The sequence below is a fragment of the Citrobacter sp. MNAZ 1397 genome (assembly GCF_023613995.1).
In the GTDB taxonomy this organism is placed as follows: Bacteria; Pseudomonadota; Gammaproteobacteria; order Enterobacterales; family Enterobacteriaceae; genus Phytobacter; species Phytobacter ursingii.
Map to the genome: position 1 here is coordinate 57672 of NZ_JAKIVH010000003.1, position 230686 is coordinate 288357.

Here is a 230686-nt window from a genome sequence, read left to right on the forward strand (position 1 = left end):
GATCTGATGACCCAGGCTGCTGACGTTGAACCGTTTATTGCGCAGACCGGGATTGACCTGCTGGCGGTTTCCGTCGGGACCGCACACGGCATGTACGCCCCCGGCATCACGCCTGCTATCGATTTTCAGCGCCTGGAAGAGGTGGCCCGCAAATCGACGGTTCCCCTGGCGTTGCACGGCGGCAGCGGAACCCCGTTTGACCAGATGCAGTGTTGCCCGTCCTTTGGCGTCGCCAAAATTAACGTCGGCGCGGCGGTGTTCGAAGCCGGGAAAGCCGCGCTGCTGCATACCCTGTGTCATGACAGCTCTCTGGAGCTGGTGGACGCGCTGATCGCCATGGAACAGGCCAGCGAGGACGCCATAATCCCGTATCTACAGGCCAGCGGCGCTATCGGCAAAGCCTGATTCTTTTTTCTGTTACGCCTTCTATGCCTCTGCAACGACGCACCGGCAGGGCTTGCTACACCCTGAAACTGGAGAATTAACATGTTAATTTCGATGAAAGAGTTACTGAAACCCACCCGCCAGCACGGTTTCGCCATTGGTGCGTTCAACGTGGCGGATAGCTGCTTTATCCGCGCGGTGGTGGAAGAAGCGGAAGCCACCAACACGCCTGCGATTATCTCCATCCACCCCAGCGAACACGATTTTGTCGGGGACAGCTTTTTCGGCTATGTCCGCGATATCACGATGCGCAGCCCGGTGCCGTTCACCCTGCATCTGGATCACGGCGCGTCGGTCGAGCATGTACTGCGGGCGATTCAGTGTGGATTTACCTCGGTGATGATTGACGGCTCGCTGCTGCCCTATGAAGAGAACGTGGCGCTGACCAAAGAGGTGGTGCGCCTGGCGCATGCGGTGGGTGTTTCGGTGGAAGGTGAGCTTGGCACCATCGGCCAGACGGGGACCTCTGTGGAGGGTGGGGTGTCGGAAGTGACCTACACCGACCCGGCACAGGCGGAGGATTTTATTGCCCGCACCGGGGCCGATACTCTGGCCGTGGCGATCGGTACGGCGCACGGTATCTATCCGAAAGGGATGCAGCCGAAGCTGCAAATGAACATTCTGCGCGATATTGCGGGGCGTCTGGATATTCCGCTGGTACTGCACGGAGGGTCGGCGAACCCGGATGCGGAAATTGCCGAGTCCGTGACCCTGGGCGTGGGCAAAATCAACATCTCCAGCGACATGAAGTACGCCTACTTCCAGAAAGTGCGTGAGATCCTTGCCCGCGAAACCTGGTGGGATCCGAACGTGATCTATCCGGATGCGATCAGCGCCGCGCGCGATGTGATCCGCCACAAAATGAAACTGTTTGGATCGACCGGGAAAGCCTCGCTCTACTAAGGCCATCGAGGCGGGTTCGCCCGCCTCTTTCGCAATAAGGAAAGGGACATGTACTACCTGGGGCTGGATATCGGCGGCACAAAAATCGCGACGGTGGTGATGGATGCGCAGGGGCGGGAGTTGGCCCGTTACCGCTGTCCGACGCAAAAAGCGAGTTATCCGCAGTTTGTGGAATCGGTGGTCGCCTTTATCGATCAGATTCGCCATGACATACAACAGCCGATGATGACGGGGATTGCCCTGCCGGGCAGCGTCTCGCCGCTGAACGGGCTGATTAAGAACTCGAATATTCAGGTGATCAATGGCCGCCCATTGCAGACGGATCTCCGGCAGTTGCTGGGGCAGACGGTGGTGATGGCGAACGATGGCAACTGCTTTGCCTTGTCGGAAGCCTGCGACGGTGCGGGGCAGCAGCATGAGGTGGTGTTTGGCATCACGCTCGGTACTGGCTGCGGCGGCGGGATAGCCATTCACCGCCAGCCGTTCGTTGGCGCGTGGGGGAATGCCGCCGAGTGCGGGCATATCACCCTGCCAGGCTACAGCGAACAGCACGATGGGCCGCCAGTGCGCTGCTACTGCGGTAAAGATAACTGCGTGGAGTCGTTTGTCTCCGGGACGGGGTTGAGCGAGCGCTATCAGCAGCTTAACGGGCAGCATCTTACGGGCGATGCGATTGTGGCGCTGGCGCAGCAAGGGGAACCCGATGCCGTGCGGCAGGTGAGGCGGTTTCGCCAGCAGCTTGCCCGCACGCTGGCGACGGTGGTGAATCTTCTCGACCCCGGTGTGATTGTGATTGGCGGCGGGCTGTCGAACGCGGCGTTGCTTATCACGGACCTCGCCGATGAAGTGGCGCCTTTCGTTTTTACCGATCATTTTTCCACCCCCATCGTGAAAGCCCATCACGGTGACAGCAGCGGCATGCGCGGCGCTGCCTGGCTTGCCATTCGAAGCGGGAGAATCTAATGAGACGTTCACACATTAATTATGCCATTGATAAAGCCCATGCCATCGCCGAGACGTTTCGCGTGTGCCTGCCGACGTTTGCATTCTTTACCGCCGATGCCTGGCGGCAGCAGCCGCTGGCGGAGTGGAGCGAAGTGCTGGACCTGCAGCTGGGTTGGGATATCACCGATTTTGGCCGGGGTGATTTCAGTAAAACGGGCCTGACGCTGCTGACGTTGCGTAACGGCGCGCTGAATTCAGCTATATACCCCAAACCGTATGCCGAAAAGATGCTGCAAATTCAGCAGGAGCAGGAGACGCCGTGGCATTTTCATACCCATAAGATGGAAGACATTCTGAACCGGGGCGGCGGCGATTTATGTATGCAGCTCGGCTGGGCGACAGAGGAGGCGTTGTTTGACGAGCGGCGCACGGTAGAGGTGAGCGTGGACGGGCGGCGTCGTTCGTTTAAGCCCGGCGAGACGCTGGTGTTAAAACCGGGTCAGGGAGTGTGCCTGCCGCCGCGTCTGTATCACCGTTTCTGGGCCGAGAAAGCGTTTGTGCTCGGCTGGGAGATTTCGATGGTCAATGACGACAAGCGCGATAACCATTTTCTCGAACCCGGCGGGCGTTTCCCGGCCATTGATGAGGATGTGCCCGTGAAGTGGTTGTTATGCCATGAGTATGGGCGTTTGAATGTGGCGTGATGTTCCCGGATGCGCGGCGCGTTTTTCTCCCTTTTCCCGAGGGGGGAAATGTGGCTCTGGTGGTCATTCCGTTCACCTTATGTTCTGTGCTTTTCTGTCGCGACAGAACCCGTGAACGTGCCAGGGTGGCTCACCGCCACCACCCTGGCGACCCGGGCTCCCGGCCAGGAAAATCGCCGCTGGCGCGGTCCATGATGCTTATGTCGTCTGACTTTCGGGTCGGGGACCAGCCTGCGTCCTTGCAGGCTATCCCCTCCGCCCGCTTCCCTGCGGGCGGCCCCGGTCAGCCGTCAACGCCTCATCGATTTTCAGCCGGACCCTGTCATCGCTGTCACTGTTTCGTTCTCATTACGCGGTGTCATCGCTGTAAGACGTAATATGACTGGGATTTCTCAGCCCTCGGGGAGAGGGACGGGGTGAGGGGATTTCCGGATACGGTTGGTAGCCCCGGTAAGCGCAGCGCCACCGGGGAAAATGGGTTACGGCGCTGGCTGTGTCGTGGTTGGCGTCGGAACAGGCGCCGACGCGGGCGCAACACCTTCACCACCGGACACCACGCCGTTGCGCATCGTCTGTTTCACCTGGTGTTGCTGGGCATTGACGGCAGAAAGCTCGCCATCAACCGTTGGTTTTAACGGCGCATCGGCCTGAATGCGGCCCGTGGCGCTCACTTGCAGATTACCGTCGCCGCTAATGGGCAATGCTGGCCATCCCCATTGTTCCAGCACATTCACCGGTACGCCGCGACCGTTCAGGCTGACTTTGACGGTGCGGTCCGGCGTCTGCCCCACGACGGCGGTTGCCTCCAGCATCCCTTTTTCGGTAAAGGCGCTCAGCTCAGTAATGTTTACTGAACTGCCGTTGGCGCTCAACCCCAGTGACGGCCTGCGCACATCCACCCGGTTAAAGGTTGCGGCGGCGGCATTGAGCTTCACATCGCCATTCCACACCCCCCATTTGTGGTCGCGCGCCAGCTGTACGTTAGTGCCGTAGCCATCCAGTGAGGTTAACTGCCACGGGAATGCCGGGTCGATATCAATCACCAGGTTGCGACTGGCGCTGAACTTGGTCAGCGTGACGCTGTTGAGCCAGTCGGGCAGGGTATCCATCCACAGCTGTTTCCAGTTGGCGGGCAGCGTATATTCGAGCCCGACGATGGCCGCATCGTTTAGCACCAGCGCTTTACCGCTGCGCGTCCAGTAGCCGGATGTGCGCACCATTCCGTTTTCCCAGCGGGTAGTGAACTGCTGCATCGCGATACCCGCCGGGGTAAATTCGGCGTTCACAATCGGGTCATAGAAATGCAACGAACCGTAGATAAATTCATTGGCGTTCATCGATAGCTGACCGTCATCCGTATGCCAGTCGCCTTTGGTCAGCGTCAGGTTGCGCAGCGTCAGGTCCAGGTCTGCAATCGCCCATTCTGGCCCTTGCAGGCGCGCATCGGTCACATCCAGTCGCCCGATTTGTAGCGACGGCAGGGTGGTGAGCGGTGCAAAAAAATCTTTCAGCGATTTGTCGCTCTGCAGGCGAATATCGGTCAGCCGCAGGTTATCCACCACCCAGCCGCCATCCGCATCGCGTCGCGCATTGCCGGTCAGCGAACCACGCGCCATATCTGCGCCGATGGTCGTTAACGTGACCGTGCCTTTATCGAGACTCCCCTGAATTAAAACATTGTTGGCAGGGACGCCGTTAAGGGTCATCGAGCCGGCGCTCATCTGGATTTGCGCCTGCGTGCCGAGCACATTGCCCTCGACCGGCTGCCATGGGATCACGGCGCCAGTGACGCGTTGCGCACTCAGATCCCAGCCAGTCGCCGGGCTGTTAAAGGCCATATTGCTCAGTTGCAGACGGTCAGCCTGGAAAGGGAGCGGCGCGGTAGCCGGGGAGAGATTTAGCGTGCCGTCCTGCAGCAAAATAGTATCGGTGTGCAGTGGATCGGTGAACTGGCGGCTACTCAGACCGATATCAACGGCTTTGGCGACCAGCGTAGCGGGCTGCCCTTTGCGACCAAAATTAACGTTGCGTAACAGCACATGGGAAGGCGAGGAAAGCTGGTGGTCAATAGCATCAACGGCGAGGTGATATTGACTCTTTTCGTTTACCCAGTTACTGACCTGCGTTGCGCCCCAGTGGGTCTGCAGCAGGAAATAACAGGCCACTATCGCCAGCAGCAGGACGACAATGACGAAAATTAGCAGCTTTCCAATAAATTTCATGATCTTCCACCCTCGTAAGCCCGTACAGGAGTTATGCACGATTTATGCGCATTCCTCAAGGCACGAATGGTGAAAGAGCGTTACAGAGGCAACGGAATTCATCCGCTGCCTCTGCTGGAATTACGGCTTATCGGCAGGGAAAACCAGGTTCAGTACGATAGCGGTGATGCCACCCGCAGCGATACCGGAAGTGAGCAGATTTTTCAGCCAGTCAGGGGCGAATTGCAGAATCATCGGCTGCTGGGACACGCCCAGGCCAACGGCCAGCGACAGAGCGATGATCATGATCGCGCGGCGGTTCAGCGGCTCGCGGGAAACGATACGCACGCCAGAAGCGGCAATGGTACCGAACATCACCAGCGTCGCTCCGCCCAGTACCGGCTCAGGCAACTGCTGAACGAACGCAGCCACGGCCGGGAACAGGCCCATCACCATCAGCATGACGGCAACGAAGAAACCCACATAACGACTGGCGACGCCCGTCAACTGGATCACGCCGTTGTTCTGGCCGAAACAGGAGTTCGGGAAGGTGTTAAACACCGCAGAGACAAAGGAGTTCAGACCGTTTGCCAGAACTCCGCCTTTCAGGCGATTCATGTACACCGGGCCGGAAACCGGCTGCTCAGAGACGTCTGACGTTGCGGTGATATCGCCGATGGTTTCCAGCGAGGTGATCATAAACACCAGCATCAGCGGCAGCAGCAGGCTCCAGTCGATGCTCAGGCCGTAATACAGCGGCGTGGGGATCATAATGGCGCTGGACGGCGCGTTATAAGCCGGGAGCATACCCATCATCATGGCGACGAGATAGCCGACCGCCATCGCAATCACCAGGGAGGCGATTCGCAGGTACGGGTTACGCTGGCGGTTCAACAGGATGATGATGGCAAGGACAATGCCTGCCAGCAGCAGGTTTTTCGGCGCGCCGAAGGTATGGTTCGCCATCGCGCCAAAGCCACCACCCACGGACGTCAGGCCAACCTGAATCAGCGACAGGCCGATGATCATAACCACCACACCGGAGACCAATGGGGTGATGATGCGGCGGGCGAACGGCAGAATGCGGGAGATAACCATCTCGGTGCAGCTTGCCAGCATCAGGGAGCCGAACAGGGCGGCCATCATTGTCGGCACATCGGCACCGCCGGTTTTCAGTGCGGTACCACCCATGATCAGCGGCGCAACGAAGTTAAAGCTGGTGCCCTGAATAGACAGCAGGCCGGAACCGACCGGACCCCAGGCTTTTATCTGGATGATGGATGCGACGCCGGAGGCGAACAGCGACATGCTGATGATGTGCTGCGTATCCTGAGCCGGTAGACCCAGCGCCTGGCAAATCAGCAGGCCTGGCGTGATAACGCCAACAAACATCGCTAACAGGTGCTGTAGCGCGGCAAAAATAGTTTGCGCCAGCGGTGGGCGGTCTTCAAGGCGGTAGATCAGCTCACTGGGCTGGGTATGCGCAACCGTTTGCGCATTTTCGGACTCGATGGTGTTGACAGACATCGCAAACAATCCCCTGATGGAAAAGCGGAGATTCTATCGGACTGTTTGGTAAAAGCAAACGGTTGCTAAACAATAAAACGTACTTTTATAAAGAATGTTGAGAGCGACAAATTGGGTTCTAAAGCCTACGGATTTTGGTTGATCCGGGTATTTAACGCTCTGCAGGATTTGCGCAATGCTAAAATCATCGGCAATCGCGCATGAAAATTAAAAGTTAGGGATTGATATGAAAGGAAAAATACTGCTCGCGCTGACCTTTTTCTCCGCCGGGTGTCTTGCTGACGAATACGATCTGCACAGTTGCCGTAATGGTTATTTTCCCACCTGGCCAGGCGTGTTCAACCAGGCAACAGTGAAAGCCGACGGCGATGCAAAAGTGCATTTTTATCGTGACGATGAGGGATGCCCAGGGCAAGGCAACGCCTGCGCAACAAAACCGTATCTGGTGGCGGGCAATACGGTGCTGGTGGCGCAGGAAGTGCCGGGCTGGAGCTGCGTCTGGTACTCAGGTAAAAAGCATGAGTTTGTCGGCTGGATGTCTACCGCAAATCTGGAAAAACAGCCGGTACACAGCGCAACGCTTGCCGAATGGACCGGTAAATGGCGAGCCGAAGTGGGTGACAATGAAATTCACATCACCTCTGTCGGGAAAGGACAGCTGAATGTCGACGGCCAGGCGACCTGGTATGGCGGGAAAGATTCGCAAGGGTATGACATTGTCCACACCGGCGATCTCGATGAAACCATAACGCCACAGGGGAATGCGCTGCATTGGGGAAACCCGAAAGAGGAATACACCTGTAGCGGGACGGCGCAACTGGTCAATGGCAATTTAATTGTCCATGATAGCGGCTATTGCGGTGGCATGAACGTCAGTTTTGATAACGTCTATCACAAACAGTGATCAGGCGTTTGAATAACGCTCTGTTTCCGGCATCCAGCGCTCAATAAGGGCTGCGGCCTGCTGAGGATAGCGTTCGTGAATATGACGGGCGATGCGCTGCACTTCCGGGATCATCGCCTGGTCACGCAGCAAATCGGCCACTTTGAACTCGGCATTCCCGGTCTGGCGGGTGCCGAGCAGCTCGCCGGGACCGCGAATCTCCAGATCTTTTTGCGCAATCACAAACCCGTCGTTACTGTCGCGCAGCACCTGCAGGCGTTTTTGCGCGGTTTTCGACAACGGCGATTTGTAGAGCAGTACGCAGTGCGAGGCTACCGCGCCACGTCCGACGCGACCGCGCAACTGGTGAAGTTGCGCAAGGCCCAGACGCTCCGGGTTTTCGATAATCATCAGACTGGCATTAGGCACATCCACGCCCACTTCGATCACGGTTGTCGCTACCAGAAGGTGCATGTCGCCCTGCTTGAAAGCCTGCATCACTGTCTGTTTTTCCGCCGGCTTCATGCGACCATGAACCAGGCCGATGTTCAGCTCCGGCAGCGCCAGCTTTAACTCTTCCCATGTGGCTTCCGCTGCCTGGGCTTCCAGCAGGTCAGACTCTTCAATCAGCGTACAGACCCAGTAGGCCTGGCGACCTTCCCCGGTACAAGCGTTGCGCACGCGATCGATAATTTCGCTGCGTCGGGTATCCGGGATGGCGACGGTGGTCACAGGCGTTCGGCCCGGCGGGAGTTCGTCGATAACTGAGGTGTCGAGATCGGCATACGCGGTCATCGCCAGGGTACGTGGAATCGGCGTTGCGGTCATGATCAACTGATGGGGATGGAAACCCTGCTGCTGGCCTTTCTCCCACAGTGCCAGACGCTGATGGACGCCGAAGCGGTGCTGTTCGTCTATAATCACCAGCGCGAGGCCGTTAAACTGCACCTGCTCCTGAAAGATAGCGTGTGTGCCGACGATCATTTGTACCTGACCGCAGGCAATCGCGTCCTGCTGGGCCTGGCGCGCCTTGCCTTTTTGTTTACCCGCCAGCCAGCCCACCTCCACACCGAGCGGGGCAAACCAGTTGCGGAAATTATTGGCATGTTGTTCAGCCAGCAGCTCGGTCGGCGCCATTAATGCCACCTGGTTGCCGTTAGCAATCGCCCGCAAGGCTGCCAGCGCCGCGACCAGGGTTTTCCCCGAGCCCACATCACCCTGCACAAGGCGCATCATCGGCACATCGAGCGCCATGTCACGTTCAATTTCTGCCACCACGCGTGCCTGAGCGCCGGTAGGTTTGAACGGCAACGAGGCCAGCAGGGCATTTTTCAGCGTATCCTGAGGATTCAGCGGCTTTGCGTGATAACGCTGCGCCCCGGCACGCAACGCCAGCATGCTGAGGTTGTGTGCCAGTAACTCTTCCAGGATTAAACGTCTTTGCGCCGGGTGTTGCCCGGTTTCCAGCTCGGCGAGCTGTAACGTCGGCGGCGGGCGATGCAGGGTGCGCAAGGCTTCCGGCAGTGTCATTAGCCCCTGTGCCAGCTCTGGCGGCAGCAGTTCAGTAATCGCGCAAGTGGCAAGCAGATCCAGCGCCTGATCGGTGAGCTTGCGTAACGTCGCCTGTTTTATCCCTTCGGTTGTCGGATAAACCGGCGTTAAGGTTTCCTGTAATTCCGGCGTGCTGAGATCGCCCTGCACGCGGTATTCCGGGTGAATCATCTCTGCGCCGTATTTCCCGCGCTTTGCTTCACCGTAGGCCAGCACACGACGCCCGGTCGCGAGGCTGTTTTTCATCGCCGCGTTGAAGTTGAAAAAGCGCATGGTCAGAATGCCGGAACCGTCGCTTATCTGGCAGGTCATCATCCGACGCCCGCCAAAGGTGATATTGCAGTTCAGCACTTCGCCTTCGACCGTGGCGTAAATGCCCGGCAGCAGGTCGGCAATGGGGTAGAGTTGGGTGCGATCTTCGTAGCGTAAAGGCAGGTGCAGCAGTAAATCCTGAACCGTATGCAGGCCAATTTTGGCAAGTTTGTTGGCTTGCGCCGCGCCAACGCCGGTAAGAGTATTGAGGGGGACAGCATCCAACAGGCGACCTTGCATAGGCGTTATCTCGCTGCCTGCATGGTAGCCCACCAGCCTTCGTCGGCATCCACTTCGCCGCGTTCATTGACGCGGGGATACGGCAGACCTTTGCGTTTGGCGACGCGCGCCAGTACCGGATAACCGCCTTCAAACAGCCGACGCTGCTGCTCTTCGTCGGGCAGCATGCTGTTTTCGCGCAGGTACATACCGGCGTTTTGCCGTTGGCGCTGGGCTTCATAGAGGATCAGCGCAGAGGCAACGGAGACATTCAGTGACTGCACCATGCCGATCATCGGGATGATGATGTCCTGATCCGCCAGATCTAATGCTTCCTGGCTGATCCCGGTTTTCTCCTGCCCCATCAAAATACAGGTGGGACGGGTGTAGTCGATCTCGCGAAAATCAACGGCTTTGTCTGAGAGATGTGTCGCCAGTATCTGCATTCCCGCCGCTTTCAATTGGGAAACGGCGTCGCCGATGGTTGGGTGGGTTTTCACTTCCACCCAACTGTTGCTGCCCGCCGCGGATGACAGCATGGTATGCATGCGACGGCTCGGCCAGACGGCGTGAACTTCATGTACGCCGACAGCGTCTGCGGTGCGGATAATAGCGGAGACGTTATGCGGTTTATGGACCTGCTCCATGCAGACGGTCAGGTCCGGTTGACGTCTGGCCAGCATCTCGCGGATTCGCGCATAACGTTGTGCATTCATATCCACTTCATCCTTCACATTGCCCCTTTAATCGCTGCGGATGACTCGGCCCATCCCTGTGCCTCGCCCCTTACGGGGCCGCTGCAAGCCGCGTTCAAATCCGCTCCCGGCAGATTTGTCATTCGGTTGCCGCGTTTTTCGGCTTGCCGCCTCACCCTTTCAGGGCCAGCGCAAGCGCTGTTCAAAACGCTAAAGCGTTTGTGAAGCAATTCGAATGCTTTTGAGTCAACACTAGTTGCGGTTACGGGTGACTTTAATCACATCCGGCATGACGCGGATTTTACGCATGATGTTCGCCAGATGGACGCGATCGCGTGACGTCAGACGGATAAAGGCGCTGTAAACGCGACCGTCTTTTTCTTCCGTGTTCAGGCTCTGAATGTTGGAAGATGCGGTGTTGATTGCCGCAGTCAGATTCGCCAGCGCGCCCTGATGGTTGAACATATCCACCTTGATTTCGGTGATAAATTCCTGCGCGGTGTCCTTGTCCCACTCAACGGCCATAAACTTCTCTGGCTCTTTCTGGTAGCCACGGATGTTACGGCAAGATTCATGGTGGATAACCAGCCCTTTGCCAGGGCTAACGTGCGCCACAATCGGGTCGCCGGGAATCGGACGGCAGCACTTCGCGAAAGTAATCAACACACCGTCCGCACCTTTGATCGGCAAATGACCGCCGCTGGCACTCGTGGCGGTACTGGTGCTTTGCGTTGTCGCCACCGCTTCGCCCTGCTGCAGGTTCTTCGCCACCACCACGCTCATGGCGTTGCCGAGACCGATTTCTGCCAGCAGATCGTCAAGCGAGGCGAGCTTCATACGGTCCAGCTCGCGCTGGATATGTTCTTGCGGAATTTCCGCCAGTTTACGGCTTCCACCTAGTGCGTGATTGAGCAGACGGCGGCCAAGGCTTACCGAGTCATCACGCTTGAGGTTTTTCAGCAACTGGCGAATTTTGGCGCGGGCTTTGGAGCTCACGACAAAGTTAAGCCATGCCGCATTCGGGCGTGCGCCCGGTGCGGTAATGATTTCTACGGTCTGGCCGCTGGAAAGCGACTGCGACAGGGGATACGGCTGCCTGTCGACGCGTGCGCCCACACAAGCGTGGCCGATGTCGGTGTGTACCGCATAGGCAAAGTCGACCGGGGTCGCGCCTGCCGGCAGTTCCACGATGCGGCCTTCCGGGGTGAAAACATAAATCTCATCCGGGAAGAGATCAGATTTAACGCTCTCGATAAATTCAAACGAGCTGCCTGCGCTCTGTTGCAGTTCGAGCAGGCTTTGCATCCAGCGCTGGGCGCGGATTTGCGCGGTGGTGCTGGTTTCGCCATGCTCTTTGTAGGCCCAGTGCGCCGCGACCCCCATTTCCGCCATCTGGTCCATATCTTCGGTGCGAATTTGCACTTCAACCGGGACGCCATGGGGACCGATCATCGAGGTGTGCAGAGACTGATAGCCGTTCGCTTTTGGAATGGCAATATAGTCTTTAACGCGACCTGGACGCGGTTTGTAGAGGCTGTGCATCTGGCCCAGCACGCGATAGCAGGTGTCAGCATCATGGACGATTACGCGGAAGGCGTAGATATCCATAATTGAATGAAAACGTTGCTCTTTGAGCACCATCTTGCAATAGATGGAGTACAGATGTTTTTCGCGACCGCTGACGCGACACGGAATGCCCGCTTCCTGCAAACGCCCTTCGATTTCAGAAAGGATCTTCTGAATCATCTCTTTACGGTTACCGCGCGCGGCTTTTACCACTTCTTTAATGACGCGATAACGGTTTGGGTACAACGCTTCAAAGCCCAGCTCTTCAAGCTCGGTTTTGATGTGATGGATACCTAAACGGTGCGCCAGCGGGCTGTAAATTTCGAGGGTTTCACGGGCGATGCGACGACGTTTATCCGGGCGAAGAGAGCCCAACGTGCGCATGTTGTGAGTACGGTCGGCGAGTTTGATGAGAATGACGCGGATATCCTGCACCATCGCCATAATCATCTTGCGAAAGTTTTCGGCCTGCGCTTCTTTCTTGTCGCGGAACTTGAGCTTATCAAGCTTTGACACCCCTTCCACCAGTTCGGCAACGCTTTTGCCAAACAGCTGTTCCATGTCCTGGTAGGTTGCGGGGGTATCTTCAATCACGTCATGCAGCAGCGCGGCCATCAGCGTTTCGTGGTCGAGTTTCATCTCGGCCAGGATACAGGCTACGGCAACCGGGTGCGTGATATAGGGTTCACCACTTGAACGTGTCTGGCCCTCGTGAGCGTCACGTGCAACGAGATACGCCTGCCGAAGACGCTTAATCTGGTCTTCCGGCAGGTAGTTTTGAATCAGTTGATTCAGACTTTCAAACAGATACAAGGGCGACCCGCTTATTGATTAACGACGACCTTCAGCAATAGCGGTAACGGCTTGTAATTCAGCGGCTTCCTGCTCTTGCTGTTCCTGGCGCTCACGTACGTCGAGGATCTGGTTGTTGATCAGACCTTCTTCGATTTCGCGCAGCGCGATAACGGTGGTTTTATCGTTTTCTTCCGGTACCAGCGGATCCTTTCCGCCTACCTGCATCTGACGAGCGCGACGCGCGGCGACCAGTACCAGGTCAAAACGGTTACCAATTTTCTCTACAGCGTCCTGAACAGTTACGCGTGCCATATTTAAAATGCTCCACAGATGGTGATGGACTGGGCATGATACTGAATGTGAGTTCAGTCTGCCAACAGTTTGCTGATTAAAGCGTCATGTCGCTGCATCTGGCGGCCCATACGCAGACGTTCGGCGCGAATGATGGTTTTGAGGTCACCCAGGGCGGTATCGAAATCATCATTCACAATAAGGTAATCATACTCTGCGTAATGGCTCATTTCCGCAACTGCTTGCGCCATGCGCTTTGCGATAACGTCTTCGCTGTCCTGACCGCGACCGCGCAGACGTCTGTCCAGCTCGATTTTTGACGGCGGCAAAATAAAGATGCTGCGCGCCTGCGGCATTCTCATGCGGATTTGCTGCGCGCCCTGCCAGTCAATATCCAGGAATACATCTACGCCCGTTTTAAGAACTTGCTCAATCGTAGCGCGCGATGTGCCGTAATAATTGCCAAATACCTCGGCGTGTTCAAGGAAGGCGTCATCGTCAATCATCGCTTTAAATTCGGCATGATTAACGAAGAAATAGTGTTCACCGTGCACTTCACCCGGACGCGGCGCGCGCGTGGTGTGTGAAACAGAAACCTGGGTGTCATACAACGGTTGGGTTTTTAATAAAGCCTGGATGAGGCTTGATTTACCCGCGCCACTGGGGGCGGAAACAATATAAAGCGTGCCTTGAGCCATGAGAGTCTTTTGTATGTGAATTGCGAAAGGAAACTTACATACGTGCCTATTATACACAACGGCGCAACGTGACGTAGCCCTCGTCACACTTTTTACTGTGGATAATGGTGTTTTGCGCGCCTTTTCCCTGATTTGCCACCTTTTTTCTGCAAACGGTGAAAAACGCCGGAACCTGCCTCGCAAACCCTATGTTTTCGCCTCGAAAACCTATTCCCGTCGCGATATACCCGCAGCATTCAGCTAAGGAGATGGCGAAATGTGGATCAGGATATTTATGATGATCGGCGCGGTGGTATGGAGCGCATGCAGTTACGCGGCTTGCCCGGTATGGACGCCTGCGCGGGCAGAGCAAGAGATTGCACTGCTGGAAAAACAGATGGCGCAATGGAATGAGGATTACTGGCTACAGGGCGCGAGCGCCGTGAGCGACGATGTTTACGATAATCTCAACGCCCAGCTTGCGAACTGGCGGCGCTGTTTTGGGCAGGAGGCTGCTTATGATGCGCCAGTGTTATCCGGCGGTACAGTGAGGCACCCGGTCGCGCATACAGGGGTCGATAAACTGCGTAATAAAGAAGCGCTACAGATATGGATGGCGGGTAAAACAGCGCTTTGGGCACAACCGAAAGTGGATGGGGTGGCGGTCACACTGGTCTATCGCCACGGCACCCTTGAACGGGTGATCAGCCGGGGAAATGGGCTGGTGGGGGAAGACTGGACGGAGAACGCCCGTCGTATTCCCGCTTTACCGCAAAACGTTACGGGCGCACTGGCAAACAGCGTTTTACAGGGCGAGTTGTTTTTAAAGCGCGAGGGCCACATCCAAAAGCAGATGGGCGGGATGAACGCCAGGGCCAAAGTGGCGGGCGCCATGATGCGGCGAGGCGGGGCGGATGTGTTGAACGATATTGCCGTCTTTGTCTGGAGCTGGCCGGATGGGCCACAAACGTTAACCCAACGCCTGCAAATATTAACGCAGGCCGGGTTTGACTGGGTGGAGCGCTACAGTGTGCCCGTCAGCAATATCAGCGAGGTGGAAACCCTCCGCGAGCGCTGGTTTACTACTGCACTGCCTTTCGTGACGGATGGTGTGGTGGTGCGTAGTGCTCAGGAACCGGACGGAAAACAGTGGAGTCCGGGGCAAGGTGCCTGGGTTGCGGCATGGAAATATCCGCCGGTCGAACATGTCGCCGAAGTGAAAAACATCCGCTTTACCGTCGGGCGTACCGGGAAAATAGCCGTGGTTGCCCAACTTGAACCGATAAAGCTGGATGATAAACGTGTGCAGCGGGTCAACATTGGTTCCGTACGGCGTTGGCAGGAACTGGATATCGCGCCTGGCGATCGCGTACGGGTAAGTCTTGCAGGGCAAGGGATACCGCGCATTGATGATGTGGTCTGGCGCGGGCAGGTTCGCGATAAACCGCAACCGCCAGCCCCGGTTTTCACGCCGCTCACCTGTTTTTATGCCTCGTCGGAGTGCCAGGAGCAATTTCTGGCCCGTCTGACGTGGCTGAGTTCAAAGCAGGCGCTGGACATTGACGGCCTGGGGGAGGCGGGATGGCGGGTATTGCATCAGGCACATCGCTTTGAACATCTCTTTTCCTGGCTGGCGCTGACCAAAACACAATTGCAGGAAACCGTCGGAATAACGCCTGCAAGAGGGCTGCAACTTTGGCATCGTTTTGAGCTGGCGCGCGACCGTCCGTTTGTGCGCTGGATTTATGCAATGGGTCTGCCTTTAACAAAGTCGGCAATTCGGGCCGCCGGAGATACCCACTGGCAGCAGATGCAGGACCGAAGTAGCCAGGCGTGGCAGCGCCTGCCGGGCATCGGTACCGAGAAGGCCCGCCAGATCATGGCATTTATTCAGGATCCGGTGATTCAGACGCTGGCGGCGTGGCTGGGTGAACATGGCATCGTCGTTTTTTAGCGCCGCGTCTGCGGAGGTATCCTTCTCCGTAATCGTCAGCATCGGAATCGCCGGGTTTGACTATCCATCTGATGATAAAAGGCTGGTCACGATTTACATCGCAGGCGCCACGTGCGTAACCATATGGCAACGCATCAAAAATGAGAAAGTCTGCCTGAGCTAAACCGACGGGCCATGTAGCTCAATGAATCCTTTCTCAATGTCGTACCTGAGATGTTTGGTTAACGAAAATTGCGGGTCATTCTTATCAAATTTTAGGGTGACCATCTCCTGGTACGCTTCAACGGTCATCCCATCATAAATATGCTGGTTGATGTTGTAGCCGGAGCAGTTGGTACGATTAGAGGTGCCCCGTCGCCAGGACTTACCCACTATCCTGATGATGAAATGATGGCATTCGGACAAATTGTGGCTGCGGATATTTGTGGCGTTAATGATAGTCATATTCTGCCTCGTGAGTGTCCCACGCATTGACTTTAAGGACATGATCCCGTGGCACCTGATGCGATGGTGCCCTGGAGAATGGCGTATTTTTTGTGTATTGCCGAATCACTGGCAAGTGTCACATTGTTCAGGGTGGTCACAATCGGATTGCTGTCGCTGTCTCCCTGAAATGTCAGCGTACCTGCCGTAAGCACTTTGACCTGATCAAACGTAATATCACGAAAAACGGGAAGGTTGTCTCCCTGTGCTTTCGGCTCATAGCGCGTGTCCAGAACAATCGGGTTTTTCACGTTTTCCATGCAGATATGGCGATAGGTAACTGCGGTGACCAGGCCTCCACGCGAACGATCGCTTTTAATGCGCAGCCCGTTGGTTGTGCCGTTCAGCGTAAGAAGGTTGACGTCCACGTCACTCACGCCTTTATTGACCTCGCTACCAATGGACATGCCGTGTCCGGAACCAAATCGGTTATCCACAATAGAGATATGGGACGTGCTGGCATTCCCGGCCTTAATGGCCACATTATCATCCCCGGTGCCGATCACGCTGTGGGTGAGCGTCACATTCGTCGACCCCATAGGGTCAAAACCATCCGTATTGCGCGCAAAAGCGGGGGTGTCGATAGTGATCCCCCACAGCGTCAGCCCGTTACTGCGGTTGCCCACTATATGGAAATTTGGCGCGTTTTTAAGGGTTACCTGGTACAGCGTGATATCGCTGGAATTATCAATTTGGATCAAACGAGGCGCATTCTGTTTGCTGTCGCTTTTTTGCGCCTCCTTTGCCAGTTGCCACCAGGTCTGGTTTCGCCCGGCCATGACCGCGCCACCCTGGCCATCAATTGTCCCCTGCCCATAAATCCCATTGCCGACCGCATTTTTAATCCAGATAAATGGCTTACAGCCCTTCCCGGAATTATCCAGCGTGCCGCAGGTCTGTTTGCCGGTGTCGAAACGGGCCGGGTTAGCGGCAGCTCTCAGCGTTGCTCCTTTATCGATCGCCAGGCTTACGCCCGATGGCACGCTGAGCGGGCCGCTGTAGAAAGTGTCTGTGTTTTCAGATGCGGCCAGATGCACTGTTTTTCCGCGAGCGCAGGTATTGAGTGCCGTCTGGATGGCCTGCGTTGCATCGTCTGTTCCGCTGGCATAGAGCGTCTGACAGGGCGGCGGTGGGACGGGCTCTGTGACGGTGCGCGTGTCCCCGGCTTGTACCCCGAAGGCGCTAAGCATCAACAGGGGTGCGGCCAGATAGTATGTACGGGTATGAAGTGGTCGCGAGGATGAAAACATAAAAAGCCCGGACAGGTGGAACCCTGAAAATCACAATACCGGGAGCGATGCCGAACTGTAAAGCGGTGCCGTAAGGTAGGTCTTAAAAATAAAAAAGCCCGCAACGGGCGGGCTTTCAGGGTACTGGCGCACGATTACTCGATATTCTGAATCTGTTCGCGCATCTGCTCAATCAACACTTTCAGCTCAATGGCGGAATTGGTGACATCGGCATTAATGGATTTAGACGCCAGGGTGTTCGACTCACGGTTGAACTCCTGCATCATAAAGTCGAGACGGCGACCCACAGCCTCTTTCTTCTTGAGGATGTTCCAGGTTTCTTTGACGTGTGCGTCCAGACGATCCAGCTCTTCGGCAACGTCAATGCGCTGCGCCATGAGCACCAGCTCTTGTTCAAGGCGATTATTTTCGAGTTGAACCTGCGCATCTTCCAGTTTGGCAACCAGGCGGTCACGTTGCCACTGCAGGATTTCCGGCATCTGCGCACGGACTTTTTTCACTTCGGTGCTCACGCCTTCAAGGCGCTGCTCAATCAACGCTTTCAGCGCCTGGCCCTCGGTTTCACGGGAAACGATAAAGTCATCCAGCGCGCCATCAAGTGCTGACAGAATTTCGGCGGCAATCGCATCCAGATCCTGCTCCTGAGCGGCCATAACACCCGGCCAGCGCAGAATATCCACCGGGTTGATTTCGCCTTCATCGCTCTGCATTTTGACCCAGTTGGCGGCGTTCACCAGCTGCTTTGCCAGTTTTTCGTTGAGAATCAGCTCGCCTTGCGCGCTGGCATCAGGTTCAAAACGTAAATTACATTCGATTTTCCCGCGAGTCAGACGCGCACGGATGCGCTCGCGAACCACGGGTTCCAGGCTACGAAATTGTTCCGGCAGACGGAAGTAAGTTTCAAGATAACGCTGGTTTACCGAGCGCAGTTCCCAGGAGGCAGAGCCCCAGCTACCCTTGATTTCACGCCGGGCGTAGGCGGTCATACTGCGGATCATAGACGTTCCCGTTTTTTAAGGAGAGATGCGGGGATTATAGCTTTCACGGGCTTATCAGGATAGGAATAACCTCGGTAAGCCAGTATAATGCGCAGCCACATTCGTAACAGCCGGAGAAATCATCATGCGTCCAGCAGGCCGTAGCACCACCGAGGTGCGTCCCGTCACCCTGACTCGCCACTATACAAAACACGCAGAAGGCTCCGTGCTGGTTGAATTCGGTGATACTAAAGTGCTGTGCACCGCCACCCTTGAAGAGGGGGTACCGCGTTTTCTGAAAGGTCAGGGCCAGGGCTGGATTACCGCTGAATATGGCATGCTGCCACGCTCTACCCACACCCGTAATGCGCGCGAAGCGGCGAAGGGTAAACAGGGCGGGCGCACCATGGAAATTCAACGCCTTATCGCCCGTGCGCTGCGTGCGGCCGTCGACTTAACCGCGCTGGGTGAATACACCATCACCCTGGACTGCGACGTGATTCAGGCCGATGGCGGCACCCGTACTGCTTCCATCACCGGTGCATGCGTTGCGCTGGCCGATGCGTTGAACGCGCTGGTAAGCGCAGGCAAACTGAAAGCGAACCCGATGAAAGGGCTGGTGGCTGCGGTTTCTGTCGGCATCGTCAATGGCGAAGCGGTTTGCGATCTGGAATACGTTGAAGACTCCGCAGCGGAAACCGACATGAACGTAGTGATGACCGAAGATGGCCGCATCATTGAAGTTCAGGGGACCGCCGAGGGCGAACCGTTCACTCATGAGGAACTCCTGACCTTGCTGGCGTTGGCCCGAGGGGGAATCGAATCGATTATCGCGACGCAGAAAGCGGCGTTGGAAAACTAGTTTTTAAGGCGACTGAGAAGTCGCCTTTTTTTTGTCCGTTAAAAAGAAAGAGCCTAATGAGGCTGGTTCTAAGATGAGGAGCGAATCCATGAAACAGTATCAGCGTGAGTTTATTGAGTTTGCGCTTAACAAACAGGTACTCAAGTTTGGCGAGTTCACCCTGAAATCCGGGCGTAAAAGCCCCTATTTCTTTAACGCCGGCCTGTTTAATACCGGGCGCGACCTGGCGTTGTTGGGCCGTTTTTACGCCGAAGCGCTGGTGGATTCGAAAATTGATTTCGACCTGCTGTTTGGTCCGGCCTACAAAGGTATCCCTATTGCGACCACCACAGCGGTCGCACTGGCTGAGCACCATGAGCGTGACGTACCGTATTGCTTTAACCGCAAAGAGGCCAAAGACCACGGCGAAGGCGGTACGCTGGTGGGAAGCGCATTGCAGGGCCGCGTCATGCTGGTGGATGATGTGATCACGGCTGGTACGGCAATTCGCGAGTCCATGGAGATCATCAAGGCGCACGGTGCGACGCTGGCTGGCGTGCTGATCTCTCTTGATCGTCAGGAGCGTGGACGTGCGGATATTTCCGCGATCCAGGAAGTTGAACGCGACTACGGTTGCAAAGTGATTTCAATTGTCACCCTGAAAGAGCTGATTGCTTATCTGGAAGAGAAGCCGGAGATGGCTGACCATCTGGCTGCGGTACGGGCATACCGGAAAGAGTTCGGCGTTTGATAGTATTCCCGGTGGCGCCGCGCTTATCGGGGATACATCGATAAAGTTGCCCGGATAAGGCGGTTAACCGCCATCCGGGATAACTTATCGTTTACTGCAACTGCGCCGCCAGCAATGGCCAGCGTGCTTCAAACTCATCGGTCGGGCTGTATTTGAACTCGCTACGCACATAGCGTGACAGCATTCCTTCACAAAACGATAGCAACTGACTTGCCAGCAGCGTTTCGTCAGTGACGTAGCCTTCACCTTCACGCATCTTCTTTTCGCGCAGTACCTGACGAATCTGGGATTCGATACGCTCAAAAAGCTGATTGATACGCCCCTGTAAGCGATCCTGTTCAAACATCAGCGCATGACCAGTAAGAATGCGGGTCAGCCCAGGATTACGCTCACCAAACCCCAGAATCAATTGCACGATCAGACGCAGGCGCGCTGTGGTGTCCTTTTCATCTTTCATGATCAGGTTAATGCGTGTAATCAGGCTATCTTCGATAAACTCAATGAGGCTATCGAACATGCGTGTCTTGCTAGGGAAATGTCGGTACAAAGCGGCCTCGGAGACGCCAACAGACGCCGCCAGTTTTGCCGTAGTGATGCGTTGACTTCCATCGCTGGATTCAAGCATCAGTGCCAGAGACTGAAGTATTTCTTCGCGACGATTCCTTTTCGCGGTTTGTTTTTCTGCCATGTTGCAAAATACCCCTGAAATAAGCGCTTATCAGGCGAACATCCACGCGGCGGCCGCAAACCGGCGTTTGCGGAAATGTTATGGCGTTATGTCGCCGCAGGATGCGTTAAATGGGCTGCTTATTTACGCCCGGAGTGACCGAAGCCACCTTCACCACGATCTGTGGCGTCAAACTCTTCAACCAGATTAAATTCAGCCTGAACGACCGGAACAAAGACCATTTGCGCGATGCGCTCACCGGGTTCAATGGTAAAGCTGTCCTGACCACGGTTCCAGACGGATACCATTAATTGCCCCTGATAGTCAGAGTCAATAAGCCCCACCAGATTACCCAGCACAATACCATGCTTATGACCGAGGCCAGAACGCGGCAGAATCACTGCGGCAAGCGACGGATCGGCAATATGAATCGCCAGACCGGTTGGCAGCAGAGTGGTAGCGCCCGGCGCCAGCTCTACGGCGTCATCGAGACAGGCTCGCAGATCAAGGCCGGCAGAACCGGCGGTGGCGTAAGTAGGCAGTGGAAACTGCTTACCTACGCGCGGGTCCAGAATCTTAACGTCGATTTTTTTCATCATAACGGGTAACGATCTCGTCCAGTAATAAGTGGCCTAACTCTTCCTTGCTCTTTAGCGGTAAATGTTTATCGCCATCCTGCCAGAAAAGATGTAAAGCGTTATTGTCGCTATTAAATCCTTGATCTGATTGCGAAACGTCATTGGCACAAATCAGGTCAAGGTTTTTGCGGGCACGTTTTTGCCGGGCATATTCTTCCACATTATTTGTTTCGGCGGCAAACCCAACGACATAGGGGCGATGCTCGGTCAATGCGGCGACACCGGCGACAATATCCGGGTTTTTGACCATTTTTATTGTTAATTCATCGCCTTGTTTTTTGATTTTTTCGTCGGCAATGGCGGCGGCGCGATAATCCGCAACGGCGGCACAGCCAATAAAAATATGCTGCTGCTGAGCGAGGCCCTGCACGGCGGCCTCCATTTCCAGCGCGGTGGTCACGTCAATCCGTTTTACCCAGGCTGGCGTTGCCAGCGACACCGGGCCTGATACCAGTGTCACGTTAGCGCCACGACGGGCGGCCGCCGCAGCGATGGCAAAGCCCATCTTACCGGAACTGTGGTTCGTAATATAACGCACCGGGTCCAGCGGCTCACGGGTTGGACCGGCGGTAATCATGATATTCAGATGTTGCAGATCGTTGACAGGCGAGAAATGCGCAGCGGCGAGATCAACGATGGTCAGCGGATCCAGCATCCGGCCCGGTCCGATGTCCCCGCAGGCCTGGCTGCCGCTATCGGGGCCCCACAATAACAGCCCGCGCGAGGCCAGCACCTCTAAATTGTGCTGCGTGGCGGCGGCGCGATACATCTGCTGGTTCATGGCGGGCACAACCGCAACCGGAGAAGGCGTGGCAAGACAAATCGTCGACACCAGGTCATTGGCCATACCCGCAGCAACGCGCGCGATTAAATCGGCGGTGGCGGGGGCGAGAATCACCAGGTCGGCCCATTTACCCAGCTCAATATGGCCCATTGCGGCTTCGGCAGCCGGGTCGAGCAGGCTGTCGGAAACCGGGTAGCCTGAAACGGCCTGCAGGCTCAGCGGCGTAATAAAGGCTTTCGCCGCTTCGGTCATCGCTACGCGCACATCGGCGCCCCGATCGCGCAGACGACGCACCAGTTCAGGCGCTTTATAAGCCGCGATACCGCCGCTTATGCCGAGAACGATTTTTTTACCCGCCAGACTCATCATGACTCTTTCCTGTTGGATTTCACCAGAAGGCGGGCATTTTATCACAATCCTGTTGTTGTCGTGCTTTTGCCCGTCGTGCTCTTTGCGAGGTATTACGCAAGCGTGGCGATCCCGTGTCGATGCGCCTTTTCGCTTGTGGCAGCATGGTGCGTAAAAGGGAGGATGTGACATGGAAACGGTTTTTTTACCCCCATTACCCAGAGAAAAAATGATGAGTGCGGGTATCGAGTCGCTGACAGATATCGAACTACTGGCGCTGTTTTTACGCACTGGCACGCGGGGGAAATCAGTGATGACGCTTTCCCGCGACTTGCTGCAGCACTTCGGTTCACTCTACGGGCTGCTCTCGGCGGACTACAAAGATTTTGCCAGGGTTAACGGCATTGGGGTGGCGAAATACGCGCAACTGAAAGGGATTGCCGAACTTGCGCGGCGTTACTACAGCGTACGGCTACTGGAAGAAACATCATTACTAAGCCCGGAGATGACCCGGGAATTTCTGCAAAGCCAACTGACAGGCGAAGAGCGCGAGATCTTTATGGCGATCTTTCTCGACAACCAAAACCGGGTGTTGAAGCATTGCCGTCTTTTTTCCGGCACCATTAATCAAGTGGAAGTGCATCCGCGCGAGATTGTCCGCGAGGCGATTAAAGTGAATGCCGCCGCCGTGATCCTTGCACATAATCATCCTTCGGGTAGCGCTGAACCCAGCAAAGCGGATAGAATCATCACCGAAAGGGTGGTGAAGTGCTGTCAGTTTATGGATATTCGTGTGCTCGATCATCTGGTGATAGGCCGTGGAGAGTACGTTTCGTTCGCAGAACGGGGCTGGATTTAGACCTCTTTGGGCGATCCATCGGGATCTTTGTCTGTTCGGGACTTGAGCACATCGCCGACTCAGCGTATACTACGCCACCTTTGAGAATCTCGGGTTTGGCAATTGGGCCTGGCTACACGAGTTCGCTTAGAACCGTCAGACCAGGCTGTGAAAGCCTGACGAGGCGCCAATACCCCATACGAAGCTCGAGCTAATTTGATTTTTGGAGAATAGACATGTCCCGAGTCTGCCAAGTTACTGGCAAGCGTCCGGTGACCGGTAACAACCGTTCCCACGCACTGAACGCGACTAAACGCCGTTTCCTGCCGAACCTGCACTCTCACCGTTTCTGGGTTGAGAGCGAGAAGCGTTTTGTCACCCTGCGCGTATCTGCTAAAGGTATGCGTGTAATCGATAAGAAAGGCATCGATACAGTTCTGTCTGAACTGCGTGCCCGTGGCGAAAAGTACTAAGTACTTAGAGGAAATAAATCATGGCTAAAGGTATTCGTGAGAAAATCAAGCTGGTTTCTTCTGCTGGTACTGGTCACTTCTATACCACCACGAAGAACAAACGTACTAAGCCGGAAAAACTGGAACTGAAAAAATTCGATCCAGTTGTCCGTCAGCACGTTCTTTACAAAGAAGCAAAAATTAAATAATTTGCGCTTTATTTGTACGAAAACCTCGCTTCGGCGGGGTTTTTTGCATTTTGCCCTTCGTAGTTTGAGCCGCAGGCGCGTCAGCTTCGTGCGCTCCCCCTGGTCACTTACTCAGGTAAGCACCCGCGATTCACTTCTTGCCGCCTTCCTGTGACGCAAACTACATTGGGGAAATAAGGAGAAATAGCCATGCCAGAATTACCCGAGGTAGAAACCAGCCGTCGCGGCATTGAACCGCATCTGGTTGGCGCCAAAATTCTTCATGCCATCGTCCGTAACGGGCGCCTTCGCTGGCCTGTCTCGGATGAAATTCATCGCCTGAGTGACAAACCGGTCCTCAGCGTGCAGCGCCGTGCCAAATACCTGCTGCTGGAGTTGCCGGACGGCTGGATAATTATCCATCTGGGTATGTCCGGCAGCCTGCGTATCCTCAGCGAAGAGCTCCCGGCGGAAAAGCACGATCACGTCGACCTGGTGATGAGCAACGGTAAAGTCCTCCGCTACACCGATCCTCGACGGTTTGGGGCCTGGCTGTGGACGAAAGCGCTGGAAGGCCACAATGTTCTGGCGCATCTGGGGCCGGAACCGTTAAGCGAGACGTTTAACGCCGATTACCTGCAACAGAAATGCGCGAAGAAGAAAACCGCCATCAAACCCTGGCTGATGGACAACAAGCTGGTGGTGGGGGTGGGTAATATCTACGCCAGCGAATCGCTGTTTGCCGCCGGGATCCATCCTGACCGACTGGCCTCGTCGCTGTCACGCGAGGAGTGTGAACTGCTGGTGCGGGTGATTAAAGCGGTACTGCTGCGCTCGATTGAGCAGGGCGGCACCACGCTGAAAGACTTTCTGCAAAGCGATGGCAAGCCCGGGTATTTTGCGCAGGAATTGCAGGTCTATGGACGTAAAGGTGAACCGTGCCGGGTATGTGGTACGCCGATTATCGCGTCGAAGCATGCACAGCGCGCGACCTTTTATTGCCGTCAGTGCCAGAAGTAAAGTGCGGTGGTTGCGTTTATCCCGGCTCGCGTTGCGCTTAGTCGGGCTCCTGGTTTCCAGCCGTCTGTGGACAGGTAGCCCGGACAAGGCGCGTCAAGCGCCGCCTGCGGGAAGAGCATCCTGCAGCTTTTTCAGCAGCGCCTGATGCACGTTAGCGGGCAGAAAATGCGTGACATCACCGGTATGGCGCGCCACCTCTTTTACCAGCGTGGACGAAATAAACGACCACTCTTTTGATGGCATCAGAAATACGCTTTCCAGGTCAGGCATCAGATGGCGATTCATGTGCGCCAGTTGCATCTCATATTCAAAATCCGCCACCGCACGCAGACCACGAATCAAAATGTTCGCCTGTTGAGCCCGCGCAAAATTGGCCATCAGATCGCTAAAGCCTGTCACCGTGACGTTAGGAATATGTCTGGTCGCTTCCTGAGCCAGCGCCACGCGCTCATCGAGCGTAAACATCGGTTTTTTGCTTGGGCTGGCGGCAATCGCCAGTACCACCTGATCGAACATGGTGGCGGCGCGGGTCACGATATCAATATGCCCGTTGGTAATGGGATCAAACGTACCGGGATAAATCGCTTTTGTGCTCATCGCTTACGTTTTCTCGCTGTAACCGTGGTTTAGCGCCCACAGTTCGGTGTATTTGTTGAAAGTATACTGCGCATTGACCACCGCGAGCAGCCAGCCTTGTTTGCCATCCAGCACGCCGCCGCGTAATAGCAGCGTTTTCAGAAACGCCCCCAGCGTATGGGTGAAAATACCCGTCAGCGATGCCTTCTTACCCTTCTGATGTCGCTCCTGCGCCCAGGCGGTGGCGTAATTCAGTTGTTTGCGCTGAAAGCTGGCGAAATCACGGCAGGTCAAATGTAGCAGGTCGCCTTTCAACTCGATAACTTTTGCACCCTGGGTGTCCAGTGATTCATGTACAAGACTGGCGTTGTACTGGTAGCGTTCTCGGGGATAGAGTCGCGTCACCCGGTCCGGGTACCAGCCGCTGTGACGCATAAAACGGCCAAGGAAAAAGTTACGGCGGGCGATGCTGTAAACCGCATCCGGCTGTGGAGCGGCAAGCACGGTACGTATTGACTGCGCCAGTTCCGGTGTGACCCGTTCATCGGTGTCAATCATTAAGATATAGTCACCGCTGGCCAGGCGTTGCGCCTTCTGGCGCTGAATGCCATAGCCCTGCCAGTCGGTATCGGTGAAGACTTTTACGCCCGCCGCGCGCGCCACTTCAGGCGTTGCATCCTCGCTGCCGGAATCGAGCAAAATAATTTCATCGGCCCATGCAACGGACGCTAAGCAATCTGGCAGCAGGTCTGCCGCGTTTTTGGCGATCATGACCACCGACAGGCGTTGAGACATTAATGGCTCCGCTGAGGCAAATACGGTTGCAGGAGTTGCAGCAGACGCGTCAGCGCACCCTGGTTCTGATGCAGGACTTCAACGGCGTGGCGACCACACCACAGACGGTAATCTTCGTCCGTCAGCAAGGTCGAGACCTCTTTAACCAGCGAGTCGGCATCGGTGACGGTGATCAGGCCGTCAGCCGCCTGCAGGCGCGCGCAGATATCTTTGAAGTTGAATGTGTGTGGCCCCATCAGCACAGGAATAGCATGTGCCGCTGGCTCCAGCGGGTTATGACCGCCGCGCTCGACCAGACTACCGCCGACAAAGGCCATATCAGCAATACCGTAAAGCAGCATTAGCTCGCCCATGGTATCGCCAATGACAACCTGGGTGCTGCCGGAAGGAATTTCACCTGAGCTTCGCATGATGAAACTAAAGCCGCCTTTGCGCACCATCTCGCGCGCATCAGGGAAACGTTCCGGATGACGTGGCACCAGGATCAGCAGTAAATCCGGAAAAGTCTCCAGCAACTTACGATGTGCCTGCAGGATAATGGTCTCTTCGCCGTCGTGGGTGCTGGTAGCAATCCACACTTTGCGGCGAGGCGCCCACTGGCGCCGCAGTGTTATGGCTTTGGCCGCTAATTCCGGGGTGACGGAAATATCAAATTTCAGGCTGCCGGTAACGGCAAGTTGGCCGCGTTTCAGGCCCAACTGCATAAAACGATCGCCATCTTCCTGGGTTTGCGCAGCAATCAGCGTGATTCTGCTGAGCAGACGACGCATAAATCGGCCCAGCTTGCCGTAGCCTTTGGCCGAACGTTCCGACAGGCGCGCATTGGCGATCACCAGCGGAATTTTGCGACGGTTCAGCGCGGCAATCATATTTGGCCACAGTTCGGTTTCCATCACGATCACCAGCTTCGGGCGGACCGTATCGAGAAAACGACCCATTGCGCAGGGCAGATCGTAAGGGAGATAGACGTGATGAACATCTTTGCCAAAGGCCGACATTACACGCTCTGAGCCCGTCGGAGTCATGGTGGTGACGGTTATGGGCAGCGTGGGGTAGCGGTGGCGCAATGCGCGTACCAGCGGAATGGCCGCCAGCGTTTCGCCAACGGAGACGGAATGCAGCAAAATACCGTCCGGCTTCACTTTATTACGGCAAAAGCCATAGCGTTCAGCCCAGCGTTTACGATAAGCCGGAGCCTTGCGGCTGCGAAGCAAAAGCCGCAGCCACACCAGAGGCTGAATTAAGTAGAGCAGGATGGTATACAACAATTCCAAGCGATTATCCGTTTTTTGAGTTTCGGCGGGCAAATTCTAAGCATTTAGCCCGCTTAAAGCTATATCTTTGGCGCATTGATACTGAACCAGCGTTATAGCGAGAATGCGGCACACGCTATGCGACATCGCGGTATTTTTTAATCCGGAAATAACGGCGCCCCAGACGCCAGCGTAAACGCAATGAGCTGGCATTGGTCCAAATCAGCCGCCAGATTCCGCGATCGAAAAACTCACTGATGATAATACGTTTTTTCGCTTCATCTTTCATTTCATCGAATGTGTGAATAATGCCAAGCCCCTCTTTGGCTATTTGCCAGCGACAGGCGGAGATGTTGCGCGCCTTGTCCGGGTAACGTTTATTGATGGCGTCCAGCATCTCCAGAATTTTCATGTAATGGCGCGCTGAGCGCATCAGCGTATCGTCATTGTCCGGCTTGTGCGACACCGATTCTGAGTGAATGTAGTAATCATAAAAGGTTTCACTGGTGTACTGCACACGCTCCGCTGCCAGCAGTACCTCTGTGGTCCAGGGAATATCCTGATGACGTAGCCCCGGTTCGAAATGAAAATTATGTTGGGTAATAAATTCCCGACGATAGATATTCAGCCACGTGACATGCAGAAATTTGCGCGAGTCGAGCGCGGTTTTCAACCAGACGTGGCCCGGCAATACTGGCGTTGAAGATAAACGCTCAGGCGGGAAAATAGGGTGGCTTTCACGTTTCTTTTCGTAAACATAGCGGCCATTACAGGTGGCAACGTCAAGATTGCCCTTTTCCGCCATATCCAGCAGCGTGCGGAACATCCCCGGGTAGAGCTTATCGTCAATGTCGGGGAAGGTCAGGTATTTGCCTTTTGCAACGGCAAGGCCGGAATTTCGCGCGACGGAAACGCCCTGGTTTTCCTGTTGAATCAGCGTGACGTTTTGCATTCTGTCGCGCCAGGCATCGATCACGGCCAGGCTGTTATCGGTCGAACCGTCGTTTACCAGGATCAGTTCATAGCTTTCCAGTTGCTGTTGTTCAATGCATTCAAAAAACTGTGGAAGGAATTTCCCGCCGTTATACACCGCGACCACGATGCTCAGTAAAGGGTTTTGACTCATAAAAGATCCGGTATCGGTAAGGGGCCAGTTAGTCTTTGCTTAGCTGGCGGTATTGCTGACAGATTGTCTCCACGCTGAATTTTTCCAGCGCAGCCTGCTCAATAATCGGCGGATTAGTGTAAATGCTTTGCATCGCCTGAGCCAGCGCAGGGCTATTGAGGTCTGCAAGCCCTTTTGCCAGCGGGCCCGTCAGGATTTCGGGGATGCCGCCCGGGCAGCGGGTACTGGCAACGGGCGTGCCCAGAATCAGCGCTTCAATGACCACATTGCCCAGCCCTTCGCTATCGGAGCTGAGCACCAGCATTCGCGCCTGTTTCATCCATGAATGTGGGTTGCTCTGAAAGCCTTTAAACAGCACGCGGTCGGCAACGCCCAGTTTTTCAGCCAGCGCGCGCAAACGCTGTTCCTGCTCTGGTTTGCCCTGGCCAAGCAACACTAACGGCGCGGTGATGTGACTTAGCGCATAGGCTTCAATCAGGCGGTCCTGGCGTTTTCCAGGATGCAGGCGCCCGACGTGGATGATGTAATCCTGGCCGGCCATCTCGAAGGGGACGTCGGCACTTGCGCGGATCGCGGCAATATCAAAGGGGTTATAGATGGTTTTCAGCTGTGCAGGCTGGATGGCGAACTGTTCGACCAGGTCCTGCCCGACGGCGCTGGAGACGCTGACGATATTGCGCCCCTGGTAAACGCGTTTAATTTTCTGCTGTTTCAGCCAGCGGTCAAAGCCGGTCCGGTGACCGAGATAAGAGGTTGAAAACACGCCATGCAAACAGAACCACAGGTTATGCGAGCGCAGCGTTTTACTGCGCGACACAATGCGATCGGTTTTATGCAGGTTAGATAACACCAGATCGAAACGACCCGAGCGCTCGGCATCGACGACCGCAGCGTCAAGCTGGCGCGCGCGACGAGAAATCTCCGTCAGCTTACGCCAGGGCTTGCGACATTTATCGGCGATAACCCGGTAATCGAGCCCCTCAGGCAGAGGATATTCGCAGACGTCGCGCAGTGAAAAAAGTGATACTTCATCCCCCCGGCGTAAAAACGTCTCTGCAAGCGTCAAAACGACTTTCTCGGCGCCGCCGCCCGGTAATCCATCAATGATAAACAGTATGCGCATGGTCATTTCACCAGCTTCTGGTAAAGGGCAAGTAATTGCGTCGACAGACGCTCAGCGGTGCAGGACAAAATGCGTTCTCGGGCATGCTGCCCTTCACTGGAGCCTGATGCGCGTGCGGGGAGTGCCATAACGGCGTCCTGCAAGGCGGGAATATCCAGCGCATCGCACACATAGCCATTCTGCCCCTGAACAATGAATTCCTGGCCGCCGCAGCCGGTCGTGGTGATAACCGGCAAACCACAAGCCATTGCTTCCAGAATCACATTGGGGAACGGATCGTAAAGGGTTGGCAAAAGCAGGCCATCCGCCATTTGATAGAACGGTAGCGTCTCTGTTTGCATGCCAAAGAAGTGCACCCGACTGGCACAATTCAGCGATACCGCCAGAGATTCGTAGCGACGCTGATCTTTATCCTTGCCCACGACGAAAAGGTGGCGATCCGTGGGGGCGATAGCGCGAATGGCAGCATCCAGACCCTTACGCTCGAAGCCCGAACCGACATAGACCAGGCCGGTTGCCTGTAGCGGAATCCCGTGCTGTTGGCGCAGCGTCGCGAAGGTCTCTTCATCCGGCGGTGTGAAACGCTGGTTATCGATGGCGTTGTAAATCACATGGATTTTGTCTGCCGGCAGGCCGAAATCCGCAATGATCTCCTGCTTTATCATCTCGGCATTGCAAATGACACCGCGCAGATGGTCATGCTGATACATCTCACGTTCAGCATTCATGACATAGCGGTGATAGCGGTCAGCGAACAACAAGGCTTGTTTCCAGCCCGGCAGAATACGCGCACGTTGCTCCAGCCAGCGGCGGTGCACGCCGTCCCCGGCGCGATACAAATCGCAGCCCGGAATGCGCTCATGGCTTTGCACAAGGTCGAACTGTTTGCTTTCCCAGAGCGCTCTTGCGGCGTTAGCGAACCCGCGTTCGCGGCTGATGCGTCCCCATTTTCTGGGGTTACAGACATGAATATGCCAGTCCGGTTTTACCGGCCCCTGCCACTCGCGGGTGATAACATTCAGTTCGAGATGACTGCTATCGAGCGCTTCCAGCGCGCGGGAGACAAAACGTTCCGCGCCGCCATCGGGGCGGTATTTTTGCCTTACCAGTGCCAGGCGAAATTTGCTCATGCTAAAACCCTTCTTGCCGCGGCGATAACGTCTTCCTCAGGAATCAAATTCAGGTAACGTTCATCCGTACGGGTATCAATGGCATCAGGATCGGGAAGCGGGCCGTAGTCCCCTGCCCAAATGACTTCGCCCTGAGCCTGCCATGGACGCCAGAAGGTCAGTTTAGAGGGGCCAAACAGGGCAACCAGCGGCGTATTAAGCGCGGCGGCCATATGCATCGGTACGGAATCGACCCCAATGAACAGCCGGGCGTGGTCAATCAGCGCACCGAGCTGACGCAGCGTCAGTTTCCCGGCCAGCGAGACCAGGCGCGCATCCTGGCAGCCTGCGATAATGGTATCAACCATCTGCTTCTCTTTGGCATCCGGGCCAGAGGTGAGGACAACGGTGTAGCCGTCAGCCGAGAGCGCGTTAATCACCGCGCTCATGCGATCCTCTCGCCAGCATTTAAAGAACCAGCGTGAGGTGGGTTGCACAACGATATAGCCACCGGTTAAGCCTTCTGGCAACAATGCCTTGCAGGCCTGCCAGTCTGCTTCGCTATAGCCCATTTTGGCCGGGGCAGTTTGTACCTCTATACCCAATGGCGCAAGGATGGAGAGATTTTGCTGGACCGTATGCAGGCTGTTATGGGCCTGCGTGGAGGCCAGGTCCGTATGGCAAAAGCGCCAAAAGGGGTGGCGGCGTTTCGGGAAATCAAAACCAATGCGACGAGGTGCGCCAGTAAAGCGGGTGACGATGGCGCTGCGCCATTGATCGGCCAGGTTCAGTACCAGGTCGTAGTGTTGCTTACGTAAAGTCCGTAGCAGCCCCCACTCCATGGCGATCAGATGGCGCTGCCCCTGCTTTTTCCATTTCCGGTCAATGCCGTAAATGCGATGGATATCGGTGTTGGCAGCGAGCATATCCCGCGTCTCTTCATACAGCAAAACGTCGATTTTTGCGTCAGGATAGCGCTGGCGAAGTGTCTGGATCACGGGCGTAATCAGCAGCATATCGCCATGATGGCGTAGCTTTATCACTAAAATGCGCGCAGGCATTGTGCTGTTGAAAGGGCGGGTTTCGGGCGTCATACGGTCTTCTTAATCCGATTACAAGCCTCTGATTCTAGGTTATCAGATGCATTGAGAGAAGCGTTGTATTGCTCTACCATGACCGGATAACTAAGCCTGAGGACAAAGACGTGCAGAAACCGGCATTTCTTATCACGATCGATACAGAGGGTGACAACCTCTGGCAAAAAAATGACAGTATCACCACAGAAAATGCGAAATATTTGCCGCGTTTTCAGGCTGTGTGTGAAAAGTATGGTTTTAAACCGGTCTATCTTACGAACTACGAAATGGCCATCGACCCGTTTTTTATCGAGTTTGGTCAGGACGTGATTTCCCGGGGCACGGCAGAAATCGGTATGCATTTGCATGCCTGGAATAGCCCGCCAGAGACGCCGCTGACCGATAACGACTGGCGCTATAAACCCTACCTTATTGAGTATTCCGACGCGCTGATGCGGGAAAAGGTCGATTTTATGACCAAACTCCTGCAGGACACCTTCCAGACCAAAATGCGCAGCCATCGTGCCGGTCGCTGGGCCTTTGATGAACGTTATGCGCGTCTGCTGGTTGAATATGGCTACGAAGTGGACTGCTCCGTCACGCCAAAAGTGAACTGGAAAACCGCGAAAGGGGCGCCGCAGGGGACCGGGGGCACGGATTATCGCCATTTCCCGCTACAGGCCTATTTTCTTGATGAAAACGACATCAGTAAGCCCGGCAACTCGTCGCTGCTTGAGGTGCCAATGAGCATCCAGTTCAAGCACTCGGCGCTGATGAACAGCATTAAACAGGGTTATGACAAACTGCGCGGTAAATTGCGTTCGCCTTCTGTCCATTGGCTACGACCAATGGGCGGCAACGTTGATACCATGCAGCGTGTTGTGGAGCAGACGCTGGCGCAGGGCAATGACTACGTTGAGTACATGCTGCACTCGTCCGAATATATGCCGGGTGGTAGCCCGACATTTAAGAATGAACAGGATATCGAGCGTCTGTATGATGACCTTGAATCTTTCTTTACATGGTTGCAGCCGCGCGTTAAGGGCATGACCCTGGCGGACTACTATCAGCAAAAAATTGTACAGCGCTAAACAGATAAGTTGAGTTGGTAACGATGGGTGCCCTTAAGCAATTCACACGCAAAAAGAACGCGTTTTTCCGTAGCATTAAATTTGCGTTGATCAATCGCCGCTATCGGCATAAAGCGGCGCGTGCGCCCTTTAATCCGCATTCGGTGAAACATCTATTGTTACTGCGCCTCGATGACAAGATTGGCGATATGGTGGTGACAACAGGTTGTGCCCGCGCGCTGGCAGAAAAAGGTTATCGGGTTTCAGTCCTGACGGGGCCGATGTGTCAGCAACTTTTGGCGGGCGCGGACTATCTGGAAAACGTTCACCTCTATAAACCGCGCATGTCGCTTGCGGCATTACAGGCCGAGCGGTTTGATGCCGTTATTGATTTTGATGATGTGAATACCTACGAGCGTTTTAAGTTGTTGTCAGAACTGAACGTAGGTTGCGTCATTGGCTACAACAAAGAGCAGTACAAGCTTTTTGATCACACTATCCCTTTCTTTGATGCCACAAAGCACATTTCCGCACGCTATCAGCAGGTATTGAATTTGTTCGGTATTGCGGCTGACCACTACACCTACCATGTCGCGGGAGACGCACACGAACGGGAGAAGGTGGCACAATTGCTGGCAACCGAAGCACCGCAAACCTGCTTTGTGGCGATCAATCCTTTTACGGGTTCCGAGGATAAGGATTTTTCTCGCGAGCAGGTCGTCAGCATTGTTGAGCATCTTAACGCGCTGCCTTATCCCACCCGGGCGGTAATAATTGGCCAGAGCGCAAAAGTCAGTCAGCTCAATATAGATAATGCCCTGTTTCTTAAGGACAGTACGATCAATACTGCGGTAGAAATCGTTCGTCGGGTTGATCTGGTGATCACGCCGGATACCTCAATTGTGCATATTGCTCGTGCGCTCGATAAACCGCTCATCGCCGTTTATAACCAGCGTAAGCTCAAAGATACGGGGTTGCCGGGGTATAAAATCTGGGCACCACACTATGAAAAGGCGACGCAGCTTATTTGCTCAACAGACGATATTTCGGCGATGCCGATGGTGGAATTGCTGCAAACTATCGATATCCGCCTCGATGAGATTTGCCATCCAGTAGCAAAAGCGATGTAATCAAAAATAAAGGCCCGCAATGCGGGCTTTTATCGTTTAGAAGGTATAAAACAGATTCTTTGGTTTACTGTGACTGATGACAACCGCCAATGGCAGCCAGAATAAAATCCAGGATTCTCTTGGGTTACTGATAATAAACATCCCCTGCGAGGACATAAATATCAGCGCAAAGATGAACAGCGCGGCCTCATAACGTTTGTCTTTGACATACTTGCCAATCGCAAAAGCCAGTCCACAGAAGATAATCATCAGCAGAATGAAGAAACCCAGAATGCCACCTTTCAGTAAGGTGCCAAGGTAGACACTGTGCGTCGTGGTAATATGCTCGCCGCTGTAATTTATAAAATCCAGATCGAAAGTAAAACCACGACCAAGCCACCAGTGAGAGGACACTTCCTGTAACGTATGGTGCCAGATACTCAAGCGCAGCCCACTCTGCGTGCTGAGCGCCTCGAAGCGCCCCACCAGTAAATCGCCCGCCGGGGTAAAGAAGAATAAGGCCGCGAAGACGATAATAAGTACCGCGCCGATAGTCAGATTGCGTCTTGTCAGTAAATGAAGATGCAGTGTGAAGAGAAAGGCGATAAAGAGCGAAATAATGGGACCACGGCTTTGTGTTAGCAGCATCATAAACAGCAAAATGACGATGGGAATCCAGTACAACGGCTGTTTCTGCTCCTTCATGAGTATCCCTGAGAGCAAGATGCCCACGCCGCAATAACCTGCTAAATCAATAACATTTGCCGGGCCGGGATTGCTGAGCGAGACCTGACGGAGCGTGAGTACCAGCGAGTAGTCGGTTATCAGTGTGTACACTGACAGAACGGTAATCCCCGCCACCACACTTAACAACGCAATGTGTCTGCTTTTTGGATTTTCCAGCAGGCTGCTCAGAATAAGCACGTAGAAAAAAAGATAGGTGCCATGGGTCAGTGTGGAATTGAAACGCGGTGGCTCGCTTCCCCAGAAATTGCTCAGCGCGAAATAAATCATAAAAACTATCATCGCAAGCAGTATCAGCCCCTTACCACGACAGTTTTGTACCAGCATGCTCAGATTTTGACGGCTTAATAACGACAGTACAAACAAAGCTAACGTGATATGGAAAAGATTATTAGTGCGGGTTGACATACAAAAGATGGCACTAAAAAAAAGAAACAAATAAAAGAAAACCGGATAAGCGTTTTTGGAATGCTTAGCGATTGTTGAAGTAATCATCAAAAGATACCTTAGTAAAAACTGCATCAGGTACTGCGCTGTCTAAAGAAAAGTTCACGACTGTGCTTTTATTCTCTTTCATTATGCGTGAAGCATGAGCGAAAGACGGCATAACAAGATTGTCGATTTTTGTTTCCAGATAGGATGGCAGCTTATTTTCTGCGGTCTCATAAAAACGCGGTTGGTGGAAGTTATTCATATCCAGGCCACTAATGAGAATAGTGTTGAATCCCATAAAGGTTAAAATCTGCAATGCCCAGTACACCACGGTCCCCGCATCAAAAATACCCAACCGGATATCGGTACTAAAACAGATATCGTTGCGCTTCTCGCAAAACCGCATCGGCGAATTGCCGTTATAGGCTTCCCATTTTTGGTCGTGCGGAACTTTTGGCTGATAAATTTTATAGCAAGCGTCTTCAATCAGGGCTAAACGGCATTTGAGCTCTGCTGCGTGGCGATCGAGAATTTTGGCGATACCGTGCATGGTGGTAAACAGCAGGATACTGCTATCGGCAATAATGGCGCGGATGATATCGCTTCTTTTGTCAAAAAACTCCATATCTACAATCACATAGAGTGAAAAATCCACATCCAGCGACAGGGAATAGGCGCCGTTAACGCCCATCACCGGGATATCTTTTGGCAGTTTTTTGAAATCAATGCCTCGGGTTGACGGGCCAGTGGCTGTCAGTAAAACCTCCCCCTGCGCACTCCCTTTCAGCCCGCTGAGCGACACCAGAGGAACCGGGAAGCCTTTATAATTCAGTGAGCTAATCTCACCGCTCTTCGCCCGCTGGATTTTGGTCCACGGCCAGAGATTTTCGTTATGGCGGAAGCTTCGCGGGCGCGTATAACGATAGATTTGCTTAAAAAGTGAACCCATTACACCCCTGCCTGGCTTTTAAGATGTGCATAAACGCGTGCGGCGGAAATATCGTCCGTGCGGTTTCCGGTTTCCGGGCGCAGGCTGTGCTGGTTTTTACCGTAACCCCCGATCAACCCTGGATCCGTTGGTCCGTAGAGCGTCACATTCGGGCGATCCAGTGCCGCCGTCAAATGACTCAGACCGGTATCGACGGAAACCACAAACCTCGCCCCGGCCAGCACCTGAGCGACATTTTCCAGGCTCATGCGTGGCAGGACATCCACGAAATCATAGCCCTCGGCAAGGCGTTTTGCCCGCGCTTCTTCATGCGGCGCACCCCAGGGTAACTTAATCCGCAAACCGCTGTTAGCCAGCAGGCCAAGCAGCTCACGCCAGTGGCTCTCAGGCCAGTGCTTATCATCACGCGTTGTGGCATGTAAAAAGACGGCATATGGCGTCTTGAGGCCACTACTGCTGGGAAAATGGCGGGCAATGGCGTAATCGCCCTGAATTTGTGGTTTGTCGTAACCCAGGCTTTTTGCGAACAGTTCACGGGTGCGCTCCACCGCATGCTGCTGCTTTGCGATGTGATGGCGGCGATTGTAGAACAGGCTCGCCAGCGGCTCACGCGCGGTTTGCCAGTCCATACCATGTTTAATGCCGTGGGCAAGACGCGTCACCAGCGCGGCGCTTTTTACCAGCCCCTGAGCATCGATGATAGCGTCGTAGTATTCGGCCTGCACGGCGTGGCGAAATGCATGACGCTCTGCTTTCACGGGCGCAGAAAACCACGCTTTACGCCAGCGGCGAATCGCCACGGGAATCACCCGGTCAACCGCATCATGCCATGAGGGGATTTGCGCAAAGTTTTCTTCAACAACCCAGTCAAAGTGAATACCAGGAATCGCCTGTACCGCGTCGGTTAACGCAGGCAGGGTATGCAGCACATCACCCATTGAAGAGGTTTTAACGATAAGAACCCGCATTCGCTATCCTTCTTCATTCAACAACAGCGTGTTTAGCTCGCTCAGTACCTGCTGTGGGGTAATGTCGATCAGGCTCTGGTGATAGCCTTCGGCCGCATCGCCTTTGCGTACTTTGTGATAGCCGGTAATCAGGCGAATCACCCGTGCTTTGTGCGATAGCGGCGGGGTGAAATCCGGACTGCTGGGTCCATAAAGCGCGACCAGCGGGCGATTAAGTGCCGCGGCAACATGCATCAGGCCTGAGTCATTGCTGACGACCGCTTTACAGGAGGCGAGAAGAATGACCGCCTGCTCCAGTTGGGTTTCCCCGGCCAGATTGCGGCACCAGGCCTGCTGTTCAACGCTGAGTGTCGCGAGAATTTGATTGCCTGCGTCGTGATCTTTCGCCGAGCCAAACAGCACAATCTGAAAGCCTTCATCGATCAGCTGTTTTGCCAGTTCCGCATAGTGATAGTGTGGCCAGCGTTTGGCCGGGCCAAACTCAGCGCCGGGGCAAAAACCAATCAATGGACGCTCTGCTGAGAGGCCAAAGGCAGCGCAGGTCTGGGCTTTTTCGCCCTCATTCACCTGCAACTGCGGCCACAGTAGCGGCTGCGGCAAATCTTTCGCCGACGCCATCACGCCTTTATCGTAGGCCAGTGCCACATAGCGTTCGACCATCAGCGGCCAGGCCTGCTTGTCTAAAACGCGAACATCGTTCAGTAAGCCGTAGCGCATTTCGCCGCGCCAGCCGGTACGGCGAGGCACTCGGGCAAAGAAGGGTACCAGAGCCGATTTAAAGGAATTCGGCAGGACATATGCCCTGTCATAGCGTTTTTCGCGCAGGCTGTGACCCAGCCTACGGCGTTCGCCAAGTTCCAGCGCCCCGTGGCCGAGCGGCATCGGGATCGCCTCGTTGACTTCCGGCATCCGCGATAACAGCGGACGGCACCACGCAGGTGCCATCACGTCGATTATCGCCTGGGGATAGCGCGCCTTGAGCGTGCGATAGAGACTTTGCGACATCATCATGTCGCCCACCCATGACGGGCCTATCACCAAAATTTTCATTCACTTCATCCTTCAAGCTGTCTCTGCGTTGGCTGCCTTTGTTCACCCCAGTCACAGCGTTATTCTATGCTCCCGGGGACTCACTCAGTTGCCGCCTTGATACCGCTTTAATGATTTTATGAATGGGTGCCGTTATCGCGGTTCAGCCAGGCCATATATTCCGTTACGCCTTCGGCAACGGTTTTGAACGGCTTGTCATAGCCCGCGGCACGCAGGTTGGTTAAATCAGCCTGGGTGAATGCCTGATAGCGACCTTTCAGTTTATCCGGGAACGGAATGTATTCGATGCTGCCTTTTTTGTGGAACGCCAGCGTGGCATCGGCCACGGCCTGGAACGATTCCGCACGACCCGTGCCGAGGTTGAAAATGCCGGATACGCCGTTTTCCCAGAACCACAGGTTGACTGCCGCCACATCGCCTACATAGACGAAGTCGCGCTTGAAGCTGTCGCTGCCTTCAAACAGTTTCGGGCTTTCACCATTATTCAATTGGGTGTTGAGGTGGAACGCCACGCTCGCCATGCTGCCTTTGTGACCTTCGCGCGGACCGTAGACATTGAAATAGCGGAAACCGACAACCGGAGAGTTCGCTTCCGGCAGGATCTGACGGACATATTCATCGAAGAGGAATTTGGAGTAACCGTAGACGTTCAGCGGTTTCTCATATTCGCGGGATTCGATAAAGTCGCTAGTGCGTCCGCCGTAGGTAGCCGCAGAAGAGGCATACAGGAACGGAATTTCACGCTCCAGGCAGTAGTGCAGCACCTCTTTGGAGTACTGATAGTTGTTATCCATCATGTACTTGCCATCCCACTCGGTGGTGGACGAGCAGGCGCCTTCGTGGAAAATAGCCTCGATATCGCCGAATTCTTCACCCGCCATAATCTGGATAAGGAAGTCTTCTTTGTCCATGTAATCGGCAATATCCAGATCCACCAGGTTCGCAAACTTGGTGCCGTCTTTCAGATTGTCCACCACCAGAATGTCGGTGATGCCTTTATCATTCAGGGCTTTAACGATATTGCTGCCAATAAAACCCGCGCCGCCGGTAACGATAATCATAACTATGACCTTTGAATTGTGGAGCTCCGAGACTATCTCAGACACTAATGATTCTTATCATACCATCTCATTGCCAGCCCGACAGCCATTGACGGACAGGGCATAATCTTACACGTGATTTATGCTACAAAATGTGCAACAGGTGATGCGTCATCTCGTATCAACGTATAGCTTTGGGTAATATGTGCCGAAATTTGCCCAGTCTGGAGAATTGCGATGCGTGGGGATTTTTACAAGCAGTTAACGAGCGACCTGGAGACCGCACGTGCGGAAGGGTTGTTTAAAGAAGAACGCATTATCACGTCGGCCCAGCAGACTGATATCACCGTGGCGAATGGAAGCCATGTCATTAACTTCTGCGCCAATAACTACCTGGGGCTGGCCAACCATCCTGAATTGATTGCCGCCGCGAAAGCGGGGATGGACAGCCACGGGTTCGGTATGGCCTCTGTACGTTTTATCTGCGGCACGCAGGACAGCCACAAGCAGCTTGAAAAGAAACTCGCTGAGTTCCTCGGTATGGAGGATGCGATCCTGTATTCCTCCTGTTTCGATGCCAACGGCGGTCTGTTCGAAACTCTGCTGGGCGCGGAGGATGCGATTATTTCCGATGCGCTGAACCATGCATCGATCATTGACGGCGTACGTTTGTGTAAAGCGAAGCGTTTCCGCTATGCCAATAACGACATGCAGGAGCTGGAAGCGCGTCTGAAAGAGGCTCGCGAAGCCGGCGCTCGCCATGTCCTGATTGCCACCGATGGCGTCTTCTCGATGGACGGTGTGATTGCCAACCTGAAAGGGGTCTGCGACCTGGCGGACAAGTACGATGCGCTGGTCATGGTCGATGATTCCCACGCGGTGGGGTTTGTCGGCGATAACGGTCGTGGCTCGCACGAGTACTGCGACGTCATGGGCCGTGTGGACATCATCACCGGTACGCTGGGTAAAGCACTCGGCGGCGCGTCTGGCGGTTATACCGCAGCGCGTAAAGAAGTCGTCGAGTGGCTGCGTCAGCGCTCACGCCCGTATCTGTTCTCCAACTCGCTGGCGCCAGCGATTGTCGCTGCCTCCATTAAGGTGCTGGAGATGGTGGAAGCGGGGAGCGCGCTGCGCGACCGTCTGTGGTCTAACGCACGTCTGTTCCGTGAAAAAATGAGTGCGGCAGGTTTTACCCTGGCAGGCGCCGATCACGCCATCATTCCGGTGATGCTGGGGGATGCGGTGGTGGCACAGAACTTTGCCCGCGAGTTGCAAAAAGAGGGGATTTACGTGACCGGCTTCTTCTTCCCGGTAGTGCCAAAAGGCCAGGCACGTATTCGTACCCAAATGTCTGCCGCTCATACCCCTGAGCAAATCGAACGTGCGGTGGATGCCTTTACCCGCATCGGTAAACAACTGGGCGTCATCGCCTGAGGACGTAAGATGAAAGCGCTATCAAAGCTGAAAGCGGAAGAAGGCATCTGGATGACCGATGTGCCGGCTCCGGAAATCGGCCATAACGACCTGCTGATTAAAATTCGCAAAACCGCTATTTGCGGTACCGATGTGCATATCTATAACTGGGATGAATGGTCGCAAAAAACGATCCCAGTACCGATGGTGGTCGGGCACGAGTACGTTGGCGAAGTGGTTGGCATCGGCCAGGAAGTGAAAGGTTTTAAAATCGGCGACCGCGTTTCCGGTGAAGGCCACATTACCTGCGGTCATTGTCGTAACTGCCGCGCGGGTCGTACGCACCTGTGCCGCAATACCGTGGGTGTCGGCGTCAACCGCCCGGGCTGTTTTGCCGAATATCTGGTTATTCCCGCGTTCAACGCGTTCAAAATTCCGGACAACATTTCCGACGATCTGGCCTCTATTTTCGATCCGTTCGGCAATGCGGTGCACACCGCGCTCTCCTTCGACCTGGTCGGGGAAGACGTGCTGGTCTCCGGCGCTGGCCCGATTGGCATTATGGCGGCGGCGGTGGCAAAACACGTTGGCGCGCGCCATGTGGTTATCACTGACGTGAATGAATACCGTCTGGAGCTGGCGCGTAAAATGGGCGTTACCCGCGCAGTGAACGTGGCGAAAGAGAACCTGTCCGATGTGATGGCCGAGCTGGGAATGACAGAAGGTTTTGATGTCGGGCTGGAAATGTCCGGTGCGCCGCCAGCCTTCCGTACCATGCTCGATACCATGAACCACGGCGGTCGTATTGCGATGCTCGGTATTCCGCCGTCTGATATGGCAATCGACTGGAATAAAGTTATCTTCAAGGGTCTCTTTATTAAAGGTATCTATGGTCGTGAAATGTTTGAGACCTGGTACAAAATGGCGGCATTAATTCAGTCCGGACTGGATTTGTCCCCTATTATCACTCACCGTTTCGGCATTGATGACTTCCAGAAAGGATTTGATGCGATGCGTTCTGGACAGTCTGGTAAGGTAATCCTTAGCTGGAACTAAAAATAAAGACGCCTGCGGGCGTCTTTCTCTTATCCCTTCCTGTTTTCACCTTTCAATCGCACAAAAGGCACAATTTCCGTAACAGTGTTCTACATTAGAAAGTAAAGTTCGTTGACGATCCGTTTAACCTTTTCAGTGCGGCTAATTATGTTCAAACTTTCGGTGTGTCTGTTAACCTGCAATTCCGCTCGCTTATTACGGGATGTGCTCCCGCCACTGCTTAAAATCGCGGATGATTTTGTGGTTCTGGATTCCGGCAGTACAGACGCGACGCTGGATATTTGTCGGGAATATGATCTTCATGTTCATTATCATCCATATGCGATGCATGGCGCGCAGATGAACCACGCAACCAGCCTGGCTGCGTATGACTGGGTGCTCTGTATGGACAGTGATGAAATTCTTGATGAGCAGACGGTAAATTTTATTCTGCAGCTAAAAGCCGGTGAGGAGCCGAGTGCCGATCAGGCGTGGCGTTTGCCGCGTGACTGGTATGTGCTGGGCGAACAAACTCGCACGATATATCCTATATCTTCACCTGATTTCCCTGTGCGCTTATATAATCGCCGCAAGGCGCGGTTTAACAATCGTGCCGTCGATGATCAGGTGGAAGGTTATTCGACATCGACAAAAATACCGGGGCATGTGCGCCACGATACGTTTTATTCACTGCATGAAGTATTCAGCAAACTTAATAGCTACACCACGAGGCTGGTGAAATATCAGAAAATCCGTCCATCAATTGGACGTGGAATTATCAGCGCCATCGGTGCGTTTTTTAAATGGTATTTATTTAGTGGCGCGTGGCGAAACGGCAAAGTGGGCGCGGTGACGGGTTTATATGCCACCTTGTACAGTTTTCTTAAATATTTCAAGGCCTGGTATGCCCACAATGGCCACAACGATGAAAAAAACGTTGTGGCAGAAGAAAAGAAAAACACCCGCACAGTTTAGGGGTGTTTTTTCCCCCAGCCTTGCCATTCATTCGTGACATATTTCATCAGCGTACTTTCACTAATGCTGTCCTTCACAACCGTAAAGAAACGGCTGGCATAGACGGGCTCTGGTTTATGTGGCGCTTTGCACAACTTCACGCCCCGGAATGGGTTACGCGGTGGCTGATTATGTGGCAACGCCTGGCCCGGCGTTGAGCTATCTGTCTGCGGTTCATTCAGCAGGCTTCCCGCGCGAACCAGGGTGATATCCGCAGGCAGGTTGTAGAGCATCTGCTGCAGTACGCGCACCGTTGTCGGATGCGGGTGGCCGATAGCAATCGCAGAACCGCTACGGCGCGCCAGATCGACGGCTCGATTAAACTGATAGCGAATGTCGCTCTCGTTTTGCGTGTCATCAAGAAACACTTTGCGTTTAATAACCTTCACGCCGGTACCGCTCGCGGCGCGCATCGCCTGGCTGTTGCCGATGGTCATGCTGTCCAGAAAGTAGAGATCATAATGCCCCAGAACCTGCATCACCTTCTGCATACCAAACAGGCTGGAAGTCATGGCACTGCCCATATGGTTGTTTAACCCGGTCGCATAGGGCACTTTACTGACCGCATCGCTAATGATGCGCTCAATCTCCGCGCTGCTCATATCCGGGCGCAGGGTATCTTTTTCCAGCGGCTGTTTGCTTAAGGGGGCCATAGGCAGGTGGATTAGCACCTCATGCCCGGCGTTATGGGCTTTGGTAGCCATCTCTTTTGCGTGCGGCGCGTTTGGCAGCACGGCAACGGTGACTGCCGCAGGCATGGCGATAACCTGATTTTCGGTCTGTGGGCGATAGCCGAAATCATCGACAACAATGGCGAGTTTGCCGGCAAACGCTGGCACGGAAAAAGCCAGCATGCTGGCAACGACAACAACAACGCGACGAAATTGAAGCAAAACTTATCTTCCCAACCACGGCTGTGGATTGACCGCCTGACCCTGGCGGCGAATTTCGAAATAAAGTGAAGGTCTACCCTGACCGCCACTGCTCCCGACAAGGGCTATCGGCTGACCGGCGCGGACTTGCGCGCCTACGCTCACCAGCGCGCTCTGGTTGTAGCCGTACAAGCTCATATCGCCCTTGCCGTGTTCAACCACGACCACCAGGCCATATCCCTGCAGCCAGTCGGCGAGGATCACCCGCCCGTCGGCCACGGCTTTGACTTCGCTACCCTCAGACGCGCCGATAACAATCCCTTTCCAACGTAGCTCACCCTGCAGCTGTTCGCCATAGCGATGTAGCAACGGACCGCGAACGGGCCAGAAAGCCTGGCCGGATGGCGCACCCAGTCCACCAGTACGGGACATCAGTGAACGTTCGCCTTCGGTCGGTTTGTAGGTGGTGCCTTTACGGGATGCATCTTGTTGTTTTTCACGTACGGCCTGCGCTTCGCGAGCTTCACGCTCGGCGCGCGCTTTGGCGGCGGCTTCGGCACGGGCCAGTCGATCGCGCAAGCGGGATTCGTTCGCGCGCAGTTCGCCTAACTGTTGCTGCCCTTCCTGGATAGATGACTCCAGCCCGGCGAGCGTTTTCTTACGCTCGCTGAGCGCTTGTTCCAGCTTCGCCTGCTGTGCTTTTTGTTCGTACATCAGCGTTTGCTGCTGGCTCTGCTTTTCTTCCAGCTCCGCCTTCTGCGTGGCAACCTCTTCGCGCGTTTGCTTGAGTTGCGCGATAGTCTCCTGCCGGGCCTGATTGAGATAGCCAAAATAGGCCTGCAGGCGTTGCCCGCGTTGGGTTTCTTCGCCACTGAGAATCAACTGAACGCCAGTATGTTGGCCCTGGCGGAACGCGGCATCCAGCTGGGCGGCCAGATTATGCTCTTGCGTCGCTTTCTGTTTTTCCAGTTTGGCAATCGATGCGTTCATGGCATCAATTTGCTTATTGAGCTGGGCGAGGGTGTTCTGTGTTTCGCGCAGTTGCCGCGTGGCTGCGGAGATGGCGACTTCCTGCGCTTTGAGTTGCGCAAGCAGGCCGGAACGCTGCTGTTGCTGCTGGCGTACGTCGCGTTCTTTTGCGGCGATATCCGCCTGAATGGATTTTAACTGGTCGCGGTCATCCGCGTGGGCAGAAAAGGCGCACAACAATGCGCCAGCGCTAAAAGCGCTGGCGCAAAGCAAAGGCCTGACTGCGGCCAATGTGACAGAAAAAATCGCCTTTCCCCTCATGGGGAGCGATTATTCCACGATGAACAGCGGCTTACCAGTCATCTCTTTCGGGATTTCCATGCCCATCAGGGTCAACATGGTCGGTGCGATATCGGAAAGTTTGCCACCTTCGACAGCTTTCAGCGCTTTATCGCCAACGTAAATCAGCGGGACTGGCAGGTTAGTATGGGCAGTGTGCGCCTGGCCGGTTGCCGGGTCACGCATCTGCTCAGCGTTACCGTGGTCGGCGGTGATCAGCAGCTGACCCCCAACGGATTCCACCGCTTTGGTTACCTGCTCAATACAGTGATCCAGCGCTTCAACCGCTTTGATTGCCGCTTCCATCACACCGGTGTGACCGACCATGTCGCCGTTCGGGTAGTTACAAATGATGGTGTCGTACTTACCGCTGGTGATAGCGCCAACCAGTTTTTCTGTCAGCTCTGCGGAGCTCATTTCTGGCTGCAGATCGTATGTTGCCACTTTCGGAGAGTTAATCAGAATACGGTCTTCGCCGGGGAACGGCTCTTCAACACCGCCGTTAAAGAAGAACGTCACGTGAGCATATTTTTCCGTTTCAGAGATACGCAACTGAGTTTTGTCTTTCTTCGCCATCCATTCGCCGAAGGTATTCGCCAGGGAGGCTGGCGGGTATGCAACGGCGGTTTTGATGTCTGCGGCATATTCGGTCAGCATGACAAAATCGAGGTTCACCACTTTTTTCCGGGCGAAACCGTCGAAATCGCTGTTAACGAATGCGCGGGTGATTTCGCGCGCGCGGTCTGCACGGAAGTTCATGAAAATCAGCGTATCGCCGTTTTCCATTGCCGCATCGGCTTGACCTTCAGCGCGGATCACGGTGGCTTTCACAAATTCATCGTTTTCGTCGCGCGCATAGGCCGCAGCCAGGCCTTCAACGGCGCTGGCAAACTGGAATTCGCCTTTTGCCAGTGTCATCAGGTCATAAGCTTGTTCTACGCGGTCCCAACGATTGTCGCGGTCCATAGCGTAGTAACGACCAATGATGGATGCCACACGGCCTTTGCCCAGCGCGGCGAATTTGTCTTCAAAACGTTTCAGTGAGGACTCAGCGCTACGCGGCGGCGTATCGCGACCATCCAGGAACGCGTGCAGGTAGATTTTTTCCGCGCCGCGCTCAGCGGCCAGCTCGACCATGGCCAGGATGTGGTCTTCATGGCTGTGAACGCCGCCGGCAGACAGCAGGCCCATGATATGAACGGCTTTGCCCGCAGCAACGGCTTTATCAACCGCGCCTGCCAGCACCGGATTGCTGAAAAAAGTGCGTTCTTTGATTTCAACATCCAGACGGGTCAAATCCTGATACACGATGCGGCCTGCACCCAGGTTGACGTGCCCCACTTCGGAGTTACCCATCTGGCGGTCTGGCAGACCGACTTCCAGACCAGAAGCGTCAATCAGAGTATGCGGGCGTTTGGCCCACAAGGCGTCCATAACGGGAGTTTTTGCGCTGTAAATTGCGTTATCCTGCTGCTCTTCGCGATAGCCATAGCCATCCAGGATCACCAGTACCATAGGTTTTTTAGAAACCGACATTGCGACAACCTCATGCTCAAAGACGAAAAATTTGCGTAATTTTACTACAGCTGAATCGATAAAATAGCCGCAGAAGATCAAAGAATACCGCCGCAGGCGGTGAGGATTTCGCGGCGTTGATGATTTTTTTTCGTAACAGTCCGCAGAAAATGCATTCCATTACGCTCGCTGGCTGTATTTGCTACACCGCACAGGTATACTCCTTTCCTGGTTTTTACTCACTGATTCGGGAGCTGTTACCCCCCATGCAAGAAATTATGCAATTTGTTAGTCGCCACCCCGTACTTTGCCTCGCCTGGGTTGTATTACTGGGGGCGGTGCTGTTCATGACGTTCAAAAGTTTCGCATCGAAAGTGAAAGTGATCACCCGCGGTGAAGCGACACGTCTGATCAACAAAGAAGATGCTGTTGTCGTGGACTTGCGCCAGCGCGATGATTTCCGAAAAGGTCATATCGCAGGCTCCGTGAATTTGCTGCCAACCGAAATCAAGGCCAATAATGTAGGTGAGCTTGAGAAACACAAAAGCAAACCGGTTATCGTCGTGGACGGCTCCGGGATGCAGGCTCAGGAACCTGCAAACGCGCTGATCAAGGCCGGTTTTGAGCAAGTTTTCGTGCTCAAAGAAGGCATCGCAGGCTGGAGCGGCGAGAATCTTCCGCTGGTACGCGGCAAGTAATATTCAGAGGAACAGTCATGGCCAATATTGAGATCTACACCAAAGCAACCTGCCCGTTTTGCCATCGCGCAAAAGCGCTGCTGAGCAGCAAAGGCGTTTCTTTTGAAGAACTGCCGATCGATGGCGACGCGGTTAAACGCGAAGAGATGATTAAACGTAGTGGCCGTACGACGGTACCGCAGATTTTTATTGATGCACAGCACATTGGCGGCTGTGATGATTTATATGCGCTGGACGCGCGCGGTGGGCTCGATCCGCTGTTGCGTTAATGCATAGACGAAGTGATTCACGTTGCGTCAAGGCCGACAAACAGAGGCAGCCTGAAGAATAAAGCGTATTAAGGACAACACTTAAGGGTTTTAGACATGTCTGAACAAAACAACACGGAAATGACTTTCCAGATTCAACGCATCTACACTAAAGATATCTCTTTCGAAGCACCGAATGCTCCACACGTGTTTCAGAAAGACTGGCAGCCGGAAGTGAAACTGGATCTGGATACTGCATCCACTCAGCTGGCTGAAGGCGTTTATGAAGTGGTACTGCGTGTTACCGTTACCGCTTCCCTGGGCGAAGAAACGGGCTTCCTGTGCGAAGTACAGCAAGGTGGTATCTTCTCCATTGACGGTATCGATGGTAATCAGCTGGCGCATTGCCTCGGTGCGTATTGCCCGAACATTCTGTTCCCTTACGCGCGTGAGTGCATCACCAGCCTGGTTTCCCGCGGTACTTTCCCGCAACTGAACCTTGCGCCGGTGAACTTTGATGCGCTGTTCATGAACTATCTGCAGCAGCAGGCTGGCGAAGGTGCTGAACAACATCAGGATGCCTGATGAACGCACGCAATGCTGAAATGACTGTGATCGGTGCCGGCTCTTACGGCACCGCTCTTGCCATCACACTGGCAAGAAATGGCCACCAGGTTGTTCTCTGGGGCCATGACCCGAAACATATTGCGACCTTACAGCATGACCGCTGTAACGCCGCTTTCCTTCCTGATGTGCCTTTTCCTGATACGCTTGCGTTGGAGAGCGATCTCGCTTCCGCTCTGGCGGCCAGCCGTAACATTCTCGTAGTCGTACCAAGCCATGTGTTTGGCGATGTTTTACAACAGATTAAACCGCTGATGCGTAGCGATGCGCGCATTGTCTGGGCCACCAAAGGTCTGGAAGCCGAGACGGGACGCCTGTTGCAGGACGTCGCGCGTGAAGTGCTGGGCGATGCGATTCCTCTGGCGGTTATCTCCGGCCCGACCTTCGCGAAGGAGCTGGCGGCAGGTCTGCCAACGGCGATTTCTCTGGCATCGACTGACCCGGTATTTGCCGAGGATCTCCAGCAATTGCTGCACTGTGGTAAAAGCTTCCGCGTCTATAGCAATCCGGATTTTGTCGGTGTGCAGCTTGGTGGTGCGGTGAAAAACGTCATTGCCATTGGCGCAGGGATGTCGGACGGCATCGGTTTTGGCGCTAACGCCCGAACGGCGCTTATCACCCGCGGTTTGACCGAAATGTCGCGTCTGGGAACGGCGCTGGGCGCCGATCCTGCCACCTTTATGGGTATGGCGGGGTTAGGGGACCTGGTGCTGACCTGTACCGATAACCAGTCGCGCAACCGTCGTTTTGGTATGGCGCTGGGGCAGGGAATGGACGTGCAAACGGCACAAGACCAGATTGGTCAGGTCGTTGAAGGCTACCGCAATACCAAAGAAGTTCGCGCTCTGGCGCATCGGTTTGGTGTCGAAATGCCAATAACCGAGGAAATTTATCAGGTATTGTATTGCGGAAAAAATGCGCGCGAGGCAGCATTGACCTTATTAGGTCGCGCGCGCAAGGACGAGCGCAGCAGTATTTAGCATGCACTTCATCCTTCGCGTTGCCTCTTTGTTGGCTTCCGCTGCGTCCCGGGTCACTGACTTATGTAGGTGCCCGGGGATTCCAGCCTCGCCGTCGCGACGCAGCAAGAATGATTTTGTGTTTATGTCCTCAGCCAGTTAAGCAGTGACTGGCTGAACTTATTACGTCTGGAGTAAGCAATGCCGTGTGAAGAACTGGATATCGTCTGGAATAATATTAAAGCCGAAGCCCGGGCGCTGGCGGACTGTGAGCCGATGCTGGCCAGTTTTTACCACGCAACGTTACTCAAGCATGAAAACCTGGGCAGCGCGCTGAGCTATATGCTGGCAAACAAGCTGGCGTCACCCATTATGCCTGCCATCGCCATTCGTGAAGTGGTGGAAGAAGCCTACGCGGCTGACCCGGAGATGATCGCTTCCGCGGCCTGCGATATTCAGGCGGTGCGTACCCGCGACCCGGCGGTGGATAAATACTCCACGCCGCTGTTGTATTTGAAAGGCTTTCACGCGCTACAGGCTTACCGCATTGGCCACTGGTTGTGGAACCAGGGACGCCGCGCGCTGGCCATTTTCCTGCAAAATCAGGTCTCAGTATCGTTCCAGGTTGATATCCACCCAGCGGCCAAAATCGGACGCGGCATCATGCTCGACCATGCCACAGGCATTGTGGTGGGTGAAACCGCGGTCATTGAAGACGATGTGTCGATTCTACAATCAGTGACGCTGGGCGGTACTGGCAAAACCAGCGGCGATCGTCACCCGAAAATTCGTGAAGGGGTAATGATTGGCGCCGGGGCGAAGATCCTCGGCAACATCGAAGTGGGGCGCGGCGCGAAAATCGGCGCAGGCTCCGTGGTGTTGCAACCTGTGCCGCCGCATACCACTGCCGCAGGCGTTCCGGCGCGCATTGTCGGCAAGCCGGAATCTGACAAACCCGCGATGGATATGGATCAGCATTTTAATGGGATTAACCACGGGTTTGAGTACGGTGACGGGATTTGATTTAGTGCCCGGAGGCGATGCTACGCATCTGTCCGGGCTACAAAGCCGAGCGCTTTCTGGTAGCCCGCACAGGCGCTACGCGCGCCTCCGGGAGAACGCTGATTCAGCTCCGCAGTACCGCGCCAGGGTATCCCAGCTGGCGCCAGGCTTCATACACCACCACCGATACCGCATTAGACAAGTTCATGCTGCGGCTGTCCGGCATCATCGGAATACGGATTTTTTGCTGCGGCGGTAAGACGTCCAGGATTGATGCCGGTAATCCGCGCGTTTCCGGGCCAAACATCAGAAAGTCCCCGTCCTGATAGTTCACCGCACTGTGCGCTGGCGTCCCTTTGGTGGTGAGAGCAAACAGACGTTCCGGCTGTTCAGACTCGACAAAGGCTGCGTAATCATGATGGCGCTTTACGGCGGCAAACTCATGATAATCCAGCCCGGCACGGCGCAGGCGTTTATCATCCCAGGTAAAACCCATGGGTTCGATGATATGCAGGCGAAAGCCCGTATTGGCGCATAAGCGGATGATGTTCCCGGTATTCGGTGGGATTTCTGGTTCGAATAAAACGATGTTTAACATGCTGCCCCCTTGATAGCGGGGGCAGGATAGCAGAATTTTTTCTGACCCTCACCCTAACCCTCTCCCGGAAGGAGAGGGGACTTTTCCTCTGCCCGGTGTGAAACTGGGTGTTTTTTCTCCCTCTCCCTGTGGGGACTTTTCCTCTGCCCGGTGTGAAACTGGGTGTTTTTTCTCCCTCTCCCTGTGGGGACTTTTCCTCTGCCCGGTGTGAGACTGGGTGTTTTTTCTCCCTCCCCCTGTGGGAACTTTTCCTCTGCCCGGTGTGAAATTGGGTATTTTTTCTCCCTCTCCCTGTGGGGACTTTTCCTCTGCCCGGTGTGAGACTGGGTGTTTTTTCTCCCTCTCCCTGTGGGAACTTTTCCTCTGCCCGGTGTGAAATTGGGTGTTTTTTCTCCCTCTCCCTGTGGGAGAGGGCCGGGGTGAGGGCATCAGACAGCTCTTACTTACGCTGCATCCCCCTGCGACAACGGTGCCAGCGCCGCAGGAACCTTAGCCAGCTCCTGCACCAGCGCGTCTTTACTGATCTCACTGATGGATTTTGCCCCGGTCAGTGTCATCGCTACCCGCATCTCTTTTTCGATTAAGTTCAGCAGATTAGCGACACCGGCGCGGCCATGCGTCGCCAGTGCGTAGAGATACGCACGCCCCAGCAGCACCGTGTCTGCGCCCAGCGCAATCATCCGCACGACATCCAGCCCGTTGCGAATGCCGCTGTCCGCCAGAATCGCGATATCGCCTTTTACCGCATCGGCAATGGCGGGCAAAGCACGGGCGGAAGAGAGCACGCCATCGAGCTGACGCCCGCCGTGGTTTGATACCACAATCCCGTCTGCGCCAAAGCGTACCGCGTCACGCGCATCTTCTGGATCAAGGATCCCCTTGATCACCATCGGGCCATCCCAAAATTCACGGATCCACTCAAGGTCTTTCCAGGAAATGGAGGGATCAAAATTATTCGCCAGCCAGCCAATGTAATCTTCCAGCCCTGTCGGCTTCCCCAGATAGGTGGAGATATTCCCCAGATCGTGCGGACGACCGTTGAGTCCCACATCCCACGCCCATTGAGGATGTGTCACTGCCTGCCAGTAGCGGCGCAATGCGGCGTTTTGTCCACTCATGCCGGAATGAGCGTCGCGGTATCGCGCCCCAGGTGTGGGCATATCAACGGTAAAGACCAGCGTGGAACACCCCGCCGCTTTGGCACGCTCCAGCGCGTTGCGCATAAAGCCGCGATCGCGCAGGACGTATAACTGAAACCACATCGGACGTTTGATAGTTGGCGCTACTTCTTCAATCGGGCAGACAGAAACGGTCGACAAGGTGAACGGAATGCCTTTGTCGTCCGCCGCCCCTGCAGCCTGGACTTCCCCCCGGCGCGCATACATGCCGCACAGCCCCACCGGTGCAAGTGCTACCGGCATACTCAGTTTCTCGCCAAAAAGGGTGGTTTCCGTGCTCAGCGCTGACATGTTCTTCAGCACCCGCTGGCGCAGGGCAACCTGACCCAAATCCTCCACGTTTCGACGCAACGTGTACTCCGCGTAAGCACCACCGTCGATGTAGTGGAAGAGGAAAGGGGGCAGAATGCGTTGGGCGGCAGCGCGGTAGTCGCTGGCGGCGGAAATGATCATGCTTTATCTCCAGAAGGAAGCGTGGGTCGTTCGTCGGGCAGGCGGGTAATGCGCGCACGGCGAGCCTGGTCTTCATCAAATTGACGAATCGTAGTGTGAACAAAACCAAGGTGCGCCATCATCGCTTCGCGGGCGCTCCCGGCATCTCCGGCAAAAATGGCGTCCATAATTTCACGGTGCTGCCCGGTGAGTTGCGTAAAGACCGGAGGAACCTGGTACATGCGCTGGCGGCTCTGTTTCACCGAGCTTTGCAGCAAATCGAAAAAGCCGCGCATGGTCTGTAGCAGCACAAGGTTATGCGAGGCTTCGGCAATTGAGAGGTGAAAGCGCACATCGGCCTGCGAGGCGAGATCCGGATCATCTACAAGAGTGGCCTCAAAGCAGAGACGGATTTTCTCCTTCTCGATAGGGGTCGCCCGTAGCGCCGCATGCCAGGCGGTACTCCCCTCAATAGCATGGCGTGCTTCGAGGATATCGAAGCTGTAATCCGGATCATCTTCGAGCAGCGTTTTTAACGGCTGGACGATGTTGTGTTCCGACCATGCTTCATGCTGCCATCGCACGAATGTGCCACCGCCATGACGACTCAGCAAAACGCCTTCGCTGATGAGTTTGGCGATGGCTTCGCGCAGAGAGTTACGCGACACGCCAAGCTGCAGGGCGAGCTGACGTTCAGACGGTATTCGCATACCGGCCTCCAGCCCTCTGTCGCGGATGAGTGTTCGGATTCGCCGTGCAACATCCTCAGAAAGACGCTCTGCTATCGCTGTCATGGTGTGCCCCATTACCTGTGTGCGTGGAAAAGTGGTACTGCCAGTCAGCGGCAGCGCTTTACCCTGTACATTAGGTTAATCGGGTGTTTTGTAATGGCAATGTTAATTTTATGTGATTTTGCGGGGTGTGAACTGACACGCATTAACGTGTAAAGTGGTAGGGCCACTTGAAGTCCATTCCATCAGGCTATCTTGCGTACTAGTTTGAACCTGGGCAGTGCTCAAACAAGACGCAGAGTGTTTTGAACGTCCGCAGGGCGGTCCCGTCGGGATAAGCGAAGCACAAAATCCTCACCTACTACGTGTACGCTCCGGTTTTTCCGCCCTGTCCAGGCTTAAACTTTCTACGCTGATTACGCCAGATGGGATGGATTTTAACGGAAAAAAGGCTCCCCTTCGGTTAAGAAGGGGAAACGGGATTAAAACTCGCTCTTCGCGAAGCCTGTCATCTCTTTGAGGCCCATTTCGCGGCCCAGCGCGGTCATCGGGTGCACAACCACAATGCCTCGCACGCTTTTTTTCAGCTTACCCAGATCGGCCTGTTCTTTTTTGGTGATGGCGCGCTTGAACGGCATGCTCACCAGCTTTTGTGCTTCTTTGCTGAGTTTCTGGCTGTACTGACCACGCAGACGTTCGATTTCAGCTTCGATCGTCTCTTTTTCTTTCTCCAGCTCCGCGTATTTTTCGGCGGATTCCACCAGCGACAAACCAGCCTGCTGGTGACGGATAGCGTCCAGACGATCGCTCAGGCGTTTAATTTCGTTCTTTTCAACTTCTTTCATAGGAATGTGTTTCTGTTGATTAAAATATAAGGATACCGCATTGCGGCGAACAACCCCAGAAAAGCACGGAAACACTAAAAGTATCCCGCATGCAGGTCCATCTTTGTTTTACGGTTGGGCGAAAAGGAGAGGAGAAAATGGCTAAATTAGGTGACTACACCCCACAAATCATCGATAAAGCGATTGATTTTATCGCTTCAAGCCAGGCGTTCCGTGAATACCTGGCGCATCAGCGTAAGCAAGACCGTGTTCCTGACGATATTCCGACAGATAAAGTCGAGATGTACCGGGAACGGCTGGAATATTATCGCCAGCTTTACCGGCCTGCGTGTGTTCATGAAGAAGAGACAGAGTAAACCGGCTGATAAACCTGGCGAGCTTATTTCTGAAATGCTTTTTTCAGGCTGATTCGGGAAATCAGCTCAGTCAGGGAAAGCACCATCGTTGAACGAACGACCTGCTGGTAACGTTGTTTTTGCATAGCGAACAGGTCGGGGTCGCTGGTATCAAAGGGCGGCGTTGCAGGCAGCGCCGCCACGCAGTGCAGTTCGCCAAACGGCCCCAGGATTTCATCATCCGTGAAAGCGTATTCTGTGCCGTCGTGATTCAGTTCTTCACGTAACGCCATCAACAATTCCGCATCTTCATACTCATGCCGACTGATTACACCCAGCCCATAAATCAATTTTAAGCGCACGGACAAATTGCCCAGCGGTCCATCTCCGTCAAGCAACGGCTCTACAGCGTATTTCACTGCATAGTCGTCTTTGCGGAAGACCTGAAGCACCAGGATATTTACCGCCTCGGTCAACAACTCGACGGCGGCAATCAGAAAGCTTCGTACGGTTTTGCCAGCATTCAGACGCTCGAGCACACGGTTTTCGAAAGCCTGTGTTAGTTCCATTATTGCCTGCATATCTGACAATCTTGTTAACAGGCGCGGGATGTCCCGCGCCAAACTCGGCATCATGCCTTTGCGTTGTATGCGTTAACAGCTTCGGCTACCACCTCGCTTGCTGCGTCCAGACCGGAGATCTGTACCAGCGCGGCCTGTGGGCCTTTTTCTTCAATTAAGGTCGCTAATTCCTGCGCCTGTGGATCTTGTTCACTGCGGTAATGCATGGCAGCGGCGATACCTTTTACCAGGTTCGCGTGCGGTAAACCATATTCCAGCGTGCCGAGCAGCGGCTTGATCAGACGATCGCCTGCGCTCAGTTTACGCAGCGGCTGACGGCCTACGCGCTCAACATCATCTTTCAGGTATGGGTTCTCAAAACGACCAAGGATTTTTTCGATATACGCGGCGTGTTTGGCAGCATCGAAGCCGTAGCGCTTGATCAGAACCGCGCCACTCTCTTCCATTGCGCCTTTCACCACTGCACGGATGCTGTCATCCAGGATGGCGTCGCGAATGGTCTGATGACCGGTCTGTTGTCCAAGGTACGCGGTTATAGCATGCCCGGTGTTTAACGTGAAGAGCTTGCGCTCAACAAACGCCATCAGATTGTCGGTTAATTCCATGCCCGGGATGTTTGGCAGGTCGCCAACAAACTGGGTTTTGTCGACAATCCACTCGCTAAAGGTTTCTACGGTCACTTCCAGCGGATCGTTTGTGGCAGATTCAGAAGGCGGAACAATGCGGTCTACTGCGGAATCCACGAAGCCGACATGGGCTTCAACCCACGTTTTATCTTCTGCTGCCAGCGCGTTGAACACATGGCCTTTTAGCTGAGAAGTGCCGCGCACCATGTTCTCACAGGCGATGATATTCAGCGGCGCCTCTACACCCTGCGCTTTACGTTTTGCCAGGCCTTTGGCGATGGCCGGCGCGATACGCTCCAGAACAACCGGACCAACGGCAGTCGTCACCAGATCGACAGAGGCAATCAGCTCAACGACTTCGTCGCCGACGCTGCTCACCGCGTTAACGCCGGACACGGTGTCAACCTGCTCGTTTTCACCAACAACATGGACCTGATAGCTATGACGGGCATTAAGGGCGTCGAGAACCACCTGATTAACATCGGCGAATGTCAGCGTAATTCCCGCGTCAGCCAGCAGTTTGCCGATGAAGCCACGTCCGATATTACCTGCGCCAAAATGTAATGCTTTCATAGAATTAACCTTAATCAATGTTTTTACCCAAGAGGGCTGGGGTGAGGAACCACGTGAAATTCTCCTCACCCTAACCCTCTCCCCAAAGGGAGAGGAAAGGGGCTTGCCCGAATGCGCTTCTCTTTATTCGGGCTATGCGTCTGCGTTTCGCCAGCCGGATAAGGCGGAGCCGCATCCGGGGCCAGGGTTACGCTTTCAGCAACGCCAGTACTTCTTCAACGCTGTTGGTATTTGCCAGACGCTCGATAACGGTTTCATCATCCAGTGCGTTGGTCAGGCTGGTAATCACCTGAATGTGCTCATTGTTACGAGCGGCAATACCGATAACCAGACGGGCAATATCATCCTCTTCTTCACCGAAACGGACGCCTTGCGGGTACTGGCAGAATACTACGCCGGTTTTCAGCACGCGATCTTTCGCTTCAACGGTGCCGTGCGGTACGGCGATGGACTCACCCAGGTAAGTCGGGGTCAGTTTTTCGCGTTCCAGCATCGCCTCAACGTATTCCGGCTGAACATAACCGCCTTTTACCAGTTGCTCACCGGCAAAACGGATAGCTTCTTCTTTGTTGCTTGCAGTACGGCCCAGGAACACGTTTTCTGCACCCAGCTTGAACAGGTTGCTGTCGCCAGCGTCAAAGCTATCCTGCAAGCTGGTCTGAACCTTTACGCTGTTGTCCACGTGGCGCTGTGCGGCAACCAGGCGTTCAGTCAGATTGGTATACAGGCCGCTGTCCAGGAAGTTGGTCAGCGAAATGTGCTGTGCCTGAGGAGCCTGACGCATAGCGCGCTCGGTCAGGTCACGGTGCGTAATCACCAGGTCAACATCAGACGGCAGGCTATTGATAGCGCTGTTGGTCACAGAGATGTTGGTCAGACCGGCATCCTGGACTTTCTTACGCAGCACACCGGCACCCATTGCGCTGGAGCCCATACCGGCATCACACGCAACGATGATTTTACGAACGTGGCTCAGGTCGTTAGTCACGTCGCCAGCAGCCAGCGGGGTAGCGCCTTTAGACTGTGCTTTCATGTCCTGTACACGACGGGTAGCCGCTTCGATATCTTCCTCTTCTTCTTTAACTTTGCTGGTTTTCAGCAGGATAGATGCGATAACGAAGGAGACGAGCAGCGCCGCGAAAATAGCCACGAGGTTCGCGAAGTAAGTTCCTTTCGGCGTCATTGCCAGCACGGCCAGGATAGAACCCGGAGAAGCCGGAGAGACCAGACCGCCGTTCAGCACGCTCAGCGTGAACACGCCAGTCATACCGCCGAGGATTACAGCCAGCAGCAGACGTGGGTTCATCAGCACATACGGGAAGTAAATTTCGTGGATACCGCCCAGGAAGTGGATGATAGCTGCGCCGCCAGCAGACTGACGAGCACTACCACGACCGAAGAACATGTACGCCAGCAGCACGCCCATCCCCGGACCCGGGTTTGCTTCGATCAGGAAGAAGATAGACTTGCCGAGATCATGAGACTGCTGAATACCCAGCGGTGAGAAGATACCGTGGTTGATGGCGTTATTGAGGAACAGGATTTTCGCCGGTTCAACAAAGATGGACGCCAGCGGCAGCATGTCGTGCGCCACCATGAAGTTAACGCCAGCAGCCAGGCCTTTAGACAGGACTTCAACCGCAGGGCCGATACCTTTAAACGCCAGCAGCGCCAGGATCATACCGATGATGCCAGCGGAGAAGTTATTCACCAGCATTTCGAAACCGGATTTGATCTTACCGTCTACCGCGGCGTCGAATTTCTTGATGCACAGGCCGCCCAGAGGACCGGCAACCATTGCACCCAGGAACATCGGCATATCCGCACCAACGATAACACCCATGGTGGTGATTGCACCCACCACGCCACCACGATCGCCACCCACCAGACGACCACCGGTGAAACCGATCAGCAGCGGCAGCAGGAAAGTAATCATTGGGCCGACGAGTTTCGCCAGCGTTTCGTTTGGTAACCATCCTGTAGGAATAAACAATGCGGTAATAATACCCCACGCGATAAACGCGCCGATATTTGGCATTACCATGTTGCTGAGGAAGCGACCAAAGCTTTGCACTCTGATCTTGATATCGGATGACATAAAACACCCCTTCTTATGTTTGCTATCTCACAGGCCGGAAGCCCGAGGTTTTGTTGTTAACGTGGCGGCAGAGGTAGCCGGACCCATGATCTGTGCTGCGAAATCTCGCACCGAATTGATGAACTGTCCAGATAGCGCCAATTTGTGTGATTAAGATCACGTTAATGCAGGGGGTATACCATCCAATGAAGTGATCTTGGTCACAAAAAGAATGTGTAAAAAAAGAACAAAGGCTAAAAATTAACCGCCAACCGCCTGTTAATGTGATGTTAATCACAATTGTTGGCTGTGAGTTTGTTTCTTGTTTGTGATCTAAATCACAAGATATTTTCGCCAGGAGTTTTCCGAGTGTGATCCCTCGCAAACTGTGGTTTTTCCGGTCCCCTGCCTCTGTAATTCCCTTTCATTTTTCACGCTGTTTCGAAAGCAAGACGCAATGCAATAGAGTCAGAGCAGTTTTCACATTTATGAAATGGTCTGCGCGCGCTTTGGTCTGGTAGTACATACTTAATGTTTTGTTGGCGAAGCGGAGAAAGCAATGAAACTTATCGGCAGCTATACCAGCCCTTTTGTACGAAAAATATCGGTCATCCTGCTGGAGAAGGGCATCACCTTCGAGTTTGTGAATGAACAGCCTTACAACGCGATTAACGGTGTGGCGCATTACAATCCGTTGGGAAAAGTACCGGCCCTGGTAACCGATGAGGGTGAAGTGTGGTACGACTCGCCGATCATTGCCGAATATATCGACCTGTTGGGCATCGCTCCGGCTATGCTGCCTGCCGATCCTAAAGCCGCGCTGAAAATTCGTCAGATTGAAGCACTGGCGGACGGGATCATGGATGCGGCGCTGGTTTCCGTACGCGAGCAGGCACGTCCGGTTGCTCAGCAATCAGAAACGGAACTCTTACGCCAGCGCGAAAAAATCAATCGGGGCCTCGATACCCTGGAAAGCTATATCAACGAAGGGGCATTGCGCATTGATGAGATGAACCTTGCCACTATTGCCATTGCCTGCGCCATTAGCTATCTCAATTTTCGCCGTGTCTCGCCCGGCTGGTGTGTTGATCGACCGCAATTGGTCAAAATGGTGGAAAATCTCTTTCAGCGTGAAAGCTTTGCGCGCACAGAACCACCAAAGGATTGACGCCCGTTCTGTCAGGCTGAATCAAGTCGCTGTACAATCCCTCCATGTCGAATCCCTCTCCTGTCGGGAGGGGGCCACTCTCAGCCAGGCCATTTCATGACAACGGAAAATCACTCGCTTTACAGCCAGATCCCCTCAACCGATCGCCTGTTACGTGATGAGGCGTTCACTCTGTTACTCACCGAATTTGGGCACAACCGTGTGGCGCAGACGCTGCGCCAGTTGCAGGATGAAGCCCGTGATGGCATCCGCCAGCGTCAGGCATTGCCCGTCTGGTGTAATGACTGGGCACAGGCAACGTATCAGCGCTTGTTAGATGAAAATGCCAGCGCGCTGCGTCCGGTCATCAACCTGACAGGCACCGTGCTGCACACCAATCTGGGGCGGGCATTGCAGGCGGAAGCGGCGATAGAGGCGGTCGCACAGGCGATGCGTTCTCCCGTAACGCTGGAGTATTCGCTGGATGATGCCGGACGCGGGCATCGCGATCAGGCGTTGGCCGATATCCTGTGTCGCCTGACAGGCGCGGAGGATGCCTGCATCGTCAATAACAATGCCGCGGCGGTGCTTCTGATGCTGGCGGCTACGGGCAGCGGCAAAGAAGTGGTGGTCTCCCGTGGTGAGCTGGTGGAAATCGGCGGCGCGTTTCGTATTCCGGATGTCATGCGCCAGGCGGGCTGTTTTCTGCATGAAGTCGGCACCACCAATCGCACGCATGTTAAAGATTATCGCGAGGCGGTGAATGACAATACCGCGTTGTTGATGAAGGTGCACACCAGCAACTATCACATTGAAGGCTTTACCAAAACGGTAGACGAAACTGAGCTGGTGGCGCTGGGTGATGAGCTGAATGTCCCGGTGATTGCGGATTTGGGTAGCGGCTCGCTGGTGGATTTACGTCTCTATGGTTTGCCAAAAGAGCCCATGCCGCAGGAACTGATTGCGGCCGGAGTGAGCCTGGTGAGTTTTTCCGGCGATAAACTGCTTGGCGGTCCGCAGGCTGGCATTATCGTAGGAAAAAAAGCGCTGATTGAAAAGTTGCAGCGCCACCCGCTCAAGCGGGCGTTACGGGCAGATAAAATGACCCTGGCGGCACTGGAAGCGACGCTACGTCTGTATCTGCACCCGGAAAAGTTGCGGGACAATTTACCGACCCTGCGTTTACTCACCCGCAATCCGGGCGAGATTCGCCAGCAAGCGTTGCGGCTTGCCGGGGTGCTGGCCGACCATTACGATGCGTTTGACCTGAGTGTAGAGGATTGTTTCTCGCAAATCGGCAGTGGTTCCCTGCCGGTGGACAGGCTACCCAGCGCCGCGCTGACCTTTACCCCGCGTGACGGCAGCGGGCGTCGTCTGGAAGCGCTCGCGGCAACATGGCGTAACCTGCCAGAGCCGGTGTTGGGGCGGATCGCTGATGGCCGCTTATGGCTCGATTTACGCTGTCTTGAGAATGAACCCCGATTTCTGGAGATGTTGTTGAAATGATTATTGCCACCGCCGGGCATGTCGACCACGGCAAAACGACATTATTGCAGGCGATTACCGGCGTGAACGCTGACCGTTTGCCGGAAGAGAAAGCGCGCGGTATGACCATCGATCTTGGCTATGCCTACTGGCCGCAGCCGGATGGCCGCGTGCCGGGCTTCATTGATGTGCCGGGACACGAGAAATTTCTGTCCAATATGCTGGCAGGCGTAGGCGGTATTGACCATGCGCTGCTGGTGGTGGCCTGTGATGATGGGGTGATGGCGCAGACCCGCGAGCATCTGGCTATTTTGCAACTGACCGGCAACCCGGCGCTGACCGTCGCGCTGACCAAAGCCGACAGAGTGGATGCGGCGCGTATTGATGCGGTACGGCAGGACGTGCTGGCGACGTTAAATGACTTTGGCTGGGAAGAAGCGGCGCTCTTTGTGACGGCGGCAACCGAAGCGCGCGGCATTGACGAACTGCGCGCGCATCTGCTGCAACTGCCTGCGCGCGCGCATCCGCAGCATCAACGTTTTCGTCTGGCGCTCGACCGGGCGTTTACGGTGAAAGGGGCGGGGCTGGTGGTCACCGGAACCGCGCTGTCGGGGGAAGTGCGCGTGGGCGATACGCTATGGTTGACCGGGGTAAATAAGCCGATGCGTGTTCGTGGTCTGCATGCGCAGAATCAACAGGCCGACAGGGCGCATGCCGGGCAACGCATTGCCCTGAATATCGCCGGCGATGCGGAAAAAGACGATGTGACCCGTGGGGACTGGCTGCTTTCCGTCACGCCACCCGAACCTTCGGAGCGTGTCATTGTGGCGCTGCAAACCCATACGCCGTTGACGCAGTGGCAACCGTTGCATATTCACCATGCCGCGAGCCATATCACCGGGCGCGTATCGCTGCTGGATAACAACCTGGCGGAGCTGGTGCTCGATACGCCGTTATGGCTGGCAGATAACGACAGGCTGGTGCTGCGCGACATTTCCGCGCGTGAAACGCTGGCGGGCGCCCGCGTGGTAGCGTTGCGCCCACCGCGTCGCGGCAAGCGCAAACCGGAGTATCAGCAGTGGATTGGCGCGCTGGCGGCCACGGAAAGCGATGCGCAGGCGCTGGCCGTGCATCTTCAGCGTGGGGCGGTGAACCTTCCGGCATTTGCCTGGGCGCGGCAGTTGAGCGAGGCCGGGCTTGAGGCATTGCTGAAAGAACCGGGCTTTATCCGTGCGGGAGATAATCTGCTCAGTGCGCCCGTGGCCGCAGGCTGGCAGCGTAAATTGCTTGCGACGCTTGCGCAGTATCACGATCAGCATGCGGATGAACCCGGACCTGGCCGCGAGCGTTTACGCCGTATGGCGCTGCCGATGGAAGATGAAGCGCTGGTGCTGACGCTGATTGAACAGATGCGCGCCAGCGGTGAGATCCACAGTCATCACGGCTGGCTGCATCTGCCGGATCACAAAGCGGGCTTTACCGATGAACAGGCCGCCATCTGGCAACGTGCCGAGCCGCTGTTTGGTGATGAACCCTGGTGGGTACGTGATCTAGCGCGCGAAACGGGCGCGGATGAGCAGGTGATGCGCAGTGTGTTGCGCCAGGCGGCACAACAAGGGCTGATAACGGCGATCGTCAAAGATCGTTATTACCGCAACGATCGGATTGTCGCGTTCGCCAGTATGATCCGCGACCGCGATCCGATTCACGGTTCTACCAGCGCGGCAGATTTCCGCGACACCCTCAACGTCGGGCGCAAGCTCGCTATTCAGATTCTGGAGTACTTTGACCGCATCGGTTTCACCCGCCGTCGCGGCAATGACCACATTTTGCGCGATAAAGCGTTGTTTACGAAATAGCCTGGTTCCCCGGTGGCGCTGCGCTTACCGGGGCTACGTGGTGTAGCCCGGATAAGGCGTTTGCGCCGCCATCCGGGAGCAGCAGCAGAGCACAAAACCCGCCACCGCCTTAACCTTACTGGCTGTTTTTGCGCACCTCTTCCCAGACGACATCCCTTCCCGATGACCGACATTGTTCTCTGCGCTAGTGTGATCCTTGTGCCAGCATTCGTGTGTATAGTGTGTATAATCAAAAGCGGGAGTAAGGATTGTGGCCAGCGCAGAGGTGATGGTTACCTTGAGAAAGTAGGGATGGGTCCATATCCGAACAAAGGGAAGCCACCACCAGTTCAGCCATCCCCAACGAACTGGGCTGGTGACGGTTCCCCATCCACGAAAAGACATAAAACCAGGTACGCTGGCGCAAATCTGGCGTCAGGCGGGTATTAAACCATAACGCAGGAGCCAGACATGTTTTATCCGGCCTACATTCATGCTGATGCCGACGGCAGTGCCAGCGGTTTTTTCCCGGATGTTCCCGGGTGCTATTTTGCGGGTGACACGCTGAATGACGCATTTCGGGATGCACAAAGTGCATTGATGGCCCATTTTGAGACGCTCTGTGAAATGGGGGAGGCGTTACCCGGCGCGCGTGGGGTGGAACATCATCTTGAGGCGCAGCCTGACGATTTCACCGACGGGCAGTGGCTGCTGGTGGACATCAACATGAACCAGTTTGATGGTCGCGCTGAGCGCATAAATATTACGCTGCCCCGCCGGTTACTGACTAAAATTGATACGTTTGTTCGCGACCATCCCCAGTTCAGTAATCGAAGCGCCTTCTTAGCCGAAGCGGCGCGTAGGGCATTAACGCGCGAGCAAATATGACCCGTTGCCCGTAGTCTGCTAGCATAGCGGCCTGCAACTACTCAGAGATAACACCGTGACCGCCTTTTCAACCTTAAATGCTTTGCCCGCTGAACTCCTCGCCAACCTTGATGAGCTGGGTTATCACTCCATGACCCCGGTCCAGGCGGCGGCATTGCCGGCGATCCTTGAAGGCAAAGACGTGCGCGTACAGGCGCAGACCGGCAGCGGCAAAACCGCCGCATTTGGCTTAGGCTTGCTGCAGCACATTGATGCCAGCCAGTTTGTGACCCAATCTCTGGTACTTTGCCCGACGCGCGAGCTGGCCGATCAGGTCGCCAAAGAGCTTCGTCGTCTGGCGCGTTATCTGCCCAATATTAAGATTCTGACTTTATGCGGCGGCGTGCCGTTTGGCGCACAGCGCGATTCGCTCCAGCATGCGCCGCATATCATCGTCGCCACGCCGGGCCGTCTGCTTGATCATCTGGAAAAAGCCACCGTCAGCCTGGACGCTCTGAAAACGCTGGTGCTGGACGAAGCCGATCGCATGCTTGATATGGGCTTTAGCGACGCCATTGACGCCATTCTGCGCCACGCGCCGGAACGTCGTCAGACGCTGCTGTTTTCCGCCACCTGGCCTGCGGCGATTGCGGCAATCAGCACCCGCTTCCAGCGCGACCCGCAGACCATCGAAATCGACGCGGTCGACGCCTTACCGGCGGTGGAACAGCACTTCTATGAAGTCTCGCGCCGGGAAAAAATTCCGTTGCTGTTGAGTTTGTTAAGCAAACATCAGCCGGCCTCCTGCGTGGTGTTCTGTAACACTAAAAAAGATTGCCAGGAAGTGTGCGATGCCCTGAATGAACGTAACCAGAGCGCGCTGGCGCTGCATGGCGATATGGAACAACGCGACCGCGACCAGACGCTGGTGCGCTTTGCCAACGGCAGCAGCCGTGTGCTGGTGGCTACCGACGTCGCCGCGCGCGGGCTGGACATCAAAGCGCTGGAAATGGTGATCAACTACGAACTCTCCTGGGACCCGGAAGTGCACGTACACCGTATTGGCCGTACCGCGCGTGCCGGGCAGAGCGGCATGGCGTTGAGTCTGTGCGCACCTGAAGAAGCCCAGCGTGCGGCGATTCTCGGTGAGATGCTGGCGATTTCGCTCGACTGGCAATCCCCGGTTATCAGCAACAACATCAAGCCGCTGGAAGCCGATATGGCGACGCTGTGTATTGATGGCGGGAAGAAAGCCAAAATGCGCCCGGGCGATATTCTGGGCGCCCTGACCGGTGATATTGGGCTGGATGGCGCAGATATCGGCAAGATCGATATGCACCCGATGCATGCCTATGTTGCGGTGCGTCAGTCCGTAGCAAAACAGGCCTGGAAGCAGCTCCAGCAAGGCAAAATCAAAGGCAAAGCCTGCCGGGTGCGTCTGCTTAAATAAAACCCGGCATCCCCGGTAGCGGGGCGACAGCATGGCGGTAGCCCGGATAAGCACAGCGCATCCGGGACATCCAAACCCCTGTCGCTTCGCCTTACCTTTCCTCGTTAACCCAAATCCGCATCTCCCCTTCGCCACGGTTCGCCCAGGAGAACCACGGAATAAAGGTCAGCGTCTGCGCCTGGCGTTCGCCGGGCGTTTTGTCATACCGCCACAGCGCCTGTTGCCCCGCATCCGCCGCCGTTTGTTTATAGCCCTGTGCCTGAATCAGCATTTTATGGGCGAAAATCCCCTTGCCCTCAAAAACGGTGAATGCCGCCTGCGGTGAGAGCCACAGGTTATGCAGCTCTTCCCCATTGTCCGCCTGCTCCAGGCAGTAGACCAGCGGCCCGCGCTGAATCGCCACTTTGCCCGCCACATGGCGCAGCAGCGGATTGCCATACACCCGACGTACCGGCATTGGCAGGGTGAGCGTCAGGGTATCCCCCTCCTGCCAGCGACGCTGAATGTGCAAATAACCTTTGCGGATGTCTTTCACGACGTCCGTACCGTTCAGTGAAACCTGCGGATTATCGCACCAGTCCGGCAGACGCAGGGCCAGCGTGTGGTCAATCGCCTGCGGTGACTCAATGGTAAGGGTAACCTGCTCCTGCCACGGATAGTTACCGCTGATACGCAGCCGCAGCGCCTGGTCTCCCACCGGGATCTCCACGCTGTTACCAATGTAGAGATTGATATAGAGCGCATCCTCGCGCGGCGTGTAGAGATAATGGCCGAGCGAGGTGAGTACGCGGGCGATATTCGGCGGACAGCAGGCACAGCCAAACCAGCGCTGACGCACAGGTTTCACATGGTCATAGATATGATTGAATTTCAGCGATTTTGGGTGTACTTCCAGTGGGTTAACGTAGAAGAAATGCTTCCCATCCAGCGCCATCCCGCCGAGCACCGTATTGTAAAGCGCACGCTCCATCACGTCGGCGTACTGACTGTCGGCCTCCATCTCCAGCATTCGGCGGGCGAACATCATCAGCCCAATCGAGGCGCAGCTTTCGGCATACACCGTGTCGTTGGGCAGGTCGTAATCGCTGCTGAACGCCTCGCCGCTGCTCTGCGAGCCGATGCCGCCGGTGATATATAACTGGCGCTGCGCCATATTGTTCCACAGACGCAGGCAATCCTGACGCTTGCCTTCATCCTGGCTTAAGCGCGCCAGATGGGCCACACCGGTCATCAGGTAGACGAAGCGTACCGCGTGGCCGATGGCGGTCTGCTGTTCGGCCAGCGGCTGATGCGCCTGGCTGTAAGCTTTGTCTTTGACCATCCAGGCCGGGCCATAGGTGTTCCAGTAAGAGGTTTTGCCGCGCTTTTCATACTCAGCATCGTAAAAATGCGGCCGGGTGCCGCGCTGTTCGACAAAGTAGTTCACCAACGCCATATAGCGCGGCTCCTGCGTCACTTCGTACAGGCGCATCAACGCCAGCTCGATTTCCGGGTGGCCGGGGTAGCCGTGCAACTGCTGTTCGCCGGGTCCAAACACCGTATCGATATGATCTGCCAGGCGGCAGACGACATCGAGCAGGCGGCGCTTGCCGGTACCCTGGAAGTACGCCACGCCCGCTTCAATCATGTGCCCGGCGCAATAGAGCTCATGGCATTCGGCCAGGTTAGTCCAGCGATCCTGCGGTGCTTTGACCGTGAAATAGGTATTGAGGTAGCCGTCGTCACATTGGGCCGCGGCGACCAGTTCGATCACCTCATCGGCGGTCTTCTCCAGTTCCGCATCCGGCTTCTGGCAGAGCGACCATGCCACCGCTTCCAGCCATTTGGCAACGTCGCTGTCCTGAAAGACCATGCCGTAAAACTCGCCCTCCTGCAGCCCGGCGGCGATACGAAAGTTTTCAATCGCATGGCTGGGGTCGGCTTCGGCGATACGGTCATTCAGCGCGTCCCACTGGTAGGGAATGACAACCTCGCGCACCAGTTGTTGGTACTGGCCGAGAAACGCATCGCTGACTTTCAGTTTGTGCAGATCGACTTCCATTACAGACTCCTTAAGACTGAACATGACGCTGGCGCAGATCGGTAGCAATACGCGCCATCATGGGATTGTTGAGCTTGCAGACGCGGATGGTGAACGCCAGCAGCAAATGGAACAGGGCGGGCAGCAGTGTCTCCATTGCAGTGATGCCTTGTAACGAGGCCGGGGTCTGATTTCCTGCGCCTGGCTGGTAGGCGACGAAAATAAACACCAGGCTGATGATGACGGCGCTGGAGGCCCACGCGAGCTTGATGCAGAAGAGGTTAAAGGCGAAGTTCATGCCGGATGAACGCACGCCGGTCTTCCACTCGCCGTAATCATCGGCGAAAGCCATCAGTGAGAAGTGCAGCGGCAGGGTAAAGCCGAGGATGACGCCGTTGCCCAGAATCACCGCCAGCCACAGGGTTTGCCAGGCCGGCCCGGTGGGCAGGAACCACATCATTACTGACAGCGTGGCCAGCACCAGGTTGGTGGAGTAATAGAGTTTCACCGTGTCCAGTCGCTTCGATAGCGGGTTCACCAACACCGAGCCGAGAATCGAGGCAAAGGTCACCATGGTGAAAAACAGCGAGGTATAACCAGTGCTGCCCTGCAGTACATAGGTGATAAAGTACATGTAGCCGCCGCCGCGAATATTGAACACATTGATCAGCAGGAATGACATCAGCAGCATCAGTAACAACTGGTCGTTTTTGCGCAGCCCCGCCATATGTTCACGCAGGGTGAATTTGCCCATCGTTGACAGCGGCACCCGTTCGCGCACCCAGAAGAAACAACACAGGAACATCACCACGGCAATCGCGCACAGTACGCCGACACCGAGTTGGTAACCCTGCGCGGCATTGCCTTTACCCAGCGTGGAGACCAGCCACGGCAAGCCGACAGAGACCAGAAAGCCCGCCACGCCGCACAGCACAAAACGCCAGGACTGGCAGGAAATCACTTCGCTGTGACGCGTGGTCATCGTATTGATAAGCGCGCAATAGGGCACGTTGATGGCGGTATAACCGACGGAAAGTAAAAGATAAGTGCCAAACGCCCAGGCAATTTTCACGTTCATACTGGCATCGGGTACGGTGAAGGTCAGTACGCCGATAATGCCGACAGGCAGGGCAATCCACAGTTGCCAGGGGCGAAAGCGACCCCAGCGGCTTTGGGTGCGGTCGGCAATGATCCCCATTACCGGATCAGAGATGGCGTCAAAAACACGTAAGGCCATAAACAGCGTACCGACCAGCGCCGGGGTTAAGCCAAAAATATCGGTATAAAAAAAGGTCAGAAAATTCATGATTAAGCAGGTTATTACCGTTCCGCCTGCATCGCCCAACCCATAGCCTATTTTTTCACGTACGGATAATTTATCGTCCAGCGCCTTTTGCGCTGAATCGGTATTGGAAATTAATGTTGAAGTCATGGAAAACGCCTCACGGATATTCCAAAAGTAACCCGCTTATTTGCAGATTTTGTTTTGTAGTTTGCAAAGTACGTTATTTATTTTGCATTGAATTCACCACACAACAAGGGAAGGGAAAAGTACAAAAAGGTGACGATTCCGACCTGATGCGTAAAGTGTGATTTTGATCCGGAACAAGGCTTATATTTCGTTAATAATCAAAAACAAAATGCAGTGTTATTGTTCATATGTAGCGAGAATTGACATATTTATGCTTCAATTATCCATAACATTTCCGCTCCGTGTACAAAATGGCGGCTTATTTATCTCTCGCGGTGTGGGGAGCCATCCATCACGTACACTGCATTCCTGGGAGGTGATTTTCGTCGAAAAGGGGACATTAGCGATCCGCGAAGAAGATAAACTCTTTACGGTTAATGCCGGCGAAACGCTTTTACTCTGGCCGCAGCGACGACACGTTGGTGTAGGGGAATTTCCGGCAGATCTTAAATTTTACTGGCTGCATTTTGAATTAACGGCGGCGGCGGAAAAAACAGGACAAAACAGTGTGCTTATGTTGCCACAACATACTGCATTAAATGATCCGCAATATATGACAGCGTTATTTCGCCAGTTTTTACATGAGCAGGAAAATGTCCATCGCAGCGTGGCGATGGAATGTATTTTACTGCTGATTTTGCAACAAATATCGGCCTCGGCGCAAAGTGAGCGCGCCGTGGATAATCCGGGAATGGCGCTCGCCTGGAAAGCCCGGCAGATGATTGGCACGCAGTTTCATCTGCCGATTTCAGCCTCGACGCTGGCGAAGGAGCTGCACTGTAACGCCGACTACCTGGGCCGGGTGTACCGGCGCGCTTTTCGCCTGACGTTGACCGAAGCCATTCATCGCCAGCGGGTGCGGGCGGCCGAAAAATTGCTGATCAGCGATTCGTTGTCGTTAAAAGAGGTGGCGGGGCAGTGCGGGTTCCACGATGTGGGCTATTTCCGGCAGGTATTTCGCAAGCATACCGGACTGACGCCCGCCGCCTGGAAGCGGCGGTATTGCAAGGAGCATATTAATTCGGGGTGAGTGTGCGGAACCGTGTGGTCTGATGCCCTCACCCCGGCCCTCTCCCACGGGGAGAGGGAGAAAACCCGTCCTCCTCGTCTTTTAGATAGAGGGAGAAAACGTAATATCGCGCTCAATGGGTTCCCTCTCCCGTGGGGAGAGGGAGAAAATCCGTCCTCCTCGTCTTTTAGAGAGAGGGAGAAAACGTAATATCGCGCTCAATGAGTTCCCTCTCCCGTGGGGAGAGGGTTAGGGTGAGGGGCCCAGACCGCAGAGGACTACTGCCCGTAATAGGCATTCGCCCCGTGCTTACGCAGATAGTGTTTATCCAGCAGTTCAGACTGCATATCCGGCAGCTGTGGTGCCAGTTGGCGGGAGAACAGACCCATATAGGCGCACTCTTCCAGCACCACCGCATTATGCACCGCGTCATGCGCGTTTTTGCCCCATGCAAACGGACCGTGGGAGTGCACCAGCACGGCCGGAACCTGCATTGGGTTCAGGTCGCGCGCTTCAAACGTCTTGATGATCACTTCCCCGGTTTCGTACTCATACTCGCCGTTGATTTCCTCGGTCGTCATCAGGCGCGTGCACGGAATGGTGCCGTAGAAGTAGTCCGCGTGCGTCGTGCCCCAGGCAGGCAGATCCAGCCCCGCCTGCGACCAGATCGTCGCGTGGCGGGAGTGGGTATGCACAATGCCGCCAATTTCCGGGAAGCGACGATACAGCGCCAGGTGCGTTGGCGTATCAGAAGAGGGCTTTTTGCTGCCGTCCACGATCTTGCCGCTGGCGATATCCACCACCACCATGTCGTCGGCTTTCATCACCTCGTACTCCACGCCCGAGGGTTTAATCACCATCAGTTTGCGGCTTTCATCGACTGCGCTGACATTACCCCAGGTAAAGGTGACAAGCCCGTGGGCGGGTAGCGCCAGATTGGCCGCCAGCACCTCGGCTTTCAGTTGCTCTAACATATGAATCCTCCTTCCTGCATACGGGCTTCAATCCAGCGACGGGCCTGGATGATCTCCAGCACCGGCTCTTTGGCTTTTTCGGTCCACATCTCAATCAGAAATGCGCCGCGATAATTCAGGCTCTGCAATGTGCTGAATACGTTGACGAAATCCACACAGCCTTCGCCAAACGGCACGTCGCGGAACTGGCCGGGGCTGGTTTCGGTGACGGGTTGCGTGTCTTTCAGGTGGATGGCAGCGATACGGTCGATGCCGAGCGCCAGCTCTGCCGGTACGTCGTTACCCCACGCGCTGAGGTTGCCCACGTCCGGATAGACGGTGAACCACGGCGAGGCGAGCATCTCGTCCCATTTTTTCCATTTGGTAATGGAGTTCATAAACGCGGTGTCCATGATCTCCACCGCCAGCATCACCTGCGCCCCTGCCGCCTGCTCAACGGCCCATGCCAGCCCTTCGGCGAAACGCTGCTGAGTGCCTGCGTCATGCTCTTCGTAATAGACGTCGTAACCCGCAAGCTGAATAGTGCGGATACCTAAATCGCGCGCCAGTTTGATGGCTTTGCTCATGATGTCGCGGGCGCGTTCACGCACGGCTTCATCGCGGCTGCCGAACGGGAAACGGCGATGGGCGGAAAGACACATCGACGGAATCGATACATTGGTTTCCAGCATCGCTTCCACTAACGAGGCGCGCTGGGCGGTGGTCCATTCGAGTCGCGAGAGTCGCTCGTCGGTTTCGTCGACGGACATTTCCACGAAGTCGAATCCGCAGCTTTTAGCCAGAACCAGACGCTCCGGCCAGGATAAGTCTTTCGGTAACGCTTTTTCATAAATACCTAACGGATGGTTGCGCATGGTTACGCTCCCCAGATGTCGCGAATGCGTGCGTGGAATTCTTCGGCGACCTGCTGCGGATTCGCCGCGCCAGACAGCGCGCGTCCGGCAATGAACGCCTTCACATTGATCTCTTTGAACAACGGCAAATCGGCAGGGGTGATGCCGCCGGTGATGGAAAGTTCCAGACCGATGTCGGACAGCGCTTTCATGCGCGCCAGGTCCGCTTCGCCCCACTGCTGGCCGCTCGCCTGGGCGTCACGACCACGGTGGTAAATCGCCTGACGCACGCCGGTGTTGTACCAGTCGCGGGCATCATCGAAAGTCCAGTTACCAAACAGCTCAATCTGAATTTCTCCCCCGCGTGCGGCGGCGACGGCATGGCCTTTTTCGATGGTGGCGAGCGGGGCAGCGCAGATGATGGTCATCCAGTTTGCACCCGCTTCCAGCGCTTGCCGGGCAAGCGTTTCACCGGCATCGGCCACTTTCCAGTCGGCAACGATGGTTTTCTCCGGGCACTGGGCGCGTAAAGCACGCACGGCGTGCAGCCCTTCGCTGAGGCAGAGAATGGTGCCCGCTTCCACGATGTCGACGTGGTCTTTTAACAACGCCACGTCACGCTGGGCGGCGGCAAGGTCGGTGTGGTCGAGCGCCAGTTGCAGTAATGGTCGGCTCATAAAGAGTGCTCCTTAATACGGGCGTGAAAGCCCTGAAGTGCTTCAATTAAAATTTGGTAACGGTGATATTTGCGCTGGTAAGCGGCATGAGCGTTCATGTCCGGCGTCAGGGTGTGCATCGCGTAATTAAGCGTCTGCTGGGCATCGCTAAAGTTCTGATAGATGCCGGTGCCGACCAGCGCGGCGATGGCTGCGCCAAAACAGCCGGTCTCTTCCACCTGGGGGAGTTCAACGGGCAGGCCGCTGACATCCGCCAGCATCTGCATCCACACCCTGGAATGGGCGGGGCCGCCGGTGACACGCAGGGCGCGCACGTCGGTAAAACGCTCACGCATGCGGTTGAGGTGCGTCATATGGCTGAACACCACCCCTTCGTAGACCGCCTGTAATAAATGCGCGCGGGTGTGCAGCGCCTGCATGCCATAAAAGCCGCTCGTCATGTCGAGCCCGGCGTTGCTGCCATACAGGAAAGGTAAGAAGAAGACGTCACTACCCGCTTTCGGCAGGCTGTCGACGAGTTGGTTGATCTCGTCAAAGCTGATGTCGCCCCACTGGGTGGTTAGCCATTCCAGATTGCCGGAAGAGGTGGGGCTGGCTTCGTGCACAATGTACTGGCCGTCATTGACATAGCGGCCATACACATAAGGGTGTGCTTCGTTGTCGCGCAGCCCTTTGGCGATACCGCTGGTCACCGCCCAGGTGCCCATCACGGCATTGAGCGTGTATTCGTCTTCCAGACCGGCGCAAATCGCGGTGGAAACCACATCAAACAGACCGCCCACAACGGGAGTTCCCGCTGCGAGACCGGTAATGGCGGCTGCCTGAGCGGTGATTTCCCCGCTGATCTCGGCTGAACCCACAATCGGCGGCAACGCGGGGTCTATCTCGCTAATGCCCAGCCATTGCGTCAGGCAGGGGTCATACTGCCCGGTGGTCATATGGTAGAGATTCGATTCGGAAATATTGCTCTCTTCGCACCCTTTCACGCCGGTCAAACACCAGCGCAGGTAATCGTGGCCCATCATCACGCAACCGATCTGTGCGTAACGTTGCGGCTCGTTTTCTTTTACCCAGCGCAGCAGCGAGGCCGGGTGCCCGGTCCACAGGGTCTGGCGCGTTAACGGGTAGAGTTTTTGCGGAATGCCATCCTGCTGCCAGCGCTTGACGATTTCCATGGCGCGGCGGTCGGAAGAGAGGATCGCGCTACCCAGAGGCTGGTCATTTTTATCGAGCAAAAATAATCCTTTGCCCTGAGCGGAAATGCCCACGCCCTGAATGTTTTCACCGCCAACGCCGGTCCGTTGCAACAGGCGGGAGATGGTCGCTGCACAGTGCTGCCACAGTTCCGCCATGTCACGCTCCGCCCAGCCGGGTTGCGGGCTGAGGGTGCGCACGGACTGGCGCTCAATGGCAAATTCTTTACCCTGGCTGTTATACAGTCCTGCTTTCAGATAAGTACCGCCACAATCGATACCCAGCCAGAAGGTCTCTTTTTCACTCATCTTTTTATCCTGGTGTACGCCCTCTCCGCGTGGGAGAGGGCAGGGGTGAGGGCATCAGACCGCACCGGGTTTACTCCCTCTCCCTGTGGGAGAGGGCAGGGTGAGGGCATCAGGCCGCACCGGGTTTACTCCCTCTCCCTGTGGGAGAGGGCAGGGGTGAGGGCATCAGGCCGCACCGGGTTTACTCCCTCTCCCTGTGGGAGAGGGCAGGGTGAGGGCATCAGGCCGCACGTTTGGTCGCATTAACCGCACCCACAGACGACGCTTTGGCGTCACACTTCGCAGGCAGCAGCAGCGCCATCAGCGCGGCAATCGCCAGAGACACCGCCAGGCAGTAGACGCCCGCATCTTTGCTGTACATGGTGATCAGTACCCCCACGGCATACGGACCGCAGAAGCCGCCCAGGTTGCCCAGGGCGTTAATCACGCCGCGTGCGCCGCCGGCCATTTCCGCGCTGAACAGACGTGCAGGAATGGTCCAGAACACCCCGGCTGCGGATTGCAGGAAGAAGCCGCAGCCGACCAGGGCGGCATATGACAGCCAGATGCTCTCTTTCAGGGTGACGGAGAGGAACATGCAGGTGGCGAAGCCAATCAGCGGCAGGGAGACGAACAGTTTGCGTTTACCGGTACGGTCGGACAGAGAAGAGAACAGGAACATCCCGGCGATTGCGCCGACATAAGGCAGAATGGCAAGCATCCCAACCTGGCCCATGCTGGTGTGGGTCAACTCTTTGAGGATGGTAGGCAGCCACAGGGTATAGCCATAAATCCCGGTCTGATAGAAGAAGTTCAGCGCAATTAACTGCCACATGGTGCGGTCAGATAACACCGCGCCCAGCGAGGCATTGACCACGGTTTTACCCGCAATCGCCCGCTGCTCGGCGGCCAGGGTTTCCACCAGATATTTCTTCTCGGCCTCAGAAATCCAGCGCGCTTCCTGCGGACGGTCATAAACGGTCAGCGCCCACAGCACCAGTACGACCAGTGACAGCAGACCTTCGATGATGAACAGCCAGCGCCAGTCGAGTGCGGTAATAATCCAGCCGGAGAGCGGAGCGGTGATGATCCCGGCAATCGGCACGAACATAATGACGATGGCATTTGCACGACCACGTTCAGCATCCGGGAACCAGTTGCTGATCATGGTGAGCACCACAGGCAGCATGCCGCCTTCCGCCACACCGAGCAGGAAACGCAGTGCCAGCAATTGATATTGGTTGGTGACAATGCCGGTCAGGACAGAGATGACCGCCCAGGCGACCAGTGACCAGCCGATGAATTTTTTCCCGCTGCCGTGTACGGCGATTTTCCCGCCCGGTACCTGCAAAAAAAGGTAACCAAGGAAGAAAATACCGCCAGCCAGACCGGCCATAGTGGCGGAAATACCTAATTCTTTATCCATACCGCCAGGCATGGCAAAGGCGATATTCACGCGGTCCATATAGGAAATAATACACGCGATAAGAATAGGGGGAATAATTCTTAACCAACGTTGGCGCGGAATATCCACAGATGTAGCGTAAGAGGAAGTGTTCATATTAATCTCTCGTTAAAAGTAACTGGCCTTGCGATTAAAGTGACGCTTTATATTTATTGTCTGGATTTGTTTAACGCGTGAATGCCATCGCGTAATATGGCTATGCGATGATTCGCATCAGCATTAGCATCAATTTCCAGTAACTTAATACCGGCAAACTGTAATTTTGCTGTGTCAGCCACATTAAATAATTCTTTAGCACTTTCTACCGTGAGCAGGCTTTCCGGGCAGAAAGGGGCGAAAGGCGTGTGCAGGTCAGTCCATTCACCATACGGCCCTTCGGTGGCGGTGCCGGAGAACATCAGCGCCCCCAGTTTGCCTGCGGCTTTCACCACCTGAGTATGTTCCAGCGGCAGGGCGGTGTTACGCCCTTCAATCGCAGAACGCGCCCAGTTAATGCACACATCAATGTTGTAACCGGCGAGGGTTTCCAGCACGTTTTCCAGCGGCAGAAAACCTTTGCGCGGGGCGGGTTTGTTCATGGCATCGCAGTGTTCCAGTACGAGCGAGCATGACCAGTCCCAGCTGGCGATTTCTTTGATGGAGCGGGCAAACGCCTCGGTTGCCTGCGCCACATCAGCGTTACCGCCCAACGGTGCAGCCTGCAGCTCCAGCGAAATCACCTTGTTGGCGAAACGCTGGTTTACTGCATTGATTTTATTCAGCAAATGACGATGGAACTCGACGCATGCCCGACGTTGCTCTTCATCGCTGGAGGCCAGGCCGAAGGCCAGATTGCCGCCGCTGCGACGACGCATGGTCTCCGGGATGGCAGTGACCACAATCTGCCACTCGCCCGGCGTGTGCCGGAACAACCACTCATCGCCGTAGGCATGCAGATTCTCATGGCACGGCTGTTCCAGGCCGCGAATGTGCGGCGTATCCGCGAGTAAACGCCAGAATTCCTTCTCTTCCTGTTCGCTTTTTTGGTGAAACGAAGGCGCACAGGGGTATGCGCCGATAATATAACCGGCGTCATTCGTTTTCATGTTTCGCTCCTCTTATTTATCGGGTATCGATAAATAAACAACGGATTAATTCAGTGCGGAAACCGCAACTTTAACGACTATTTTTCTGATCGCTGTTTCTCTGTGTTTATTACAGGCAGGACGATGGACATCCTGCGGGAAAAATATGGCGTAATTACCCGGCACCATTTCAATCAGTGATTCATTTTCACTGTCGTGGTAGAAAATAATATCGCGCTGCTCAAGCAGTTCTTCGCTCACCACGTTATTGCCAGTATCAATGGCGACACCAATTTGTTCTTCGCCGGAATATAAATATTGAATATCCAGATAACGGCGATGCACTTCCGGGCGCAGCTCATCGTGAGGGCGAGTGGTCAAATCGAGGATCTGCGCGTAAATGGTGCGCCCCTCAATTTCCACCACGCCCGGCTCCAGCTTGCTGAAATCCGTGGTACGCAGGAACGCCAGCGCCTTTTCAATCGCTGCTGGATACCGGCAAGCGTTGGGTTGAGAAATATGTCCATAAATCATGATGATAATCCTTACAGCGACTTGATTTTCGCCCACACGCTGTCGTCAACGGTGATACCGTTGCGGCGGTTTTCTTCCAGCAGACGCGTAAATTCATGGCCCGGCAGACGCACAGGGACATTTTCATCGGCACGTTCGGCGGTCGTGATGTAGTCCATGATGCGTTGCAGCTTGGCATCGCGGGTGGCGCCATCGATCAGTTTGTCCACTTCAATGGCGATAAAGACCTGCGAAATGTTGAACTCGTCGCTGTTGTCTTCGGTGACGGCGGCCACAGAGGAGCCATCGGACAGCAGGGTGGCGATCATATCCAGCACTATGGAGAGGCCCGAGCCTTTCCAGTAACCCATTGGCAGAATGCGGCGGTTTTTCTCAATCGGCGCCGGGTCTTTAGTCAGCTTGCCTTCGTCGTCAAAGCCCCCCTCAACCGGCAGCTGGCGGCCCGCCAGGCGGTTCACTTCCAGCATGCCGTAGGAGAACATCGACATGGACATATCCACCATGGTGATCGGCGTGGACGGAATGGCAACGATCAGCGGGTTGGTCCCGATACGGCACTCTTTCGCACCCCACGGCGGCATAACGGCGATGGAGTTGGTCCAGCAAATGCCGATATAGCCTTTCTCCGCTGCCTGCCAGCCGTAGCTGCCGCCGCGCATCCAGTGGTTAGCGTTACGTACCGCCACCAGGCCGATACCGTGGTCGGAGGCCAGTTCAATCGCGCGGTCCATCATCTTTTTCGCGGTCAGGTTGCCGATGGAACGCTGGGCATCCCACTGTTCAATCGCCCCCAGCGACGTGATGCGTTTTGGCAGCGCATCCGGGATGATGTCGCCGTTTTCCAGTTGCTGGATAAAGCGCGGGAAACGGTTTACGCCGTGTGAATAGACCCCTGACTCGGTGGTGCGGGCAAACATCTCCGCACAGGCATCGGCGGTTTCTGCCGCCACGCCGCGCGCCAGCAGGACACGGTTAAACTCATTTTTAAGGTCAGAAAAACTCAATAACATACGCTTTCTCCATCACATCTTCGTTTTGCATAATGGAATGTCATTCCACTAAACTATGTTGGGTTGTAAAAACGCGCCGGCAGGGCCGGTGCGTTTCGGTATTAATCCTGTTTATCCCTGAATACGGGAGGGGGCGATGGTCACCCGGTAAAGCGATGTGGTCGCGGTAATAAACAGCGTATTTCCGTCAGGCCCGCCAAACGTGCAATTAGAGACGCGCTCAGGGACGGGGATCGTTTCCAGCAACGTCCCCTGCGGCGAGAAAATCAAAACGCCGGTCTCGCAACTGCAGAAAATATTCCCCGCCGGGTCAACGCAAAAGCCGTCCGGAATACCCGGCGCGACCTGGGTGACCACGTGAGAAAATACCGCGCTTTCGCCGTCGAGACGGTAAGCGCGAATTTCCCGGCGACCCTGCGTGGGGAAATCGATAATCGACATATCCGCCACATACAGCCATTTATCATCCGGCGAGAAGGCCAGCCCGTTGGGGCGCTGGGTATCGCTGATGACGATCGTCGCCCGGTTGCCTGCCTCATCAAAACGGTAGACGTAGCAGCCGATCACCTGGCTTGCCGCGCGATAGCCCTCTTCGTCGCCGACGATGCCGTAGGGCGGGTCGGTGAACCAAATCGACCCGTCCTGGCGCACTGCGATATCGTTAGGCGAGTTGAAGCGCAGTCCGTCGATTTTATCCACCAGCAGGGTGTGATTGCCCTGCTTATCCGTCCGGCTGATACCGCGTCGACCGTGTTCGCAGGTCAACAAACGCCCTTCATTATCCAGCGCGTTGCCGTTGGCAAAGTGGGATTCGGCGCGAAACACGCTGACGCCGCTTTGCGCATTCCAGCGGTACATCTTGTTGCCCTTCACATCGCTGAAAATCACGCTCTGCTGTTCTGCCAGCCAGACCGGGCCTTCCGCCCAGATGGCCGGAGAACAGAGGCGTTCAAAACTGCCCGCGACGGCTAACATCTCACTTCACTCCCCAGATAGCTTTGTAGTGATCGCGATACTGATTGCCGGGGTCGAATTCGTTGTTCTGACCGCCATCGGCGCTGATGTTCTCTTTGGTGACCAGGTGCGCCGGGGTGACGTAGCCAGACGGTTGTTTGCCGGCGAAGGCACGGTTGAATTCATCCAGTAACTGCCAGCCGTGCAGTTTCAGCGGCTCCGGCACGGTCGCGACTTGTGCCTTGCCGTCGCGTACGCGCTGGTAGGCGGTGACGGAACCATCGCCTGCCGAGATGTTGTATGGCGGTTTGCCATCCGTGCCTTTACCCGCGGTTTGCAGGGCCGGGGCCATAAAATCAAAATACAGGTCGTTGATAGCCAGTGAGTATTCGAACTTATCGCCATATTTTTGCATCAGGCTGTAGGTCATGCCCGGCATGCGGTTAGAGGTGTCGGCAAGCGGAGTATCGATAAATTCCACTACCTGGCAGCCGCTGCACTGCTCAATCACTTTCTTCATCGCGTTGGCTTTATCCAGGGCGATTTGGTAGAGCGAGTCGGTGAAAATCAGCACCTTAGCGGTGCCGTTGGATTTCGCGACAGCGTAGAGCGCCGCCATGCGTGACACTTCGTTAGAGTCCGAGGTCACGTTGTAGAAAATGTTGTAGGCCGGCACCGGGCCCGGTGTCGGAACGGCGTGCCATGCGGTCAGCACGATGCCCTCTTTCACCGCTTTTTTCAGCGGGATTTTGGCGACGTTTGGGTTCCAGCCACCAATCACAATACCGTCCGGTTTGCGGGCAATTGCCTGGTTCAGCGCCGCCAGTTGGTCTTTCACCGAACCCGCGCCATCCAGCACGTCGAGTTGCCAGCCCGCGATTTTCGCCGCTTCTTCCAGCCCCTCTTTCACCCCCAGCACGCCGCCGTTTTTCATGTCTGACGCGATGAAGATAATCTTTTTGTTCGGCTGTAACGCCGGGCCCTGCGTTGGGCCATCCCACACGGTGACAGGCGCGGTCGCTTTGGCAATGGCTGCCTGTGCCTGCTGAACATAGCTGTCATCGGCCAGGGCGAAACCGCTTGCCATCATCAACCCGGCAGCCAGACAGCATTGAACTATTTTGTTATACATTTTCAGTTCCTTACGCGAGAGTCATTGGGTAACAGAGGAGCCCGGTGCGGTCGTTTGAGCACGCTGCACCAGTTTTTTATTTAATGCCCGGCGGCGCTGTGCATAACCGGCCAGGGTAATCGACAACAGGAGCGTCGCACCGTTAAACAGCGGCTCGACCCAGAATGCGCCGCCGAACTGCTGAATCCCGGCGATACCAATCGCCAGTACCGCAATCCCGACCACTGTGCCCCAAACGTTCACGCGCCCCGGACGAATAGTGGTACTGCCAAGGAACGCCCCCACAAGGGCAGGCAGAAGATAGTCCATACCGACGCTGGCCTGGCCGACGCCCTGCTCGGCGGCAATGATCACCCCGGTAAACCCGGTTAAGGTGCTGGAGGCGATAAACGCGCCGATGGTGTAACGGTTAACGGCGATCCCGTTGAGCGCCGCCGCGACCGGGTTACCGCCCACTGCGTACATACAGCGACCAATCGGGGTGTGTTCGGTGATGATCCACAGCACCACGGCGGCAAACAGGACATAAAAAGCCACCACCGGAATGCCAAACAGGTCTGAGTGGTGTAGGGCAATAAAGGCGTCCGGTAAATCGCCGACAATCTGCCGTCCGCCGGAGTGCCAGAGTGCGATGGCGTAGAGCACGGTGCCGGAACCGAGCGTGGCCACGAAGCTATCGATGTCGGCGAGCGCCACCAGAATGCCGTTCAGCAGGCCATACAACGCGGAGAGCACCAGCACGATCGCCACGGCTACCGGCCAGGAAAAGCCATATTCCACCTGCAACGTGATGGCGAGGATGTGCCAGAGCACGATGCCAAAGCCGACGTTAAGGTCGATTTTCCCGACGATCATCGGGATAGTTGCCGCCAGCGCCAGCAGAGCTATTTTCGATTTACTGTCGAGAATGGCCTGTAAGGTCAGCAGTGAAGCGAATGAAGGTGTCGTCAGCGAAAAAACGATAACCAGCACCACACAGATCACGGGCAGACCGTAACGGGTGGTTAATTGTCCAAGCCAGGCGGCGGCGCCATGTTCATGAAGTGATACGCGTGATTCCAGGGCCGTCGATTTCATTGATGTTTTAGCCATAACTAACGCACTCCGACTTAATGTAGTGTGCCGCTGCCGGACGCCAGTTCGAGCAACCTGGCGAACGTGACATCCTGGTTGAGAAGCTCGCCGACAATCTGCCCGCGGTTAAACACCAGCGCCCGGTTGCAGATATGCGCCACCTCTTCCAGGTCATTGGAGATGACCAGAATGGCTACGCCGTTTTGCAGCGCCTGATTGAGCAGGTCGTAGATTTCCGCACGCGCGCCCACATCGACGCCCGCGGACGGGTCTTCCAGAATGAGCAGTGGGGCATTCAGTGAAAGCCAGCGCGCCATCACAACCTTTTGTTGGTTACCGCCTGACAGTGCGCTGATTTCAATGTTGATTTGCGCTGGCCGGACATCGAACTGGCGGATTTTCTCCCAGCTCATCGGCGCTTCGCTTTTTTCGTTATAGCGGGACAGTGGGGCGTGACCGTGTTTACACGGGTTCATAAATAAGTTTTCACGCACCATCATGCCCGGCATCAGACTTTCATGAAGGCGATCGCCTGCGACAAAAGAGACGCCCGCAGACATCGCCTCCCCTGGTGTTGTCGCCGTAAACGGCACGCCATTTAATGTTATTTGCCCGCTTTCCTGTGTACGGCAGGCAAACAGCAAACGTCCAATCTCTTCCTGCCCGGCACCGCGTAGACCGGCGAGCGCCACCATCTCACCGGCACGCAGCTCGAATGAAACGGGTCCGGTATCACCCACTTTGACGTTGTCCATCTTTAACAGCACCGGCGCATCCTTACCGGGTAAGGCCTGGCGCTGGTCGTCACGCAGACTTTCGCCAACAATCAGCTCGACCAGACCACGCAGGGTGTAGTGGTCGATATCACCACCGCCTGCATAGCAACCATCGCGCATGGCGCAAACGGAGTCGGCCATCTCCATCACCTCATCCAGACGGTGGGTGATATAAATCATGCCGACCTGTTTTTCCCGCAGGATGTTCATCACCCGGAACAGGTGGCGAACATCGTCCGCAGGAAGGGAAGCCGTCGGCTCATCGAGCACCAGCACCGAGGCATCTACTGCCACCGCGCGGGCTATTGCCAGCAGGGACTTTTCAGTACGGGAGAGGTCGAACACACGGTCATCCGGGTCAAGCTGAATGCCGATATCTTCCAGCGCTTTTTGCGCCTGGCGGCGTGTTGCCGCCCAGTCGATCAGCCCAAAGCGACGGGGAAACCCCATCACCAGCGCCATGTTTTCCGCGACAGTCATCCACTCCACCAGACCTAAGTCTTGATGGATAAAGGCGATAGGTTGTTCGTTGCCCTGGCGCAGCGCGGCGGCAGAATCCACCGGTTCACCGCGAAACAGGATTTCGCCGCCGTCGCGGGAATAGACGCCGGCCAGCACCTTAATCAGCGTGGATTTGCCCGCACCGTTCTCCCCCAGCAGTGCCACAACCTTGCCCGGATAGATATCCAGGCTGACGTTGTTGACCGCCACATTTCCCCCAAAGCGCTTAACGATATGGCGCATGGATAACAACGGAGATAACACTGCTGCTTCTGCCATTTAAGGTGACCTCCCACCGAGGGAAAGAGAACGTTGTGCAACCTGTAAATTTCACTATGCGAAATCTGATTTCAAATATAGCGATCATGATTTGACAAATCAATTGCTGGATATATTTTTGAAATGTAATAAAATCAATAAATTACAAAATTTCTGTTCAGATCGTGAAGTGAAACACACTTTGCGCTACCATCAGGTCGCCACAAAAAGGAGGCGGAAGCGATGAACACCAAAGAGAGTGAAAACACGCAGGAGAAAGAGAGGCCGGCAGGAAGCCAGAGCTTGTTTCGCGGTTTGATGTTGATAGAGATACTGAGCAATTACCCGAACGGTTGTCCGCTGGCGCATTTGTCCGAACTGGCGGGGCTGAATAAAAGTACCGTGCACCGATTACTGCAGGGGCTGCAATCCTGCGGCTACGTTACCCCCGCGCCCGCTGCCGGGAGCTACCGCTTAACCACAAAATTTATCGCCGTCGGCCAAAAAGCGCTGACGTCGCTGAATATCATCCACGTTGCCGCGCCGCATCTGGAAGCGCTGAACCTGGCGACCGGGGAAACCATCAATTTCTCCAGCCGCGAAGACGATCACGCCATCCTGATTTACAAACTGGAACCGACGACGGGCATGTTGCGTACGCGCGCCTATATTGGCCAGCATATGCCGCTGTACTGCTCGGCGATGGGGAAAATCTATATGGCCTTCGGACAGCCCGACTATGTGAAAGAGTACTGGGAGACGCATCAGGAGCAGATTCAACCGCTGACGCGTAATACCATTACCGGCCTGCCTGCGATGTATGATGAACTGGCGCAGATCCGTGAAACCAGTATGGCAATGGACCGGGAAGAGAATGAGCTGGGCGTCTCCTGTATTGCCGTACCGGTGTTTGATATTCATCATCGCGTGCCTTACGCCATCTCTATTTCGCTTTCTACATCACGCCTGAAACAGATTGGTGAGAAAAACCTGCTCAAACCGCTGCGCGATACGGCACAGGCTATCTCTAACGAGCTGGGATTTACGCTGCGCGTGTAGGCAGAAGGCCAGATGTGCTCGGGCAAATGAACGATTTACCCGCTTTCACCATCGGGATCAAAGCGAAGACGGTTCGTTCTCTGGCACTCTGAGCGGAATTTTTCTGTATCAGGGGTGTGGAGAATGAACCGTTTTATACTTGCGGATTCGACCAAATGTATCGGCTGTCGTACCTGTGAAGTCGCCTGTGTAGTCTCACACCAGCAGGATCAGGACTGCGCAGCGATCTCCCCGAAAACCTTCAGCGCGCGTATTCGCGTCATAAAAACCGGCACGTTTTCTACGGCGGTCACCTGTCGTCACTGCGAAGATGCCCCTTGTGCCAATGTTTGCCCGTCCGGGGCTATCAGTCGGGTCAATGGCGCGGTGTATGTGGAGCAGGCTTTGTGCATCGGTTGTAAGAGCTGCATGCTGGCCTGCCCGTTCGGCGCCATGCAAGTGACAATGGAAAAGGGCCAGGTAGAAGCGCAAAAATGCGATTTGTGTCTGCACCGCGAAGCCGGACCTGCCTGCGTGGAAGCCTGCCCGACTAACGCGCTATCCTGTGTTGATCCCATCAGGCTGCGACAAAACCGCCTCAACAGTTATTTAGCGTAACACATTGACGTTTCGGGTTAAGAGAGGCAGGCAGGTGAGCCCTCATCAGGAGGGCCGTGTTATCTGTTACGCGTGCTCGCGCCAGGCGATTTCAATTTCCTCGGCGAGGATTTTCACCCCGGCTTCGATTTTTTCCGGGTCTGGCACATAGTTCATGCGCATACACTGGTGCGTATGCGGCCATGGCTTATCAAGTCCCGGGAAGAAATAGTTGCCGGGAACCATTAACACGCCGCGCTTTTTCAGTCGCTGGTACAGCAGCTCGGTGGTGATCGGCAGGTCTTTAAACCACAACCAGAGGAATATCGCTCCTTCCGGCTTGTGAATCAGACAGCGTTCTTCCGGCAGGTAACGACGAATAATCGCGATCGTTTCCTGCACGCGCTGGTAGTAAAACGGCTTAATCACGGTTTCCGACAGGCGCAGCAGATCGTTACGCTTAATCATTTCACACATCATCGCCGGGCCAATACCGCCTGGTGCGAGACTGATAATGCCGTTCATATTTCGGATGGCGGAAATCACTTTGTCGTTGGCGATGATAATACCGCAACGACTTCCCGGCAGGCCCAGCTTCGACAGGCTCATGCAGAGAATAATATTCGGATTCCATAAAGGCCGGGCTTCGCTAAAAATAATGCCCGGGAAGGGGACGCCATAGGCGTTATCAATCACCAGCGGAATGCCGTGCTGATTGGCCAGGGCATCCAGTTTGATCAGCTCTTCATCGGTAATGACGTTCCCGGTTGGGTTGGTCGGGCGTGATACGCAGATCATCCCGGTCTCTTCACCGATATGCAGGTGTTCGAAATCAACATGGTATTTGAACTGGCCGTCCGGCAGCAGTTCGATGTTCGGGCGCGCGGAGACAAACAGATCTTCTTCCAGCCCGGAATCGGCATAGCCAATATACTCAGGCGCTAATGGAAACAGTACTTTACTGGTACTTCCGTCGGCACGGCGGCCAGCAAACAGATTGAATAAGTAGAAAAACGCGCTTTGGCTGCCGTTTGTCAGTGCAATATTTTGTGGTTCAATGTCCCAGCCCAGTTCATCGCGCAGCATGTTTGCCAGCGCCGTCAACAGCTCTGTCTTCCCTTGCGGACCATCGTAGTTACACAGCGCATCAGTCGCTTTACCGTTTTCGACCATTTCTGCCAGCAGGCTATGGAAGTAGTCGGTCATCGCCGGAATTTGCGCCGGATTACCGCCGCCAAGCATGATGGCGCCGGGAGTGCGCAGGCCATCGTTAAGGTCTTCCATCAGGCGGGTGATGCCTGCGTGACGGGTAAATTTGTCGCCGAAAAGTGAAAATGTCATAGCTGATGTTCTGTCGGGCCGATTTTAAAAATGGCTAACCATAGCGCTACATACCCTGCTGTGCAAATCGGATGAGATGGGGTGTGGTGACGTTTTATTTTGTTGATTTATGATTTGGTGGGATTTTATATTGTTGGGTGAGTCTGTCTGACCGCCGGGTTTGCGGCCTGTCCCGGATGCGGCGTAAACGCCTTATCCGGGCTACGACTGGCTGGCAATCAATGGCTTTGGTAGCCCCGGTAAGCGCGGCTCCACCGGGGAATGTCGCGGATGCGGCGCAAACGCCTTATCCGGGCTACGACTGGCGGGCAACCAATGGCTTTGGTAGCCCCGGTAAGCGCAGCGCCACCGGGGAATGTCCCGGATGCGGCGCAAACGCCTTATCCGGGCTACGACTGGTCTGGCAATCATTGGCTTTGGTGGCCCCGGTAAGCGCAGCGCCACCGGGGAATGTCCCGGATGCGGCGTAAACGCCTTATCCGGGCTACGACTGGCTGGCAATCAATGGCTTTGGTAGCCCCGGTAAGCGCAGCGCCACCGGGGAATATCCCGGATGCGGCGCAAACGCCTTATCCGGGCTACGACTGGCGGGCAATCAATGGCTTTGGTAGCCCCGGTAAGCGCAGCGCCACCGGGGAATGTCCCGGATGCGGCCCGGGAAGAGACTCAGTGATTCCCCGCCCAGACCACCATCACTTTGTCGCCGTTATGCTCGCGAACGAAGCCGTATCCTTGCGGCAGGCTAAGTGTTGTTTGCTTACCTGCGCCCAGGGCCGGGTGACGGGCGCGGAACTGTCCCAGCGTTTGCCAGTGTTGCAGGGTTTGCGCCGCCTTGCCGTTGATGTCCTGCCAGTTCATGTCTGAACGCGTTCCTTGTAGCGGGTCAGAGCCGGTCGGCCCGAAAGGCCGGCTGGTTTCATCGCCATAAAAAATCTGTACCGCCCCTGGTGCCAGTATCAGCAACTCTGCCGCTTCCTGCCCCCCCTCGCGAAACAGGCGGGTGTCATGAGATGAGAGGTAACTCAGCGCGTTGAACCCCTGCAGCTTCTCCGCCATCTGCTGCCAGACGAGATCCATATTAGCCAGACATTTCACCGCGCCTGCGGCCTGTTCCTGATAATCAAAATTGATCATCGCATCAAAGCCATGGTTGTAATAATCGCTGCGCATGACGCCGTGCCCCCAGGACTCTCCGGTCATCCAGAACGGCGCATCGTCGAGCTTTTTCTGCGGGTTCGCTTTTTTCCATTCGGCCAGCGCATCGGTGGCCTGGGTTTTAAGCTGCTGCCAGGCGGCAAGTTCGACATGTTTGGCGGTATCGACCCTGAAACCGTCGATGCCGTAATCACGCACCCACTGACTTAGCCAGTGGGTCAGATAATCCCGCGGCGTGTAACCGGGGATTTCACGTGCGGCGGTATCAGGTTTATGGCGATAAAAGTTCGGCAATCCTGACGGCGTGGTGGATTCAGTTTTTAAATCCGGCAGGAAGGCCAGCGACATGGTCAGGTCATCGAAGCCGGGGTTGTCGTAGTCGCCAATGTCGGTACGGATCCATTTTTTACCCCACCAGTTTTCCCAGGCGGCTTTGTCGCTGAAATTAATAAAGTCGTTAAAGCTGTGCCAGCTTTGCCCTGGTCCTGGTCGCCAGTCGGTCCAGCGATCGCCGAGCACTTTTTTGCGCTCTGCCCCCTCAACATAGAGCGCGCCGAACTGATACTCCTGCATATCCGCCAGCGTGGCGTAGCCCGTGTGGTTCATGACCACGTCAAAGAGGATGCGAATCCCGCGTTTGTGGGCTTCATCCACCAGGGTGTGCAAATCCGCTTCGCTGCCCATATTGGCGTCCAGACGGGTCCAGTCCTGCGTGTAGTAGCCATGGTAGGCGTAATGCGGAAAATCGCCTTTTGTTCCACCGCCCACCCAACCGTGGATCTGCTCAAGCGGTGAGCTAATCCACAGCGCGTTGACGCCGAGTTGTTGCAGGTAGTCCAGTTTGCTGGTGAGCCCTTTCAGATCGCCGCCGTGAAACGTGCCAATCTCCTGCATCCCATCTTTGTGGCGTCCGTAGCTGTTGTCGTTTGACGGATCGCCGTTGACGAAGCGGTCAGTCAGCACGAAATAGACCGTCGCGTTTTGCCAGCTAAAAGGGGCTGGAGCGGTGGTTTCGGCCCGTTCGAGCAGCAGCAGACCGCCGCTGCCATTAGCCGGTTGCAGCGTTATCTTGCCGTTTTGCACTATCGCCGTTTTCTGGCTGTAGAAATCGCGCACCATGGTCCCTTCCGGGAAGGTCTTGCTGACGTCGAGCGTCAGGGCTTTACCGTCCCAGATGGGGCACTGGCGCACCACGTTAACCGCCTGAGTTGCGGCTTCGCTTTTCACCGACAGCATCAGCGTTGGCGTGCCGGAGCGGGTATCGAGTTGAATCTGGTATTGCCCTTCACGGAAAACGCGCCACTGAGGGGCATCGCCAGTGCAGGGTTTCAGGGAGAGCATCTGGTTGAGTTTGATGTCGGCGGCAGGCTGCCAGCACTGCTGATCGTTGTGCAGGGTCAGCGGATACGCCCCTTTCTGCAATGTGCTGCTGCTGCGCCAGACCCCGGTGCCATCATCTGAAAAGGCAGAGAGACCAGGAGCCGACCAGTTGGCGCTGGCGAGGGCCGGTATAAGCAGGAGAAAAAGGGCACTGTATTTCATCTGAACCTTCCCGTGGCATCCGTTTTGACTATTGTGCCACTGGCGCAGCGCGGGCAACTCATCCTGTTCGGGTAATCGCCAGGGTGGAGAGCGCCGGGTGAGTGATCGTGCGCAAATTTTGCGCAGAATTTGCGATAACCGCCACAAATCTCTGCTGTTGTTTTCGTTACCTGACAGGTTTGAGATGACAGGCTTTCGGAATTGGATTATTTCTGTACGTGCCCTGAAGCGCTATTTTTGATATGATTTGAGATTCAGCTCTCAAAATTGTGTAAAAAATAAGGTGTTGGAATGTTTATATCCGACCAGGAGACTTAATGATATCGACTCCCTTACGACGAATAGGGGCTACGATACTCATGTTACTCACCGTGGCATTTTCAGGTGAGGTGCTTGCGCAGACGCACAGCAAAACAGCGAGTCACAAAGCCCCAATCTCAAAGACGACCGGTAAAAAACAGGCAATCAGTAAACAAGAGTATTCTCGCAATAGTGTAAATAGCAGTTCACTTCCTGACTTGCGAAAATACCCTTCCGGAGCACCAAGAAAGAAAGCGTTTCTCCGGACGGTCATGCCTTACATTACCAGTCAAAATGCAGCGATTACCGCTGACCGTAACTGGCTGATGACACGTCAATATAGCCAACAATGGTCGACGGCTGACCGTACACGCTTAAAGGATATCGCCAAACGCTACAAAGTGAGCTGGTCTGGCAATACCCGCCGTATTCCGTGGAATGCGTTGATGGAGCGCGTGGACATCATCCCGGACAGCATGGTCGCCACCATGGCAGCGGCAGAAAGCGGCTGGGGTACGTCGAAACTGGCGCGTACCAACAACAACCTCTTCGGTATGAAATGCGGGAAAGGCAGTTGTAAAAATGGCCCAGGCAAAGTGAAAGGGTATTCGCACTTTGAATCGGTGAAAGAGTCTGTGGACGCCTATGTGGTGAATCTGAACACCCACCCGGCTTATGCCTCTTTCCGCAAGTCGCGCGCACAGTTGCGTAAAGCGGACCAGGAAGTAACAGCCAGCAACATGATCCACAAGCTGAAGGGTTATTCCACCAAAGGCAAGAGTTACAACAACTATCTGTTTGCCATGTATCAGGATAACCAGCAGCTCATCGCCTCGCACATGTAATCGCATAAACGCCTTCCTGTCGGAAGGCGTTTTTCTTTTCTGAATACCACGTTAAATCAGTGTCTCACCGTAGCGTTCACGGTAATCCTTCGGCGTGCTGTCGTACTCTTTGCGAAACACCGAATAGAAATATTGCAGGGATGGGTAGCCGCACATCTGCGAAATTTCATTGATGGAAAGGGAGGTGGAAACCAACAGACTGCGTGCTTTTTCCAGTTTTTCGGCGTGGATCACCGCATGGATGGTTTCGCCCACTTCCTCTTTAAAGCGCTTTTCCAGATTCGAACGTGAAATCCCGACGGCATCCAACACCTGCTCTACCTTGATTCCCTTACAGGCGTGATTACGAATGTAATGCATCGCCTGAATGACCGCCGGGTCATTCAGGGAGCGGTAATCCGTTGAGCGCCGCGCCACCACGCGTACCGGTGGAACCAGCAGGCGCTGTAGCGGCATGGGTTCGTTGTCTAACAGGCGATGCAGCAGTTTCGCCGCCTGGTAGCCCATCTGTCGGGTCCCCTGGGCAACCGATGAGAGCGCCACGCGGGACAGGTAGCGGGTCAGCTCTTCATTGTCGATACCAATCACGCAGAGTTTCTCGGGTACCGGAATATGCAGATGGTCACACACCTGGAGCACATGGCGGGCGCGGGCGTCGGTCACGGCGATAATGCCCGTCTGCGGCGGCAGCGTTTGCAGCCAGTCTGCCAGCCGATTTTGTGCGTGCTGCCAGTTCTCCGGCGCGGTGGTGAGCCCCTGATAGACTACGCCGCGATATTTCTCCTGTGCGACCAACTGGCAAAAAGCATGCTCTCGCTCAACGGCCCAACGTTTACCACTGGAGGCGGGCAGACCATAAAAGGCAAAGCGGTGCACCCCTTTCTCTTTAAGATGCAGAAAGGCCTGCTCGACCAGGGCAAAGTTATCGGTAGCAATGTAATGCACCGGCGGGTAGTTTTCCGGCGCGTGATAGGAGCCGCCGACGCCGACAATCGGAACGTCAACATCGGCCAGCAGGCGCTCAATTTCAGGATCGTCATAGTCGGCAATGACGCCATCGCCAAGCCACTCTTTGATGTTTTCGATGCGGGTGCGGAAATCTTCTTCGATGAAAATATCCCACTCAGATTGTGACGCCTGCAAATATTCGCCAACCCCTTCAACCACCTGGCGGTCATAGGCTTTGTTGGCATTGAATAACAACGTAATGCGGTGGCGTTTCTCGAACATATCGGTTCCGTCGCTGGTTAATCATTAATTCTGATTATCATATTCGGCACACTACCGGAGAAAAATCTTCCGGCAGTGTGATCGCTCCTGGTTTACGCCCGACGTTTGGTGGCGGAATCCATCCACACCGCCAACAGCAAAATGGCCCCTTTAACGATGTACTGCCAGAATGTGGGCACATCCATCATGCTCATGCCGTTATCCAGTGACGCCATGATAAATGCCCCCATCACTGCCCCCGCCACGCTACCAATCCCACCTGCGAGGCTGGTGCCGCCGATAACGCAGGCGGCGATAGCGTCCAGTTCGGCAATATTACCCGCCGAGGGGGAACCCGCACCGAGACGTGAGCTGAGAATCAACCCGGCAATCGCTACCATCAAGCCGTTGATGGCGAATACCGCGAGCTTGGTGCGCTCCACATTGATCCCGGACAGGCGCGCCGCCTCAAGGTTACCCCCGATAGCATAGATGCGACGGCCAAACGCGGTGCGCGTGGCCATAAACATCCCCGCCAGCAGCAGAAAGACAAGCAGCAATACTGGCGTCGGGACACCGCGATAATCGTTAAGCAGCCAAATGGCGCCGAGTACCAGCACGGCGATGAGCGACTGGCGACCCACGACGGCGGTGGAGGCGGTGGTGGTCAGCCCCATCGCCTGGCGGCGCAGCCGTCCACGCCACTGCCACAGGATGAAGGCGACAAGCCCCAGCGCACCTACGCCGAAACCTACGCCATCAGGCAGATAGCTTTGCCCGATTTGCGACATGGCGGCGCTGGTGGGCGAGACGGTCGTGCCGTTGGTGATGCCTATCAACACACCGCGAAACGCCAGCATCCCCGCAAGGGTGACGATAAACGACGGCACTTTACGATAGGCGACCCACCAGCCATTCCAGGCACCCAACAGTAAACCCATTACCAGCGTGACCACAATGGTCAGCGGTAAAGGCCAGCCCAGCCAGACGTCGAAAATCGCCGCCGCACCGCCCAGCAGGCCCATCATCGAACCCACGGAGAGGTCGATTTCCGCTGAAATAATGACGAACACCATGCCTACCGCCAGGATGCCGGTGATGGCCGTCTGGCGCAGCAGGTTTGAGACATTACGTGCGCTCAGGTAAGCGCCGTCGGTCATCCAGGTAAAGAACATCATGATCACGGCGATGGCCGCAATCATAACAAAGACCTGTAGATTCAGGGACTTCAACCCTGTGAAGGCACCCGGTACCGGGGCGGATAGTTTCATTTCAGACGGGTTGCTTTTCGACATGATGTTCGCTCCTCAGCGCCGCTTCCATGACCTGCTCCTGGGTCAGTTGATGATTAATTAGGTCGGCTTTTAGCTTGCCTTCATGCATCACCAGTACCCGATCGCTGAGCCCCAGCACTTCGGGCAATTCGGAAGAGATGACAATAACGGCAATCCCCTGCTGTACCAGTTGATTGATTAATTTGTAAATTTCGTACTTCGCGCCGATATCAATCCCGCGCGTCGGTTCGTCGAGGATCAGAATGCGCGGGTTGAGCAGCAGGCAGCGGGCAAGAATGGCTTTTTGCTGATTCCCGCCGCTCAGGCGACCAATCGCCAGATCGGGGGAGGAGGTTTTCACTTTCAGACGTTGCAGCGACTGCAAAATGCAGTGCTGCTCTGCTGCATCGTCCAGGCTACTCAGTGTGCCGGAAAACTGGTCCAGCGCCGCGAGGGTAATATTTTTGCCGACGGCCATCACAGGGACGATGCCATCTTTTTTGCGGTCTTCCGGCACCATCGCGATACCGCTGGCGATGGCCTGCTGGCAGTTATGGATGTGTACCTGCTTGCCATCAAGGAAGATATTGCCTTCCCAGCGTCCCGGCCAGACGCCAAACAGGCACTGCACCGCTTCGGTACGTCCTGCCCCCACCAGCCCGGCAATACCCAAAATTTCGCCACGTTTAAGGGAGAAGGAGACGTCATTGACCCGTTTGATGTGCTTATTGACCGGGTGCCAGGCGGTTAAATGTTCGACGCGTAAGATCTCATCGCCGGTGGTGTGGGGTTCATTGGGGTAGAGAGCCGTGAGTTCGCGACCCACCATCATGGTGATGATGTCGTCTTCGCTCATGCCTGTGGCATCGCGTGTGCCGATATGCTGACCATCGCGGATCACGCAGATGATGTCAGAGATGGCCTTCACCTCGTTAAGTTTGTGCGAGATATAAATACAGGCGATCCCGTGGTTTTGCAGGTCGCGAATAATATCCAGCAAGACGGCCGTTTCTTGTTCGGTGAGCGAGGCGGTCGGTTCGTCAAGAATAAGCAGACGGACCTGTTTATTCAGCGCCTTGGCGATTTCTACCAGTTGCTGTTGCCCAAGCCCAAGATCGCCGACACGGGTATTAGGGGAAATCGTCAGACTGACCTGAGCGAGCAACTTTTCACAGCGCAGCGTCATGGTGTCGTAATCCATCACGCCATGATGGGTGATTTCGGTACCGAGAAAGATGTTTTCCAGTACTGTCAGATGCTTAACCAGCGCCAGCTCCTGATGAATTATCGCAATGCCTTTACGCTCGGTATCACGGATATGGCCGGCCTGCAGGGTTTCGCCAGCAAAGATAATTTCGCCGTCATAGGTGCCCCAGGGATAAATGCCGCACAGTACTTTCATCAGCGTGGATTTGCCGGAGCCATTTTCACCGCAAAGAGATAATACTTCGCCTGCATTGAGCCGCAGACTCACATTATCAATGGCCTTGACCGCGCCAAAGGCCTTGGTGATGTTCTTCATTTCAAGTAAATAAGGCATAACTGCTCCACGTAATTCGAGGTATTCACAGTGCCTGAAGACATGTTCCGGCGTGCCTCCTGTCGGGAGACACGCCGCGAGGCTTAGAGCTGATCTTTCTTATGGAACCCGTCTTTGATGACCGTGGCGTCGATGTTGTCTTTGGTGACTTCAATCGGCGTCAACAGACGGGCGGGGACATCTTTCAGACCGTTATTGAGGGAGGAATCCGCTTTCGGCTGTTTGCCATTACCGAGCTCAACGGCGATCTCTGCGGCAGTGTTAGCCAACTGGGTGATGGGTTTATAGACCGTCATAGTCTGGCTACCATTCATCAGGCGTTTAATCCCGGCGAGGTCGGCGTCCTGGCCTGAAATGACCACTTTGCCAGCCAGACCCTGGGCGCTAAGCGCCTGAATTGCACCGCCTGCGGTAGCATCGTTAGACGCCACGACAGCGTCGATTTTGTTGTTGTTCGCCGTGAGGGCGTTTTCCATGATTTTCAGCGCATTTTCAGGCAGCCAGCCGTCAACCCACTGATCGCCGACAATTTTAATTTTGCCGCTATCAATATAAGGTTTTAATACTTTCATCTGGCCTGCGCGGAATAATTTGGCGTTATTATCAACGGGCGAGCCACCCATCAAAAAGTAATTGCCCTGAGGCACTTTGCTGACCAGGCTTTGCGCCTGCAATTCACCAACCTTTTCATTATCGAAGGAAATATAAAAATCAATGTCGGCATTATTGATCATACGATCATAAGCCAACACTTTAATCCCTTCTTGTTTGGCTTCTTTTACAACATTACTTAATACCTGACCGTTGTAGGGAATAATAACCAGAACATCAACGCCGCGGTTGATCATATTTTCAATTTGCGACATCTGGGTTTCTTCATTACCGTTAGCCGACTGGACAAAAACCGTGGCACCCAGCGATTCGGCTTTTTTCACAAAAATATCACGGTCTTTCTGCCAGCGTTCGAGGCGTAAGTCATCAATCGCCATACCGATTTTTACTTCTTTTGCGTGACCGGCCATGCTGGCAAGCAGCAAAGAAGCACACAAAGTAAGGCAAAGGTTCTTTATCTTCATAATAGTAATACCTTTTTGTAGGGTGACGAAGCGAGATAAAAGAAACATGCACTGCGATGAACGTTGCAAATTCTTAACGCGTAAACGGTGGCTGGCAATTGCTGGTTTTTATCCCGGCGTTATGTTTTTTGGTTTATTTGTGGAATTTTGACCGTGATCTGATTTTAAAATAAGCGGAAACGGTTTTGCAGGTGGCAACAATTAACACAACGGTTCTCTTATGACTTATTTTGCGAGATGGCGCACATTTGCGCATTCTCTTAATGTCAGTGTGAAATAACGTAATTGAGCAAGGCGAGGAGAGAATCCAGTATTACCTGGAAAATGAATCTTTGCCGACACCTGATTATGGAGCTCATTATGCATGCTTATTTCGACCAGCTCGAACGTGTTCGTTATGAAGGCCCGAAAACAACCAATCCTTTAGCGTTTCGTCATTACAACCCGGACGAGTTAGTGCTGGGTAAGCGAATGGAAGATCACCTGCGCTTTGCCGCCTGCTACTGGCATACCTTCTGCTGGAACGGTGCTGACATGTTTGGTGTGGGTTCATTCGACAGACCATGGCAACAGCCGGGCGACGCGCTGGCGCTGGCAGAGCGCAAAGCGGATGTGGCGTTTGAGTTTTTCCACAAACTGAATGTGCCGTACTACTGCTTCCACGATGTCGATGTCTCGCCGGAAGGCGCCTCGCTAAAAGAGTACCTGAATAACTTTGCCCACATGGTGGATGTGCTGGCGCAAAAACAGCAGCAGAGCGGCGTGAAACTGCTGTGGGGTACCGCCAACTGCTTTACTAACCCGCGCTATGGTGCTGGCGCTGCCACTAACCCGGACCCAGAGGTGTTTAGCTGGGCGGCCACTCAGGTGGTGACCGCGATGAATGCAACTCACCAGTTGGGTGGCGAAAACTACGTGCTGTGGGGTGGACGTGAAGGGTATGAAACCCTGCTCAATACCGATCTGCGTCAGGAGCGCGAGCAGATTGGCCGCTTCATGCAGATGGTTGTCGAACACAAACATAAAATCGGCTTCCGCGGCACGCTGTTGATTGAACCAAAACCACAGGAACCGACGAAGCATCAATATGATTATGATGTGGCAACGGTGTACGGCTTCCTCAAACAGTTCGGCCTGGAAAAAGAGATTAAAGTGAACATCGAGGCGAACCACGCCACGCTTGCAGGCCACTCTTTCCACCATGAAATTGCCTCTGCTATCGCGCTGGGTATCTTCGGTTCGGTCGATGCCAACCGCGGTGACGCGCAACTGGGCTGGGATACGGACCAGTTCCCGAACAGCGTGGAAGAGAATGCGCTGGTGATGTATGAAATCATCAAAGCGGGCGGCTTTACCACCGGCGGTCTGAACTTTGACGCCAAAGTGCGTCGCCAGAGCACCGACAAATACGATCTGTTCTATGGCCATATTGGGGCAATGGACACCATGGCGCTGGCGCTGAAAGTGGCCGCGCGGATGAGTGAAGACGGCGAGCTGGATAAACGCGTCGCGAAACGCTATGCCGGCTGGAATGGTGAACTTGGCCAGCAAATTCTGCAGGGTCAGCTAACGCTTGCTGAACTGGCGAAGTACGCTGAACAGCAAAACCTGGCGCCACGCCATCAGAGCGGACATCAGGAACTGCTGGAAAATCTGGTTAACCATTACCTGTTCGACAAGTAACCGAGGCTGGCCTGTATTCGGGCCTGCACACCGACCCGGCCCGGTACGCATAGCGTTGCCGGGCAGGTTTTTTTAAGGAGCCATCTATGTATATCGGGATTGATCTTGGCACATCAGGGGTAAAAGCAATTTTGCTCAGTGAGCAGGGCACCGTACTGGCCTCACAAACGGAAAAGCTAACGGTGTCGCGCCCGCACCCTTTGTGGTCGGAGCAGGACCCGCTGCACTGGTGGCAGGCCACGGACCGGGCGATTCGCGCTCTCGGTGAACAGCATTCACTACAACAAGTGAAGGCCATTGGCCTGGCCGGGCAGATGCATGGCGCCACGCTGCTCGATAACGAAAATCAGGTACTGCGTCCGGCGATTCTGTGGAATGACGGGCGCTGTGCCGAAGAGTGCGCGTTGCTGGAAGCGCAGGTAAAAAACTCACGGTCGATAACCGGCAACCTGATGATGCCGGGGTTCACCGCGCCAAAATTACTCTGGGTGAAGCGTCACGAACCTGACGTGTTTGCTCGCGTGGCGAAGGTCCTGCTGCCGAAAGATTATCTGCGCTGGCAAATGACCGGACAGTACGCCAGCGATATGTCGGACTCCGCAGGTACGATGTGGCTGGATGTGGCAAAACGCGACTGGAGCGACGAGATGCTCGCCGCCTGCGCGCTGACCCGCGATCATATGCCGGCCTTGTTCGAAGGCAGTGATATCACAGGCACCTTATTGCCGGAGGTGGCGGAGCGCTGGGGAATGGCGCAGGTTGCTGTCGTCGCGGGCGGCGGCGATAACGCGGCGGGAGCCGTGGGCGTTGGCATGGCGGACGCCGGGCAGGCGATGCTTTCCCTGGGAACGTCCGGCGTCTATTTTGCGGTCAGCGAAGGTTTTCTCAGCAATCCTGAAAGCGCGGTACACAGCTTTTGCCATGCGCTACCAGGACGCTGGCATCTTATGTCGGTCATGTTGAGCGCCGCCTCTTGTCTGGACTGGGCCGCTAAGCTGACCGGGCTGGATTCTGTACAGGCGCTGATTGCCGCGGCGGAACAGGCGGATGACAACGCGGGCGATCTCTGGTTCTTACCCTATCTTTCCGGCGAGCGTACGCCGCATAACAATCCGGAAGCCAAAGGTGTGTTCTTCGGCCTGACCCATCAGCACGGACCGAATGAACTGGCAAAATCGGTGCTGGAAGGGGTGGGTTATGCACTGGCCGACGGGATGGATGTGGTGCACGCCTGCGGCGTGAAACCGCAAAGTATCACGCTTATCGGCGGTGGGGCGCGCAGCTGCTACTGGCGACAAATGCTGGCGGACATCAGCGGGCAGCAGCTTGATTACCGCACGGGGGGAGATGTCGGCCCGGCTTTAGGTGCGGCCCGTCTGGCGCAAATTGCCGCCAACCCGGATGTCCCGGCGACCAGCCTGTTACCTCAACTGCCGATTGAACAGCAGCATCTGCCCGATGCCGCACGCCATGCATTGTACCAACCGCGCCGTGAAACCTTCCGCCGTATCTATCAGCAGCTTTTACCGTTGATGTCGTAACGTCTGCGTCCTCCCCGCCTTTGCGGGGAGGATGTTCGTCTGTAATCATCCTGATGATGTCCTTTTTTGGTCTTAGCACCTTGCTTGCTCCTTGCCAGAATAGCCTTACACCCACTGTGTAAGGAGTCCCAAAATGTCACGTACCGCTCTTATCAATATTGATACTCAAATCTCTTTCCTGCATCGCGACAGCTGGCAGGAGGACAATTTCCCCGCCTTTCGCGACGCCATGCTGACCCTGATTGCTGGTTGTATTGCGCGTGATGTCCCGGTAGTGGATATTTTTCATGTCGCTGATGGCGGTCCGTTCGCGCTGGAAAGTGGTTATGTTGCGCCAATGGACTTCTTGCAACATCAGCCTGCGGTGGTCTTCTATAAGCATGTGCATAATGCTTTTACGGATACCGGGCTGGATCACTGGTTGCGTAAAAGTGACATTAACCATGTGATTATTTGCGGAATGCGCACCGAACAGTGCTGTGAAACGACCGCCCGCGTAGCGTCAGATCTTGGCTACAGAGTGACTTTTGTCAGTGAGGCGACGTTAACCTTCCCGATGACGCATAAAGGTATTACGCTGGACTGCGACGCATTGCGTCATCGTACGGAAACGGTGCTGGAAGGCCGTTTCGCCACCGTGAAAACTGTTAGTGAAACACTGGAATCCCTATGACCACCGATGTCTGGTTCGTCATGTTACCGGGCGTGCTGGCGTTGGACATGACCGGCCCGGCAGAAACCTTCTCTCTGGCGGGTGAGGCCTTTCGCCTGCATTACATTGGACCGGACGCTGAGGTGTCGACCTCTATCGGACTGACGATGGGGAATATTGCGCCGTTGCCGGACAGCCTGCCGGAAGGCAGCCTGCTGGTATTGCCTGGCGTTCATCAGTCCGCTCACTATTTTGCCACGCCCCAGGCTGATACTGTCCGCCACTGGCTGATGCGTCTGCAACCGTTGATCCACAGCCAGAAGGTGCTGCTGATGTGTGTCTGTTCCGGTTCGCTACTGGCGGCAAAAGCGGGGCTGATGACGGGGATTCAGTGCACTACGCATCATGATGTCATTGCGCGTCTGAGGGCGGCGGCGCCCGCCGCACTGGTCAAAGAGAATCGGATTTTCATTGAAGACCGGGGGATCTGGACCAGCGCTGGCATCACCTCCGGTATTGATCTGACGCTGCATATCATTCATCGGCTGTGTGGGCCGGAAACGGCGCTGGCGGTGGCGCGCGAGATGGTGGTCTGGTTCCGTCGCTCCGGCGATGACCCGCAGCTCTCGCCGTGGCTGCGCTATCGCAATCACCTTCACCCTGCGGTTCACCGCGCACAAGATGCTCTTAGCGCCGAACCGCAAAAAACCTGGCAACTGGTGGATATTGCTGAGCAGGCGCACGTGAGCCCACGACATTTAACACGTCTGTTCCAGCAACATCTGGGTATCAGTGTGCGTGATTATCTGGAACAACTGCGTCTGGCGGTGGCCGAGCAGTGGCTATTACAAGGGCGGGGTATGGAGCAGGCCGCGATGGCCGCCGGATTTTCTTCTCCCCGCCAGCTGCACCGTGCGCGTCAGCGCGCCGCCGGGTAATGTCGCTATTGGCGTTTTCTGAAAAATGGCCCTCTCCCTCCCGCTTCGCCCCTGTGCCTTTACTATGGGTTACCAAAAAACGGAGGGTATTATTGATGGAAAAAAACGCAGCACATGTTTCTCCCGCGTTCAATATCGTGTCGTGGGTGGCCCTGATGGGAGGCGTGGCGTCTTATCTGGTGGGCTTGTGGAATGCTGAGATGCAACTGAATGAACGGGGTTATTACTTTGCGGTGCTGCTGCTTGGCCTTTTTGCCGCCGCCTCCTATCAAAAAACGATCAGAGACCGTTATGAAGGCATTCCCACCACGCAGGTTTATTACTTTATGTGCCTGATGACCTTCATCATTTCAATCGGCTTACTGCTTGTCGGACTGTGGAATGCGACATTGCTACTCAGTGAGAAAGGGTTTTACGGTCTGGCCTTCTTTCTTAGTCTGTTTGGTATTGTCGCCGTGCAAAAAAATGTCCGTGATGGCTGGGATAAAACCGAGCCGGAAGTCGTGCCCCCTGAGGTGCAGGAATAATTCATCGCCCGGCGCTGACGGCCGGGCTGCTTTTTAGCTCACATACCGCCGTGTATCAATGCGTTGCAGCAGTATCGACAATCCCAGACTGATGAGCAGCGTTGCGGTAAAAATCCACAGGATATCGAGCACTGGCCAGGCCTGAATTTCGACGCCACGGGTTCGCAGCGCATGAATGATCAGGGCATGAAAACCGTAGATTCCCAGTGAGTGGCGGGAAATGATGGCTAATCCCGGTAGCGCCCGCGTACTGAGGGTGTTTTTCACCAGAGTGAACAGGGACATGGCACAGATAAACACCAGCGGGCCACAATAGACATACCAGGTGTCGGCGAAGTTTCCCCGCCATCTCAGTTCATGCAGGGTACCGCGAGAAATGGCAAACGCGGCGACGACAAAAACAATCGCGCTCAGCACCGTAAGCGATTTTTTCTGCGTATCCATCATCCCTAATGCCCGGCCCAGCATGCCATACAACACGTAATAGAACGTGTCGCCATTGATATACAGGTTGATGGGTAACCATTCGAAATGGCCGATTTTTTGCGTCACCGTATTGGGGTTGGCAATAATGCCAATGACAACTATCAGCGCCAGCAGCATCTTCCCGCTCACCTCTTTGACCTGGATGAGCGGCGAGACGAGATAGATAACGATAATCGCAAAGAAAAACCACAGATGATAAAACACCGGTTTTTGTAGCAGGTTTCGGAGCGATAACTCGCCGTTAATCGAGGTAAAAAAGACAATATAGAGAAACGCGAGCGTACTGTAGAACAGCAAACATAAACCGATCCGCAAGAAATGACGCGGTTGGGCGCTGCGTTCGCCAAAAAAGAGATAACCCGAGATCATAAAAAAGAGCGGCACGCTGACGCGAGAAGCGGAATTAAGGAGATTGGCGACCCCCCAGTCGACGGTACTTACGCTGGCTGCGTTAGTCACGTACCAGGCGGTGGTATGGATCATCACCACCATCAAACAGGCGATCCCTCGCAGATTATCAATCCAGTATATTTTCGACGACATCTGTTCCTCAATTTTCCCGTTAAATACCCTCTGACTTACGATTTAAGGCACTTTCTTTCTGGATAAATCCGAGTTTTTCTTGCCTGTACTTGTGATGTTCCGGCAGTTTTGCAAAATTCATTGCTTCGCACTCCTGACTTCTAAAAATAACAGCAGCTTAGCCTGGCGGTAAAAAAATGATGATCAAAAGTATGGTGTCAGCTCTGTTGTTCCTGCTGGTGGCCGGATGCAGCGCGCCACAAGAAATACCTGCGCAACGTGCGCAAAAAGCGAAAGTGAGCCCGGCGCACTCCCTCGAAATGGAACAACTCTGCAAGCAATCTGCGGCGCACCGCTACAATACCGATTCGCAAGATATCGCAGTGACCAGCTTCGAACAGTTTCAGAGTAGCTATGAAATGCGTGGCGTTACCCCCCGGAAGGAAGGTTTTGTCTGCTCTTTTGACCCGGAAGGCCAGTTTTTGCATCTCTCGATGCGCTAGTTCTTCAATTTTCCATAAACAGACCCGTTTCATACTGTATATCTTCCGGTCAGCGGGTATACTGGCCCCTTCCTTTAAATCCACACGTATCCAGCACGAAATCATATGCAAAAGTTTGATACCAGGACCTTCCAGGGCCTGATCCTGACCTTACAGGATTACTGGGCTCGTCAGGGCTGCACCATTGTTCAACCTCTGGACATGGAAGTTGGCGCCGGCACATCTCACCCAATGACCTGCCTGCGTGCATTGGGGCCAGAACCGATGGCGACTGCCTACGTGCAGCCTTCCCGTCGTCCAACCGATGGCCGCTATGGCGAAAACCCGAACCGTTTACAGCACTACTATCAGTTCCAGGTGGTGATTAAACCGTCTCCGGACAACATCCAGGAGCTGTACCTCGGGTCTCTGAAAGAGCTGGGTATGGATCCGACCATCCACGATATCCGTTTCGTGGAAGACAACTGGGAAAACCCGACGCTGGGTGCCTGGGGCCTGGGTTGGGAAGTGTGGCTGAACGGCATGGAAGTGACGCAGTTCACCTACTTCCAGCAGGTCGGTGGTCTGGAATGTAAGCCGGTTACCGGTGAGATCACCTACGGCTTAGAACGTCTGGCGATGTATATTCAGGGCGTAGACAGCGTTTACGACCTGGTCTGGAGCGACGGCCCGCTGGGTAAAACCACTTACGGCGACGTGTTCCATCAGAACGAAGTGGAACAGTCCACCTACAACTTCGAATACGCGGATGTCGACTTCCTGTTCTCCTGCTTCGAGCAGTATGAGAAAGAAGCCCAGCAGTTACTGGCGCTGGAAAACCCGCTGCCGCTGCCTGCATATGAACGTATTCTGAAAGCCGCTCATAGCTTCAACCTGCTGGATGCGCGTAAAGCCATTTCCGTCACCGAGCGTCAGCGCTACATTCTGCGCATTCGCACGCTGACCAAAGCAGTGGCAGAAGCCTATTACGCTTCCCGTGAAGCCCTTGGCTTTCCGATGTGCAACAAGAATAAATAAGAGGCGGCCATGTCTGAGAAAACTTTCCTGGTGGAAATTGGCACCGAAGAGCTGCCACCAAAAGCCCTGCGCAGCCTGGCTGAATCTTTTGCTGCGAACGTGACCGCTGAGCTGGATAACGCTGGCCTGGCGCACGGTAAAATCGAATGGTTTGCCGCGCCGCGCCGTCTGGCGCTGAAAGTGGCGAATCTGGCGGCTTCTCAGCCTGACCGTGAGGTTGAAAAACGCGGTCCGGCGATTGCTCAGGCGTTCGACGCCGAAGGCAAACCAAGCAAAGCGGCAGAAGGCTGGGCGCGTGGCTGCGGTATCACCGTCGATCAGGCTGAGCGTCTGACCACTGACAAAGGTGAATGGCTGCTGTATCGCGCGCATGTGAAAGGCGAGAGCGTCGAGGCACTGCTGCCAGACATGATCGCCACCTCGCTGGCGAAGCTGCCGATCCCGAAACTGATGCGCTGGGGCGCGTCTGACGTCCACTTCGTGCGTCCGGTTCACACCGTGACCCTGCTGCTGGGTGACAAAGTCATTCCCGCCACTATCCTCGGCATCCAGTCCGATCGCGTGATTCGCGGTCACCGCTTTATGGGCGAGCCGGAGTTCACTATCGACAATGCCGATCAGTATCCTCAGATCCTGCTTGAGCGCGGCAAAGTTGTGGCTGATTACGAAGCGCGTAAAGCCAAAATCAAAGCAGACGCTGAAGAAGCAGCGCGTAAAATTGGCGGCAACGCTGACCTGAGCGATAGTCTGCTGGAAGAAGTGACCTCGCTGGTGGAATGGCCGGTAGTACTGACGGCGAAATTCGAAGAGAAATTCCTCGCGGTGCCTGCCGAAGCGCTGGTCTACACCATGAAGGGCGACCAGAAGTACTTCCCGGTGTATGACAACGCGGGCAAGCTGCTGCCGAACTTTATCTTTGTGGCCAATATTGAGTCGAAAGATCCGGTACAAATCATCTCCGGTAATGAGAAGGTCGTTCGTCCGCGTCTGGCAGACGCCGAGTTCTTCTTCAACACCGACCGTAAAAAACGTCTGGAAGACAACCTGCCGCGCCTGCAAACCGTGCTGTTCCAGCAACAGCTGGGTACGCTGCGCGACAAAACTGACCGTATTCAGGCCCTGGCGGGCTGGATTGCCGCTCAGATTGGCGCTGACGTGAATCACGCGACCCGCGCGGGTCTGCTGTCTAAGTGCGACCTGATGACCAATATGGTCTTCGAGTTCACCGACACGCAGGGCGTTATGGGCATGCACTACGCGCGTCATGACGGCGAAGCGGAAGATGTTGCCGTTGCGCTGAATGAGCAGTATCAGCCGCGTTTTGCCGGTGATGACCTGCCGTCTAACCCTGTCGCCTGCGCGCTGGCGATTGCTGACAAGATGGACACCCTTGCCGGTATCTTCGGTATCGGTCAGCATCCGAAAGGCGATAAAGACCCGTTTGCGCTGCGTCGTGCCGCACTGGGCGTGCTGCGTATCATCGTTGAGAAGAACCTTAACCTGGATCTGCAAACGCTGACCGAAGAAGCGGTGCGTCTGTACGGCGACAAGCTGACCAACGCGAAAGTGGTTGATGACGTTATCGACTTTATGCTCGGTCGTTTCCGTGCCTGGTATCAGGACGAAGGCTACACCGTCGACACCATCCAGGCCGTGCTGGCGCGTCGTCCGACCCGTCCGGCAGATTTCGACGCACGCATGAAGGCGGTATCTCACTTCCGTACGCTGGAAGAGGCCTCTGCGCTGGCGGCGGCCAACAAGCGCGTCTCTAATATTCTGGCGAAATCTGACGAGACACTGAACGACATCGTGCATGCGTCCGTACTCAAAGAAGCGGCAGAGATCAAACTGGCGGGCAATCTGGTCGTTCTGCGCGACAAGCTGCAGCCGTACTTTGCCGAAGGCCGTTATCAGGAAGCGCTGGTGGAACTGGCATCCCTGCGTGAGCCGGTGGATGAGTTCTTCGAAAACGTGATGGTGAATGCGGAAGATAAAGACGTTCGTCTGAACCGTCTGACGCTGCTGTCAAAACTGCGCGAGTTGTTCCTGCAGGTTGCGGATATTTCCCTGCTGCAGTAAGTGCGTAGCCGATAACGAAAGACCTGCCTTCGGGCAGGTTTTTTTATGCCCCGAGATATTGCTCAGAACAGTCCTTCTGCGGCCTTCATGCTGGAGAGGGGCTATTTTCACGTGTGCCGATAAATTGCGGTATCAAACTAAACATATATTCTTTAGTGGACGGCGCTGCACGTTTCACGCTGGGGAAGAGGGAATGGCCGTCTGCTGTTTACATGGATTGTATTGCTTGGTTCAGCGGTGGCTGCGCTGTTTGCTAACGATGGTGCGGCCCTGATTTTGACACCGACAGTGATTGCCACGCTGATTATGCTGCATTTGCGGGGTGGGATTTTCAAAAACATTACCCTTGAAATCCCGCCTGCGATACGGCTATCCTTTGTCCCGACGAATCCCTCGTCTCACTGAGGCCGACTGAAAATGGATAAACACACCTGCTGATTTCGAATCCTTGCTTTGCGCATATCGCGAGCAGGGGATGTATTGATTTCATTCAGGAGTGCTTATGGCTCAGTATGCCCAATCCCCTTCATTTATTTTGCATCAGGTCACCTGTCAGTTTGCGACGGGCGTGACGCTTTTTGGCCCGATTTCTCTTTCGCTCGAACCCGCGTTGTGCGGCCTGGTCGGGCGCAACGGCTGTGGTAAAACCCGCTTACTGCGTCTTCTGGCGGGGGTGGATCTCCCTGCATCCGGACATATCGAACGTTTTGGTTCTGTGGCCTACGTTGCTCAACAGCACACCGTATCCCCCTCGACAACGCTGGCTGAATTGCTGGGTTATGACGCGGTTTTTGCCGCGCGTCGACGTATCGAATCGGGTGATTACCTGCCGGAAGATCTTGAACGTCTGGAGGGCTTTTGGGATCTGGAGGAGCGCCTGACGGCGGCTTTTCTGGATGCCGATCTGCCTCCGTTCATCCCGGCGCGGCCTGCGGCAGAATTGAGCGGCGGCGAACGGATACGCGCGCTGCTGTGCGCCGCGTTGATGACAGACGCCGATTACCTGCTGCTTGATGAACCGACCAACCATCTCGACAGGAAAGGTCGGGAATGGTTTTATGCGCGACTTTCCCGTCGGCAGGGAGGGACGCTGGTCGCCAGCCACGACCGGGAATTGCTGTCCCTGATGCCGCGTATTCTCGAATTATCTCCTGCCGGGTTACGGAGCTTCGGCGGCAACTACGCAGACTACCAACGCCAACGCGAAGCTGAACAACAGGCGGCTTACGCCGCGCTGGAGCATGCGGCCACCGAGCGGCGTCGAACCCGACAGCGCCTGCAAAAAGAGCATGATGCAAGCCAGCGACGTTCAGCCCAGACCTTGCGTACTGTCGATACGCTCAACATCGCCTCGTTCGAGCGGGTGAAATACAAAGGGGCAGCGAAGGAGCGAACAGGCACGCTACGTCGACAACATCGTGAACAGAATGAGGCGCTGAATGCCGCAGTTGCACAAGCGCGGGAGAGGGTTGAAGAAGATGCGCCAGTCATGTTTACCCTGCCGGGCAGCCAGGTGGCCGAGGGGAAACAGGTGCTGGTAATGGACAATCTGGTCCTGCCCTATGGCGCGCCGTCTCCCCTCAACTGGCGAATGGACGGGCCGATGCGTGTAGCGATCCGTGGGCCAAACGGTTGTGGAAAATCGACCCTGCTGCGCGTCATGCTCGGAGAAGAAAAACCGCTGGCTGGTGCGTGTCAGGTATCCGTCGCGACGGCATATCTCGACCAGCATCTGTCGCGGCTGGATCTTTCCCTTTCGGTTCTGGCGCACCTTAACGCCGGCGATACGCCGCTGGCGGAGGGGGTACTGCGAACCCGACTGGCGCAGTTGCACCTCGGGGCCGAAAAAGTGACGTTGCCGCTGGCGGCATTAAGCGGTGGTGAGCGTCTGAAAGCGGCGCTGGCCTGCGTACTCTGGCGTCGTGAGGCGACACAGCTGCTCTTGCTTGATGAACCCACCAACCACCTTGATTTGACCTCGACACAGGCGATTGAACTGGCGCTATCGACCTTTCCGGGCGCCATAGTGGTGGTTTCACATGATGAGGCCTTTCTGCAGGCGTTAAATTTAACGCACCAGATAGAGTGGCGAGGAGAAAAATGGCACTGTGAAAGGAAGTAAGAGGGTATTGACCCCCGTCGTTGCGGGGGTTTTGACAGTCATGCTTATTCCATTAACTGTTTACTGAGCATCGGATTTGAATGGATCAGGCGCATCAGTTTCATTTCGGTTGCTGAAGGGCGAACACGTTTTGATTCCCATTCCTGAACCATTGCTACGCTAACACCCATTGCGCGTGCAAAATCATCGATTTTTAACCCAGTGCCACGTCGTAATTGTTCAAACTCATTGAAATAATTAGGCTTTTGGGTCAGGGTAACCGCTTGCGCTACATCTTTTTTAAAGACAATCTGTTCCAGACTGCTCAGCAGCTCAAACATCGGATCTTTATATTCCATTGAGAACTCCTCTAAAAACACACAGCGGATAGTGATACAGCACCAGTAAGAATAGTCGCTAAAACCGCTGGCGTGGGGCAGCGACAAGGATATATCGCGAATAAAAAGGCCTTTCATGCTTTTGAGATGCATATTCAAACGTTTCGCTGAACGTTAATTGCTTGATTACGCAAGCCCAGGAATAAATACGTATTTTTTTGTAAATCGTTAGCAAAAAATCGCATGACGAGACGGCGTGAGGTTTGCCTCGTCGTTAATAAGAAAGCATGGAAAAGGGTATCCTGAGACGCCGACCTGGACTATCCTTGTAAGCCGTCAGGCACGCGTGTTTCGTTGTGCGCATTTTTGGGTGAAAGGAGTATTAAAATGGCGACAGGTAAGTCCTGCTCTCGCTGGTTTGCGCCTCTTGCGGCGTTGTTAATGGTAGTTGGCCTGAGTGGGTGTTTTGATAAAGAAGGCGATCAGCGTAAGGCATTTATCGATTTCCTGCAAAATACGGCGATGCGTAGCAGTGAACGTCTTCCCGCGCTGACGGCTGACCAGAAAAAACAATTTGGCCCCTTCGTCTCTGATTACGCCATTCTGTATGGTTATTCCCAGCAGGTGAATCAGGCGATGGATTCTGGTCTGCGTCCGGTGGTAGATAGCGTAAACGCGATTCGCGTACCGCAGGATTATATGACCCAGCGTGAGCCGCTGCGTCAGGCAAATGGTTCTCTCGGCGTGCTGAGTCAGCAATTGCAGAATGCGAAAGTGCAGGCAGATACAGCCCATGCCGGCCTGAAACAGGCGGATGACCTGAAACCGGTCTTCGAGCAGGTGTATTCGAAAGTGGTTACCGCGCCGGCTAACGCGCTGCAACCGCTGATCCCGGCGGCACAGATCTTCACGCAACAGCTGGTACAGGTGGGTGATTTTATTGCTCAGCAGGGTACGCAGGTGAGCTTTGTTGCCAACGGCATCCAGTTCCCGACCTCACAGCAGGCCAGCCAGTATAATGCGCTGATTGGGCCGCTGGCGTCTCAGCATCAGGCGTTTACGCAGGCCTGGACTGCCACGGTGAATGCGACGCAGTAAGCCTGGGATCCCTGAAAAAAAAGAGGCGACATAATCGCCTCTTTTTTGTTTTTGTTGGGGGACTTACTTGATAACCTGCGGATTAACGCAGTTTTTCTCGACGTTGCCATTCAGCGCATCAATGAGATTATCCACCGCGCAGGCGGCCATACCGTAGCGCGTTTCGTGGGTGGCAGAACCAATATGCGGCAGCGCCACCACGTTGGGTAACGTCAGCAGAGGGGAGTCCACTGGCAACGGTTCCTTCTCAAACACATCCAGACCGGCCGCATGAATCTCACCTTTTTTCAGCGCCTCAACGAGGGCTTTCTCATCGACAACCGGGCCGCGACCCGCATTCACAAAAATCGCTGAGGATTTCATGATGGCGAACTTCTCAGCGTTGATCAGGTGATGCGTTTCCTGGGTATATGGCAGGACGAGAACCACATAGTCAGACTCTTTAAGCAGCGTATCGAGATCGCAGTAGCGGGCCTGGAACCGGCTCTCCGCTTCCTGATGCTGGCGGCGCGCATTATAGAGAATCGGCATACCGAAACCAAAGTGCGCGCGCTGCGCAAGCGCCAGACCGATGCGTCCCATGCCTACGATGCCAAGCGTTTTGTGGTGTACGTCAACGCCAAACCAGTCAGGACCAATGCTCTTCGTCCATTCGCCTTTCTTCACTCGTTCCGCCACTTCCACCACCCGACGTGCGGAACTCAGCACCAGCGCCATGATGGTATCGGCCACGGTTTCGGTCAGCACGGCCGGGGTGTGCATCAGCAGAATCTTTTTCGCGTTCAGCGCGTCCACATCAAAGGTGTCGTAACCCACTGAAATGGTTGATGCGGCACGCAGTTTCGGCATCTTTGCCAGCAGTGAAGCGTCCACCTTTTCACTGGAACCCAGCAGGCCTTCGGCACTGGCGAACGCATCGGCGTGTTGCTCCACCGTTTCCGGTCGCAGGTTGGCCACCTGTGTGACGGTGAAATGCGCTTCCAGGCGACGTTTCAGATCATCAGGCAATGCTTTGTACAGGATGATGGACGGCTTCATGGGTTCTCCCTCGTTAAGATTCAGGCGTGACGAGCGCCAGCTGGATACGTTTTATTGTTAGCAGGCTTAACAATTAAAGTAAGCCACACGGATGCAAAAAGTGCCACCCCCATAAAAATGTACGAGGCTGCCGGGCTGCCTGTGGCGCCATTGAGGTAGCCAACGAACCAGGAGCCGAAGAAAGAACCGAGCGCGCCCATACTGTTGATAAGCGCCATGGCGCCACCCGCAACGTTACGCGGCAGCATCTCCGGAATAATGGCAAAGAACGGGCCGTAGGGGGCGTACATGGCTGCACCGGCGATCACCAGCAGGGTATAAGAGGCCCAGAAGTGGTTTGCGCCGACAGCCCAGGATCCGATAAAGGCGAAGCCGCCAATCAGCAACAGTGGCCAGACAAACAGCTTACGATTTTGCAGTTTATCCGACGCCCAGGAGGCCAGAATCATCGCAATGGTCGCGGCCAGATACGGGACAGATGAAAGCCAGCCTACTTCGACCATACCGAGGTTGGCCCCGCCGTTGCGGATGATGGAAGGCAGCCACAGTACAAAACCGTAAACGCCAATACTCCAGGCAAAATATTGCATACACAGCAGAATAACGTTACGGGAACGGAAGGCTTCGCCGTAATTACGTACCGCTTTGATACCTTGCTGTTCCTGATCTAACTGTGTTTGCAGGGCAGATTTTTCGTCCTCTGACAGCCAGCCAACTTGAGTCGGTTTGTCACGGACCAGCATCCACCAGGCAAAGGCCCAGATGATGGCGGGAACCCCTTCGATGATGAACATTTCGCGCCAGCCGAGCGCCTGAATCAAATATCCTGAGACCACAGACATCCACAACACGGTGACCGGGTTACCGAGGATCAGGAAGGTGTTGGCGCGTGAGCGTTCCGATTTGGTAAACCAACTGCTGATATAGATCAGCATGGCGGGCATGACCGCGGCCTCTACCACGCCGAGAATAAAGCGAATGGCGGCGAGCATGGGGATATTGGTGACCATCCCGGTCAGTGACGCACAGCCACCCCACAGAATCAGGCAGACAAAAATCAGTTTGCGAACACTGCGGCGCTCCGCATAAATCGCGCCGGGGATCTGGAAGAAGAAATAGCCCAGAAAGAACAGCGCCCCGAGAAGGGAAGAGACCCCTTTGGTAATACCTAAGTCGTCGTTGATCCCGGCGGCTGAGGCGAAACTAAAGTTCGCCCGGTCGAGGTAGGCCAGACTGTAAGTGATGAAAACAATCGGCATGATGTAAAGCCAGCGTTTTGCTGCATTTGTCGAGCTTTTCATAATGTTGCCTCTATGGTTGAGGTTTGCGCCGCCTGTTTGTAGGGTCCAGGGGGGCTTTGTTTTTTTGTGAGGAGCTTTCCCCCTCACCCTAACCCTCTCCCTCGAGGGAGAGGGGATCAGTGCTGCGATGTATTTCTCCCTCTCCCGCCGGGAGAGGGCTGGGGTGAGGGGGGAATTACTCGCCCAACTCTTCCCGAGTAGGCAGTCCCTCGCTATCCCCTAATACCTGGATGGCAAGCGAGCCAATCTTATTGCCGCGCCGTACGGCCTGGTGCATTGTCTTACCTTCCAGCAGAGCGCTAATCACCCCGACGGCGAAACCATCCCCTGCACCGACGGTATCGACCACGTTATCCACTTTTACCGGGGCGACCGCGCCTTGTTCGCCACTGGCGGTTTTGTACCAGGCGCCATCCGGACCGGTTTTGATCACCACCGCTTTTACGCCACGCTGCAGATAAAAATCAGCGATACCTTCCGGCGACTGCTGTCCGGTCAGGATCACGCCTTCTTTCAACCCCGGTAACACCCAGTCGGCCTGGAAAGCGAGGCGGTTAAGTTTCTCTACCATCTCCGCTTCGCTTTTCCACAGTACCGGGCGCAGATTCGGGTCGAAGGAAATGGTCTTACCCTGTGCTTTCATTGCCGCTGCCGCATGTTCCAGTAGTTCATACGATGTCGCAGAGAGCGCGGCCGCAACGCCGCTCAAATGCAAGTGGCGCGCTTCGTTGAATGCCGCGGCGTGAAAATCCTCCGTTGAAAGGTGGCTGGCCGCCGATCCTTTGCGGAAATACTCTACAATGGGATCGGTTCCATTTTCGGCTTTCGATTTAAGCTGATAGCCCGTTGCGTAGCGCCCATCGACAGTGACACCGCGAGTGTCAATATTCTCTTTTTTCAGCGAGTTAAGAACAAAACGTCCAAAACTGTCATCGCCTACGCGGCTGATCCAGCAGACATTCATCCCCAGTCGCGCCAGGCCTGTAGCCACATTCAGCTCCGCGCCCGCAACGCGCTTCACAAAATGTTCTGCATCGGCAAGCTCGCCGGTTTCTGTGGCGACAAACATGGCCATGGCTTCGCCAATCGTGATGACATCAAGCGAGTTAGGCATGGCGTTACTCCTCACGTAACAAATCGACGTAGTGACGGGTGACGGCGGTCAGGTCGTCGCCTTCAAGTGGAAACTCAATCCCGCGCGGGGCATCGGGCGGCAGCTGGTTTAACAGGGCAAGCCAGCGTTCATCGGCTTTATCCGGCGCCACGGCGCGATAATTCTCATGGTGTGGGATGGCTGCCTTCACATGAATATAGCTCACCGCAGGGGCCAGAAGATGAGCAGCCGCTTCCGGCGACTCGCCGACCCATACCCAGTTGCCGGTGTCGAAGGTGAGCGTCACCGGTAGCGCCATGACAGAGTAGGCGGCTTTAAAACGCTGCATGGGCGCCAGTTGCCCGCATTCGGTCTGGTCGTTTTCCACCACCAACGCCATTCCGCTCTCGTCGAGCCAGCCACGTAAGGTTTCCAGCACGTCTTTACGCTGATAATGACCGAGTGAGACTTTGAGCCACAGCGCCTTGAGCGTGCGCGCTTCTTCAAGCAGAGCAGGCAGGTGCGGGTTCAGGGAGCCATCTTCCAGGCACAAGGCTTGTGGCGCCGAGTAGCAGGCCAGTAAACGGTGGGCTTCGATGGTGGCAGCAAGCGTTGGCAGGCTGCTCAATTCTTTATCGCTTAACAGTTCGCGGCGTATCTCCACGCCGTCTGCGCCTGCGTTGGCAATCAGCGGCAGGACGGCGCACTGGCCGCCCATCGCGTTAATTTGTTCGCTGCCATAGGCGGCGGTGACAACGATGATTTTTCTTTTCATCTTCCGGCTTCCCAGGAGTTAAAGACAATTTGCTTGTCTTTAACGCTAGATGGAACCGGTTCCAAAGAAAAGCGCGGTGCATCGAATTTATGATCGTCATCACGAAGGTTAATTATCGCGCAGTTGAACCGCGCACGATGAGCTCCCCGGAAAAGACCCGCTCGCGGACGGTATCGCTATTGCCTTCGATACGCTCAACGACTTGTTCTACAGCGGCATAGCCGATTTGCCAGGTCGGCTGTTTGAGAGTGGTGATGCCCACACCGGCCAGCTCAGCCCATTCCAGCTCATCAAAGCCAAGCAGGCCGATATCGCTACCCCAGTGCAGACCGATACGTTTTAATGAGCGGGCGACCTGCAGCGTCAGTGCGCCGTTGGCGGAAATAACGGCTTTACGCATCCCGCGATGGCTGGCGTGAAACTGGCGTAGCACGTTATCAATCTGGCTGCTTTCATGCAGCGGCGTTTCGGCGTTTTCGGCCACCGTGCCGGGGTAGCGGGCAAGCGTTGCGCGAAAGGCGTCCAGGCGTTCCCGGCGCGTATTCACCGTTCCCAGCGGTTCGCTCAGAAACAGCAACGCTTCAAAGCCCTGTTCAATCAGGTGCTCGGTGGCGGTGGTGGCGGCCTGGGTATTGTCTAACCCTACGACATCACAGGCAAAATCGGGGATCTTGCGGTCAATCAGCACCATGGGCAGAGAAGATTGCTGCAGCCGGTTGAGCCCCTCTTCGCGCATCCCGACGGCGTTCACCACGATGCCCTCCACCTGATAGCTACGCAGCAGGTCCAGGTAGTGCAGCTCCTGATCGACTTCGTTGTTGGTATTACAAACCAGCGGGGTGAAGCCCTTTTCCCGACAGGCTGCCTCAATACCGCTCAGCACATGCACGGAATAGGGGTTGGTGATATCCGCGATAATCAGGCCAATCAGGCGGGTACGACCATGCTTGAGATTGCGCGCCATCAGGCTGGGACGGTAATCGAGTTCGGCAATGGCATGTTCGATCCGCGCCAGCAATGCATCCGACAGAAGATGTTTTTCACCGTTCAGATAGCGTGAAATGCTGGTTTTGCCCGTTTTTGCCGCTTTCGCGACATCGCTTATCGTCGGGCGCGTCGTTTTCGCCATAAGTGCTTCCCTCGCGGTAGTTGTGAGACCACACGATAGCGCGAAAATCCGCACTGGCAAGGGGGAACATACCGCTTATCGCCTTCTGCGTGGCTATCATGCCGTTTAATTCTTTGCCAATTCGCCGCGCGTGTGGATGATAGAGCGCGACATTGATTATTTCACAAGACAGCGAGATGACGCTGTCGCCACCTGCATGCATCAGGAGCGCGCTTTGGCAAACTCTGCAGTTAAAACAGTTCTTACGGCAGCCCACTGGGGGCCGATGTTGGTTGAAACCGACGGCGAAACGGTGCTCTCTTCACGCGGGGCGCTTCCCACCAATCACCCTAACTCTCTGCAAACGGTGGTGCGCGACCAGGTCCACAGTAAAACCCGCGTCCGTTTCCCGATGGTACGTAAAGGCTTCCTGGCGTCTCCGGACAGCCCGCAGGGCGTTCGCGGAGAGGATGAGTTTGTCCGCGTCTCCTGGGATGATGCGCTTGCCCTCATCCATCAGCAGCACAAACGGATTCGTGAGGCGCATGGTCCGGCATCCATTTTCGCCGGATCTTACGGCTGGCGGTCGAACGGTGTGCTGCATAAAGCGGCGACACTGTTGCAGCGTTATATGAGCCTTGCCGGTGGCTATACCGGCCATCTGGGGGACTACTCTACCGGCGCGGCGCAGGCGATCATGCCGTATGTGGTCGGCGGCAACGAGGTGTATCAACAACAAACCAGCTGGCCGTTAGTCCTGGAGCACACCGATGTGGTGGTGCTGTGGAGCGCTAACCCACTAAACACGCTGAAAATCGCGTGGAACGCCTCCGATGAGCAGGGTATCGGCTATTTCGATGCTTTACGCAAAAGCGGCAAACGTCTGATCTGCATCGATCCGATGCGATCGGAGACGGTCGATTTCTTTGGCGAGAGCGTGGAGTGGTTAGCGCCGCATATGGGCACTGATGTGGCGATGATGCTCGGTATCGCCCATACACTGGTGGAAAATGGCTGGCAGGATGAGGCTTTCCTCGCGCGCTGCACGGAAGGCTATAGCGTCTTTGCTGACTACCTGACCGGGAAAAGCGACGGCGTGGCGAAAACGGCAGAGTGGGCGGCGGATATTTGCGGTATTCCGGCGGCGAAAATTCGCGAACTGGCAAAACTTTTCCACGAAAATACCACCATGCTGATGTCCGGCTGGGGAATGCAGCGCCAGCAGTTTGGCGAGCAGAAACACTGGATGCTGGTGACGCTGGCGGCGATGCTGGGCCAGATTGGCATCCCCGGCGGCGGTTTTGGCCTGTCGTATCATTTTGCCAATGGCGGTAACCCCACGCGCCGGGCGGCGGTACTGGCATCCATGCAGGGTTGCGTTAAAGACGGTATTGAGGCGGTCGAAAAAATCCCCGTGGCGCGCATTATTGAAGCGCTGGAAAAACCGGGAGCGTTCTATCAGCACAATGGTATGGATCGACACTTCCCGGAGATTAAGTTTATCTGGTGGGCAGGCGGTGCCAACTTTACCCACCATCAGGACACTAACCGGCTGATTCGCGCCTGGCAGAAGCCGGAACTGGTCGTCATTTCCGAGTGTTTCTGGACCGCCGCCGCAAAGCACGCGGATATCGTACTGCCTGCCACCACATCGTTTGAACGTAACGATATGACCATGACGGGCGATTACAGCAACCAGCATCTGGTGCCGATGAAGCGTGTGGTTCCCCCGCGCGATGAAGCGCGTGACGATTTCGAGGTGTTCGCCGATCTCAGCGAGCTTTGGGAGCCGGGCGGACGCGAGCGCTTTACAGAAGGGAAGAGCGATCTGGCGTGGCTGGAAACCTTCTACGACATCGCCCGACAGCGCGGCGCGAGCCAGCAGGTTACGTTGCCGCCGTTTGCCGAGTTCTGGGAAGCGAATGCCCTGATTGAAATGCCAGAAAGCGAAGAGAATGCCCGCTTTGTACGCTTCGCTGATTTCCGTCGTGACCCGCAGGCGCATCCGCTCAAAACCGACAGTGGCAAAATTGAAATCTACTCGGCGCGCATTGCCGGTTTTGGTTATGCCGACTGCCCGCCGCATCCAATGTGGCTTGAGCCGGATGAATGGCATGGCAACGCCCGACCGGAACAGTTGCAGCTTCTTTCCGCTCACCCTGCGCATCGTCTGCACAGCCAGCTTAACTATTCGTCACTTCGCGAGCAGTATGCAGTGGCGGGGCGTGAACCGGTGACGCTGCATCCGCGCGACGCGAAAGCGCGCGGTATTGCTGATGGCGATCTGGTCCGCGTCTGGAACCAACGCGGACAGGTGCTGGCTGGCGCGGTGGTCAGCGAAGGGATCAAACCCGGCGTGATTTGTATCCACCAGGGCGCATGGCCGGACCTTGAGCGCACCGAAGGGGGGATCTGTAAAAACGGCGCGGTTAATGTGCTGACAAAAGATCTCCCCAGCTCAAAGCTGGGGAATGGCTGTGCGGGGAATACCGCACTGGTATGGATGGAAAAATACAGCGGTCCGGCGCTTACGCTGACGGCGTTTGACCCGCCTGCCAGTTCATGATCCAGGTCGGGTGCTGCGTCTCTTCCTGCCAGGCGCTGTCTTCTATGCGAAAGCCCTGCGCGTGATAGAACTTCACCGCCCGCTCGTTTTTCTGATACACCTCCAGGCTTAAGGCATTAAAGCGCTGCTTGACGTGGTCAAGCAGCGCGGTGCCGATCCCTTTGCGTAGCGCCTTCGGGCTGACGAACAATGCCCCGATATACTGTGAATCCATCACGCTGACAAAACCGTATAGCTTACCTTCTTCCTCCCAGACCCAGGTACGGGCCGACGGGAGGTAAACTTCGCGCACCAGCATCTCGCTGTCTTGCCAGTACGTTTGCGCAATAAACGGGTGCGCGTAGGTGGTGCTTTCAAGCCACAGGCGCAACAGAGGAGATAAATCTTTACTGTGCCACTCGCGGATCATGCCGGCCTCCGGGATGACAGAAACAGTCTGTAATATGGTCATTAACCAAACCGCAGGCTTGCATAAAGGAGTAGCAGATGGTGGTGCCGACAAATTTGAAGCCGCGTTTCTTTAACGCTTTTGAAAGCGCGTCGGAGGCGGGCGTTGAGGTGGGGATATCACCGAGTGCGGCGGCCTGGGTAATTTGCGGTTCGTTATCGACAAACGACCAGACAAACGGGGCAAAAGGTTCGCCATTTTGCTCCATGGCAAGCCAGGCGCGGGCGTTGCCGATAATCGCCTCAATTTTGCCGCGATGGCGAATAATCCCGGCATCCAGCACCAGGCGCTCGACATCATCCGGCCCCATCGCGGCCACTTTTTCAGGATCGAACTGATGGAAGGCATTACGGTAGTTTTCGCGTTTTTTAAGCACCGTAATCCATGATAAACCGGCCTGTTGTCCTTCAAGACAGATCATTTCAAACAGCTTTTTACCGTCCATTTGCGGGACACCCCATTCTTCATCGTGATAAGCCAGATAAAGCGGGTCTTGAGTCACCCAACCACAACGCTGCATATCCTTCTCCGTTGCTGATGTTGATCAAAATTATGTATGTTGCAGGCTTGACGTGCCTGCGAAAAAGATAATAGTTAGGTAAGGGATATCTACCCTCGCCTTTGCCCAACAAAAACGATAACAATTACGCCGGTTTGGCTCTTTTGTGGAGTCGCATTGATGAAAATTAAATACAGTGGCCGTTTGATAGCGGTAGTGCCTGCTTGTCTGCTTTTCAGCCATTCGGCATTTGCCTGGCAACAAGAATATATCGCGATCGATTCGCAAAATAATATGCCGCAACGCTATACATGGGATAGCGATCACCAGCCGCGTTATAACGATATCCTGGAAGAACGCATTCGCTCAGCGCAGAGTGGGCCTGGCGTTGCCTTTAATCTGCCAGATAAAACGCCGATGGATGCCGTCAGTACAATGAGTATTGGCCTGAATATTCCATTATCAACGAATGTGATGACCGGGCCGGTGGCAGTATGGCATTACGACGGTTCAACGACGTCAATGTACAATGAATTTGGCGACAGCGCGACTTCACCGCAATATAGCGATCCGCTCTGGCACGCAACCATCAGTTCACTGGGATGGCGCGTGGATAGCCATATGGGTGACTTTCGTCCATGGGCGCAAATTAGTTACAACCAACAGTTCGGTGAAAACGTCTGGAAATCGCAATCCGGGCTGAGCCGTCTGACCGCCGCGAACCAGTACGGCAACTGGCTCGATGTGTCCGTCGGCGCCGATATGCTGCTTAATCAACATTTTGCCGCTTATGCTTCCATGTCACAGTCGGAAAACTGGATAACCGGGCCAAATTACCTCTATAGCATGGGGGTTAGCGCGCGTTTTTAAGAACATCTAATACAAAATGATCACAATTAAGAAACAATAAGCACGCGCCCTGCATTGATAGTATGTACTAACTTACCCGATAAATTGTGGCGACTCCGTTTTCCGTAATGTCATTCATTCCTGCCTGAATGCATTTCATTCCCCGCTTACTGCATTTCATGCCTTTTTAGCCCTGGCATGAAATGCGCTTCGTTATGGTTGTCAGCAGTGAATTCCCTTAATTTCCTCTGCAGGACAACTGCCATGAATACATCATCCTTGAATCGCACACGCTGGCTCACGCTGGCTGGCACCATCATCACACAATTTGCGTTGGGATCTGTTTATACCTGGAGCCTGTTTAATAGTGCGCTGGCAGATAAGCTGGGCGAGCCGGTAAGTCAGGTTGCGTTTTCATTTGGTCTGTTAAGCCTCGGGCTGGCGTTATCCTCCTCTGTGGCCGGGAAACTGCAAGAACGTTTTGGCGTGAAACGCGTGACCATAGCCTCTGGCGTTCTGCTGGGAATCGGCTTCTTCCTGACTGCTCACGCCAGCAGCCTGACCATGCTGTGGCTGAGCGCGGGCGTGCTTGTGGGTCTCGCAGATGGCGCCGGATACCTGCTTACCCTTTCCAACTGTGTGAAATGGTTCCCGGAGCGTAAAGGACTGATTTCTGCTTTCTCCATCGGGGCTTATGGCCTGGGCAGTCTGGGTTTTAAATTCATCGATAGCCACCTGCTGGCCACCGTTGGCCTGGAACAGACTTTCATGATCTGGGGAGCGATGACGCTGGTGATGATTGTTTGCGGCGCGATGCTGATGACTGACGCGCCGCAACAGAAAACAACCACGGTCAATGGCGTGGTGGAAAATGATTTCACGCTGGCGCAGTCCATGCGTAAACCACAATACTGGATGCTGGCGGTGATGTTCCTGACCGCCTGTATGAGTGGTTTGTATGTGATTGGGGTAGCGAAAGACATTGCCCAGGGCATGGTGCATCTGGACGTGGCAACGGCCGCTAATGCGGTAACGGTTATCTCTATTGCGAATCTGAGCGGCCGTCTGGTGCTGGGCATTCTGTCCGACAAAATCGCCCGTATTCGTGTTATTACGATTGGCCAGGTGATTTCACTGGTTGGGATGGCAGCCCTGCTGTTTGCGCCACTGAATGCGGTTTCCTTTTTCGCAGCGATTGCCTGCGTGGCCTTCAACTTCGGCGGCACCATTACCGTATTCCCGTCGCTGGTCAGCGAATTCTTTGGTCTGAATAACCTGGCGAAAAACTACGGTGTGATTTACTTAGGTTTTGGTATCGGCAGTATTTGCGGTTCGATTATCGCTTCGCTGTTTGGCGGCTTCTATGTCACCTTCTGCGTCATTTTCGCTCTGCTGATTGTCTCACTGGCACTGTCCACGACCATCCGTCAACCGCAGCGCAGCGTTTATAAACCGGCGCACGCCTGATTCCTTCCTGTCTTCGAAAACGCCGCCGTCAGGCGGCTTTTTTATTACCCTTATGTGCCCCTTTACCGGGACTCTCTTTGGTAGCGGCTATTCTTAATAGCAGGTCTTCCAACAGAAGGAGTCGCGTATGTCATTAGAAAAAGTCGTGTATCGGGCGAAGGCGAAAGCCACCGGAGGCCGCGATGGCAGAGCTGTCTCGTCCGATGGCGTTCTGGATGTAAAACTGGGCGTGCCAAAAGAGATGGGCGGCGCCGGTGGGGAGGTGACGAACCCGGAGCAACTGTTCGCCGCCGGGTATTCCGCCTGTTTTCTCGGGGCGCTAAAACATGTCGCGTCGGTGGAAAAACAGCGCCTACCGCAAGAGGCTTATATTGAAGGTACAGTCGGTATTGGGCCTTTGCCGACCGGGTTTGGTATTGAAGCCCAACTGGATATTCACCTGCCGGGAATGGATCATCAGATAGCGCAGGAACTGGTGAAAAAAGCCCATATAGTTTGCCCTTATTCCAACGCTACCCGCGGCAATATTGACGTTAAACTGAACGTGATCACCGCCTGAATACTATTCATGGGGTGATTAACCTATTTCCGGTTATATATTTTTGTAAATGTATGACCGGATCACAACTCAGACAGACACTTTTTCTCACCCTTGTGGTCTACTTATCCGCGCTTAAGAAGTTCCTCAATTAACTTCCCTTGCGTTTAATGCCCGATCGGCGCTGCTATGCGCGCTGAACGGTGCTGTTTTCCCTTTTTCCAGGGTTGCTTGCATGAGTTATATAAAAACGATGACTCAGCAGAAACTGAGTTTTCTGTTGGCGTTGTATATTGGCTTGTTTATGAATAGCGCAGTTTTCTACCGTCGGTTTGATGGTTATGCGCAAGCGTTCACCGTCTGGAAAGGACTCTCTGCGGTTGTCGAACTGGTTGCCACTGTCCTGGCGACTTTCTTTTTATTACGTGTGCTCTCATTATTCGGACGCCGTGCCTGGCGTGTACTGGCATCGCTGGTGGTGCTGTTTTCAGCAGCGGCCAGCTATTACATGACTTTCCTGAATGTGGTGATTGGCTATGGCATTATCGCTTCGGTGATGACCACTGACATCGATCTCTCCAAAGAGGTGGTGGGCTGGCAACTCTTTGCCTGGGTGGCGATTGTCAGCGTGATGCCGTTGTTGTCTATCTGGAATAACCGCTGTCGCTATACCCTGTTACGTCAGTTGCGTACCCGTGGTCACCGTATGCAGAGTGTGGCGCTGGTGGTGATGGCCGCGCTGCTGGTTTGGGGGCCAATCCGCCTGCTGGATCTGCAGCAAAAGGAAGAAGAACGGACCTCAGGCGTGGACATGCCGAGCTATGGCGGCGTGGTCGCGAACTCCTATCTGCCTTCCAACTGGCTTTCTGCGCTGGGTTTGTACGCCTGGGCGCAGGTGGACGAGTCGTCGGATCATCGCTCCTTGTTCAACCCGGCGGCGAAATTCAGCTATGTCGCGCCGGACGACATCAATGACACTTATGTGGTGTTTATCATCGGTGAAACAACCCGCTGGGATCACATGGGGTTACTCGGTTACTCGCGTAATACCACGCCTAAGCTTGCACAGGAGAAGAACCTGGTCGCTTTCCGGGGTTACTCATGTGATACCGCCACCAAGCTGTCGTTGCGTTGTATGTTTGTACGTGAAGGCGGGGCGGAGGATAATCCCCAGCGCACGATAAAAGAGCAGAACGTCTTCTCCGTGCTCAAACAGATGGGCTTCTCTTCCGATCTGTATGCGATGCAAAGCGAGATGTGGTTTTACAGCAACACAATGGCAGACAACATTGCCTATCGTGAACAGATTGGTGCGGAACCGCGGAACCGGGGTAAGAACGTTGACGATATGCTGTTAATTGATGAGTTACACCATTCGCTCGATAGCAACAAGCAGGGCAAGCATCTCATTATCCTGCATACCAAAGGTTCGCACTTCAACTATACCCAGCGTTATCCGCGTAGCTTTGCACAGTGGACGCCGGAGTGTGTTGGGGTGGACGATAAATGCAGTAAAGAAGAGTTGATTAATTCGTACGATAACTCTGTCACCTATGTGGACTATTTTATCGACAGCGTGATCGACAAACTGCGCGATAAAAAAGCCATCATCTTCTATGCGGCAGACCACGGTGAGTCGATTAATGAGAAGGAACATTTGCACGGTACGCCGCGTAAGATGGCGCCGCCGGAGCAGTTCCGCGTACCGATGATGGTGTGGATGTCAGACAAATATCTGCAAAACCCGGATAAGGCAAAGATGTTTGCGCAGCTGAAACAACAAGCGGATATGAAGGTGCCGCGCCGGCATGTTGAACTGTACGACACCATTATGGGTTGCCTGGGATATACCTCGCCAAACGGCGGGATAAATGAAAATAACAACTGGTGCCATCTACCTTCCGACAAGGTAAATTGAGGCACTGGCGGCTTTCTCGCCAGTCAGTTGGCTTTTTTACATTAAGGGATTGACGGTCGGGGTGTGTGGCAGTAAGATGCGCCCCGCATTCGGTGATTGGCGCAGCCTGGTAGCGCACTTCGTTCGGGACGAAGGGGTCGGAGGTTCGAATCCTCTATCACCGACCAAATTCGAAAAGCCTGCTCAACGAGCAGGCTTTTTTGCATCTGGGGTTTTGTAGCCCTGGCAAGCAAAGCGCCGCCGGGGGGAAAATGCGGCTCTGGTGGTCATTCCGTTCACCTGATGTTCTCTGCTTTTCTATAGCGACAGAACCCGTGAACGTGCCAGGGCGGCTCACCGCCGCCACCCTGGCGACCCGGGCTCCCGGCCAGGAAAATCGCCGCTGGCGCGGTCCATGAGGCTTATGTCGTCTGACTGTCAGGTCGGGGACCAGCCTGCGTCCTTGCAGGCTATCCCCTCCGCCCGCTTCCCTGCGGGCGGCCCCGGTCAGCCGTCAACGCCTCATCGATTTTCAGCCGGACCCTGTCATCGCTGTAAAACGAAATATTACTGGGGATCCCTCTCCCTCAAGGGAGAGGGGGAAAGTTAGTGTTCGCCTGGTGTTTTGTATGGCGGCAGATATCCGCCATTTTATGCTGGCGCGCACCGAATCTTCTCTCCTCACTCCCTGGAGAGACGGTTAGGGGAAAACCATCCGCTTCTGTTACCGTTCCATAACCTTATTTCACCCTGCCGCGTCACGGTTTTGTGACATAATCCATTGTATTTTTTTATATATAGTTCGATCTTTTTTCGCGTTGCTTATGGATAGGGTTAGCATTTTACGCTGTGCGTTTTAACGTTCGCGGTATTAATCGCTCATATATTCAGCATTCTGCAAGAAATTTTTCATAATCTGCTCAAACGTTAAACACCAACCTCAGATGATTCTCAAGCTTATTATTCTGCTCAAAACGGCATAGCACAAATTTACCTGCTGAAAATAGCGGCTTGAAGTTTTTTTTAACTTTGTTTGTTGATTCTCATCAACGATGTAAATCCCCGTTACCTGTATTGACGTTTTGACATTCTATTGACAGATTGTAGGGCATGAGGGGCATTTCATGGAGAATCTGCACTGCAACTCAGTCAATCTCGTGAAAGGATTTCCCGTCTCTCATAACTTCCGATAAGTCCAGGCAAAAATCTAATAACGGCCTGTCGGATAACCCAGCGCAAGGGTAACAACACATATCACATTGGAGCAGAATAATGAGTATTTCCTTGAAGAAGTCAGGGATGCTGAAGCTTGGTCTTAGCCTGGTGGCTATGACTGTGGCGGCCAGCGTGCAGGCAAAAACCCTGGTTTATTGTTCAGAAGGCTCGCCTGAAGGCTTTAACCCACAGCTTTTCACTTCTGGTACTACTTACGACGCCAGCTCTGTGCCGATTTATAACCGTCTGGTTGAGTTCAAAACCGGTACTACTGAGGTCATTCCGGGTCTTGCTGAGAAGTGGGATATCAGCGCCGATGGCAAAACCTACACTTTCCACCTGCGTAAAGGCGTGAAGTGGCAGGACAACAAAGATTTCAAACCGACGCGTGAATTCAACGCGGACGACGTCGTATTCTCCTTTGATCGTCAGAAAAACGCCCAGAACCCGTACCATAAAGTTTCTGGCGGCAGCTACGAATACTTTGAAGGTATGGGCCTGCCAGACCTGATTAGCGAAGTGAAGAAAGTCGACGACAACACCGTTCAATTCGTGCTGACCCGTCCGGAATCTCCGTTCCTGGCAGACCTGGCTATGGATTTCGCGTCTATTCTGTCCAAAGAATATGCCGACAACATGCTGAAAGCCGGCACGCCGGACAAAGTGGACCTGGATCCGATTGGTACCGGTCCGTTCCAGCTGCAACAGTACCAAAAAGACTCCCGCATTCTGTACAAAGCGTTTGAAGGTTACTGGGGTACCAAGCCGCAGATCGATCGCCTGGTCTTCTCCATCACGCCTGACGCTTCCGTACGTTATGCCAAACTGCAGAAAAACGAGTGCCAGGTTATGCCGTACCCGAACCCGGCTGATATCGCTCGTATGAAACAAGACAAAAACATTAACCTGATGGAACAGGCTGGCCTGAACGTCGGTTACATGTCTTTCAACACCGAGAAGAAACCGTTCGATGACGTGAAAGTACGTCAGGCGCTGACTTACGCGGTAAATAAAGAAGCGATCATCAAAGCTGTTTACCAGGGCGCTGGCGTTGCCGCGAAAAACCTGATTCCGCCGACAATGTGGGGCTACAACGACGACGTTAAGGATTACACCTACGACGTTGAGAAAGCGAAACAGTTGCTGAAAGAATCCGGCCACGAGCAGGGCTTCACCGTTGAACTGTGGGCGATGCCGGTACAGCGTCCGTATAACCCGAACGCTCGCCGTATGGCTGAGATGATTCAGGCTGACTGGGCTAAAATCGGTGTTCAGGCCAAGATCGTCACTTACGAGTGGGGCGAGTACCTGAAACGTGCGAAAGCCGGTGAGCACCAGGCTGTGATGATGGGCTGGACCGGTGACAACGGGGATCCGGATAACTTCTTCGCTACCCTATTCAGCTGCGCTGCGGCGAAAGACGGTTCCAACTACTCTCGCTGGTGCTACAAGCCGTTTGAAGACTTGATTCAGCCGGCGCGCGCAACAGATGACCACAACAAGCGTGTTGAACTGTACAAACAGGCTCAGGTAGTGATGCATGACCAGGCTCCGGCACTGATCGTCGCTCACTCCACCGTGTATGAGCCGGTGCGTAAAGAAGTCAAAGGCTATGTGGTTGATCCGCTGGGCAAACACCACTTCGAAAACGTGTCAGTTGAATAATAGGCACGATGCCTGAGTCCCTCCTCCCTTTCCGGGGGGAGGGTTTTTGTTCCTTATTCCTCCGGGAAAAGGCCTGGGTAGAGGGGATTTTCCCGTTTACCCAAACATGTGTGAGCAATACAGACGCACTACCGCCAGGTGCATGCGTCACTACAGAGAATCCGGGTTATGTTGCAGTTCATCCTCCGACGTCTGGGGCTAGTTATCCCGACGTTTATCGGTATCACCCTTCTCACCTTTGCCTTCGTTCATATGATTCCCGGTGACCCGGTGATGATCATGGCAGGTGAGCGTGGTATCTCTCCTGAGCGTCATGCCCAGTTGCTGGCAGAGCTTGGTCTCAACAAGCCGCTGTGGCAGCAATACGTCAACTATGTATGGGGCGTGTTGCATGGTGATTTAGGGATCTCTCTTAAGAGCCGTCTTCCGGTGTGGGACGAGTTCGTACCGCGTTTTAAAGCGACGCTGGAACTCGGCGTCTGCGCCATGATTTTTGCTGTGGCTGTCGGGATTCCGGTGGGCGTAATGGCCGCTGTGAAGCGTGGCTCCATTTTTGATCATACCGCCGTGAGCCTCGCGCTGACCGGTTACTCTATGCCTATCTTCTGGTGGGGCATGATGTTGATCATGCTGGTGTCGGTACACTGGAATCTGACGCCGGTATCCGGGCGCGTCAGTGACATGGTGTTCCTGGATGACAGTAACCCACTCACCGGTTTTATGCTGATCGACACGGCTATCTGGGGCGAACAGGGTAACTTTATCGATGCCCTGGCGCATATGATTCTGCCTGCCATTGTGCTGGGGACTATCCCGCTGGCGGTTATCGTGCGCATGACCCGTTCGTCGATGCTGGAAGTGCTGGGTGAAGACTATATCCGCACCGCGCGCGCCAAAGGGTTAACCCGGATGCGCGTTATCATCGTCCACGCGCTGCGTAATGCGATGCTGCCGGTGGTGACCGTTATCGGTCTGCAGGTCGGGACATTGCTGGCAGGTGCGATCCTGACGGAAACCATCTTCTCCTGGCCGGGCCTTGGCCGCTGGTTAATCGACGCGCTGCAACGCCGCGATTATCCGGTTGTGCAGGGTGGGGTATTGCTGGTCGCGACGATGATCATTCTCGTCAACCTGTTGGTCGACCTGCTCTACGGCGTGGTGAACCCGCGTATTCGTCACAAGAAGTAAGGGGCCATCATGTCACAAGTTACTGAAAATAAAGTTATCTCTGCACCGGTGCCGATGACCCCGCTGCAGGAGTTCTGGCACTATTTCAAACGTAATAAAGGCGCGGTCGTTGGTCTGGTTTACGTGATTCTGATGCTGCTTATCGCCATTTTCGCGAACGTACTGGCGCCGCATAACCCGGCGGATCAGTTCCGCGATGCCCTGCTGGCACCGCCGGTATGGCAGGATGGCGGCACATGGTCGCACATTCTGGGTACTGATGACGTAGGTCGCGATACCCTGTCGCGTCTGATGTTTGGCGCGCGCCTGTCGCTGCTGGTCGGCTGTCTGGTGGTGGTGCTGTCACTGATCATGGGGATTATCCTCGGTCTGGTGGCAGGCTACTTTGGCGGCGTTGTGGATAACATTATCATGCGTGTCGTCGACATCATGCTGGCGTTGCCGAGCCTGTTGCTGGCACTGGTGTTGGTGGCGATATTCGGTCCCTCGATAGTCAACGCGTCGTTAGCGCTCACCTTCGTCGCCTTGCCGCACTATGTGCGTCTTACCCGTGCTGCGGTACTGGTGGAAGTTAACCGCGATTACGTCACGGCTTCCCGCGTGGCGGGCGCGGGCGCGATGCGTCAGATGTTCGTCAATATTTTCCCTAACTGCCTGGCGCCGCTGATTGTTCAGGCGTCGCTCGGTTTCTCGAACGCCATTCTCGACATGGCCGCCCTCGGCTTCCTTGGCATGGGTGCGCAACCGCCAACACCGGAGTGGGGCACCATGCTCTCCGACGTGTTGCAGTTCGCGCAAAGTGCCTGGTGGGTCGTGACCTTCCCGGGTGTGGCGATCCTGCTGACGGTGCTGGCATTTAACCTGATGGGTGACGGCCTGCGTGATGCGCTCGACCCCAAACTGAAGCAGTAAGAGGTTCGAGATGGCGTTATTAAATGTAAATAAACTATCGGTGCATTTCGGCGACGAAGGCAGCGAGTTCCGCGCCGTTGACCGCGTTAGCTATAGCGTGAATCAGGGTGAAGTGGTTGGCATCGTGGGTGAATCAGGCTCCGGTAAATCGGTCAGCTCGCTGGCGATCATGGGGCTGATTGATTACCCCGGTCGCGTGATGGCAGAGCATCTGGAGTTCAACGGTCAGGATCTGAAACGCATTTCGGAAAAAGAACGCCGCAGTCTGGTGGGTTCCGAAGTGGCGATGATCTTCCAGGATCCGATGACCAGCCTGAACCCCTGCTACACCGTCGGTTTCCAGATTATGGAAGCGATCAAAGTGCATCAGGGTGGCAATAAGCACACCCGTCGCCAGCGCGCGATTGACCTGCTTAACCAGGTCGGTATTCCTGACCCGGCATCAAGGCTGGACGTGTATCCTCATCAGCTCTCCGGTGGGATGAGCCAGCGTGTCATGATCGCGATGGCCATCGCGTGTCAGCCGAAGCTGCTGATTGCCGATGAACCGACCACCGCGCTGGATGTGACCATTCAGGCGCAGATTATTGAGCTGCTGCTGGAGCTACAGCAAAAAGAGAACATGGCGCTGATTTTGATCACCCATGATCTGGCGCTGGTGGCCGAAGCGGCACACAAAATCATTGTGATGTATGCAGGTCAGGTAGTGGAAACCGGTGCGGCGAAAGATATCTTCCGCGCGCCGCGTCATCCGTATACCCAGGCACTGCTGCGCGCATTGCCGGAGTTTGCGCAGGATAAAGCCCGTCTGGCGTCGCTGCCGGGCGTGGTTCCCGGTAAGTATGACCGCCCGAATGGCTGTCTGCTCAATCCGCGTTGCCCCTATGCAACGGACCGATGCCGCGCCGAAGAGCCTGCGCTGAACACCGTCGATGGCGGACGCCAGTCGAAATGTCATTACCCACTCGATGATGCCGGGAGGCCCACACTATGAGTACGCACGAGGCCGCCACGCAACCGCTGTTGCAGGCTATCGACCTGAAAAAACATTACCCGGTGAAGAAGGGGCTGTTTGCCCCGGAACGCCTGGTAAAAGCGCTGGACGGGGTATCGTTCACCCTGGAACGCGGCAAAACGCTGGCAGTGGTAGGCGAATCCGGCTGTGGTAAATCCACGCTGGGCCGTCTGCTGACGATGATCGAAACTCCGACCGGCGGTGAGCTGTACTATCAGGGGCAGGATCTGCTGAAACACGATCCACATGCGCAGAAACTGCGTCGGCAGAAAATCCAGATCGTGTTCCAGAACCCGTACGGTTCGCTGAACCCGCGCAAAAAAGTGGGACAGATTCTGGAAGAACCGCTCCTGATTAACGCCTCCCTGAGCAAGGAAGCGCGTCGTGAGAAAGCGCTGGCGATGATGGCGAAAGTCGGCCTGAAAACTGAACATTATGACCGTTATCCGCATATGTTCTCCGGTGGTCAGCGTCAGCGTATCGCTATTGCCCGTGGCCTGATGCTTGACCCGGACGTGGTGATCGCCGACGAACCGGTCTCCGCGCTGGACGTTTCTGTCCGTGCGCAGGTGCTGAACCTGATGATGGACTTGCAGCAGGATTTGGGGCTGTCCTACGTGTTTATCTCCCATGACTTGTCGGTGGTGGAACACATTGCCGATGAAGTGATGGTGATGTATCTGGGCCGCTGCGTGGAGAAAGGCACCAAGGACCAGATCTTCAACAATCCGCGTCATCCGTACACCCAGGCGCTGCTCTCTGCGACGCCGCGCCTGAACCCGGACGATCGCCGCGAGCGCATCAAGCTCACCGGCGAGCTGCCCAGCCCGCTGAATCCACCGCCGGGTTGCGCATTCAACGCCCGCTGCCGTCGTCGCTTTGGCCCCTGCACCCAGTTGCAGCCGCAGCTGAAAGACTACGGCGGCCAGTTGGTTGCCTGCTTCGCGGTTGATCAGGATGAAAACGGCGAGAAGCCACAGGCATAACGCGCTGAAATGAAAAACCGGAGCCATGCGCTCCGGTTTTTTTATGCCTTCCCGGATGCGCTGACGCTTATCCGGGCTACCGCTCGTAGCCCCGGTAAGCGCAGCGCCACCGGGGACTGTCGGTTCTGGATTCAGCGCATCGGCTCACTGTCGTTATCAATCGGCGACCAGTCCAGCTTGCCCTGCTCGCGCACCTGACGCCAGGCGAGGAAGGTCAGCATCAACGTCACCACCGCATAGGCGAAGGTCACCGTCGGCGAGGCGTTAACCGCCATCTGATGCCCGTGAATAAAACCAAAGAAAGAGAGCACGGTGGCAGCAGCGGCATAAACAGCAGCCCAGTTAAAGCGACGGTCAATGATAAACGCGGCAATTGCCGCCATCATCAGCCCCGCCAGCACGGCGCCCCCGCCAGCGGTTGCCATACCGTTATAAAGCACGCCGTTATTGGCCATATTGGCTATCACCTCAGCAGGCAGATTCACCGTGTTGGCACCTGCCGCATTCAGTGCGCCGTCGACCTGCGTTTTCGCCCATTCCGCAATATTGGGTACCAGCGCCAGAATAATGGCTGGCGCATGACGTTTCGGCGACACCTGGAATGCCTGCGCACCAATCACCAGCCCGATAAACAGCAGAATCGGCACAATCGCGACCAGCGGAATGATCGACAACAGCAGGGCAGTAAGCCCCAGAAAACAGACAATCGCCATCGCAATACCGGTCGCCATTGAATAACCGATACGTCCCCCCATCGCTTTCCAGCCGGGGTGACCGATATAGACCGCAGGCGGGAACGGCGAGCCGAGCAGCGCACCGACAATCGCCCCCACGCCATCTGCCGCCAGCACCGCACGCAGGTTATAGCTGTCGCCGCCTACTGCCGCCGACTCCACGTTATTCAGGATTTCGGTGAAGTTGAAGATACCCAGGGGGATAGCCGTTACCAGTAGCGGCCAGACCAGCTCCGACGGCACACTGAACACATCGCCGGTAATGGAAGGCAGGTGTAACGCAAAATTGCCCGCCGCTTCTTTTACTGCGGCCGGGTTCATAATGTCGCTCAGGCCCAGCAGCGTGGCTCCCCAGCCCAACACGCAGCCAACGATAACCACCGCCAGTCCGCCCGGCAAACCGAACGGCAGGCGCACATTACCGACCCAGTTGAGCAGGATAATGGCGAAGCAGATAACGCCAATCCATGCCGTATCAAACATCTGATAAGCCGGGCGCATTGCGATAAAGGCAATCGCGATCCCGGCCAGCGTCCCCAGCATGGCGGCTCGCGGGGTATATTTCCGGATGGTCGGGCCAACGACGACGCCGAGCAGAACGATAACGCCGACGATCATTGCCCAGATAAGGCCCAGCTTCCACGCCAGCATCCAGTCTTTATGAATCAGCAACGTAGGCAGCATTACTACAAAGACCACGATAAACATATGCGGCACGCTGGGGCCGTAAGGCAGGGCAGTAACATCATTGCGGCCTTCGCGCCGGGCTAATCTCCAGGCGAGCCAGGCGTAGAAAAGATTTCCGAGGGGAAGTGCGATGCCCAGAGCAGGCAGGATACGACCATAAACCGTTGTTGCCGGGATTTGCGCGACGTACAGTGCCAGCCCGGAGAGCACCAGCACATTCAATAACACATTCGTGAACAGACCAAAAAAAGCATTTAAATCGCCCGCGACCCAAAGCTGTGGCCGATGAGCGAAATTTCCTTGCGCCATGATCCTACTCCTGACGTTATCAAGCTGTCATAAAGTGGCCGGTATAAGCTCTCCAGCCTCCCAAAGAGGTAATTTCTTTTTGTCCTTTCACCAGCCAGGGTTCGGCCAGCACACCCAGTACTTCACTACCGTCACTTAACTCCACTTTGCCAACGCATAAACCGGCCGGTTCTTTTTGCAGAATCTCCCCGAGCCCGGCAGGCGGCACGGCCCAAATTTCCAGCGCAATCTGCCCGCCCTCTCCGGGTGTGCGAATCATGCCAGGGTGGTTATCATTTATGCTCCAGCAGCGGTAGCAAGCGGCGGTAGTGTCTTCACGAACAAACTCAGCCTGTGCAGCAATCATATTAGGATTAAGCACAAGGCCACGCATTAATGTGCCATTAACGGCGAGTAAAATCTTATTATTTATCATGGTATTTTGCTCTGAAAAGCGAATCAGTATTAGCAAGTAAAACGGGTGCCGCCATTGCCGCTTAGCGCACGGGAAATGCCCTGCGGCGTGGTAATCAGGCCCAGCCCCTGCGGTTGAGCGCGCAAGTAAGTCAGCATGGCTTCAATTTTCGGGGCCATGCTGCCCGCGCCAAATTCGCTGCTTTGCAGCAGCGCTTCTGCTTCGGTGAGTGAAAGCTGGCTAAGCCAGCGCTGCTGCGGTGAACCAAAATTGACGGCTACTTGTTCGACGCCCGTCGGGATGAGCAGCATCCCGGCTCCCAGTTCACAGGCTAATAGCGCAGAGGCGCGGTCTTTATCGATAACGGCCTGCGCCGCAATCAGCGTGCCGTCGCTATCGCGCCAGACCGGAATACCGCCGCCACCGCAGGCAATCACCAGTACGTTTTGTGCCAGCAGGTCGCGAATGATGGGGGTCTCGATAATTTCCAGCGGCGCCGGGGAGGGGACAACACGTCGCCAGCCGCGTCCTGAATCTTCGGCAATATGCCAGCCTTGCGTTTTCGCGAGACGCGTTGCCGTTTCGTGGTCCATCCAGGCGCCGATAGGTTTATCCGGCGCTGAGAATGCCGGATCGTTTGGGTCAATACGGGTTTGCGTCACCAGCGCCACAACGCGGATAGCGGAAAAACCCCGCGCCGTCAGGGCATTGCTCAACGCGTTCTGGAACATAAAGCCAATCGCGCCCTGCGTGTCGCCAACAGCATATTCCAGCGGTACGGTGGGCGCTGCATCTTTGGCGACTTCACTGCGGCGCAGGATAAACCCCACCTGTGGGCCGTTGCCGTGCGTTAATACCACACGCCAGCCAGCGGCAATCAACGCCACCACATGGCTGGCCGTCTCTTTTACTGCTTCATATTGCTGCTCAAGCGCATTTTCGCCCGGCGAGCGGATCAGTGCGTTGCCGCCGACAGCGACGACAGCAACCTTACCGCTACACACGATCGTCCCCTTGCGACAGTGCCGTCAGCCCGGCAATAAAGCAGGCCAGCGGTGCGGTGGTGATGCCCGCGCCAATTTGTCCGACGCCCGCCAGCTTATGGGCGATGCCGGTATTGATGATGGGCAGAATATTGCTGTCGACAACGCGTCGCGCGTCAATGCCGCAGCCGCTGCCGACAAAATTGAGGGCCGGAAGGGTAAACGCCGGCTGGGTGGTCAAGGTAATTTCATGCATGGCCTGGCTGTGTCTCACTGCATCAGCCGGCGTGCCGCCAACAAATTTAACGATGGCCGGTGACGCCGCCATGGCAAACCCGCCAATGCCTGCGGTTTCCGTAATGGCGGAGTCGCCCAGATCTGCTGCCGCATCGTTAATACCAAAACCCGGAAAAAACAGACCATCAACCGGGTTTGCCGGCGCCTGGAACCAGCGATCGCCGGTCCCGGAAAGACGGATGCCGAAGTTGACGCCGTTGCGTGCCATCACGGTGACCATTGAACTGTGCGGGACATCACTGGCGGCATCAAGCATCGATTTACAGGCCGCCATGGACAGATTCAGAAAGAAGTGATCGTTGGCCGCGATAAACTCCAGCACTTCCGGGCCCTTTTCAAGACGGGCCAGATGGGAGGCAAGGCGGCGAAAGAACAACCCGCTGGCCGCGACATTGCGGTTATGGCATTCATCACCCATATGCAGCGCCTGGGCAATCATGGGCTTGAGTTCAATATCGCCGCTCATGGCAAGTGCTTGCCTGAGCACAGGCGCCAGCACATCGGCCATCCAGCGCAGGCGGGTCAGCACATCCTCGTGGTTGGCGCCAAAGCGCAGCACTTTCCCCAGCCCTTCGTTGAAATTACAGTAGGCCCGGTTGCCATGCGTTTTATTCTCAACAATCCAGACCGGCATGGAGGGGCTGATAATCCCCGCCATTGGCCCGGTGGCGTGGTGGTGATGGCAGGGTTCCAGCGCGACCTCGCCATGTGCCGCCATTCGCATGGCCTGCTCAACGTTGTCGGCCCAGCCTTCGAGCACAATCGCACCGGCAATCGCCCCCTGCATTGGGCCACACATCTCTGCCCAGGCGATGGGCGGGCCTGCATGCAGAATTTTACGTTCTGTTGCCAGCGCCGGAATCGCTTCCTGCGCTGTACTGATTCCGATAAGCACCGGTTGCGCATCCAGGTAGCGCTGCAACGCGATGTCATTTGCCGCATCCACGCGGGTATCCGCCATTAATTTCGCCAACATCCAGTTAGCCTCTTCGTCACCGAATGCTGCGGGTTGCCATTGCAGATGCAAAACATCCCCTCCTGCATCACGCAGATTATTGGCGAAACTCTCCAGGCCCAGGTTGAGCACGCTGAGCGGTTGTTGAAATAACGTCGTCATAATCTATTTCCGTTGAAGGGCTACAAAAGCCGCCAGTCGCGCGGCCTCGATATTGCTGTCCGCCACCAGAACGCCAGCCTGTTCTAATCGTTCAATTTGCTGCTGACGATTCTGAGGATCGCCTTCGGTCCCGCAAACGTGAGCAATCAGCAGAATGTGTCGCCTGTCCTGGGCAGCTTCTTGTCGCAGTGTATCCAGCACGGGCAACAACGTGGCGCAAGGATCTGCGCTGGCGCCGTAGCCAAGAACGATGTCAAACAGCAGGACGGCCGTGGTGGGATCGCGACCTTCCGACAACAGGCGCGCGTTGCGCAGTTCAGGGTCAATCATGGGATGCGGGCGGCCCTGGGTGAATTCGTCATCCCCCATATCGACCAGACTGTGGCCGGTACCCTGCTGACGGTTGCGTAATTCCGTGGCCCCACGGACAGGGGCGTTGGATTCACAGGACAACCCCGCCGCCAGCAGGGCGAGTTGTGCTTCGTAACAGAATGTGCCGCCGGCGAAAACGCCGCGAATGTCTTTTTGTTGTGCCGCCATTGCCCCGATGCTATCCCGGGCTTTGACGAGGAGAGATTCCCTGGTGTTGGTCTCTTTGGGCGCCTTTTGACCCTCTAACGTGGCTACCGCAATCTCCGCTGCGTGACGCAGACTGAGTGCGGGTATGACGCCTTCATATTGCAAACAGTGCTCGTCGGCGCCGAGGAAATGGACGACGACGGGTTTTTCACACTGGCGTGCGCAGGCCAGTACTTTTTGCATAATCCCTGGTGCTGGTGGTTTAGAAATAAGAACAATAAGTTGTGTTTCAGGGTCTTCTGCTAACAGGGTGATTCCCTGAATCATGCTCAGACCGCCGATTGCCTCGTGCAGATCCCGTCCGCCCGTGCCGATGGCCTGCGACACGCCAGCGCCAAGATGGTGAATATGGCAACTGACCTCTTGTAGTCCTGTCCCGGATGCCGCCACCAGACCAATGGCCCCGCGCCGTACCACATTGGCAAAGCCCAGCGGCAGACCGTTGATAATGGCGGTGCCGCAATCTGGCCCCATGACCAACAGCTGGTTTTGACTGGCGTAACGCTTAATGGCCGCTTCTTGCTCTTCCGGGACGTTATCGCTGAATATCATCACGTGCAGACCGCTGCTCAGCGCTTTCAACGCTTCGGCGGCAGCATAGCGGCCTGGCACAGAAATCAGGGCAAAATTGGCCTCCAGCGCATCATGCAGGCCCATGGCGATACTGACCGGTATACGGTGTGTCGTGCCGAAGGCAGGCTCTACTGTAGACGGGCGCAGTAATGAGGCCGCGAGTTCCAGCGCCGCTTGTGCAGCGGCTTCGCTGGCTTCCAGTGCAATTAACAGATCGTTAGGACGCGCGTCGATGACAATGTCCAGGCCTGCATCACGCATGCGTTCAATATTAGCCGGGGTCGCCATCGCGACAGATGCCTGTTCTACCCCATCCAGCGCGTTGAGCCTGGCGGAGATCTGCATAAGGGAAACGGAGTCCTTATACAGGTTCGGGAAACATTGATAGTGCAGTGTCATCTTTTATCCTCGGGCAAAAACGGTACTTACTTTGCTGCTTACTTCGTGGTATCGGTCTGCCGGCGTATCACGGGCGCAGTGCCGCAATGACCTCCGCTGAATGACTCACCCAACCAACAATGGCGCCCTGGGCTTTGATCATCGCCAGCGCCGCCTGATGAAATTCCGGAAAGTAAGAGGCACAGCAATCTTCTGGTATCACCAGCTCATAGCCGCGATCGTTGGCTTCACGGGCGGTACTCTGCACACACACTTCGGTGGTGACGCCGCAAATAATGAGCGAGGAGATGCGCTGAGATTGCAGAATGAGATGCAGGTCAGTGGCGTAAAACGCCCCTTTGCCTGGCTTATCAATCACCGGCTCGCCGGGCCGTGGCGCGAGTTCGGGAATAATGTCGTGACCCGGCTGGCCCCGCACCAGAATTCGGCCCATCGGTCCTGGCTCGCCGATAAAGGTTTTGCCGCCACGGGTGCGTTTGGCGGGCAGGCAATCGCTGAGGTCATCACGGTGGCCTTCCCGGGTATGAATAATCAGCAGACCCGCCTCGCGCGCGCTTTTCAGTAATGCGGCACAGGGTTCGATAGCCCGGCGAACGAGGGAGACGTCATTGCCAAGGGCTTCACCAAAACCGCCGCGCTCAACAAAGTCGCGCTGCATATCGATAACCACGAGTGCGGTGGTGGCGGGATCGAACTGAAAGTCAAAAGGTTGGGCTTTAATCGAGCGCATAAACGTCACCTTGTTAATTCGCCTTTATCTGGAGTGTACGGAGTGATAACGCCATGTGCGCAAAAAGGTTTTCTGCCTGAACCTCAAAAAATATGAGGCATATCGGTACGCGAAAACGCCATAATGCGTAAATCGTGTATTGGCGAGGCTTTAGGTGTACAAGCGTCGGATTGGGATAAAAAAATCGCCAAAAACAAGATAGCGGATTTGTGACCTCGCACCTATTGACGGGAGTGAAAATGAGCTCAGGGCGGGACGTTGTGGCGACACAATTTTGCGATGCGTTATTACCCGGGTTCCCGACGGTTTCCTGGGTTCGGGTGCATTCAGTTTTTCAGCGCGCCTGTAACATACAAACGCCGCAAGGGAGCCTGTGGGTAGTGCAGGCGCGTGGCATGCCTCTCGCCCCGGCGGGTATAGTGACCGACTGCGCTGACTTACGCCCTTTTTTTACCGTCGGGGAAAGGCTGTACTGGCATGGCGAGACCTGCCTGTGCGGCACAAAAGCGCATATTGAACTGCGCTCAGCCGTACCCGTTTCCACCCGACTCGAACCCTGTGGCGATGTACACATACTGGGGCGTCTGGCGGCAGAGATTGCAGCCTTTTTTAGCCATCAGCCGGAAAAAGGCATTCGCCAGGCGTTGCAAACGGACGCTACGTTAATGCGCGCGCAGATATCTTTGGTGCACTGGTTGCGAACTGGTGAAGGGGAGCTTAATGCCCTCCTTATGCGCTTTATTGGTTGGGGGGAGGGGCTTACCCCCGCCGGGGATGATTTCCTGCTGGGCGTGTCGCTGGTATTGAATCACTGGCGTTTTGTGCGCGCGGCAGCATTAAACGCGGCGCTACCCCCATTACTCGATCGTACGACCGACATTAGCCGCGCCATGCTGGAGCAGGGCTGCGACAGTCATTACAGCGCCCAGTTACTGGCGCTGGCGACAGGCAACAGCGAAACATGGCCGCAGGCCATCGCCCGCGTCGCCGATTACGGGCACTCTTCGGGTCACGATATGCTGACGGGCATTCTCACGGCAGCGCACGCCTTAGCTTAACGCCGTAAATAACCCTTTCTGCACGTCCGGCTGTTTTAACTGCTGCAACCACCAGTTAAAACAGGGGCGCGGCGGTCTGCTTTGCCAGGCCAGAAACAGCGGCGTCGGTTGCTTGCTCTCTTCAACATGCAGGTGGACGAGTCGGCCGTCATCAATATAGGGCTGACAGATGTGGCGCGGCAGAAAACCTATGCCCAGCCCTTTGAGATGCATTGTGATTTTTGCATGATAGTCAGGTACGACCACCGCTTTTTGCCCCCGCAATTGCCAGGCGACTTTGGGCTCCAGTTTTACCGACGTATCCGGGATGCAAACCGCGGGATAACGACGCAGGTCGTCGGCACGCAGCGGACGATGAATGGTGGTAAGAGGATGATCGGGCGCGATGGCGAATAGCCATTCGGCCGTGCCTATCTCCAGACAGCAAATTTCTCCGGGTAATGCGACCTGGTTAGGCGCGGCAATGGCAATATCCGCCCGTTTTTCCAGTAGGGCATCCCAGACACCATCATGCACATCAATCGCGATATGAATTTCGGTTTGTGGGAAAAGCAATTCGCTTTCTGACAGTAGCGTGTAAATCGGCCGCAGGCTGACGATATTATTAAGGGTAATATTGAGACGCGTCTCTACCCCGGCGGCAATACGCTGGGTCGCGAACTGGAGATCGTCCAGTTGCGCCAGGATAATCTGCCCCTTACTAATGAAATAATGGCCAGCCTCTGTTAATTCCAGCTGTTTCCCGAGGCGTTTGAATAACTTGAGTCCCAATTCGCTTTCCAGCTTGTGGACCGTATAGCTGAGCGCCGTGGGTACTTTATGCAGTTCCTCTGCGGCTGCGGCGAAACTACCGCAGCGTGCAATGGTGATAATCACATTCAATGCTTGTGCACTAATCAACATGCTGTCTCCCTTGCCGGATAGCGCGTTGTTATTGTTTAACGCATTACATACGTCCAGACCAGCTTGCTCGTCGGGTCCCTGCTAAAAACAGGTGGGTTGCGTTAATTCTCACAGTTATAGTGAGTTGCCGTTTTTTATCCTGGAACTAAATCAAATAATTATTTCTAAATATTTCTACAGGTAACCAATAATTAAAATGATTACTATTCATACTGGCGTAAAGCTCTGTGTAGCGTCTATTATTTGGGGTTTTATGTTAGTTATCCACATTAAGATGATTCTTATGTTGAGGTTCAATGCAGCAAATTGTTATTAACTACTTTAATGATTTTTAGAGAAAAAAAAGATAGCATGTGTACAGCTGAACTTTATATATTTGCTTGAAATAAACAGCGTGTTAGCACTGGTGTAATTTAGCCACGCGATAATAAGGCGAATTGTTAATAGCCAAAGCCTCTACGTACCCACATGACAGGTTAGCAGCCTAATTATAAAACGAATCTACCAATAACTGATCGCTCAGGTTATGCAGGTGGTGGGTATATAGTTTTTTTGTAAATCATGAGTATAGCCATGAACCATTATGATGATTTGCAGAGGTTTAAGGATAAGACCCGCAACCAAAAATACGAATTCAAGGATCTGTCGGCGCAGAACCTCTCTCCTGACCATGGAAGTTGGGCGATCATGAATCAACTCGCTCCTGCATCTGAGACGTCGAAACTGGCGATGGGTGGTCATGTTTCGCTACCGCAACCCCAGGCTATCGCGCCGGATGTGTTTGCGAGCGCCGAACGCCATGAGATCGTCGAAATCCCGGAAAGTATCGACAGCAGCGAAAATAGCGAAAGTACCGAAAGCAGCAACGAAAGCGTACTTCCACCTGTCGATGCAGAGATCCCGGCGGCGACCGCACCGTCTATTTTCCGTGATATTGCCGAACAACTTGCGTCGCAATCGACGGCACCCGCCGCGCCTGCGGCCCGGCAGGCGGCTGAGCCGGTTTTACCCGCGGCAACGAACTCACCTGCCTCGTCTGCGACAGAGTCTGCTGATTATTCCCGGCTGTTTGCAACGAAAGCGACAGAAGCAAAACCCACGGTCGAAAAAAACCAACCTTTACAATCTTTGCTAGAAAGGATCGCTTCATGCCGTTGATTTGTGTTTGTTCACCGAAGGGTGGTGTTGGGAAAACGACGCTCACGGCTAATCTGGCTTATGCCCTTGCGCGATCGGGCAGCAAGGTTCTTGCGCTGGATTTTGACGTGCAGAACGCGCTGCGTCTGCATTTTGGCGTCCCTCTCTCTGACGAGCGCGGTTTTGTCGCCAAAGCGGCAGAATCCTCGGACTGGAGCCAGTTTGTCTTGACCGCAGGCGGAAATATCTTTGTCTTGCCTTATGGCGAAGCCAGCGAAGAGCAACGCCTGATATTCGAAGAACGTCTGACGAATGACGAACATTTTCTGATTCGTGGCCTCAACACATTGCTGAATTATCCGGGCCTGATCATCGTGGCCGATTTTCCTCCCGGCCCGTCTGCTGCATTAAAAGCCATGTCGCGTCTGGCAGACCTGCATCTGGTCATCATGCAGGCGGATACGGCCTCTCTTTCCCTGTTACCTCACGTTGAAAATCATCGTCTGACCGGCGATGTCCTCAATCGAAAAGCGGGCCACTATTTTGTGCTCAACCAGAGTGATAACCGTCGTCAGGTCAGCCGGGATGTCACCGCATTTATGGAACAGAAACTAGGTAATCAGCTCCTGGGCGTTATTCATCGTGATGAAAGCGTCATAGAAGCGAATGCCTCGCAGCAATCGGTTTTCGACTTTAGTCCTGCATCCGCCGCTGCATTCGATATCGAACTCATTGCAAAAAGAGTCGCCGGAATCTTAGGCGTAAAAATCGGAGACGGCACGGTTCACAGTAAACCGAAAATGTCTGGCTTCTAATTCGCGCAGGGCAACCTATGAAAAAGTTCCTTTATGTTTTGCTGGTACTGGCAATGCTACCTGTTGCGCTGCTGGTCATCATCACGCCTATGGACAGCCAGAAACAGTATATTTTTGGTTTGCTCAGTATCGGTGTGCTGTTTTTGATGGGATTTAGCAAAAAACGCAGCGTGTCGGTCATTATGGTGGTTATGTCGGTTTTATTATCGACGCGTTATATGTATTTCCGCCTGACGCAAACCCTGCATTTTAATTCCGAAATTGAAACCATTCTTGGGATGGGGCTGTTTCTGGCCGAGGTCTACGTCTGGGTCATGCTGCTGCTGAGCTATCTGCAGACGGTCTGGCCGTTAAAACGTGAGATTGTGCCGCTGCCGGATGATATGAGCCAGTGGCCAACGGTGGATGTCTATATTCCTACCTATAACGAGCCGCTGGATGTGGTGCGCGATACGGTACTGGCGGCGCAATGCATTGATTATCCTCGTGATAAGATGAACATCTATCTGCTGGATGACGGCAAACGCCGGGAGTTCGCGGTTTTTGCCGCAGACGTTGGCGTTGGATATATCACGCGTAACGACAATAATCACGCCAAAGCCGGTAACCTCAACCACGCCATGAAACTGACGCAGGGTGAGTTGATTACCGTGTTCGACTGCGACCACGTTGCCACACGCATCTTCCTGCAGGCGACGGTGGGCGGTTTCCTGAAAGATCCGAAACTGGCGCTGGTGCAGACACCCCACTATTTCTATTCGCCAGACCCGTTCGAGCGTAACCTCTCCGTTGGGCGTAACATCCCTAACGAAGGGACACTGTTCTACGGGCCGATTCAGCAGGGCAACGACAACTGGAACGCCACCTTCTTTTGCGGCTCTTGTGCGGTGATTCGCCGTAGCGCGCTGGAAGAGATTGGCGGTTTTGCCGTAGAGACGGTTACCGAAGATGCCCACACCGCGCTCAAGTTGCAGCGTCGTGGCTGGGGCTCTGCGTTCCTGGATATCCCGCTGGCTGCCGGTCTGGCGACTGAGCGTCTGGTGCTGCACGTCATCCAGCGTACCCGCTGGGCGCGTGGTATGACGCAGATTTTCCGTCTGGATAACCCGTTGTTTGGTCGTGGTCTGACCATTCAACAGCGCCTGTGCTACCTGAGCGCCATGCTTTATTACCAGTTCGCGTTGCCGCGTATTGCGTTTGTGACTGCGCCGCTGGCCTATTTGCTGTTCAACCTGAACATCATTCACTCCTCTGCGAGCCTGGTTTTCGCCTATGCGCTCCCGCATCTGTTCCTCTCGATTTACGTCAACTCGCGTATGAACGGACGGTATCGCTATAGCTTCTGGGGGGAGATCTACGACCTGGTGCTGGCCTTCCACATTGCACTGCCGACTGTGGTAACGATGTTTTTCCCGAAACGCGGCAAATTCAATGTGACCGACAAAGGCGCGCTGCTGGACGTGGGGTACTTTGATTTTAGCGTGGTGCGCCCGCATTTGATTATCGCCCTGCTGCTGGCGGCCGGGGTGATTGCCGGTATCGTTCGTGCCTGTGCGCATGACTACTTTGGCGTGGATCCGCGCGTTATCGCCCTTAACGTCGGTTGGGGATTGTACAGCCTGATCTTTCTGCTGGCCGCGATTGCCGTTGCGCGCGAAACCCGGCAGACGCGTAAAACCATTCGCATCGATGCTGAAATCCCGGTACTGCTCCACCATGCCAGCGGCGTGGTGACGCGCAGCCATACCGCTGACCTGTCGATGGGCGGCTGCCGCATTGTGGCGCCGGATGATCGCCATCTGGATGATGAGATTGAAGAGATTGAATTGCTGCTGCAATCCGGCGCAATCCTCATTCCGGTGAAAACCATCGCCACGGATGAAGAATCGATTCGTCTGATGTTCGAAGACATCCCGCTGGCCCGCCGTCGTGAACTGGTGCGCGTGGTGCTCTCCCGTGCGGATGCATGGATTCACCCGCCGAAACCGCAGGACAACCCGTTCCGTTCGTTGGGGACCATTATGCGTTGTGTGTTCGACCTCTTCTGGCTGACCTGGAAAGACCGTCGCGAAAACCGCCGTTTGCGCGCCGGGCAGGCCCAGGCCGCTTCTCAGGAGGAGGGCAACGCATGAAACGTCTGACAACACTGGCTGTGCTGGTCGGCTCACTCTTTATGATGCCGCTGCATGCCGAAGACACTTCTATCGAGTCGCTACTGAAATTAAACGAACCGGCGGAGACGGCGCCTGTTCCCGTGCCGCCACCCGGCGCGCCGGTATTTATTCCGTCTGTGGTTAACAGCATCAGTATCGCGCAGATGGGTTTTCCGGAAGGGATTTCCCTGACGGGGGGGCAGTTCCAGGGGGGCGCGTCCTTTACTCTGCCAGTGGACCAGGTCATCACGACGGCGCGGCTTGAACTGAACCTGAAAATATCGCCCGCAATGGTGGCGCGAAATGCCACCATGCAGTTGATGCTTAATGGCCAGCCGCTGGGGACGGTACCGCTGACCGTGACCGACAGCGACACCGCGCGTTACCAGCTGGATATTCCGTCAGCATTGATGGTGTCGAGCAACAACCTGAGTTTTAAAATCAACGACGGCGATGCCATGCAGTGCCAGCGCGATCTGAGTGATAAATATCGCGTCACCATCATGGCGGATTCGCGTTTCGAGCTGGAAGGGCAGCAACTGGATATTGGCGCCGACTTAAGTCACTTCCCGCGCCCGTTCTTTGACAGCATGCAAATGACCCCGGCAGCGATCGCCATGGCTTTCCCGGCGAAGCTGAGCCCCGATACTTTAAGCGCCAGTGCGCTGATCTCATCGTGGATGGGGATTCAGGCAGACTACCGCGGCGTATTGTTTGCCGCCTATCACGATCGTTTGCCGGAAAAGAACGGCATCCTGATTGGTCATCCGGGCGAGCAAATTGGCGGCCTGACGTTGCCGAATACCGAGCAGCCGCTGCTGAAAGTGGTCGATAACCCGGCAAACCCGGTTTATAAGCTGCTGCTGGTGGTGGGTAAAGATGATGCCAGCCTGCGCGCGGCGGCATGGCGTTTAACCCGCGGCAATTTCGCCATGCAGACGGCATCGGTGGATGTCACCACCCAAACGATCCCGGCGAGTAAGCCGTATGACGCGCCGCGCTGGATCCCCACCGATCGTCCGGTCAAACTGTCAGAACTGATCCGTAAAGATCAGAGCCTGACCACCACGGGGCTGTGGCACGATCCGTTGCGTGTGGCGTTCCGTGCGGCGCCGGATCTGTTCCTGTGGGATGGCGAAACGATTCCTCTGCATATTGGCTACCGTTTCCCGACGGAAAGCTGGATTGATGAAGACCGTTCCTGGCTCAGCATGACCATGAACGATACCTTCCTGCATAACCTGCCGGTGAATAAGCAGGGGGCACTGGAAACCTTGTGGCATAAGCTTGGCGGCGATGCGCGTCAGGAGAAGTATGATATGCCGCTGGAGCCGTACATGATCTACGGTGACAACCAGCTCTCGCTGTACTTCAACATTCAGCCAAAGGCGAGCGCCCCCTGTAGTGTGCTGCTGAACAATAACATTAAGAGCCGTATCGACGACGACTCGTGGATTGATCTCAGCCACACGCGACACTTTGCGCTGTTGCCGAACCTCTCTTATTTCGTGGGTGCTTCCTTCCCGTTCACCCGACTTGCCGATTATTCGGAAACGGTGCTGATGCTGCCGGAAAACCCGACGGAAACGCAGATTGCCACCCTTTTGGATATGGCGGCCCGTTCCGGTAACGCGACGGGAACTGCGCTGGGCCACAACCGAGTGCTGTTGGGTGTCCCTGCTGCCGGGGCGAACGCAGACTTGCTGAACGACCGCGATGTGCTGGCGGTAACGGGGCTGGATCAACATGACTTTAACCGTGCGATCCTCAGTACCTCACCGTTCGTGATGCACGACACTACGTTGGGCGTACGCGAGCCGACAACCTGGGAACGCATCAAACGCTGGGTAGCAGGAGACTGGGCCTCAGACGGACTGGAAGCTGACCGCTACTTCTCTTCCAACGAGGCCTGGCGAGGGTTTGTCAGCTTCCGTTCACCGTGGAATAACGATCGTCTGGTGGTGCTGGCTATCGGCAGCAATGACGATCAGCTTTCGCGCCTGCACGGCGACCTCGCCTCGGCGAAGATAAACGCCGGGATCCGCGGCGACGCAGCGGTGATCACAAATGAGAACGGCGTGCGCAGTTTCCGTGTGGGTGAACAGTTCCCGAGCGGCGAGATGCCAACGCAGATGCGGGTGATTTGGTATGCGAATCAGCACTCGGCGCTGCTGGCGATTTTGGGACTGCTATTTGGTTGTATCGCTGGCTCGGCAATTTTTGTCTTGCTGAGAAATCGCGCGAAACGACGTCTGGATCTGGACAACCGCAAATAAGAGGGTGACAAGAATGATGATAAAAACCGCCCGCCGTTTGACGACGCTGTGCCTGTCCAGCGTCCTCACTTTCGGTATGTCAGGGCTGGCACATGGCGCTGCGAATGATGCCGCGCTCAAAGCCTTGTTTGATCAAGCGAATTACTGGCATGAGAAATCCCACGATGACCTGGCGATGGAGTCGCTGCGGAAAGTGTTGATGGTGGATGCCAATAACACCCAGGCGATGTACCTGATGGCGTTATGGGCGCAGCAAAATGGCGATCTGCAAGTCTCATCCCAGTGGCGCACGCGTCTGGCGCAAGTTTCCCCTAATGATCCGGGGTTACAGGCACTCGATAATGCCAAACAGCTGACGCAGGTGCCGCAAGGGCAATTGAGTCTTGCCCGCCAGCAGGCGCGCAGCGGCAACGTACCGGCGGCGCTGGCGACCTGGCGCAGCATGTTTAATGGCGATACGCCGCCGCCCAGCCTCGCTCCTGAGTACTATCAGACGATGGCGGGAGACAAAGCTCTTTATCCGCAGGCCGTGGCGCAGCTGAAAAATTTCGTCATGCATAACCCGCAGGATACCTCTGCGCGTATTGCGCTGGGCAAAATCCTGACCTGGCGTGAAGAGACGCGTCGCGACGGCATTTTGTTGCTCGAACCGATGGCCAGCGGCAGTAAAGAGGCTGACGATGGGTTGCGTCAGGCGCTGTTATGGCTGGGGCCGCAGGCGGGCGATGAACGCTTCTACGACACTTGGTTGCAGCGCCACCCGCAGGATAGCGATGTTCAGAATTATTACCGTAAAAATGTTGGCGGCGCGGCGAAAGGCGCGGGCTATACCGCACTGAACAGCGGCGATAACAGTGCGGCAAAAAGTAAATTTGAACAGGTACTGCAAACCAACCCCAACGATGCGGATGCTCTTGCCGGGATGGGCTACATTGCCCAGCGTAGCGGTGATTACAAAGCGGCGGCACAGTACCTGAACCGGGCGGCCAGTCAGGGCGGCGATGCGTCTGAGGAACGTAAAAATCAGGCTGCAGATGCGGCGTTTTACGGCCAGCTCGCCCAGGCCCAGCAGGCATTGAAAGAGGGCAATATCAGCCAGGCGCTGGCGCTTTCATCCCCGCTGGCACAAGAGAGCGGGGAGCGTGGCACGGCAGGTAAACTGTTCCGTGCCGCCGTACTGCGTCAGAACAAAGACTTTGCTCAGGCCGAGCAAACCCTGCGAGGTATCCTCAACGATCAGCCGCAGAATGCTCCGGCACGGGAAAACCTCTATTACGTTCTGCGCGACCAGAATAAAACGGAAGAAGCTCAGGCGATGCTGCGCACCTTACCCGCCAGCCTGCAGGAAAAACTGCAGCCGCGCGTGGTGGCGGGTGCACCTGGCGATCCGATTCGTCGTCAGGCACAGCAGCTGGTTCAGGCCGGTAACACTGACCAGGCTATTTCGGTGTTACGTCAGGGTGTTGCCCGCGTGCCGGATGATCCGTGGCTGCGTCTGGACCTTGCCCGTCTGTTGCAAAAATCCGGGCAAGAGGGCGAAGCGGCAACGGTAATGATCCCCGCCGGGCGCGATGGTGCCAACAGCAACTCACTGTATGCCGCTGCGCTATACGCCAGCGAAAGCGGTGCCTGGCAGCAGGCCAACTCTCTGCTGGCGCGTATTCCGCCGTCCAGTCGTAATAGTCAGATGCGCGATCTGGCGGAGAGTGTGAATTACAACCTGCAAATGGCGACGGCAGAACGTTACCTCGCGCAAGGGAACATGACCGCGGCAGCCAATACCCTGAAAGCGCTGGCCAGTCAGCCGCCGAAAAGCCCGGTTGATGCGGGGAAACTGGCGCGGATGCTTGCCCGCTCGGGTGATATCACCACCGCCGTATCGCTGGTACGCAACAGTATAAAAGACGGCGTACAAGGCAACGCCGGGGATTATGCCGATCAGATAGCGGTACTGAATCAGGCGGGGCTCACGCAAGAAGCGCAAACCCTGATGTCGAACCCGGAGCTACAGGCACGTAGTACGCCTTCGCAGCTTGCAGGTATCCGCAATGGTTACGTCATTAATGAAGCGGACAAACTGCGTGAAGAGGGCAACTATGCCGCTGCTTATGACAAGCTGATCCGAGCGCTGCAAAGCGACCCGCAGAACACCGATTTGATGTTCGCCATGGGCCGTCTGTATCAGACAGGCAAAATGAACAAAGAAGCGGGCGTGCTCTACGACTACCTGATGACCCGCGATACCGAGGATCAGGCAGCACGCGTCGGCGCTATCGACGTTGCGCTGTCCGAGAATAACGTGCAGAAAGCCACGACTCTTGCCAGCGGTCTGCGCAGCGACAGCTCACCGGAACGTATGCTGTTGCTGGCGCGTCTGGAAGAGGCAAAAGGCAATCATCAGCAGGCGATGACCTACTTACGCAGCGCGCGCGGCAAACTGGTGGGGCTGGAGTCTTCTAACAGCGCCACGACGCCGACGATTGGCGGCGTACTGTTGGCTGATAATCCGTTTACCACCACCAGCAAAACGACGCCGCAATCAAGTTCGCCGCAGGCGTTGTACGGCACTATTTTGCCGTGGCAGGTCGCGCAGGTGGCCCATGAGCCGGGAACCAGTTTACCGGGCACCACCCGTACCGATTTGCCCGTCGAGACCGCGCAAAGCCGCACCCTGCGTCAGGTTGATAACATGATGCAAGAGCTCGATGAGAAGAAAGGGATGTGGTTGCAGGGCGAGGTCGATATTCGTGGTCGCGACGGTGAGTCGGGCACCAGTAAACTGACCGAAGCCAAAACGCCGCTGACCTGGTCAAGTTCGCCGTTTGGTGAGTCGCGTTTCGAGTTTACCGCCACGCCGATCAGTTTGAGTTCAGGAACCGCATCGGGCGATGCCTGGCGCCGTTATGGTTCGAACCCGCTGGCGAATGCGGTGACCAATATCAGTCAGTCTGTCACCAATGCCAATACTACAACCGATACCAACGCGACGGATAAGTTTACCGACCTGTCCGGGTACGCTGATGCGAACAAATTGTCGCCGTTTACCGATACCGGTCTGGCACGCCTGAACCGGTTGTTGGGTACCGATTTAGGCCGTCTGAAAGCGCTCAGCACCTCCAGCTATAAAGCGAGTTCCAGCGATCCGATTAACTCATCCACGGATTCGCAAAACGGCAACGGCGTTGAGCTGAATATGGCGCTCAGTGGCGATAGCTACCGTGTGGATATTGGCAGTACGCCGCTGGGCCAGGACATGAGTACGCTGGTGGGCGGCGTGAAATGGTCGCCGAAGCTCTCCAATTACCTGACGTTAATTCTGACCGGTGAACGCCGCGCGGTGACCGATAGCCTGCTCTCGTATGTTGGCCTGAAAGATAAATATTCAGGAGATCGTTGGGGTCAGGTAACGAAAAACGGCGGTAGCGTACAACTGAGCTATGACGACGGCGATGCGGGCTTCTTCGTGGGAGGCGGCGGTTACAGCTACATTGGCGATAACGTGGCGAGCAACACCAGCGCCAACGCCGATGCCGGCGTCTATCTGCGTCCATGGCATGATGATTTCCGTCAGTTGCAGACGGGGTTAAGCGTCAGTTGGATGAATTTCTCGAAAAACCTGAGCTACTTTACCTACGGTCAGGGGGGCTACTTTAGCCCGCAGAACTATGTCAGCGTATCGTTACCTGTCGATTTCTCGCAAAAAATCGATAACTGGAAGCTGAGCCTGGGCGGATCGGTGGGATACCAGTCCTATACCCAGGATAAGAGCAATTATTTCCCGAACGATCCTGAGGCACAGAGCATGCTGCAGCAACTGGCTGATATGGGCTTTACCAAGGAAGCGCAGTACGGCAGCAAATCGCAAAACGGGATTGGCTATACCTTCCGGGCAGGGATTGATTACAACCTGAATAAGAACATGACCGTCGGCGGCAGGGTCGGTTACGACACCTTTGGCGACTACAACGAAAGTACTGCCGGGATCTGGTTCCGCTATATGTTGGGAGATAAATAATGACGTCGAGTACGGCTAATCCTTTACTGCTGTCTTATTTTCAACGACAGCAAACGCCGGCCGGTTGGTTTGACCTGCTGTCGGTGATGGTTGATGGCATGGTGAGAAACGTGGGGGAAGCGGAAAGCCAGCCCTTCTTGCGCCAGATGGGAGAGTCGCTGGCGGAACGTTTTCCTCTGCCAGCCTCGGAAACCATCGGCGAGCTCGAGGCCAACATCAACAGGCTGCTTGCGGAGTTTAATTGGGGCTATATTGATATTCAGGCCAGCGAAGAGGGATTGTCGTTCCGCCATCAGGGTGTACCTGTTTCCCGGGATGAGAACAGCCAGACGCGTTGGTGTTATGCCTTTTGCGCCATACTGGAAGGACTTTATACCCGTTGGTTGCAGGGACAGGGCGGAAAATCGCATCTTGCTTTTAGCCGCGAACGGCTTTACTCCGTATCGGACGTTGTGTTCCGCTACGCTAACCCACAATGAGTCTGAGTATGTTTAAACGCGTTTTCGCCATGATGGTGATGATGGTGAGTGTGTTCTTTTCCTCGTTTTCCCAGGCGGGACAGGCCTGGGAAACGTACAAAGCGCGCTTTCTGATGACGGATGGCCGTATTGTTGATACGGGCAATAAAAACGTCTCTCACACGGAAGGCCAGGGCTTCGCCATGCTGATGGCGGTCGCCAGTAACGATAAGGCGGCGTTTGACCGCATTTGGGGATGGACGGATAAGACGCTAAGGAACAAGGACAATGGCCTGTTCTACTGGCGTTTTAACCCGGTTGAGCCGGATCCGATTGCGGATAAGAACGACGCAACGGATGGCGATGCGTTAATTGCATGGGCGTTGTTAAAAGCCAGCCAGCGCTGGAATGATAACAGCTATGCGACCGCATCGGATGCCATTACCCAGGCGATGATTAAACATACGGTGATCAACTTTGCGGGTTATCGGGTAATGCTGCCGGGCGCGAAGGGGTTCAATCTCAACAGCTATGTGAATCTGAATCCGTCCTATTTTATCTTCCCGGCATGGAAAGAATTTGCCAACCGTAGCCATCTGGTGGTCTGGAATGATCTGATTCGTGATGGCACGACGCTGCTTGGTAAAATGGGCTGGGGTCAGTCGCACTTGCCTACCGACTGGGTATCGCTGTCGGCGGATGGCAAACTGAGCCCTGCCAAAGAGTGGCCACCGCGCATGAGTTTCGACGCCATCCGTATTCCGTTGTATCTCTCGTGGTGGAACCCGCAAAGTGCGCTGCTGACGCCGTGGCGCAACTGGTGGCAGGGTTATGATCGTAACCGCACCCCGGCCTGGGTGAACGTCACAACCAACGATACCGCCCCGTACAATATGAATGGCGGTTTGCTGGCGGTGCGTGATTTGACGATGGGCCAAACGTCCGGCGAGCCGCAAATCAGCGCGCAGGATGACTATTATTCTGCCAGCCTGAAAATGTTGGTCTGGCTCGCGCAGCAGCAGTAATTCTTCGCTTTTCCTCGCGATGTCCCTCTCACCCCGGCCCTAACCTCTTCACGGCACTATTTCCCCCTCTCCCCGTGGGAGAGGGCCAGGGTGAGGGGGAAAATGCGGCTCGGAAGGTGGGTTCCGTTCACCGTATGTTCATGGCGAAATGTCACCCTCGAACACGTGAACGGGTAAAGGGGAACACCGCGTTCCCCTTTACAATCCCCGCGGCCCCGCAAAGAAATCGATGCTTCGCACTGCGTTCGCCTCCCGCCCCGCTGCCTGCGGTCGGTTTGACTCGACGTCCTGTCTCGACAAACCTCAGTCCGCCATCCCTGGCGGCCTGCCCTTGTCATCGGGTCTTCGTCTCACCGATTTCGGCGGGGACTCAACCCCCTCGCTGTATGCTCTACGCCAGAGGGTTACCAGGATGTCGCTGTGGTTGTCATGCGGGAAAACGCGCCAGCCATGGCTCAAAAAGTTGAAGACGTTCACAGTATCTACGACTTGCCCCCTTGCTTCAGTGAGGGGAAACAACCTACTGTGGATACGGCACCCAGTCGCCGCCGTTCAGGCGAACATACGGCTTGTTCTGGTACTGGATCACCACGGCATTGGCATTTTCTGAAACGGGCGCGGTCTGCGGCAGGCCGCTGGTCAACTGATCCCAGTTCACATGGTCTTCGATAAAGATCTTGCCATCCAGCACGCGCGTCACCAGTTCTGATACCGCCAGGAAGCTACTCGGCTGGTTGATCTCAATGGCTGCCCCTTCATGCGGAGCCTTCATGCCAAAGAACTTGATCGCCGTGGGCACGTGAGTAATCGATGGGCTTGGAATATCACGCAGACCGGAAACCTGCATCTTATCGCCCTGTAGCGCCGCGCCGTGTTCCGGCACCATCACCACCATCACTTTACGCCCGGATTTCTCCAGTTGCGTAAAGAAGGCATCCAGTTCATCAAACAACTTTTGCGCGCGAATTTTATAATCCGCTGTCTGGCGAACGCCGGGGAAATGGTTACCGTCGTGTAGTGGCAGCAGGTTATAGAAGGTCGCGGTACGTTGGTCATTATTGGTCGCCTCGTTTTCCATCCAGCGGTTCAACACGGCGGTATCGTCATAGACCGGGGAGCCATCAAACGACAACAGGACTGGCGGCAGGCCTGCCTGGTTCATTAATGGCACCTGTACGCCGCCGTTGTCGCGGATCTCTTTGAGGAAATCGCCGAATACGCCATTGTGATCCATCATCAGTTGTTGGGTGAAACCCAGTTTGGCCAGGTTATCAAACAGGTAGCACTGAGCGCCGGCTGTCTGATAGAGATTTTTATGCGACGTCTGGCCGCAGCTTGCGCGTAGCAGGCGAATGGCTGCCGGGCCGCTGTAGGCGGTGGCCGAATTAAACTGCTTAAATACGATATCGAAATGCGACCACAGTGGGTGCGATGACAAGCCCGCGGCGTCAATATCGGACCAGGAGAGTGAACAGATATTGATCACCAGTAGGTCAAAAGGCTGCGCATCTGCCGGCAGTTGCGTCGGGAACGGCGTCTGACGTTTTTCTTCGGCAGCATAAAAACTGGCAAGCCAGGCGTTCAGATTTTCAGAGGTTGGCGGTGCGGTTTGCGCCGGAATATCGCCTACTACGGGCGTTGTTGCGGTATTTGCCACCGTCGGCGCCACCGTTGCGCCCGTTGTGGCAAGGGTATTTTGCTGGGTGCTTTGCGGCCACAGGGTGAACGCTGGTCCGACAAGAGTCAGCACATTCAGCCAGATCATTATGGCGACGACAAATACCGTTACACGAATCCACTGCGCCAGGAACAGCCAGGCGATCAGTAATACGAACAGGGCACCCATCATCTGCCAGTTAATAAAACGCGTTACCAGATCGAGCAGGTAATCCGCGCTAAAACCTGCCACCTGCGAGCCCTGACTTATAATGCTATCGATGCCCGGTAGCCAGGTATCATGCCAGAACAGGCCGAAACCAATCGGGATGGCAATCCAGTGGCGCAAACGGTGCAGGCCAGGGCCTGGCACGGGCATCAGCAGAAAGGCCATAAATACCAGGTTCAGCAACGGATGAAAATTAAGGTAGCCCGCCCACAGCAAACCAAATTTCACTAAAAAATAGAAATTCCACCCGGATAAACCGCGCCAGTGTTGCCACAGCGTCGAGGGTCTGGAAGGCGTCAGCGTTTGATTAGTCATGTTTTCGGTCTGCCTTGACGAACGATTCCCGACGCAATACTCCGGCCGGTTTAACGTAGCGGGGTTTAATAAACATTATTCTTGCAATAAGGCGAATACGGTACAGCCAGTGGCGTGCCAGATAGCCCAGCGGGAAGAAAATCAGCGCGCAAAGTATAACAAGTTCAATAATATCGGCGATGGACATCATGATGCGCTCCCCCTGTCTTCACTTAACAGCCGCAGCGGTTCCGGGATACGTCGCCAGGTCTGCCCGTCATGCTCGGCGTTAATGATTTTCTTCTCATCACTCGTTCCTGCCAGCGGACTGCCCCATTTTTCCGCTCCGACTTCCCGCAACAGCACCAGTTCCGCTGCAATCTGGTTGTCCTCGAACCAGATCATGCGGTTAGAGAAGATGTCGGCGGTAGGTAACGGGAAAATATGGTTAAGCGCGGTATCAAGATCGTTTACGCGACAGAATGACAAAAACATCAACAGGCGATTATCGCCGATGGTGACAATATCCCCGACCCGGTTTGGGCGACAGAGCGTCAGCGCCTGTTCAACCCGAATACCGGGTACCGGGCGCAGCGCCACCAGCACCCCTTTGCCATCGGGTGGCAACAGCGTGTTATTCACCATATTGCCCACGGCTTCGCAGAACGTATTCCATGTCTGGAATCCGCGCAGTTTGAGCGGCAGGGTCATTGAGATCAGCGTCGAGATATCTTCCGGCACAAGGCGTTTAAACTGTTGCCCCTGTACGCTTTCGATAAGCGTCAGACAGCGGGAGAGCGGGGCGTTCCAGGAGATGACCATATTGGCGCCACACCCCAGCAGCAGACGTTCATCGGTGGCGCGCAGGCTGGCTTTGGTTTCACGGACGATGATTTTCAGAGCGCTGCCGCGCTGACGGCGCAGAGTATGAATCTGGCGGGCAATGGTTTCGATTTGGTTATTCTGACGCAGGGCGAAAATAAGGGTCGCGGCCTGGCTGGTTCGCGCCTCGTTAAACATTCCTTCATTGGTTTCGAAAAGCGTCCAGTGTTCAGAAAGCGCAGGTGCCCCCTCCAGCACATCGACATTACTGAGCACCCGTTTTTCATCACTGCGCGGCTGGACGGAAGCCTCTTCTTGCTTCGCTAACTGCCAGTGGCCATCGTGCTGTTCAAGAATAAGTTGTTGCTGGGCACTCACGCCTCTGTCATTACACCACCAGGCAACATCATAAAGATGTGTTCCGCTTGTATAACGCAAACTCGCCAAACCAAACAATGAACGGTATTTACCTATCAGTACTGATGATTGCCTGTCGCTATTGTTTGCAGGGTTTATTACCAGTAATGTGCAATTATGATATTTCGTCCAGTCATGAATTCGTATTAGCCAGCGGTGCAAATTCTCCACCGAAATATTTTTCCAGGCGTTATTTGCACACAACAGAATGAGGAAATAATTCTCAGGCTCAATTGAGCACAGTAAATCGCGAGAGAAAAAGTATAGACTCTTTTCATGATTTGGCATGGAAAAAAGTTGTATTTTTCGGGGGCCGTGATCGGGTTCTGATTTGAGGATGTTCCGCAAATCATACCCCATGCCCGCAACCGCGACTTTTGCGTTTTCAGATTGCGATGCAATTGTTTGATTAACAAGACTGATTGCATCCACCTCGCGATCGGCGTTAATCCACCAGACGCCGCCGGCAGGCATGTGACGCAATTCGTCCCATAGCGACTGGATGCCGATAGAAAATATGGGGTCCACGGTGTCCCTCTACAGGTAATTTATCTGTATCTCAGTTTACTAGCGAAAGCATAGAAATAAACCTAACATTGAAATTAAAGAACATCAGATTTAGCATGTAAACGAATTTCGTCGCAAATACCTTGCTAAGAATGTACGCAATCTTTTTCTGATTATAAGGATCGTGTCTGAATGCATAACGATGAGCCTAAAACTCAGACGGACTCGACGCTGGGTTATACATTTCAAAATGACTTTTTAGCACTCAGTAAGGTGTTTTCATTGCCCGAAATAGATTATGCCGATATTTCCCAACGAGAACAGTTGGCGGCGGCTATTAAACGTTGGCCTCTGCTGGCAGAGTTTGCTCGTCAACAATAAGGAAGCCGTGGATGGCTGTATTGGGGTTACAAGGGGTACGCGGCGGTGTGGGCACCACATCGATTACCGCGGCGCTCGGCTGGGCATTACAGATTTTAGGGGAATCGGTACTTGTTATTGACGCCTGCCCCGATAACCTCTTGCGCCTGTCATTTAATGTTGATTTCGACCACGCCGATGGCTGGGCGCGCGCGATTCTGGATGGCAAAGACTGGCGTGACGCGGGGCTGCGTTATACCTCCAGCATCGACATTTTGCCCTTTGGCCGCCTGACGGATGCCGAATGGGAGAAACTGCACTTGTTGCATGAACTACCCGGCCAGTTAACGGCGATATTACAGGCGCTTAAAGCGCAGCAGCGCTACCAATGGGTGCTGCTGGATTTACCGCACGGCTATTCGCCGCTGGCGCGCCAGTTTCTTGAATATTGCGACCATACGCTGGCGGTCGTGAAACCCGATACCAACTGCCACGTGCGCCTGCATCAGCAACGGTTGCCGACAGGCGCGCATATTCTGATTAATGATTTACGTATTGGCAGTCAACTGCAGGATGACCTCTATCAGGTGTGGCTTCAGAGCCAGCGCAACCTGATGCCTGTCCTTATCCACCGCGATGAAGCGATGGTGGAATGTCTGGCAGCAAAGCAACCGTTGGGGGAATACCGTAGCGACTCCCTGGCGGCAGAAGAAATCCTGACGCTGGCAAACTGGTGTTTACTGCACTGTTCGGGCGAACCTGCTCAAGGGGAACAACACACGAGGATGCTCGAATGAGTCGTCTGGCCGCCTGGTTTCTTACCCCCCCGGTCTATGCCCGCTTAAGCGAGCGTTACCGCTGTTATCGCCGGAATAAGGCATCGGGGTTTAGTGCGGCATGTGGCTGTTTCTGGGTAGCACTGGCTTGGCTGTTTCTGCCCCTGGAGAATGCTAACTGGCAGCGGGTGCGTGAGCAGCATCAGGCGCTCTTTCCGCATATTAATCCGGATAAACCGCGCCCGCTTGACCCGGCACGTTATCTGTTGCAGGTCCTCTGGCTGCTGGCAACGCTACCACAGCACAGGACAGCGCAGGCGACGAAACCTGAACGTGCGCATAAGATCCGCGAACGTTACCATAACTGGCTGGATTCTCTGCCCACCCGCGTTGCTGACCAGACCAGCCACCTGGATAACCATAAAGAGCTGGGCCATCTCAGCCGGGGAGCGCGCCGTTTTATTCTGGGGATCATCATCACCTTTTCGTTGATACTGGCCCTCGTCTGCATTACCCAGCCGTTTAACCCGCTATCGCAGTTAATCTTCCTGCTGCTGCTGTGGGGGGTGGCCCTGCTGGTGCGCCGCATTCCGGGGCGTTTCTCGGCGTTAATGCTGATCGTGCTTTCGCTGACCGTCTCCTGTCGCTACATCTGGTGGCGCTATACCTCGACCCTGAACTGGGATGACCCGGTCAGCCTGGTGTGCGGCATCGTGTTGCTGTTCGCGGAAACCTATGCGTGGATTGTGCTGATCCTCGGCTACTTCCAGGTGGTCTGGCCGCTTAATCGCCAGCCAGTACCGCTCCCTAAAGACATGGCCCTGTGGCCGTCGGTCGATATCTTTGTGCCCACGTATAACGAAGATTTGAATGTGGTGAAAAATACCATCTATGCGGCGTTGGGTATCGACTGGCCGAAAGACAAACTCACCATCTGGATCCTCGACGACGGCGGGCGAGAAGAGTTTCGTCAGTTCGCCCAGACCGTGGGGGTGGAATACATTGCCCGTACCACCCATGAGCACGCGAAAGCCGGGAACATCAATAACGCGCTGAAATATGCCAAAGGCGAGTTTGTCTCGATTTTTGACTGCGACCATGTGCCGACGCGCTCTTTCCTGCAAATGACCATGGGCTGGTTTATCAAAGAGAAAGATCTGGCAATGATGCAGACGCCGCACCACTTCTTCTCGCCGGACCCGTTCGAGCGCAACCTGGGCCGCTTCCGTAAAACGCCAAACGAAGGCACCTTGTTCTACGGGCTGGTACAGGACGGCAACGATATGTGGGACGCCACCTTCTTCTGCGGTTCATGTGCGGTCATTCGTCGTGGCCCGCTGGATGAGATTGGCGGTATCGCGGTGGAAACGGTCACCGAGGACGCCCATACCTCGCTGCGTCTGCATCGCAGAGGGCATACCTCGGCCTATATGCGTATTCCCCAGGCTGCCGGTCTGGCAACGGAGAGTTTGTCGGCGCACATCGGTCAGCGTATCCGCTGGGCGCGTGGGATGATTCAGATTTTCCGTCTTGATAACCCCCTGTTCGGCAAAGGGCTGAAACTGGCGCAGCGCCTGTGTTACGTCAACGCCATGCTGCACTTTCTCTCGGGTATTCCGCGTCTGGTGTTCCTCACCGCGCCGCTGGCGTTTCTGTTGTTGCATGCCTACATCATCTATGCGCCTGCCATCATGATTGCGCTGTTTGTTCTGCCGCACATGATTCACGCCAGCCTGACCAACTCGAAAATTCAGGGCAAATATCGCCATTCGTTCTGGAGCGAAATCTACGAAACCGTGCTGGCGTGGTACATCGCACCGCCGACTCTGGTCGCGTTATTTAACCCGCATAAAGGGAAGTTCAACGTCACGGCAAAAGGGGGACTGGTCGAAGAAGAGTATGTCGACTGGGTTATCTCAAGGCCCTATATCTTCCTTGTTTTGCTGAACATTATCGGCGTGCTGGTGGGTATCTGGCGTTATTTCTATGGCCCGCAAAATGAGATTTTGACGGTGTTCGTCAGTATCGCATGGGTGTTCTACAACCTGACTATCCTCGGTGGCGCGGTGGCGGTATCGGTGGAAAGCAAGCAGGTTCGTCGCGCGCACCGTGTGGAGATCTCCATGCCTGCGGCTATCGCCCGCGAAGACGGTCATCTGTTCTCCTGTACCGTGCATGATTTCTCTGATGGGGGGCTGGGGATCAAAATCAACGGCCAGTCACAGGTACTGGAAGGGCAAAAAGTCAGCCTGTTATTAAAACGCGGCCAACAAGAGTATGTCTTCCCGACCATGGTCGTGCGCGTTTCCGGTCGTGAGGTGGGGCTGCAACTTATGCCGTTGTCCACGAAACAGCATATCGATTTTGTGCAGTGTACGTTTGCCCGTGCGGATACATGGGCGTTGTGGCAGGACAGCTTCCCGGAAGATAAGCCACTGGAAAGCTTAATGGATATTTTAAAACTGGGCTTCCGTGGTTATCGCCATCTCGCGGAATTTGCTCCACCGTCTGTGAAAATGATTTTCCGGTCGCTAACCGTAATGGTTGCCTGGATTGTGTCGTTTATACCGCGTCGCCCGGAACGGGAAGCGGTAATACAGCACCCCGTGACGTGATTGGCTCAACAATGATGAAAACGCGATGAAAAGAAAACTTTCCTGGATTTGTGCAGTGGCTGTGGGGATGAGCGCTATACCCTCCCTGATGACGTATGCGGCACCCGGTGATCCGGCGACGCAAGCGGCCCCCACCGTGCCTGCCGTCGCGCCTGCGACTCAGCCGGTCGCGACGCCTGCGCCGACACAATCGGAAACGCTGGTACCCACCACCCCAACAGAGGGGCAAACCCAGCCGGCACCGCCGACCGGAAGCCGGGCCACGGGACAGGTGACGCCTGGCGTGGCGCTTTCCAGTGCGCCGTCGCGTGAGGTTAAACTGACGTTTGCAGAGATTGCGCCACCGCCAGGCAGTATGGTGCTGCGCGGCGTCAACCCGAATAATGGCATTGAGTTCGGCATGCGCAGTGATGAAGTGGTGTCGAAAGCGTTGTTGAATCTCGAATATACCCCGTCACCGTCGTTGCTGCCGGTACAGTCGCAGCTCAAGGTCTATCTGAATGATGAACTGATGGGCGTGCTGCCGGTCACCAAAGAACAACTGGGTAAAAAGACCTTTGCTCAGGTGCCTATCGACCCGCTTTACATTACCGACTTCAACCGCGTGCGGCTGGAGTTTGTCGGCCACTATCGCGATGTCTGTGAAAACCCGGCCAGCACTACGCTGTGGATGGATATTGGTCGCAGTAGTTCGCTGGATCTTTCTTACCAGACGCTGGCCGTACAAAACGACCTGTCCCACTTCCCGATCCCGTTCTTTGACCCAAGAGACAGCCGTCCGTTAACGCTGCCGATGGTCTTCGCCGGTGCGCCGGATCTGGTTGAACAGCAGGCGGCGGCGATTATCGCTTCCTGGTTTGGTTCACGTACCGGCTGGCGGGGGCAGAACTTCCCGGTCATGTACAGCGGTCTGCCGGATCGTAACGCGATTATTTTCGCGACCAATGATAAGCGCCCGGATTTCCTGCGTGATGCGCCGCCTGTGAACGCCCCGACCATCACTATGATGAGTCACCCGAACAACCCTTATGTAAAATTGCTGGTGGTATTCGGGCGCGATGACAAAGACCTGTTACAGGCGGCAAAAGGTATTGCTCAGGGGAACGTGCTGTTCCGTGGCAGCAGTGTCACCGTTGATGAGGTGAAACCACTGTTGGCGCGCAAACCCTACGATGCGCCGAACTGGGTGCGCACCGACCGTGCGGTCACCTTTGGTGAACTGAAAACCTATGAAGAGCAGTTGCAGTCCACGGGTCTGCAACCGGCGTCGATCAATGTCGCGTTGAACCTTCCGCCGGACCTTTATCTGTTGCGCAGTAACGGTATCGATATGCACCTGAACTATCGCTATACCGCGCCGCCAACCAAAGACAGTTCGCGCATGGATATCAGCCTGAACAATCAGTTCCTGCAATATTTCAGTCTGGTCAGCAATCAGGATACCAACCGGCTGCTGCTGCGCCTGCCGGTATTACAGGGGCTGCTGGATGGCAAAACTGATGTTTCTATTCCGGCGCTGAAACTGGGGGCGGTGAACCAATTGCGTTTTGACTTCCAGTACATGAATCCGATGCCGGGTGGCACTATCGAAAACTGCGTCACCTTCCAGCCGGTACAAAACCGTGTGGTCATTGGCGACGATTCCACCATCGACTTCTCGAAGTACTACCATTTCCTGGCGATGCCGGACCTGCGCGCCTTTGCGAATGCAGGCTTCCCGTTCACCCGGATGGCTGACTTGTCTGAAACCCTTGTTGTGGTGCCGCCAACGCCGACAGAAGGGCAACTGACTACACTGCTGGATTCGCTGGCGACCATTGGCGCGCAAACGGGTTTCCCGGCTATCAACATGACATTGACCAATGACGGTACGCAGATTCAGGGTAAAGACGCCGATATCATGATCATTGGCGCTCTGCCGGAAAAACTGAAAGATGATAAACGTATCGATCTGCTGGTTCACGCAGCGCAAAGCTGGGTGAAAACGCCGCTGCGCCAGACACCGTTCCCTGGCGTTATGCCAGATGATGTCGATCGTCAGGCTGATGCGCAGACTTCGGTATCGTCCAGCGGCCCGATGGCAGCCATTATCGGCTTCCAGTCGCCGTATAACGATCAGCGCAGCGTGGTTGCGTTGCTGGCGGATAGCCCGCGCGGCTATGAGTTGTTAAACGGCGCGATGAATGACAGCGGTAAACGTGCCTCGATTTTCGGCTCCGTGTCGGTGATTCGTGAATCGGGCGTGAACGGTCTGCGTGTTGGCGACATTTACTACGTAGGGCATTTGCCGTGGTTTGAACGGGTCTGGTACGCGCTGGCGAATCACCCTGTACTGCTGGCGATTCTGGCCGCGGTGAGCGTGGTATTGCTGGCGTGGGTGCTGTGGCGTCTGCTGCGTATTATCAGCCGTCGTCGTCTCGACCCGGATCACGAGTAAGCGGTGATGAAAGCGCTACGCTGGATGATCATGGCGGCGCTTATGCTGGCGGCGGTGCAGGTGAGCGCCGCCTGTAGCTGGCCTGCATGGGAGCGTTTTAAACAGAGCTATATTAGCGATGGCGGGCGGGTCATCGACCCGAGTGATGCCCGCCAGATAACCACCTCGGAGGGGCAAAGCTATGCCCTGTTCTTTGCCCTTGCGGCGAACGATCGCGATGCGTTTAAAACGCTGCTGAACTGGACGCAAAATAACCTGGCACAAGGGGATTTAGGTGCGCAACTTCCCGCATGGTTGTGGGGGCGGAAAAACGAAACGGAATGGACGGTACTGGATACCAACTCCGCATCGGATGGGGATGTCTGGATTGCCTGGTCTCTGCTGGAAGCCGGGCGGCTGTGGAACATCCCTGATTATACCGGGCTTGGAAAAGCGCTGCTTTCACGCATTGCCAAAGAAGAGGTTATCACCGTGCCCGGTCTTGGCGCCATGCTGTTGCCCGGCAAGGTAGGTTTTGCGGATAACGATGTCTGGCGCTTCAATCCCGGCTATCTGCCGCCTCAATTGGCCCAGTACTTTACCCGCTATGGCGCGCCCTGGACGACGCTGCGGGAGACCAACCTGCGTTTAATTATCGAAACTGCGCCGAAAGGGTTCTCGCCTGACTGGGTGCGTTATCAGAAAAATAAGGGTTGGCAGCTTCAATCCGATAAGTCGCTGACAGGCAGCTACGATGCGATTCGTGTTTATGCATGGGCAGGCATGATGCATGACGGCGACCCGCAAAAGGCGCGTTTGCTGGCGCGCCTCAAGCCAATGGAAACCATGACGGCGAAACAGGGCGTACCGCCAGAAAAAGTCAACGTGGCGACCGGCAAGGCGCAGGGCTATGGCCCTGTGGGTTTCTCGGCGGTACTGCTGCCGTTTTTACAGGATCGTGATGCTCAGGCGGTGCAGCGTCAGCGGGTGGCGGATCACTTCCCCGGCAAAGACGCCTATTACAGTTATGTTCTGACCCTTTTCGGACAAGGTTGGGACGAGCACCGTTTTCGCTTCACCCCTCGCGGTGAGTTACAACCTGACTGGGGCCAGCCATGCGCAAGTTCACATTAAGTTTATTGTCTTTCACGCTCGGCATCTCAGTGATGCCTTTCGCGCAGGCGGCGCCGACCGCGCAACAACAACTGCTTGAACAGGTACGCCTGGGGGAAACCACCAAACGTGAAGATTTGGTACGCCAGTCGTTATATCGCCTTGAATTAATGGCCCCTGATGATCCGGACGTGATTGCCGCGCGCCTGCGCTATCTGCTGCGCCAGGGCGATAATGCCGGGGCGCAGAAACAGATGGATCGGCTGAACGCGCTTGCCCCGAACGCCAGCGCAACCAAAGCGTCGCGCATCACAATGGCGCTGTCGACGCCCCAGGGACGGCAGGCGTTACAGGAAGCGCGCTTGCAGGCTGCCACGGGGCATCCGCAGGAGGCCGTGGCCGCTTATGAGAAAATGTTTAACGGCAGTGTCCCGGAGGGCGATCTGGCGGCGGAATACTGGACGCAGGTGGCGAAAGTGCCGGCACGACACAACGAAGCCATCACGCAACTGAAGGCCCTGAATGCCAGTAATCCGGGAAATGCAGATTTGCAAAATACGCTGGCGCGGATGCTGATCGCCGATGGCCGTACCGAAGAGGGTTTTACCGTTCTTGAGCAAATGGCGAAGAACAACACCGGGCGTGATACCGCAGCTACCCTCTGGTATCAGCAGATTCAGGGCATGACTGTCAGCGAAAAAAGCATGGCGGCGCTCAAGCGCTTCCTGAGCGTGTTCAGTGAAGGCGATACGGTGGTAACGGCACGCCAGCAGCTTGATGCACAACAGAAACAGTTGGCGGATCCGACATTTCGGGCGCGTGCCAGCGGACTGGCGGCCGTGGAAGCCGGAAAAGGCAGCACGGCGATTGGCGCATTGCAGGATGCGGTAAGCAAAAATCATCAGGACAGCGAAGCCGTCGGGGCGCTGGGACAGGCTTATTCCCAGAAGGGCGATCGCGCACGGGCGGTGGCGCAGTTTGAACGGGCTATTGCGCTCGATCCTGACAGTGATAATCGTGGCAAATGGGACAGCCTGCTTAAGGTGAACCGTTACTGGCTGCTTATCCAACAAGGCGATGCACAACTGGCGGCGAAAAATCCGGCCCAGGCGGAACGCCTCTACCAGCAGGCGCGTGCGATTGATAATACCGACAGCTACGCGGTGCTGGGGCTGGGTGATGCGGCCATGGCCCGCAAGGATACCGCCGCTGCCGAGCGTTACTATACGCAGGCGCTGCGTATGGACAGTGGCAACAGTAACGCGGTGCGTGGCCTGGCGAATATTTACCGTGCGCAGTCGCCGGAAAAAGCCGATGCCTTCATTCAGTCGCTTAGCGCCAGCCAGCGTCGCAGCATTAACGATATTGAACGCAGCCTGACCAACGACCGACTCGCGCAAGAGGCAGAACGGCTGGAGAACCAGGGCAACTGGGCGCAGGCCGCCGTATTGCAAAAACGCCGTCTGGCGCTGGACCCGGGTAGTGTGTGGGTGACTTACCGTCTGGCCAGCGATTTGCGCTCCGCCGGCCAACAAATTGAGGCCGACGCGCAGATGCGCGAACTGGCGCACAGTAAGCCCGCAGACCCGGAACAGGTGTACGCTTACGCGCTCTATCTTTCCGGCAATAATCAGGAGAGCGCGGCGCTGGCGCACCTCAACACGCTGGCGCGTGACAAGTGGAACAGCAATATTCAGGAACTCTCCGACAGGCTGGAAGCCAATCAAGTGCTGGCACGGGCTAACCAATTGCGCGATACGGGCCATGAACCAGAGGCGATGGCTTTTCTTCAACAGCAGCCTGCTTCGACGCGTATTGATTTGACGCTTGCCGACTGGGCGCAACAGCGGGGCGATAATCCTGCGGCGATATCGACTTATCAGCGCGTGTTAAATCGTGAGCCGAACAATGAAGAGGCGGTACTGGGCCTGGCAGAAATTTACGCCGCCGAAGGCAACCGCATGACTTCCCGCGAACTGCTGGCGAAATTACCGGCTGCCACCCCGACAGCGCCACGGACGCTCAATACCCAACGCCGGGTGGCGATGGTGCAGGCGGCGGTGGGCGATAATGACGCCGCCCGCGAGACATTCAGCGAAATTGTGCCGCAGGCGAAGGGGCTGCCGCCTTCCATGGAAAGCGCGCTGGTGTTGCGTGATGCGGCGCGTTTCCAGGTGCAGGAGGGGCAACCGCAGACCGCGCTGGAAACCTATAAAGACGCGATGGTGGCATCGGGGGTAGCGGCAACCCGTCCTGCCAGTAATGACGAATTCACTTATAAAACCCGGAACAATGAGAACGATGACTGGCTGAAACGCGGCGTGCGCAGTGATGCCGCCGATCTGTATCGCCAGCAGGATGTGAATGTCACGCTGGAGCATAACTACTGGGGTTCGAGCGGTACGGGCGGCTACTCTGATTTGAAAGCCCACACCACAATGCTTGAGGCCGATGCGCCACTGGCTGACGGCAGGATGTTCTTTCGTACCGATATGGTGAATATGGATGCCGGAAAATTCTCGCTTAAAGATGACGGGACCTATTCGCCGCACTGGGGAACCTGTAATGAGGTGGCTTGTGAGGGGGGGGATCGCAGCCAGACGGCTAATGGCGTGAGCGTTGCGGTAGGCTGGCGTAACAAGACCTGGGATATGGATATCGGCACCACGCCAATTGGCTTTAATGTGGTGGATGTCGTCGGCGGTCTGAGCTACAGGAATGATATCGGTGTGATTGGCTACACGCTGAATGTCCATCGTCGTCCGATCTCCAGTTCATTACTGGCGTTTGGCGGACAGAAGGATAACGGCAATGGCGATCATCCCGGCACCACGTGGGGTGGCGTGCGTGCGAACGGCGCCGCCGCCAGCATGAGCTATGACCGTGGCGAGGCGCACGGTGTCTGGGCTTCGTTAGGCGCCGATCAGTTGACCGGCAAAAATGTGGCTGATAACTGGCGAGTACGCTGGATGGCGGGGTATTACTACAAACTTATCAACGACAATAACCGCCGCGTGACCATTGGTCTGAATAATATGATTTGGCACTACGACAAAGACCTGAGCCACTACACCCTGGGACAAGGGGGCTATTATAGCCCGCAAGAATATTTGTCATTTTCTGTGCCCGTGACCTGGCGTCAACGCACGGAAAACTGGTCCTGGGAGCTGGGTGGATCTGCCTCGTGGTCACATTCGCGTAAGAAAACGGAGCGAAGCTATCCGTTACTGAATTTGATTCCTGCGGGTTATCGTACCGACGCCAGCACCGCACTGGAGGAGGGAAGTTCATCCAGCGGCGTGGGTTATACAGCGCAGGCATTAATTGAACGGCGGATTAACCAGAACTGGTCCGTTGGCCTGGGGGTGAATATTCAGCAGGCGAAAGATTACACGCCAAGCCAGGGCATGCTCTTTGTCCGTTATTCTGCCGCCGGATGGCAGGGCGATATGGATATGCCGCCGCAAACGCTGACACCTTACGCCGACTGGTAATAATGAGGATAATTCCTGGGGGAAGCGTGGCGGGAAGCGAGGCTCGCCACATGAAAATTGTGCTTATTATTCCGCGTATTGCTGACGCTTTTTCCTTACAGCGTTGTCGCTGAGGCAATCATGCCTCCCCTTTATCTCAAACTGTCACGATAGGGTATACTCTGGCGGCGGAGTGATATTTTATTGCCCTGCGCTTGTGTATCTCTGGAGAGTGATTTTGCGTGTCAGCCGTTCTTTAACGATTAAACAGATGACTGCGGTTTTTGCCGTGGCGATGGTGTTTATTTTCATTTTTTGCGTCATTTTGCTGTTTCATTTTGTTCAGCAGAATCGCTACAACACGGCTACGCAACTGGAAAGTATTGCCCGCTCGGTACGTGAACCGCTGTCCGAAGCGATACTAAAGGCTGATTTTCCTGAGGCAGAATCCGTACTTAAACAAATCAAACCTGCCGGAGTGGTTATTCGGGCGGATGTGGTGCTGCCAAACCAGTTTCAGGCATTGCGTCTGCGTTTTATTCCCGAGCGCCCTGTGCCGATGATGATTGCGCGGGTCTTTGAACTGCCGATCCAGATTTCATTGCCCATTTATTCCCTGCAGCGCCCGGCCAATCCACAGCCGATTGCCTATCTGGTACTCGAAGCAGACTCCTATCGCGTCTATAAATTCGTGATGAGCACGCTTTCGACGTTGGTGACTGCTTACTTACTTCTAACGCTGATCATTACGGTGGCAATCACCTGGTGTATTAATCGCCTGATCGTCCATCCGTTGCGGAAAATCGCCCGCGAGTTGAGCGACGTGCCACAGCAGGACCAGATCGGGCACCAGCTGGCGTTGCCTCGCCACCATCAGGATGATGAAATCGGCAACCTGGTACGCAGCTATAACCGTAATCAACAAAACTTGTTGCGACAGCATGATGAGCTGAACACCCAGTCCACTCTCTTCCCGGTATCGGAGCTGCCAAACAAAGCCTTCCTGATGGCGCTGCTGGAGCAGGTAGTGGCACGGCAGAAGACCACCGCGCTGATGTTTATCGCCTGTGAAACATTGCAGGATACGGCTGGCGTGTTGAAAGAGTCACAGCGCGAGATGCTGCTGCTCACGCTGGTGGAGAAGCTAAAATCTGTCATTTCACCGCGGATGGTACTCGCCCAGGTCAGTGCGTATGACTTCGCCATTATCGCGCATGGGGTGAAAGAGCCGTGGCACGCCATTACATTAGGTCAGCAAGTACTCACTGTTATCAATGAGCGCGTACCCATTCATGGCATTCAGTTGCGCCCGAGCGCCAGTATTGGCGTGGCCATGTTCCATGGCGACCAGACGGCGGAACAACTTTACCGACGTGCGGTTTCAGCGGCGTTCACATCGCGACGCAAAGGAAAAAATCAGATTCAGTTCTTCGATCCACAGGAGATGGAAGAGGCGCAAAAGCGGCTGACGGAAGAGAGCAACATCCTGAATGCGCTTGATAACCACAAGTTCGCTATCTGGCTTCAGCCGCAGGTAGACCTCGCCACGAATGAGGTGGTGAGCGCCGAAACATTACTGCGTATGGAGCAGCCGGATGGCAGTTGGGATCTGCCGAAAGGGTTAATCGAACGTATTGAGTCGTGCGGGCTAATGGTCACGGTGGGTTATTGGGTCCTGGAAGAGTCATGCCGTTTGTTGTCTGCGTGGCAAGAGCGCGGACTAATGATGCCGCTGTCGGTGAATCTCTCGGCGATGCAACTGATGCACCACAATATGGTGTCGGACATGCTGGAGCTGCTCAATCGCTATCGCATTAAACCCAATACCTTGATTCTGGAAGTGACAGAGAGTCGTCGCATTGATGATCCGCAGGCGGCGGTGACCATTCTGCGCCCGTTGCGTAATGCGGGCGTACGCATCGCGCTGGACGATTTCGGCATGGGGTATGCCGGGTTACGTCAGTTGCACCATATGAAGTCGCTGCCGGTTGATGTGCTTAAAATCGACAAAATTTTCGTTGAAGGGCTGCCCGAAGACAGCAGTATGGTGGCGTCGATTATCCACATGGCGCGAAGCCTGGATTTAAGCATTATTGCAGAAGGGGTCGAAACCGAAGCGCAACGCGAATGGCTGCAAAAAGCGGGTGTGGAAATCGTACAGGGCTTTTTGTTCGATCGCGCCATGACGCCGGAAACGTTTGAAGCGCGTTATTTTTCGACCTCAGACAATGCTGAAAATGGTTGAAATGTTGCTGGCTTGTACGAGTCAGCTCTAATTTCTTAACATCATTGTTTCAAATTTGATGTGAGTATATTTCTGTCATGTTTTCTGGGTGTTATTTTTAAACCGCAGGCGCGAGAAACCCCTAAAAAGCCTGTGGTTTCTACCTCAAGGACACCCTAATGAAAACCTCTCTGTTTAAAAGTCTGTATTTCCAGGTACTGACGGCAATTGCTATCGGTATTTTGCTCGGCCATTTCTACCCTGAACTGGGCGCGCAGATGAAACCGCTTGGTGATGCCTTCGTTAAGCTGATTAAAATGATCATCGCCCCTGTTATCTTCTGTACGGTGGTGACAGGTATCGCCGGTATGGAAAGCATGAAGGCGGTCGGTCGCACTGGTGCGGTGGCGTTGCTCTACTTTGAAGTGGTCAGTACCCTGGCGCTGATTATCGGCCTGATTATCGTCAACGTTGTGCAGCCCGGCGCGGGGATGAACGTTGATCCGTCAACGCTGGATGCCAAAGCGGTTGCGGTATATGCGGAACAGGCCAAAGAGCAGGGTATCGTCGCCTTCCTCATGGACGTAATCCCCGGTAGCGTTATTGGTGCGTTTGCCAGCGGCAACATTTTGCAGGTGCTGCTGTTTGCCGTGCTGTTTGGTTTCGCGCTGCACCGTCTGGGCAACAAAGGCCAGTTGATTTTCAACGTGATTGAAAGTTTCTCGCAGGTCATCTTCGGCATCATCAACTTCATTATGCGCCTTGCGCCGATTGGTGCGTTTGGTGCGATGGCCTTTACCATCGGTAAATACGGTGTGGGTAGCCTGATCCAGTTGGGGCAGCTTATTATCTGCTTTTATATCACCTGTATTCTGTTCGTGGTGGTGGTGCTGGGGTCGATTGCCCGCGCCACGGGCTTCAACATTTTCAAATTTATTCGTTATATCCGCGAAGAGCTGCTGATCGTGCTGGGGACGTCCTCTTCGGAGTCTGCGCTGCCGCGTATGCTCGAGAAAATGGAACGCCTCGGCTGCCGTAAATCCGTTGTGGGGCTGGTTATCCCGACCGGCTACTCGTTTAACCTCGACGGAACCTCTATTTACCTGACGATGGCGGCCGTCTTTATCGCCCAGGCCACCAACAGCCACATGGATATTTTCCATCAGATAACCCTGCTGGTGGTTCTGTTGCTCTCATCAAAAGGCGCAGCGGGGGTGACCGGGAGCGGCTTTATCGTCCTGGCGGCGACCATTTCTGCGGTGGGGCATTTACCGGTAGCTGGTCTGGCGCTGATCCTGGGTATCGACCGTTTTATGTCAGAAGCGCGTGCGCTCACCAACCTTGTCGGTAATGGCGTGGCGACCGTGGTCGTGGCGAAATGGGTAAAAGAGCTCGATCAGAAAAAGCTATCAGATACGCTGAATAATCGTGTATCGAGCGGTAAAACCAGCGAAATCTCCTCTTAATTTCGCTACTTAGACCCGTAGTCCTTGTCGGGCTGCGGGTGCCTGCGCATAATTAACCCCTGGCCCGTCACAATTCAGAACGAATTGCCCGGGATATTTCACTTCGCTGTGTGACATTTTGCGATTCGCGAGGTCTAACAGCGAAGTGTTAAAGTAACTTTTAGCCTCCAGACATGTCGGGGCTGACTTTTTAACCAGGAACGTTGATCAGGGGTTCTCATGCAGGGCACAAAAATTCGATTGTTAACAGGCGGTTTGCTCATGATGGCAGCTGTCGGTTATGTGCAGGCAGACGCGCTCCAGCCCGACCCGGCCTGGCAACAGGGGACACTGGCAAATGGTTTGCAATGGCAAGTCCTGGCCACACCGCAACGCCCCAGCGATCGCATCGAAGTACGTCTGTCTATTAATACCGGTTCGCTCACCGAGAGTACGCAACAGAGTGGTTTTAGCCATTTTCTCCCCCGTATTGCGCTGACCCAAAGCGGTAGCCTGCAACCCGCGCAGGTACGTTCACTGTGGCAGCAGGGTATAGACCCGAAGCGTCCATTACCCCCCGCGCTGGTCTCGTATGAATACACGATGTTCAACCTGAGCCTGCCGAATAACCGTAACGATTTGCTCAAAGAAGCGCTGGTCTGGCTGTCAGACAGCACCGGGCGACTCACGATTACGCCGGAAACGATTAATCATGCGCTGGCCAGCGAAGATATGGTGGCGACCTGGCCTGGCAACACCAAAGATAACTGGTGGCGCTATCGCCTGAAAGGTTCGTCCTTGCTGGGCCATGATCCGGCCGAACCTCTTAAGCAGCCGCTGGAGGCGAAACAGCTCCAGGCGTTCCATCAGAAATGGTACACCCCGGACGCGATGACGCTGATTGTGGTGGGTAATGTAGATAGCCGGGCGGTTGCGGAACAGATTAACAAGGCGTTTGGCGATCTGAAAGGCAAGCGCGAAACACCGGCGCCGATGCCGACCTTATCGCCGCTACCGCGTCAACCAGTAAGTATCATGACGGATTCTGTGCGTCAGGATCGCCTCTCCATCATGTGGGATACCGCCTGGCAGCCGATTCGTGAATCTGCAGCGTTGCAACGCTACTGGCGCGCGGATTTAGCCCGTGAGGCGCTGTTCTGGCACGTTCAGCAGTATCTGGCAAAAACCAACGTCAAAGACATTGGTCTGAGCTTCGACTGCCGGGTGTTGTTCCAGCGCGCGCAATGCGCAATCAATCTTGATTCGCCAAACGATAAGCTGAACAGCAACCTCGATATCGTGGCCCGCGAGCTGGCGAAAGTGCGCGATCGCGGCCTGCCGGAAGAAGAGTTTGATGCGCTGGTAGCGCAAAAGAATCTTGAGCTCCAGAAGCTGTTTGCCACGTATGCCCGCACGGATACCGACATCCTGATTAGCCAGCGTATGCGCTCGCTGCAAAACCAGGTGGTGGATATCGCTCCCGAGCAGTATCAAAAATTGCGTCAGAACTTCCTGAGCAGCCTGACGAAAGAAATGCTGAATCAGGATTTACGTCAGCAGCTTTCGCAGGATATGGCGTTGGTATTGCTGCAGCCGAAAGGCGAGCCGGAGTACAACATGAAGGACCTGCAGGCGAGCTGGGAAGAGTTGATGTCTTCTGGTGAGCAGAATGCCGCGCCAGCAAACGTAGATGATGCCCATCAGGATGTGTCGGATATTCCGCCGCAGCAGTAACCTGTGTGGACATTCCCGGATGCGGCGTAAACGCCGTATCCGGGCTACCAAACGTTCAGGCCGCACGAAATAGTCCCCTCTCCCTGTGGGGCGAGGAATCCCCACAAAAATGCGAGCACGGACAGTCCCCTCCCCCTTGAGGGAGAGGGCCAGGGTGAGGGGAAAAAGACCTGCCCCGGACAGGAGGCAGGGAAAACCTTAGTTCGGCATGGCGTCGCGCGGAATGATCGCGCCACGGTATTGAATCACCGTGCTGGCGGTTAAATGACCGCGTCTGGCGGCAGCTTCGGCATCACCACCGGTCAGGCGCACCGCCAGATACCCGGCGCTGAATGAATCACCTGCTGCGGTTGTATCCACCACTTTCTCTTTTGGCAATTTCACCGCCGGCACTTCTTTCAGGGCTTCTCCCTGGATTGCGACCAGACACGAATCCGCGCCACGCTTAATCACGACCTCTTTTACGCCAGCCTGTTGAGTGCGCGCGATAACCTCTTCCACTGGCTGTGCGCCCCACAGCAGGTCTTCATCATCCAGCGTCAGGAAGGCGATATCGGTACAGGCGAGCATCTGCTGATAGACCTGACGGGTCTCTTCTTTGCTGGCCCACAAACGCGGACGGTAGTTATTGTCGAAAATCACCTGACCGCCGTTTGCGCGGCATTCCTGTAACAGCGACAGCAGCTTGAGACGACTGGCCGGACTTAAAATCGCCAGGCTGATACCGCTGAGATACAAATAATCAAAGGTCGCCAGTTCTTCACAAATGGCGGCAGACTGCTCGCTTTCCAGCCAGAATTTTGCCGCTGCTTCGTTACGCCAGTAGTAAAAGGTGCGCTCGCCGGTATCATCGGTCTCGATGTAATACAGGCCCGGCAGTCGATTTTCCATGCGCTGCGTCAGGCTGGTATCGACGTTTTCTGCCTGCCAGGATTCCAGCATTTGTTGGCTGAAGCTGTCGGTACCCAGCGCAGTGACGTAGTGCACGGATAACGCCGGAGCGTCAACCTGACGGGCGATATAAACCGAAGTATTGAGTGTGTCGCCACCGAAACCGCGATTCACTTCCGCGCCTTTTTGTGACAGTTCAATCATGCATTCGCCGATCACGGCAATTTTCTTTGACATAGTCCGGAACCTGAATCAGATAAGTTAACGGTAGTGTGCGTTGTGCGCGTTTCGTGGTCAACCATATTAAAACGACGTTCCATTATTTTTTTGACACAGAACGTATTCTCTGCTGATTCCGCAAAGTGCTTTTTCATTTTGCGTAGGTCATGGAGGTAAAGTTCTCCTCTTATGGGCCGATAACCCAATGACGAGAGCTCCGGGGCTACTCATTTTCAACAGGAAGAAGAAATGAAGTTAAAGCAGGTAATCCAGCGGCTGAACTACTCCGAGGCGAGCATAGAAAGCCTACAGGAACGTCGTTTTTGGCTGCAGTGTGAGCGTGCTTATACTTACCAGCCTATTTACAAAACCGATGGTCGCCTGATGGCGGTGGAGGTGCTGACCATTGTGACGCATCCGAGCCAGCCCGATCAGCGTATCCCGCCGGACCGTTATTTTTCTGAGGTCGCGGTGCGTCAGCGTGTGGATGTAGTACACGAACAGATCGCCCTGCTGGCCAAACAGAAAGACTTTTTCGAGCAGCACGGCGTGCTGGCATCCGTCAATGTCGACGGCCCTACGCTAATCGCAATGCGCTCGAATAAAACATTAAGAGCCCTCATCGAAACCGTACCGTGGATCCGTTTTGAACTGGTAGAGCATATCCGTCTGCCGCAAGACTCCACATTCGCCACGATCAGCGAAATGGGGCCGCTGTGGCTGGATGATTTTGGGACCGGCATGGCCAACTTCTCGGCACTTAGCGAAGTGCATTATGACTACATCAAAGTATCGCGCGATCTGTTTATTATGCTGCGCAAGACGGCGGAAGGACGCAACCTGTTCACGCTGCTCATTCAACTGATGAATCGTTATTGTCAGGGCGTGATTGTTGAAGGTGTTGAAACCCTCGACGAGTGGCGCGACGTTCAGAATTCTCCGGCTTTTGCCGCACAAGGCTACTTCCTTTCGCGCCCGGTTCCTCTGGATACGCTGGAAAACGTATTGCTGGAGCTCTGATCGCAGGCAACCCCTTTCTGCCAGCCTCGGCTATCTTTATGACAGGCAAGGCAATAAAGAAAGGGCGCCCGCATGACGAAAGCAAGCAAAGCGATTATTGCTGTCACTGGAACACTGGTTTTATTGATTGTGGTGGCCATCATTATCATCGCCACCTTTGACTGGAACCGCCTCAAACCTACCATTAATCAGAAAGTCTCTACCGAACTTAATCGTCCCTTTGCTATTCGTGGTGATTTGGGCGTGGTGTGGGAGCGACAAAAAGAGGAAACGGGCTGGCGTAGCTGGATACCCTGGCCACACATTCATGCCGACGATATTCTCCTCGGTAACCCGCCTGAGATCCCGGAAGTCACCATGGTGCATCTGCCGCGCGTTGAAGCCACTCTCGCACCGCTGGCGCTGTTAACCAAAACCGTTTACCTGCCGTGGATCAAACTGCAAAAACCGGATGCGCGCCTGATCCGCCTGTCTGAAAAGAACAACAACTGGACCTTTAACCTCGCCAGTGCAGAAAATAACGATCCTAATGCGCAGCCCTCTGGCTGGTCATTCCGCCTGGATAATATTCTCTTCGATCAGGGGCGTATCGCTATCGACGACAAGGTGAGTAAAGCGGATATCGAGATCCTTGTCGATCCGTTAGGTAAACCGCTCCCCTTCAATGAAGTCACGGGCGACAGTAAAGACAAAACCCGCGTGGCAGATTATGTTTTCGGGCTGAAAGCGCAGGGACGTTACAACGGCCAGCCGCTGACCGGGTCGGGGAAAATCGGTGGCATGCTGGCGCTACGAAGCGAGAGCACGCCTTTCCCGGTGCAGGCTGATTTCCGTTCCGGCAACACACGTGTCGCGTTTGTCGGGAAAATTAACGACCCGATGAAAATGGGCGGCGTCGACCTGCAGCTGAAATTCGCTGGCGATACCCTGGGCGATCTCTACGAACTGACAGGCGTGCTGCTGCCGGATACCCCGCCGTTTGAAACGGATGGACATCTGGTGGCGAAGATTGATAGCGAAAAGAGCAGTGTCTATGACTATCGCGATTTTAACGGGCGCATCGGCGATAGCGATATTCATGGTTCGTTAACCTACACCACGGGCAAACCGCGTCCGAAGCTGGAAGGCTCTCTGGAATCCCGTCAGCTTCGCCTGGCCGACCTTGGACCTTTGATCGGCGTGGATTCCGGTAAAGGGGGAGAAAAAGCGAAGCAGGCAGAGCAGAAGAAGGGTGAGAAAAGTATCCAGCCTGCCGGCAAGGTATTGCCCTATGATCGCTTTGAAACCGATAAATGGAACACGATGGATGCCGACGTGCGCTTTAAAGGGAAGCGTATTGAGCATGGCAGCACGTTGCCGATCAGCGACCTCACAACCCATATCATTTTACAGAATGCGGATCTGAAACTGCAGCCTTTGAAATTCGGCTTAGCGGGCGGGACGATTTCATCAAATATTCGCCTCGAAGGGGATAAAAAGCCAATGCAGGGGCGGGCGGAAATTCAGGCGCGGCGGTTAAAACTGAAACAACTGATGCCCAATGTCGAGCTGATGCAGAAAACCCTGGGTGAGCTGAATGGCGATGCGGACATTCGTGGAACAGGAAACTCCGTGGCGGCGTTGCTGGGCACCAGCGACGGTAACCTTAAGCTCTTGATGAATGACGGGCTTATCAGCCGTAACCTTATGGAGATTGCCGGGCTGAACGTGGGTAACTACGTTATTGGCAAGATTTTTGGCGACGATGAGGTGCGGGTAAACTGCGCGGCGGCGAATCTTGATCTGGTTAATGGCGTGGCGCGTCCGCAAATCTTCGCTTTTGATACCGAAAACGCGCTGGTGAATGTGACGGGGACGGCGAGTTTCGCCTCGGAGCAACTGGATCTGACCATCAACCCGGAAAGTAAGGGCGTTCGTATCGTTACGCTGCGTTCGCCATTGTATGTGCGCGGGACATTCAAAAACCCGCAGGCGGGGGTAAAACCCGGACCGCTGATTGCCCGTGGTGCGGTGGCCGCGGCGCTGGCAACGCTGGTGACGCCAGCGGCTGCGCTACTGGCTTTGATTTCTCCATCGGAAGGCGAAGCCAACCAGTGCCGGGCTATTCTGGCGCAGATGAAAAAGTAAGTTCGGTGCGGTGGTCTTCCCTCACCCTGGCCCTCTCCCACAGGGAGAGGGAACCGATCGCGGGAGTGTCAGGTTTGTTCCCTCCATTACCATGCCGTCGCAAAATCACAGAGCGGATAAGGCGCTTACGCCGCATCCGGGACAACTCCCGGCGGCGCAAAGCTTGCCGGGCTACAAAGGTACGGTGCGGGCATCAGATGTCGGGGTGGTAGCCCGGATAAGGCGGTCACGCCGCATCCGGGACAACTCCCGGCGGCGCGAAGCTTGCCGGGCTATAAGGTACGGTGCGGGCATCAGATGTCGGGGTGGTAGCCCGGATAAGGCGGTCACGCCGCATCCGGGACAACTCCCGGCGGCGCAAAGCTTGCCGGGCTACAAGGTACGGTGCGGGCATCAGATGTCGGGGTGGTAGCCCGGATAAGGCGGCCACGCCGCATCCGGGACAACTCCCGGCGGCGCAAAGCTTGCCGGGCTACAAGGTACGGTGCGGGCATCAGATGTCGGGGTGGTAGCCCGGATAAGGCGCTTACGCCGCATCCGGGACAACTCCCGGCGGCGCAAAGCTTGCCGGGCTACAAAGGTACGGTGCGGGCATCAGATATCGGGGTGGTAGCCCGGATAAGGCGGTCACGCCGCATCCGGGACAACTCCCGGCGGCGCAAAGCTTGCCGGGCTATAAGGTATGGCTCGGGCATCAGATGTCGGGGTGGTAGCCCGGATAAGGCGCTTACGCCGCATCCGGGACAACTCCCGGCGGCGCAAAGCTTGCCGGGCTACAAGGTACGGTGCGGGCATCAGATGTCGGGGTGGTAGCCCGGATAAGGCGCTTACGCCGCCTCCGGGACAACTCCCGGCGACGCAAAGCTTGCCGGGCTAAAGGTACGACGCGGGCATCAGATGTCGGGGTGGTAGCCCGGATAAGGCGGTTACGCCGCATCCGGGAGAGAGGTCAGGGTAAGGCCATCAAGCCCTGACCATTACAACGACTGGTGTTTGGTCTCGTGAGTCAGCAACAGCGCGGTCAGCGTCAGGGCTGCCATCGCGGCCAGATAGATCCCCACATACATCAGACCGTAATTCGCCTGCAGCCAGGTGGCGATATACGGCGCAACGGACGCGCCCAGAATCGACGAGACGTTGTATGAGAATGACGCACCGGTGTAACGCACTTCCGTCGGGAACAGTTCTGGCAGCAGCGCGCCCATTGGGCCAAACGTCAGCCCCATCAGGCTCAGGCCGATCAGCAGATAAGCCATCACCAGCGCGGGATTACCGGAACCCAGCAGCGGCGGGAAGACGAACAGGGCGAAAAGGATAATCAGGCTCGTAATCACAATCATGCTGTTACGACGACCGTATTTATCTGCCAGCAGCCCGGCAACCGGTACCATCACGCCAAAACCAATGACTGCCATCATCAGCATCCACAGCACTTCGTTACGCGGCATACCCAGCCCGGTCGGCGAGGTGCTGAACGTCATGGAATAGACGGTCATAATATAGAACAGCGTGTAGGTAGCCAGCATGATGAACGTCCCCAGTACGGTGACGCGCACATGTTTGGTCAGCAGGGTGCCCAGCGGGATTTTTACCTGTTTTTTCGCGGCGGCGATTTTGGCAAACACCGGGGTTTCGTGCAGTGACACACGAACATACAGGCCAATCAATACCAGCACGGCGGAGAAGATAAACGGTACGCGCCAGCCCCAGCTCATAAACTGCTCGTCAGTCAGTAACCAGGAGAGCAGCAGGAAGGTGCCGTTCGCGAAGAAGAAGCCAATCGGCGCGCCTAATTGCGGGAAGGAGCCGTACAGGGCGCGTTTTTTCGCCGGCGCGTTCTCTGTCGCCAGCAACGCCGCGCCGCCCCATTCACCGCCCAGTCCCAGACCCTGGCCAAAACGTGCCAGCGCCAGCAGCAGCGGCGCCATCACGCCAATGCTGTTATAGCTCGGCAGCAGGCCAATTAATACCGTGGAGATCCCCATCGTCAGCAATGACGCCACCAGAGTGACTTTGCGTCCTACGCGATCGCCGAAATGACCAAACACGGCAGAGCCGATAGGACGTGCGACGAAGGCAATCGCAAAGGTGGCGAGCGACTGCAGCGTTGCGGCGGTCGGGTCACCTTGCGGGAAGAAGATATGCGGGAAAACGATAACTGCGGCAGTGGCATAGATATAGAAATCAAAGAATTCGATAGCGGTGCCAATCAGTGAAGCGATTACCACTTTACTGCGTGAGTTTACCGGAGTGATTTCCTGCTCGTTGTCTAAGGTTGTGGCTGTGGCTTGCATAAAATTTTCTTATTTTTGGGCGAACGAACGACCATATTAGCCACAGCAAAAGCGACATTTCAATCTGTAACAAAGTCCGAAAACGTACAAAAACCAGGCAAAAAGCGGATAATTTTCAGACTTGAGGTTTCTCTTCCATGAAATGCTTCACATATTTTCAATAATAGAATTTAAAACTGGTTTTAGGTTAAATAAAAGTTACAACCTGGATATTAATGCTGAAATGATGAATTGGGCTGAAATATTCAGCCCAATTAAGGTTTTAGCGGTGTGATTTGCCCGGCATCCGTGGGTCGTCTTTGTAGTGCGCAGTCGCAATCCATGCGGCGCAAAACAACGTCAATCGGGCAAAAAAGTAGAAGAACGCCATCAGGCCCAGTACAGAACCGAAGGCGGCGCCAGAAGGCGATTTCACCAGCGATGGCAGCGTATAGGTCATCACGATTTTAATCACCTCAAAGCCAATCGCCGCGATAAATGTACCGCGAATCAATGCCTTTTTGCGTGGACGGTGGCGTGGCAGACGCCAGAAAATCCAGAAGAATAACAGATAGTTGGCAAACACAGAGATCGCCAGACCAATCAGTCGCCATGCAGGTTTCAGCCACTCAATATTATCAAGATAGAGTGCGGAGATAATCATCTCCTGCGCCGAGCCGGCAACGGAGGTGATGGAAAGGGTGACGATCAGCGCCACCAGCAGGCCAATCAGCGAAATAAAATCACGGAAATATTTCAGCCAGATTTTTTCCTGGTCTTGCGGGGTACGCTCCCAGACATCCCGGGACTGCGCGCGTATCGCTTCGCGCAGGTTTCCCATCCAGTTAATGCCGGAATAGAGCGCGATCGCCAGCCCGACAATACCTACCGTCGTACGCTGTTGCACGGCGGTATTGATGGTGTTTTTCAGGGTTGTCGCCAGCGTCGGGTCGCTGACGTTGGTCAGGATCTTATTGAAAATGTCCTGCAATAGCGTGGGGTGTGAGGCCAGCACAAACCCGGCCGCGGCAAAAGAGACCATCATGATGGGTATCATCGACAAAAATGAGAAATAGGTGATGGCGGCACCAAACTGGTTTCCCATACGGTCATTGAAGCGCTCAGTGGCGCGAATCAGATGCGCAATCATTGGACGGCGCTGCACTTTTTTCGCCACGTGAGTGACGGTTTCCAGCGTTGATCGCGCCGCGTTGTTATCAGCATTGGGCGTGGTGTCTTTCGTTGATGTTCCCGAGGTGTCCATTTTTCTGATTGGCTCGTAATCCAAATCCTGGGTCGGACGTTTTTCGCTGTTTTCCGGCGTCATCAGGGCAATTTTCCTTCTTTATAGCTCGCAGTGAATAAAATTATAGACTGCGTCTAATCGACGTAATCTTTCATCACCCCGGCCAGCCATTCCATAAACAGGTGCACGCGACGCGACAGATTCCGGCGATGGGGATAAATCAGGGATACCTGCATGGGTTCTGCGCGATATTGCGGCAGGATTTCTACCAGCTTGCCAGCGCGCAGAGCTTCCCGCACGCCGATGCGCGGCACCTGGATAATCCCCAGCCCTGCGAGGCAGGCGGCGTGATAGGTCTCGGTACTGTTTACTGTCAAAATGCCGCCGGTTTTCACCCATGTGGTCTGTTTATCAAGGCAAACTTCAAAGCCTTGTGGGCGCGCGCCGAGGTTGAGGGCGTAATGCACGACCGCATGCGAAGAGAGATCGTCCAGACTCTCCGGGTAGCCGAAGCGCGCCAGGTAGTCGGGGCTGGCGCAGTTGATAATGGAAAGCTTACCCAGCGGGCGGGCAATCAGGCCGGAATCTTTCAGCGTGCCGACGCGCACCACGCAGTCAAATCCTTCGCGAATAATATCCACCAGCCGATCGCTGCTGCTCAGCTCCAGCTCAATCCCCGGATATTGCTGCAAAAAGGCCGGTAGCCGAGGAATCACCAGGTTTTTCGCCACGGCCACGGGCATATCAACGCGCAACCGCCCGCTGATGCTTGACGGATCGTGCAGAAAAAGCCCGTCGAGCTCATCCATATTGGCGAGCAAATCTTTGGCCCGCTCGTAATAGACCATGCCGTCCTGGGTGAGCTGCACCCGTCGCGTTGTGCGATGTAACAGCTGTGTACCAAGATGATTTTCCAGCGTCTGAATCTGCCGCGAAACACTGCCTTTGGGTAGACCTAAGGAGTCTGCCGCGCGGGAAAAACTCTCCAGTTCTGCCACGCGGATGAACAATTGCATTGCATAAATTTTATCCATTGAATGCTTCCATTGTTGTTGTAAGTGAAACAGTGAAGCGTAATTCAGTGCCTTTATTGTTTTACCACCAGCTAATAAGCTTTTTCCACAGTGAACAGCAGACAAAATGAGGTTTCTTATGACACAACGTATCGCATTAGTGACCGGCGGCAGCCGTGGATTGGGAAAAAACGCAGCGCTGAAGCTGGCAGAACGTGGAACCGCCGTTATCCTGACCTACAACAACAACCAGCAAGCCGCTGATGAAGTTGTGGCGGAAATTGCGGCAAAAGGCGTGAAAGCGGTGGCTTTGCAATTAAACGTCGGCGATGTGGCGAGTTTTGAGGCTTTTGCCCTGAACGTACAACATCAGCTAAAAGACGTCTGGAACCGGGATACGTTTGATTATTTATTAAACAATGCCGGTGTCGGCATCGCGGTTCCCTTTGCTGAGGCCAGCGAAGCGCAATTTGATGAATTAATGAACATTCATTTTAAAGGGCCTTTCTTCCTGACGCAGCGCCTGTTGCCTCTGCTGGCGGACGGTGGCCGCATCCTCAATGTTTCCAGCGGGCTGGCGCGTTTTGCGCTGCCAGGATACGCGACGTATGGCGCAATGAAAGGGGCGATGGAAGTGCTGACCCGCTATCAGGCCAAAGAGTTGGGCGCTCGTGGGATTTCCGTCAATATCATTGCCCCCGGGGCGATTGAGACCGATTTCCGCGGTGGCGAAGTCCGCGATAACCCGCAAATTAATAAACATATTGCCGGGCAAACGGCGCTGGGGCGCGTCGGTAAGCCGGATGATATTGGCGGCGCGATGGCGGCATTACTGAGTGATGACCTGGCATGGATGAATGCTCAGCGCGTGGAAGTCTCCGGCGGGATGTTCCTGTAAAAGGCCGAGAGTGAAGTGTGGATTATCTCTCGGTATCAGACGTATGCGTTATCCTTTGCCCGGCGGCGTTATGCCCCGGGCGGAGAGACGATTATTGCTTCTGAAAGTGGCTGACTTTAATACGGGCCGGTTTCTGCTTGGCATCTAACGACCCGCTAATGCCCACCAGTTCGTCCGGAGAGACATTTTTGCCATCGAAAATGGCCATCGGGATATAGACGTCAATTTGCCCGGTTTTGTCGCGGAACTGATAGAGATCTTCCCCTGTTTTCTTCACAAGGTACCCTTTGAGCGAAACGGAAGCTCCGTCATGCATGGTTTTCGCCTGTTGAATGGTCATGCTACGGGCATCCTCCATTCCACGGTAGCCCTCTTCCATTTTATGCGGCGGTGGCGGCGCTTTATCCGTCTTTAAACCCGTCGCATCCTGCGCGAATGCCGCCATGGAGAATAATGCTGTCAAACTTGTTATCAGCAGAATCTTCTTCATATGCACTCCTCTTTATTGCCAAAACACTGCCTAAGCCTGGCACAGAGAGAGGAAGATGACAGGTGAATTATCTGCTTTCGCGGTATTCATGGCGCAGCAGACCAAACAGCCAGTCGTTATGCCAGTGACCCGCCAGCCAGAAAGCCTCGCGCAGTTCGCCTTCCTGCACAAAACCGACCTTTTCCAGTAAACGCCTTGAAGCATCATTTCCTGCCGTCACGGTCGCCACAAGGCGGCGGATGCCACCCTCAGCAAAGGCATAGCGGCAGACCGCCTGTAGCGACTCCAGTCCGTAACCTTTACCCTGAGCCTGGACGGCAAACAGGAACCCGACTTCGGCGCAGTCTGCTTCATGATGACGATAGCCCGTGACACCAAGCGGGGTCTGCGTGGCGATATCACGAACGACCAGACAGAGCCAGTGTTCACTGCCGGGAGACCAGACGGGCAGGCGGGTGTCAAACGCTTCGCGGATGGCTTCTGGCGGGCGGTCTTCGGCAACATACCGCATGACCTGCCTGTCCTGCTGTAAGGCGAGGAAAAAAGGCCAGTCTTGTGGTGTTATCGGAGTGCAAATGAGCCGGGGAGTGAGCAGCGTCGGCATAAAAATAGCTCCATTGTTTTTTTCGTGTTAAAACCACTATCACTGATAATAATCATTAACTGGTCTATGTTTTAACTATCCATAAATAAAGAAAAATTAACGTTTCTTTTTACCAGTTAATTATTTCGCCGGTTGTACTTAAAGGAAAAGAATGACCCATATATCCTCGCAGAGCCTGGGGGAACAATTCGAGCAATGCACAGGAATTATTCGTCAGGCATCGATAGAAATATTAATGCTGCTAAATGTGCATTTTGACGAAGGGAAGGATCCTCGCTGGTTTCTTGAACAACTCGATATCGCGCGTCTGAGCCTTGGCGGATGGGGCGCTGTTGCGAAACGGTTAAGGCTTAATGATTCAGAACTAACCCAATTCACCCTGCAGCTACGCCATTTGCAACAACTGGTGCCTTATTATGAAAAGGGGCAGAACGTTACAGAGAACCAGCTCATTGTCGCGCTGCGTTTCGTGCGCATGCTGGAACATCTACGGGCGAAGCAACCGTTGCTGACCTATGCGACCACCCTGAATGCGGACAAAGAAGGGCAGTTGCAGGGGTTGAAGCAGTTACGCGCGCTGGAGTTGATGCTCAAATCGCTGGTGACAAATGCCTGGCCGGATGCGCTGCGGCTTAGCAACCACCTGAAAACGCGATTTGGCGCCGATTGCGTTCGTCGCTGGTTGAAAATCGGCGATCGCAACGATGTACTCAGTGGCATGTTATTTAGCGAGCTGGCGCTGTTATTAATCGATAAGAAAGAATTTAGTCAGCATTATGCCCGGCTTTTTAATGATTCACCGGTATTGAGTCTGTTTCTTGAGCCGCGCAAAACGCTGCAAACTTTTCTGGACGATATTCGGCAAATCCGCAGCGCCGTTGTCGCGGGACAACCGCTAACCTCGAACCAGTTAATGCTCCTGGATAACTATTTTCCGCAGATTGCCGGACCCGTGCAGCGAGCATGGGATGACGGGCGCATACAGATTAATCCAGCAAGCTTGCTGGAAGAGGCTGAGGATGATTTAGATACATTCTGGGAACAGGCGCGCAAAAAAGATCGTGCAGCGGGAGGTGATGCTATGCAAATTCGCGATGGAATTGAAAGGCCGGACAAACGCGCCGCGCGTAGCCGCGAGGAGCGTGAACAGATACTTACCAAAGCGCTGTGGGGCGCAGTCGGCGTTGCGGTGCTGGTTATCGTGGCAGGAGCATTCTGGTTATTCAGCGACGCATCATCCGTATCGGCGCCGCTCGCGGATCAAGGGCGCATTACGGTTCCTATCTCTCAGGATAAAGAGAAAGCGACGCCAAAAGAAGAGCTGACCAAAATGGGAATCAGCCGTGATGAGGGCAACTTCCGTTCTGCTATCGACCGCAACGATACCCGCGTCGTTTCGCTGTTTCTGCGTACGGGCATGAGCTGGAAATTGTCGTGGACAGAGCAGGCCATGGCGAATGATTACACGGATGTGCTGGAGATGTTGCTGCGCTATCGGTTACAGATGGACGAAAACCGCCCTTGTCGTCGGTTTATCGAGAACATGGCGCATGAGATGTCTTCCGGCACGAAGCTGACATCGTTGCGGAAGAACTACTTACAGGCATTCTGTACGTCGGAACCCGTAGTGAGACGTCAGCGTTATGAAATGGAACAGGCGCAGTTGCGTTATGAGGCTGCGCCTGACGATAACAGTAAAAAATGGGCGGATATCCAGTCGGCCATTTATGATGCTATCGACTGAGTCAGCAGGGGGAGCTACGGCTCCCCGTATAACCCGATCAGGCGACGAACCACACCGTTTGTCCAGCCAAAGCCATCCTGGAGCGGATATTCCCCCCCGCCCCCTTCGCGCGGCGTGCTGCTGGCGATATGGTATTTCTCAATAAGTTTGTGGTGGCGCTGGTAGAAATGGTTAACGGTGCGCAACCAGTTATGGGCAATTTCATCACCCAGCGCGTCGTTGCCATACAATTTAAAGCCCTGAATCGCCATCCACTGTAAAGGCGCCCAGCCGTTGGGCTTATCCCACTGCTCGCCGGTTTCATACTCTGTCGCCAGAATACCGCCAGGCGTCATCAGGCGCGTACGTGTGGCCTCTGCCAGCTTGTCTGCCTGCTCATGAGTGGCCATGCCGACATACAACGGTACCAGGCTAGCCGCGGAAAAGAGCGCCATTTCGCCACGGCGCCAGTCGTAATCGCGATAGCAGCCCTTTTCCTCATCCCACAAGTAGCGATTGACCGCCGCGCGTCTGTCGCTGGCTTTCAGACGGAATTGTGCCTCACGCTCACGCTCGCCTTTTAAACCGGCAATATTGGCGATGGCGCTTTCCAGTTTGAACAGGAAGGCGTTCAGGTCTATTGGGATAAACTGGGTGGTGCGAATACTTGCCAGGCGATTGGCATCTCGCAGCCAGCGCGATGAGTAGTCCCAGCCGGACGCCGCGCCCGCACGGAGATCCCGATAGACCTCGTTAGCCGGGCGGGAAGAGTGCTTCGCTGTTTCCACATCCTCCAGCCAGGATTCGTCACGCGGCGTGTCCCTGTCGTCCCAGTAACGGTTGAGCAGGGAGCCGTCAGGCATACGTACCGCGTGGCGATAGGCCTGGTTCGGCAACAGCGATTCCGCCCCATCCATCCAGAAGTCATACTCCATGAGCAGATGGTCCAGATAACGTCGCGCGCCGCGCACGCCATCCTCTTCGAACAGTTCGACCATCAGGGCAAAGACCGGCGGCTGTGAACGGCTGAGATAATAGGTACGGTTGCCGTTCGGGATATGGCCGTAGCGTTCGATCATCCAGGCGAAATTATCCGCCATGCATTTCAGCATGTCATGGCGACCGCTCTCCGCCAGCCCCAGCATGGTGAAATAGGAGTCCCAATAGTAGGTTTCGCTAAATCGCCCACCGGGGACGATATAGGCTTGCGGCAGGGCAAGCAGCGATGACCATGGGATATGATCCTGCGGTTCACGCGTCAGCACCGGCCAGAGCTGGTCGATGTGCTCTTTGAGGGAGTTTTCCGGGTCGGAAACGTATTCACTGCCATAGGTTTCCGGCATCCAGAAGTGCGCCTGAACAAACAGTCGCAGGTCAAAATCGGGCTTGCGCTTAATTTTGCGATAGCGAATTAAAATATCGAGCGGATCCATTTTCGGCGCACAGTCCGGGAATGTTTTGCTGTCGGCAAAAATACGTGATGACTGAACGTGTTCAAACAGTTCAAGATAACGATCGGCAGGGGTCAGGGCATCCGAAGCTGGCAGCCCCTCGATCATTTCCGGTTCCGGCTCTGCGTCGATCATTTCAGCCAGTTTTAACTCGCAGGGATCGATTTCGTAGCGGGGTTCTTCTGCGATCCCAAACTCTACGGATTCAGCGCTGTGAAGTTTCTGGTTGAACATAATAATAATGGCCTCCGGAGGTCGTCGTAAGAGATTACGGGTGTTTCCCGGCATATCTATTAAGCTTAGACATTCGCCTCGATCTTTGGGGTGCAAAGTGTGCGCTAGATCACATTTAGATATTGGTGAAAAAAGAGCGAAATCTATTAATTTTTATTTTTTCAATCACTTAATTGCTATGTGTCAGCAAGCGCAACGACAGAATTCAGAACATTCAAAATGCAACAGGTTATGAATGTTCAGGGTAATCCCTTTAGCCTGGTGACTTTCCTGCATTCACGCCAGTCAATAACCGCAAAAAATTCAGCGTTCGTGGGTTATTCTCACTTTTGCGGGTGACGATCGCCATGCATAACTCTGCGTCATCTTCGGCAAGAGGGATAAACTTCACTCCCTTTGGCTTGAGCTGATCGATGGGCCTGGGTAAGACGGAAACCCCCACGCCTGCGCCGACAAGCCCGATATGCGTCAACACTTCCGCCGCCTCCTGTACGACATAGGGGGTGAAGCCCGATTTTTGGCACATACGCCTGACTTTATCCGGCACCGACGCACCGGCAGTGTCGGGATAAAAGATAAAAGGCTCCTCTTTCACATCGCTAATGGTCAGGGTTTTACAGGCGGCTTTGGGATGATCGTCCGGCAGCACGACGCAGAGCTGGTCGCGCCTGAGTACGCGGATATTCAGGCCATCGCGGGTGGTGCCCGGTGTGACGCGAATGTATCCCACATCGATATCCTCATTCAGCAGAGCAGTGAATTGTTGCTGTGAGTACATCTCGCTGAGCGTGACCCGAACCGCAGGGAACTGACGGCGGAAAGCTTTGAGCGGTTCGCTAAGTTCATCAACCAGCAGCCCGGTGGTGGTAAACCCAATGCGTAACTCGCCGCTTTTTCCCTGCGCGATAGCCTGTAGTTCTGCGGGCAGGTCGCTACTAAGTCGTAACATCTCCCTGGCTTTAATCACGAAATGCTCGCCCGCTTCTGTCAAAGCGACTTTGCGGCGGGTGCGATTGAACAACAGAACGCCAAGCTCTTGTTCAAGTGCCTGAATCTGTTGTGATAATGGCGGCTGGCCGATGTTGAGCTTTTCTGCCGCGCGGGTGAAGTGTAGTTCCTCGGCCACGGCCAGGAAATAGCGAAGGTGACGGAATTCCATTTATATTTCCAGCTATATAAATATATAGAGATTTATATATTGGACAGGTATAAATCGCAAATTTACTATAGCCGCCGGATTATAAATAAAACGCAATTCCCCTCTTTTTTCAGGCGGTCCCGCGCGCGGGGCACTCCTGTACGCTGAAACCAGGAAAAGCAGATGAGCAGTGAGTTATTGGTATTACTACCCGTGGCGTTTATTGCCGGAATCATTAATGCGGCGGTAGGCGGGGGTGGGCTGATTACGATGCCGACGTTTTATTCTACGCTACCGCACTTCACGCCTGCCGAAATAATGGGAATCGATAAGTGCTCCTCGGTGATGGGGCACCTGATGTCTATTAAACAATTCACCGCGCGCCTGCGATTGCCATGGACATTGATTTTGCCGACCGCCATAAGTGCGGTTATCGGCGCATACACGGGTATACGGTTGCTTGATTTTATGCCATCGGACTGGATGCGCCCGATAGTGATTGTGGTGCTGGCGATCATGCTGGCGTACACGTGGTTTAAACCACAGTTCGGTCATAGCGATACCAGCCGGGAACCCACCCGAGGTGATTTGGCGAAGGGGATATTGTTAGGTTTTGCGATTGGCTTTTATGACGGATTTATCGGCCCGGGGACCGGCAGTTTTCTGCTCTTTTTATTTATCCGCTTTTTCCATTTTGATTTTTTACGCGCAACGGCCTGTGCGAAGGTGGTAAATTTCGGCACCAATTTCTCCACGTTATTCTTTTTAATTCCTCATGGCCTGATTCATTACGATATAGCGATACCGTTAGGGATTTCCGCTATTTGTGGTTCGCTGGTGGGCGTGCGTGTTGCCCTGCAGGGCGGAAATGTGTGGATCCGCCGTCTGTTCCTGATTCTGGCCGCAACGCTCCTGATAAAACTGTTATGGGAAACCCTGCGTTAACGGTGCATCAGGTTATCGAATGATCTGCCGACGCCTTCGCGTGTTATTGTCAGCATTTTCCCGATATTTGCGTGAGATGACAATGAAATTCACGACGATTACTCTCGACGACTGCCTTGATATTCGCCACCCGGTATTATGGCCGCAACTTCCCCGTGAGGCGTCAAGGGTGGAGGGCGACGATGATGCACAACATTTTGGCGTGCTGCATAACGGCAAGCCGGTGAGCTGCCTGTCGGTGTTCATGCTGGATGCGTCGGTGTGTCAGATTCGCAAGTTCGCGACCCTGAAAACGTATCAGCGGCAGGGTTTCGGGCGCTTTTTGTTTCAGTCGGTGCTGGAAAAGATGGCGGAGGCCGGGGTACATGAAGTGTGCCTGGATGCGCGTATCGGCGCCGTCAATTTCTACACGAAATTTGGATTCCGTCCCGAAGGAGAGCACTTCTTCAAAAAAGGGGTGGAGTACGTGCGAATGGCGCGGCGGTAAATTTCCTGGCGGTGCGGTGTTTTCCCCTCACCCTAACCCTCTCCCCAACGGGGCGAGGGAACCGATCGCGCGTGCTGCGGGCTGGCTTTTCACCCTCTCCCTTTTAGGGAGAGGGCAGGGGCGAGGGTTTGCGGAATTAACGCGGAATCTGCTGCGTAATGCAGTGAATATTACCGCCGCCGAGCAGGATCTCACGCGCCGGAACACCGGTAATCAGAAAGTCCGGGTACATCTGGCGAAACAGCACTTCAGCCTGCGCATCGGTGGCCGGGTCCAGCAGCGGGTAAATAATATGGTCATTGCTGACCAGATAATTCACGTATGAGCCCGCCAGACGATTGCCTTCGGTACGCGCAATCGCTGTCCCTTTCTCGACGTCACAGGTCTCTTCCGCGCTGGCATACAGCGGTTGCGGTGACGGCACTTTCCAGATTTTCAGCTTACGGCCACGCGCATCCGTGGTGTTTTCCAGGATGTTCATCGCGGCAACGGAACGGGCGTACTGCGGATCGTTCTCGTCGTCAGTCCAGTGCAATGCCACTTCGCCCGGGCGGACAAAACAACACATATTATCGATGTGACCATCGGTTTCGTCGTTAAACACCCCTTCCGGTAACCAGATAAAGGTCTCAACGCCCAGATACTCACGCAACTGCTGCTCAATTTCCGCCTGTGAAAGGTGTGGGTTGCGGTTCGGGTTAAGCAGACACTCCGCGGTGGTCATCAGCGTGCCTTCGCCATCCACGTGAATGGAGCCGCCTTCCAGAATCAGGTCAGTGTGGTAGCACGGCATCTGGTGATACTGCGCCACCTGGCCTGCCACGAGCTGGTCTTTATCCCAGCTCTCATACAGACCGCCCAGCAACCCACCCCAGGCGTTAAACGTCCAGCTCACGGCGCGAATCTCTCCCGCCGGGTTACGTACCACGGTTGGGCCGGTATCGCGCATCCAGGCATCGTCGCTCTCCATCTCCACCAGGGTGACGCTGGCAGGCATGGTTTTACGTGCCTTTTCCATTTCAGCATGCGGTACCGCCATGATGACAGGCGTCTTGCGAGAAATGGCCTCAGCCACGTCGGCGAACGCCTGTTGGGCGGGCGCACCGTTGGCGCGCCAGTTGTCAGTACGATATGGCCAGCACATCCAGACAGCCTGATGCGGCGCCCATTCTGCCGGCATGGCGAAACCGTCCTTATGCGGCGTTGTCAGCGTAGACATTATTTGCTCCTTACGCTGCCGTCAGAGGTCGCGAGGGTGCCGTACATGTTCGGGCGACGGTCGCGGAACAGGCCCCACGATGCGCGCTGTGCGGCGATCGCATCCAGATCGAACGTGTGTACCAGCACCGCTTCGTCGGTTTTGTTGGCTTGCGCGACCAGCTCACCGGTCTGATCGGCGATAAACGACGAACCGTAGAAGGTCATTTCCAGCCCTTCGATATATTTGCTCGCTTCGGTACCGATACGGTTAGAGGCGATAACCGGCACCAGGTTTGCCGCAGCGTGGCCCTGCTGAACACGCGTCCAGTGCGGCTGGCTGTCGATGTCCGGGTAAGCCGGTTCAGAACCAATTGCCGTCGGGTAGAAAATGATTTCCGCGCCGTCCAGCGCCAGGCAGCGTGCCGTTTCCGGGAACCACTGATCCCAGCAGATGCCTACGCCGATTTTGGCGTAGCGGGTGTTCCACACTTTGAAGCCGGTGTCGCCTGGAATGAAGAACTGTTTTTCCTGATAAGCCGGGCCGTTCGGAATATGCGTTTTACGGTAGGTTTCCATGACGGTGCCATCGGCATCAATCATCACCAGCGAGTTGTAGTACGCGTTATTGTGTTTTTCGAACAGGCTCAGCGGCAGGACCACTTCCAGCTCTTTCGCCAGCGCAGAGAAATGTTTGATCAGCGGGCTGGTGACCACTTCCTGCGCCAGCGCATAGTGTTCCGGGCTCTGATCGATACAGAAATACGGCGCAGCGAACAGCTCCTGAATCAGGATAACTTGTGCGCCTTTGCTGTGCGCTTCGCGTACCAGGCGTTCAGCATTGGCAACGTTTTTTTCAAGTTCCCAGGTGCAGGCCATTTGGGTCGCGGCAACCGTTACATTTCTCATGAGCGTCTCCAAAAAGAGAGGTTGAAGGGGCAGTGAATAAACACAATGACGCGTTTATTTTACGTTGCGATGACTATAGCAATGTCTGGCGTTATGCATAAAATGTATTGTTTGCATGAAACAATGAACAGGATGCATAGTGATGATGGATCTGAATTTGTTGCGCCTGGTTCCCATCCTGGCGAAAGAAAAAAACGTCACCCGGGCGGCGCGCAAAGCCAACATTACCCAGTCGGCGTTCAGCCACGCGCTCAATCGCCTGCGTGAACAACTCAATGATGAGATGTTTGTCCGCACCCGCAATGGCATGGAGCCGACCCCTTATGCGGCGTCGATGATCCCGGTGATTGAAAATGCCCTGAGCAAACTGGAGGCGGCCACGCGGGGGAAAGGCAATTTCGACCCGGCTAAAGATCCGCATACCTTCTACATTGGCGCGGTGGATTACTTCGAATTTATGTATATGCCCGCGTTGACGGCAAAATTTAAAGCCAGTGCGCCCAACGTCCGTCTTTCCGTCGATATTCTGTCTGAAACCATCAAGTTTGAACGGGTGGAGCGCGGCCAGCTTGATGCCTTTATTGGCGTGGATAACCTGCAATATATTCCGCAATATTTTAATAAACACCCGCTGATTTCCGATCATTATGTGGCGATTGCCTCGCTGGCGCGTAGCGATCTGCCTGAACAACTGACTCTCAAACACCTGGTCACGGAAGCGCAAATCCATCTCCCTGCGGTAAGTTCCGGCGCGGACCATATTGATAGTTGGCTACTGGCGCAACATCTCTACCGCCCACTCACGACGGTGGTGCAGAGTTACGCGGTGGGCGGTCGTGTGGCAGTGGCATCGGGGTATTTGATGTGCGTGCCGTATCGCATTGCGAAAGAGCTTGCCGCGATGATGCCATTACGCATTATGGATTTGCCGGAAGGTTCGCCTTCTTATGATTTAATCCTGCTAACGCACCGTTTATTTGATTATCAGTCGGCACTGCAATGGCTGATTAATGAGTTGAAGACGGTGGAGATTCATTAAACGCCCGGGTTTATCCGGGTTTTACCTATCCAGCAAACGCGGCGACGGGCACGTTAAACCGCTTTGCCAGTGCCCGCATATGATCCAGTGTCAGGCTGCGCTGGCCGTTCATGATCTTGCTGACGAGCGAACGGCTGCCGATTTCCTGCTGAAAGCTGCTCTGATTAAGCCCATGTTGCGCCATCAAAACGCGAAGCAGTGCCAGCCCCGTTTCTGTGCTGGCAACACGGGCATTAAATACGGCGAATTCAGGTGCGGTGTTTTCATACTTCTCGATACGCACGCTGAGAAGGTCAATCAAAGGGTTTGTCGGTTCGTGTTCAAGCAGATACTCCACCATTTCGAGAGCATCTTCATAATCTTGTCGGTGGGGGCTGTCGCCCAGAATCGGAAGCAAACTGACCAGATGGTTTGTGGCGTTAATAATATCCTGTGTTCTCATTCTGATTGCTCCCGATATTTTTTAATAAGTTTGTCATACGCAGAATGCGCCACGATATGCTTTATAAAGAGGCGTCCTGCGTCGAAATCCGCGTAAAACACAATTCGTAATTTGTTGCCGCCAACGTCAATGACCCACCATCGTTCGCGATATTTCATGCGATCCAGGGTCGCATAGACCTTTTTCATCTCCTCTGGCGTAGTGAATCGCAGGCGCTTAAGTGTTTTATAGACATCAGTAAGTGCCTGAGCGTCATTTGGAAAACGCTTTGCAGCTTCATCAAACGGTGCTCTTGAGATGATGTGCACGTTGATTTCTCTCTCCCTGAGAAGGTGAACAATAAATTCAATGTTGACATATTGTCAACGCTGGTGGAGCTCGTTTCTGGTTTGAAATTTTACTATTTGCCTGAATGGGAGGAGGGGGTAACTTAACTGTTTGATATAAATGTGGTTATGGGAGGAAGTCCGCAAAAAGTGTCGGGGTTGATTGATGTGCTGACGTGATATACCCGGATGGCGCTGCGCATATCTGTAGCCCCGGCAAGCTTTGCGCCGCCGGGGAGCCGAATCAGGCACTCTGCGCCAGCTCACCCTGTAGGGGGATTTCGCGACGAAGCGCCTGATGCACAAAACGGCGCAGTATTTCAGTGGCTTCGGGTGAGGGCAATACGCCAGCCAGCAATGCCTGTGGGTCAAAACCTTCTTCGGTCAACACTTCTTCACGCTGATTAATCATCGCAGAGGCAATTTCCGGCGTAAATTCCGGGTGGAACTGGGTCGACATGGCGTTCGGTCCGTAACGCACTATCTGATGCTGGTCGTGTGAAGACGACGCCAGCGCCAGTGCCCCTTCCGGCAGGCGAGAGACGGTCTGCATATGGGTCAGATGCGCGGGAAATTCACGCGGCAGGGTGCTCAGCAGTACGTCGTTACTGGCATGCGGATGAAGTTGAATCGCCTGGCTGCCAACCTCACGTCCCTGCGGGTGCCACTCCACTTCACCACCTAATGCATGCGCCATCAACTGATGGCCGTAACAGACGCCAAACAGCGACATGCCAATCGACATGGCTTGACGAATCCACTCCGCGGCGGCTTCGCTCCACGGCAGACGGTCGGTGACCATCGCCCAGGACCCGGTAATCACCGCAACACGGCTGGCATCCGGCGGTGGAAGCGCTTCGCCTTCAAACACTCTGACCACTTCTGTTTTCTCAAGAGGATGCTGGATAGCACGACAGAACCAGGATGGAATATCGCCGTGGATTTCACGAATAGACTCTGAGGGAAAACCTACTTGCAGGATAATTAACGGACGGTCTGCCATTACAACCACTCTCTTCCTCTGCTGAACATTTGTTCAACTATGCGCCGAAAAATGCATGTTGAGAAGAGGTTAGCGGTGAGAGGATTGTAAAGGCGAAGCGGTGAGTGATGGGGCTTTCAGGCCAGTTATGGCGCTATTTGGTTGTTTTTTTGATGAAATTTGAGTCAGCGTCAGGCTTATGCTTTTTTTGGAAATTTTTAGCACTTTTACCTGGCGACCTGGATGAAGACTTCTGCCACTCTCAGCCTGCCAGACAATAGGAAGAAACGAGCCAGTTCGAGATAATGCCCTTAACGAAAATATAGAGAGCATGCTCTATCTGGCCTGGCGAGATGATAACGACAACCCGGCGTTTAAGGTCATACTGGAGTTAATAAGGGGGGCCATTAATAAATAGATTCTAATTACTTTCACGAAATTATAAAAAAGTATTCTGCGGAGCTATATTCGACATCGATTTAAAACTTTTTCAACCTCATTACTGTATAAATAGCCAAGTATAAGTCTTAATTTTTTTATTGTTATACGCTGGTGGTGGGGTTTTCAGATTTATCCCTGATTTATAATCTGATTCGATTCTTTTTGTTACTTGGGTCAGGGTGTTCATCTTGACGACACATTTTGTAAGCCTGATTATCGAAATAATTTTTTTTTTGAGATATTGTCATGGCTAACGACATTGGTTCAGCGGCAAGCGCTTTTGGCAATATGCATGGTTTGTTATATTCATAAGGAATATGAATAATGCGGATAAAAAGCGTTGAATTTGTTTTTTTATTTATTGTTGCAATTTTATATCCAGAGTGGGCAACTGCGGGAGCATGTTACGATGAAATTAAATATGTCACAGCAGCTGATTTTATTAGTAGTAAAACCCTCAGTGCACCGGGCCGGGAAAGGTTCACATTAGGTGATATCAAAGGGTATTGTAGTATTGATATCGGCAGTTACTATCATGACAAAGTCTACTATGATGGTATGTACTCCAGCGTCAGTGGTTGTAACATAAGCGTGACCTCGCAATCGCCTTACTGCGTAGCGTGTAGCGTATATTCTTCGGTTCCCTCCTACAGCACATCAGCGAGGCCGTATGCAAATGGGGTATTTCTTGATTGCCCTGCCGGGCATATTCAAAGCCTCCCCGCAAACACCACACTCGCGCAAGGTCGAATGACCTTTCAGGGAATTGATTATTCTCGCACTTATGCTTATTTAAAATTCCGCCTTCAGGGAGAGGTAAAAGCTGCTGGGACATGTGATGTTACAGGAGTAGATAACAGCACGGTGCGTTTGCCGTCTATCTCGCGTGCCGACTTGGCCGGCGGCACGGGCCGTTACACCCAACTCTCCAAAGATTTTACGTTTACGTTGAAATGCAAAAACCAACCAAAGATTAATCTAAAATTTGACAGTTTAAATAAAATGACAGGCGTCACTGATGATGTACTGGCTAATACCACAACGGGTAATGATGATGTTGGGTTTCAAATTTATTATAAAAACACGCCGTTAAATTTCGGTGATAATAAAGCTTTAATGACAAGTACTCAGGATAATGAACAGCTGAAATTCACCGCTTATTATTATCGAAAAAGTACGGGGGTCAATGCGGGTACTATTACCAGCAATGCTGAGTTTATATTCAACTATGAGTAAAAAATCGCCAGCCTGTGCCCCGGGCTGGCATGTTTTACCTGGGCGGTTGCCTGCTCACTGTCCCTGGCGTTTACTTCTGCCCCCCCAGGCTATTGTTAATTAAGTGCCCGCACTCTTTAATTTGCGTTAAGTCTATTTTCAATGAGCACTGTTTGATTTCCTTTTTCAGCATTGACTGCGTCTCATTCAGCTAAGAGCAAGCTATACATAAATAAAAAGTCTCCTTCGCTCGCTTATCCTTCTTTTTCATGAGGATGTTCTCATCTCCTCTTTCAACATCTTGATAATATGTGACTGTGCGAGCCGGTTACGTCAGCGCGAAACAGCCATTCACGATTAAGCTTGAATGTGAACACAGCCCCAGGGTCAATGTGACTTTTACGGGCAGTACAATGGCAGGCACGAATGATGAAATTTTGCTGAGTCAATATTCAGGTAATCCAAATATAGGTATTCAGCTGAAATATATTGATAATTACAGTACTAACAAAATAATCGTCAAAAACGGCACCGCATTTAGAGTGTTACAAAATGCCGGCACGCACGAGACGCTTAATTTTAATTCTTCTTATTATTACAAAGGCGGTGGCTCACCGGTGAGCGGGGGGCCGGTCAAAGCCAACGCGGAATTTATTTTTACGTATCCATAAATCGATTTGCAGATAAAAGTGGCTACCACGAGAAAGCTGTAGCCATTTATTGAAACTACGCACTCTGCGCCAAATCATCCGATTGTGGAACGGTACGACTAAACGCCTGATGCACAAAACGACGCAGTATTTCAGTGGCTTTGGGGGATGGCAGCACGCTGGCCAACAGTGCGCGTGGATCAAAACCTTCTTCCGTTAACACCTCTTCGCGCTGGCGAATCATATCGGCGGCGATAGCAGGGGTAAATTCCGGGTGGAACTGGGTCGACATGGCGTTCGGTCCGTAACGCACTATCTGATGCTGGTCGTGTGAAGACGACGCCAGCGCCAGTGCCCCTTCCGGCAGGCGAGAAACGGTCTGCATATGGGTCAGATGCGCGGGAAATTCACGCGGCAGGGGGCTCAGCAGCACGTCGTGTTCAATAAGTTGCCCGTGATTATCTGTACGTCTTTAAAACAGAGGGAATAACACGCCTACAGAATTTAAACAAAGGAATGAATAAGTGGAATAAATCAATTGTTTCATTCGGGATATTTCCCTGATGAATAATTTCTGATAAATAACTTTTTCTGATTTTATTCGTTTCTCTACCCCTGTCGCGTATTAAATCTTGACGCGTGTTGCAAAACAATGGATTATTTTAAAAAATTTTATTTTATGGATTTGTCATGGTTGTCGGCATGAAAGAAATGGCATAACAAGCGACAATAAGGAATAACCAAAATATTCATGGAGAATATATGAAATGCTCAAGCGAATTGGATTTATAAAATTAATAAAATGTTGTTGGATTATCTTATTTCTACCGTATACCGCTTCTGCTTTTCATTGGACTACATCAGCAAGTAGTGGTTATCTTAATTCCAGCTCAGTGCCAACGTCACTTGGGAATATTACTTCCGGTGCAAGTTCAAGTGCCAGCATAACAGCATACGGATGGCCCGATTCAGTCAGTCAGGATAGGGTCAGGATTACTTCGGTTGCTGTGGGATCCGGTATGACTCAACGAGGTTTTTCCGTTCAGGTAAGAGTGGGTTCAGGTTCCTGGATGGGCAGCACATGGGCTGGGGGAAGCTGTGTCTGGCTTGATTCCAGTTGTTCGCTGCCTGGGGGAAACAGGACATCAAGCATTCAACCTATTTCTGTGAGGTTAGTACGGAACAGCACCGCTGCATACGACCCCATTCCTCCCTATACACTTATTGCAATTGTTTACATTGCGCAAAGTTCTGTGTCGGGCGGTGGCGCGGGCGCGAATCTGTATTTTTATACGTCGGGTGGAACCATAACGCCCGTCAACCCAACCTGTAATGTTAAAGATTTCGATAAAACGGTGATGTTGCCACCTGTTAACCGTGATGATATTTCTTCTCACGGGGTAGGTCGTTATAGCGGGGCGACAAAAGAATTTGATATTACTCTTGAATGCTCGGACAAACCGAAAATCAGCGTTAAATTTGATGGTGATAAGATGACAGGTATTGCCTCAGATGAGGTTTTAGCCAACAAGGCCACGGGCAATGATAACGTGGGTATTCAGATTTTGCATAAGGACAACCCGATAAAATTCGGTACGGCTTTTGAAATTTTGACCAGTACCCAGAAGAATGAGTCCCTCAAATTTAATGCTTATTATTACTATAAAGGCGGTACCGTTTCCCCTGGTCCGGTGAAAGCACAAGCAGAGTTTTTGTTTACGTATAAGTAACTTATTCTATTTTAGAATGATAACCCTCTCTGCTTTTTTTCGCCCCTGAGTCGCTAATACGCCGCAGGGGCGCCTCTCTTTACACCTTTCCCTGGCACCGAACTCCCGTTGGCGGCGGGCATTTTTGTTGTGCTTATACATTGCTCGCAACCAAATGGCTTGCTCGAAACAGGGTTATCAGACTATTTATTCCTCTTTGGTTTTTAATTTGCGTTAAGTTAATTGAAATGATAGAGCTCCTCTTTCTTTATAAATTTTGACGTCACCAAAATAAACATATGTGCAAGTAAAGTACGACCATTAAGATAAAAGTCTTGTTAATCCACTCTCTGTTTGTTCCTTTTTCATGAGAATGTTCGCATATTGCTTAACAAGACGTTGATAAGATTGGGATGCCCTACCAGAAGGGGAGCCTTTAAAGGCAATTTATCTTTACTCAATGCAGGGACTTTAATTCCAGGCTCTGGTTATTTTCAAAATAGAATTTTACCAGATGGAATGCTCTTTCGGATGAAACCGACGCACAATTTAGATTAAAGAAATCCTGATAATGGTCGTTATACCCATGAGACTTCAAGTTGCATTTGTGTTGGCTTCGTTTGTATCCCCAGTGAGGTAGCCTGGTAAAAAACTGGATAATCATGCGCTTGCGGCATTCCCGTAACTCGAATTATTAAGAGTATACAACCCCTAATTCAACCTGATCGAGAAACTGCCATTATGACATGGAAAACCACCCAGGGCCGCGTAGCTCTTTTGCTTGTAAGTTTTTTTATTATCTTACTGATAGTTACGTACATTGTTATCAAGCAATTTGTTTCTCCGCAGATTATTGAAACCGAAACCAAAAATATTCAGGCGACGGTTGAATTACAAAGTAATGCGATAAAAGAGCAGATGAACCGCGTTAAGGCTCAGCAACGCTCGATTACCGAACTGGTTGTTGGGCTACAAAGTGAGCAAATCGACGCGTTATTGCCGCAACTCGTTAACCAATATGGCGATTTAAACGTATTTGGCGGTGGGATTTGGCCATTACCGGGCCAGCGTGACCCGGCGCGTGACAAATTCAGTACTTTTTACGCTCGTGATGCCGGGGGCAACCTTCAGGTCAATACCGTATGGAACCAGCCGGAATCGGCAAAATACTGGGAACAGCCCTGGTATAAAGACGGCATGAATGCGCCGAAAGGCGAATGTGCCTGGGCGAAAGCCTATCAGGATGCCGCCAGCCCGCAGCCGCGTACCAACTGTGCGATGGCAATTTGGAAAGATGGCAAAGCCTGGGGCGTGGCGACCATCGACGTGACGCTGGGCTTCTTTAATCAGCTGGCTGTCGATATGGGCAAGGCGGTAAACGGCAGCGTACTGATTGTGGAAGCCGACGGCAAAATCGTCGGTAATGGCTCTTCCGTACAGGATAAACCTGCGCTGTCAAATGTGCGCGATTTGGGCATTTCGGCTGCGGCGCCGTTAATCAGCCTGCTCGGTCAGGGCAAGAAAACGGAAGTACGCGGTAGTTACGACGGCGAAGACGGGGCGCATTCTCTGTTTGTTCTCCCCATCAGCGGTAGCCCGTGGTTCATGGCGGTGGATATTCCGAGCAGCCAGCTGGTCAGCATGTCCGATGCCATTATGACCAAGTTGACCATTGTGCAGGCGATCATTGGTATTCTGATCGTGTTCATCATGATGATCATTGTGCGCAACATTTTCCACAATGTGACGTTGCTCAACCGTAATATTGAAGCCCTTTCCAGCGGCGGTGCGGATCTCACTCAGCGTCTTGCGCAAAGTAAGAGTCCGGAATTCAACGCCATCATCAATAACTTCAATAAGTTTATTTCGTTCCTTAATGAGCTGATGCAGCAGGTGGGGAGCAGTTCGATGGCCATTTCTTCGGCCTCGCGTCAGATTGCCAGCGGCAACCTTAACCTTTCTTCGCGCACCGAAGAGCAGTCATCCTCGATTGTTGAAACGGCGGCATCGATGGAAGAGCTGACCAGCACCGTACGTCTGAACGCAGAAAACGCACTGCAGGCCAACAAGCTGGCGGGAGAAGCGTCAACGGCAGCGAAAGAAGGGGCGAATGTCGTTAATAAAGTGGTCTCCACGATGAATAACATCAATGCCTCTTCCTCCAAAGTGGTGGAAATCATCAGTGTTATTGATGGCATTGCCTTCCAGACCAACATCCTGGCACTTAACGCGGCGGTGGAAGCGGCAAGGGCGGGTGAGCACGGGCGCGGTTTTGCCGTCGTGGCCGGTGAAGTGCGTTCCCTGGCACAACGCAGCGCCCGTTCGGCGCAGGAGATCAAGAAACTGATCGAAGAGTCGGTGAGCAGCATTGAGCAGGGTAGCGGGCTGGTTCGTCAGGCGGGGACCACGATGGACGGCCTGATGGAGAAAGTGGAAAGCGTGGGTGTGCTGATCTCAGAAATCAGCTCTTCCAGTGATGAACAAAGTCGCGGGATTGCCCAGATTAATATCGCCATCAACCAGCTTGATAGCGCTACGCAGCAGAATGCGGCGCTGGTCGAGCAGGTGGCGGCGGCTGCGCAGTCCATGGAAGAACAAACCGTTCAGCTCGAAAACGTCGTCGGTAGCTTCAAGCTCTGACACGCAAACATGCCGGCTCTGCGGAGCCGGCATTCTTATGTCCGGCGTCTGCCGCTAACCCTTCCCGTTAATGCCCGTTTCGTATTTCCCTTGTCGTAAAAATCCGTTCGCACTACTGTATTTTTATTAAACAGAGGAATCCCCATGCTGAACTGGTTCGCAAGCGGCGGCGCCGATTACGCCCGTTATCGCCCGGAATACCCCGCAGTTTTACTGGACTACCTGCTTTCGATAACACCTGTGCACCACCACGCGCTGGATGTTGGTTGCGGTACGGGTCAACTGACCACGTTACTGGCCTGCGCCTTCGACAAAGTGACGGGGATTGATCCCAGCCAGACGCAAATTGACAACGCTGAACCCCACCCCCGGGTTGACTATTGCGTGGGGCCGGCAGAACAGCTTCCCCATGCGTTGCACGACATCAACCTGATCACCGTCGCTCAGGCTGCACACTGGTTCGATCTACCCGTCTTTTACCGTGAAGCGCAGCGGGTGGCGGCCCCCAATGCCGTGATTGCCCTGATCAGTTATGGCGTGCTCAACCCTGATGAGACGCTACGGGCGCGTTTTCGTCGGTTCTACTACGACGAGATAGGCCTCTATTGGCCTGCGGAAAGGCAGCTGGTCGATAACGGTTATGCTGGCATTCTCTTCCCGTTTACGGAAATGTCCGCGCCGGATATGGAAATTCGTCTGCAGTGGGACCTTGCGGCATTGATGGGTTATGTTTCCACCTGGTCTGCGGTGAAGCGGGCACTTGATGCAGGGCAGGACGCTCTTCTGGTCCGATTTTATGACGATATGCACGAACTCTGGGGAGATCCGGCGCAGAAGCGCACGTTTTCGTGGCCCATTAATATCAGAGCGGGGCATTTGAGACAGGCAATATATGCATAGTGAAAGCAACCCTCAGGCGGGGCGGCAGATCTTTCCGGGCGACATCGTTGTCACCCGGAAAGGCATCAGTCGTCACTCGGGGGGCGATCAGCGCATCGTCACAAATTCTTCTGCCGCTGTGGGGTGAATCGCCACGGTATTATCAAAGTCTTTTTTGGTGGCACCCATTTTCAGTGCGACCGCAAAGCCTTGCAGGATTTCATCCATCCCGAAGCCGATACCGTGGATGCCGACGATCTTCTCTTCCGGGCCAACACACACCAATTTCATGCGGCATGGCTGACGGTGAGAGGTGACGGCGGTATACATGGCGGTAAACGACGATTTATATACTTTCACCTGGTCGTCACCGTACTGTTCGCGCGCCTGCGGCTCGGTTAATCCCACGGTGCCGATAGGCGGGTGGCTGAACACGACGGTGGGGATGTTGCTGTAATCCAGGTGCTCGTCCGGTTTATTATTAAACAGGCGTTCAGAAAGACGACGGCCCGCCGCCACGGCAACCGGCGTCAGTTCAACGGCGCCAGTGTTATCGCCCACGGCATAAATACCCGGCACTGAGGTGTTCTGGAATTTGTCCACCACGATGAAGCCTTTCTCGTCGGTTTTCACCCCGGTAATATCCAGATTGAAGGTGTCGTTGGCCGGTTCGCGGCCAATCGCCCAAATCAGGCAGTCCACCGTCTGGCTGCGCCCATCGTCAAGTTCCAGCGTTAAGCTCCCGTCGGCGTTTTTCACTACCGCTTTCGGCACGGACTGGGTATGCAGACTCGGGCCTTCGGCCGCCATCACTTCTACCAGCGTTTCGCTGATCATGGGGTCGAAGCTACGTAATGGCGCATGTTTGCGCACGAAGAGGTGAGTTTCCGCCCCCAGGCCATTGATCACGCCGGCCAGTTCTACGGCAATGTAGCCCGCCCCGACCACCGCCACGCGTTTTGGCAGCGCAGGCAGCGCAAAGAAACCGTCGGAATCAATACCGTATTCCGCTCCGGGGATCTGCGGATGGCTCGGACGGCCGCCGGTCGCGATCAGGATGTGATCGGCGGTGATCGTTTCGCCATTCACTTCGACAGTCTTTGCGTCGACAAAGCGCGCGAAACCACGAATCACATCGACATTGTTCTTGCCCAGAACATTGTCGTAAGAGGTATGAATACGGTCGATATAGGCCGTGCGACTGGCAACCAGTTTGCTCCAGTCAAAATGGTTCACGGTGGTATCAAAACCGTAATCAGGTCCGTACAGATGGATAGCCTCGCGGATTTGCGCCGCGTGCCACATGACTTTTTTCGGGACGCAACCTACGTTCACGCAGGTGCCGCCCAGCTCTTTGGCTTCAATCAGCGCGCACTTCTGGCCGTACATGGCGGCGCGGTTAATTGAGGCAATCCCGCCGCTGCCGCCGCCGATGGCGATATAGTCGTAATGTTTGCTCATGGTTAATTCCTTAGAGCCTATCCAATTAGGCTATTTTATTGGCCATTTTGGACCTGGGCAGTGCTCACAATCCTCACGTACTGCGTGTACGCTCCGGTTGTTCCGCGCTGTTCGTGTCCAAACTCGCTGCAACAATGTACGCCTACTGGGTAGGCTCTTAATCCTGAACGAGGTCGAAAGTGTCGCGATTGTAACGCGCAGACAGCAAGGTTCCTTCGATTGTTGCGATTACTCGGGCACAATCCAGTTGACGAGGGTGTGGCCGATCCCGGCGGGCACCAGTTTACTGTGCAGCCAGGGCAGGACGTTATTCATCTGTGCTTCTAATTTCCACGGTGGGTTAATCACAATCATGCCGGAAGCCGTCATGCCGCGTTGGTCGCTGTCCGGGCGTACCGCCAGCTCAATCTGCAGGATTTTACGGATACCCGTCGCTTCCAGATCATGCACCATACGCTTAATTTGCTGACGCAATACCACCGGATACCACAAGGCATAGGTGCCGGTTGCAAAGCGTTTGTACCCTTCGCTAATCCCGGATACGACAGCCTGATAGTCGGTTTTGATTTCATATGGCGGGTCGATCAGCACCAGACCACGGCGGGAAACCGGCGGCAGTTTAGCTTTCAGTTGCTGGTAGCCATCGGCACGTTCGACGCGTGCGCGCTCATCTTTCTGAAACTCCTGACGCAGCAACGGGTAATCGCTTGGGTGCAGTTCGGTCAGGAACAGGCTGTCCTGCTCGCGCAATAGCTGGCGGGCAATGAGCGGCGAACCGGGATAGTAGCGTAACGTGTCGTTGCGGTTGAAATGACGGACCACATTCATGTACGGCTCAAGTTCAGCCGGCAGATCGTCTTGCTGCCAGATGCGGCCAATCCCTTCCAGATATTCCCCGGTGCGTTCAGCATGTTCGCCGGAGAGCTGATAGCGCCCCGCGCCTGCATGGGTATCGAGATAGAGAAACGGTTTCTCTTTTTCCTTCAGCGCTTCGATGATGAGGCTCTGAACGGTGTGTTTGAGGACGTCGGCGTGGTTGCCTGCGTGGAAGCTGTGGCGATAACTGAGCATGGAGATAGAAATTCCAGAATATGAACGAGATTAGCCACAGTTTACCGTAGATTGCGCGGGAATGCCGTTAACCCTTCTGATGTTTCAGGCAGCCGTAAAACGTTTCAAAATTTATCCGTGTCACAAAAGCGTCAAGTTAGCGGACTAGCGTCGAGTTCAGGCAAGGTAATTGTTTGAATAAAAGGATAAAAAATGAAAATCCGTATGACACTGTTAACCGCCTCTCTGCTGCTTGCTCAGCAGGCGATGGCGAAAGATGTGCCGCTGACCGTTGCGCGCGACATTGCGAATACCACCACACCGGCCTCGGTTAGCCAGACATTTGATGGGCTGGAAAATCAGTCGCTTGCCGCCTTGCGCGACGCGCTCAAAGGTGACGGTACCAAAGTGGAACGTGAGCACCTTGAAAAAGCGGCGCAAAGTACAAAACAGGCGGATACCGCCTGGCTGAAAGCCAGCGGTTATGATTTCAAAGTGAAAGATAACCAGCAGGTGGGCATTGAACTGCTCTCCACGTTCAGCGCTTTGCCAGCCCCCGTACTGGATCAAAACCTGAAAACCGTCGAAGAGATTAACCTTAACGCCACATCGGGGTTGCGCCATCAGGCGCTGGCAGATGCAGAAGGCATCAGCTACCTCTATTTTCTCTCCGATGCGCTTGGCCCACGTTTGGGCAAAGCGTTTATCGCGGCTTATGACAAAGGCGAGTTGGGCAAAGCCGCGGCGCTCATTAAAGCCAGCGAAGTCAGCACCGGCGCGGCGAAGAAGCACTTCGACTACAAGCGTCCGTTCCTGGTTCAGGGCAACACCATTCATCAGGTTCCGGATGATGTGGTGGTGAAAGACAACAAACCGTACTCCGCAGATGGCGGTTCCTTCCCAAGCGGCCATACCAATACCGGCTATACCGATTCATTGCTGATGGCGGAGATGATCCCGGAACGCTTTGATTCGCTGGTGGAACGCGGCGCCCGCTATGGCTATTCCCGTATTGTGCTGGGCGTACACTACCCGCTGGATGTGATGGGCTCAAGAATGGTGGCCCAGCGTAACGTGGCGCATTACCTCAACGATCCGCGTTACCGTGCGCTGTTTAATGAAGCGCGCGATCAGCTGCGTGTTGCGCTAGAAAAAGAGTGCGGCACGTCGCTTGCTGAGTGCGCGAAAACGGCGGGTAAAGACGATCCGTACCGCGACCCGGCGATGAAAGATTTTTACCGCTTCACCATGACCTATGACCTGCCGCAGCAAAAAGGCAAAGCGCAGCCGGTGAAAGTGCCGGAAGGGGCGGAAGTGCTGCTGGAGGCGGCGCTGCCTGACCTGTCGGCGGCAGCGCGGCGCGACTTGATGGTAAAAACCGCGCTGCCGGGCGGCTATCCGCTTTCTGGCGAAACGGCCGATCAGAACTTCTGGCAACGTCTGAACCTGCCAGCGGCATATGCGGGGGCGCATAACGCGAAGTAAGTTTTGGCAACGGTGCTGGCGCGGCTGGCACCGTATTGCTGTTCAGAAGCTAAATGCGCTCAATTCGCGCACGCAGGCTTCGGGGTTAGCGCGTTTAACCGCATCCAGGAAATCGGCAAAGGCCGTATTGAACAGGGTGTAGTTGTGGCGAAAACGCGCCTGCTTCGTCTGCCCTTCGACGACGTAAGTGACTATCCAGAAGGAACGGTTATTCACTTTGATAGTGTCGCGCTCGACTTTGGTTATCGCACTCAGTGGCACCGATTTTTTCACATCAAGCTGAATTTCATAGAAATATTCTTCATCGAAATAGTAATCCGTCGGTAAGAGCTGGCCTCCTTTACCTGGCCGAAAGGTTTTGGTGGTGGTGGATATCTTTCGCATCCCCTGATTTGCTTGCGTGTCGCTTTGTCGACGTCGCCATTTTGGAAACACAAGTGCCAGCCCGATAAGCATCAGCAGTGGAAGTATTGCCTGAATGAAATTCAACATGCGGTCTCCTTGTCGCCGTTGTGATAAGTATACGCGCTGGATGGCTCTTCTTATTACTTTGATTCGATAGCAGAAACGACATCATGCGTGCAAATGGGTATTGCAGCGATAAGCAGTTCAGCGCAACGCCTGCCATTGAAATCCTCTACACTTAACCCCATGCTACAACGTTATGCAGAGCGCCGGATCGTGCGCTTCACTCACTCTCTTTAACAGGACAGGACTGCGCTTATGACCAATCCATTACTCACGCGTTTCGAATTACCGCCGTTTTCAAAAATCCTGCCTGAACACGTCGTGCCTGCCGTGACGAAAGCGCTGGACGATTGCCGTACCGCGGTGGAAAGCGTGGTAGCCCATGGTGCGCCGTACACCTGGGAAAATCTCTGCCAGCCGCTGGCGGAAGTGGACGATGTACTGGGACGTCTGTTCTCCCCGGTTAGCCATTTGAATTCCGTGAAAAACAGCCCGGAACTGCGTGAAGCCTATGAGCAGACCCTGCCGTTACTGTCGGAATACAGCACCTGGGTTGGGCAACATGAAGGGCTGTACAACGCCTACCGCGATTTACGCAATGGCGATCACTACGCCACCCTGAACGTTGCACAGAAGAAATCGGTCGATAACGCCCTGCGTGATTTCGAGTTGTCCGGTATTGGCCTCGAAAAAGAGAAACAAAAACGCTATGGCGAAATCGCCGCACGTCTGTCCGAACTGGGCAATCAGTACAGCAACAACGTACTCGATGCGACCATGGGCTGGACAAAGCTGGTGACTGACGACGCCGAGCTGGCCGGTATGCCGGAAAGCGCGCTGGCCGCCGCGAAAGCTCAGGCCGAAGCCAAAGAGCAAGAGGGCTACCTGCTGACGCTGGATATCCCAAGTTACCTGCCGGTGATGACCTATTGCGACAACCAGCCGCTGCGCGAAGAGATGTACCGCGCTTACAGCACCCGCGCCTCTGACCAGGGGCCAAATGCAGGCAAATGGGATAACAGCCCGGTGATGGCGGAAATTCTCGCCCTGCGTCACGAGCTGGCGCAACTGCTGGGTTTTGAAAGCTATGCCTATAAATCGCTGGCGACAAAAATGGCGGAAAACCCGGCGCAGGTGCTGGACTTCCTGACCGATCTCGCTAAACGCGCTCGTCCGCAGGGTGAAAGAGAACTGGCACAACTGCGTGCGTTCGCCAAAAAAGAGTTTGGTGTGGATGAGCTGCAACCGTGGGATATCGCTTACTACAGCGAGAAACAGAAACAGCATCTGTACAGCATCAGCGACGAACAGCTACGTCCTTACTTCCCGGAAAACAAAGCGGTAAGCGGCCTGTTTGAAGTGGTGAAACGGATTTACGGCATTACCGCGAAAGAGCGTCACGATGTCGATGTCTGGCATCCGGATGTGCGTTTCTTTGAGCTGTATGACGAAAGCAATGAACTGCGCGGTAGTTTCTATCTTGACCTCTACGCCCGCGAGCACAAACGCGGTGGCGCGTGGATGGATGACTGCGTCGGGCAGATGCGCATGGCGGATGGCTCTTTGCAGAAGCCGGTGGCCTACCTTACCTGTAACTTCAACCGTCCGGTCAACGGTAAACCGGCGTTGTTCACCCATGATGAAGTGATCACCCTGTTCCACGAGTTTGGTCACGGTCTGCATCATATGCTGACCCGTATCGAAACCCCGGGGGTGGCTGGTATTAGCGGCGTGCCATGGGATGCGGTGGAGCTGCCGAGCCAGTTTATGGAAAACTGGTGCTGGGAGCCGGAAGCGCTGGCATTTATTTCGGGTCACTACGAAACGGGCGAACCGCTGCCGCAGGATCTGCTGGATAAAATGCTGGCCGCGAAAAACTACCAGGCGGCGCTGTTTATTCTGCGTCAGCTGGAGTTCGGCCTGTTCGATTTCCGCCTGCACGCCGAGTTCAGCCCGGAGCAGGGGGCGAAAATCCTCGATACGCTGTTTGAAATTAAAAAACAGGTCGCCGTGGTGCCAAGCCCGACATGGGGACGTTTCCCGCACGCCTTCAGCCATATCTTTGCGGGGGGCTACGCTGCCGGCTATTACAGCTATCTGTGGGCGGATGTACTGGCGGCAGATGCCTACTCACGCTTTGAGGAAGAGGGCATTTTCAACCGCGAAACCGGGCAGTCGTTCCTCGACAATATTCTGACCCGTGGCGGTTCCGAAGAGCCAATGGAACTGTTTAAGCGTTTCCGCGGCCGCGAGCCTCAACTGGATGCGATGCTGGAGCATTATGGTATCGAAGGCTAATACCCGTCATACTTCAAGCCGCACGCGCGTTGGCGACGTTTGCTCACCCCAGTCACTTACTTTTGTAAGCGCCTGGGGATTCACGCACTTGCCGCCTTCCTGCAACTTGAATTATTTAGGGTATATGTAGTGAAAATCTGCTTAATGGATGAAACAGGCGCCGGAGACGGCGCCTTATCTGTTCTTGCGTCCCGTTGGGGGCTGGAGCATGACGAAAATAACCTGATGGCACTGGTGCTGACGACGTCGCATCTGGAACTGCGTAAACGCGATGAGCCGAAGCTCGGCGGTATTTTTGTCGATTTCGTGGGGGGGGCGATGGCCCATCGGCGTAAATTTGGCGGTGGGCGCGGCGAGGCGGTAGCAAAGGCCGTCGGCATCAAGGGTGATTATCTGCCGGATGTGGTGGATGCGACGGCGGGACTGGGGCGTGATGCCTTTGTGCTGGCATCAGTGGGTTGTCGGGTGCGGATGCTGGAGCGTAACCCGGTGGTGGCAGCACTGCTCGATGATGGCCTGGCGCGCGGCTACGCGGACCCGGACATTGGCGCATGGCTGCAGGAACGGTTGCAGCTGATTCATGCCTCCAGCCTGACCGGGCTTGCGGATATTACCCCTCGTCCGCAGGTGGTCTACCTCGATCCCATGTTCCCGCATAAGCAAAAAAGTGCGCTGGTAAAAAAAGAGATGCGTGTTTTTCAGTCGCTGGTGGGGCCGGATCTGGACGCTGATGGGTTGCTGGGACCGGCGCGTCAACTGGCGACGAAACGTGTAGTAGTAAAGCGCCCGGATTACGCGCCGCCGCTGGCGGATGTAGCGACCGCCAATGCGGTGGTGACCAAGGGGCACCGGTTTGATATTTATCCCGGTACGCCGGAGTAAATTGGTGAGGGCAGTGCGGTCTGGTGCCCTCACCTCCGCCCGCTTCCCTGCGGGCGGTCCTGGTCAGCCGTCAACGCCTCATCGATTTTCAGCCGGACCCTGTCATCGCTGTCACGGTTTTATTCTTATTAAGCGGCGTTATCGCTGTAAAACGTAAGATTACTGGGGATTTCTCAGCCCACAGGGAGAGGGAACAGTTTAGTGCTTATCGGTCTTGTGTTTTGTAGCCCGGACAAGGCGACAGCCGCTGTCCGGGAACCCTCCGTGGTGCTGCGCGTACCGGGAATACATGTAACTGCATAAGGCGGTTTTATCGGCCTTTGGCGGGGAAATCAGCGCCAGAAAACAAAACGCCCGCAGCAGCGGGCGTTAGCAGGCAAAAGAAGATGGACGGTTATTCTTCGTCTTCATCTTTCAGCGGAACAATCAGCATATCCACGTGGACCGTATTGATAAGCTGACGCGCGGAGGACATCAGTTTGCTCCAGAAGTCCTGATGATGCCCGCAGACGACCAGGTCCATATCGTATTTCTTGATGGCATCCACCAGTACCTGCCCCAAATCGCCGCTACCGCTCAAGGTTTCCGTGATCGGATAGCCCGCGTTGGTAGAAAGCTCGGTCAGCGCATGATGTGTTTCATCAGAGATACGTTTTTGCATATCGCCGAGGTTAACGTCTATAAGGCCAGTGTAGAGATCAGAATAATTTACATCGACATGAATCAGTGACACCTTCGCGTTATAAGGCCGCGCCATGGATACTGCTTTATCAACCAGTAATTTGCTTTCAGGAGAAAGATCGACTGCGATGAGAATGTGTTTGTAAGCCATAGTGTTACTCCTTCCATAAGTTGTCGATGACCATAGGGTTATACACCCCTGACACAGCACTGTTTCCCGCGTCCTGCGTACCACCTGCACGGGTAGCGCCCGGCCTTAAGGATTCATTTTATACTCTTCGTACTTCAAGCCGCAGATGCGTTGGCTACGTTCGTTCACCCCATCACATTCAGGGGATTTATTCTCTTGCCGCCTTCCTGTCACTCGAATTACCCAGAGTATGGGAATATTTCTACCTTATAACTCTGCGCACTTATCGTCAATCTGCCTGGATCACGATTCACTTAACCAATATTTACAACCAGATGCACAAGATTGCTTAACGTTGTGGCAAAAAAATATACAAATCTCCTACACTATTTAATGAGCCGTTTGGATTTCAGTTTGTGATCTCGATCGGCTATTGGTAATACTCTTCACTAAATGACTTGGTTGATTATCTGGGAGCGGTAATCCCGGATCACGTTTCCGTGGGCGGTTCGCCGGGGGAGGAGATATGATCAGCACCGTCGCGCTGTTTTGGGCTTTGTGCATCGTTTGTGTGGTTAACATGGCGCGTTATTTTTCATCACTTCGCGCATTGTTAGTGGTACTTCGTGGTTGTGACCCCTTGCTTTACCAGTATGTTGATGGCGGAGGTTTTTTTACCTCCCATGGACAACCCAGCAAGCAGATGCGTTTAGTCTGGTACATTTATGGCCAGCGCTATCGCGACCATCATGATGAAGAGTTTATTCGCCGATGTGAGCGAGTACGCGGGCAGTTCATCTTAACCAGCGCGCTCTGTGGGCTGATTCTGGTGAGCCTGATTGCTCTGATGATTTGGCACTGAGAAAAAAAAACGGGCCAGTTTCCTGACCCGTTTTGTTGTTAAATCAGCTTGAGGGCTATCCAGTAAAGCACGCCCGAAAGGACGATGGACGCTGGCAGGGTAAAGACCCAGGCCATCAAAATGCTGGTGACAGTTTTGCGTTGCAGACCACCGCCATCGACGATCATCGTCCCTGCGACTGAAGACGACAGCACGTGCGTGGTAGAAACGGGCATACCGGTATAGCTTGCCAGACCGATGGAGACCGCGGCAGTCATCTGCGCGGACATGCCCTGCGCGTAAGTCATGCCTTTCTTACCGATTTTCTCACCGATGGTGGTCGCCACACGACGCCAGCCAATCATCGTACCCACACCTAACGCCAGCGCGACGGCCATAATAATCCAGACAGGCGCGTATTCGATGGTGCTCAGCATGTCGCTTTTCAGCTTCTTAAGCAGACGCTGGTCGTCAGTATTGACGTCAGGCAGCTTCGCGACCTGGTCGGTGATATCTGACAGACAAAGCATGATGCGACGCAGCTGGCTGCGCTGCTCCACGCCGAGTTTGTCGTAACTTTCAATCCCGGTCAGCATCTCTTTAGCACGATCCAGCGCGATAATGGCACGGCTCGGATGGCAGTGGAACTGTGACGGCGTGGCCGCTGTTTCCGCAGGGGTCAGTGGTTGTTGCTCTACGCCCGTTGCCTTCTGCAGAAGTTCCGGATGTTGCTGGAAGTACACTTCTACGTTGTTTACGGCGTCACGAGTACGAGTGATGTCATAACCTGAGGCATTCATGTTAACCACGAAGCCAGCAGGCGCGACGCCAATCAGTACCAGCATGATCAGACCGATGCCTTTCTGACCATCGTTCGCGCCGTGAGAGAAGCTCACGCCAATGGCAGAAAGAATCAGGGCGATACGCGTCCAGAAAGGCGGCTTTCTTTTGCCGTCCTGCTTTTCACGCTCTGCGGGCGTCAGGTGAATACGCGCGCGTTTTTTACTGCCGCTCCAGAACCGACGCAGCAAGAACACCAGCCCGCCCGCGAAAATCAGGCCGACAATCGGCGAGACAATAAGGGAGGCAAAAATGTTCAGCACTTTGGGAATGTTAAGCGCATCCACTACCGACGTGCCCGTCATCAGCGCGTTGGTTAAACCAATACCAATAATCGCACCAATCAGGGTGTGGGAGCTGGATGCAGGCAAGCCGAGATACCAGGTACCCAGGTTCCAGATGATCGCGGCCAGCAACATAGAGAAGACCATGGCAAGGCCATGTGCTGAACTGACGTTAAGCAGTAAATCGGTCGGTAGCATATGCACAATCGCATAGGCCACGCTTAACCCCCCCAGCAGTACGCCGAAGAAGTTAAAGACCGCCGCCATAACAACAGCCAGCTGCGAGCGCATGGCTCGGGTATAGATAACCGTTGCCACTGCGTTCGCCGTATCGTGGAAGCCATTAATCGCTTCGTAGAACAGAACAAAACCCAGAGCAAGCAAAAGTAACAGCCCGGTGTGGAGATCCAGACCGGCAAATAAATGTAGCATAGGACGTTACGCCATTTTGAGGACATGAACGCGGCGCATTATCAGGGAGTTTGGCGGCATCGGCAAAGTGAAATATGGACTTTTTTTGACATTCTTTCTGGTCAGTCGCCATTGCTTTAAGCATATTCTTATATTTTTCAATGTAATGGCTATTGCCCCGCGTATTCGGGCTGGTGTGACCACTCTGAACTATTTACAATCCGCCGCGACATAATGAAGAGGATTTTAGTGTGGAACGGTTTGATGCCATCGTTATCGGCGCCGGTGCGGCGGGAATGTTTTGTGCAGCTCAGGCGGGGCAGGCGGGGTTACGCGTGCTCTTACTGGATAATGGTAAGAAGCCAGGCCGCAAAATCCTGATGTCCGGCGGCGGTCGCTGCAACTTCACTAACCTTTATGTCGAGCCGGCGGCGTATCTCAGCCAGAACCCCCATTTCTGCAAATCTGCACTTGCTCGTTATACCCAGTGGGACTTTATTGATTTGGTGGGCAAATACGGTATCGCCTGGCATGAAAAGACACTGGGCCAGCTCTTTTGTGATGACTCTGCTGAGCAGATCGTCGACATGCTGGTAGCGGAGTGTGAAAAAGGCAAGGTGACCCTGCGTTTGCGTAGCGAAGTCCTGAGCGTTGAGCGTGACGACGACGGCTATACATTGCAGCTCAATGGCGAAACGGTGGCGGCGAAAAAACTGGTGGTCGCTTCCGGTGGGCTTTCTATGCCAGGCCTGGGCGCCTCGCCGTTTGGCTATAAGCTCGCCGAACAGTTTGGTCTGAACGTTTTGCCGACGCGTGCCGGTCTGGTGCCGTTCACGTTGCACAAACCGCTGCTGGAACAATTTCAGGTGCTCTCCGGCGTTTCGGTACCTTCTGTGATTACGGCAGAAGACGGCACGGTATTTAAAGAGAACCTGCTTTTTACCCATCGCGGCCTCTCCGGTCCAGCGGTACTGCAAATTTCCAGTTACTGGCAGGCAGGGGAGTTCGTGACGATTAACCTGCTGCCTGAATGCGATCTCGATAGTCTGCTGAATGAGCAACGTCAGGCGCACCCGAATCAAAGTCTGAAAACTACGCTTGCGATGCACCTGCCAAAACGGCTGGTGGAGTGCCTGCAACAGCTTGGGCAAATTCCGGATGTCACACTTAAGCAGCTCAATAGCCGCGACCAGGAAGCATTGATCGACACGCTGACCCACTGGCGCGTGCAACCTAACGGTACGGAAGGCTATCGTACCGCAGAAGTGACGCTGGGTGGCGTAGATACCCATGAACTCTCTTCACGTACGATGGAGGCCCGCAAAGTACCCGGGCTCTATTTTATTGGTGAAGTCATGGATGTGACCGGCTGGCTGGGCGGCTATAACTTTCAGTGGGCATGGGCAAGCGCCTGGGCATGTGCTCAGGCGTTAGTCGACAAATAAGGATCCCTGGCGGCTCGTCATGTGCTGCCTCCGATCGTGCAAAGGTCAAATATCGTCCAACGTATGATCGACCACGATCTCCAGGGTCTTGCGAAGAACGTCCTTCCTGACGACATCTTCTGTATTTTCCATCAGGTTAATGAGGCGCAGAATAATGGCTTTGTTGGTCACTTGACCATCGTAAGCCAGAATGCTGCGGATCACGCCCCCGAGAATAATGGCTTCTTCGGCCAATAAATCGCCAGCGTTACGAAAATAGTCAGACAATGTCTTGTTGGGCAAATTCTTATAAAGATCTGATTTTTCAATCATCACCTGGTTCATTTTCACGCCTTAGTATAGTTTTCCGTAATGGGGCCATCAGCTATCATTGCTTTCTACTGCGGCCCTGCCGTTGGCGATTGCCGAATAATGGATAGACATTGTCTCCGGCATCTCTGATGTTCTCATCTTGCTCATTCCCATTCTGAACACGGGATGAGGCAATTTTATTACTACTGATTTCATCGATCAGACACACAAGTAGCGCCCGTCTCTGGCTATCTTGTTCACTGCTCTCCATGTGTTGCAGTCGGGCAATGAGAGCCGGGGTGTTTATCGGGCCATTTTCTTTAAGAAGAAAAAGCAGCGCCTCTCCAATCAATTCATCTGTTAGTTGCTGATTATCACTACTCTTCATAACTGCATCTCTGCTTGCCGCTCTGTTCGTGAATGAAACGCGGCATGAAGTCATCTCTGTACAGGAAGCAAGCTGACACCTGAATTGCAGAAGTGACTCGATGTATCAGGATACTTTTACTGCATTTGGCTTAATCATTACCAAAAAGCAGGCTTATGAGCCCCTGATAATGGCGTTCCTCTTCTGACGTTGACGCCTGCTCAAGACGGCAAAGTAACTTAGTACACAGTGATTTACGGTTCAGTTGACGGCCATCCCGGAGGATATCCACCACAATCTCTCCTAACGTCTCTTGTTGAGACGGCAGGTCCGCTGCGCTGAAATAGCGAGCGATGGCATTCGTTGTATCCGGAAGGTATCCGTTCTGGCGCATATATCACTCCTGTATAACCGATAGTCATTTATTGAACGCGTTAAGCTATACAACTATAGAAAACCTGTACATAAAAATTGTACAAATTTGACGATGATTTTAAACAATAAGTGCTATTTGTTACTTTTCAATAAGATAGAAAGCACAAAATCAACACATTTCACCATTCCAGGCTACACTTTTGGCATGCGTTTCTCTGCGATGACATAAAAACCACACGGATGTTGGGATTGTCGTCTCCACTTTCATCTGTTGTATATCCGCCGTTGATCATGTTTGTTTACAAGGTCCCCTGCGTAAGCCCCTGTCATTGGGGCAATTACAACGCTCTCTCTGGGATAGCTCATGCTCACAACCCTTATTTACCGCAGCCATATCTGCGATAACGTTTCCTTTAGCGTGCTGGAGGAGATGGTCGCTGCGGCGAATCTCAAAAACGGTGAGGCGGATATCACCGGGATTCTGCTGTTCAACGGCACCCACTTTTTCCAGTTGCTTGAAGGCCCTGAGGAGAGTGTTTCTGCTATCTACCAGCATATTTGTAATGATACGCGGCATTACAATCTGGTGGAGTTGTTGCGTGATTACGCGCCTTTGCGGCGATTTGGTAAGTCAGGAATGGAACTCTTTGATTTACGTGAATATGACAGAGAGGAAGTCCTGCAGCATGTGCTTGATAAAGGCACCTCACGATATCAACTGACCTATGAAGATCGCGCCCTTCAGTTCTTTCGCACGTTCGTTGAGGATCTGGAAAAAGAGAACTATTTTGAGATTCCGCCGGGGGATGCCTGGGAATTCGTGACTGACGAAAGCGATGCTATCTCGCAAACGCTGCCCCCTGACCGCGAGGCCGGTTGCTATTTCGCATTTCAACCCATTATCGATCCGTTCGCACGGCAAGTTGTTTCAGTGGAAGCTTTGATCCGCACCCCTGAGGGGCACGCGCCGCAAGCCTGGTTCGAGGGGCTTCGCAGTGATGAAATCTATGAGGCCGATCTGAAAAGTAAAAAAGTCGCGTTTGCCATGGCGGCGGCATTAAAGCTGGGGGCACAGACCCTCTCCGTGAACCTGCTGCCCATGACGCTGGTGAATGTTCCCGGTGCGGTTAATTTTCTTCTGGATGCCATTAAAGCCAATGATCTGGTGCCTGAACAGGTCATTGTTGAGTTCACCGAAAATGAAGTCATTTCCCGCCTGGATGAGTTCACGAATGCCGTCAGGTTATTGAAAGCAGCCGGATTTCGTGTAGCCATCGATCATTTTGGCGCCGGATTTGCTGGTCTGCTCTTACTGGCGCAATTTCAGCCAGAGAGGATCAAAATTAACCGCGACCTGATCAAAGATGTCCATAAAAGCGGCCCCCGGCAGGCCATTATCCAGGCCATCATCAAATGCTGTGTTTCTCTGGAAATCATGGTCTCGGTCGTGGGGGTGGAGAAGCCGGAAGAATGGATGTGGCTTGAGTCGGCGGGTATCTCTCAATTTCAGGGGTATCTGTTTGCCCCTCCGGCGCCTGGCGCTATTCCTGCCGTTGCATGGCCGGAAAAAAAGGGTGGTCTGTAACCTCCTCCTGTCTTGACCTGTTAATTTTCCCCTACCGCACTCTGGCACTGGCGGTAGGGGAGAGCCTGCTTTTACCCTCTCCGCACGAGCGGCGGTGAAATAAAATCCATTTTTGCACATGGCCCGTTTCCGGTTATGCTTGCTCATAAGCACTTTCTGGCTTGTACAAGTTATGAAAATTGTACAACCTGTACAGAAGCATGAATTTTGAAGAGTAACGTATTGGGTTTGAGTTGAGGGAAGCAATGACCTTTTACAGCATTGGCGATGTCGCAGAACGATGTGGAATAAATCCTGTCACGCTCAGGGCGTGGCAGCGCCGCTATGGATTGTTGAAACCTCAGCGAAGTGAAGGGGGGCATCGACAATTTGATGAAGAAGATATCCAACGGATTGAGGAAATTAAACGATGGATTGAAAGTGGCGTTCCGGTCGGTAAAGTCAAAGCGCTTCTGGAAGAGAAAAAAGTGGATTCTCATGATGGATGGGAATCGCTTCAGGAAGAGGTCATGTCCGTATTACGGCAGGTCCGTCCTGCGAAACTACGTGCCCTGATTATGAGTCTGGGACGGGAGCATACCGCCGATATTCTTATCGATCATGTATTTGTCCCCGTTCGCCAACGACTTTCTCTCGATCAAAGTACCGCCCGCGCCATGTGTAGTTTACTGGATGGCGTATTAATTGATTATGCCGTCTTATGCCTGACTCGTGCCCGCAAAAAGATGGGGAAAGACGCGTTGTTTATTAGCTGGGGCAGTGACGATCGCACCCGGATGTGGCTGGAAGCATGGCGTTTGTCACAGCACGACTGGAATATTGATGTTCTCGCGGAGCCACTGGAAACGGTTCGTCCGGAGCTTTTTCCTGGCCTGCATATTTTTGTGTGGACCGGTAAAGCGTTATCGCGTCATCAACAAGAACAGTTTACCCACTGGCGGGAACAGGGATTTGCCATCGCTTTGCATGGGGCATAAGGTCAAAATGTAACGCGCACTCTCTTCTGTGTCCTCTGCAGAAGGTGAGCAGCGCAGTTCCATTCGTTCTCCGTTATTTTCCTGCCCTTGCTCAGTAACCGCTGAGTAATAATCCTTTGAATATATTCGCTCCTCGCACATATCCCACAGACATGATTTTCCTCCGCTCACGGCCCCTTTTCATATTTCATCCCTTCGATGACCATATTAAGAATCCCCTGAATATTATTTTGCTGAAAACGTACCGGCTATAATAATAATGCAAGACATTATTTATGCCGAGAATGAAAGGAGGTGGGTTTGGTAAAAACCATTGAAAAACATGAACCAGGTTATATTGCGATCGGTGAAGCCGTGCTAGCCCATATCGCCAGTAATAAGGAAATATCACGTGAGTCACTAATGCTGATGTTAACGCAACACGCTGAGGAGGTGACGAATGAATACCAACTATCTCAAATTTGGCTGGGGCACTCATTACTTAAAAACGCCAGCCATGGCCATACCACTCACTGAAAATTAATATTCAGTAACGTGCCAATGCCGCTTAAACCGGCTTTCAGCCAGCCTCGATAACAGGCTAAGCATCCTTTTATTTGTCTTGTCATTTATCGGGTGGCTACTCGCGCTTTGATTTTATTCATACACCGCGCTCAGCCTCGCGAAGGGCACAGAGAGGAGAAACTATGCCTTTATTTATCCGATTGATAAGCGTTGTCCGATCGTTCTGATTACTGACGGAACGTCGGCGGCAGAATTTCTCTATTTCTGCTGGCTATAACAAAGCAGCGCTTTAGCGCTTTTATCTTATTTGTACAAATGTTTATTTCTGTAACAAACAGGAGGTTTTTACCATTATATGACTAAACAATCCGGTAATGAAATTTTAACCCGGGATGAACTGATTCGTGAAGCGATAGGCTTCGCAGCAGCATATTTAATTATGAATAATTTACCCGTGACGACACGCGGGTTGAGTCAGACTCTCCTTATGGAAGAAGAGAGAACGGATATTGCAGAACGTAAAGCAATTTATCAGGAAGCCAGGAAAATGGTTTTGCGTAAAATGCAGTAAATAAATATATCAGGCTGCACGTAATGGTGACTTTGGCAGCCTGATATAAAAATCATGAGGAGGAGATGATGACTGTAAAAACAGCCGACAAAGCCACAGAAATTCTTATTAGTGAGGCGTTGGTTCATTTACTTGAGTGTGGTGCGGAAATCACGCATGACACACTAATTCACACTCTGGATGATAAACGGGTAAATGTAACTGACCGGAACTTGCGAATGCGCTATTCCCGGGCGATTGATGAGGTGCGAACGCACCAGCGTTTTTCGCCCCAACAGCGCAGTGGAATTGGCCACCGCAGCTATCAGATTCATTAAACCGCACCGAAGGTGAATAATCGCCTTCGGTTTTTATGCTTGTTGTTTCAGTAAATTATTTCCCTTTAATATTACTGAGTTAAGTAAAGTCTGACATTCATTACATTATGAGATAGATTGTTTTTTAGCGGATCATGCTTTTAATCTCACATCCCCTGGGCAGTTATTTTTGCTAACAGGATCAGATATCCTTTCAATTAGGTGCTGCTAATGCCACAATGCCCGCCATGCTTATTGTTTAGCAGCGTTAATTGGTTACTGGCCGTAAGGTATTTTCCTGAATGCATAAGCAAGGTGAAATATGAATAATTCACGAAGTGACGGCCCGCAGGAGACGGAGGGCGCCTCGGGTAATGAGAAGCTAAGTCTGGAGCAGACATTAGGCGCCATCGTTATCCAAATGTTACGTGAAGGGCGGTATATTACTCGCCATAGTCTCTGCATTACCGTCGCAGGATGTATAGAAAAAAATACTCGCACCGAGCTTGAAGCGCATTATGCTGATATCTTGCGAGTATTACTCCGTCGCGAGACTGAGTAATTATCTGCGGCTGCCGTCATCGCTCATTCGCATGAAATGCATTCTGGAGTCAGCATGATTAAAGATGTAAAAGAGAGTCTGGTCGAACTGGTCATGGGTGATGCCATTCTCGAATTGCTTGAAGCGGATGCGCCCATTTCACATGGGGCGCTCATCGCACAACTCGCCCGTAATCTTGAACAGGAACAGCGCGAATCACGGCGGGAAGCCATTCTGGCGGCGATTAATGAGATACAGGAAAGTATCAAACTTATTGATCGTACCGAAGAAAAAAGGACCCGCTGGAATCAACAAACCGTTAAAAATAGAAAGTTGCTGCAATTGAATATTGCTTCACAAGGCGTCGGTGATAAAAAACATTAAATATTAAAAGATTATGCGTTTTCTCTGCTTTCGCTGAAGGTCATCTCTCGCCGATAAAAATGTCCGGGTGGAGGAGATGTATTTCTCTTTTCAAAGAGTGATTGCCAGTACCACTCTTGTCAAAGATCATCCGGCGTTCGACTGACCACCATTTCCAGAGCACTCCGGTACATCCTTGTTTTTTCGGGGTCGTTCTCCTCTTCAAGGTGACGAATGATTGCCAGAATCACCGCTTTGTTACTGACTGGTAAATTTAACGAAGCCAGCTTCTCTTCAACGGTTTTTATAAAAGCCAGCTCGACGCTGAAAACAGGCAGGCGAATGGTTTGTGACGTGTTAAGGAACTGTGTTGCCGGGTGAAGGGCCATAGGCGCTCTTTTCCTTTTTGCTGCATGCGTGGTAAATCAGAAAAATCCCCTTGTTCTGAAAATCTAGGCTGCTTTTGGCAAATTGCATAGTCCGGCAGCATTTTCCGCCTATAGCGTGCGAATTAATAAATTCACCTTCAGGATAAGAGTCTGTATTATACGTTTCATATATGATTCGTATAAGGTGAAGTATGGGTATCGTTAAAATCTCGGATTTGATGCACGAAAACCTGCGTCTGGCCAGCAATGCGCTGAGTCGTTCGATCAATGCCCAGGCTGAGCACTGGCTGAAAATCGGCATGCTCTCCGAGCTGTATCCCCATTTGACGCATCAGGAGCTTACTCGTCTGTTAGTTCGGGAAGAGCTTAAGGGCGGCGTGGATATCCATAGGCTGGTTGACGATGAGTCGTTGTCATTACACATGGAGCATGAAGCCAGATGACGAACATCAAATTGCACTCTCCGCAAGAGATTGAAATGGCCCGGGCAGCGGGTCACGCTGCGGCCAACGTTCTGGAAATGATCAAGCCCCACGTTCGCGCGGGCGTGACCACCGATGAGATCGACACGCTGTGTCACGATTTTATTCGCCATGAGTTAAAGGTGATTCCGGCGAACATAGGTTACAACGGCTATACCCGTACCGTTTGCACGTCGGTCAATCATGTGGTGTGTCACGGCATCCCGTCGGAGAAACGCCTTAAAGATGGTGACATTATCAATATTGACGTGGCGATCATCAAAGACGGATGGTACGGCGATACCAGCCGTATGTATTTTGTTGGTGAACCCTCAGTACGCGCCAGAAGACTCACCACCATCACCTATGAATCGATGGTCGCCGGTATTAAAGCTGTGCGTCCCGGCGCGACACTTGGCGATATCGGCGCGGCTATTCAGCAGGTGGCGGAGTCCGCTGGTTTTTCGGTGGTGAAAGAGTACTGCGGACATGGCGTGGGGCAGGAGTATCACGCAGAACCGCAGATCCTGCACTATGGCCGTCCGGGCACCGGGCTGGTGCTGAAAAAAGGGATGATTTTTACCATTGAGCCGATGCTCAACGCCGGTAAAGCCGCCACGAGCGTGCTGTCTGACGGCTGGACGGTTGTCACCAAAGACCGTTCACTCTCGGCGCAGTGGGAGCATATGGTAGCGGTCACCGATACCGGTTTCGATTTACTGACACCCTGGCCGGACCCTTCACCTGAGTATTCAGGGCTTTAATTTCCCTCTTCTTGATTCAGGCGGGTCAGACACGCGTTGACCTGCCTGCCTGGCCACGTCTTTGTACTCTTGCTGCCGCGAAAAAGATGCCGCTGACGGTACGCTTTAATTCCTTTGCTTCCATCACAAATTCCTTCGGGTATTACTGCGACAATCGCCCGGTGTCATGCCAAAGATTTGCTTTTACTCTGCGCACATCTTATTTCCAGCGCCTTTTTCTGCCTGTACGCAAAATAAAACCCAATCTTTCTCTTAAATTTATGGAGTCTTCTATGACATTTTCATTCTCTATTCCGCGCAGTATTATTTGTGGTGAAAACGCATTAGACCATCTGTCCACCCTTAAAGGGAAAAAAGCCGCGCTGGTAACGGGCGGCAGCTCAATGAAACGCTTTGGTTTTCTGGACAGGGCCATCAGCGAGCTGAATAAAGCCGGGATGGAATGCACCGTCATTGATAATGTCGAACCCAACCCGTCTGTCGAAACGGTCTGGCGTGGGGCGAAAGCGATGCTGGCGTTTGAACCAGACTGGATTGTAGCGATTGGCGGCGGTTCCGCGCTGGATGCGGCAAAAGTGATGTGGTGTTTCTACGAACATCCGCACCTGACGTTTGAAGACATCATTCCCGTGGGCTCAATGCCCGCATTGCGTAATAAAGCCCGTTTCGTCGCCATTCCGTCCACCAGCGGCAGCGCCTCTGAAATCACCGCGTTCTCGGTCATCACCGATACGGCGCATCACATCAAATACCCGATTGTGGCGGCAGATCTGGTCCCTGATATTGCCATTCTGGACCCGACCATTCCGGCAAAAATGCCGCCGCATGTCACCGTGCATACCGGGATGGATGTCATGACGCACGCGCTTGAGGCGTATGTCTCTACCGCGGCCAACTCTTTTACCGATCCCTACGCGGTAGAAGCTATTCGCCTGGTATTTGAATATCTGGAAATCGCTTACCTGTCGCCGAATGACCTGAATGCGCGTATGCATATGCATAATGCCTCGGCGCTGGCGGGCATTGCATTTACTAATGCCTCTCTGGGACTGGTGCATTCTATGGCGCATAAGATTGGCGGGGAGTTTGGTATTACGCATGGCCTGGCGAACGCGATTATGCTGCCATATATCATTCAATATAATTCTATCTACACCAATAAATACCAGAAGCTGGAGAAAGCGCTGGGTATTGGCAATCTTATCACCGCCATTAAAGACCTGAATAAGCGTCTGAATATACCCGAGACCCTTGGGCAATGTGGCGAGGTTGAAATTAAAGAGGCCGCCTTTATGCAGGTACTCGACCGCATGAGTCATAACGCGGTGGATGATCCATGCACCCTGACCAATCCCAATCAGCCAACGGTACAGGATGTGAAAACATTATATTCAAGCGCCTATTACGGCGCCTGATATTCATGGTGACAAAGAACAAAAGCGTATGGCGACATACGCTTTTTTTTTCCCTGTATCCTTCCCGATAAGCGAGCATAAACGCCACCGCAGCGCCGGGAATGCTTGCTCCGCTAAAAATGCCTCAGCGCGTAAGAAAACAGCCACTGACATATCATGACAACGTGCTAATTTTAAAACGGTTCATTCACGCGCGGTTTATGCTGTAAACGCAGGTATGGAGATAGCGATGTTTTTTATCTGGATGCTGTTGCCGGCACTCTACATTGGTTCTCGTTTTATCTGGTGGCTTCCACTGCCCCCTGTGCTGCGCCTTGGCCTGTTTCTTGTGCTGGTGGGCATTTGTGAGTTCCGCTTTTTTAGCCGTTGGCTGTGGGGTGGCTCATTTTCCCCTGAGTGGCCGCGTCTGGTAGTGATGCTGGCTGGCGGATTGTTTGGCGCCGTGGTGCTGTTCGCCAGTTTCCTGCTTCTGCGCGATGTTCTCGCTCTACTGGTCGGGCTGCTGACCGGTAAAACGCTCCCTGCATTGCCCATCATGTTGCCGCTGCTCGTACTGTCTGTAGTGCTGGCGGTTATCGGCGTCTGGCAGGCAACACGGATACCCCATGTTCGTACTGTCCATGTTGAGATCCCTGGTCTGCCCCCTGCTTTTGACGGCTACCGGCTGGTACAACTGGCCGATATTCATGCCACGCGCCTGTTGCCCCGCAAATGGGTACAACAAATTGTCGCCAAAACCAACGCCCTGCAACCGGATCTCATTGCCTTGACCGGCGATATGTCAGACGGCGCCGTGGAGGATCGCCTGCCGGATGTCGAGCCGCTGACACAACTGCGAGCGGCGGATGGCGTCTATGCGATTACGGGCAACCATGAATACTACTTTGACTACGCAAGCTGGGCGCCAGCCTGGCAGAAGCTGAGCATTCCCTTTTTGACTAATCAGCATGTGCGTATTGCACGCGGTGACGACTCATTTGTGCTGGCAGGTGTACCGGATATAGCGGCGAGAAATTACGGTTTTGCAGGACCGGACCTGAAACGCGCACTGGAAGGTACTCGCCCCAATGATACCGTTATCCTGCTCGATCACAGACCGGGTACCGCGGATGATAACGCCGCGGCAGGTGTGAAGTTGCAGCTATCCGGTCATACCCACGGTGGGATGGTGCTGGGTCTGGACCAACTGGTGAAGCCCCTTAACAACGGTTATATATCCGGCCGTTATTCGGTGGGGCCGATGACGCTCTACGTCAGCAATGGCGCCGGGCTGTGGAACGGGTTTCCGCTGCGGCTGGGCCGTCCTTCTGAAATCACCGAGCTTATTCTGCACCCAACGACATCCGCGGCGCGTTGAAGTGGAGACAGTCGCCTGGTGGCGGCTGTTCCGGCTGGCGCTGTTCGCCAGCGCGGCCGGGTTTGGTTCCGACGGTTAACCGAGGAGCATCGTCAGGTCTATTCCATAACCAACGATGCACTCCTGGTGGCGGCTTGCCGTTATCACTTTTGATAACGTTTGAGTGGGTTATCCCTTTTTTGCCCGCAGTGCGGCAACTGCCTGCACGCATTGCTCAACCACGTCTTCGACCTCATGGTTGATATCGATGCGCATGACATCATCCTCTTCCTGTTCCGGGCGTTCCAGCGCAGCGAACTGACTTTTGAGTAACTCTACCGGCATAAAATGCCCCTGCCGTTTCGCCATTCTCGCCAGAATGGTTTCATAATCGCCGTCCAGCCACAGAAAATGTACATTCGGACTGCCTTTGCGCAGAATATCCCGGTAGCGTTTTTTTAATGCTGAACAGACAATTAAACCTGTTTCATTCTTTTTATACAGACTGTAAGAGGCATCATTTAATCGTTCCAGCCATGGCAATCTGTCTTCATCGGTTAAAGGAATGCTGGCAGACATTTTATCGATATTCTTTGCCGGATGAAGATCGTCCCCATCAATAAATTTCGCACCAAGTTTGGCGGCGGCTTTAGCGCCAATCAATGATTTTCCGCTGCCCGATACCCCCATCAAAATATAACTCTCACCGCCCATTTAATTACTCCCGTCTCATTTTGATGACGCGGATATTACCGTGCAAATAGCAATGTGCTTATGTTTTTCTGCACCGGAAAAGCAGAATTATAAAGCGCGTCACGTTATGCGTAACATTGCAGTGTAACAATTTTTGAGCGTGACATACATCACAATTCAGCGCAGACAAAACCGTTTAAATGCCCACCAGGCCACGTCCTGACCAGAGAGGAAACATGAAGATTAAAACTCAATCCTGCGTTGTAGCGGGAAAGCAAACTGTTGACGTTACCGACCAGGAAATTGAATGGAATAATAAAGGTACATTGGTACAAATAACCCGCGGGGGGATTTGTGGATCCGATTTACATTATTATCAGGAAGGCAAGGTAGGTAATTTTTCCGTTAAAGCACCGATGGTATTAGGCCATGAAGTCATTGGTAAAGTTGTTCATTCAGATTCAGAAAAATTACATGAAGGGCAAACTGTTGCAGTAAATCCATCAAAACCCTGTGGTCATTGTAAATACTGCCTGGCGAAAGAAGAAAATCAGTGTACTGAAATGCGTTTCTTTGGCAGCGCGATGTATTTTCCACATGTCGATGGCGGGTTTACCCGTTTTAAAGTGGTGGATACTGCGCAATGTATTCCTTTCTCCGGTAATGCCGACGCCAAAACCATGGCTTTTGCCGAACCGCTGGCGGTCGCTATTCACGCTGCCCATCAGGCCGGTGATTTACAAGGCAAACGTGTCTTTATCTCGGGCGTAGGCCCGATTGGCTGCCTGATTGTCAGCGCGGTGAAAACCCTGGGCGCAGCAGAAATTGTGTGCGCGGATATCAGCTCTCGCTCGCTTGAACTGGCGCAAAAAATGGGGGCCGATACGCTACTCGACCCGCGTAGCGCTGACCTGACGCCGTGGAAAGCGGAAAAAGGTTATTTCGATGTCAGCTTCGAAGTATCGGGCAACCCGACATCCATTACCACCTGCCTGGAAGTGACGCGCGCCAGAGGGGCGATGGTTCAGGTAGGGATGGGCGGCGCGGTGGCGGATTTCCCGATGATGATGCTGATTGCCAAAGAAATCGCCCTGAAAGGTTCTTTCCGTTTCACCACTGAATTCAATACCGCTGTCTCCTGGCTGGCGAATGGCGTGGTGGATCCGCTGCCGTTATTGAGTGGCGAATACCCGTTCACCGAGCTGGAGCAGGCACTCAAATTCGCCGGCGATAAAACCCAGGCTGCCAAAGTTCAACTCGTTTTTTAATGCATCGTGATAAGGAATAAGACCATGAACGACCTTTTTTCACTGGCGGGCAAGAATGTCCTGATTACCGGTTCTGCACAGGGTATTGGTTATTTATTAGCAACGGGCCTCGGGAAATACGGCGCACAAATTATCGTTAACGATATTAATCAGGAACGTGCTGATGCCGCTGTTGAGAAGCTGCGTGCGGCAGATATTCGCGCCGTGGCCGCGCCATTTAACGTAACCAAAAAAGCTGAAATTGATGCCGCTATTGCGCGCATTGAGGAGCAAACCGGGCCGATTGATGTCCTGGTCAATAATGCCGGTATCCAGCGCCGCCATCCGTTTAATGACTTCCCGGAACAAGAGTGGAATGACGTGATCGCGGTTAACCAGACGGCGGTTTTCCTGGTATCGCAGGCGGTGACCCGTCGTATGGTTGAACGTCAGGCCGGGAAAGTGATCAACATCTGCTCCATGCAAAGTGAGCTGGGGCGCGACACCATCACACCGTACGCCGCGTCTAAAGGTGCGGTCAAAATGCTGACCCGCGGCATGTGCGTTGAACTGGCACGGCATAACATTCAGGTGAATGGGATTGCGCCGGGTTATTTCAAAACCGAGATGACCAAAGCGCTGGTCGAAGATGAAGCGTTCACCGGCTGGCTCTGCAAACGTACTCCTGCGGCACGCTGGGGCAACCCGGAAGAGCTGATCGGCGCAGCGGTGTTCCTCTCCTCTAAAGCCTCGGATTTTGTTAACGGTCATCTTCTGTTTGTTGACGGCGGCATGCTGGTCGCAGTGTGACTCGTTAGCACTAAAACGCAGCGCTTCGGCGCTGCTGGTTCGGCACATAACAAGAGACAAGATTATGCCATTACTGATTATCGCGGCAGGTGTAGCGCTGCTGCTGGTCTTAATGATTGGTTTTAAAGTGAATGGGTTTATCGCCCTGGTGCTGGTTGCCGCCGTTGTCGGGTTTGCCGAAGGTATGGATGCGCAGGCCGTGTTGCACTCCATTCAGGGAGGCATCGGCGGAACCTTAGGCGGCCTGGCGATGATCCTCGGCTTTGGCGCCATGCTGGGGAAGTTGATTTCCGACACCGGGGCCGCCCAGCGTATCGCCACTACGCTGATTGCGACATTCGGTAAAGAACGGGTGCAATGGGCGCTGGTCATTACCGGTCTGGTCGTGGGGCTGGCGATGTTCTTTGAAGTGGGTTTTGTCCTGCTGTTGCCGCTGGTATTTACCGTGGTGGCGTCGTCTGGTCTGCCGCTGCTCTACGTCGGAGTCCCGATGGTGACCGCGCTGTCCGTGACCCACTGTTTTCTGCCGCCGCATCCGGGGCCGACCGCTATCGCCACCATTTTTGAAGCCAATCTGGGTACCACCCTGCTGTATGGCATGATCATTACCATTCCGACGGTTATTGTCGCCGGGCCGCTGTTTTCGAAACTGCTGACGCGTTTTGAGAAAGCGCCGCCGGAGGGGCTATTCAACCCGCATATCTTTGCCGATCATGAAATGCCGGGTTTCTGGAACAGTATTTTCGCGGCGGTGATGCCCGTGATCCTGATGGCGATTGCGGCAGTTTGTGAAATTACCCTGCCAAAAGGCAACAGCGCGCGTGTTTTCTTTGAGTTTGTCGGTAACCCGGCGGTGGCCCTGTTTATCGCTATCGTGATTGCTATTTTCACTCTCGGATTGCGCAATGGGCGTAATCTCGAAAACGTGATGGAGATGGTGGGCGCCTCCATCGGCGCTATCGCGATGATTGTCTTCATTATTGCGGGCGGTGGGGCGTTCAAACAGGTACTGGTCGATAGCGGAGTAGGCAAATACATCTCACAATTAATGACCGGCACGACCCTTTCGCCGCTGCTGATGTGCTGGACCGTTGCCGCCGTATTGCGTATTGCGCTGGGGTCTGCCACTGTGGCGGCCATTACGACCGCGGGTGTCGTACTGCCAATAATTAATGTTACCCATGCCGATCCGGCGCTGATGGTGCTGGCAACCGGGGCGGGCAGCGTCATTGCGTCACACGTCAACGATCCGGGATTCTGGCTGTTCAAAGGCTACTTTAATCTCAGCGTTGGTGAGACACTGCGTACCTGGACGGTCATGGAAACGCTGATTTCGTTTATGGGCTTACTGGGTGTGCTGACACTTAACGCCATCCTCCATTAACTTCATTTTCCGCAATGACGGCATTCCCTGGGGAAGTGGATAACCCGCTTCCCCCAGGGAGGGAGAGACGATGAGAAATCACAGAATTTCACTGCAGGATATCGCCACGCTGGCGGGGGTTACCAAAATGACCGTCAGCAGGTATATCCGCTCGCCTAAAACCGTAGCGAAGGCAACAGGCGAGCGCATCGCCATGATCATGGAAGAGATCAACTATGTACCCAACCGCGCGCCCGGCATGTTGCTCAACGCGCAAAGCTATACGCTGGGCGTGCTGATCCCCTCTTTCCAGAATCAACTGTTTGCTGACATTCTCGCTGGCATTGAGTCTATTACATCTGACCATAACTATCAGACACTTATCGCTAATTATAATTACAACAAAGAGTCCGAAGAAGAGTCGGTAATTAATCTGCTTTCCTACAATATCGACGGCATTATCCTCTCTGAAAAGCACCATACCGTTCGCACCGTTAAGTTTCTGCGCTCCGCCAAAATCCCCATTGTGGAGCTGATGGATGTGCAGGGCGCCAAAATGGATATGGAGGTGGGGTTTGATAATCGCCAGGCCGCCTTTGATATGGTGAGCACCATGCTGGCTAAGCGACAGCGGCGCAAAATTATCTATCTGGGCTCGAAAGACGATATGCGTGATGAGCAGCGTTTTTGTGGTTATTGCGATGCCATGAATCAGCATCAACTGGAGGCTTACCGTATCAATCCCCGCGCGAGTTCGTCTATCTATCTCGGGTCGCAGCTCATGGCCGAAGCCTTTAAATCCCACCCGGATCTTGATGGTGTTTTTTGTACAAATGACGATATTGCGATGGGCGCGCTGTTTTACTGCCGCGAACACGATCTTGCTGTTCCGGAACGCATTTCCATCGCCGGCTTTCATGGCCTGGAAATGGGCAAACAGATGATTCCGAGCCTGGCGAGTGTGATCACGCCGCGTTTTGATATCGGAAGAATGGCGGCGCAAATGTTATTGAATAAATTAAAAAATGACGCACTCAACCACAACACTGTCGATTTGGGTTATCAAATTTATCAGGGAAAAACCCTCTGACGCCTTCCTGCATCCTCTGACATTGCCCCCTCCGGATAAAAAAATTTCATCAAAATTACGGTGAAGTGTTAAGTGGTTTTTACCGATATATGAAGCATGAGTTAATTGGGTTATTTGCCACGGGGCGATTGCCTGAGCGGGGAAACATGAACACACGTAAAAAACTCACGGCCAGAACACTCATGCTGGCGTCTATTTTTGTCACTATCACCACCGGGTTCCTGGTCACCATTGGCCTGTTGCTCTGGCAATCTATGGGCCAGCAGGAAGCGGTCGCCAAAAGACATCTCCAGCAAATTGCGCTCACTGAATCATTACGTGTTCAGCAACAGCTGGACTCGGCACTGAATGCCGCGCGTGATTTGGGCAACAGCGCATGGGCATTACATCAGGCCGGGTTAACAGAACGGCGTGGCCTGGACCAGCTATTGACCGATTATCTGCATCAGCATCCTGATTTCCTGTCGATGTCACTGGCCTTTGAAGCCAATACATTTGACGGTAAAGATGCGGAGTTTGCAGGGCAAGCGGATCAGGATCCGGCAGGCCGCTACGCGCGCTATGCTGACCGTGATAACAGCGGTAACCCGGCGCTGCACAACCTGGTGGATTATGAAACGCTGGGCAGCGGCGACTACTACCTTTTGCCGCGTCAGCGCCAGAAAGAGGTGATTATCGAGCCGTATATCTACCCCTATAACGGTGTGGATGTGATGCTGACCTCCATTGCGGCACCGATTGTCCGCGACGGTAAGTTTCAGGGCTCTGTGACCTCGGATTTCTCGCTGGACACGCTGCAAAAAATGATCGGCGCGATCAAGCCATGGGAAGGTACGGGCTATGCGCTGTTGCTCTCGGCGGATAACAAAGTGGTTTCCAGCCCTGATAAGGCGGCAACGGGTAAACCCTGGACAGGGACGATCGGCGGGGAAGCGGTGATACGCACCGACGATGCCCTGTTAAAAGAACCGGCATTTGTCACCTGGCGCACCATCGATATTGGTAATAGCCAGACGCCGTGGAAACTGGCAATAGTCACGCCCGTCAGCGTCGTGATGGCCGAAGCGTGGCACTACCTGCGTAACGCCATCCTTCTGATGATCCTCAGCATTATCATTGTCAGCGTGGTGGTGGCGATGGTGTTCACCCGCAAGGTTGCGCGCCCGGTAGGCGGCGAGCCGACGGAGGCCTCAGAGATTGCGCTGTCCGTAGCTCAGGGAGATTTGAGTCATCAGATTTCTGTGCGTAACGGCGATAACAGCAGCATCTTTTATGCCCTGCATACCATGCAAGCCCAGCTCCGGCGTATCGTTGGCAGCATTAACGATGCCAGCCATTCTGTGCGGGCGGGAAGCAGTGAAATTGCAGCGGGCAACCTCGATCTGGCCTCCCGAACCGAAGAGCAGGCCGCAGCGATTGTGCAGACGGCGGCAAGCATGGAGCAGATTTCCGTGACCGTGAAAAACAACGCCGAGAATGCGCATAAGGCAACATCGCTGACGCAGAATGCGGCGCAGATTGCCGGGCAGGGCGAATCGCTGGTGGCAGAAGTGGTCGATATCATCGGCAAGATTGATGAGAGCGCCGGCAAGATTGGCGATATTAACAGCATCATCGACAGCATTGCTTTTCAGACCAATATCCTGGCGCTGAACGCGGCCGTCGAAGCGGCCCGCGCTGGTGAGCAGGGCAAAGGCTTCGCGGTGGTGGCCGGTGAAGTACGCAACCTGGCACAGCGTAGCGCCAGTGCGGCCAGGGAGATTTCGGCGCTGATTGAGGAGTCATCCGGGCGCGTCAGTAAAGGGGTTACGCTGGTCAATGAAACAGGGGCAATGATGAAGCAAATCATTGCATCGGTTTCCAGTGTCCATCTGGTGATTGCCGAGATTGTGCAGGCGCTGGATGAGCAAACGAAAGGCGTGAGCCAGGTGAGCGAGGCGGTCAATCAGATGGATAGCGCCACCCAGCAGAATGCGTCACTGGTGCAGCAGATCTCCGCAGCCGCCATGTCGCTGGAGGAGCAGGCGAAGAACCTGGAAGAGACCCTGGCATTTTTCTCGGATGCGCGGCAGAGCTATTCGTAACGAGTGGGCTATGATTTCGTCCCCGGTGGCGCTGCGCTAACCGGGGCTACGGCTGGTGCGGTTGGTAGCCCGGATAAGGCGCTTGCGCCGCATCCGGGAAGAGTCCCCGGTGTCGCTGCGCTAACCGGGGCTACGGCTGGTGCGGTTGGTAGCCCGGATAAGGCGCTTACGCCGCATCCGGGAAGAGTCCCCGGCATACGGTATGGGGTATGTCAAACGCCTTCCACTCCATACTCTTTCATCTTACGCCATAGTGTTGTCGGGCTTATCCCCAACATCACCGCGGCTTGCGATTTATCCCCACCGGTACGTTTCATCACCGCGCCGATCAGCTTCTGCTCCTGCTTTTTCAATAAATCCACGTCACCGGGCTGCGGGACGATAGCTTCGTCATCATCAGACACAGACATATGGCACAGCGACTGCAAGGCATCGACATCCACAACGTGCATATCAAACAACACAATCAGCCGTAAAATCACCGCCTGTAACTCCCGAATATTGCCAGGCCACGGGTAACTGTTGAGAAAATTCACGGCTTCATCAGTAAAGGTCAGCGCTTTGTTATTCTTTGCCAGCAGGTCTTCAATAATCAGCATCACATCGCCGGTTCGCTCTCTGAGAGCCGGCAACTGAAGCGCAAGGACATTAATGCGATACCAGAGATCCTGGCGAAATTCACCGGCCGCCACCTGCGCGCCCAGCTCCTTATTACTGGCGGTGATTAAGCGGAAACTGGCGCTGATGAGGGAGTCGCCGCCAACCCGGCTGAACCGCTTTTCCTGCAAAATGCGCAGCAGTTTGATTTGCACCGGAAGCGGCGCCTCGCTGATTTCGTCAATAAATACAGTACCGTTCATCGCCATCTCGAAAATACCTGGCTTACCGCCCCGACGCGCATTCGTGAAGGCGCCGTCGGCATAGCCAAACAGCTCGCTTTCCAGCAGACTCTCCGGAATGGCGGCACAGTTGATGGCAATAAAGGGTTCCGCGCTGCGTGGACTGGCGTGATGAATACTCTGGGCAAACAACTCCTTGCCGGTGCCGGTCTCGCCCAGAATAGTGATGGGAAGGTCGTGAGCAGCGTAGATTTTGGCGCGTGCGATTGCGGATTCCATCACCGGGGACTGCCCGATAATGTCGGCAAACGAATATGTGGTGGTAAAGCCTTTGTGGTCACTTTTCTTGCTGATGCGGGAAGCAGACCAGCCGTTATGTTCCTGCCTGCTGCCGGTGATAACGGTATAAAAGCCGTGTTTATTCGAAAAGTGCTTTGCCGCAATATTGACCGTCTCGCCATCTATCTCGATAGCTTGTTCTTTTATATCTATCTCATTGATAATACTGCCATAAATGCTTTTAAAAGCCTCTTTCTTAAAGATCTTATCGCCAATATTGCACTGGAATAACGCAAAGCCACAGGCGTTGATATGAATAATTTCCCCGGAAGGGTCCAGGCACATAATGCCCTCGTGCGATTGATTCAGCGCAGACCAGGACATGGTTAATTTCAGGTTTTCATTTGTGATGTATTTCAACAGACTTTCAGCAACATCCAGTGCCTGTTCGATGGAGATATTATCGGTATCGCCCATAATGACATTCAAATCATACTTCTTCGCCATCTCTGCAACGGTCAGTCCGCCAATCACCAACTGGTAATCGTTATCTGCCAGGTTTTTCACAACGTTATCGATATCGTAGTGGTTATAGACCTGGCAGATTTTAAAATCTTCGTTGGTCATATTTTGATAATGACGAAGGACATTACAGAACTGCGGAAATCCTACGGCGGCAATCTTCTGCGATTTTTTTCTCGCCTCCTGCAGAATGCGATAAATACCGTGCAGGTCGTGGGCGATTTCAATAACGGGAATAGTAAGACTGTTGCGTAATAGCGCTGCCGTGCCGCCCCGGCTAATGATGATTTTGGTGCCGCCGGCAACTAACTGCTGCGCTTTTTCCACCACGTCAAAATAGTGAAACTCGTAAACGGGGATGTCGATCTTTCTTTCGATAAGCACGTTGGATATGCGTTGGGTGATCGTTTTTGACACCGAGAAAATCGCAATTTCGTTGTTTTTCATGGGTTATCCAGAGTTACCGATTTATGCCGGAGTTATCATATCCTCACGCTCTTCACGCCACAAAGCGCCACCTGGCAAAACGAAAAAAGCCTGCGCATTTGCGGTGCGCAGGCAAAAAGACAGACATACTGCCTTCTCTCTTAAAAACGCTGGCGGCGATAGACAATTTGCCCATTACTGATAGTGGCGCAGTTATCGATATAACGGTCACCCTCCAGCCGTGTGCCTTTGGTATCTTCAAATACGATCTTTTCTTTGCGCAATTTCACGATGGCGATATCGGCAAATGCCCCCGGTGCGATCGTGCCGATTTGCCCCTCCATTTTCATCAGGCGTGCGGGTGTGCGAGTCACCGCGCGGACTACGTCGAAGAACGACATCCCCATATTCAGGTATTTCGACATAATAAACAGCAGACTGAATACCTTCTCCGTGCGCAGGCTATTACGTAGCGTCAGGTCGGTACTGATGATATCCGGGTTAAAGCCCTGCTCCATTGCGTTACGAGCCACCGTAAAATCAAAATGGGCCACGCCGTTAGAACAGTCGAAAATCACGCCCCGTGTTTTGGCTTCCTTGATGGCCGGGAACACCTCGCCGCTTTCCCTGAGAATGGCGTTACCCGTACCGTGGAAACAGTGGGCATAAATATCATCGGCCTGGAAATGGCCGATCAGCTCATCGGCGGGCAACCGGGAGTCGGTTACATGGACGCAGAGGGTTGTTTTCAGCTCTCTCGCCAGCGCCACGGCGGCATAAAACGGATCGCGACTAAAATTGCGCCCGGTTGCGATATCCTGGCTGTAACGCAGTTTTAACCCGAGAATGTTGTCGTGGTTCTCATTCAGCGTCTGGCTGATTTTCTCCACGTTATAGTTCGCCGGATTGGTATTTTCCAGATACCCCGTCGGCCCGCCACC

The 230686-nt window shown here is 54.4% G+C and carries 204 protein-coding genes, 1 tRNA gene and 3 pseudogenes (2 of these 208 only partly in view); 107 read left to right on the top strand and 101 right to left on the bottom strand.

Features of this window, described 5'->3' with window-relative positions; translation table 11 throughout:
- The 4 genes from L2097_RS17515 to L2097_RS17530 form a co-directional block, all read left to right on the top strand.
- Positions 1-405, top strand: partial view of a class II fructose-bisphosphate aldolase gene (locus L2097_RS17515; protein WP_250353386.1) — the 3' portion only. It extends 447 nt beyond the left edge of the window; 405 of the gene's 852 nt are visible here — the last part of the coding sequence; the start codon falls outside the window, past its left edge; its stop codon occupies positions 403-405.
- Between the two features lie 81 nt (positions 406-486).
- Positions 487-1347, top strand: a complete 861-nt coding sequence (locus tag L2097_RS17520; RefSeq protein ID WP_047372560.1) for a ketose-bisphosphate aldolase — start codon at positions 487-489, stop codon at positions 1345-1347.
- Between the two features lie 48 nt (positions 1348-1395).
- Positions 1396-2310: an ROK family protein gene (locus L2097_RS17525; protein ID WP_250353387.1), complete on the top strand. Its 915-nt coding sequence runs from the start codon at positions 1396-1398 to the stop codon at positions 2308-2310.
- Positions 2310-2996 carry a D-lyxose/D-mannose family sugar isomerase gene (locus L2097_RS17530; protein WP_250353388.1) on the top strand — a complete coding sequence of 229 codons (687 nt, stop codon included), beginning with the start codon at positions 2310-2312 and terminating at the stop codon, positions 2994-2996. Before L2097_RS17525 ends, L2097_RS17530 begins: the two co-directional genes overlap by 1 nt.
- Positions 2997-3475: 479 nt before the next feature.
- On the opposite strand, the gene L2097_RS17535 is transcribed toward L2097_RS17530, so the two are convergent.
- Complete coding sequence (locus tag L2097_RS17535; RefSeq protein ID WP_250353389.1) at positions 3476-5218, bottom strand: AsmA family protein; 1743 nt, start codon at positions 5216-5218, stop codon at positions 3476-3478.
- A 120-nt stretch (positions 5219-5338) separates the two neighbouring features.
- Positions 5339-6724: a uracil-xanthine permease family protein gene (locus L2097_RS17540; RefSeq protein ID WP_047372564.1), complete on the bottom strand. Its 1386-nt coding sequence runs from the start codon at positions 6722-6724 to the stop codon at positions 5339-5341.
- A 226-nt stretch (positions 6725-6950) separates the two neighbouring features.
- Between L2097_RS17540 and L2097_RS17545 the strand changes: the two genes are divergently transcribed.
- Positions 6951-7628, top strand: coding sequence for a hypothetical protein (locus tag L2097_RS17545; protein WP_142517160.1), 678 nt, complete (start codon positions 6951-6953; stop codon positions 7626-7628).
- Here the strand turns inward: L2097_RS17545 and recG are convergent, their stop codons facing one another.
- The 5 genes from recG to gmk form a co-directional block, all read right to left on the bottom strand.
- Positions 7629-9710 carry an ATP-dependent DNA helicase RecG gene (gene recG / locus L2097_RS17550; protein WP_250353518.1) on the bottom strand — a complete coding sequence of 694 codons (2082 nt, stop codon included), beginning with the start codon at positions 9708-9710 and terminating at the stop codon, positions 7629-7631. It abuts the gene before it with no gap.
- A gap of 5 nt (positions 9711-9715) precedes the next feature.
- Positions 9716-10405: a tRNA (guanosine(18)-2'-O)-methyltransferase TrmH gene (trmH, locus tag L2097_RS17555; RefSeq protein WP_085005088.1), complete on the bottom strand. Its 690-nt coding sequence runs from the start codon at positions 10403-10405 to the stop codon at positions 9716-9718.
- A gap of 231 nt (positions 10406-10636) precedes the next feature.
- On the bottom strand, positions 10637-12763 hold the full coding sequence (gene spoT, locus L2097_RS17560) for a bifunctional GTP diphosphokinase/guanosine-3',5'-bis pyrophosphate 3'-pyrophosphohydrolase (protein ID WP_047372567.1): 2127 nt from the start codon (positions 12761-12763) through the stop codon (positions 10637-10639).
- 18 nt (positions 12764-12781) lie between these two features.
- Positions 12782-13057, bottom strand: coding sequence for a DNA-directed RNA polymerase subunit omega (gene rpoZ / locus L2097_RS17565; protein WP_000135058.1), 276 nt, complete (start codon positions 13055-13057; stop codon positions 12782-12784).
- A gap of 53 nt (positions 13058-13110) precedes the next feature.
- Positions 13111-13734 carry a guanylate kinase gene (gene gmk, locus L2097_RS17570; RefSeq protein WP_039080107.1) on the bottom strand — a complete coding sequence of 208 codons (624 nt, stop codon included), beginning with the start codon at positions 13732-13734 and terminating at the stop codon, positions 13111-13113.
- A 256-nt stretch (positions 13735-13990) separates the two neighbouring features.
- Here gmk and ligB point away from each other — a divergent pair, with 256 nt between their 5' ends.
- Positions 13991-15667, top strand: coding sequence for an NAD-dependent DNA ligase LigB (ligB, locus tag L2097_RS17575; RefSeq protein ID WP_250353390.1), 1677 nt, complete (start codon positions 13991-13993; stop codon positions 15665-15667).
- Positions 15668-15826: 159 nt separating this feature from the next.
- Here the strand turns inward: ligB and L2097_RS17580 are convergent, their stop codons facing one another.
- The 3 genes from L2097_RS17580 to L2097_RS17590 form a co-directional block, all read right to left on the bottom strand.
- Positions 15827-16111 carry a hypothetical protein gene (locus L2097_RS17580; protein WP_250353391.1) on the bottom strand — a complete coding sequence of 95 codons (285 nt, stop codon included), beginning with the start codon at positions 16109-16111 and terminating at the stop codon, positions 15827-15829.
- 32 nt (positions 16112-16143) lie between these two features.
- A complete protein-coding gene (locus tag L2097_RS17585) occupies positions 16144-17400 on the bottom strand; it encodes a glycoside hydrolase family 28 protein (protein WP_250353392.1) in 1257 nt (418 codons plus the stop codon).
- Positions 17401-17534: 134 nt separating this feature from the next.
- On the bottom strand, positions 17535-18398 hold the full coding sequence (locus L2097_RS17590; RefSeq protein ID WP_085005085.1) for a YicC/YloC family endoribonuclease: 864 nt from the start codon (positions 18396-18398) through the stop codon (positions 17535-17537).
- 124 nt (positions 18399-18522) lie between these two features.
- Between L2097_RS17590 and rph the strand changes: the two genes are divergently transcribed.
- Both rph and pyrE read left to right on the top strand, forming a co-directional pair.
- Positions 18523-19239 carry a ribonuclease PH gene (gene rph / locus L2097_RS17595; RefSeq protein WP_047372588.1) on the top strand — a complete coding sequence of 239 codons (717 nt, stop codon included), beginning with the start codon at positions 18523-18525 and terminating at the stop codon, positions 19237-19239.
- A gap of 88 nt (positions 19240-19327) precedes the next feature.
- Complete coding sequence (gene pyrE / locus L2097_RS17600; protein WP_047372589.1) at positions 19328-19969, top strand: orotate phosphoribosyltransferase; 642 nt, start codon at positions 19328-19330, stop codon at positions 19967-19969.
- Positions 19970-20060: 91 nt separating this feature from the next.
- Here the strand turns inward: pyrE and slmA are convergent, their stop codons facing one another.
- The 3 genes from slmA to coaBC form a co-directional block, all read right to left on the bottom strand.
- Positions 20061-20657, bottom strand: a complete 597-nt coding sequence (slmA, locus tag L2097_RS17605) for a nucleoid occlusion factor SlmA (protein WP_039080112.1) — start codon at positions 20655-20657, stop codon at positions 20061-20063.
- 119 nt (positions 20658-20776) lie between these two features.
- Positions 20777-21235: a dUTP diphosphatase gene (dut, locus tag L2097_RS17610; RefSeq protein ID WP_039080113.1), complete on the bottom strand. Its 459-nt coding sequence runs from the start codon at positions 21233-21235 to the stop codon at positions 20777-20779.
- On the bottom strand, positions 21213-22424 hold the full coding sequence (gene coaBC / locus L2097_RS17615) for a bifunctional phosphopantothenoylcysteine decarboxylase/phosphopantothenate--cysteine ligase CoaBC (RefSeq protein ID WP_120785470.1): 1212 nt from the start codon (positions 22422-22424) through the stop codon (positions 21213-21215). The genes dut and coaBC overlap by 23 nt, the downstream gene beginning before the upstream one ends.
- Positions 22425-22596: 172 nt before the next feature.
- Between coaBC and radC the strand changes: the two genes are divergently transcribed.
- The 4 genes from radC to mutM all read left to right on the top strand — a co-directional run bounded on the left by radC (position 22597) and on the right by mutM (position 24904).
- Complete coding sequence (radC, locus tag L2097_RS17620; protein WP_047372591.1) at positions 22597-23265, top strand: RadC family protein; 669 nt, start codon at positions 22597-22599, stop codon at positions 23263-23265.
- Positions 23266-23480: 215 nt separating this feature from the next.
- On the top strand, positions 23481-23717 hold the full coding sequence (gene rpmB / locus L2097_RS17625) for a 50S ribosomal protein L28 (RefSeq protein ID WP_002436699.1): 237 nt from the start codon (positions 23481-23483) through the stop codon (positions 23715-23717).
- Positions 23718-23737: 20 nt separating this feature from the next.
- Positions 23738-23905 (top strand): 50S ribosomal protein L33, encoded by a 168-nt coding sequence (rpmG, locus tag L2097_RS17630; RefSeq protein ID WP_003024094.1) that lies wholly within the window; start codon positions 23738-23740, stop codon positions 23903-23905.
- A gap of 189 nt (positions 23906-24094) precedes the next feature.
- Entirely contained in the window at positions 24095-24904 is an 810-nt protein-coding gene (mutM, locus tag L2097_RS17635; RefSeq protein WP_085005083.1) for a bifunctional DNA-formamidopyrimidine glycosylase/DNA-(apurinic or apyrimidinic site) lyase, read from the top strand.
- A gap of 93 nt (positions 24905-24997) precedes the next feature.
- Here mutM and coaD read toward each other — a convergent pair whose 3' ends face one another.
- The 7 genes from coaD to rfaQ all read right to left on the bottom strand — a co-directional run bounded on the left by coaD (position 24998) and on the right by rfaQ (position 31980).
- On the bottom strand, positions 24998-25501 hold the full coding sequence (gene coaD / locus L2097_RS17640) for a pantetheine-phosphate adenylyltransferase (protein ID WP_250353393.1): 504 nt from the start codon (positions 25499-25501) through the stop codon (positions 24998-25000).
- A 3-nt stretch (positions 25502-25504) separates the two neighbouring features.
- Positions 25505-26275: a glycosyltransferase family 2 protein gene (locus L2097_RS17645; RefSeq protein ID WP_250353394.1), complete on the bottom strand. Its 771-nt coding sequence runs from the start codon at positions 26273-26275 to the stop codon at positions 25505-25507.
- A complete protein-coding gene (gene waaA / locus L2097_RS17650; protein WP_047372595.1) occupies positions 26275-27549 on the bottom strand; it encodes a lipid IV(A) 3-deoxy-D-manno-octulosonic acid transferase in 1275 nt (424 codons plus the stop codon). Before waaA ends, L2097_RS17645 begins: the two co-directional genes overlap by 1 nt.
- A gap of 115 nt (positions 27550-27664) precedes the next feature.
- On the bottom strand, positions 27665-28654 hold the full coding sequence (locus L2097_RS17655) for a glycosyltransferase (RefSeq protein ID WP_047372596.1): 990 nt from the start codon (positions 28652-28654) through the stop codon (positions 27665-27667).
- A gap of 28 nt (positions 28655-28682) precedes the next feature.
- Positions 28683-29777 carry a glycosyltransferase gene (locus L2097_RS17660; RefSeq protein ID WP_085005166.1) on the bottom strand — a complete coding sequence of 365 codons (1095 nt, stop codon included), beginning with the start codon at positions 29775-29777 and terminating at the stop codon, positions 28683-28685.
- A gap of 2 nt (positions 29778-29779) precedes the next feature.
- Positions 29780-30907: a glycosyltransferase family 4 protein gene (locus L2097_RS17665; protein WP_250353395.1), complete on the bottom strand. Its 1128-nt coding sequence runs from the start codon at positions 30905-30907 to the stop codon at positions 29780-29782.
- Positions 30904-31980: a putative lipopolysaccharide heptosyltransferase III gene (gene rfaQ, locus L2097_RS17670; protein ID WP_047372598.1), complete on the bottom strand. Its 1077-nt coding sequence runs from the start codon at positions 31978-31980 to the stop codon at positions 30904-30906. The genes L2097_RS17665 and rfaQ overlap by 4 nt, the downstream gene beginning before the upstream one ends.
- 110 nt (positions 31981-32090) lie before the next feature.
- Here rfaQ and L2097_RS17675 point away from each other — a divergent pair, with 110 nt between their 5' ends.
- Complete coding sequence (locus tag L2097_RS17675) at positions 32091-33053, top strand: polysaccharide deacetylase family protein (protein WP_250353396.1); 963 nt, start codon at positions 32091-32093, stop codon at positions 33051-33053.
- Between the two features lie 23 nt (positions 33054-33076).
- On the top strand, positions 33077-34162 hold the full coding sequence (locus tag L2097_RS17680; protein WP_250353397.1) for a glycosyltransferase family 9 protein: 1086 nt from the start codon (positions 33077-33079) through the stop codon (positions 34160-34162).
- A gap of 36 nt (positions 34163-34198) precedes the next feature.
- Here L2097_RS17680 and L2097_RS17685 read toward each other — a convergent pair whose 3' ends face one another.
- From L2097_RS17685 to rfaD, 5 genes are all read right to left on the bottom strand, one after another.
- Entirely contained in the window at positions 34199-35380 is a 1182-nt protein-coding gene (locus L2097_RS17685; RefSeq protein WP_047372601.1) for an O-antigen ligase family protein, read from the bottom strand.
- Positions 35358-36266 carry a WaaZ-like lipopolysaccharide core biosynthesis protein gene (locus L2097_RS17690; RefSeq protein ID WP_250353398.1) on the bottom strand — a complete coding sequence of 303 codons (909 nt, stop codon included), beginning with the start codon at positions 36264-36266 and terminating at the stop codon, positions 35358-35360. The genes L2097_RS17685 and L2097_RS17690 overlap by 23 nt, the downstream gene beginning before the upstream one ends.
- Positions 36266-37234: a lipopolysaccharide heptosyltransferase RfaC gene (rfaC, locus tag L2097_RS17695; RefSeq protein ID WP_047372603.1), complete on the bottom strand. Its 969-nt coding sequence runs from the start codon at positions 37232-37234 to the stop codon at positions 36266-36268. Before rfaC ends, L2097_RS17690 begins: the two co-directional genes overlap by 1 nt.
- 3 nt (positions 37235-37237) lie before the next feature.
- Positions 37238-38284, bottom strand: coding sequence for an ADP-heptose--LPS heptosyltransferase RfaF (gene rfaF / locus L2097_RS17700; protein ID WP_047372604.1), 1047 nt, complete (start codon positions 38282-38284; stop codon positions 37238-37240).
- Positions 38285-38400: 116 nt separating this feature from the next.
- On the bottom strand, positions 38401-39345 hold the full coding sequence (gene rfaD / locus L2097_RS17705; protein WP_047372605.1) for an ADP-glyceromanno-heptose 6-epimerase: 945 nt from the start codon (positions 39343-39345) through the stop codon (positions 38401-38403).
- Between the two features lie 216 nt (positions 39346-39561).
- Between rfaD and kbl the strand changes: the two genes are divergently transcribed.
- The 3 genes from kbl (at position 39562) to L2097_RS17720 (ending at position 42747) form a co-directional block, all read left to right on the top strand.
- Positions 39562-40758: a glycine C-acetyltransferase gene (kbl, locus tag L2097_RS17710; RefSeq protein WP_250353399.1), complete on the top strand. Its 1197-nt coding sequence runs from the start codon at positions 39562-39564 to the stop codon at positions 40756-40758.
- 9 nt (positions 40759-40767) lie between these two features.
- On the top strand, positions 40768-41793 hold the full coding sequence (gene tdh / locus L2097_RS17715; protein ID WP_250353400.1) for an L-threonine 3-dehydrogenase: 1026 nt from the start codon (positions 40768-40770) through the stop codon (positions 41791-41793).
- A gap of 147 nt (positions 41794-41940) precedes the next feature.
- Entirely contained in the window at positions 41941-42747 is an 807-nt protein-coding gene (locus L2097_RS17720; RefSeq protein WP_250353401.1) for a glycosyltransferase family 2 protein, read from the top strand.
- On the opposite strand, the gene L2097_RS17725 is transcribed toward L2097_RS17720, so the two are convergent.
- The 3 genes from L2097_RS17725 to gpmM are packed head-to-tail and all read right to left on the bottom strand — an operon-like array spanning position 42744 to position 46502.
- Positions 42744-43679 carry a divergent polysaccharide deacetylase family protein gene (locus tag L2097_RS17725; RefSeq protein WP_250353402.1) on the bottom strand — a complete coding sequence of 312 codons (936 nt, stop codon included), beginning with the start codon at positions 43677-43679 and terminating at the stop codon, positions 42744-42746. The genes L2097_RS17720 and L2097_RS17725 overlap by 4 nt on opposite strands.
- A gap of 3 nt (positions 43680-43682) precedes the next feature.
- Positions 43683-44948 (bottom strand): murein hydrolase activator EnvC, encoded by a 1266-nt coding sequence (gene envC / locus L2097_RS17730; protein ID WP_085005075.1) that lies wholly within the window; start codon positions 44946-44948, stop codon positions 43683-43685.
- A 9-nt stretch (positions 44949-44957) separates the two neighbouring features.
- Entirely contained in the window at positions 44958-46502 is a 1545-nt protein-coding gene (gene gpmM, locus L2097_RS17735) for a 2,3-bisphosphoglycerate-independent phosphoglycerate mutase (protein ID WP_250353403.1), read from the bottom strand.
- A 245-nt stretch (positions 46503-46747) separates the two neighbouring features.
- On the opposite strand from gpmM, the gene L2097_RS17740 reads away from it, so the two are divergent.
- The 5 genes from L2097_RS17740 to cysE all read left to right on the top strand — a co-directional run bounded on the left by L2097_RS17740 (position 46748) and on the right by cysE (position 50033).
- The gene (locus L2097_RS17740; RefSeq protein WP_085005165.1) at positions 46748-47179 is read left to right on the top strand and encodes a rhodanese-like domain-containing protein; all 432 of its coding nucleotides are present in this window, start codon (positions 46748-46750) and stop codon (positions 47177-47179) included.
- 17 nt (positions 47180-47196) lie between these two features.
- Complete coding sequence (grxC, locus tag L2097_RS17745) at positions 47197-47448, top strand: glutaredoxin 3 (RefSeq protein ID WP_039080134.1); 252 nt, start codon at positions 47197-47199, stop codon at positions 47446-47448.
- Between the two features lie 96 nt (positions 47449-47544).
- Positions 47545-48012, top strand: a complete 468-nt coding sequence (gene secB, locus L2097_RS17750; protein ID WP_039080135.1) for a protein-export chaperone SecB — start codon at positions 47545-47547, stop codon at positions 48010-48012.
- The gene (gpsA, locus tag L2097_RS17755) at positions 48012-49031 is read left to right on the top strand and encodes an NAD(P)H-dependent glycerol-3-phosphate dehydrogenase (protein ID WP_250353404.1); all 1020 of its coding nucleotides are present in this window, start codon (positions 48012-48014) and stop codon (positions 49029-49031) included. Before secB ends, gpsA begins: the two co-directional genes overlap by 1 nt.
- 180 nt (positions 49032-49211) lie before the next feature.
- On the top strand, positions 49212-50033 hold the full coding sequence (gene cysE, locus L2097_RS17760) for a serine O-acetyltransferase (protein WP_047372612.1): 822 nt from the start codon (positions 49212-49214) through the stop codon (positions 50031-50033).
- 103 nt (positions 50034-50136) lie between these two features.
- On the opposite strand, the gene trmL is transcribed toward cysE, so the two are convergent.
- The 4 genes from trmL to L2097_RS17780 all read right to left on the bottom strand — a co-directional run bounded on the left by trmL (position 50137) and on the right by L2097_RS17780 (position 53796).
- Positions 50137-50610, bottom strand: a complete 474-nt coding sequence (trmL, locus tag L2097_RS17765; protein WP_047372613.1) for a tRNA (uridine(34)/cytosine(34)/5-carboxymethylaminomethyluridine(34)-2'-O)-methyltransferase TrmL — start codon at positions 50608-50610, stop codon at positions 50137-50139.
- A gap of 443 nt (positions 50611-51053) precedes the next feature.
- Positions 51054-52241, bottom strand: a complete 1188-nt coding sequence (lldD, locus tag L2097_RS17770) for an FMN-dependent L-lactate dehydrogenase LldD (RefSeq protein WP_250353405.1) — start codon at positions 52239-52241, stop codon at positions 51054-51056.
- Positions 52238-53014 carry a transcriptional regulator LldR gene (gene lldR, locus L2097_RS17775; protein WP_250353406.1) on the bottom strand — a complete coding sequence of 259 codons (777 nt, stop codon included), beginning with the start codon at positions 53012-53014 and terminating at the stop codon, positions 52238-52240. Before lldR ends, lldD begins: the two co-directional genes overlap by 4 nt.
- A gap of 419 nt (positions 53015-53433) precedes the next feature.
- Positions 53434-53796: a YibL family ribosome-associated protein gene (locus L2097_RS17780; protein WP_085005070.1), complete on the bottom strand. Its 363-nt coding sequence runs from the start codon at positions 53794-53796 to the stop codon at positions 53434-53436.
- Between the two features lie 137 nt (positions 53797-53933).
- Here L2097_RS17780 and L2097_RS17785 point away from each other — a divergent pair, with 137 nt between their 5' ends.
- Positions 53934-54152, top strand: a complete 219-nt coding sequence (locus L2097_RS17785) for a hypothetical protein (protein ID WP_047372617.1) — start codon at positions 53934-53936, stop codon at positions 54150-54152.
- A 23-nt stretch (positions 54153-54175) separates the two neighbouring features.
- On the opposite strand, the gene mtlR is transcribed toward L2097_RS17785, so the two are convergent.
- The 3 genes from mtlR to L2097_RS17800 all read right to left on the bottom strand — a co-directional run bounded on the left by mtlR (position 54176) and on the right by L2097_RS17800 (position 58009).
- Positions 54176-54763 carry a mannitol operon repressor MtlR gene (gene mtlR / locus L2097_RS17790; protein WP_103245146.1) on the bottom strand — a complete coding sequence of 196 codons (588 nt, stop codon included), beginning with the start codon at positions 54761-54763 and terminating at the stop codon, positions 54176-54178.
- On the bottom strand, positions 54763-55911 hold the full coding sequence (mtlD, locus tag L2097_RS17795; protein WP_284454056.1) for a mannitol-1-phosphate 5-dehydrogenase: 1149 nt from the start codon (positions 55909-55911) through the stop codon (positions 54763-54765). Before mtlD ends, mtlR begins: the two co-directional genes overlap by 1 nt.
- 187 nt (positions 55912-56098) lie before the next feature.
- A complete protein-coding gene (locus L2097_RS17800) occupies positions 56099-58009 on the bottom strand; it encodes a PTS mannitol transporter subunit IICBA (protein WP_047372619.1) in 1911 nt (636 codons plus the stop codon).
- 538 nt (positions 58010-58547) lie between these two features.
- Between L2097_RS17800 and L2097_RS17805 the strand changes: the two genes are divergently transcribed.
- The 6 genes from L2097_RS17805 to dbpA all read left to right on the top strand — a co-directional run bounded on the left by L2097_RS17805 (position 58548) and on the right by dbpA (position 64775).
- Positions 58548-59156, top strand: a complete 609-nt coding sequence (locus L2097_RS17805) for a glutathione S-transferase (RefSeq protein WP_250353407.1) — start codon at positions 58548-58550, stop codon at positions 59154-59156.
- A 96-nt stretch (positions 59157-59252) separates the two neighbouring features.
- The gene (gene selA, locus L2097_RS17810) at positions 59253-60641 is read left to right on the top strand and encodes an L-seryl-tRNA(Sec) selenium transferase (protein WP_085005069.1); all 1389 of its coding nucleotides are present in this window, start codon (positions 59253-59255) and stop codon (positions 60639-60641) included.
- Positions 60638-62479, top strand: coding sequence for a selenocysteine-specific translation elongation factor (gene selB, locus L2097_RS17815; RefSeq protein ID WP_229220253.1), 1842 nt, complete (start codon positions 60638-60640; stop codon positions 62477-62479). The genes selA and selB overlap by 4 nt, the downstream gene beginning before the upstream one ends.
- Before the next feature lie 301 nt (positions 62480-62780).
- Complete coding sequence (locus L2097_RS17820) at positions 62781-62915, top strand: type II toxin-antitoxin system HicA family toxin (protein WP_250353520.1); 135 nt, start codon at positions 62781-62783, stop codon at positions 62913-62915.
- Between the two features lie 14 nt (positions 62916-62929).
- Positions 62930-63346, top strand: coding sequence for a type II toxin-antitoxin system HicB family antitoxin (locus tag L2097_RS17825; protein WP_047372624.1), 417 nt, complete (start codon positions 62930-62932; stop codon positions 63344-63346).
- 55 nt (positions 63347-63401) lie between these two features.
- Complete coding sequence (gene dbpA, locus L2097_RS17830) at positions 63402-64775, top strand: ATP-dependent RNA helicase DbpA (protein ID WP_047372625.1); 1374 nt, start codon at positions 63402-63404, stop codon at positions 64773-64775.
- Between the two features lie 91 nt (positions 64776-64866).
- On the opposite strand, the gene L2097_RS17835 is transcribed toward dbpA, so the two are convergent.
- Positions 64867-66840 (bottom strand): glycoside hydrolase family 127 protein, encoded by a 1974-nt coding sequence (locus tag L2097_RS17835; protein WP_250353408.1) that lies wholly within the window; start codon positions 66838-66840, stop codon positions 64867-64869.
- Positions 66827-68227, bottom strand: coding sequence for an MFS transporter (locus tag L2097_RS17840; RefSeq protein ID WP_250353409.1), 1401 nt, complete (start codon positions 68225-68227; stop codon positions 66827-66829). Before L2097_RS17840 ends, L2097_RS17835 begins: the two co-directional genes overlap by 14 nt.
- A gap of 250 nt (positions 68228-68477) precedes the next feature.
- On the opposite strand from L2097_RS17840, the gene L2097_RS17845 reads away from it, so the two are divergent.
- On the top strand, positions 68478-69296 hold the full coding sequence (locus tag L2097_RS17845) for an AraC family transcriptional regulator (protein ID WP_047372628.1): 819 nt from the start codon (positions 68478-68480) through the stop codon (positions 69294-69296).
- 257 nt (positions 69297-69553) lie between these two features.
- On the opposite strand, the gene araD is transcribed toward L2097_RS17845, so the two are convergent.
- The 12 genes from araD to L2097_RS17905 all read right to left on the bottom strand — a co-directional run bounded on the left by araD (position 69554) and on the right by L2097_RS17905 (position 82029).
- Positions 69554-70249, bottom strand: a complete 696-nt coding sequence (gene araD / locus L2097_RS17850) for an L-ribulose-5-phosphate 4-epimerase (protein ID WP_250353410.1) — start codon at positions 70247-70249, stop codon at positions 69554-69556.
- A complete protein-coding gene (locus L2097_RS17855; protein ID WP_250353411.1) occupies positions 70243-71103 on the bottom strand; it encodes an L-ribulose-5-phosphate 3-epimerase in 861 nt (286 codons plus the stop codon). Before L2097_RS17855 ends, araD begins: the two co-directional genes overlap by 7 nt.
- Positions 71104-71105: 2 nt before the next feature.
- Positions 71106-71759 carry a 3-keto-L-gulonate-6-phosphate decarboxylase UlaD gene (gene ulaD / locus L2097_RS17860; protein ID WP_250353412.1) on the bottom strand — a complete coding sequence of 218 codons (654 nt, stop codon included), beginning with the start codon at positions 71757-71759 and terminating at the stop codon, positions 71106-71108.
- A complete protein-coding gene (locus L2097_RS17865; RefSeq protein WP_250353413.1) occupies positions 71756-73261 on the bottom strand; it encodes an FGGY-family carbohydrate kinase in 1506 nt (501 codons plus the stop codon). The genes ulaD and L2097_RS17865 overlap by 4 nt, the downstream gene beginning before the upstream one ends.
- 220 nt (positions 73262-73481) lie before the next feature.
- The gene (locus L2097_RS17870; RefSeq protein WP_047372633.1) at positions 73482-74801 is read right to left on the bottom strand and encodes an MFS transporter; all 1320 of its coding nucleotides are present in this window, start codon (positions 74799-74801) and stop codon (positions 73482-73484) included.
- Positions 74802-74854: 53 nt separating this feature from the next.
- On the bottom strand, positions 74855-75790 hold the full coding sequence (locus L2097_RS17875; protein WP_047372634.1) for a DUF4862 family protein: 936 nt from the start codon (positions 75788-75790) through the stop codon (positions 74855-74857).
- A gap of 45 nt (positions 75791-75835) precedes the next feature.
- Positions 75836-76303, bottom strand: a complete 468-nt coding sequence (locus tag L2097_RS17880; protein WP_047372635.1) for a NanQ anomerase/TabA/YiaL family protein — start codon at positions 76301-76303, stop codon at positions 75836-75838.
- Between the two features lie 11 nt (positions 76304-76314).
- Positions 76315-77313: a 3-dehydro-L-gulonate 2-dehydrogenase gene (gene yiaK, locus L2097_RS17885; RefSeq protein WP_039080160.1), complete on the bottom strand. Its 999-nt coding sequence runs from the start codon at positions 77311-77313 to the stop codon at positions 76315-76317.
- Between the two features lie 111 nt (positions 77314-77424).
- Positions 77425-78288: an SMP-30/gluconolactonase/LRE family protein gene (locus L2097_RS17890; RefSeq protein ID WP_047372636.1), complete on the bottom strand. Its 864-nt coding sequence runs from the start codon at positions 78286-78288 to the stop codon at positions 77425-77427.
- A 1-nt stretch (position 78289) separates the two neighbouring features.
- The gene (locus L2097_RS17895) at positions 78290-79357 is read right to left on the bottom strand and encodes an ABC transporter substrate-binding protein (protein ID WP_223883640.1); all 1068 of its coding nucleotides are present in this window, start codon (positions 79355-79357) and stop codon (positions 78290-78292) included.
- A 63-nt stretch (positions 79358-79420) separates the two neighbouring features.
- Positions 79421-80491 carry an ABC transporter permease gene (locus L2097_RS17900; protein WP_047372638.1) on the bottom strand — a complete coding sequence of 357 codons (1071 nt, stop codon included), beginning with the start codon at positions 80489-80491 and terminating at the stop codon, positions 79421-79423.
- A gap of 17 nt (positions 80492-80508) precedes the next feature.
- The gene (locus tag L2097_RS17905; RefSeq protein WP_250353414.1) at positions 80509-82029 is read right to left on the bottom strand and encodes a sugar ABC transporter ATP-binding protein; all 1521 of its coding nucleotides are present in this window, start codon (positions 82027-82029) and stop codon (positions 80509-80511) included.
- Between the two features lie 222 nt (positions 82030-82251).
- Between L2097_RS17905 and yiaJ the strand changes: the two genes are divergently transcribed.
- Both yiaJ and L2097_RS17915 read left to right on the top strand, forming a co-directional pair.
- On the top strand, positions 82252-83067 hold the full coding sequence (gene yiaJ / locus L2097_RS17910) for an IclR family transcriptional regulator YiaJ (RefSeq protein WP_039080164.1): 816 nt from the start codon (positions 82252-82254) through the stop codon (positions 83065-83067).
- A 123-nt stretch (positions 83068-83190) separates the two neighbouring features.
- Positions 83191-83664, top strand: coding sequence for a 4Fe-4S dicluster domain-containing protein (locus L2097_RS17915; protein WP_250353415.1), 474 nt, complete (start codon positions 83191-83193; stop codon positions 83662-83664).
- A 66-nt stretch (positions 83665-83730) separates the two neighbouring features.
- Here L2097_RS17915 and avtA read toward each other — a convergent pair whose 3' ends face one another.
- Positions 83731-84984, bottom strand: a complete 1254-nt coding sequence (gene avtA, locus L2097_RS17920) for a valine--pyruvate transaminase (RefSeq protein WP_047372641.1) — start codon at positions 84982-84984, stop codon at positions 83731-83733.
- A gap of 221 nt (positions 84985-85205) precedes the next feature.
- On the opposite strand from avtA, the gene L2097_RS17925 reads away from it, so the two are divergent.
- Entirely contained in the window at positions 85206-85454 is a 249-nt protein-coding gene (locus L2097_RS17925; RefSeq protein WP_250353416.1) for a hypothetical protein, read from the top strand.
- Positions 85455-85650: 196 nt separating this feature from the next.
- Here L2097_RS17925 and L2097_RS17930 read toward each other — a convergent pair whose 3' ends face one another.
- Positions 85651-87681, bottom strand: coding sequence for an alpha-amylase (locus tag L2097_RS17930; RefSeq protein WP_250353417.1), 2031 nt, complete (start codon positions 87679-87681; stop codon positions 85651-85653).
- A gap of 317 nt (positions 87682-87998) precedes the next feature.
- On the opposite strand from L2097_RS17930, the gene L2097_RS17935 reads away from it, so the two are divergent.
- The gene (locus L2097_RS17935; RefSeq protein ID WP_047372644.1) at positions 87999-88826 is read left to right on the top strand and encodes a protein bax; all 828 of its coding nucleotides are present in this window, start codon (positions 87999-88001) and stop codon (positions 88824-88826) included.
- Between the two features lie 51 nt (positions 88827-88877).
- Here the strand turns inward: L2097_RS17935 and xylR are convergent, their stop codons facing one another.
- The 4 genes from xylR to xylF all read right to left on the bottom strand — a co-directional run bounded on the left by xylR (position 88878) and on the right by xylF (position 93925).
- Positions 88878-90056, bottom strand: a complete 1179-nt coding sequence (xylR, locus tag L2097_RS17940; RefSeq protein ID WP_085005057.1) for a D-xylose utilization transcriptional activator XylR — start codon at positions 90054-90056, stop codon at positions 88878-88880.
- A gap of 92 nt (positions 90057-90148) precedes the next feature.
- Complete coding sequence (xylH, locus tag L2097_RS17945) at positions 90149-91330, bottom strand: xylose ABC transporter permease XylH (protein ID WP_250353418.1); 1182 nt, start codon at positions 91328-91330, stop codon at positions 90149-90151.
- Positions 91308-92849 carry a xylose ABC transporter ATP-binding protein gene (locus tag L2097_RS17950; protein ID WP_047372647.1) on the bottom strand — a complete coding sequence of 514 codons (1542 nt, stop codon included), beginning with the start codon at positions 92847-92849 and terminating at the stop codon, positions 91308-91310. Before L2097_RS17950 ends, xylH begins: the two co-directional genes overlap by 23 nt.
- Positions 92850-92932: 83 nt before the next feature.
- The gene (gene xylF / locus L2097_RS17955) at positions 92933-93925 is read right to left on the bottom strand and encodes a D-xylose ABC transporter substrate-binding protein (protein WP_047372648.1); all 993 of its coding nucleotides are present in this window, start codon (positions 93923-93925) and stop codon (positions 92933-92935) included.
- A gap of 360 nt (positions 93926-94285) precedes the next feature.
- On the opposite strand from xylF, the gene xylA reads away from it, so the two are divergent.
- The 5 genes from xylA to yiaA all read left to right on the top strand — a co-directional run bounded on the left by xylA (position 94286) and on the right by yiaA (position 99266).
- The gene (xylA, locus tag L2097_RS17960; RefSeq protein WP_039080173.1) at positions 94286-95608 is read left to right on the top strand and encodes a xylose isomerase; all 1323 of its coding nucleotides are present in this window, start codon (positions 94286-94288) and stop codon (positions 95606-95608) included.
- 86 nt (positions 95609-95694) lie between these two features.
- Complete coding sequence (gene xylB, locus L2097_RS17965; RefSeq protein ID WP_250353419.1) at positions 95695-97149, top strand: xylulokinase; 1455 nt, start codon at positions 95695-95697, stop codon at positions 97147-97149.
- 133 nt (positions 97150-97282) lie between these two features.
- Positions 97283-97822, top strand: a complete 540-nt coding sequence (locus tag L2097_RS17970; protein WP_085005055.1) for an isochorismatase family protein — start codon at positions 97283-97285, stop codon at positions 97820-97822.
- Positions 97819-98739: a GlxA family transcriptional regulator gene (locus tag L2097_RS17975; RefSeq protein WP_085005054.1), complete on the top strand. Its 921-nt coding sequence runs from the start codon at positions 97819-97821 to the stop codon at positions 98737-98739. The genes L2097_RS17970 and L2097_RS17975 overlap by 4 nt, the downstream gene beginning before the upstream one ends.
- Positions 98740-98834: 95 nt before the next feature.
- Entirely contained in the window at positions 98835-99266 is a 432-nt protein-coding gene (yiaA, locus tag L2097_RS17980; RefSeq protein WP_047372653.1) for an inner membrane protein YiaA, read from the top strand.
- 33 nt (positions 99267-99299) lie between these two features.
- Here yiaA and L2097_RS17985 read toward each other — a convergent pair whose 3' ends face one another.
- The gene (locus L2097_RS17985) at positions 99300-100295 is read right to left on the bottom strand and encodes an acyltransferase (protein WP_250353420.1); all 996 of its coding nucleotides are present in this window, start codon (positions 100293-100295) and stop codon (positions 99300-99302) included.
- Between the two features lie 176 nt (positions 100296-100471).
- Between L2097_RS17985 and L2097_RS17990 the strand changes: the two genes are divergently transcribed.
- From L2097_RS17990 to L2097_RS18010, 5 genes and pseudogenes are all read left to right on the top strand, one after another.
- Positions 100472-100777 carry a YsaB family lipoprotein gene (locus L2097_RS17990; RefSeq protein WP_172399027.1) on the top strand — a complete coding sequence of 102 codons (306 nt, stop codon included), beginning with the start codon at positions 100472-100474 and terminating at the stop codon, positions 100775-100777.
- A 105-nt stretch (positions 100778-100882) separates the two neighbouring features.
- The gene (gene glyQ, locus L2097_RS17995; RefSeq protein ID WP_004126458.1) at positions 100883-101794 is read left to right on the top strand and encodes a glycine--tRNA ligase subunit alpha; all 912 of its coding nucleotides are present in this window, start codon (positions 100883-100885) and stop codon (positions 101792-101794) included.
- Positions 101795-101803: 9 nt separating this feature from the next.
- On the top strand, positions 101804-103873 hold the full coding sequence (glyS, locus tag L2097_RS18000) for a glycine--tRNA ligase subunit beta (protein ID WP_250353421.1): 2070 nt from the start codon (positions 101804-101806) through the stop codon (positions 103871-103873).
- A gap of 156 nt (positions 103874-104029) precedes the next feature.
- Positions 104030-104221: pseudogene (locus tag L2097_RS18005) on the top strand (ArsB/NhaD family transporter); the annotation flags it as partial.
- 154 nt (positions 104222-104375) lie between these two features.
- Complete coding sequence (locus L2097_RS18010) at positions 104376-105995, top strand: ABC-F family ATP-binding cassette domain-containing protein (RefSeq protein ID WP_250353422.1); 1620 nt, start codon at positions 104376-104378, stop codon at positions 105993-105995.
- A gap of 44 nt (positions 105996-106039) precedes the next feature.
- On the opposite strand, the gene L2097_RS18015 is transcribed toward L2097_RS18010, so the two are convergent.
- Positions 106040-106333 carry an HTH-type transcriptional regulator gene (locus tag L2097_RS18015; RefSeq protein WP_250353423.1) on the bottom strand — a complete coding sequence of 98 codons (294 nt, stop codon included), beginning with the start codon at positions 106331-106333 and terminating at the stop codon, positions 106040-106042.
- Positions 106334-106699: 366 nt separating this feature from the next.
- On the opposite strand from L2097_RS18015, the gene L2097_RS18020 reads away from it, so the two are divergent.
- The gene (locus L2097_RS18020) at positions 106700-107410 is read left to right on the top strand and encodes a DUF3053 domain-containing protein (RefSeq protein ID WP_047372658.1); all 711 of its coding nucleotides are present in this window, start codon (positions 106700-106702) and stop codon (positions 107408-107410) included.
- Positions 107411-107473: 63 nt separating this feature from the next.
- On the opposite strand, the gene ghrB is transcribed toward L2097_RS18020, so the two are convergent.
- From ghrB to L2097_RS18045, 5 genes are all read right to left on the bottom strand, one after another.
- Positions 107474-108448, bottom strand: a complete 975-nt coding sequence (gene ghrB, locus L2097_RS18025) for a glyoxylate/hydroxypyruvate reductase GhrB (RefSeq protein WP_250353424.1) — start codon at positions 108446-108448, stop codon at positions 107474-107476.
- 20 nt (positions 108449-108468) lie between these two features.
- Entirely contained in the window at positions 108469-109749 is a 1281-nt protein-coding gene (locus L2097_RS18030) for an MFS transporter (RefSeq protein WP_047372660.1), read from the bottom strand.
- Positions 109750-109924: 175 nt separating this feature from the next.
- Entirely contained in the window at positions 109925-110863 is a 939-nt protein-coding gene (locus L2097_RS18035) for a sugar kinase (protein ID WP_085005051.1), read from the bottom strand.
- A gap of 4 nt (positions 110864-110867) precedes the next feature.
- Positions 110868-111617 carry a sugar phosphate isomerase/epimerase family protein gene (locus tag L2097_RS18040; protein WP_250353425.1) on the bottom strand — a complete coding sequence of 250 codons (750 nt, stop codon included), beginning with the start codon at positions 111615-111617 and terminating at the stop codon, positions 110868-110870.
- A 112-nt stretch (positions 111618-111729) separates the two neighbouring features.
- Complete coding sequence (locus tag L2097_RS18045; protein ID WP_085005050.1) at positions 111730-112746, bottom strand: LacI family DNA-binding transcriptional regulator; 1017 nt, start codon at positions 112744-112746, stop codon at positions 111730-111732.
- Positions 112747-112942: 196 nt separating this feature from the next.
- Here L2097_RS18045 and L2097_RS18050 point away from each other — a divergent pair, with 196 nt between their 5' ends.
- A complete protein-coding gene (locus tag L2097_RS18050; protein ID WP_284454060.1) occupies positions 112943-115291 on the top strand; it encodes a molybdopterin guanine dinucleotide-containing S/N-oxide reductase in 2349 nt (782 codons plus the stop codon).
- Here the strand turns inward: L2097_RS18050 and L2097_RS18055 are convergent.
- Both L2097_RS18055 and tag read right to left on the bottom strand, forming a co-directional pair.
- On the bottom strand, positions 115254-115700 hold the full coding sequence (locus tag L2097_RS18055) for an N-acetyltransferase (protein WP_085005049.1): 447 nt from the start codon (positions 115698-115700) through the stop codon (positions 115254-115256). The genes L2097_RS18050 and L2097_RS18055 overlap by 38 nt on opposite strands.
- Positions 115678-116259 carry a DNA-3-methyladenine glycosylase I gene (tag, locus tag L2097_RS18060; protein WP_142517209.1) on the bottom strand — a complete coding sequence of 194 codons (582 nt, stop codon included), beginning with the start codon at positions 116257-116259 and terminating at the stop codon, positions 115678-115680. Before tag ends, L2097_RS18055 begins: the two co-directional genes overlap by 23 nt.
- A 159-nt stretch (positions 116260-116418) precedes the next feature.
- On the opposite strand from tag, the gene L2097_RS18065 reads away from it, so the two are divergent.
- The 10 genes from L2097_RS18065 (at position 116419) to dppF (ending at position 127970) form a co-directional block, all read left to right on the top strand.
- Positions 116419-117108 (top strand): autotransporter domain-containing protein, encoded by a 690-nt coding sequence (locus L2097_RS18065; RefSeq protein WP_250353427.1) that lies wholly within the window; start codon positions 116419-116421, stop codon positions 117106-117108.
- A 243-nt stretch (positions 117109-117351) separates the two neighbouring features.
- Positions 117352-118554: an L-lactate MFS transporter gene (locus L2097_RS18070; protein WP_250353428.1), complete on the top strand. Its 1203-nt coding sequence runs from the start codon at positions 117352-117354 to the stop codon at positions 118552-118554.
- Positions 118555-118681: 127 nt separating this feature from the next.
- Positions 118682-119113: an organic hydroperoxide resistance protein gene (locus L2097_RS18075; protein WP_047372669.1), complete on the top strand. Its 432-nt coding sequence runs from the start codon at positions 118682-118684 to the stop codon at positions 119111-119113.
- Positions 119114-119327: 214 nt separating this feature from the next.
- The gene (gene eptB, locus L2097_RS18080) at positions 119328-121010 is read left to right on the top strand and encodes a kdo(2)-lipid A phosphoethanolamine 7''-transferase (RefSeq protein ID WP_047372670.1); all 1683 of its coding nucleotides are present in this window, start codon (positions 119328-119330) and stop codon (positions 121008-121010) included.
- A 90-nt stretch (positions 121011-121100) separates the two neighbouring features.
- A tRNA-Pro gene (locus tag L2097_RS18085) sits at positions 121101-121177 on the top strand.
- A 1084-nt stretch (positions 121178-122261) separates the two neighbouring features.
- On the top strand, positions 122262-123869 hold the full coding sequence (dppA, locus tag L2097_RS18090) for a dipeptide ABC transporter periplasmic-binding protein DppA (protein WP_047372672.1): 1608 nt from the start codon (positions 122262-122264) through the stop codon (positions 123867-123869).
- Between the two features lie 168 nt (positions 123870-124037).
- Complete coding sequence (dppB, locus tag L2097_RS18095; RefSeq protein ID WP_039080198.1) at positions 124038-125057, top strand: dipeptide ABC transporter permease DppB; 1020 nt, start codon at positions 124038-124040, stop codon at positions 125055-125057.
- A gap of 9 nt (positions 125058-125066) precedes the next feature.
- Positions 125067-125969, top strand: a complete 903-nt coding sequence (dppC, locus tag L2097_RS18100; protein ID WP_047372673.1) for a dipeptide ABC transporter permease DppC — start codon at positions 125067-125069, stop codon at positions 125967-125969.
- Positions 125970-125979: 10 nt separating this feature from the next.
- Entirely contained in the window at positions 125980-126963 is a 984-nt protein-coding gene (gene dppD / locus L2097_RS18105) for a dipeptide ABC transporter ATP-binding protein (protein ID WP_047372674.1), read from the top strand.
- Positions 126960-127970 (top strand): dipeptide ABC transporter ATP-binding subunit DppF, encoded by a 1011-nt coding sequence (dppF, locus tag L2097_RS18110; protein ID WP_047372675.1) that lies wholly within the window; start codon positions 126960-126962, stop codon positions 127968-127970. The genes dppD and dppF overlap by 4 nt, the downstream gene beginning before the upstream one ends.
- A 131-nt stretch (positions 127971-128101) precedes the next feature.
- On the opposite strand, the gene L2097_RS18115 is transcribed toward dppF, so the two are convergent.
- From L2097_RS18115 to L2097_RS18140, 6 genes are all read right to left on the bottom strand, one after another.
- Complete coding sequence (locus L2097_RS18115; RefSeq protein ID WP_250353429.1) at positions 128102-129700, bottom strand: regulator; 1599 nt, start codon at positions 129698-129700, stop codon at positions 128102-128104.
- 19 nt (positions 129701-129719) lie between these two features.
- Complete coding sequence (locus L2097_RS18120; protein ID WP_250353430.1) at positions 129720-130115, bottom strand: allophanate hydrolase-related protein; 396 nt, start codon at positions 130113-130115, stop codon at positions 129720-129722.
- A gap of 29 nt (positions 130116-130144) precedes the next feature.
- The gene (locus tag L2097_RS18125; protein WP_047372678.1) at positions 130145-131098 is read right to left on the bottom strand and encodes a carbamate kinase; all 954 of its coding nucleotides are present in this window, start codon (positions 131096-131098) and stop codon (positions 130145-130147) included.
- Positions 131091-132491: a YlbE family protein gene (locus tag L2097_RS18130; RefSeq protein WP_047372679.1), complete on the bottom strand. Its 1401-nt coding sequence runs from the start codon at positions 132489-132491 to the stop codon at positions 131091-131093. Before L2097_RS18130 ends, L2097_RS18125 begins: the two co-directional genes overlap by 8 nt.
- Before the next feature lie 3 nt (positions 132492-132494).
- Positions 132495-134042 (bottom strand): acyl-CoA synthetase FdrA, encoded by a 1548-nt coding sequence (gene fdrA / locus L2097_RS18135; protein WP_250353431.1) that lies wholly within the window; start codon positions 134040-134042, stop codon positions 132495-132497.
- A gap of 67 nt (positions 134043-134109) precedes the next feature.
- Positions 134110-134772 carry a cysteine hydrolase family protein gene (locus tag L2097_RS18140; protein WP_047372681.1) on the bottom strand — a complete coding sequence of 221 codons (663 nt, stop codon included), beginning with the start codon at positions 134770-134772 and terminating at the stop codon, positions 134110-134112.
- A gap of 239 nt (positions 134773-135011) precedes the next feature.
- Between L2097_RS18140 and L2097_RS18145 the strand changes: the two genes are divergently transcribed.
- Positions 135012-135830: an oxamate carbamoyltransferase subunit AllH family protein gene (locus tag L2097_RS18145; protein WP_085005043.1), complete on the top strand. Its 819-nt coding sequence runs from the start codon at positions 135012-135014 to the stop codon at positions 135828-135830.
- On the opposite strand, the gene L2097_RS18150 is transcribed toward L2097_RS18145, so the two are convergent.
- The gene (locus L2097_RS18150; protein WP_047372683.1) at positions 135822-136733 is read right to left on the bottom strand and encodes a LysR substrate-binding domain-containing protein; all 912 of its coding nucleotides are present in this window, start codon (positions 136731-136733) and stop codon (positions 135822-135824) included. The genes L2097_RS18145 and L2097_RS18150 overlap by 9 nt on opposite strands.
- A gap of 573 nt (positions 136734-137306) precedes the next feature.
- Here L2097_RS18150 and bcsO point away from each other — a divergent pair.
- From bcsO to L2097_RS18185, 7 genes are read left to right on the top strand one after another with little or no spacing between them, the layout of a single operon-like run.
- Positions 137307-137891 (top strand): cellulose biosynthesis protein BcsO, encoded by a 585-nt coding sequence (gene bcsO, locus L2097_RS18155; protein WP_047372684.1) that lies wholly within the window; start codon positions 137307-137309, stop codon positions 137889-137891.
- Entirely contained in the window at positions 137882-138685 is an 804-nt protein-coding gene (bcsQ, locus tag L2097_RS18160) for a cellulose biosynthesis protein BcsQ (protein WP_047372685.1), read from the top strand. The genes bcsO and bcsQ (L2097_RS18160) overlap by 10 nt, the downstream gene beginning before the upstream one ends.
- 17 nt (positions 138686-138702) lie before the next feature.
- Positions 138703-140817, top strand: coding sequence for a UDP-forming cellulose synthase catalytic subunit (gene bcsA, locus L2097_RS18165; protein WP_085005042.1), 2115 nt, complete (start codon positions 138703-138705; stop codon positions 140815-140817).
- Positions 140814-143114 carry a cellulose biosynthesis cyclic di-GMP-binding regulatory protein BcsB gene (gene bcsB, locus L2097_RS18170; RefSeq protein ID WP_250353432.1) on the top strand — a complete coding sequence of 767 codons (2301 nt, stop codon included), beginning with the start codon at positions 140814-140816 and terminating at the stop codon, positions 143112-143114. The genes bcsA (L2097_RS18165) and bcsB (L2097_RS18170) overlap by 4 nt, the downstream gene beginning before the upstream one ends.
- Positions 143115-143130: 16 nt before the next feature.
- The gene (locus L2097_RS18175) at positions 143131-147129 is read left to right on the top strand and encodes a cellulose biosynthesis protein BcsC (RefSeq protein ID WP_502799314.1); all 3999 of its coding nucleotides are present in this window, start codon (positions 143131-143133) and stop codon (positions 147127-147129) included.
- Positions 147129-147608, top strand: coding sequence for a cellulose biosynthesis protein BcsD (gene bcsD / locus L2097_RS18180; RefSeq protein WP_047372688.1), 480 nt, complete (start codon positions 147129-147131; stop codon positions 147606-147608). The genes L2097_RS18175 and bcsD overlap by 1 nt, the downstream gene beginning before the upstream one ends.
- 8 nt (positions 147609-147616) lie before the next feature.
- Positions 147617-148612 (top strand): family 8 glycosyl hydrolase, encoded by a 996-nt coding sequence (locus tag L2097_RS18185; RefSeq protein WP_250353434.1) that lies wholly within the window; start codon positions 147617-147619, stop codon positions 148610-148612.
- A gap of 520 nt (positions 148613-149132) precedes the next feature.
- Here L2097_RS18185 and bcsG read toward each other — a convergent pair.
- Genes bcsG through bcsE form a run of 3 tightly spaced genes read right to left on the bottom strand, consistent with a single transcriptional unit; the run spans position 149133 to position 152558 of the window.
- Positions 149133-150812 (bottom strand): cellulose biosynthesis protein BcsG, encoded by a 1680-nt coding sequence (gene bcsG / locus L2097_RS18190; protein ID WP_250353435.1) that lies wholly within the window; start codon positions 150810-150812, stop codon positions 149133-149135.
- Complete coding sequence (gene bcsF, locus L2097_RS18195; RefSeq protein WP_047372691.1) at positions 150805-151002, bottom strand: cellulose biosynthesis protein BcsF; 198 nt, start codon at positions 151000-151002, stop codon at positions 150805-150807. Before bcsF ends, bcsG begins: the two co-directional genes overlap by 8 nt.
- Positions 150999-152558, bottom strand: coding sequence for a cellulose biosynthesis c-di-GMP-binding protein BcsE (bcsE, locus tag L2097_RS18200; protein WP_250353436.1), 1560 nt, complete (start codon positions 152556-152558; stop codon positions 150999-151001). The genes bcsF and bcsE overlap by 4 nt, the downstream gene beginning before the upstream one ends.
- A 171-nt stretch (positions 152559-152729) precedes the next feature.
- Between bcsE and bcsR the strand changes: the two genes are divergently transcribed.
- The 9 genes from bcsR (at position 152730) to L2097_RS18245 (ending at position 168693) form a co-directional block, all read left to right on the top strand.
- Positions 152730-152918 (top strand): cellulose biosynthesis protein BcsR, encoded by a 189-nt coding sequence (gene bcsR, locus L2097_RS18205; protein WP_047372693.1) that lies wholly within the window; start codon positions 152730-152732, stop codon positions 152916-152918.
- Positions 152919-152929: 11 nt separating this feature from the next.
- A complete protein-coding gene (gene bcsQ / locus L2097_RS18210; protein WP_250353437.1) occupies positions 152930-153694 on the top strand; it encodes a cellulose biosynthesis protein BcsQ in 765 nt (254 codons plus the stop codon).
- Positions 153691-156288: a UDP-forming cellulose synthase catalytic subunit gene (gene bcsA / locus L2097_RS18215; protein ID WP_250353438.1), complete on the top strand. Its 2598-nt coding sequence runs from the start codon at positions 153691-153693 to the stop codon at positions 156286-156288. The genes bcsQ (L2097_RS18210) and bcsA (L2097_RS18215) overlap by 4 nt, the downstream gene beginning before the upstream one ends.
- A 25-nt stretch (positions 156289-156313) precedes the next feature.
- Positions 156314-158725 (top strand): cellulose biosynthesis cyclic di-GMP-binding regulatory protein BcsB, encoded by a 2412-nt coding sequence (gene bcsB / locus L2097_RS18220; RefSeq protein WP_250353439.1) that lies wholly within the window; start codon positions 156314-156316, stop codon positions 158723-158725.
- Positions 158726-158731: 6 nt separating this feature from the next.
- Positions 158732-159838, top strand: coding sequence for a cellulose synthase complex periplasmic endoglucanase BcsZ (gene bcsZ / locus L2097_RS18225; RefSeq protein WP_250353521.1), 1107 nt, complete (start codon positions 158732-158734; stop codon positions 159836-159838).
- Positions 159820-163311 carry a cellulose synthase complex outer membrane protein BcsC gene (gene bcsC / locus L2097_RS18230; protein ID WP_250353440.1) on the top strand — a complete coding sequence of 1164 codons (3492 nt, stop codon included), beginning with the start codon at positions 159820-159822 and terminating at the stop codon, positions 163309-163311. The genes bcsZ and bcsC overlap by 19 nt, the downstream gene beginning before the upstream one ends.
- Before the next feature lie 217 nt (positions 163312-163528).
- On the top strand, positions 163529-165535 hold the full coding sequence (gene hmsP / locus L2097_RS18235; protein ID WP_047372699.1) for a biofilm formation regulator HmsP: 2007 nt from the start codon (positions 163529-163531) through the stop codon (positions 165533-165535).
- A gap of 158 nt (positions 165536-165693) precedes the next feature.
- On the top strand, positions 165694-166980 hold the full coding sequence (locus tag L2097_RS18240; RefSeq protein ID WP_047372700.1) for a dicarboxylate/amino acid:cation symporter: 1287 nt from the start codon (positions 165694-165696) through the stop codon (positions 166978-166980).
- A 219-nt stretch (positions 166981-167199) separates the two neighbouring features.
- A complete protein-coding gene (locus L2097_RS18245; protein ID WP_047372701.1) occupies positions 167200-168693 on the top strand; it encodes a M16 family metallopeptidase in 1494 nt (497 codons plus the stop codon).
- 198 nt (positions 168694-168891) lie between these two features.
- Here the strand turns inward: L2097_RS18245 and kdgK are convergent, their stop codons facing one another.
- Positions 168892-169821 carry a 2-dehydro-3-deoxygluconokinase gene (gene kdgK, locus L2097_RS18250; protein WP_047372702.1) on the bottom strand — a complete coding sequence of 310 codons (930 nt, stop codon included), beginning with the start codon at positions 169819-169821 and terminating at the stop codon, positions 168892-168894.
- A 231-nt stretch (positions 169822-170052) separates the two neighbouring features.
- Between kdgK and pdeH the strand changes: the two genes are divergently transcribed.
- Positions 170053-170823: a cyclic-guanylate-specific phosphodiesterase gene (gene pdeH, locus L2097_RS18255; protein WP_047372703.1), complete on the top strand. Its 771-nt coding sequence runs from the start codon at positions 170053-170055 to the stop codon at positions 170821-170823.
- A 72-nt stretch (positions 170824-170895) separates the two neighbouring features.
- A complete protein-coding gene (locus L2097_RS18260; RefSeq protein ID WP_085005031.1) occupies positions 170896-172950 on the top strand; it encodes an AsmA family protein in 2055 nt (684 codons plus the stop codon).
- A 393-nt stretch (positions 172951-173343) separates the two neighbouring features.
- Here the strand turns inward: L2097_RS18260 and L2097_RS18265 are convergent, their stop codons facing one another.
- From L2097_RS18265 to L2097_RS18280, 4 genes are all read right to left on the bottom strand, one after another.
- Positions 173344-173487 carry a hypothetical protein gene (locus L2097_RS18265; RefSeq protein ID WP_250353441.1) on the bottom strand — a complete coding sequence of 48 codons (144 nt, stop codon included), beginning with the start codon at positions 173485-173487 and terminating at the stop codon, positions 173344-173346.
- A gap of 440 nt (positions 173488-173927) precedes the next feature.
- Complete coding sequence (locus tag L2097_RS18270) at positions 173928-175244, bottom strand: MFS transporter (protein WP_047372705.1); 1317 nt, start codon at positions 175242-175244, stop codon at positions 173928-173930.
- Between the two features lie 262 nt (positions 175245-175506).
- Entirely contained in the window at positions 175507-176550 is a 1044-nt protein-coding gene (gene yhjD, locus L2097_RS18275; protein ID WP_250353442.1) for an inner membrane protein YhjD, read from the bottom strand.
- Between the two features lie 53 nt (positions 176551-176603).
- Entirely contained in the window at positions 176604-177503 is a 900-nt protein-coding gene (locus L2097_RS18280) for a LysR family transcriptional regulator (RefSeq protein WP_250353443.1), read from the bottom strand.
- Positions 177504-177621: 118 nt separating this feature from the next.
- Between L2097_RS18280 and L2097_RS18285 the strand changes: the two genes are divergently transcribed.
- The gene (locus L2097_RS18285) at positions 177622-178380 is read left to right on the top strand and encodes an SDR family NAD(P)-dependent oxidoreductase (protein WP_047372708.1); all 759 of its coding nucleotides are present in this window, start codon (positions 177622-177624) and stop codon (positions 178378-178380) included.
- Between the two features lie 91 nt (positions 178381-178471).
- Here L2097_RS18285 and L2097_RS18290 read toward each other — a convergent pair whose 3' ends face one another.
- Positions 178472-178870, bottom strand: coding sequence for a YdeI family stress tolerance OB fold protein (locus L2097_RS18290; protein WP_047372709.1), 399 nt, complete (start codon positions 178868-178870; stop codon positions 178472-178474).
- A 67-nt stretch (positions 178871-178937) separates the two neighbouring features.
- Complete coding sequence (locus tag L2097_RS18295; protein ID WP_085007200.1) at positions 178938-179474, bottom strand: GNAT family N-acetyltransferase; 537 nt, start codon at positions 179472-179474, stop codon at positions 178938-178940.
- A 151-nt stretch (positions 179475-179625) separates the two neighbouring features.
- Here L2097_RS18295 and L2097_RS18300 point away from each other — a divergent pair, with 151 nt between their 5' ends.
- Entirely contained in the window at positions 179626-181218 is a 1593-nt protein-coding gene (locus tag L2097_RS18300) for an STY4199 family HEPN domain-containing protein (protein ID WP_047372711.1), read from the top strand.
- 14 nt (positions 181219-181232) lie between these two features.
- Here L2097_RS18300 and L2097_RS18305 read toward each other — a convergent pair whose 3' ends face one another.
- Complete coding sequence (locus L2097_RS18305; protein ID WP_047372712.1) at positions 181233-182882, bottom strand: alpha,alpha-trehalase; 1650 nt, start codon at positions 182880-182882, stop codon at positions 181233-181235.
- Between the two features lie 253 nt (positions 182883-183135).
- A complete protein-coding gene (locus L2097_RS18310; RefSeq protein WP_250353444.1) occupies positions 183136-184041 on the bottom strand; it encodes a LysR substrate-binding domain-containing protein in 906 nt (301 codons plus the stop codon).
- Positions 184042-184203: 162 nt separating this feature from the next.
- On the opposite strand from L2097_RS18310, the gene L2097_RS18315 reads away from it, so the two are divergent.
- Both L2097_RS18315 and L2097_RS18320 read left to right on the top strand, forming a co-directional pair.
- The gene (locus L2097_RS18315; RefSeq protein ID WP_250353445.1) at positions 184204-184965 is read left to right on the top strand and encodes a sulfite exporter TauE/SafE family protein; all 762 of its coding nucleotides are present in this window, start codon (positions 184204-184206) and stop codon (positions 184963-184965) included.
- A gap of 82 nt (positions 184966-185047) precedes the next feature.
- Complete coding sequence (locus L2097_RS18320; RefSeq protein WP_250353446.1) at positions 185048-185452, top strand: GNAT family N-acetyltransferase; 405 nt, start codon at positions 185048-185050, stop codon at positions 185450-185452.
- 136 nt (positions 185453-185588) lie between these two features.
- Here L2097_RS18320 and aguA read toward each other — a convergent pair whose 3' ends face one another.
- Both aguA and aguB read right to left on the bottom strand, forming a co-directional pair.
- On the bottom strand, positions 185589-186671 hold the full coding sequence (gene aguA, locus L2097_RS18325; RefSeq protein ID WP_250353447.1) for an agmatine deiminase: 1083 nt from the start codon (positions 186669-186671) through the stop codon (positions 185589-185591).
- Positions 186671-187558: an N-carbamoylputrescine amidase gene (gene aguB, locus L2097_RS18330; protein WP_250353448.1), complete on the bottom strand. Its 888-nt coding sequence runs from the start codon at positions 187556-187558 to the stop codon at positions 186671-186673. The genes aguA and aguB overlap by 1 nt, the downstream gene beginning before the upstream one ends.
- A 142-nt stretch (positions 187559-187700) precedes the next feature.
- On the opposite strand from aguB, the gene L2097_RS18335 reads away from it, so the two are divergent.
- On the top strand, positions 187701-188597 hold the full coding sequence (locus L2097_RS18335; protein ID WP_250353449.1) for a LysR family transcriptional regulator: 897 nt from the start codon (positions 187701-187703) through the stop codon (positions 188595-188597).
- A 25-nt stretch (positions 188598-188622) separates the two neighbouring features.
- Here the strand turns inward: L2097_RS18335 and L2097_RS18340 are convergent, their stop codons facing one another.
- From L2097_RS18340 to L2097_RS18350, 3 genes are all read right to left on the bottom strand, one after another.
- The gene (locus L2097_RS18340; protein ID WP_047372718.1) at positions 188623-189039 is read right to left on the bottom strand and encodes a helix-turn-helix domain-containing protein; all 417 of its coding nucleotides are present in this window, start codon (positions 189037-189039) and stop codon (positions 188623-188625) included.
- Complete coding sequence (locus L2097_RS18345) at positions 189036-189347, bottom strand: type II toxin-antitoxin system HigB family toxin (RefSeq protein WP_085007195.1); 312 nt, start codon at positions 189345-189347, stop codon at positions 189036-189038. The genes L2097_RS18340 and L2097_RS18345 overlap by 4 nt, the downstream gene beginning before the upstream one ends.
- 262 nt (positions 189348-189609) lie before the next feature.
- Positions 189610-190368, bottom strand: coding sequence for a glutamine amidotransferase (locus tag L2097_RS18350; protein ID WP_085007194.1), 759 nt, complete (start codon positions 190366-190368; stop codon positions 189610-189612).
- A 744-nt stretch (positions 190369-191112) separates the two neighbouring features.
- Here L2097_RS18350 and L2097_RS18355 point away from each other — a divergent pair.
- Positions 191113-192024, top strand: coding sequence for a fimbrial protein (locus L2097_RS18355; RefSeq protein ID WP_082137101.1), 912 nt, complete (start codon positions 191113-191115; stop codon positions 192022-192024).
- Between the two features lie 296 nt (positions 192025-192320).
- Complete coding sequence (locus L2097_RS18360; RefSeq protein ID WP_277922275.1) at positions 192321-192674, top strand: fimbrial protein; 354 nt, start codon at positions 192321-192323, stop codon at positions 192672-192674.
- A gap of 55 nt (positions 192675-192729) precedes the next feature.
- On the opposite strand, the pseudogene L2097_RS18365 reads toward L2097_RS18360, so the two are convergent.
- A pseudogene (locus L2097_RS18365) lies at positions 192730-193089 on the bottom strand (glutamine amidotransferase-related protein); the annotation flags it as partial.
- Between the two features lie 583 nt (positions 193090-193672).
- Here L2097_RS18365 and L2097_RS18370 point away from each other — a divergent pair.
- The 3 genes from L2097_RS18370 (at position 193673) to L2097_RS18380 (ending at position 197902) form a co-directional block, all read left to right on the top strand.
- Positions 193673-194383, top strand: coding sequence for a fimbrial protein (locus L2097_RS18370; RefSeq protein ID WP_167337909.1), 711 nt, complete (start codon positions 193673-193675; stop codon positions 194381-194383).
- Positions 194384-195103: 720 nt separating this feature from the next.
- Complete coding sequence (locus L2097_RS18375) at positions 195104-197002, top strand: methyl-accepting chemotaxis protein (RefSeq protein ID WP_250353450.1); 1899 nt, start codon at positions 195104-195106, stop codon at positions 197000-197002.
- Between the two features lie 144 nt (positions 197003-197146).
- Positions 197147-197902, top strand: a complete 756-nt coding sequence (locus L2097_RS18380; protein ID WP_250353451.1) for a class I SAM-dependent methyltransferase — start codon at positions 197147-197149, stop codon at positions 197900-197902.
- A gap of 87 nt (positions 197903-197989) precedes the next feature.
- Here the strand turns inward: L2097_RS18380 and gorA are convergent, their stop codons facing one another.
- Positions 197990-199342 carry a glutathione-disulfide reductase gene (gorA, locus tag L2097_RS18385; protein ID WP_047372726.1) on the bottom strand — a complete coding sequence of 451 codons (1353 nt, stop codon included), beginning with the start codon at positions 199340-199342 and terminating at the stop codon, positions 197990-197992.
- Positions 199343-199570: 228 nt separating this feature from the next.
- Entirely contained in the window at positions 199571-200413 is an 843-nt protein-coding gene (locus tag L2097_RS18390) for a 23S rRNA (adenine(2030)-N(6))-methyltransferase RlmJ (protein WP_047372727.1), read from the bottom strand.
- A 192-nt stretch (positions 200414-200605) separates the two neighbouring features.
- Between L2097_RS18390 and L2097_RS18395 the strand changes: the two genes are divergently transcribed.
- Positions 200606-201877: an acid phosphatase gene (locus L2097_RS18395; protein ID WP_250353452.1), complete on the top strand. Its 1272-nt coding sequence runs from the start codon at positions 200606-200608 to the stop codon at positions 201875-201877.
- Between the two features lie 42 nt (positions 201878-201919).
- Here L2097_RS18395 and L2097_RS18400 read toward each other — a convergent pair whose 3' ends face one another.
- A complete protein-coding gene (locus L2097_RS18400; protein WP_250353453.1) occupies positions 201920-202369 on the bottom strand; it encodes a hypothetical protein in 450 nt (149 codons plus the stop codon).
- Positions 202370-202600: 231 nt separating this feature from the next.
- Here L2097_RS18400 and prlC point away from each other — a divergent pair, with 231 nt between their 5' ends.
- A complete protein-coding gene (prlC, locus tag L2097_RS18405) occupies positions 202601-204643 on the top strand; it encodes an oligopeptidase A (RefSeq protein ID WP_250353454.1) in 2043 nt (680 codons plus the stop codon).
- Positions 204644-204772: 129 nt separating this feature from the next.
- Positions 204773-205525 (top strand): 16S rRNA (guanine(1516)-N(2))-methyltransferase RsmJ, encoded by a 753-nt coding sequence (gene rsmJ, locus L2097_RS18410; protein ID WP_250353455.1) that lies wholly within the window; start codon positions 204773-204775, stop codon positions 205523-205525.
- Between the two features lie 394 nt (positions 205526-205919).
- On the opposite strand, the gene uspA is transcribed toward rsmJ, so the two are convergent.
- Positions 205920-206357, bottom strand: coding sequence for a universal stress protein UspA (gene uspA / locus L2097_RS18415; RefSeq protein WP_047372731.1), 438 nt, complete (start codon positions 206355-206357; stop codon positions 205920-205922).
- A gap of 505 nt (positions 206358-206862) precedes the next feature.
- Here uspA and uspB point away from each other — a divergent pair.
- Entirely contained in the window at positions 206863-207198 is a 336-nt protein-coding gene (gene uspB, locus L2097_RS18420) for a universal stress protein UspB (RefSeq protein WP_041851285.1), read from the top strand.
- Between the two features lie 38 nt (positions 207199-207236).
- On the opposite strand, the gene pitA is transcribed toward uspB, so the two are convergent.
- Positions 207237-208733 (bottom strand): inorganic phosphate transporter PitA, encoded by a 1497-nt coding sequence (gene pitA / locus L2097_RS18425; RefSeq protein WP_047372732.1) that lies wholly within the window; start codon positions 208731-208733, stop codon positions 207237-207239.
- Between the two features lie 230 nt (positions 208734-208963).
- Here pitA and L2097_RS18430 point away from each other — a divergent pair, with 230 nt between their 5' ends.
- Positions 208964-210157 carry a BaiN/RdsA family NAD(P)/FAD-dependent oxidoreductase gene (locus tag L2097_RS18430; protein ID WP_250353456.1) on the top strand — a complete coding sequence of 398 codons (1194 nt, stop codon included), beginning with the start codon at positions 208964-208966 and terminating at the stop codon, positions 210155-210157.
- A 45-nt stretch (positions 210158-210202) separates the two neighbouring features.
- On the opposite strand, the gene L2097_RS18435 is transcribed toward L2097_RS18430, so the two are convergent.
- The 3 genes from L2097_RS18435 to ycgZ form a co-directional block, all read right to left on the bottom strand.
- Positions 210203-210469, bottom strand: a complete 267-nt coding sequence (locus tag L2097_RS18435) for a biofilm development regulator YmgB/AriR family protein (RefSeq protein WP_047373456.1) — start codon at positions 210467-210469, stop codon at positions 210203-210205.
- Positions 210470-210524: 55 nt separating this feature from the next.
- Positions 210525-210836: a hypothetical protein gene (locus L2097_RS18440; RefSeq protein ID WP_085007183.1), complete on the bottom strand. Its 312-nt coding sequence runs from the start codon at positions 210834-210836 to the stop codon at positions 210525-210527.
- Positions 210837-210966: 130 nt separating this feature from the next.
- Positions 210967-211209, bottom strand: coding sequence for a regulatory protein YcgZ (gene ycgZ / locus L2097_RS18445; RefSeq protein WP_047372735.1), 243 nt, complete (start codon positions 211207-211209; stop codon positions 210967-210969).
- A 345-nt stretch (positions 211210-211554) separates the two neighbouring features.
- On the opposite strand from ycgZ, the gene L2097_RS18450 reads away from it, so the two are divergent.
- The 7 genes from L2097_RS18450 (at position 211555) to L2097_RS18480 (ending at position 216048) form a co-directional block, all read left to right on the top strand.
- On the top strand, positions 211555-212775 hold the full coding sequence (locus L2097_RS18450; protein WP_250353457.1) for a diguanylate phosphodiesterase: 1221 nt from the start codon (positions 211555-211557) through the stop codon (positions 212773-212775).
- A 245-nt stretch (positions 212776-213020) separates the two neighbouring features.
- Positions 213021-213752 carry a MerR family transcriptional regulator gene (locus tag L2097_RS18455; protein ID WP_142517262.1) on the top strand — a complete coding sequence of 244 codons (732 nt, stop codon included), beginning with the start codon at positions 213021-213023 and terminating at the stop codon, positions 213750-213752.
- Positions 213753-214052: 300 nt separating this feature from the next.
- Positions 214053-214268, top strand: coding sequence for a hypothetical protein (locus tag L2097_RS18460; protein WP_047372737.1), 216 nt, complete (start codon positions 214053-214055; stop codon positions 214266-214268).
- A 343-nt stretch (positions 214269-214611) separates the two neighbouring features.
- Positions 214612-214827: a hypothetical protein gene (locus tag L2097_RS18465; RefSeq protein ID WP_250353458.1), complete on the top strand. Its 216-nt coding sequence runs from the start codon at positions 214612-214614 to the stop codon at positions 214825-214827.
- A 65-nt stretch (positions 214828-214892) separates the two neighbouring features.
- The gene (locus tag L2097_RS18470) at positions 214893-215144 is read left to right on the top strand and encodes a hypothetical protein (protein WP_139153734.1); all 252 of its coding nucleotides are present in this window, start codon (positions 214893-214895) and stop codon (positions 215142-215144) included.
- Positions 215145-215445: 301 nt separating this feature from the next.
- Positions 215446-215685 (top strand): hypothetical protein, encoded by a 240-nt coding sequence (locus L2097_RS18475; RefSeq protein ID WP_085007179.1) that lies wholly within the window; start codon positions 215446-215448, stop codon positions 215683-215685.
- Between the two features lie 54 nt (positions 215686-215739).
- A complete protein-coding gene (locus tag L2097_RS18480) occupies positions 215740-216048 on the top strand; it encodes a hypothetical protein (protein WP_085007178.1) in 309 nt (102 codons plus the stop codon).
- A 119-nt stretch (positions 216049-216167) separates the two neighbouring features.
- On the opposite strand, the gene L2097_RS18485 is transcribed toward L2097_RS18480, so the two are convergent.
- A complete protein-coding gene (locus tag L2097_RS18485) occupies positions 216168-216416 on the bottom strand; it encodes a biofilm development regulator YmgB/AriR family protein (RefSeq protein WP_085007177.1) in 249 nt (82 codons plus the stop codon).
- A gap of 191 nt (positions 216417-216607) precedes the next feature.
- Here L2097_RS18485 and L2097_RS18490 point away from each other — a divergent pair, with 191 nt between their 5' ends.
- From L2097_RS18490 to L2097_RS18510, 5 genes and pseudogenes are all read left to right on the top strand, one after another.
- The gene (locus L2097_RS18490; RefSeq protein ID WP_085007176.1) at positions 216608-216859 is read left to right on the top strand and encodes a ParD-like family protein; all 252 of its coding nucleotides are present in this window, start codon (positions 216608-216610) and stop codon (positions 216857-216859) included.
- Positions 216856-217641, top strand: coding sequence for a type I methionyl aminopeptidase (gene map, locus L2097_RS18495; RefSeq protein ID WP_142517271.1), 786 nt, complete (start codon positions 216856-216858; stop codon positions 217639-217641). Before L2097_RS18490 ends, map begins: the two co-directional genes overlap by 4 nt.
- A 272-nt stretch (positions 217642-217913) precedes the next feature.
- Positions 217914-219056 carry an iron-containing alcohol dehydrogenase gene (locus tag L2097_RS18500; RefSeq protein WP_250353459.1) on the top strand — a complete coding sequence of 381 codons (1143 nt, stop codon included), beginning with the start codon at positions 217914-217916 and terminating at the stop codon, positions 219054-219056.
- A 229-nt stretch (positions 219057-219285) separates the two neighbouring features.
- Positions 219286-220413: a metallophosphoesterase gene (locus L2097_RS18505; protein ID WP_047372746.1), complete on the top strand. Its 1128-nt coding sequence runs from the start codon at positions 219286-219288 to the stop codon at positions 220411-220413.
- A 63-nt stretch (positions 220414-220476) separates the two neighbouring features.
- Positions 220477-220566, top strand: a pseudogene (locus tag L2097_RS18510) (type II toxin-antitoxin system YoeB family toxin); the annotation flags it as partial.
- Positions 220567-220581: 15 nt separating this feature from the next.
- Here L2097_RS18510 and idnK read toward each other — a convergent pair.
- Positions 220582-221106: a gluconokinase gene (idnK, locus tag L2097_RS18515; RefSeq protein WP_250353460.1), complete on the bottom strand. Its 525-nt coding sequence runs from the start codon at positions 221104-221106 to the stop codon at positions 220582-220584.
- Positions 221107-221321: 215 nt separating this feature from the next.
- Here idnK and idnD point away from each other — a divergent pair, with 215 nt between their 5' ends.
- The 5 genes from idnD to L2097_RS18540 all read left to right on the top strand — a co-directional run bounded on the left by idnD (position 221322) and on the right by L2097_RS18540 (position 227679).
- Entirely contained in the window at positions 221322-222353 is a 1032-nt protein-coding gene (idnD, locus tag L2097_RS18520) for an L-idonate 5-dehydrogenase (protein ID WP_250353461.1), read from the top strand.
- A 24-nt stretch (positions 222354-222377) separates the two neighbouring features.
- Positions 222378-223142, top strand: a complete 765-nt coding sequence (gene idnO, locus L2097_RS18525; RefSeq protein ID WP_041851306.1) for a gluconate 5-dehydrogenase — start codon at positions 222378-222380, stop codon at positions 223140-223142.
- 64 nt (positions 223143-223206) lie between these two features.
- Entirely contained in the window at positions 223207-224526 is a 1320-nt protein-coding gene (locus L2097_RS18530; RefSeq protein ID WP_047372749.1) for a gluconate:H+ symporter, read from the top strand.
- 70 nt (positions 224527-224596) lie between these two features.
- Positions 224597-225595, top strand: a complete 999-nt coding sequence (gene idnR / locus L2097_RS18535) for a DNA-binding transcriptional regulator IdnR (protein ID WP_047372750.1) — start codon at positions 224597-224599, stop codon at positions 225593-225595.
- 146 nt (positions 225596-225741) lie between these two features.
- Positions 225742-227679: a methyl-accepting chemotaxis protein gene (locus L2097_RS18540; RefSeq protein ID WP_250353462.1), complete on the top strand. Its 1938-nt coding sequence runs from the start codon at positions 225742-225744 to the stop codon at positions 227677-227679.
- A 212-nt stretch (positions 227680-227891) separates the two neighbouring features.
- On the opposite strand, the gene L2097_RS18545 is transcribed toward L2097_RS18540, so the two are convergent.
- Complete coding sequence (locus L2097_RS18545) at positions 227892-229766, bottom strand: sigma 54-interacting transcriptional regulator (protein ID WP_250353463.1); 1875 nt, start codon at positions 229764-229766, stop codon at positions 227892-227894.
- Between the two features lie 140 nt (positions 229767-229906).
- On the bottom strand, positions 229907-230686 hold the 3' portion of the coding sequence (locus L2097_RS18550) for a metallo-dependent hydrolase (protein WP_085006788.1). 381 nt of this gene lie beyond the right edge of the window; the window shows 780 of its 1161 coding nt (coding positions 382-1161); the start codon falls outside the window, past its right edge — the gene reads right to left on this strand; the stop codon is at positions 229907-229909.

What these genes read in the sequence shown, in the direction of transcription:
- L2097_RS17520 (WP_047372560.1), top strand. Translation starts at nt 487, where the DNA reads ATGTTAATTTCGATGAAAGAGTTACTGAAACCCACCCGCCAGCACGGT.
- L2097_RS17525 (WP_250353387.1), top strand. Translation starts at nt 1,396, where the DNA reads ATGTACTACCTGGGGCTGGATATCGGCGGCACAAAAATCGCGACGGTG.
- L2097_RS17530 (WP_250353388.1), top strand. Translation starts at nt 2,310, where the DNA reads ATGAGACGTTCACACATTAATTATGCCATTGATAAAGCCCATGCCATC.
- L2097_RS17535 (WP_250353389.1), bottom strand. Translation starts at nt 5,218, where the DNA reads ATGAAATTTATTGGAAAGCTGCTAATTTTCGTCATTGTCGTCCTGCTG.
- L2097_RS17540 (WP_047372564.1), bottom strand. Translation starts at nt 6,724, where the DNA reads ATGTCTGTCAACACCATCGAGTCCGAAAATGCGCAAACGGTTGCGCAT.
- L2097_RS17545 (WP_142517160.1), top strand. Translation starts at nt 6,951, where the DNA reads ATGAAAGGAAAAATACTGCTCGCGCTGACCTTTTTCTCCGCCGGGTGT.
- recG (WP_250353518.1), bottom strand. Translation starts at nt 9,710, where the DNA reads ATGCAAGGTCGCCTGTTGGATGCTGTCCCCCTCAATACTCTTACCGGC.
- trmH (WP_085005088.1), bottom strand. Translation starts at nt 10,405, where the DNA reads ATGAATGCACAACGTTATGCGCGAATCCGCGAGATGCTGGCCAGACGT.
- rpoZ (WP_000135058.1), bottom strand. Translation starts at nt 13,057, where the DNA reads ATGGCACGCGTAACTGTTCAGGACGCTGTAGAGAAAATTGGTAACCGT.
- gmk (WP_039080107.1), bottom strand. Translation starts at nt 13,734, where the DNA reads ATGGCTCAAGGCACGCTTTATATTGTTTCCGCCCCCAGTGGCGCGGGT.
- ligB (WP_250353390.1), top strand. Translation starts at nt 13,991, where the DNA reads ATGTGGATCAGGATATTTATGATGATCGGCGCGGTGGTATGGAGCGCA.
- L2097_RS17580 (WP_250353391.1), bottom strand. Translation starts at nt 16,111, where the DNA reads ATGACTATCATTAACGCCACAAATATCCGCAGCCACAATTTGTCCGAA.
- L2097_RS17585 (WP_250353392.1), bottom strand. Translation starts at nt 17,400, where the DNA reads ATGTTTTCATCCTCGCGACCACTTCATACCCGTACATACTATCTGGCC.
- L2097_RS17590 (WP_085005085.1), bottom strand. Translation starts at nt 18,398, where the DNA reads ATGATCCGCAGTATGACCGCCTACGCCCGGCGTGAAATCAAGGGTAGC.
- rph (WP_047372588.1), top strand. Translation starts at nt 18,523, where the DNA reads ATGCGTCCAGCAGGCCGTAGCACCACCGAGGTGCGTCCCGTCACCCTG.
- pyrE (WP_047372589.1), top strand. Translation starts at nt 19,328, where the DNA reads ATGAAACAGTATCAGCGTGAGTTTATTGAGTTTGCGCTTAACAAACAG.
- slmA (WP_039080112.1), bottom strand. Translation starts at nt 20,657, where the DNA reads ATGGCAGAAAAACAAACCGCGAAAAGGAATCGTCGCGAAGAAATACTT.
- dut (WP_039080113.1), bottom strand. Translation starts at nt 21,235, where the DNA reads ATGATGAAAAAAATCGACGTTAAGATTCTGGACCCGCGCGTAGGTAAG.
- coaBC (WP_120785470.1), bottom strand. Translation starts at nt 22,424, where the DNA reads ATGAGTCTGGCGGGTAAAAAAATCGTTCTCGGCATAAGCGGCGGTATC.
- radC (WP_047372591.1), top strand. Translation starts at nt 22,597, where the DNA reads ATGGAAACGGTTTTTTTACCCCCATTACCCAGAGAAAAAATGATGAGT.
- rpmB (WP_002436699.1), top strand. Translation starts at nt 23,481, where the DNA reads ATGTCCCGAGTCTGCCAAGTTACTGGCAAGCGTCCGGTGACCGGTAAC.
- rpmG (WP_003024094.1), top strand. Translation starts at nt 23,738, where the DNA reads ATGGCTAAAGGTATTCGTGAGAAAATCAAGCTGGTTTCTTCTGCTGGT.
- mutM (WP_085005083.1), top strand. Translation starts at nt 24,095, where the DNA reads ATGCCAGAATTACCCGAGGTAGAAACCAGCCGTCGCGGCATTGAACCG.
- coaD (WP_250353393.1), bottom strand. Translation starts at nt 25,501, where the DNA reads ATGAGCACAAAAGCGATTTATCCCGGTACGTTTGATCCCATTACCAAC.
- L2097_RS17645 (WP_250353394.1), bottom strand. Translation starts at nt 26,275, where the DNA reads ATGTCTCAACGCCTGTCGGTGGTCATGATCGCCAAAAACGCGGCAGAC.
- L2097_RS17655 (WP_047372596.1), bottom strand. Translation starts at nt 28,654, where the DNA reads ATGAGTCAAAACCCTTTACTGAGCATCGTGGTCGCGGTGTATAACGGC.
- L2097_RS17660 (WP_085005166.1), bottom strand. Translation starts at nt 29,777, where the DNA reads ATGCGCATACTGTTTATCATTGATGGATTACCGGGCGGCGGCGCCGAG.
- L2097_RS17665 (WP_250353395.1), bottom strand. Translation starts at nt 30,907, where the DNA reads ATGAGCAAATTTCGCCTGGCACTGGTAAGGCAAAAATACCGCCCCGAT.
- rfaQ (WP_047372598.1), bottom strand. Translation starts at nt 31,980, where the DNA reads ATGACGCCCGAAACCCGCCCTTTCAACAGCACAATGCCTGCGCGCATT.
- L2097_RS17680 (WP_250353397.1), top strand. Translation starts at nt 33,077, where the DNA reads ATGGGTGCCCTTAAGCAATTCACACGCAAAAAGAACGCGTTTTTCCGT.
- L2097_RS17685 (WP_047372601.1), bottom strand. Translation starts at nt 35,380, where the DNA reads ATGATTACTTCAACAATCGCTAAGCATTCCAAAAACGCTTATCCGGTT.
- L2097_RS17690 (WP_250353398.1), bottom strand. Translation starts at nt 36,266, where the DNA reads ATGGGTTCACTTTTTAAGCAAATCTATCGTTATACGCGCCCGCGAAGC.
- rfaC (WP_047372603.1), bottom strand. Translation starts at nt 37,234, where the DNA reads ATGCGGGTTCTTATCGTTAAAACCTCTTCAATGGGTGATGTGCTGCAT.
- rfaF (WP_047372604.1), bottom strand. Translation starts at nt 38,284, where the DNA reads ATGAAAATTTTGGTGATAGGCCCGTCATGGGTGGGCGACATGATGATG.
- rfaD (WP_047372605.1), bottom strand. Translation starts at nt 39,345, where the DNA reads ATGATTATCGTTACCGGCGGCGCGGGTTTTATTGGCAGCAATATCGTT.
- kbl (WP_250353399.1), top strand. Translation starts at nt 39,562, where the DNA reads ATGCGTGGGGATTTTTACAAGCAGTTAACGAGCGACCTGGAGACCGCA.
- tdh (WP_250353400.1), top strand. Translation starts at nt 40,768, where the DNA reads ATGAAAGCGCTATCAAAGCTGAAAGCGGAAGAAGGCATCTGGATGACC.
- L2097_RS17720 (WP_250353401.1), top strand. Translation starts at nt 41,941, where the DNA reads ATGTTCAAACTTTCGGTGTGTCTGTTAACCTGCAATTCCGCTCGCTTA.
- envC (WP_085005075.1), bottom strand. Translation starts at nt 44,948, where the DNA reads ATGAGGGGAAAGGCGATTTTTTCTGTCACATTGGCCGCAGTCAGGCCT.
- gpmM (WP_250353403.1), bottom strand. Translation starts at nt 46,502, where the DNA reads ATGTCGGTTTCTAAAAAACCTATGGTACTGGTGATCCTGGATGGCTAT.
- L2097_RS17740 (WP_085005165.1), top strand. Translation starts at nt 46,748, where the DNA reads ATGCAAGAAATTATGCAATTTGTTAGTCGCCACCCCGTACTTTGCCTC.
- grxC (WP_039080134.1), top strand. Translation starts at nt 47,197, where the DNA reads ATGGCCAATATTGAGATCTACACCAAAGCAACCTGCCCGTTTTGCCAT.
- secB (WP_039080135.1), top strand. Translation starts at nt 47,545, where the DNA reads ATGTCTGAACAAAACAACACGGAAATGACTTTCCAGATTCAACGCATC.
- gpsA (WP_250353404.1), top strand. Translation starts at nt 48,012, where the DNA reads ATGAACGCACGCAATGCTGAAATGACTGTGATCGGTGCCGGCTCTTAC.
- cysE (WP_047372612.1), top strand. Translation starts at nt 49,212, where the DNA reads ATGCCGTGTGAAGAACTGGATATCGTCTGGAATAATATTAAAGCCGAA.
- trmL (WP_047372613.1), bottom strand. Translation starts at nt 50,610, where the DNA reads ATGTTAAACATCGTTTTATTCGAACCAGAAATCCCACCGAATACCGGG.
- lldD (WP_250353405.1), bottom strand. Translation starts at nt 52,241, where the DNA reads ATGATCATTTCCGCCGCCAGCGACTACCGCGCTGCCGCCCAACGCATT.
- lldR (WP_250353406.1), bottom strand. Translation starts at nt 53,014, where the DNA reads ATGACAGCGATAGCAGAGCGTCTTTCTGAGGATGTTGCACGGCGAATC.
- L2097_RS17780 (WP_085005070.1), bottom strand. Translation starts at nt 53,796, where the DNA reads ATGAAAGAAGTTGAAAAGAACGAAATTAAACGCCTGAGCGATCGTCTG.
- L2097_RS17785 (WP_047372617.1), top strand. Translation starts at nt 53,934, where the DNA reads ATGGCTAAATTAGGTGACTACACCCCACAAATCATCGATAAAGCGATT.
- mtlR (WP_103245146.1), bottom strand. Translation starts at nt 54,763, where the DNA reads ATGCCGAGTTTGGCGCGGGACATCCCGCGCCTGTTAACAAGATTGTCA.
- mtlD (WP_284454056.1), bottom strand. Translation starts at nt 55,911, where the DNA reads ATGAAAGCATTACATTTTGGCGCAGGTAATATCGGACGTGGCTTCATC.
- L2097_RS17800 (WP_047372619.1), bottom strand. Translation starts at nt 58,009, where the DNA reads ATGTCATCCGATATCAAGATCAGAGTGCAAAGCTTTGGTCGCTTCCTC.
- L2097_RS17805 (WP_250353407.1), top strand. Translation starts at nt 58,548, where the DNA reads ATGAAACTTATCGGCAGCTATACCAGCCCTTTTGTACGAAAAATATCG.
- selA (WP_085005069.1), top strand. Translation starts at nt 59,253, where the DNA reads ATGACAACGGAAAATCACTCGCTTTACAGCCAGATCCCCTCAACCGAT.
- selB (WP_229220253.1), top strand. Translation starts at nt 60,638, where the DNA reads ATGATTATTGCCACCGCCGGGCATGTCGACCACGGCAAAACGACATTA.
- L2097_RS17825 (WP_047372624.1), top strand. Translation starts at nt 62,930, where the DNA reads ATGTTTTATCCGGCCTACATTCATGCTGATGCCGACGGCAGTGCCAGC.
- L2097_RS17835 (WP_250353408.1), bottom strand. Translation starts at nt 66,840, where the DNA reads ATGTTCAGTCTTAAGGAGTCTGTAATGGAAGTCGATCTGCACAAACTG.
- L2097_RS17840 (WP_250353409.1), bottom strand. Translation starts at nt 68,227, where the DNA reads ATGACTTCAACATTAATTTCCAATACCGATTCAGCGCAAAAGGCGCTG.
- L2097_RS17845 (WP_047372628.1), top strand. Translation starts at nt 68,478, where the DNA reads ATGCTTCAATTATCCATAACATTTCCGCTCCGTGTACAAAATGGCGGC.
- araD (WP_250353410.1), bottom strand. Translation starts at nt 70,249, where the DNA reads ATGTTAGAGCAACTGAAAGCCGAGGTGCTGGCGGCCAATCTGGCGCTA.
- L2097_RS17855 (WP_250353411.1), bottom strand. Translation starts at nt 71,103, where the DNA reads ATGCGCAACCATCCGTTAGGTATTTATGAAAAAGCGTTACCGAAAGAC.
- ulaD (WP_250353412.1), bottom strand. Translation starts at nt 71,759, where the DNA reads ATGAGCCGACCATTACTGCAACTGGCGCTCGACCACACCGACCTTGCC.
- L2097_RS17865 (WP_250353413.1), bottom strand. Translation starts at nt 73,261, where the DNA reads ATGAGTGAAAAAGAGACCTTCTGGCTGGGTATCGATTGTGGCGGTACT.
- L2097_RS17870 (WP_047372633.1), bottom strand. Translation starts at nt 74,801, where the DNA reads ATGAACACTTCCTCTTACGCTACATCTGTGGATATTCCGCGCCAACGT.
- L2097_RS17875 (WP_047372634.1), bottom strand. Translation starts at nt 75,790, where the DNA reads ATGAAAACGAATGACGCCGGTTATATTATCGGCGCATACCCCTGTGCG.
- L2097_RS17880 (WP_047372635.1), bottom strand. Translation starts at nt 76,303, where the DNA reads ATGATTTATGGACATATTTCTCAACCCAACGCTTGCCGGTATCCAGCA.
- yiaK (WP_039080160.1), bottom strand. Translation starts at nt 77,313, where the DNA reads ATGTTATTGAGTTTTTCTGACCTTAAAAATGAGTTTAACCGTGTCCTG.
- L2097_RS17890 (WP_047372636.1), bottom strand. Translation starts at nt 78,288, where the DNA reads ATGTTAGCCGTCGCGGGCAGTTTTGAACGCCTCTGTTCTCCGGCCATC.
- L2097_RS17895 (WP_223883640.1), bottom strand. Translation starts at nt 79,357, where the DNA reads ATGATGGCAAGCGGTTTCGCCCTGGCCGATGACAGCTATGTTCAGCAG.
- L2097_RS17900 (WP_047372638.1), bottom strand. Translation starts at nt 80,491, where the DNA reads ATGGCTAAAACATCAATGAAATCGACGGCCCTGGAATCACGCGTATCA.
- L2097_RS17905 (WP_250353414.1), bottom strand. Translation starts at nt 82,029, where the DNA reads ATGGCAGAAGCAGCAGTGTTATCTCCGTTGTTATCCATGCGCCATATC.
- yiaJ (WP_039080164.1), top strand. Translation starts at nt 82,252, where the DNA reads ATGAACACCAAAGAGAGTGAAAACACGCAGGAGAAAGAGAGGCCGGCA.
- L2097_RS17915 (WP_250353415.1), top strand. Translation starts at nt 83,191, where the DNA reads ATGAACCGTTTTATACTTGCGGATTCGACCAAATGTATCGGCTGTCGT.
- avtA (WP_047372641.1), bottom strand. Translation starts at nt 84,984, where the DNA reads ATGACATTTTCACTTTTCGGCGACAAATTTACCCGTCACGCAGGCATC.
- L2097_RS17925 (WP_250353416.1), top strand. Translation starts at nt 85,206, where the DNA reads ATGGCTTTGGTAGCCCCGGTAAGCGCGGCTCCACCGGGGAATGTCGCG.
- L2097_RS17930 (WP_250353417.1), bottom strand. Translation starts at nt 87,681, where the DNA reads ATGAAATACAGTGCCCTTTTTCTCCTGCTTATACCGGCCCTCGCCAGC.
- L2097_RS17935 (WP_047372644.1), top strand. Translation starts at nt 87,999, where the DNA reads ATGATATCGACTCCCTTACGACGAATAGGGGCTACGATACTCATGTTA.
- xylR (WP_085005057.1), bottom strand. Translation starts at nt 90,056, where the DNA reads ATGTTCGAGAAACGCCACCGCATTACGTTGTTATTCAATGCCAACAAA.
- xylH (WP_250353418.1), bottom strand. Translation starts at nt 91,330, where the DNA reads ATGTCGAAAAGCAACCCGTCTGAAATGAAACTATCCGCCCCGGTACCG.
- L2097_RS17950 (WP_047372647.1), bottom strand. Translation starts at nt 92,849, where the DNA reads ATGCCTTATTTACTTGAAATGAAGAACATCACCAAGGCCTTTGGCGCG.
- xylF (WP_047372648.1), bottom strand. Translation starts at nt 93,925, where the DNA reads ATGAAGATAAAGAACCTTTGCCTTACTTTGTGTGCTTCTTTGCTGCTT.
- xylA (WP_039080173.1), top strand. Translation starts at nt 94,286, where the DNA reads ATGCATGCTTATTTCGACCAGCTCGAACGTGTTCGTTATGAAGGCCCG.
- xylB (WP_250353419.1), top strand. Translation starts at nt 95,695, where the DNA reads ATGTATATCGGGATTGATCTTGGCACATCAGGGGTAAAAGCAATTTTG.
- L2097_RS17970 (WP_085005055.1), top strand. Translation starts at nt 97,283, where the DNA reads ATGTCACGTACCGCTCTTATCAATATTGATACTCAAATCTCTTTCCTG.
- L2097_RS17975 (WP_085005054.1), top strand. Translation starts at nt 97,819, where the DNA reads ATGACCACCGATGTCTGGTTCGTCATGTTACCGGGCGTGCTGGCGTTG.
- yiaA (WP_047372653.1), top strand. Translation starts at nt 98,835, where the DNA reads ATGGAAAAAAACGCAGCACATGTTTCTCCCGCGTTCAATATCGTGTCG.
- L2097_RS17985 (WP_250353420.1), bottom strand. Translation starts at nt 100,295, where the DNA reads ATGTCGTCGAAAATATACTGGATTGATAATCTGCGAGGGATCGCCTGT.
- L2097_RS17990 (WP_172399027.1), top strand. Translation starts at nt 100,472, where the DNA reads ATGATGATCAAAAGTATGGTGTCAGCTCTGTTGTTCCTGCTGGTGGCC.
- glyQ (WP_004126458.1), top strand. Translation starts at nt 100,883, where the DNA reads ATGCAAAAGTTTGATACCAGGACCTTCCAGGGCCTGATCCTGACCTTA.
- glyS (WP_250353421.1), top strand. Translation starts at nt 101,804, where the DNA reads ATGTCTGAGAAAACTTTCCTGGTGGAAATTGGCACCGAAGAGCTGCCA.
- L2097_RS18010 (WP_250353422.1), top strand. Translation starts at nt 104,376, where the DNA reads ATGGCTCAGTATGCCCAATCCCCTTCATTTATTTTGCATCAGGTCACC.
- L2097_RS18015 (WP_250353423.1), bottom strand. Translation starts at nt 106,333, where the DNA reads ATGGAATATAAAGATCCGATGTTTGAGCTGCTGAGCAGTCTGGAACAG.
- L2097_RS18020 (WP_047372658.1), top strand. Translation starts at nt 106,700, where the DNA reads ATGGCGACAGGTAAGTCCTGCTCTCGCTGGTTTGCGCCTCTTGCGGCG.
- ghrB (WP_250353424.1), bottom strand. Translation starts at nt 108,448, where the DNA reads ATGAAGCCGTCCATCATCCTGTACAAAGCATTGCCTGATGATCTGAAA.
- L2097_RS18030 (WP_047372660.1), bottom strand. Translation starts at nt 109,749, where the DNA reads ATGAAAAGCTCGACAAATGCAGCAAAACGCTGGCTTTACATCATGCCG.
- L2097_RS18035 (WP_085005051.1), bottom strand. Translation starts at nt 110,863, where the DNA reads ATGCCTAACTCGCTTGATGTCATCACGATTGGCGAAGCCATGGCCATG.
- L2097_RS18040 (WP_250353425.1), bottom strand. Translation starts at nt 111,617, where the DNA reads ATGAAAAGAAAAATCATCGTTGTCACCGCCGCCTATGGCAGCGAACAA.
- L2097_RS18045 (WP_085005050.1), bottom strand. Translation starts at nt 112,746, where the DNA reads ATGGCGAAAACGACGCGCCCGACGATAAGCGATGTCGCGAAAGCGGCA.
- L2097_RS18050 (WP_284454060.1), top strand. Translation starts at nt 112,943, where the DNA reads ATGCATCAGGAGCGCGCTTTGGCAAACTCTGCAGTTAAAACAGTTCTT.
- L2097_RS18055 (WP_085005049.1), bottom strand. Translation starts at nt 115,700, where the DNA reads ATGATCCGCGAGTGGCACAGTAAAGATTTATCTCCTCTGTTGCGCCTG.
- tag (WP_142517209.1), bottom strand. Translation starts at nt 116,259, where the DNA reads ATGCAGCGTTGTGGTTGGGTGACTCAAGACCCGCTTTATCTGGCTTAT.
- L2097_RS18065 (WP_250353427.1), top strand. Translation starts at nt 116,419, where the DNA reads ATGAAAATTAAATACAGTGGCCGTTTGATAGCGGTAGTGCCTGCTTGT.
- L2097_RS18070 (WP_250353428.1), top strand. Translation starts at nt 117,352, where the DNA reads ATGAATACATCATCCTTGAATCGCACACGCTGGCTCACGCTGGCTGGC.
- L2097_RS18075 (WP_047372669.1), top strand. Translation starts at nt 118,682, where the DNA reads ATGTCATTAGAAAAAGTCGTGTATCGGGCGAAGGCGAAAGCCACCGGA.
- eptB (WP_047372670.1), top strand. Translation starts at nt 119,328, where the DNA reads ATGAGTTATATAAAAACGATGACTCAGCAGAAACTGAGTTTTCTGTTG.
- dppA (WP_047372672.1), top strand. Translation starts at nt 122,262, where the DNA reads ATGAGTATTTCCTTGAAGAAGTCAGGGATGCTGAAGCTTGGTCTTAGC.
- dppB (WP_039080198.1), top strand. Translation starts at nt 124,038, where the DNA reads ATGTTGCAGTTCATCCTCCGACGTCTGGGGCTAGTTATCCCGACGTTT.
- dppC (WP_047372673.1), top strand. Translation starts at nt 125,067, where the DNA reads ATGTCACAAGTTACTGAAAATAAAGTTATCTCTGCACCGGTGCCGATG.
- dppD (WP_047372674.1), top strand. Translation starts at nt 125,980, where the DNA reads ATGGCGTTATTAAATGTAAATAAACTATCGGTGCATTTCGGCGACGAA.
- dppF (WP_047372675.1), top strand. Translation starts at nt 126,960, where the DNA reads ATGAGTACGCACGAGGCCGCCACGCAACCGCTGTTGCAGGCTATCGAC.
- L2097_RS18115 (WP_250353429.1), bottom strand. Translation starts at nt 129,700, where the DNA reads ATGGCGCAAGGAAATTTCGCTCATCGGCCACAGCTTTGGGTCGCGGGC.
- L2097_RS18120 (WP_250353430.1), bottom strand. Translation starts at nt 130,115, where the DNA reads ATGATAAATAATAAGATTTTACTCGCCGTTAATGGCACATTAATGCGT.
- L2097_RS18130 (WP_047372679.1), bottom strand. Translation starts at nt 132,491, where the DNA reads ATGACGACGTTATTTCAACAACCGCTCAGCGTGCTCAACCTGGGCCTG.
- fdrA (WP_250353431.1), bottom strand. Translation starts at nt 134,042, where the DNA reads ATGACACTGCACTATCAATGTTTCCCGAACCTGTATAAGGACTCCGTT.
- L2097_RS18140 (WP_047372681.1), bottom strand. Translation starts at nt 134,772, where the DNA reads ATGCGCTCGATTAAAGCCCAACCTTTTGACTTTCAGTTCGATCCCGCC.
- L2097_RS18145 (WP_085005043.1), top strand. Translation starts at nt 135,012, where the DNA reads ATGAGCTCAGGGCGGGACGTTGTGGCGACACAATTTTGCGATGCGTTA.
- L2097_RS18150 (WP_047372683.1), bottom strand. Translation starts at nt 136,733, where the DNA reads ATGTTGATTAGTGCACAAGCATTGAATGTGATTATCACCATTGCACGC.
- bcsO (WP_047372684.1), top strand. Translation starts at nt 137,307, where the DNA reads ATGAACCATTATGATGATTTGCAGAGGTTTAAGGATAAGACCCGCAAC.
- bcsQ (WP_047372685.1), top strand. Translation starts at nt 137,882, where the DNA reads ATGCCGTTGATTTGTGTTTGTTCACCGAAGGGTGGTGTTGGGAAAACG.
- bcsA (WP_085005042.1), top strand. Translation starts at nt 138,703, where the DNA reads ATGAAAAAGTTCCTTTATGTTTTGCTGGTACTGGCAATGCTACCTGTT.
- bcsB (WP_250353432.1), top strand. Translation starts at nt 140,814, where the DNA reads ATGAAACGTCTGACAACACTGGCTGTGCTGGTCGGCTCACTCTTTATG.
- L2097_RS18175 (WP_502799314.1), top strand. Translation starts at nt 143,131, where the DNA reads ATGATAAAAACCGCCCGCCGTTTGACGACGCTGTGCCTGTCCAGCGTC.
- bcsD (WP_047372688.1), top strand. Translation starts at nt 147,129, where the DNA reads ATGACGTCGAGTACGGCTAATCCTTTACTGCTGTCTTATTTTCAACGA.
- L2097_RS18185 (WP_250353434.1), top strand. Translation starts at nt 147,617, where the DNA reads ATGTTTAAACGCGTTTTCGCCATGATGGTGATGATGGTGAGTGTGTTC.
- bcsG (WP_250353435.1), bottom strand. Translation starts at nt 150,812, where the DNA reads ATGACTAATCAAACGCTGACGCCTTCCAGACCCTCGACGCTGTGGCAA.
- bcsF (WP_047372691.1), bottom strand. Translation starts at nt 151,002, where the DNA reads ATGATGTCCATCGCCGATATTATTGAACTTGTTATACTTTGCGCGCTG.
- bcsR (WP_047372693.1), top strand. Translation starts at nt 152,730, where the DNA reads ATGCATAACGATGAGCCTAAAACTCAGACGGACTCGACGCTGGGTTAT.
- bcsQ (WP_250353437.1), top strand. Translation starts at nt 152,930, where the DNA reads ATGGCTGTATTGGGGTTACAAGGGGTACGCGGCGGTGTGGGCACCACA.
- bcsA (WP_250353438.1), top strand. Translation starts at nt 153,691, where the DNA reads ATGAGTCGTCTGGCCGCCTGGTTTCTTACCCCCCCGGTCTATGCCCGC.
- bcsB (WP_250353439.1), top strand. Translation starts at nt 156,314, where the DNA reads ATGAAAAGAAAACTTTCCTGGATTTGTGCAGTGGCTGTGGGGATGAGC.
- bcsZ (WP_250353521.1), top strand. Translation starts at nt 158,732, where the DNA reads ATGAAAGCGCTACGCTGGATGATCATGGCGGCGCTTATGCTGGCGGCG.
- bcsC (WP_250353440.1), top strand. Translation starts at nt 159,820, where the DNA reads ATGCGCAAGTTCACATTAAGTTTATTGTCTTTCACGCTCGGCATCTCA.
- L2097_RS18240 (WP_047372700.1), top strand. Translation starts at nt 165,694, where the DNA reads ATGAAAACCTCTCTGTTTAAAAGTCTGTATTTCCAGGTACTGACGGCA.
- L2097_RS18245 (WP_047372701.1), top strand. Translation starts at nt 167,200, where the DNA reads ATGCAGGGCACAAAAATTCGATTGTTAACAGGCGGTTTGCTCATGATG.
- kdgK (WP_047372702.1), bottom strand. Translation starts at nt 169,821, where the DNA reads ATGTCAAAGAAAATTGCCGTGATCGGCGAATGCATGATTGAACTGTCA.
- pdeH (WP_047372703.1), top strand. Translation starts at nt 170,053, where the DNA reads ATGAAGTTAAAGCAGGTAATCCAGCGGCTGAACTACTCCGAGGCGAGC.
- L2097_RS18260 (WP_085005031.1), top strand. Translation starts at nt 170,896, where the DNA reads ATGACGAAAGCAAGCAAAGCGATTATTGCTGTCACTGGAACACTGGTT.
- L2097_RS18265 (WP_250353441.1), bottom strand. Translation starts at nt 173,487, where the DNA reads ATGCGGCGTAAGCGCCTTATCCGGGCTACCACCCCGACATCTGATGCC.
- L2097_RS18270 (WP_047372705.1), bottom strand. Translation starts at nt 175,244, where the DNA reads ATGCAAGCCACAGCCACAACCTTAGACAACGAGCAGGAAATCACTCCG.
- yhjD (WP_250353442.1), bottom strand. Translation starts at nt 176,550, where the DNA reads ATGACGCCGGAAAACAGCGAAAAACGTCCGACCCAGGATTTGGATTAC.
- L2097_RS18280 (WP_250353443.1), bottom strand. Translation starts at nt 177,503, where the DNA reads ATGGATAAAATTTATGCAATGCAATTGTTCATCCGCGTGGCAGAACTG.
- L2097_RS18285 (WP_047372708.1), top strand. Translation starts at nt 177,622, where the DNA reads ATGACACAACGTATCGCATTAGTGACCGGCGGCAGCCGTGGATTGGGA.
- L2097_RS18290 (WP_047372709.1), bottom strand. Translation starts at nt 178,870, where the DNA reads ATGAAGAAGATTCTGCTGATAACAAGTTTGACAGCATTATTCTCCATG.
- L2097_RS18295 (WP_085007200.1), bottom strand. Translation starts at nt 179,474, where the DNA reads ATGCCGACGCTGCTCACTCCCCGGCTCATTTGCACTCCGATAACACCA.
- L2097_RS18300 (WP_047372711.1), top strand. Translation starts at nt 179,626, where the DNA reads ATGACCCATATATCCTCGCAGAGCCTGGGGGAACAATTCGAGCAATGC.
- L2097_RS18305 (WP_047372712.1), bottom strand. Translation starts at nt 182,882, where the DNA reads ATGTTCAACCAGAAACTTCACAGCGCTGAATCCGTAGAGTTTGGGATC.
- L2097_RS18310 (WP_250353444.1), bottom strand. Translation starts at nt 184,041, where the DNA reads ATGGAATTCCGTCACCTTCGCTATTTCCTGGCCGTGGCCGAGGAACTA.
- L2097_RS18315 (WP_250353445.1), top strand. Translation starts at nt 184,204, where the DNA reads ATGAGCAGTGAGTTATTGGTATTACTACCCGTGGCGTTTATTGCCGGA.
- L2097_RS18320 (WP_250353446.1), top strand. Translation starts at nt 185,048, where the DNA reads ATGAAATTCACGACGATTACTCTCGACGACTGCCTTGATATTCGCCAC.
- aguA (WP_250353447.1), bottom strand. Translation starts at nt 186,671, where the DNA reads ATGTCTACGCTGACAACGCCGCATAAGGACGGTTTCGCCATGCCGGCA.
- aguB (WP_250353448.1), bottom strand. Translation starts at nt 187,558, where the DNA reads ATGAGAAATGTAACGGTTGCCGCGACCCAAATGGCCTGCACCTGGGAA.
- L2097_RS18335 (WP_250353449.1), top strand. Translation starts at nt 187,701, where the DNA reads ATGATGGATCTGAATTTGTTGCGCCTGGTTCCCATCCTGGCGAAAGAA.
- L2097_RS18340 (WP_047372718.1), bottom strand. Translation starts at nt 189,039, where the DNA reads ATGAGAACACAGGATATTATTAACGCCACAAACCATCTGGTCAGTTTG.
- L2097_RS18350 (WP_085007194.1), bottom strand. Translation starts at nt 190,368, where the DNA reads ATGGCAGACCGTCCGTTAATTATCCTGCAAGTAGGTTTTCCCTCAGAG.
- L2097_RS18355 (WP_082137101.1), top strand. Translation starts at nt 191,113, where the DNA reads ATGCGGATAAAAAGCGTTGAATTTGTTTTTTTATTTATTGTTGCAATT.
- L2097_RS18370 (WP_167337909.1), top strand. Translation starts at nt 193,673, where the DNA reads ATGACTCAACGAGGTTTTTCCGTTCAGGTAAGAGTGGGTTCAGGTTCC.
- L2097_RS18375 (WP_250353450.1), top strand. Translation starts at nt 195,104, where the DNA reads ATGACATGGAAAACCACCCAGGGCCGCGTAGCTCTTTTGCTTGTAAGT.
- L2097_RS18380 (WP_250353451.1), top strand. Translation starts at nt 197,147, where the DNA reads ATGCTGAACTGGTTCGCAAGCGGCGGCGCCGATTACGCCCGTTATCGC.
- gorA (WP_047372726.1), bottom strand. Translation starts at nt 199,342, where the DNA reads ATGAGCAAACATTACGACTATATCGCCATCGGCGGCGGCAGCGGCGGG.
- L2097_RS18390 (WP_047372727.1), bottom strand. Translation starts at nt 200,413, where the DNA reads ATGCTCAGTTATCGCCACAGCTTCCACGCAGGCAACCACGCCGACGTC.
- L2097_RS18395 (WP_250353452.1), top strand. Translation starts at nt 200,606, where the DNA reads ATGAAAATCCGTATGACACTGTTAACCGCCTCTCTGCTGCTTGCTCAG.
- L2097_RS18400 (WP_250353453.1), bottom strand. Translation starts at nt 202,369, where the DNA reads ATGTTGAATTTCATTCAGGCAATACTTCCACTGCTGATGCTTATCGGG.
- prlC (WP_250353454.1), top strand. Translation starts at nt 202,601, where the DNA reads ATGACCAATCCATTACTCACGCGTTTCGAATTACCGCCGTTTTCAAAA.
- uspA (WP_047372731.1), bottom strand. Translation starts at nt 206,357, where the DNA reads ATGGCTTACAAACACATTCTCATCGCAGTCGATCTTTCTCCTGAAAGC.
- uspB (WP_041851285.1), top strand. Translation starts at nt 206,863, where the DNA reads ATGATCAGCACCGTCGCGCTGTTTTGGGCTTTGTGCATCGTTTGTGTG.
- pitA (WP_047372732.1), bottom strand. Translation starts at nt 208,733, where the DNA reads ATGCTACATTTATTTGCCGGTCTGGATCTCCACACCGGGCTGTTACTT.
- L2097_RS18435 (WP_047373456.1), bottom strand. Translation starts at nt 210,469, where the DNA reads ATGATTGAAAAATCAGATCTTTATAAGAATTTGCCCAACAAGACATTG.
- L2097_RS18440 (WP_085007183.1), bottom strand. Translation starts at nt 210,836, where the DNA reads ATGAAGAGTAGTGATAATCAGCAACTAACAGATGAATTGATTGGAGAG.
- ycgZ (WP_047372735.1), bottom strand. Translation starts at nt 211,209, where the DNA reads ATGCGCCAGAACGGATACCTTCCGGATACAACGAATGCCATCGCTCGC.
- L2097_RS18450 (WP_250353457.1), top strand. Translation starts at nt 211,555, where the DNA reads ATGCTCACAACCCTTATTTACCGCAGCCATATCTGCGATAACGTTTCC.
- L2097_RS18455 (WP_142517262.1), top strand. Translation starts at nt 213,021, where the DNA reads ATGACCTTTTACAGCATTGGCGATGTCGCAGAACGATGTGGAATAAAT.
- L2097_RS18465 (WP_250353458.1), top strand. Translation starts at nt 214,612, where the DNA reads ATGACTAAACAATCCGGTAATGAAATTTTAACCCGGGATGAACTGATT.
- L2097_RS18470 (WP_139153734.1), top strand. Translation starts at nt 214,893, where the DNA reads ATGATGACTGTAAAAACAGCCGACAAAGCCACAGAAATTCTTATTAGT.
- L2097_RS18475 (WP_085007179.1), top strand. Translation starts at nt 215,446, where the DNA reads ATGAATAATTCACGAAGTGACGGCCCGCAGGAGACGGAGGGCGCCTCG.
- L2097_RS18480 (WP_085007178.1), top strand. Translation starts at nt 215,740, where the DNA reads ATGATTAAAGATGTAAAAGAGAGTCTGGTCGAACTGGTCATGGGTGAT.
- L2097_RS18485 (WP_085007177.1), bottom strand. Translation starts at nt 216,416, where the DNA reads ATGGCCCTTCACCCGGCAACACAGTTCCTTAACACGTCACAAACCATT.
- L2097_RS18490 (WP_085007176.1), top strand. Translation starts at nt 216,608, where the DNA reads ATGGGTATCGTTAAAATCTCGGATTTGATGCACGAAAACCTGCGTCTG.
- map (WP_142517271.1), top strand. Translation starts at nt 216,856, where the DNA reads ATGACGAACATCAAATTGCACTCTCCGCAAGAGATTGAAATGGCCCGG.
- L2097_RS18500 (WP_250353459.1), top strand. Translation starts at nt 217,914, where the DNA reads ATGACATTTTCATTCTCTATTCCGCGCAGTATTATTTGTGGTGAAAAC.
- L2097_RS18505 (WP_047372746.1), top strand. Translation starts at nt 219,286, where the DNA reads ATGTTTTTTATCTGGATGCTGTTGCCGGCACTCTACATTGGTTCTCGT.
- idnK (WP_250353460.1), bottom strand. Translation starts at nt 221,106, where the DNA reads ATGGGCGGTGAGAGTTATATTTTGATGGGGGTATCGGGCAGCGGAAAA.
- idnD (WP_250353461.1), top strand. Translation starts at nt 221,322, where the DNA reads ATGAAGATTAAAACTCAATCCTGCGTTGTAGCGGGAAAGCAAACTGTT.
- idnO (WP_041851306.1), top strand. Translation starts at nt 222,378, where the DNA reads ATGAACGACCTTTTTTCACTGGCGGGCAAGAATGTCCTGATTACCGGT.
- L2097_RS18530 (WP_047372749.1), top strand. Translation starts at nt 223,207, where the DNA reads ATGCCATTACTGATTATCGCGGCAGGTGTAGCGCTGCTGCTGGTCTTA.
- idnR (WP_047372750.1), top strand. Translation starts at nt 224,597, where the DNA reads ATGAGAAATCACAGAATTTCACTGCAGGATATCGCCACGCTGGCGGGG.
- L2097_RS18540 (WP_250353462.1), top strand. Translation starts at nt 225,742, where the DNA reads ATGAACACACGTAAAAAACTCACGGCCAGAACACTCATGCTGGCGTCT.
- L2097_RS18545 (WP_250353463.1), bottom strand. Translation starts at nt 229,766, where the DNA reads ATGAAAAACAACGAAATTGCGATTTTCTCGGTGTCAAAAACGATCACC.